General features: G+C 40.5%; 171 protein-coding genes, 2 tRNA genes and 2 riboswitches (1 of these 175 cut by a window edge). Of the genes, 59 read left to right on the top strand and 114 right to left on the bottom strand.

Annotated features, from left to right (window positions below):
- Both BLR37_RS18085 and BLR37_RS18075 read right to left on the bottom strand, forming a co-directional pair.
- Positions 1 to 21, bottom strand: the beginning of a protein-coding gene (locus BLR37_RS18085) for a sensor histidine kinase (protein ID WP_090771015.1). The gene continues 768 nt to the left of window position 1, outside the view; the window shows 21 of its 789 coding nt (coding positions 1-21); its start codon is at positions 19 to 21; its stop codon lies beyond the left edge, outside the window.
- Positions 22 to 673: 652 nt separating this feature from the next.
- Positions 674 to 1,504: a hypothetical protein gene (locus BLR37_RS18075; RefSeq protein ID WP_090771012.1), complete on the bottom strand. Its 831-nt coding sequence runs from the start codon at positions 1,502 to 1,504 to the stop codon at positions 674 to 676.
- A 353-nt stretch (positions 1,505 to 1,857) separates the two neighbouring features.
- On the opposite strand from BLR37_RS18075, the gene BLR37_RS18070 reads away from it, so the two are divergent.
- The 4 genes from BLR37_RS18070 (at position 1,858) to BLR37_RS18055 (ending at position 4,444) form a co-directional block, all read left to right on the top strand.
- On the top strand, positions 1,858 to 2,178 hold the full coding sequence (locus tag BLR37_RS18070) for a hypothetical protein (RefSeq protein WP_090771010.1): 321 nt from the start codon (positions 1,858 to 1,860) through the stop codon (positions 2,176 to 2,178).
- Between the two features lie 38 nt (positions 2,179 to 2,216).
- The gene (locus BLR37_RS18065; RefSeq protein WP_090771008.1) at positions 2,217 to 3,596 is read left to right on the top strand and encodes a hypothetical protein; all 1,380 of its coding nucleotides are present in this window, start codon (positions 2,217 to 2,219) and stop codon (positions 3,594 to 3,596) included.
- Positions 3,597 to 3,608: 12 nt separating this feature from the next.
- Positions 3,609 to 3,803 carry a hypothetical protein gene (locus tag BLR37_RS18060; protein ID WP_090771006.1) on the top strand — a complete coding sequence of 65 codons (195 nt, stop codon included), beginning with the start codon at positions 3,609 to 3,611 and terminating at the stop codon, positions 3,801 to 3,803.
- Positions 3,804 to 3,970: 167 nt separating this feature from the next.
- Positions 3,971 to 4,444: a hypothetical protein gene (locus tag BLR37_RS18055; protein WP_090771004.1), complete on the top strand. Its 474-nt coding sequence runs from the start codon at positions 3,971 to 3,973 to the stop codon at positions 4,442 to 4,444.
- A gap of 133 nt (positions 4,445 to 4,577) precedes the next feature.
- Here the strand turns inward: BLR37_RS18055 and BLR37_RS18050 are convergent, their stop codons facing one another.
- Both BLR37_RS18050 and BLR37_RS18045 read right to left on the bottom strand, forming a co-directional pair.
- On the bottom strand, positions 4,578 to 6,413 hold the full coding sequence (locus BLR37_RS18050) for a UbiD family decarboxylase (protein WP_090771002.1): 1,836 nt from the start codon (positions 6,411 to 6,413) through the stop codon (positions 4,578 to 4,580).
- 314 nt (positions 6,414 to 6,727) lie between these two features.
- Complete coding sequence (locus BLR37_RS18045) at positions 6,728 to 7,207, bottom strand: Dps family protein (RefSeq protein WP_090771000.1); 480 nt, start codon at positions 7,205 to 7,207, stop codon at positions 6,728 to 6,730.
- Between the two features lie 282 nt (positions 7,208 to 7,489).
- Between BLR37_RS18045 and BLR37_RS18040 the strand changes: the two genes are divergently transcribed.
- Both BLR37_RS18040 and BLR37_RS18035 read left to right on the top strand, forming a co-directional pair.
- Positions 7,490 to 9,019, top strand: a complete 1,530-nt coding sequence (locus BLR37_RS18040) for a muramidase family protein (protein ID WP_143009618.1) — start codon at positions 7,490 to 7,492, stop codon at positions 9,017 to 9,019.
- Positions 9,016 to 9,666, top strand: a complete 651-nt coding sequence (locus BLR37_RS18035; protein ID WP_090770998.1) for a uridine kinase family protein — start codon at positions 9,016 to 9,018, stop codon at positions 9,664 to 9,666. The genes BLR37_RS18040 and BLR37_RS18035 overlap by 4 nt, the downstream gene beginning before the upstream one ends.
- A gap of 155 nt (positions 9,667 to 9,821) precedes the next feature.
- Here BLR37_RS18035 and BLR37_RS18030 read toward each other — a convergent pair whose 3' ends face one another.
- The 5 genes from BLR37_RS18030 to BLR37_RS18010 all read right to left on the bottom strand — a co-directional run bounded on the left by BLR37_RS18030 (position 9,822) and on the right by BLR37_RS18010 (position 15,789).
- On the bottom strand, positions 9,822 to 10,481 hold the full coding sequence (locus tag BLR37_RS18030; RefSeq protein WP_090770996.1) for a CoA transferase subunit B: 660 nt from the start codon (positions 10,479 to 10,481) through the stop codon (positions 9,822 to 9,824).
- A gap of 70 nt (positions 10,482 to 10,551) precedes the next feature.
- Entirely contained in the window at positions 10,552 to 11,256 is a 705-nt protein-coding gene (locus BLR37_RS18025; RefSeq protein ID WP_090770994.1) for a CoA transferase subunit A, read from the bottom strand.
- Positions 11,257 to 11,556: 300 nt separating this feature from the next.
- On the bottom strand, positions 11,557 to 12,648 hold the full coding sequence (locus BLR37_RS18020; protein ID WP_090770991.1) for a PQQ-dependent sugar dehydrogenase: 1,092 nt from the start codon (positions 12,646 to 12,648) through the stop codon (positions 11,557 to 11,559).
- A gap of 210 nt (positions 12,649 to 12,858) precedes the next feature.
- Positions 12,859 to 15,237 (bottom strand): endonuclease MutS2, encoded by a 2,379-nt coding sequence (locus tag BLR37_RS18015; protein ID WP_090770990.1) that lies wholly within the window; start codon positions 15,235 to 15,237, stop codon positions 12,859 to 12,861.
- 3 nt (positions 15,238 to 15,240) lie between these two features.
- Complete coding sequence (locus BLR37_RS18010) at positions 15,241 to 15,789, bottom strand: DUF4296 domain-containing protein (RefSeq protein WP_090770988.1); 549 nt, start codon at positions 15,787 to 15,789, stop codon at positions 15,241 to 15,243.
- A gap of 68 nt (positions 15,790 to 15,857) precedes the next feature.
- Between BLR37_RS18010 and BLR37_RS18005 the strand changes: the two genes are divergently transcribed.
- From BLR37_RS18005 to BLR37_RS17990, 4 genes are all read left to right on the top strand, one after another.
- On the top strand, positions 15,858 to 16,559 hold the full coding sequence (locus tag BLR37_RS18005) for a YggS family pyridoxal phosphate-dependent enzyme (protein WP_090770986.1): 702 nt from the start codon (positions 15,858 to 15,860) through the stop codon (positions 16,557 to 16,559).
- A 1-nt stretch (position 16,560) separates the two neighbouring features.
- Positions 16,561 to 17,028, top strand: coding sequence for a GNAT family N-acetyltransferase (locus BLR37_RS18000; protein WP_090770984.1), 468 nt, complete (start codon positions 16,561 to 16,563; stop codon positions 17,026 to 17,028).
- A 1-nt stretch (position 17,029) separates the two neighbouring features.
- The gene (locus BLR37_RS17995; protein ID WP_090770982.1) at positions 17,030 to 18,292 is read left to right on the top strand and encodes an aspartate kinase; all 1,263 of its coding nucleotides are present in this window, start codon (positions 17,030 to 17,032) and stop codon (positions 18,290 to 18,292) included.
- A 141-nt stretch (positions 18,293 to 18,433) separates the two neighbouring features.
- Complete coding sequence (locus tag BLR37_RS17990) at positions 18,434 to 19,618, top strand: THUMP-like domain-containing protein (protein WP_090770980.1); 1,185 nt, start codon at positions 18,434 to 18,436, stop codon at positions 19,616 to 19,618.
- Between the two features lie 148 nt (positions 19,619 to 19,766).
- Here the strand turns inward: BLR37_RS17990 and BLR37_RS17985 are convergent, their stop codons facing one another.
- From BLR37_RS17985 to BLR37_RS17970, 4 genes are all read right to left on the bottom strand, one after another.
- Entirely contained in the window at positions 19,767 to 19,964 is a 198-nt protein-coding gene (locus BLR37_RS17985; RefSeq protein WP_029276380.1) for a cold-shock protein, read from the bottom strand.
- Between the two features lie 209 nt (positions 19,965 to 20,173).
- The gene (locus BLR37_RS17980; RefSeq protein WP_039482478.1) at positions 20,174 to 20,809 is read right to left on the bottom strand and encodes a peroxiredoxin; all 636 of its coding nucleotides are present in this window, start codon (positions 20,807 to 20,809) and stop codon (positions 20,174 to 20,176) included.
- 163 nt (positions 20,810 to 20,972) lie between these two features.
- Positions 20,973 to 22,067 (bottom strand): S1 family peptidase, encoded by a 1,095-nt coding sequence (locus BLR37_RS17975; protein WP_090770978.1) that lies wholly within the window; start codon positions 22,065 to 22,067, stop codon positions 20,973 to 20,975.
- Between the two features lie 8 nt (positions 22,068 to 22,075).
- Complete coding sequence (locus tag BLR37_RS17970) at positions 22,076 to 22,642, bottom strand: RNA polymerase sigma factor (protein ID WP_090770976.1); 567 nt, start codon at positions 22,640 to 22,642, stop codon at positions 22,076 to 22,078.
- Positions 22,643 to 22,844: 202 nt separating this feature from the next.
- On the opposite strand from BLR37_RS17970, the gene BLR37_RS17965 reads away from it, so the two are divergent.
- From BLR37_RS17965 to BLR37_RS17940, 6 genes are all read left to right on the top strand, one after another.
- Positions 22,845 to 23,063 (top strand): hypothetical protein, encoded by a 219-nt coding sequence (locus BLR37_RS17965; RefSeq protein WP_039482470.1) that lies wholly within the window; start codon positions 22,845 to 22,847, stop codon positions 23,061 to 23,063.
- 147 nt (positions 23,064 to 23,210) lie between these two features.
- Complete coding sequence (locus BLR37_RS17960) at positions 23,211 to 23,429, top strand: hypothetical protein (protein ID WP_090770975.1); 219 nt, start codon at positions 23,211 to 23,213, stop codon at positions 23,427 to 23,429.
- A gap of 148 nt (positions 23,430 to 23,577) precedes the next feature.
- On the top strand, positions 23,578 to 23,796 hold the full coding sequence (locus BLR37_RS17955; RefSeq protein ID WP_090770972.1) for a hypothetical protein: 219 nt from the start codon (positions 23,578 to 23,580) through the stop codon (positions 23,794 to 23,796).
- A 124-nt stretch (positions 23,797 to 23,920) separates the two neighbouring features.
- Positions 23,921 to 24,145, top strand: a complete 225-nt coding sequence (locus BLR37_RS17950) for a hypothetical protein (protein ID WP_090770970.1) — start codon at positions 23,921 to 23,923, stop codon at positions 24,143 to 24,145.
- 143 nt (positions 24,146 to 24,288) lie between these two features.
- Positions 24,289 to 25,635, top strand: coding sequence for an adenylosuccinate lyase (purB, locus tag BLR37_RS17945; protein WP_090770968.1), 1,347 nt, complete (start codon positions 24,289 to 24,291; stop codon positions 25,633 to 25,635).
- 87 nt (positions 25,636 to 25,722) lie between these two features.
- The gene (locus tag BLR37_RS17940) at positions 25,723 to 26,274 is read left to right on the top strand and encodes a NifU family protein (protein WP_039470422.1); all 552 of its coding nucleotides are present in this window, start codon (positions 25,723 to 25,725) and stop codon (positions 26,272 to 26,274) included.
- A 271-nt stretch (positions 26,275 to 26,545) separates the two neighbouring features.
- On the opposite strand, the gene BLR37_RS17935 is transcribed toward BLR37_RS17940, so the two are convergent.
- The 5 genes from BLR37_RS17935 to BLR37_RS17915 form a co-directional block, all read right to left on the bottom strand.
- Positions 26,546 to 27,334, bottom strand: coding sequence for an inositol monophosphatase family protein (locus BLR37_RS17935; RefSeq protein ID WP_090770967.1), 789 nt, complete (start codon positions 27,332 to 27,334; stop codon positions 26,546 to 26,548).
- Positions 27,335 to 27,394: 60 nt separating this feature from the next.
- The gene (locus tag BLR37_RS17930; protein ID WP_090770966.1) at positions 27,395 to 28,543 is read right to left on the bottom strand and encodes a prolipoprotein diacylglyceryl transferase; all 1,149 of its coding nucleotides are present in this window, start codon (positions 28,541 to 28,543) and stop codon (positions 27,395 to 27,397) included.
- Positions 28,544 to 28,949: 406 nt separating this feature from the next.
- Positions 28,950 to 30,272 carry a tRNA (N(6)-L-threonylcarbamoyladenosine(37)-C(2))-methylthiotransferase MtaB gene (mtaB, locus tag BLR37_RS17925; protein ID WP_090770964.1) on the bottom strand — a complete coding sequence of 441 codons (1,323 nt, stop codon included), beginning with the start codon at positions 30,270 to 30,272 and terminating at the stop codon, positions 28,950 to 28,952.
- Positions 30,273 to 30,417: 145 nt separating this feature from the next.
- Complete coding sequence (locus BLR37_RS17920) at positions 30,418 to 30,987, bottom strand: UbiX family flavin prenyltransferase (protein WP_090770962.1); 570 nt, start codon at positions 30,985 to 30,987, stop codon at positions 30,418 to 30,420.
- Positions 30,988 to 31,436: 449 nt separating this feature from the next.
- Positions 31,437 to 32,066 (bottom strand): Crp/Fnr family transcriptional regulator, encoded by a 630-nt coding sequence (locus BLR37_RS17915; RefSeq protein WP_090770961.1) that lies wholly within the window; start codon positions 32,064 to 32,066, stop codon positions 31,437 to 31,439.
- 256 nt (positions 32,067 to 32,322) lie between these two features.
- On the opposite strand from BLR37_RS17915, the gene BLR37_RS17910 reads away from it, so the two are divergent.
- Positions 32,323 to 34,182 (top strand): PAS domain-containing sensor histidine kinase, encoded by a 1,860-nt coding sequence (locus tag BLR37_RS17910; protein WP_090770959.1) that lies wholly within the window; start codon positions 32,323 to 32,325, stop codon positions 34,180 to 34,182.
- An 11-nt stretch (positions 34,183 to 34,193) separates the two neighbouring features.
- Here the strand turns inward: BLR37_RS17910 and BLR37_RS17905 are convergent, their stop codons facing one another.
- On the bottom strand, positions 34,194 to 34,409 hold the full coding sequence (locus BLR37_RS17905; protein ID WP_090770957.1) for a hypothetical protein: 216 nt from the start codon (positions 34,407 to 34,409) through the stop codon (positions 34,194 to 34,196).
- Positions 34,410 to 34,900: 491 nt separating this feature from the next.
- Here BLR37_RS17905 and BLR37_RS17900 point away from each other — a divergent pair, with 491 nt between their 5' ends.
- Positions 34,901 to 35,107 (top strand): DUF3606 domain-containing protein, encoded by a 207-nt coding sequence (locus BLR37_RS17900; protein WP_090770955.1) that lies wholly within the window; start codon positions 34,901 to 34,903, stop codon positions 35,105 to 35,107.
- A 39-nt stretch (positions 35,108 to 35,146) separates the two neighbouring features.
- Here the strand turns inward: BLR37_RS17900 and BLR37_RS17895 are convergent, their stop codons facing one another.
- From BLR37_RS17895 to BLR37_RS17870, 6 genes are all read right to left on the bottom strand, one after another.
- Entirely contained in the window at positions 35,147 to 35,728 is a 582-nt protein-coding gene (locus tag BLR37_RS17895) for an HPP family protein (protein WP_090770953.1), read from the bottom strand.
- Positions 35,729 to 35,835: 107 nt separating this feature from the next.
- Positions 35,836 to 39,297 carry a TraB/GumN family protein gene (locus tag BLR37_RS17890; RefSeq protein WP_090770951.1) on the bottom strand — a complete coding sequence of 1,154 codons (3,462 nt, stop codon included), beginning with the start codon at positions 39,295 to 39,297 and terminating at the stop codon, positions 35,836 to 35,838.
- Between the two features lie 136 nt (positions 39,298 to 39,433).
- Entirely contained in the window at positions 39,434 to 40,297 is an 864-nt protein-coding gene (locus tag BLR37_RS17885; RefSeq protein WP_090770949.1) for an OmpA family protein, read from the bottom strand.
- 72 nt (positions 40,298 to 40,369) lie between these two features.
- Entirely contained in the window at positions 40,370 to 42,883 is a 2,514-nt protein-coding gene (locus BLR37_RS17880) for a beta-L-arabinofuranosidase domain-containing protein (RefSeq protein WP_090770947.1), read from the bottom strand.
- A 358-nt stretch (positions 42,884 to 43,241) separates the two neighbouring features.
- Positions 43,242 to 43,634: a nuclear transport factor 2 family protein gene (locus tag BLR37_RS17875; protein WP_090770945.1), complete on the bottom strand. Its 393-nt coding sequence runs from the start codon at positions 43,632 to 43,634 to the stop codon at positions 43,242 to 43,244.
- A gap of 121 nt (positions 43,635 to 43,755) precedes the next feature.
- Positions 43,756 to 45,741, bottom strand: a complete 1,986-nt coding sequence (locus BLR37_RS17870) for a sialate O-acetylesterase (RefSeq protein WP_090770943.1) — start codon at positions 45,739 to 45,741, stop codon at positions 43,756 to 43,758.
- Between the two features lie 215 nt (positions 45,742 to 45,956).
- Here BLR37_RS17870 and BLR37_RS17865 point away from each other — a divergent pair, with 215 nt between their 5' ends.
- Positions 45,957 to 46,271, top strand: coding sequence for an RNA recognition motif domain-containing protein (locus BLR37_RS17865; RefSeq protein ID WP_039470459.1), 315 nt, complete (start codon positions 45,957 to 45,959; stop codon positions 46,269 to 46,271).
- A 177-nt stretch (positions 46,272 to 46,448) separates the two neighbouring features.
- Positions 46,449 to 47,702, top strand: a complete 1,254-nt coding sequence (locus BLR37_RS17860; RefSeq protein ID WP_090770939.1) for a Na+/H+ antiporter — start codon at positions 46,449 to 46,451, stop codon at positions 47,700 to 47,702.
- A gap of 111 nt (positions 47,703 to 47,813) precedes the next feature.
- Here BLR37_RS17860 and BLR37_RS17855 read toward each other — a convergent pair whose 3' ends face one another.
- Both BLR37_RS17855 and BLR37_RS17850 read right to left on the bottom strand, forming a co-directional pair.
- Positions 47,814 to 48,965, bottom strand: coding sequence for a galactokinase (locus BLR37_RS17855; protein ID WP_090770937.1), 1,152 nt, complete (start codon positions 48,963 to 48,965; stop codon positions 47,814 to 47,816).
- An 11-nt stretch (positions 48,966 to 48,976) separates the two neighbouring features.
- Complete coding sequence (locus tag BLR37_RS17850; protein ID WP_090770935.1) at positions 48,977 to 50,035, bottom strand: UDP-glucose--hexose-1-phosphate uridylyltransferase; 1,059 nt, start codon at positions 50,033 to 50,035, stop codon at positions 48,977 to 48,979.
- Positions 50,036 to 50,195: 160 nt separating this feature from the next.
- On the opposite strand from BLR37_RS17850, the gene BLR37_RS17845 reads away from it, so the two are divergent.
- The gene (locus tag BLR37_RS17845) at positions 50,196 to 50,894 is read left to right on the top strand and encodes an NUDIX hydrolase (protein WP_039470467.1); all 699 of its coding nucleotides are present in this window, start codon (positions 50,196 to 50,198) and stop codon (positions 50,892 to 50,894) included.
- A gap of 151 nt (positions 50,895 to 51,045) precedes the next feature.
- Positions 51,046 to 51,576: an OmpA family protein gene (locus BLR37_RS17840; protein WP_090770933.1), complete on the top strand. Its 531-nt coding sequence runs from the start codon at positions 51,046 to 51,048 to the stop codon at positions 51,574 to 51,576.
- Positions 51,577 to 51,620: 44 nt separating this feature from the next.
- Here the strand turns inward: BLR37_RS17840 and BLR37_RS17835 are convergent, their stop codons facing one another.
- The 17 genes from BLR37_RS17835 to BLR37_RS17750 all read right to left on the bottom strand — a co-directional run bounded on the left by BLR37_RS17835 (position 51,621) and on the right by BLR37_RS17750 (position 81,999).
- On the bottom strand, positions 51,621 to 52,478 hold the full coding sequence (locus tag BLR37_RS17835; protein WP_090770931.1) for a glycoside hydrolase family 16 protein: 858 nt from the start codon (positions 52,476 to 52,478) through the stop codon (positions 51,621 to 51,623).
- A 118-nt stretch (positions 52,479 to 52,596) separates the two neighbouring features.
- Positions 52,597 to 53,790 carry a DUF4998 domain-containing protein gene (locus tag BLR37_RS17830; RefSeq protein ID WP_090770929.1) on the bottom strand — a complete coding sequence of 398 codons (1,194 nt, stop codon included), beginning with the start codon at positions 53,788 to 53,790 and terminating at the stop codon, positions 52,597 to 52,599.
- A 19-nt stretch (positions 53,791 to 53,809) separates the two neighbouring features.
- A complete protein-coding gene (locus tag BLR37_RS17825) occupies positions 53,810 to 55,009 on the bottom strand; it encodes a DUF5000 domain-containing lipoprotein (protein ID WP_090770927.1) in 1,200 nt (399 codons plus the stop codon).
- Positions 55,010 to 55,035: 26 nt separating this feature from the next.
- On the bottom strand, positions 55,036 to 57,039 hold the full coding sequence (locus tag BLR37_RS17820; protein ID WP_244154691.1) for a RagB/SusD family nutrient uptake outer membrane protein: 2,004 nt from the start codon (positions 57,037 to 57,039) through the stop codon (positions 55,036 to 55,038).
- A 23-nt stretch (positions 57,040 to 57,062) separates the two neighbouring features.
- Positions 57,063 to 60,296: a SusC/RagA family TonB-linked outer membrane protein gene (locus BLR37_RS17815; RefSeq protein ID WP_208599684.1), complete on the bottom strand. Its 3,234-nt coding sequence runs from the start codon at positions 60,294 to 60,296 to the stop codon at positions 57,063 to 57,065.
- Between the two features lie 1,100 nt (positions 60,297 to 61,396).
- A complete protein-coding gene (locus tag BLR37_RS17805; RefSeq protein ID WP_090770923.1) occupies positions 61,397 to 63,022 on the bottom strand; it encodes a RagB/SusD family nutrient uptake outer membrane protein in 1,626 nt (541 codons plus the stop codon).
- Between the two features lie 11 nt (positions 63,023 to 63,033).
- Positions 63,034 to 66,030: a SusC/RagA family TonB-linked outer membrane protein gene (locus tag BLR37_RS17800; RefSeq protein ID WP_090770921.1), complete on the bottom strand. Its 2,997-nt coding sequence runs from the start codon at positions 66,028 to 66,030 to the stop codon at positions 63,034 to 63,036.
- 243 nt (positions 66,031 to 66,273) lie between these two features.
- Positions 66,274 to 68,115 (bottom strand): glycoside hydrolase family 35 protein, encoded by a 1,842-nt coding sequence (locus BLR37_RS17795; RefSeq protein WP_090771051.1) that lies wholly within the window; start codon positions 68,113 to 68,115, stop codon positions 66,274 to 66,276.
- Between the two features lie 108 nt (positions 68,116 to 68,223).
- Positions 68,224 to 69,342: a glycoside hydrolase family 43 protein gene (locus BLR37_RS17790; protein ID WP_090770919.1), complete on the bottom strand. Its 1,119-nt coding sequence runs from the start codon at positions 69,340 to 69,342 to the stop codon at positions 68,224 to 68,226.
- Between the two features lie 91 nt (positions 69,343 to 69,433).
- Positions 69,434 to 70,681 (bottom strand): DUF2264 domain-containing protein, encoded by a 1,248-nt coding sequence (locus tag BLR37_RS17785; RefSeq protein ID WP_090770917.1) that lies wholly within the window; start codon positions 70,679 to 70,681, stop codon positions 69,434 to 69,436.
- A gap of 12 nt (positions 70,682 to 70,693) precedes the next feature.
- On the bottom strand, positions 70,694 to 71,827 hold the full coding sequence (locus tag BLR37_RS17780; RefSeq protein WP_090770915.1) for a glycoside hydrolase family 88/105 protein: 1,134 nt from the start codon (positions 71,825 to 71,827) through the stop codon (positions 70,694 to 70,696).
- Positions 71,827 to 73,995 carry a glycoside hydrolase family 43 protein gene (locus BLR37_RS17775; RefSeq protein ID WP_090770913.1) on the bottom strand — a complete coding sequence of 723 codons (2,169 nt, stop codon included), beginning with the start codon at positions 73,993 to 73,995 and terminating at the stop codon, positions 71,827 to 71,829. Before BLR37_RS17775 ends, BLR37_RS17780 begins: the two co-directional genes overlap by 1 nt.
- A 15-nt stretch (positions 73,996 to 74,010) precedes the next feature.
- Positions 74,011 to 75,252, bottom strand: coding sequence for a BNR repeat-containing protein (locus BLR37_RS17770; RefSeq protein ID WP_244154690.1), 1,242 nt, complete (start codon positions 75,250 to 75,252; stop codon positions 74,011 to 74,013).
- Positions 75,253 to 75,474: 222 nt separating this feature from the next.
- Positions 75,475 to 79,521 (bottom strand): hybrid sensor histidine kinase/response regulator, encoded by a 4,047-nt coding sequence (locus tag BLR37_RS17765; protein WP_090770909.1) that lies wholly within the window; start codon positions 79,519 to 79,521, stop codon positions 75,475 to 75,477.
- A 130-nt stretch (positions 79,522 to 79,651) separates the two neighbouring features.
- On the bottom strand, positions 79,652 to 81,304 hold the full coding sequence (locus BLR37_RS17760; RefSeq protein WP_090770907.1) for an arylsulfatase: 1,653 nt from the start codon (positions 81,302 to 81,304) through the stop codon (positions 79,652 to 79,654).
- 168 nt (positions 81,305 to 81,472) lie between these two features.
- Positions 81,473 to 81,543, bottom strand: a tRNA-Cys gene (locus BLR37_RS17755).
- Positions 81,544 to 81,717: 174 nt separating this feature from the next.
- Complete coding sequence (locus BLR37_RS17750) at positions 81,718 to 81,999, bottom strand: Rdx family protein (protein WP_090770905.1); 282 nt, start codon at positions 81,997 to 81,999, stop codon at positions 81,718 to 81,720.
- Positions 82,000 to 83,127: 1,128 nt separating this feature from the next.
- Here BLR37_RS17750 and BLR37_RS17745 point away from each other — a divergent pair.
- Positions 83,128 to 83,538 carry an SRPBCC domain-containing protein gene (locus BLR37_RS17745; protein ID WP_090770903.1) on the top strand — a complete coding sequence of 137 codons (411 nt, stop codon included), beginning with the start codon at positions 83,128 to 83,130 and terminating at the stop codon, positions 83,536 to 83,538.
- Here the strand turns inward: BLR37_RS17745 and BLR37_RS17740 are convergent.
- Positions 83,513 to 84,616, bottom strand: a complete 1,104-nt coding sequence (locus tag BLR37_RS17740) for a PepSY-associated TM helix domain-containing protein (protein ID WP_090770900.1) — start codon at positions 84,614 to 84,616, stop codon at positions 83,513 to 83,515. The genes BLR37_RS17745 and BLR37_RS17740 overlap by 26 nt on opposite strands.
- Positions 84,617 to 84,619: 3 nt before the next feature.
- Positions 84,620 to 86,971, bottom strand: a complete 2,352-nt coding sequence (locus BLR37_RS17735; protein ID WP_090770898.1) for a TonB-dependent receptor — start codon at positions 86,969 to 86,971, stop codon at positions 84,620 to 84,622.
- A 132-nt stretch (positions 86,972 to 87,103) separates the two neighbouring features.
- On the opposite strand from BLR37_RS17735, the gene BLR37_RS17730 reads away from it, so the two are divergent.
- The 4 genes from BLR37_RS17730 to BLR37_RS17715 all read left to right on the top strand — a co-directional run bounded on the left by BLR37_RS17730 (position 87,104) and on the right by BLR37_RS17715 (position 90,664).
- Positions 87,104 to 87,892: an SDR family NAD(P)-dependent oxidoreductase gene (locus BLR37_RS17730; RefSeq protein ID WP_090770896.1), complete on the top strand. Its 789-nt coding sequence runs from the start codon at positions 87,104 to 87,106 to the stop codon at positions 87,890 to 87,892.
- 679 nt (positions 87,893 to 88,571) lie between these two features.
- Positions 88,572 to 89,378, top strand: a complete 807-nt coding sequence (locus BLR37_RS17725; protein ID WP_090770894.1) for a phytanoyl-CoA dioxygenase family protein — start codon at positions 88,572 to 88,574, stop codon at positions 89,376 to 89,378.
- Between the two features lie 156 nt (positions 89,379 to 89,534).
- Positions 89,535 to 90,227, top strand: coding sequence for a CDP-alcohol phosphatidyltransferase family protein (locus tag BLR37_RS17720; RefSeq protein WP_090770892.1), 693 nt, complete (start codon positions 89,535 to 89,537; stop codon positions 90,225 to 90,227).
- Positions 90,224 to 90,664, top strand: a complete 441-nt coding sequence (locus BLR37_RS17715) for a GtrA family protein (RefSeq protein ID WP_090770889.1) — start codon at positions 90,224 to 90,226, stop codon at positions 90,662 to 90,664. Before BLR37_RS17720 ends, BLR37_RS17715 begins: the two co-directional genes overlap by 4 nt.
- A 168-nt stretch (positions 90,665 to 90,832) precedes the next feature.
- On the opposite strand, the gene BLR37_RS17710 is transcribed toward BLR37_RS17715, so the two are convergent.
- The 3 genes from BLR37_RS17710 to BLR37_RS17700 form a co-directional block, all read right to left on the bottom strand.
- The gene (locus BLR37_RS17710) at positions 90,833 to 91,924 is read right to left on the bottom strand and encodes a phosphotransferase enzyme family protein (protein WP_090770887.1); all 1,092 of its coding nucleotides are present in this window, start codon (positions 91,922 to 91,924) and stop codon (positions 90,833 to 90,835) included.
- A gap of 111 nt (positions 91,925 to 92,035) precedes the next feature.
- Positions 92,036 to 93,385, bottom strand: a complete 1,350-nt coding sequence (locus BLR37_RS17705) for a Gfo/Idh/MocA family protein (protein ID WP_090770885.1) — start codon at positions 93,383 to 93,385, stop codon at positions 92,036 to 92,038.
- 122 nt (positions 93,386 to 93,507) lie between these two features.
- Entirely contained in the window at positions 93,508 to 95,835 is a 2,328-nt protein-coding gene (locus BLR37_RS17700; protein ID WP_090770883.1) for a beta-galactosidase, read from the bottom strand.
- 499 nt (positions 95,836 to 96,334) lie between these two features.
- Between BLR37_RS17700 and BLR37_RS17695 the strand changes: the two genes are divergently transcribed.
- The 9 genes from BLR37_RS17695 (at position 96,335) to BLR37_RS17655 (ending at position 108,686) form a co-directional block, all read left to right on the top strand.
- A complete protein-coding gene (locus BLR37_RS17695; protein ID WP_143009617.1) occupies positions 96,335 to 98,149 on the top strand; it encodes a type VI secretion system Vgr family protein in 1,815 nt (604 codons plus the stop codon).
- Positions 98,150 to 98,152: 3 nt separating this feature from the next.
- Entirely contained in the window at positions 98,153 to 98,338 is a 186-nt protein-coding gene (locus BLR37_RS17690; protein WP_090770878.1) for a hypothetical protein, read from the top strand.
- Between the two features lie 57 nt (positions 98,339 to 98,395).
- Complete coding sequence (locus tag BLR37_RS17685; protein ID WP_167356640.1) at positions 98,396 to 99,214, top strand: hypothetical protein; 819 nt, start codon at positions 98,396 to 98,398, stop codon at positions 99,212 to 99,214.
- 12 nt (positions 99,215 to 99,226) lie between these two features.
- Positions 99,227 to 102,829 (top strand): PAAR-like protein, encoded by a 3,603-nt coding sequence (locus BLR37_RS17680; RefSeq protein ID WP_090770875.1) that lies wholly within the window; start codon positions 99,227 to 99,229, stop codon positions 102,827 to 102,829.
- Entirely contained in the window at positions 102,813 to 104,048 is a 1,236-nt protein-coding gene (locus tag BLR37_RS17675) for a hypothetical protein (protein ID WP_143009616.1), read from the top strand. The genes BLR37_RS17680 and BLR37_RS17675 overlap by 17 nt, the downstream gene beginning before the upstream one ends.
- Before the next feature lie 92 nt (positions 104,049 to 104,140).
- Positions 104,141 to 104,848 (top strand): hypothetical protein, encoded by a 708-nt coding sequence (locus BLR37_RS17670; protein ID WP_090770871.1) that lies wholly within the window; start codon positions 104,141 to 104,143, stop codon positions 104,846 to 104,848.
- A gap of 212 nt (positions 104,849 to 105,060) precedes the next feature.
- Positions 105,061 to 106,983, top strand: coding sequence for a hypothetical protein (locus BLR37_RS17665; protein WP_090770869.1), 1,923 nt, complete (start codon positions 105,061 to 105,063; stop codon positions 106,981 to 106,983).
- Positions 106,984 to 106,987: 4 nt separating this feature from the next.
- A complete protein-coding gene (locus BLR37_RS17660; RefSeq protein WP_143009615.1) occupies positions 106,988 to 107,575 on the top strand; it encodes a hypothetical protein in 588 nt (195 codons plus the stop codon).
- 346 nt (positions 107,576 to 107,921) lie between these two features.
- Positions 107,922 to 108,686, top strand: coding sequence for a hypothetical protein (locus BLR37_RS17655; RefSeq protein WP_090770865.1), 765 nt, complete (start codon positions 107,922 to 107,924; stop codon positions 108,684 to 108,686).
- Positions 108,687 to 108,968: 282 nt separating this feature from the next.
- Here BLR37_RS17655 and BLR37_RS17650 read toward each other — a convergent pair whose 3' ends face one another.
- The 10 genes from BLR37_RS17650 to BLR37_RS17605 all read right to left on the bottom strand — a co-directional run bounded on the left by BLR37_RS17650 (position 108,969) and on the right by BLR37_RS17605 (position 121,572).
- On the bottom strand, positions 108,969 to 109,316 hold the full coding sequence (locus tag BLR37_RS17650; protein ID WP_090770864.1) for a hypothetical protein: 348 nt from the start codon (positions 109,314 to 109,316) through the stop codon (positions 108,969 to 108,971).
- A gap of 329 nt (positions 109,317 to 109,645) precedes the next feature.
- Complete coding sequence (locus tag BLR37_RS17645; protein WP_090770862.1) at positions 109,646 to 112,705, bottom strand: efflux RND transporter permease subunit; 3,060 nt, start codon at positions 112,703 to 112,705, stop codon at positions 109,646 to 109,648.
- A 2-nt stretch (positions 112,706 to 112,707) separates the two neighbouring features.
- On the bottom strand, positions 112,708 to 113,634 hold the full coding sequence (locus tag BLR37_RS17640) for an efflux RND transporter periplasmic adaptor subunit (protein WP_090770860.1): 927 nt from the start codon (positions 113,632 to 113,634) through the stop codon (positions 112,708 to 112,710).
- A gap of 2 nt (positions 113,635 to 113,636) precedes the next feature.
- Positions 113,637 to 114,884, bottom strand: coding sequence for a TolC family protein (locus tag BLR37_RS17635; protein WP_090770858.1), 1,248 nt, complete (start codon positions 114,882 to 114,884; stop codon positions 113,637 to 113,639).
- Positions 114,885 to 114,896: 12 nt separating this feature from the next.
- Positions 114,897 to 115,688 carry a phosphatase PAP2 family protein gene (locus tag BLR37_RS17630; protein ID WP_090770856.1) on the bottom strand — a complete coding sequence of 264 codons (792 nt, stop codon included), beginning with the start codon at positions 115,686 to 115,688 and terminating at the stop codon, positions 114,897 to 114,899.
- A 2-nt stretch (positions 115,689 to 115,690) separates the two neighbouring features.
- Positions 115,691 to 116,098: a PepSY-like domain-containing protein gene (locus tag BLR37_RS17625; protein ID WP_090770854.1), complete on the bottom strand. Its 408-nt coding sequence runs from the start codon at positions 116,096 to 116,098 to the stop codon at positions 115,691 to 115,693.
- A 423-nt stretch (positions 116,099 to 116,521) separates the two neighbouring features.
- The gene (locus BLR37_RS17620; RefSeq protein WP_090770853.1) at positions 116,522 to 117,775 is read right to left on the bottom strand and encodes a sensor histidine kinase; all 1,254 of its coding nucleotides are present in this window, start codon (positions 117,773 to 117,775) and stop codon (positions 116,522 to 116,524) included.
- The gene (locus BLR37_RS17615; protein ID WP_090770852.1) at positions 117,772 to 118,449 is read right to left on the bottom strand and encodes a response regulator transcription factor; all 678 of its coding nucleotides are present in this window, start codon (positions 118,447 to 118,449) and stop codon (positions 117,772 to 117,774) included. Before BLR37_RS17615 ends, BLR37_RS17620 begins: the two co-directional genes overlap by 4 nt.
- Before the next feature lie 69 nt (positions 118,450 to 118,518).
- Complete coding sequence (locus BLR37_RS17610) at positions 118,519 to 119,112, bottom strand: HD domain-containing protein (protein WP_090770850.1); 594 nt, start codon at positions 119,110 to 119,112, stop codon at positions 118,519 to 118,521.
- A 63-nt stretch (positions 119,113 to 119,175) separates the two neighbouring features.
- Entirely contained in the window at positions 119,176 to 121,572 is a 2,397-nt protein-coding gene (locus tag BLR37_RS17605) for a TonB-dependent receptor (RefSeq protein ID WP_090770848.1), read from the bottom strand.
- Between the two features lie 127 nt (positions 121,573 to 121,699).
- Here BLR37_RS17605 and BLR37_RS17600 point away from each other — a divergent pair, with 127 nt between their 5' ends.
- From BLR37_RS17600 to BLR37_RS17585, 4 genes are all read left to right on the top strand, one after another.
- A complete protein-coding gene (locus BLR37_RS17600; RefSeq protein WP_090770846.1) occupies positions 121,700 to 124,123 on the top strand; it encodes a TonB-dependent receptor in 2,424 nt (807 codons plus the stop codon).
- 217 nt (positions 124,124 to 124,340) lie between these two features.
- Positions 124,341 to 125,048, top strand: coding sequence for a hypothetical protein (locus BLR37_RS17595; protein WP_090770844.1), 708 nt, complete (start codon positions 124,341 to 124,343; stop codon positions 125,046 to 125,048).
- A 169-nt stretch (positions 125,049 to 125,217) separates the two neighbouring features.
- Positions 125,218 to 127,152, top strand: a complete 1,935-nt coding sequence (locus tag BLR37_RS17590) for an LTA synthase family protein (RefSeq protein ID WP_090770841.1) — start codon at positions 125,218 to 125,220, stop codon at positions 127,150 to 127,152.
- A gap of 40 nt (positions 127,153 to 127,192) precedes the next feature.
- Positions 127,193 to 127,558 (top strand): helix-turn-helix domain-containing protein, encoded by a 366-nt coding sequence (locus tag BLR37_RS17585; RefSeq protein WP_090770839.1) that lies wholly within the window; start codon positions 127,193 to 127,195, stop codon positions 127,556 to 127,558.
- A gap of 79 nt (positions 127,559 to 127,637) precedes the next feature.
- Here BLR37_RS17585 and BLR37_RS17580 read toward each other — a convergent pair whose 3' ends face one another.
- Positions 127,638 to 128,132 carry an SRPBCC family protein gene (locus tag BLR37_RS17580; RefSeq protein WP_090770837.1) on the bottom strand — a complete coding sequence of 165 codons (495 nt, stop codon included), beginning with the start codon at positions 128,130 to 128,132 and terminating at the stop codon, positions 127,638 to 127,640.
- Between the two features lie 159 nt (positions 128,133 to 128,291).
- Between BLR37_RS17580 and BLR37_RS17575 the strand changes: the two genes are divergently transcribed.
- A complete protein-coding gene (locus BLR37_RS17575) occupies positions 128,292 to 129,272 on the top strand; it encodes a GlxA family transcriptional regulator (protein WP_090770836.1) in 981 nt (326 codons plus the stop codon).
- Here BLR37_RS17575 and BLR37_RS17570 read toward each other — a convergent pair.
- Positions 129,269 to 130,447, bottom strand: coding sequence for a glycoside hydrolase family 27 protein (locus BLR37_RS17570; protein ID WP_090771049.1), 1,179 nt, complete (start codon positions 130,445 to 130,447; stop codon positions 129,269 to 129,271). The two genes, BLR37_RS17575 and BLR37_RS17570, sit on opposite strands and share 4 nt — an antisense overlap.
- Before the next feature lie 188 nt (positions 130,448 to 130,635).
- Here BLR37_RS17570 and BLR37_RS17565 point away from each other — a divergent pair, with 188 nt between their 5' ends.
- From BLR37_RS17565 to BLR37_RS17555, 3 genes are all read left to right on the top strand, one after another.
- Positions 130,636 to 131,991: a sulfatase gene (locus BLR37_RS17565; RefSeq protein ID WP_208599683.1), complete on the top strand. Its 1,356-nt coding sequence runs from the start codon at positions 130,636 to 130,638 to the stop codon at positions 131,989 to 131,991.
- A 63-nt stretch (positions 131,992 to 132,054) separates the two neighbouring features.
- On the top strand, positions 132,055 to 132,495 hold the full coding sequence (locus BLR37_RS17560; RefSeq protein ID WP_090770833.1) for a VOC family protein: 441 nt from the start codon (positions 132,055 to 132,057) through the stop codon (positions 132,493 to 132,495).
- Positions 132,496 to 132,531: 36 nt separating this feature from the next.
- On the top strand, positions 132,532 to 133,200 hold the full coding sequence (locus BLR37_RS17555; protein WP_090770832.1) for a hypothetical protein: 669 nt from the start codon (positions 132,532 to 132,534) through the stop codon (positions 133,198 to 133,200).
- Positions 133,201 to 133,813: 613 nt separating this feature from the next.
- On the opposite strand, the gene BLR37_RS17545 is transcribed toward BLR37_RS17555, so the two are convergent.
- Positions 133,814 to 133,886, bottom strand: a tRNA-Lys gene (locus tag BLR37_RS17545).
- Positions 133,887 to 134,167: 281 nt separating this feature from the next.
- Between BLR37_RS17545 and BLR37_RS17540 the strand changes: the two genes are divergently transcribed.
- Positions 134,168 to 134,788, top strand: a complete 621-nt coding sequence (locus BLR37_RS17540; protein WP_090770828.1) for a Crp/Fnr family transcriptional regulator — start codon at positions 134,168 to 134,170, stop codon at positions 134,786 to 134,788.
- 15 nt (positions 134,789 to 134,803) lie between these two features.
- Here the strand turns inward: BLR37_RS17540 and BLR37_RS17535 are convergent, their stop codons facing one another.
- Both BLR37_RS17535 and BLR37_RS17530 read right to left on the bottom strand, forming a co-directional pair.
- A complete protein-coding gene (locus tag BLR37_RS17535; protein WP_090770826.1) occupies positions 134,804 to 136,324 on the bottom strand; it encodes a glycoside hydrolase in 1,521 nt (506 codons plus the stop codon).
- A 117-nt stretch (positions 136,325 to 136,441) separates the two neighbouring features.
- On the bottom strand, positions 136,442 to 140,347 hold the full coding sequence (locus tag BLR37_RS17530; protein WP_090770824.1) for a TIM-barrel domain-containing protein: 3,906 nt from the start codon (positions 140,345 to 140,347) through the stop codon (positions 136,442 to 136,444).
- 440 nt (positions 140,348 to 140,787) lie between these two features.
- Here BLR37_RS17530 and BLR37_RS17525 point away from each other — a divergent pair, with 440 nt between their 5' ends.
- Complete coding sequence (locus BLR37_RS17525) at positions 140,788 to 141,186, top strand: LytR/AlgR family response regulator transcription factor (protein ID WP_090770822.1); 399 nt, start codon at positions 140,788 to 140,790, stop codon at positions 141,184 to 141,186.
- On the opposite strand, the gene BLR37_RS17520 is transcribed toward BLR37_RS17525, so the two are convergent.
- The 9 genes from BLR37_RS17520 to BLR37_RS17480 form a co-directional block, all read right to left on the bottom strand.
- Positions 141,187 to 141,975, bottom strand: a complete 789-nt coding sequence (locus BLR37_RS17520; RefSeq protein WP_090770820.1) for an NIPSNAP family protein — start codon at positions 141,973 to 141,975, stop codon at positions 141,187 to 141,189.
- Between the two features lie 57 nt (positions 141,976 to 142,032).
- Positions 142,033 to 144,327, bottom strand: a complete 2,295-nt coding sequence (locus tag BLR37_RS17515; RefSeq protein WP_244154689.1) for a S9 family peptidase — start codon at positions 144,325 to 144,327, stop codon at positions 142,033 to 142,035.
- Between the two features lie 82 nt (positions 144,328 to 144,409).
- Entirely contained in the window at positions 144,410 to 145,849 is a 1,440-nt protein-coding gene (locus tag BLR37_RS17510; RefSeq protein WP_090770815.1) for an APC family permease, read from the bottom strand.
- 38 nt (positions 145,850 to 145,887) lie between these two features.
- Positions 145,888 to 147,663 carry a DUF885 family protein gene (locus BLR37_RS17505; protein ID WP_090770813.1) on the bottom strand — a complete coding sequence of 592 codons (1,776 nt, stop codon included), beginning with the start codon at positions 147,661 to 147,663 and terminating at the stop codon, positions 145,888 to 145,890.
- Between the two features lie 88 nt (positions 147,664 to 147,751).
- A complete protein-coding gene (locus BLR37_RS17500) occupies positions 147,752 to 148,654 on the bottom strand; it encodes an AraC family transcriptional regulator (RefSeq protein ID WP_039470613.1) in 903 nt (300 codons plus the stop codon).
- Positions 148,655 to 149,182: 528 nt separating this feature from the next.
- Positions 149,183 to 150,424, bottom strand: coding sequence for an NAD(P)/FAD-dependent oxidoreductase (locus BLR37_RS17495; protein ID WP_090770811.1), 1,242 nt, complete (start codon positions 150,422 to 150,424; stop codon positions 149,183 to 149,185).
- An 18-nt stretch (positions 150,425 to 150,442) separates the two neighbouring features.
- The gene (locus BLR37_RS17490) at positions 150,443 to 151,444 is read right to left on the bottom strand and encodes a 4-hydroxyproline epimerase (RefSeq protein ID WP_090770809.1); all 1,002 of its coding nucleotides are present in this window, start codon (positions 151,442 to 151,444) and stop codon (positions 150,443 to 150,445) included.
- Positions 151,437 to 153,023, bottom strand: coding sequence for an aldehyde dehydrogenase (NADP(+)) (locus BLR37_RS17485; RefSeq protein WP_090770807.1), 1,587 nt, complete (start codon positions 153,021 to 153,023; stop codon positions 151,437 to 151,439). Before BLR37_RS17485 ends, BLR37_RS17490 begins: the two co-directional genes overlap by 8 nt.
- 14 nt (positions 153,024 to 153,037) lie before the next feature.
- The gene (locus BLR37_RS17480) at positions 153,038 to 153,955 is read right to left on the bottom strand and encodes a dihydrodipicolinate synthase family protein (RefSeq protein ID WP_090770805.1); all 918 of its coding nucleotides are present in this window, start codon (positions 153,953 to 153,955) and stop codon (positions 153,038 to 153,040) included.
- Between the two features lie 266 nt (positions 153,956 to 154,221).
- On the opposite strand from BLR37_RS17480, the gene BLR37_RS17475 reads away from it, so the two are divergent.
- Positions 154,222 to 154,470, top strand: a complete 249-nt coding sequence (locus BLR37_RS17475) for a hypothetical protein (RefSeq protein WP_039470624.1) — start codon at positions 154,222 to 154,224, stop codon at positions 154,468 to 154,470.
- Between the two features lie 76 nt (positions 154,471 to 154,546).
- Here the strand turns inward: BLR37_RS17475 and BLR37_RS17470 are convergent, their stop codons facing one another.
- The 6 genes from BLR37_RS17470 to BLR37_RS17445 form a co-directional block, all read right to left on the bottom strand.
- Positions 154,547 to 156,223 carry a M1 family metallopeptidase gene (locus BLR37_RS17470; RefSeq protein WP_090771047.1) on the bottom strand — a complete coding sequence of 559 codons (1,677 nt, stop codon included), beginning with the start codon at positions 156,221 to 156,223 and terminating at the stop codon, positions 154,547 to 154,549.
- A 478-nt stretch (positions 156,224 to 156,701) separates the two neighbouring features.
- Entirely contained in the window at positions 156,702 to 158,099 is a 1,398-nt protein-coding gene (locus tag BLR37_RS17465) for an aminopeptidase P family protein (RefSeq protein ID WP_090770800.1), read from the bottom strand.
- A gap of 506 nt (positions 158,100 to 158,605) precedes the next feature.
- Entirely contained in the window at positions 158,606 to 161,365 is a 2,760-nt protein-coding gene (locus BLR37_RS17460) for a DUF5695 domain-containing protein (protein ID WP_208599681.1), read from the bottom strand.
- A gap of 279 nt (positions 161,366 to 161,644) precedes the next feature.
- Positions 161,645 to 163,420, bottom strand: coding sequence for an aminopeptidase P family protein (locus tag BLR37_RS17455; protein ID WP_090770797.1), 1,776 nt, complete (start codon positions 163,418 to 163,420; stop codon positions 161,645 to 161,647).
- A gap of 452 nt (positions 163,421 to 163,872) precedes the next feature.
- Entirely contained in the window at positions 163,873 to 164,205 is a 333-nt protein-coding gene (locus BLR37_RS17450) for a hypothetical protein (protein ID WP_143009614.1), read from the bottom strand.
- Positions 164,206 to 164,442: 237 nt separating this feature from the next.
- A complete protein-coding gene (locus BLR37_RS17445) occupies positions 164,443 to 164,991 on the bottom strand; it encodes a 3'-5' exonuclease (protein ID WP_090770793.1) in 549 nt (182 codons plus the stop codon).
- Between the two features lie 585 nt (positions 164,992 to 165,576).
- Here BLR37_RS17445 and BLR37_RS17440 point away from each other — a divergent pair.
- The 8 genes from BLR37_RS17440 to BLR37_RS17405 all read left to right on the top strand — a co-directional run bounded on the left by BLR37_RS17440 (position 165,577) and on the right by BLR37_RS17405 (position 177,048).
- Positions 165,577 to 168,741 (top strand): SusC/RagA family TonB-linked outer membrane protein, encoded by a 3,165-nt coding sequence (locus tag BLR37_RS17440; RefSeq protein WP_090770791.1) that lies wholly within the window; start codon positions 165,577 to 165,579, stop codon positions 168,739 to 168,741.
- 10 nt (positions 168,742 to 168,751) lie between these two features.
- Positions 168,752 to 170,275 carry a RagB/SusD family nutrient uptake outer membrane protein gene (locus tag BLR37_RS17435; protein ID WP_090770789.1) on the top strand — a complete coding sequence of 508 codons (1,524 nt, stop codon included), beginning with the start codon at positions 168,752 to 168,754 and terminating at the stop codon, positions 170,273 to 170,275.
- A gap of 22 nt (positions 170,276 to 170,297) precedes the next feature.
- On the top strand, positions 170,298 to 170,984 hold the full coding sequence (locus BLR37_RS17430) for a hypothetical protein (RefSeq protein WP_143009613.1): 687 nt from the start codon (positions 170,298 to 170,300) through the stop codon (positions 170,982 to 170,984).
- 76 nt (positions 170,985 to 171,060) lie between these two features.
- Entirely contained in the window at positions 171,061 to 172,038 is a 978-nt protein-coding gene (locus BLR37_RS17425) for a DUF5007 domain-containing protein (RefSeq protein WP_167356639.1), read from the top strand.
- 279 nt (positions 172,039 to 172,317) lie between these two features.
- The gene (locus BLR37_RS17420; protein WP_244154688.1) at positions 172,318 to 174,504 is read left to right on the top strand and encodes an alpha-galactosidase; all 2,187 of its coding nucleotides are present in this window, start codon (positions 172,318 to 172,320) and stop codon (positions 174,502 to 174,504) included.
- Positions 174,505 to 174,557: 53 nt separating this feature from the next.
- Positions 174,558 to 175,550, top strand: coding sequence for an FAD:protein FMN transferase (locus BLR37_RS17415; protein ID WP_208599680.1), 993 nt, complete (start codon positions 174,558 to 174,560; stop codon positions 175,548 to 175,550).
- Positions 175,551 to 175,811: 261 nt separating this feature from the next.
- On the top strand, positions 175,812 to 176,531 hold the full coding sequence (locus BLR37_RS17410) for a M15 family metallopeptidase (protein WP_279615744.1): 720 nt from the start codon (positions 175,812 to 175,814) through the stop codon (positions 176,529 to 176,531).
- A 1-nt stretch (position 176,532) separates the two neighbouring features.
- The gene (locus BLR37_RS17405; RefSeq protein ID WP_143009612.1) at positions 176,533 to 177,048 is read left to right on the top strand and encodes a hypothetical protein; all 516 of its coding nucleotides are present in this window, start codon (positions 176,533 to 176,535) and stop codon (positions 177,046 to 177,048) included.
- Between the two features lie 40 nt (positions 177,049 to 177,088).
- Here BLR37_RS17405 and BLR37_RS17400 read toward each other — a convergent pair whose 3' ends face one another.
- The 15 genes from BLR37_RS17400 to BLR37_RS17330 all read right to left on the bottom strand — a co-directional run bounded on the left by BLR37_RS17400 (position 177,089) and on the right by BLR37_RS17330 (position 197,331).
- Positions 177,089 to 179,284 (bottom strand): PepSY domain-containing protein, encoded by a 2,196-nt coding sequence (locus BLR37_RS17400; RefSeq protein ID WP_090770779.1) that lies wholly within the window; start codon positions 179,282 to 179,284, stop codon positions 177,089 to 177,091.
- Between the two features lie 15 nt (positions 179,285 to 179,299).
- On the bottom strand, positions 179,300 to 179,794 hold the full coding sequence (locus BLR37_RS17395) for a DUF2271 domain-containing protein (RefSeq protein ID WP_090770777.1): 495 nt from the start codon (positions 179,792 to 179,794) through the stop codon (positions 179,300 to 179,302).
- 3 nt (positions 179,795 to 179,797) lie between these two features.
- Positions 179,798 to 181,306: an ankyrin repeat domain-containing protein gene (locus tag BLR37_RS17390; protein ID WP_090770775.1), complete on the bottom strand. Its 1,509-nt coding sequence runs from the start codon at positions 181,304 to 181,306 to the stop codon at positions 179,798 to 179,800.
- Between the two features lie 206 nt (positions 181,307 to 181,512).
- On the bottom strand, positions 181,513 to 181,983 hold the full coding sequence (locus tag BLR37_RS17385; protein ID WP_090770773.1) for a hypothetical protein: 471 nt from the start codon (positions 181,981 to 181,983) through the stop codon (positions 181,513 to 181,515).
- Positions 181,984 to 181,987: 4 nt separating this feature from the next.
- On the bottom strand, positions 181,988 to 182,368 hold the full coding sequence (locus BLR37_RS17380) for a LytR/AlgR family response regulator transcription factor (RefSeq protein WP_090770771.1): 381 nt from the start codon (positions 182,366 to 182,368) through the stop codon (positions 181,988 to 181,990).
- A gap of 205 nt (positions 182,369 to 182,573) precedes the next feature.
- A complete protein-coding gene (locus BLR37_RS17375) occupies positions 182,574 to 183,869 on the bottom strand; it encodes an esterase-like activity of phytase family protein (RefSeq protein ID WP_090770769.1) in 1,296 nt (431 codons plus the stop codon).
- Between the two features lie 90 nt (positions 183,870 to 183,959).
- Positions 183,960 to 185,639: a S1C family serine protease gene (locus BLR37_RS17370; RefSeq protein ID WP_090770767.1), complete on the bottom strand. Its 1,680-nt coding sequence runs from the start codon at positions 185,637 to 185,639 to the stop codon at positions 183,960 to 183,962.
- An 83-nt stretch (positions 185,640 to 185,722) separates the two neighbouring features.
- Positions 185,723 to 186,856 (bottom strand): TlpA disulfide reductase family protein, encoded by a 1,134-nt coding sequence (locus tag BLR37_RS17365; RefSeq protein WP_090770765.1) that lies wholly within the window; start codon positions 186,854 to 186,856, stop codon positions 185,723 to 185,725.
- 36 nt (positions 186,857 to 186,892) lie between these two features.
- Positions 186,893 to 188,314, bottom strand: coding sequence for a PKD-like family lipoprotein (locus tag BLR37_RS17360; protein WP_167356638.1), 1,422 nt, complete (start codon positions 188,312 to 188,314; stop codon positions 186,893 to 186,895).
- 10 nt (positions 188,315 to 188,324) lie between these two features.
- Positions 188,325 to 189,134 carry a DUF4843 domain-containing protein gene (locus BLR37_RS17355; protein WP_090770761.1) on the bottom strand — a complete coding sequence of 270 codons (810 nt, stop codon included), beginning with the start codon at positions 189,132 to 189,134 and terminating at the stop codon, positions 188,325 to 188,327.
- Between the two features lie 29 nt (positions 189,135 to 189,163).
- Positions 189,164 to 190,654, bottom strand: coding sequence for a RagB/SusD family nutrient uptake outer membrane protein (locus BLR37_RS17350; protein WP_090770759.1), 1,491 nt, complete (start codon positions 190,652 to 190,654; stop codon positions 189,164 to 189,166).
- A gap of 31 nt (positions 190,655 to 190,685) precedes the next feature.
- Positions 190,686 to 194,087, bottom strand: a complete 3,402-nt coding sequence (locus BLR37_RS17345) for a SusC/RagA family TonB-linked outer membrane protein (RefSeq protein WP_244154687.1) — start codon at positions 194,085 to 194,087, stop codon at positions 190,686 to 190,688.
- 206 nt (positions 194,088 to 194,293) lie between these two features.
- Complete coding sequence (locus BLR37_RS17340; protein WP_090770757.1) at positions 194,294 to 195,430, bottom strand: FecR family protein; 1,137 nt, start codon at positions 195,428 to 195,430, stop codon at positions 194,294 to 194,296.
- A 176-nt stretch (positions 195,431 to 195,606) separates the two neighbouring features.
- Positions 195,607 to 196,191: an RNA polymerase sigma factor gene (locus tag BLR37_RS17335; protein WP_090770755.1), complete on the bottom strand. Its 585-nt coding sequence runs from the start codon at positions 196,189 to 196,191 to the stop codon at positions 195,607 to 195,609.
- Positions 196,192 to 196,458: 267 nt separating this feature from the next.
- The gene (locus tag BLR37_RS17330; protein WP_090770753.1) at positions 196,459 to 197,331 is read right to left on the bottom strand and encodes a sugar phosphate isomerase/epimerase family protein; all 873 of its coding nucleotides are present in this window, start codon (positions 197,329 to 197,331) and stop codon (positions 196,459 to 196,461) included.
- A gap of 143 nt (positions 197,332 to 197,474) precedes the next feature.
- Between BLR37_RS17330 and BLR37_RS17325 the strand changes: the two genes are divergently transcribed.
- A complete protein-coding gene (locus tag BLR37_RS17325) occupies positions 197,475 to 198,065 on the top strand; it encodes a hypothetical protein (RefSeq protein WP_090770751.1) in 591 nt (196 codons plus the stop codon).
- Between the two features lie 108 nt (positions 198,066 to 198,173).
- On the opposite strand, the gene BLR37_RS17320 is transcribed toward BLR37_RS17325, so the two are convergent.
- From BLR37_RS17320 to BLR37_RS17290, 7 genes are all read right to left on the bottom strand, one after another.
- Complete coding sequence (locus tag BLR37_RS17320) at positions 198,174 to 198,875, bottom strand: superoxide dismutase (RefSeq protein ID WP_090770749.1); 702 nt, start codon at positions 198,873 to 198,875, stop codon at positions 198,174 to 198,176.
- 9 nt (positions 198,876 to 198,884) lie between these two features.
- Positions 198,885 to 199,790 carry a DUF4397 domain-containing protein gene (locus BLR37_RS17315; RefSeq protein WP_090770747.1) on the bottom strand — a complete coding sequence of 302 codons (906 nt, stop codon included), beginning with the start codon at positions 199,788 to 199,790 and terminating at the stop codon, positions 198,885 to 198,887.
- Between the two features lie 16 nt (positions 199,791 to 199,806).
- Entirely contained in the window at positions 199,807 to 202,572 is a 2,766-nt protein-coding gene (locus tag BLR37_RS17310; protein WP_090771040.1) for a TonB-dependent receptor, read from the bottom strand.
- 80 nt (positions 202,573 to 202,652) lie between these two features.
- Entirely contained in the window at positions 202,653 to 203,627 is a 975-nt protein-coding gene (locus tag BLR37_RS17305; protein ID WP_090770745.1) for a cytochrome-c peroxidase, read from the bottom strand.
- Between the two features lie 287 nt (positions 203,628 to 203,914).
- On the bottom strand, positions 203,915 to 204,580 hold the full coding sequence (locus BLR37_RS17300) for a YceI family protein (RefSeq protein ID WP_090770743.1): 666 nt from the start codon (positions 204,578 to 204,580) through the stop codon (positions 203,915 to 203,917).
- A 65-nt stretch (positions 204,581 to 204,645) separates the two neighbouring features.
- The gene (locus BLR37_RS17295; RefSeq protein WP_090770741.1) at positions 204,646 to 205,968 is read right to left on the bottom strand and encodes a peroxiredoxin family protein; all 1,323 of its coding nucleotides are present in this window, start codon (positions 205,966 to 205,968) and stop codon (positions 204,646 to 204,648) included.
- 21 nt (positions 205,969 to 205,989) lie between these two features.
- Positions 205,990 to 207,309 carry a peroxiredoxin family protein gene (locus tag BLR37_RS17290; RefSeq protein ID WP_090771038.1) on the bottom strand — a complete coding sequence of 440 codons (1,320 nt, stop codon included), beginning with the start codon at positions 207,307 to 207,309 and terminating at the stop codon, positions 205,990 to 205,992.
- A 176-nt stretch (positions 207,310 to 207,485) separates the two neighbouring features.
- A riboswitch (SAM riboswitch) is annotated at positions 207,486 to 207,595 on the bottom strand.
- A 32-nt stretch (positions 207,596 to 207,627) separates the two neighbouring features.
- A riboswitch (SAM riboswitch) is annotated at positions 207,628 to 207,733 on the bottom strand.
- Positions 207,734 to 208,306: 573 nt separating this feature from the next.
- Between BLR37_RS17290 and BLR37_RS17285 the strand changes: the two genes are divergently transcribed.
- Both BLR37_RS17285 and BLR37_RS17280 read left to right on the top strand, forming a co-directional pair.
- Positions 208,307 to 209,896, top strand: a complete 1,590-nt coding sequence (locus BLR37_RS17285; RefSeq protein WP_090770740.1) for an ABC-F family ATP-binding cassette domain-containing protein — start codon at positions 208,307 to 208,309, stop codon at positions 209,894 to 209,896.
- Positions 209,897 to 209,912: 16 nt separating this feature from the next.
- A complete protein-coding gene (locus tag BLR37_RS17280; protein WP_090770738.1) occupies positions 209,913 to 210,506 on the top strand; it encodes a TetR/AcrR family transcriptional regulator in 594 nt (197 codons plus the stop codon).
- A gap of 3 nt (positions 210,507 to 210,509) precedes the next feature.
- Here the strand turns inward: BLR37_RS17280 and BLR37_RS17275 are convergent, their stop codons facing one another.
- The 11 genes from BLR37_RS17275 to BLR37_RS17225 form a co-directional block, all read right to left on the bottom strand.
- Complete coding sequence (locus BLR37_RS17275) at positions 210,510 to 211,553, bottom strand: alpha/beta fold hydrolase (RefSeq protein ID WP_090771036.1); 1,044 nt, start codon at positions 211,551 to 211,553, stop codon at positions 210,510 to 210,512.
- Between the two features lie 227 nt (positions 211,554 to 211,780).
- The gene (locus BLR37_RS17270) at positions 211,781 to 212,749 is read right to left on the bottom strand and encodes a tryptophan 2,3-dioxygenase family protein (protein ID WP_090770736.1); all 969 of its coding nucleotides are present in this window, start codon (positions 212,747 to 212,749) and stop codon (positions 211,781 to 211,783) included.
- 37 nt (positions 212,750 to 212,786) lie between these two features.
- Positions 212,787 to 214,073: a kynureninase gene (gene kynU, locus BLR37_RS17265; protein ID WP_090770734.1), complete on the bottom strand. Its 1,287-nt coding sequence runs from the start codon at positions 214,071 to 214,073 to the stop codon at positions 212,787 to 212,789.
- 344 nt (positions 214,074 to 214,417) lie between these two features.
- Positions 214,418 to 215,539: a glycoside hydrolase family 88/105 protein gene (locus tag BLR37_RS17260; protein ID WP_090770732.1), complete on the bottom strand. Its 1,122-nt coding sequence runs from the start codon at positions 215,537 to 215,539 to the stop codon at positions 214,418 to 214,420.
- 546 nt (positions 215,540 to 216,085) lie between these two features.
- Entirely contained in the window at positions 216,086 to 217,168 is a 1,083-nt protein-coding gene (locus BLR37_RS17255) for a TlpA disulfide reductase family protein (protein ID WP_090770730.1), read from the bottom strand.
- Between the two features lie 3 nt (positions 217,169 to 217,171).
- Positions 217,172 to 218,248 carry a TlpA disulfide reductase family protein gene (locus BLR37_RS17250; RefSeq protein ID WP_244154686.1) on the bottom strand — a complete coding sequence of 359 codons (1,077 nt, stop codon included), beginning with the start codon at positions 218,246 to 218,248 and terminating at the stop codon, positions 217,172 to 217,174.
- A 29-nt stretch (positions 218,249 to 218,277) separates the two neighbouring features.
- On the bottom strand, positions 218,278 to 219,477 hold the full coding sequence (locus BLR37_RS17245) for a TlpA disulfide reductase family protein (RefSeq protein WP_090770726.1): 1,200 nt from the start codon (positions 219,475 to 219,477) through the stop codon (positions 218,278 to 218,280).
- 47 nt (positions 219,478 to 219,524) lie between these two features.
- On the bottom strand, positions 219,525 to 220,958 hold the full coding sequence (locus BLR37_RS17240) for a RagB/SusD family nutrient uptake outer membrane protein (RefSeq protein WP_090770724.1): 1,434 nt from the start codon (positions 220,956 to 220,958) through the stop codon (positions 219,525 to 219,527).
- A gap of 40 nt (positions 220,959 to 220,998) precedes the next feature.
- A complete protein-coding gene (locus tag BLR37_RS17235; protein ID WP_090771035.1) occupies positions 220,999 to 224,439 on the bottom strand; it encodes a TonB-dependent receptor in 3,441 nt (1,146 codons plus the stop codon).
- A 269-nt stretch (positions 224,440 to 224,708) separates the two neighbouring features.
- On the bottom strand, positions 224,709 to 225,857 hold the full coding sequence (locus tag BLR37_RS17230) for a FecR family protein (protein WP_143009611.1): 1,149 nt from the start codon (positions 225,855 to 225,857) through the stop codon (positions 224,709 to 224,711).
- Between the two features lie 103 nt (positions 225,858 to 225,960).
- Positions 225,961 to 226,551: an RNA polymerase sigma factor gene (locus BLR37_RS17225; RefSeq protein WP_039470685.1), complete on the bottom strand. Its 591-nt coding sequence runs from the start codon at positions 226,549 to 226,551 to the stop codon at positions 225,961 to 225,963.
- Between the two features lie 256 nt (positions 226,552 to 226,807).
- Between BLR37_RS17225 and BLR37_RS17220 the strand changes: the two genes are divergently transcribed.
- Complete coding sequence (locus BLR37_RS17220; RefSeq protein ID WP_090770720.1) at positions 226,808 to 228,355, top strand: sulfatase family protein; 1,548 nt, start codon at positions 226,808 to 226,810, stop codon at positions 228,353 to 228,355.
- Positions 228,356 to 229,165: 810 nt separating this feature from the next.
- Here the strand turns inward: BLR37_RS17220 and BLR37_RS17215 are convergent.
- Positions 229,166 to 229,795 carry a class I SAM-dependent methyltransferase gene (locus BLR37_RS17215; RefSeq protein WP_090770718.1) on the bottom strand — a complete coding sequence of 210 codons (630 nt, stop codon included), beginning with the start codon at positions 229,793 to 229,795 and terminating at the stop codon, positions 229,166 to 229,168.
- A gap of 24 nt (positions 229,796 to 229,819) precedes the next feature.
- Positions 229,820 to 230,275, bottom strand: a complete 456-nt coding sequence (locus BLR37_RS17210) for a hypothetical protein (protein WP_090770716.1) — start codon at positions 230,273 to 230,275, stop codon at positions 229,820 to 229,822.
- Positions 230,276 to 230,686: the final 411 nt, after the last annotated feature.

Here is a 230,686-nt window from a genome sequence, read left to right as displayed (position 1 = left end):
GCGGTCTTGATCGTTTTGCATAAAAAGGCATAAGCAAACAGTAAATACATAATAATATTCGTTATTAAATTTAGTTTTTTTAGCTTAACCGCTAACTGTTCATAATTTATAGTCAAATAGTGAAACATCCCCATGTACGGTACAACGCAGGTATAACAGAGAATTAAGCCTATAGCAATCCAGAATTCGCCTTCATTTAAAAGTGATGTAGTTTCGTTTGATGTTAATTTTTCGTAGCAATAAATAAGGGAAAAAAAGATAATACATGTGCCACCAAATACAAAAGCATAACTGCTCCATTGTAGTATATTAAAACAATAAAAACTAAATATATACCAGAGCACCGGAAACATAAATAAGAATAAGTTTATTGTTTTAAGTAAGTAAACATTTTTGATAATCTGTTTAAAGAAATAGGCATAAAACATGAACTCTACCAAAATGAAAAAGTTATATTGAGGTAATGTATTTCCCTGATAACCAAACTCTTGCTTAAATAAAAATACACTAATTTCGAATAACAAAGTATAAACACATAACAAAGCAACTGTTTTTAGCTGCTTTGTTAAGTTTAGTATTCGGTAAAGCCCCGCAGTTGAGCAAATACCAATTGAGATCAGATATAAATACTTGAGATACATAAATTTAAATATGTATCTAAAATAAGTATTTACTATTCATCTGAAACATCAAGATCAGCCTTATTTCCTGTTGATGGTGGAGGGGTTGGATCTCCGGTATCAAATGTATCGCCATAAAATCTCTTTTCCGTTAAAGCAAGTCTTTCGTTAAACTCTACAACATCAATATCTTCAATTCCAATATCCTTTTTCCCATTCATAAAAGAAAAAGCAATGGTTAGCCTTTGTCTTCTCTCTTCAGCACTTGGTACTGGTTTTGGAAACGAATAGTCTTGGTTAGTATAAGATACGAAACGGACTCCAAAACCTGTTACCATACCTCCTGCCTTAGCTTTTTGATATTTCATTTCTTCAAGTGTTTCAGTAATCTGTACTAAACTAAACCATACATGTTTAGTTTCACGAATAAGTTTTGTGCGGTCATTGTCTGATAGTGTTTCGAAAAGAATATTACGTTTTACATTTTGATAATTATGAACCCACCGTCTGGCTTGGTCTTCCTGGATTTTATCAAAAGTTTTTCCACTAAAAGCATAATAACTTTTACTATCTACTTTATCTGCACCACAAGTTGTAGCGAAAATAACTGTAAGTATACCGCATTTACCATTGTATACATTGCCATCGCTTGATGGAGAGGCAAAATATACCCTAACGCCGTCCTCACCTCCCAGCCCCGTAATTAGCTGTTCAAAAAAAGTAATGGCAACATCAATATCTCCAAAATCAAGTTTCCTATTTTCCGACTCACCTTCCTGTAACAATGTAATCGTATTTAGTATTGGATATTTATAAGTGTTAAACCATAGTTCGCGATAGCTGCTTTCTTGTTTGGTAACAAATGTACTTGGTAGTGGTTCCATAGCTTTTAATTTAGTTTGAGGGTTTATAAAAATTTACAACTAAATATACACGATGAGGATTTGAAATTAAAAATCCTCAAACCATGCATCAGCTAGAAACACAAGGTTTTACCTACTTAAAAAATAAGCGAGAATGCGTTTAAAATCACTTTTCGCTCCATCCCTCCTTCTTCTACTTATTTTAAAATACCGCGATTTTACGGTAGTGTATTGCGCTTTTCACGCGTATTAATTCGCGCTGTTTCGCGCTTGATTTGGGTTAGTTTTCGGGAGTAGTTTTGAATAAGAAAATCGGTTAAGGGAAATCGATCTCTTATAAACCAACGAATTAATCTAAAACCAAACCTAAAACCATGACAGAAAAAGTATTATCAGTAATTTCTAGCACGTTAGAAATACTTAAAGATGATCCATCAACCCTAGTAATTAACGCTTACGGCACAGTTAAAACCGGCGGATGGTCAAACGGAAAATTAAGTCCATATGTTTACATCGTACCGCCTGCAGATGGTATTTATGAATTTGATTTTGTGGCTAACAAACCTGTAGGCATTGTTACAGAAGTAATTACCCCCATTCATTCCAAGCCATATTTTTTGGCCAAATTTCCTTCAGACTTAAAGGGTGTTAAAATATACGCCTCTACAAATTTTATAGTAGAAACGCTTCCTTAAAACTAATCTTTAAAATTCTCACGCTTAAAAACTTAACTATGAAAACGATATTCTTATTTTTGATTTTTTCAATCAGCTACTGCATAGGCAATTGTCAAATAATAAGCGACAATCAACCAAATAGTACTTCAAAAAAACTCAGCTCATTTTATTCAGAGTTTCAACTAGATTCAGTTGCTTTTAACAACATTTTAAAAAGAGAATTTAATGCAGTAATCAATAGTAGTGGGAGAACAACTATTGGTAATTACGCCTCTGCTGATATTAAAGATGGCAAAGTAGCTTTTAATGCGACTAAAAATTTCAAAAATGGTGACATGCTATCCATTAATGCGAGTGGAGGAATAACTGATGGTTTTTTTGCCATTTTTAATCAAACCAAAATTAACAGCAATGTGGGGATAAACTTTAAATACAATTTCAGATTAAGATCTTCTTCAATTTCATTTTATACTGATGAAATTGAAAAACTAAAAAAGAAAATAAATGATGCTAAAGCAGAGACTTCAATTAGCCAAACAATTAACGTCCATGATTCTATTCTATTAAGACGCAAAATTGCCTTACTGGCTAATGAAATAAAGGCAATAGATTCAAAATTACAAGATGTTGGCTCAAATCCTGAACGAAAAGCTGATCTGGAATATCAACTGGCATTGAAAACATTCCAAAAGGATTCTCTTCTACTCAAACAACAAATGTTTCCTTCTTTAAAAGAAGCAGATCAAAAAATTAAAAATGCAGAGCAGAAAGCGAAAGCAAAAGCACTTTTAGAATTTGAATACACCGGTATATCCTTTCAATGGATTAGTTTAGGCGGAGGTTTATCTAACAACAACTTTAATCAATTTCTTCCTCGCTTTTCTTCTTTAGACAGCCAAATTGTAAAACAAAATAATATTGTTTGGAACATGACAATAGAATATAATCTATACAAATGGAATCATTATAGTAAGCCAACCTATTACTTGCTAATTGGTTTCAAGGGAAGCGTAGACGATAATTTTGCCGACTTAACTAAAGTTGAAATAAATGATACTAATCTTTATGGAAGTTCGCTTAATCAAAGATCAACTATAAAAAAATTCAATGCCTATAAAGGAGATTATCAAACAAAAATATTAGCGGCTAAATTTTATGCTGATTATTATAAGTTCTTCTTCAAAAATGAAGCCGCAATCCATATTTATCCTGAAGCGAATTTCACACAGAACAGTAAGCCCATTTATAATGCCGGCATTGGTCTTCTTTATTCATTTTATGATATGAAAGATAAAGAAACCAAAGCAAAATTAAACGCTGAATTATATTTCAGATTGAGCGATCTGTCAAATAACTCAGAATCTAAGCTAAAAACATTTCAACGAAATGAACTAGGATTACGCTTATCAATTCCAATATCATTTTTAAACTTTTAAACATAACCAATTATGCCACAAAACATTAAACACAACCCATTTACCTTTATTTACAGGGCAGACTGTACAACTTGTGAAAAGTATGTAGGTCCAAAAAGGAAATCGAAATACGAAGCAGAAGCGGATGGAGAAGACCACAAAGCTTTACCAAACAATGAAGACCATATTGTTAAGATTGAAGTAACACAAAGTTATTATATTATTTAAGCACTAGTGAACAGTCTAATTCCTGACTAAACAGTTGTCATCAATTTTAACCTCAAAATTGAGGCAGAAAATCAGACATGCCCGATCTTGGAAATTAACATTAATTATGTTAAATGGGGAAGCCGAAAACCACATAGAGTAGGCCTTGCAAATCAATAGATAAAAAAATGAATGCACTTGAAGAAATAAATCAAAAATTTGACTTGGATGTTCTATCGAAACAACTAAAATCAGCTGTTGATTCAAAAGATCCTTTGGGATATATGCGAAGTAATATTAATTGGGAAATTGATAAAGATTTAGATATTAAACCCAATTTGGAAGATATTACAAGCATGATGTCCGAGTCCTATTCGACAAATATAAGTTACGAAATGTGGGACCCTTTTCGTAAATTTTTGGATTGGTTGAATAGAAATAAAACAGCTAATCAGATAAAAAACATTCTTTGCAAGATCAATGCTGAGATACAAAAACTTATTGACGAAGAAGCAAAATTGAAAGAAATAATAGGAATTGCTTTGACGGCGATAGCTGCTAGAATTGGAATAGAAGCTATTAGCTCAATGATCCTCACTTTGGTTGTGGGATTTCTTACAACAATGATTTTAAAAGGCGCTGCCAATTTCTGTGGTATTTAGCCATTCTGAGAAAAGTAATTTATAGTAGGTTAGATGTAACGAGATGAGCACATACCAAACTTACTCACCAAATTAATTGACTTAACAAAGTTCATTTCTAACAGTTAGCTTGTAAATTAAAGTTTCTATCCAACTAAACCACCCCATAAAGCACTCCACCCTTTTTACTCATCTCATCAAGCTTAGCCTCTACCGCTGCATCTTTAATTAATTCGGGTGCATGGTGAGGCTTTTTCCTTGCATCGATAATTAATGAGCCTTTACAGCCCCAGTGCTTATTGATAGTAAAATCGTTAATACCGTAAATATCCGCTGCCGGATTACTTCGGGTAAAGGCTACCCAAACCAGGTTATCGATATTTGCAGCGGTAAATGCAGCATCATCTGCCAATACGATTAACGGGAGGCCTGTTAAATCCTGCCCCATTAAAGCCATATTGAGCAAGGCAATTTCAGCGGCAGTTTTCTCTGCACTGATATAAGCCTCTGTCTGCAGTACCAATACGCCTGGGATGGCTATATGAGGTTTAGAAAATCCATTGGCCAATTGCAAATTTTCAGGAATATGGCTCCACAATTCGCGCTTCACATTACCTGCAGCAGCAATAACCACCTTCGAACCGCTATTCAAACCATCACCACTATAATCAAGTGTATCAATAGTAGTATTGGTATAAAAATGAACATCGCGTGTGAAATCTATCCGTGCCAAAATATGACTTAAGAAACTTTCGATATGATGCGTACTCAGCTGCTCATTATCTTCCCTGGCCGCAATAAAAACATATTTGGCCAGGCTCAACTGGTTTTTGCCCAAAATATGGTTGGCAATGGTTAAAATTTCCTGCGGGCGGCGCTCTTTTAAATAAGGTGTGTAACGCTCACTACCAATGGCAAACAACAAGGGATGTACCCCCGCAGCATCTACTGCATGCACTTCTTTTAGTCCATGTATTTCCTGAGGAATGGCTGAGCCTGCAATTTCGTGAATCAAGGCACCAAAACTGGTATCTTCCTGTGGTGGACGGCCAACTACGGTAAACGACCAGATTGCATCCTTTTTATGGTACACGTTGTGCACTTTCATTAAAGGGAAAGGGTGTGTTAAACTGTAATAGCCCAAATGATCGCCAAATGGCCCTTCGGGCTTGTTCTCGTTCGGATAAACCGTACCTGTAATGATAAAATCGGCATCGGCAGAGATACAGAAACCTTCGTCATCGTAAAAATAACGGAAGCGACGGTTACCCAGCGCACCCGCAAAGGTCATTTCAGATAATCCTTCGGGCAAAGGCATAACCGCAGCCAGGGGGTGCGACGGCGGACCGCCTACAAAAATACTCACCTTTAGAGGCTGCCCCAAGGCATTGGCTTTCGATTGGTGCACGCCAATCCCCCTATGAATCTGATAATGCAAACCAATTTCTTTATCCTGAATATAATCGTTACCAGCCAGTTGAATGCGATACATACCTAAATTGGCATGCATTACACCAGGTTTTTCAACGTCTTCAGTATATACCTGCGGCATGGTAACAAAGGGGCCACCATCCATAGGCCAGTTTACAATTTGCGGTAACTGACTGATACTGGTCTTTAAGAATTTGCTTTTAGCAGAAGGGGTTTTAAGTGGCAAGGCCGATAAAGCCGACATGGCTGAACCTGCATACTTAAAGGGATTTTTTAAAGCTTTAATTGGGTCGTTGCGTAACGAAACCAATTGCTGCACTTTAGGTAAGGTATCCCTGAAAATAAACTTCGACCGCTCCAGCGTACCGAATAAATTAGAAACTGCCGGAAAAGGGCTTCCTTTAACTTTTTCGAATAAAATGGCTGGTCCCTGTTGCTCGTAAACCCGTAAATGGATGGCTGCCATTTCTAAATAGGGATCTACTTCTGCTTTAATTCTGATTAAATGACCGTGCTTTTCGAGATCGGATACGCATGCTGCTAAACTTTTATATGCCATGCCCAAAGATAGCTATTTACGCTGCTATACAAATAAAAAAGCCCGCAGATAAACAGATTTTACAGCTTTTCTATTTATCTGCAGACAATATTCAGTTGGCAATTGGCAGTTTACAGTTAGTTTGACAAGTGAACCAATGACCAATGAACAATAATCAGTTGGCAATTTGCAGTTTACAGTTGGTCTGACCAATGAACTAATGGCCAATGAACAAATGAACCAATAATCAGTTGGCAATTGGCAGTTTACGGTTGGTTTAGGCTATGAACTGCATTAAACCATAAACTATTGACCATTAACTATAAACCAATGACCTACCTTTTCCCTGCGAAAGACCTTAACATCCAGGTGTTTTTCTCTTTAAACTGCATAAACTTATTTACCATATCGTTGGTTCCATCATCACCAGCTTTATCCGAAGCTTCCATTACCTCACGCTCCAGTTCGATCAGAGTAGCCATATCGTCTAAAATAGCCTCCACCATATCTAAATCTTTCATGCCAATGGTATCTATCTCTTTAATCTGCGATTCTTTGATGTAATCGGCAAAACGGCTATGCGGCGGTTTACCTAATGTCAATACCCTTTCGGCAATTTCATCAATGGTGAGCTGTGCATTGGTATACAATTCTTCGAACTTAATGTGGAGGGTGAAAAAATTCTGCCCTTTTACATTCCAGTGGCAGCCTCTTAATTTCTGGTAGTGAATATGGTAATTGGCCAGGTAATCGTTTAAAAGATCAACCACAGGTTTTACTTCTTTTTCGTTTAAACTTATTTCTTTTGCGTCCATTTTTGTTTTGTTTTACTTGTATTTGAATGTTATTTAAACAAGTGAACTTTGTAAAAGTTTGAGCCAAAAACGGCTTTTGAACAATACCTGATTTATTAGTACGTTTTATATTCGACAGGTTTAAATTAACCATTTCACAAACATTTGTTAATGAATAGGATATACAAAACACAGTACTACAGTCATCTTATTTTTACTTAAAAACGAATACCCGAACTTAAGATGGTTAACAATATTTTCGTATAATTGCTCCCTTTGACTTAGAAATTTACATAAAAATAAATGCATAAAATATATTTATCTGCTGTAGTGTTATTGGCTATAAATGTGGCGAAAGCCAAAGCCAGCACAGCAAGAGATTCTATCGGTGTAGAAAACAATAAAGGCAAAAAACTGATCGTTCACCAAACCGTAGCCAAAGATACTTATTACTCTATCGGGCGCAGATATAACGTTGCGCCTAAAGATATTATGGCTTTTAACGACAATAAATACCTCCAGGTTGGGGTAATTATTAAAGTGCCTACCAATATTCCTTTCACAGGTACGGGTACTACAGCTACTGCACAAGATGTACCTGCCGGTAATGTAATTGAGCATACTATAAAGGCTAAAGAAAACCTGAATATGCTGGCCGAAAAATACGGCACCACCATTAACGAGATCAAGGCGTTAAACAATCTGTCGGGGAGCAACCTGAGCATTGGCCAGGTACTTAAAATCCCTGCTAAAAAAGGAGAGCAAACTGCTTCTTCATCAGCTCCGGTAACGCCTCCGGCAAAAAACAATAACGAAAGCCAGACTTCAAACACTCCATCATCTGATCAGACCATGATTGAGCATGAAGTAAAGCCTAAAGAATTTTTAGGCAAAATTGCCGAAAAATATGGCACTACCGTAGAAGAAGTTAAAAAGGCCAATAACCTATCGGGCAATAACCTGCGGATTGGCCAGAAACTTAAAATACCCGCTACCAAAAACATCGACGAAAGTAAAGTAGTTGCTGCTGCAGAAGAAAAACCGGTTCAGGATAATAAACCAGCTGACGCAGCAGGCACCCACACGGTGTTACGCAACGAAACCATTTTCACCATTGCCAAGCAATATGGCATAACAGCTTATCAGATTAGGAAGCTGAATGATTTGCCAGATAACGCCATTACCATTGGTCAGGTTTTAAAAGTACCGGGCGGCATTATTGCCGATGTACAGGTACCTAAAGAAAAACAAGCCGAAAACACCAGAACTAAAGAAAAAGAAGTACAGGCGCCCAAAGAAGAAAGTTTTATCCATACGGTAGTTACCGGCGAAAACATTTTTTCGATTGCCAAAAAATATAACCTTACAGCCTATCAGATCAGAACAGCAAACAAGCTTGACGACAATACACTAAAAGTTGATCAGAAACTGGTAATCCCAAAACCACCTCAACCTAAATCGGTAAACGATGCTTCGAAAGAAGATCAGGAAAGCAATCCGGATAGTACCATGGTGAAAGATCCTAAACTACGTCGCGATCCGAGCGTTTATGGTTTAAGCCAGATTGAGGAAAAAGGTACTGCAGTCTGGATTGCCGACCAGGATCTTGACGGCACAAAAATGTTGGTTTTACACCGTACTGCACCTGTTGGAAGGGTAATTAAAATTACCAACCCCATGACCAACCGTACTACCTTTGCCAAAGTTGTTGGTAAATTTACAGAGAATGAATCCACAAAAGATGTTATCATTGTAATGACTAAAGCTGTAGCCGATTCATTAGGCGCTTTAGACAAACGCTTTTTCTGTAATTTAACCTATAGCGCTCAATGAGTTTAAACAAAAAACCATTTATAATTGGTATTGCCGGCGGTAGCGGATCTGGCAAAACATTTTTTTTAAATTGTTTCCTTCATCACTTTAAGCAGGATGAAGTAACGCTGGTATCGCAGGATGATTATTACATTCCGGCAGGCGAAATGACACAGGAAGAAAATAAGTTGTATAATTTCGATCTTCCCTCAACTATTGATAGCGAGCAGTTTTTGAGAGACATTAAACAGCTGATTAACGGCGAGGTGGTTTATAAAAAGGAATACAATTTCAATAATCCATTGGCTGTTGTAAAAATCCTGGAAATTAAATCGGCCCCTATTATTATTGTTGAGGGACTTTTCATTCTCCACTTTAAAGAAATTGCAGCACTGTTAGACCATACGATTTTTGTGGATGCCGATGAAGAAATCGCATTGGATCGTCGCATTAAACGTGATGGCCTGGAACGCGGCTACCCTGAAGATGATGTACTTTACAAATGGCATAACCATGTGGTACCGGCTTACAAAGAGTACCTGCTCCCCTATCGCAATGAGTGCCACAAGGTAGTAATGAACAATACAAATGAGCCCGACGAAATTATTGCGATAACTGAAGCGATTTCGAATGAGTTAAGAAATACAGTTTTACAAGATAACGAATAATATTGCCTGACAAGAAAACAATCTTAATTTAGGATGTCATCCTGAGCTTGTCGAAGGACCTACATAAATACATTGTAAGACGTTTCGACAAGCTCAACGTGACAAACTTATTTAAATGCCATGGTTTATATTTTCACAAACCACAGCAATTACCATTAATCCAATCTCATCTCCGGAATCTCCCCTTCTACCACCAATCTGCCAGCAGTACTTTGCTGTATAAATTCGATACCTACACCAGGAGCCCGCTCTAATAATTTAAAGCCACCTTCGGGTAAAATATCAAGCACGGCAAGCTCGGTTACGATTTTCTTAATGCATTTCACACCGGTTAATGGCAAGGTGCATTTCGGCAGCAGCTTACTTTCGCCAGCTTTGTTAACATGTTGCATGGCTACAATAATGTTTTTGGCCGAAGCCACAAGATCCATGGCGCCTCCCATGCCTTTCACCATTTTTCCAGGAATTTTCCAGTTGGCGATATCGCCGTTTTCAGATACTTCCATGGCACCTAAAATGGTCAGGTCTACTTTTTGTGCACGGATCATCCCAAAGCTCATGGCCGAATCAAAAATCGATGATCCCGGCAAGGTAGTAATGGTCTGTTTACCTGCATTAATTAAATCGGCATCTTCTTCTCCCTCAAACGGAAAAGGCCCCATGCCCAGCAAACCATTTTCCGACTGGAGTACCACATTTATTCCTTTGGGGATATAATTGGCTACCAGCGTAGGGATACCAATCCCCAGGTTAACATAGTAGCCGTCTTTTATTTCTTTAGCAATACGCTGTGCTATTTCTTCTTTTGAAAACATAAAATTGTAAATGATTGAATTTTGAATGGTAGAATAATTGAATGATCAAATCTGTTACCGACTCCGGATTTCAGACTTCTGACTTCCTCACTGTTCTCTGCTCAATTCTCTTCTCATAGTCCTTTCCCTGAAAAATGCGATGCACATAAATACCCGGTGTGTGAATATGATCCGGATCGAGCTCACCTGCCTCTACCAATTCCTCTACTTCGGCAATGGTAATTTTACCTGCCATAGCCATTACCGGATTAAAATTCCTGCTGGTAGAGCGAAACATCAAATTCCCTGCAGTATCGCCTTTCCAGGCCTTTACTATAGCAAAATCAGCATCAAAAGCATATTCCATTAAATAATCTTTGCCATTAAAATTGCGGATCTCCTTACCCGCTGCAACTTCGGTACCTACACCAGCAGGCGTAAAAATTGCAGGCATGCCATATCCGGCAGCTAAACAACGCGTAGCCAATGTACCTTGCGGGATCAAATCAACTTCAAGTTCACCGCTCAGTAATTGCCTTTCAAATTCAGCATTTTCACCTACATAAGAAGAAATCATTTTTTTAACCTGGCGTTGTTGCAACATTAAACCAATGCCAAAATCATCAACCCCGGCATTGTTTGAGATACAGGTTAACTGTTTCACCTGTTTTTTTACCAATGCATTTATACAATTTTCAGGAATGCCACAAAGTCCGAAACCACCCAGCATCAGCGTTGCACCGTCTGCTATATCACGGATGGCTTCTTCGGCCCCAGATACCACTTTATTTATCATTTTACGAATTATTGGTTAGTTCGGCTAAATTACAAATTGCCCACCTAATTGTAGCATGATCATGGTTTAAATCGGCAAAGTAAATTTATTGATTGGAATTAATCTAAATAACTATTACCTTTGTGCTGCAATGATTTACGAGAGAGAAGAAAACATATTCATACTGCCCACCGATCCTGAATTTCAAAAAGGAATGGGCTTTATATTCAGTTGTACTGCCGAGCATAAAAAGTGCTGCGAGAAATTTAAGAAAGGCAAACGCTGCAAAAAATGTCCGGCAAATAAAAAGAAGAAATAGCTTTATTTCGCAATTTCAATAATCTTATCATCACTTCCGTTACTGGTGCAAATGTAAACTTTACCTTCGGGCGATTGAGTTACTGCCCTGATCCTACCATAGGCATTTACATAAAAATCTTTCGTAGCCGTAATTTTGGTTTGGGCAGCATCTAATTTGAGTTGCATCAACTTCGTTCCCTTTAACACAGCCAGCAGTAAAGAGTTTTTAAACTGTGGAATGTAGTCAGCATTGTAATAGGCCAAACCACTTGGCGCAATGGTTGGCGTCCAGTTAATTAAGGGCTCTGCAACATTGTTGGCCGAACAAAAAGATTGCTCGCCGGTTTCATTACAAAAGCCTTTAATATTTGGCCAGCCGTAATTTCTTCCCTTTTCAATAATATTAATTTCATCGTCAGAATCAGGTCCATGCTCTGAAGAAAATATTCTACTGCCTACCTGAACCAGTCCCTGCGCATTGCGATGTCCTAAAGACCATACCGGATTATTGGGATAGGGATTATCAGCAGGAATTGAGCCATCTAAATTGATCCGTAAAATTTTACCTGCTAAAGAATTTACATTTTGAGGTGTAGATTGGTCTGACGCATCGCCAGTGCTGATAAACAATTTTCCTCCGCTAATCAACAGCCTTGAGCCGTTATGTATAGATGCAGCAGGAATCTGATCGAGCAGAATGAGTGGATTGGTTAAGCTGTTTCCTGAATAAGTATACCTAACTACTTTTGCTTTATAAGTACTGCCATAACCATAAACCACATAAACGTAGGGATTAGCCGTAAAATCGGGATGCAAGGTCATACCCAACAGACCACCCTCTCCATTCGTACGCACTTCGCTTATTGTTAAAAGCGGACTGATCTGTCCTGTTGCAGGATTTAAGCGACTTATTTTACCTGCCTTTTCGGTAAACCAGATGTAGTTATCCGGTCCGTAAACCATTTCCCAGGGCAAACTTAAATCCGAAGCAATAACTTTAGCCTTTAATTCTACATCAGGCAGGTCGCCAGGTTCTTCATTATTGTCGTCGCCATTCTTTTTGCAAGTTGTGGTCAGCAGTACCACAAAAAGGCAGATTAGGATTCTTTTCATCACCGTAACGTTTTAAAAATAACAACGTTACGATGATAAAGTTTTTATGTTTTTATGCTTGCGCTTGTTTCTAACGAGCGCATAAATAGCATTACGATTCAATCGTAAAAAAGATTATATCTTAATGAACAGATTCAGGTGTGGTGTCAGATGGTAACATCTGACACCACAAGAAGTTTCTCATATCTCAAATCTAGTGTCTCAAATCCTCTAATTCAGATACACATAAGTAATCCCATCTCCTCCTCTATCGGCGTGCTCATCTTCCATGCGGTTTACCTGACTATATTTACGCAGATAATCCCGAATCATTTTTCTCAGAATACCATCACCTTTACCGTGAATGAGTTTAATGGAAGGGAAACCCAGCATAATGGCTTTATCCAGGTATTTTTCTACCTCAAACAGCGCATCTTCGGTGCGTTTGCCACGGAGGTCAAGCTCGGCCCTGAAACCAGAAACAGCATCATTCATCCGTCCCGCAAAAGAATTTGCACTGCTTTGAATCACTTTTTTAGCTTCGCGGTTACTCACTTTCTGCACGCGGTTCTTTTTAACTGTCGAACGTAAATCGCCGATAGCCAACACCAGTTCATTGCGGTTAATTTCCAGCACCTGACCAATGGTTTCGCTATCCGTAAATTTAACCAGATCGCCTACCTCAATTTCGCCACCAACAACTACCTGAACGGGTTTTGGCCTTTCTTTTGGAATCGTATTTTTAACCAGCTCTTTTTGCAGGTTCTGACGCAATTCTTTGGTTACTGCCTTATCCGCTTGCTTTTCTTTAATTTCGGCAATCGTATTTTCTACCAGCTTATTTGCATTTTTAATGATATTCTGCGCTTCCTGCTTCGCTTCTTTAATCAGCACCTTGCGGTTTTCTTCTAAAAACGACTTTAATTTCTCGTTCTCGGCAACCAGGTTTTTGGCTTTATTTTGCTGGTTGGCTAAACTTACCTTTGCATCGTAAACATTTTTCTTCTCGCGCTCCAGATCAACCAGCATTGTATCTACCCGGTTCTGGTTAGAACCCGTTTTCTCTTTTGCCAGTGCAATTACTTCTTTCGGTAAACCAATGTTCTGCGCAATTTCGAAAGCATAAGAACTACCCGGTTTACCCATCTCCAACACATAAAGCGGTTTCATTTTGGCATTATCGAAAAGCATCGAGGCATTTTCAAGACCCGGGGTATTGCCGGCAAACAGCTTTAAATTAGAATAGTGTGTGGTAATAACGCCCCTGACCTTTTTATTGTTCAATACCTCTAAAACCGCTTCGGCCATTGGTCCGCCAAACTGCGGATCGGTACCTGTACCAAACTCATCAATCAGCACCATGGTCTTAGGTGAAGCATGTTCTACGAAGTAACGCATCTTTTTCAGGTGCGCACTGTAGGTACTTAAATCACTCTCTATCGATTGATCATCGCCGATATCGGCAAAAATATTTTCAAAGATTCCTACCTCACTATTCGCATCAACCGGAATTAACAAGCCAGTTTGCAACATAATCTGCAGTAAACCCACCGTTTTCATGCAAACCGATTTACCACCTGCATTGGGTCCTGAAACCAAAACGACGCGTGTTTCGGCATCAATATGAATATTTAAAGGCGTAACCGTTTTCTTTTCGGCAGCGAAAGAGATCGATAACAGCGGATGCCGCGCATTAATCAGTTTCGTTTTGGGTTCTTTTAACAAACCTGGCATCTCCGCTTCTATATCCATGGCAAATAAGGCCTTGGCACGCACAAAATCCAGTTTGGTTAAAAAACCATGATAAGAAAGCAACAATGGCGAGTATGGACGCAAATCATCAGTTAAGGCAATCAGTATCTTAATAATTTCCCTGCGCTTATCAAATTCCAAATCGCGCAGCTTATTATTTAACGTAAATACTTCTTCCGGTTCAATATAAACCGTTTGCCCCGTTGCCGATTCATCATGCACAAAACCTTTCAGTTTCCGTTTGTTCTCGGCCAAAACCGGAATACACATCCTGCCATCGCGTATGGTTAAACTACCGTCTGCTACCCAATTATTGGCAATGGCCTGTTTATAAATCGAATCCATGCGCTTACGCACGTCCTGCTCTGTACGCGAAATGGCTGTAGTAATCTCCTGCAATTCCTTCGAAGCATTGGGTTTTATCTTCCCTTTTGGATCGATTACCGTTTCTATTTTACGGAGGATATTCTTTTCAATAGGCAGGTGCTCAAACAAAGCCTCGAGTGTAGGATACACTTCAGCACGTTCTTCGAAAAAACGAAGTACCGAGAACACGGTTTGCAGCGAGGTATACACCTGAAACCACTCCTCTTCGAGCAAATAGGTACCTTCTACCCTGATTTTATCGACAAGCGATTTAATATCAAAAAAAGTATTAATCTGCAAAGGTTCCTGGTTTTGCAGAATACTTTTAAACTCATTGGTTTGGCGTAAAAATTTATCGATTTGATCAAAACGGGTCATCACCTGCATCTTTTGCACCATGTTCTGTCCCATCGGGCTTAAACAATGTTTGCTAATCAGCTGCCTTATCTCAACAAATCCTAAACGTTCTAAACAATTTTCGGGATATAACATATTTTACATTACTACCGGAGATACTTCTAAAGTCCCGGCTTTTTTAATTTTAATCAGCGAATCGGCCTCTTTTTTCTTTTTGGCAATTTCGGCTACTGCTTTAACCTTCGATATTGAATCGGGTTTCATCTTTTTCCGGATGGCGAGCGAATCAGCCTTAAATTTCTTTTTAATGGCTATCGAATCGGTTTTAAATATTTTCTCTTTAATTAATTTGTCGGCCAGAGCAGTTCCTTTCTTCTGCGCAGCCAGCATTTTCTGGATGTTTTTGTACATTTCATCCAGCTCTTTCGGGTTTACATTGTACCATTTCAGGCTTTTATTGTATTGCGCCGAATCGGTTTCAAATTTCTTAAAAATACCCTTATAATATCCCGAAGCTACTTTACGGGCCGAGTCGGGTATGTAAATGGTAGACAGGTAGCCATCCACAATATGCATATCGTACAAAATCTTTTGCATCTTATCGGGTTTTATAATATCATCGGGTATACCGGGTTTACAGCCCAACCATAATCCCGCGGTCATTAAAACCCATATTAGTCTCTTCATGCTGAATTAATCATTATTTTTTGCCCAAATTGCGGCAAGGTTATTAATTTTACCAAAAATAGTTATAAATGAGCATAGCTGATAATCTTAAACAATATAAAAACGAAGTCGAATCGGATGGCGTGAAACTGATTGCAGTTTCAAAAACTCAGCCTGTTGAATCGATTTTAGAAGCGTACAATGCCGGACAGCGTATTTTTGGCGAAAACCTGGTACAGGAAATGGTAGAAAAGCAGGCGCAACTTCCGGCCGATATAGAATGGCACCTGATTGGCCATTTACAAACCAACAAAGTAAAATATATTGCACCATTTGTTCAGTTGATACATGGTGTAGACAGCATAAAACTGCTTCAGGAGATTAATAAACAGGCTGCCAAACACAACCGTATAATCGACTGCCTTTTACAGGTTTACATTGCAGATGAAGATACCAAATTCGGACTTGGTTTTGATGAAGTAGTAGAGCTTTTACGCGATGAAACTTACCCCGAGCTGAAAAACATCCGCATTGTGGGCCTGATGGGCATTGCTACCAACACCAAAAATGAAAAACAGATAGCGATCGAATTTCACGAACTTAAAGTGTTCTTTGACGGCATCAAAGTAAGTTTCTTCCGTAAAGATGAAGCTTTTAAAGAAATCTCAACCGGCATGAGCGCGGATTATAAGATAGCCATTGAAGAAGGAAGCACCATGGTACGCATTGGTAGCAGCATTTTTGGAAAAAGAGTAATTAAACATTTCAAATCGAACATCTCAGCCAATTAGTATGAATTTAAACATCAGATTTGCAGTAGCTGAAGATTGTGCAAGGTTATTAGAATTAATTAACGAACTGGCTGTTTACGAACGCGCACCAGAAGAGGTAACTGTAACCCTCGATCATTTTACTGAGGCAGGTTTTGGTAAAAATCCGGTTTGGAAAGCCTTTGTTGCAGAGGTAGACGAAGTTATTGTAGGCTTCGCTTTATATTACACCCGCTACTCTACCTGGAAAGGATGCCGCTTATACCTCGAAGATTTTATTGTAACAGAAGCTTTCAGAGGCAAAGGCCTGGGCAAAATATTATTTGAAAAGGTTATAGAAGAGGCTAAAAACGGTAATTATAGCGGCATGGTTTGGCAGGTTTTAGACTGGAACGAACCGGCTATTAATTTCTACAACAAATACCAGGCTCAATTAGAGAGCGGCTGGCTAAACGCAGCTTTAGCAAAAGAACAAATCAAGGCATTTTAGTATGGATATTTTTAAATTTGGTGGTGCTTCGGTAAAAAATGCTGAGGGAGTAAAAAATCTGGCCAATATTGTACGCGATTACAAGAAAGGCAACCTGCTCGTGGTGGTTTCGGCAATGGGCAAAATGACCGATAAATTAGAGGCCCTTACGCAAGCTTATTTATCGCACAGCGAAGGTGCTCATGCAATTTTTGATGAGGTTAAGCATTTTCACTTTAATATTATCGAAGAACTTTTTCAGGGTAAGCCCAATCCGGTTTACGATGATGTGGCCAATACCTTTGTAGAAATTGATTGGCTGATTGAAGATGAGGCCGATAACGATCACGATTATATTTACGATCAGATTGTATCAATCGGCGAAGTAGTTTCGACGAAAATTGTAGCGGCCTGGCTTAACGAAAGCGGAAATAAAGCACTTTGGGCCGATGCCCGCAATTATATCCAAACCGATAATACCTATCGCGAAGGAAAAGTAGATTGGGCTAAAACCAATCAGATTATACAAAAAGACCTTGTTCCTTTACTGGATGAAAATATTATCGTAACACAAGGTTTCATTGGCGGCACCAGCGAGAATTACACCACCACATTAGGTCGCGAAGGCTCTGATTATTCGGCAGCCATATTTGCCTCCTGCCTCAATGCCGCAGCCTTAACCATTTGGAAAGATGTTCCGGGTGTACTCAATGCCGATCCGAAATGGTTTGATGAAACCGAGAAAATTGCGCAGCTCTCTTATCACGATGCCATAGAACTTACCTATTATGGTGCTACGGTAATCCATCCTAAAACCATAAAACCTTTACAAAACAAAGGAATCCCGCTTTTTGTAAGATCATTTCTTACACCAGAAGGCGAAGGAACAGCAATTACGAAAGAGAACAATCCTTTGCCTATCCCATCTTTCATCTTTAAGGTTAACCAAGCGCTGATTTCAATTTTCCCTAAAGATTATTCTTTTATCATTGAAGAAAACCTGAGCAACATTTTTGAGCTTTTCCATAATCACAAGATTAAAATCAATACCATGCTCAACTCTGCTATCAGTTTTTCGGTGAGTGTCGACGATCATCCTACCCAGGTTGAAAGGCTCATTAAAGATCTTTCAGAAGAATTTACCGTAAAATACAATAAAGGCCTGGAACTGGTAACCATTCGTTATTACAATCAGCATACCATAGATCGCGTAACGGTTGACAAAGATATTTTACTGGAAGTTAAAAGCCGCCACACCTGCCAGATGGTGATGAAGAATAAGTAGGAATCCAGGTATAGAGTATCAAGTATCAAGACTGTAATCAGCACTTAATACTTGCTACCCGATACTTATTACTTGATACTCTATACCTGCTACTTGATACTCTATACTTGCTACCAGATACTTGCTACTCAATACTCCCCCATGAACAACAACCTTTTAGCCACTGCCGTACAACAATACATCGACGCACACTTAACTGCAGATGTAAATCAGATTGCGCTGGCTAAAAGTCCTTTTGAGGGGATTACCGCGGCCGAGCTTGCTACGCAGATTACCGCTAAAAAGAAATCGGAAAAGAAACTACCAACCTGGTTCAGAACGGCTAAAATCTATTATCCACCTGTCCTGTCTATTGAGCAAACTTCTTCTGAAACTACCGCTAAATACAAATCAAAATTAGCCAAAGGCGATAGTTTAATCGATATTACAGGTGGTTTTGGTGTAGATAGCTATTACTTTTCCAAACAGGTGGCAAATGTTACGCATTGCGAAATTAACACCGAACTTTCGGCGATTGCCAATCACAACGCAAAGGCACTACAAGCTAACAACGTTACTTTCGAAGCTACAGATGGGATTAACTACTTAAATACAAACAACAAACAATTTGATACCATTTATGTAGACCCTGCACGAAGGGCCGAAAAAGGTAAGGTTTTTATGCTTAAAGACTGTACGCCTGACGTGGTAAGCATAATCGATACTTTATTGGAAAAGGCGCAGCGGATTATCATTAAAACTGCCCCCTTGTTAGATCTTTCTGCGGGTTTAGCAGAGTTGAAACAGGTGAGCGAAATCCATATCGTGAGTGTAAAAAACGAATGTAAGGAGCTTTTGTGGATAATAGACCGCATACCGGCTCAGGATACACAGATTATAGCGGTAACTTTAAACGAAACAGAAAAAGTTTTTTCATTCAAGAGATCACAAATTCAATCTGCTATAAGTTTTTCTGAGCAACTCAAGCCTTCCGATTACCTTTACGAGCCAGATGCTGCTTTATTAAAATCTGGCGCTTTCAACTTAATTGGCACTACTTACAACTTATTAAAACTGCATCCACAAACGCAGCTTTATACTGCTAAAAAAGCTAATAATGCTTTTCCCGGCCGGATCTTTCAGATTGAGGAGATCATGAATACGGCTTCCCTTAAAAAGGCCGGAAACTTAACCGGAAATGTGATTGTAAGAAATTACCCCGCAAAGCCCGAAGACCTGGTTAAAAAATATAAAATCAAACCTGCTAAAGATCAGTTTTTAATATTTACCAAGGTTGCCAACGGCGATAATGTGATTTTAAAGGCATCGATTGTACAATATTACTAGCCCAGACTTCCAGCGTCATGCTGATCCGATGGCTATCGGGTCGAAATGACGATTTTTCTATAGGGTGTCAATAATAGCTAAAAATGCAAAAAGCCTTTCCGTTAAGAAAGGCTCTTTGCAGGGGATGAATAAATAAGTATTTTATTGCTTAAACTTTCTTAACGTTTACTGCCTGTAAACCTTTTCTGCCTTCAGCTACTTCAAATTCTACGGTATCGTTCTCTTTTAAGCTTTCGATTCCACCTAAAACATCTTTAAAATGCACAAACAGATCTTTATTGTCTTCTTGTACAATAAATCCGAAGCCTTTTTGCGTATTAAACCATTTAACTTTTCCGGTTGCCATAAAAAAATAAAAAATTGTATAAAATAAATAAACCCTTACGCTTTGATTCGTATTTAATTTAACCAATTGATCATTATCGTTAATAAAACAATCAGATAAAGCGTTAATATCAAAACAAAACTACCAAATATAATAATTTGCAGATATAAAGCAATCCCAATTTAGCTCTTCAACAAGAAAGTTGCGTAAACAGGAAAATTTTTATTCAATTACTTATTCGGTTGTGGTGTAGTACGTAAATATGGCTTAATAACCTGGTGTCCTTTCGGAAATTTGGCCGGAATATCTTCGGTTTTAATGCTGTTCACTACAATTACATCTTCGCCATCTTTCCAATCGGCTGGAGTAGCCACACTGTAATTGGCGGTAAGCTGTAACGAATCGATTACACGCAATACTTCGTTAAAATTCCGGCCTGTAGATGCAGGGTAAGTTATGGTTAACTTTACTTTTTTATCGGGACTGATTACAAACAATGATCTTACCGTCAGTGTTTCAGATGCATTTGGATGAATCATATCATAAAGGTTCGCTACTGTACGATCCGGATCGGCAATAATCGGAAACTCAACCGATGTGTTTTGCGTTTCGTTAATGTCGCTGATCCAGCCTTTGTGAGATTCGGCAGAATCGACACTCAAAGCCAACACTTTTACGTTTCTTTTTTCAAATTCACCTTTTAAGGCAGCGGTTCTACCCAACTCAGTGGTGCAAACCGGTGTATAATCGGCAGGGTGCGAAAACAATACGCCCCAGCTATCGCCTAAATAATCGTAAAAATCTATTTCACCAATTGAGGTATTGGCCTGAAAGTTTGGCGCGGTATCGCCTAGTCTTATACTCATAACAATAATATTTAAAGTTGATTAAAACAAATCTAAACAATACTATAGTAAATACATAGATATTATATTATTTTACAACACAGAAATTACAATTCAAACAAAAAACCCTGCAGAAATGAATCAGCAGGGTTTAAGCATATTAATTTATTTGGGGGTATTCGGCTTAGTAAGCTTTGATCATAAATACATAATCCTGTATTTTTTCAATCTGCTTAGTCCGTTTTAATCCAGACAGCAAGCTTCTTTTATTTGCAGTTAGCTTATTTGCACCTAAAGAATCTTGAGGAATTGCTCTCATCGCTTCTAAGATATATTTAGATTTAATTGCAAATGCTGCACCTTCTGTCTGATCTGGCTTACCGCTGATAATTCCAACCAAATTCCCATTATTATCTAAAACCGGACCTCCACTGTTACCAGGATTAACTGAAATGGCTACCTGATATTGCGTTGTATCACCAATAAAGCCATTTTTCGAACTCACATAACCTTCTCCCAATACTGCATCATCTTTCGGGTAACCTAAAGTATATACGTTTTCGCCAATATTACTTATAGTTTTTTTAATGGTATAAGGAATAGTAGATAAACTACTGAAATGCTTATCACTAATTTTAAGGATAGCAATATCATTCTGAGGATCGGTATAAACAGATTTTACTTTAAAAGATTCGCCTTTACTGTTTTGTACATAAAGAGAATCTGCACCGTTAATTACGTGAAGATTGGTAAGGATATATCCATTTGTAGAAATTGCAAACCCAGTACCACCTACACTGCTTTGAACCGCAGGCTTACCTGTGGTTGCTGGTGCATTATTAATTTTTCTGATTAAACTGTTTTGTGTTTTGATTGCTTTATTTACCTGATTACTCAAAAGCACAAACTGTTCTTTCTGACGGGTGTTGTGCTGAATAGAATATACAGACACCAAAGAAAGCACCAAAAACGAAGCAGCAACGGCAAGAGCCGATTTATGTTTACGCCACAATTGCACCACCTTTGATGGATGTGGTCTAAGTTCTTCAGCAAGACTTTCTACATCAATTTCAGCGTGGATATGATTTAATTGCTCCCTTAAACGCACCTGTTCTGCAAAAGCTTCCATCGATTCTAAAAAGAATTTATGCGAAACTACCTTATGATCTACAGTGGCATCATTGCGACGTAACTGTTCAAAGGCCTCAGTTTCCTGTGGATTAAGTTTACCTAAAAGGTAATCTTCAATAATTGCATCTAACTCCAAATCGTTTCTCATTTCAATTACTAGTGTTGAAAAAATAATTTCTTTAACCTTTGCAGGCATTTATACTTCTGTGTTTTGGCATTATCTGTATTGGTGTAGCCAAACTTTTCGCAAATATCCTGCATGGATAAATTGTGGATATAAAAATCCTGAATAATGGTTTTACAGGGTTCGCCCAGGTGCTCAAGTGCCGATTGCATCTTTACAAACTGCAGGTCTTTCTCTTCATGCTGCTCTACATCTTCTTCTACTGCAAACACATCTTCATAGTCGGTAATGTTGCCGGCCTTTTTACTGTTCAGGTTAAGTTTCTTTAACCAGATGCGCCTGCACACCGAATAAATATATGTTTTAAGCTTGCTGCTCAATTCAAAATTACCTTCCTTAACTTTGTTATACAAAATAATGATGGCCTCCTGATATACATCTTTCGCATCGTCTTCATCCCCGTTATTATTGAGGATAAATTGCAAAACCATCGCATAATAGCCCTTGTATAACTTGTTAAGTGTATCTGCTGAGTTATTTAGAATACCTAAAATAACCTCTCTATCTGTTGGAACTGAACTCTTTAAACTGTTATTCACTAGTTAATACATTTTTCTATAAATAGTAACCCAATATTAGACAAAAAAATATTTATAGCTACTATCCTGCTTAATACAATCTTGATACCGGGGGTAACCCAAACCCGGCTAAAAAAATATTTTAACTTTTTTTCAAATTATCGGGTTACCTTTTTACCTTTGCGGCATTAACAGGAAATTAATTACTTAAAAAATTCAAAAAATGAAAAATGCATTCAAATTAGGCTTTTTAGCTTTAGCTTTATCTTTATCAGTTGTTGCTTGTAACTCAGAAAAAAAAGCTGAAGGTGCTGATACTACTTTAACTGATTCTTCTACTATCGTTACTGATACTACTGCAAAAGATACTACAGTTAAAGATTCTACAGTTAAAGATACAGCTGTAAAAACTACAACTACTACAACTGAAGTTAAACACTAGTCTAACTTTGACATATAAAAAAGGCCTTAAATTAAGTTTTAAGGCCTTTTTTACTTTTATTTCATTTTTTTTCAATTTAATGGGTTACCTTTTTCATTTACCTGTATTAAGAGATAAATTAATTAATTACTTAAAAAAACTTCAAAAATGAAAAATGCATTCAAATTAGGCTTTTTAGCTTTAGCTTTATCTTTATCAGTTGTTGCTTGTAACTCAGAAAAAAAAGCTGAAGGCGCTGATACTACTGTAACTGATTCTTCTACTATCGTTACTGATACTACTGCAAAAGATACTACAGTTAAAGATTCTACAGTTAAAGATACAGCTGTAAAAACTACAACTACTACAACTGAAGTTAAACACTAGTCTAACTTTAACATAAAAAAAAGGCCTTAAATTAAGTTTTAAGGCCATTTTTTATTTTATTTCATTTTTTTTTCAAATTATCGGGTTACCTTTTTCATTTAGCTGTATTAATAGCGAATTAATTAATTACTTAAAAAAAAATCAAAAAATGAAAAATGCATTCAAATTAGGCTTTTTAGCTTTAGCTTTATCTTTATCAGTTGTTGCTTGTAACTCAGAAAAAAAAGCTGAAGGTACTGACACTACTGCAACTGATTCTTCTACTATCGTTACTGATACTACTGCAAAAGATACTACAGTAAAAGATTCTACAGTTAAAGATACAGCTGTAAAAACTACAACTACTACAACTGAAGTTAAACACTAGTCTAACTTTAACATAAAAAAGAGCCCTTGAAATTAATTTTCAAGGGCTTTTTTTATGCTTACGGGTTACCTTTTCACTTTTCGGCGCATTAAAAGTATATATTAACCCTAAAAACAAAATCAAAATGAAAAATGCATTCAAATTAGGCTTTTTAGCCATGGCTTTATCTTTAACAATTGCTGCCTGTGGCGGATCAGGAAAAAAAGCTGAAGGTACAGGCGATACTACCGTTACAGATTCATCGACAATTGTAACTGATACTACTGCAAAAGATACCACAGTTAAAGATTCGACAGTTAAAGACACTGCTGTAAAAACTACAACTACCACAACTGAGGTAAAACACTAGTCAATTCTAAATAGATAATGATCTAATTAAAAGGCTTCAGGCAAAACTGAAGCCTTTTTTGTTATAATCTGAATTCTTTAGCTTTTAAATCCCTTAAAATCCATCAATTGTAGTAAATTTGCGGCAAAAATATAATCCGCATAATGAATTTAACATCACTACAAGCTATTTCACCTGTTGATGGTCGTTACAGAAAAACTACCGAAAATTTAGCAGCTTACTTTTCAGAAGAAGCGCTGATTAAATACCGTGTTTTTGTAGAAATCGAATATTTTATCGCACTTTGCGAAATCAACCTGCCTGGCTTGCAGAATTTTGATAAAAACCTTTATGCTGAATTGCGTAAAATTCACGAAAATTTCTCGGAAGCTGATGCTTTAGAAATTAAAGAGACAGAAAAAGTTACCAATCACGACGTTAAAGCTGTTGAGTATTTCATCAAAAGTAAATTTGATGGATTATCGCTTCAAAATTATAAAGAGTTTATCCATTTTGGCTTAACATCTCAGGATATTAACAACACCGCCATTCCTTATTCAATTAAACTGGCACTAAACGAAAGTTATTATCCAGCCATTACCGAATTGATCGCCAAAATAAATGCACTGGCTACCGAATGGAAAGAAGTACCCATGCTGGCGCACACACACGGTCAGCCGGCCTCTCCTACCAAGCTGGGTAAAGAGTTTTTGGTTTTTGCCGAGCGTTTAAGCATCCAGGTAGAAAATTTAAAAGCTATCCCAAACAGTGCCAAATTTGGTGGTGCCACCGGAAACTTTAACGCACACCACATTGCCTATCCGGAAGTAAACTGGGTTGATTTTTCAAACCAGTTTGTAAACGAAACTTTAGGATTGAGCCGTGCGCAACACACTACCCAAATTGAACACTACGATCAGTTTGCCGCACAATGCGATGCCCTAAAGCGTATTAACAACATCATTATTGATTTAGATCGCGATATCTGGACCTACATCTCTAAAAACTACTTTAAACAAAAAATTAAAGCAGGAGAAATCGGTTCATCGGCCATGCCGCATAAAGTTAACCCGATCGATTTTGAAAATGCCGAAGGTAACGCCGGTATTGCCAATGCTTTGTTTGAATTTTTTGCAGCCAAACTTCCTATCTCGCGTTTACAAAGAGATTTAACTGACTCAACCGTTTTAAGAAATGTTGGTGTTCCATTTGGCCATACTTTAATTGCCATTAATGCCACATTAAGAGGTTTAAATAAAATTTTGCTTAACGAAGCCGCGTTAGAGGCCGATTTAGATGAAAACTGGGCTGTAGTTGCCGAGGCCATCCAAACAGTATTGCGCAGGGAGAATTTCCCGAACCCTTACGAGGCTTTAAAAGAGTTAACCCGTACCAATTCGAAAATTAATGCAGCCAGCATTGCCGAATTTATAGAGGGCTTAGCAGTAACAGAAGAAGTAAAAGCACAGCTGAGAACCATTACGCCGTTTAACTATACTGGTATTTTCTAGTCAAATTAAATTGACGCTAAGCAGACAGCTGTAACGCGCTTTATTAAACACGAATTGCTAATTTTGTTTATTCAAATTGATTAGGACATGACGATTAACGTATATACAGAACAAACTCCAAACCCGGCAACCATGAAATTCATGGTAAATAAGCTGTTAATAAACGGTAGCGAAGATTTTGCCACTAAAGAAAGTGCAGAACACTCGCCTTTTGCTAAGGAGTTATTTAAATTCAGCTTTGTTGCCGGTGTTTTTTTCGCCAGTAACTTTGTTACGATTACCAAAACAGACGACGCGGAATGGGCCGATATTGAAGCCATTTTAAAAGAGTTTGTTAAAGGAGCTGTTGAATCTGAATTAAAAATTAAAGAAGCAACTGCTGATGAAGCGCCAACCTTTGAAGGCACAGAAACTGAAATTAAAATTCAGCAGATTTTACATGATTACGTACGTCCGGCTGTTGAGCAGGATGGCGGTGCCATTACCTATAAGTCTTTCGACGAAGGTGTGGTAACTGTAGAATTACGCGGATCGTGCAGCGGCTGTCCGTCTTCTACCATTACGCTTAAATCGGGTATTCAAAACCTGTTACAGCGCATGGTACCTGAAGTTACCGAAGTGGTTTCGGAAGCGCTTTAAAATTGTGCATTTTTCAATATACATAAAAAGAGGGTTGGCTAATTAGCGAACCCTCTTTTGTTTATGAGCTATTTTAAAGCTGTCTATCGTTTTCCTACAAAACATCTTATCGTCATGCTGGGCCGATAGCTATCGGATTTATTTTATTAGTATCGTTTATTGCTTTCATAGGCCTAATAGCCACTTCGTGGTCAGCAACTCTTATTAAAGATAATAACTATAGTTTAGAGACCCTGAAATAAATTCAGGGTGACGGCAATGGATTGAACTATTAAAAATATCTCTTGATGGCCTCCAGCATTTCGGCAGTTAACTTACCATTGGTTGCCAGAATTTCTCTTTTATCGAAGTAGTTATTACCACCAGCAAAATCGAAAACCTCGCCACCAGCCTGCTGAACAATAAAGCAACCAGCTGCGAAATCCCATTGCTGCAGGTTATACTCAAAAAAAGCATCAAAGCGCCCGCAAGCCGTGTAAACCAAATCTATTGCAGCTGCACCAATGCGGCGAACGCCATGGCTTTTCTGCATCATTTCGGCCAATAATTTCAGGTATTTATCTTGCTTATCGAACTGGTAATACGGAAAACCTGTAGCCAGTAAGCTCGATTTAAGATCAGGATTAACCGAAACGCTGATTTCTTTCTTGTTTAAATAAGCCTTCCCACCTTTAAACGAGTAAAACATTTCGGCCCTGTTTAATTCGTACACCACACCTACAACAGGCTGGCCATCTTCGTAAAGCGCCACACTAATGCCATAAGCCGGGATACCGTGAATAAAATTGGTTGTACCATCTAAAGGATCTATAATCCAGGTATAAGTTTTCCCTACCCTGCTGATGGTTTTCTCTTCGGTGATAAAACCTGCATCAGGAATCAGTTTTTCGAGGTTTTGGACCAGTTTCTGTTCTGCAGTTTTATCTACATAAGAAACCATATCGTTTAAACCTTTGTATTCTATTTTCTGTGCATCGAACTGCATGGCTTCTTTACGGATAAAATTTCCGGTAAGCCTAACAATAGCGATTACTTTATTGCATATTAGTTCGTAATTCATAACGGTTTAACAAAACCCATAAAGGTTTGTTGAGTTTAAAATGAATTTAAAAAGATTAGTTTAAGCCAGTTTATTCTTATTCCTTAAAGCATAGGCGCTTAAAGCAATACCACCTACTACCAGAAAAGTAGAAATCATTTCTGCTTGTGTAAAAGATAAGCTGCCTACGTGATATTTCGAGTTCACACGAATTAACTCGACACAGAAGCGTTCAAGGCCATTTAAGATCATGTAGATCCCGAACATTAAACCTGGTGCTTTTATTTTATCTCTGATGCTCCAAAGGAAGGCGAAAAGGATTAAACAGATAATTACCTCGTAAATGGGTGTTGGATATACCCCCTGCGCCAGCTCATTACAAAACTTACCGCTGCATCCCGGAATTGGAATACCTTCACCTACTACGTTATTTGGGTACTTATAAGACCACAACCAGTCTGGTAGCCACGAAAATGGTTTTGGGTTAGGGTTAACTATTCCCCAGTCGCCATCACCTGCCATATGGCAACCAATACGGCCAACAGCGTAAGCCAACATCATTCCCGGCCCACCTACATCGAGCATATGCAAAGGTTTGATGCCATTTCTTCTGGCAATGATTAATACCGCAGCCCCTCCACAAATTAAACCACCATAAAAGGTTAAGCCACTGAATGATAACAATCTTTCAATAGGATGCTGTACAAAATCATCCCAATATTCTAAATTATCGAAGAATTTTGCACCCAAAAAGCCCCAAATGGCCGCCCAAACAATCAGATTGCTCATGGTTTGATATGGATGAACCGTAACCTGGGTTTCCTTTGGTTTATCTAACTTATGTTTGTTTTTCTCTGTATAATCCCAATAAGCAAATAAGCCTGCAAAAAATAAACCGCCCAGAATATTGCCTTTAGCCGACATTAAGACCGATTGTGCATCGTTTACAAAAAGCTTATAGTTTAAAAATGCGTAAACCAGTTTATAACCGATTACAAAACCAAAAAGGCCATTCATAACCAGTTCTGAAGTTGTGGCAGGTTTACCAATTACTACCGTTTTTTTGATGGGATGTAAAATACCCAAAGCTTCTTTGCGCTTAAGCTCTTTTGTAAATGCCCAATAGCCAGCAACAAAAGCAAGTGCTACAAAAACACCGAAAGTGTTAAAAGGAAGCGGCAGGTTAATTCCGAATAAGTACTCTAAGAAATGTGAAACGGTAGGAAACATACAAATTATTTGTTGCGAAGATAGGAAAGAAAGAGTAAAGACCAAAGCGAAGCTTAAAGACTAAAGCGGAAAGCAGAAAGACTAAAGACTAAAGCTAAAAGCAGAAAGACTAAAGCAGAAAGAATAAAGACTAAAGCTTAGATGCGCTTAGGTGTCTGAGGTGGTCGAGCGAGTTTGGAGTTGGGAGGAAAACGGATGGAAGATGTAAAAATAGACGATGGAATAAAACACCCGGCTCTGTGCCCTCTGCGTCTTTTTACCTTTGTGTGCTTTATGGTTAAAAAGGAAAGTCGGAGGTTGGAAGTCTGGGCGCTTAATCTATCGCCCGCTACTCAGGTGTGCTTAGGTGTCTGAGGTGGTAAAAAGACCGAGACTTCTGACATCGGACACCTGACTTCTGACTTTCTTAATGATGTGCGTAGGCTGTTTCCAGTTCGGCTACTTCAACTTCTCCATCAGCGGTAATGGCTACAAGTTTAACGGCTTTTAGCTCATTAACCATAATAGGATCGTATTTGGCACGTACTTTTACATAGTTTTTGGTAAAACCATGCATGTAACCTGATTTTTGATCGGCTTCGAAAAGCACTTCGGCATCGCTACCAATTTGCGATTCGTAAAAAGCCCTGCGCTTTTTATCCGACAGGATATGAAGCATTTTACTCCGCTCATTCCGTTCGCTGCCTGCAACCACACCTTTCATTTCGGCAGCTACGGTTAGTTCGCGCTCCGAATAGGTAAATACGTGCAGATAAGAAATATCCAGTCCGTTTAAAAACTGGTAAGTATCTAAGAAATCTTCTTTAGTTTCGCCAGGGAAACCCACAATCACATCAACACCGATACAACAGTGTGGCATTACGGCTTTAATTTTGGCTACGCGTTCTACATATAAATCCCTGCGGTAACGACGGCGCATTAAACCCAGTATTTTATCAGAACCTGATTGTAAAGGAATATGGAAATGTGGCACAAATCTTTTTGAAGTGGCCACAAACTCAATAATTTCGTTGCTTAACAAATTGGGTTCAATCGATGATATCCGGATTCTTTCAATGCCTTCAACTTCATCAAGCGCTTTAACCAAATCGAAAAATTTATCTTCACGTTCACCATTGCGGATACCAAAATCGCCCAGGTTTACCCCCGTTAACACGATTTCTTTCACACCACTTTCGGCAATCATTTTAGCACGGTTAACCACATTTTCGATGGTATCGCTACGGCTCGCACCACGCGCTAATGGAATGGTACAATAGGTACACGGATAATCGCAACCATCCTGCACTTTTAAGAAAGTACGGGTTCTATCACCAATAGAATAAGATGCAATAAAATTATGGTTTACCTTTTCGATATTCTGCTGGTGCACCACCGCTTTAGGCTGTTTGGTTAAATCGGTAATATATTCTACAATCCTGAATTTCTCGGCAGCCCCTAAAACCATATCAACGCCCTCTATCTCTGCAATTTCCTGTGGTTTTAACTGCGCATAGCAACCTACAATGGTTACAAAAGCATTTGGCGAATATTTTAAAGCTTCTTTAACCACCTTACGGCATTTTTTATCCGCATGGTCGGTAACAGAGCAGGTATTGATCACATAAACATCGGCCTGATCCTGAAATTCTACCACAGCATAGCCAGCATCGGTAAATAAACGACCGATAGTAGAGGTTTCAGAGAAATTGAGTTTACAACCTAATGTATAAAATGCGACCTTTTTCATTGAGGCTGCAAAGATAAGAAATTTGTTCGGAATTAGGCGTTTAGAATGGCCTTGGCGCACAAATTACAGTGAGATAACAATGTAAGCTGCGTTTTGAATCATTCAATTAGCTATAAATTGCAAGCCGTGAATTACCCGGCAGCAATTACTTTTCCTGCCAGCGGTAGCTTTCCTGCTCGAAGCCTGCCAAATCCAAAACCCGGCTAACTACCGTTCCGGCTACTTCTTCGATGCTTTTGGGCAGACTGTAAAATGATGGGTTGGCAGGGCAAATAATCCCGCCGGCTTCGGTTACGGTTTTCATGTTGTTGATGTGGATTAAGCTGAAAGGTGTATCGCGTACTACGGCAATCAGTTTCCGGCGCTCTTTCAGGATTACATCAGCAGCCCTGGTGATTAAATCGTTTGAAATTCCATGTGCAATACGCCCTAAAGTACCCATTGAGCAAGGCACGATAATCATTGTATCATATTTGGCCGAACCTGAAGCAAAAGGAGCATTAAAATCGTTTTTACTATAGAATTTAAAATCCGGAAATTGGTCATAATCCTGATTTCCCAGTTCAAACTGCCAAACTTCTTTGGCATTATCGCTCATCACCACCCCCACTGCTTCGATCTGATCTTTTAGTTTTAACAACGCATCAAACAGCACTTTTGCATAAACCGAACCACTGGCACCTGTAACCGCCACAATCACTTTCTTTTTAACCATAAAACAAAAGTAGGCTTTCTGGATTGATAAAAATAAAAAAGGGCCAGAACAATGTTCTGACCCTACATCTACCTATGAAAAACATACCCTCGAAAGGGTAAGAACAAATATATATAATTTTTTAAAAAAATGTAAGTAAGAAATGTTAAATCGTGTAAATGACGTTTTTTAGTTAAAAATAAAACATAACACACTGATTACTAATACAATAATTTTCAATAAAAATACACAAAAATCATTTCAGAAGCCAAAAAACACCTTTTACAGCCGCCATATTCAAAAAATGTGTATTAGAAATCAGTCGGATTTAGCAAATATAACATTACAACTAAAAAATAAGGGACTCCGCTACCTCATTTTATTTACATTTTTTTTACTTTAAAATAACAGCAAAATAAGACAGAATTAATCCTCATTTTTTCCATCTCTATGCTCACAACTCAACGCTATCAAACATCAACCAGCAATCTGGATCTGATGCGACTTAACGTTTCCATTCGCATCCCCAGAAAACAGGCGATATATTTTAAACCTACCCTGCTTACCAGGTCCGGATAGGATTGCATAAAGCGTATGTATTTTTTTTCGGCAGTCTGCAATCTAGCAATCAATGCCCGTTCGCAAGACTGAAAGTAATGAAACTGGGTAATTTTACGCCCGATATAATTGGCAATATGATCCATATCATAAAGTCGAGTGTACATTTCGTGTGGAATTGCTACAGCTTCGATATCCTCCAGCGCCTGAATATAGGTCTCCACCGATTTATGCTCTCTGTTAACACTGTAACTATTTCCAATCAGTTCATTTTCTTTAGCAATCCAGATAGTCATTTCCGTTTTCCCTTCTTTCAGATAGCCACGGGCTATTCCTTTTACGATAAGGTAAGCATAATCATGATGATCTAAAGGAGAGGATATAAATTTGTTTTTTTTAAAAACAACAGGAAAGGTATGCTGGTTTATAAAGTATTCGATTTCTGAAGTTAAATCGTGGTAGGTTTTAAAAAGCGAAATCAAAGGCGAAACCTCATTAAAATGGGTCCACTTATTTAAAGCATGTTTTTTTTCGGGATTCATGGAGCTCAATTAAGTGTTAAGGGTAATAGCTGGCAGATATCCAGGCACCAGATATCCGCTGAACAAACGTATAACTCCGAATAATGTTTTAAAAAAATATTATTTATAAAAAGTAGTATAAAAAGGTTTTAAACCATAAGAAAACAGCTTTTTATTAATACAAGAAGTACATTACCAGATAATTTTAAGCTATTGATATAAATTGGTTGGTGATTAGCCTGCTAAGGATTATATTTGGATAAGCGTGAACCAAATTATGATAGACTTAACCTCCTCTTTGCTAAAAGCCTTATTAAAACATGCTCATAACCCAATAATTATCTTTAAAATTAAACCGGTATTGGTGGTTGTAGAGCATAACGACGCTTACCAGGCTTTAATTGCACGTATTGGAGGAAATTTAAAGTTTTACGATGTAGATATTATTCCCACGCTGCTATCGGATGAGGAGAGAGATTTATTAATTAATGCGGTACAACAGGTAAGTGAATTTAAAAAGCCAGTTAGCCTGGTTATCCATCCTATTTATTCCAATTCGCCAAATGTAAAATGGGAGCTGGAGTTTTCTCCGGTGCTGCAAAACGACCATCCTGTTGAATATATTATCTGCTCGTTAAAAGAAGTACCGGTTAATGAAAATGACCTGGAGCGCATCCTGTTTGAACTATCGGAAAGCGAAGCCAGGTTTAGAGGCTTTTTTGAGCAGGCCCCCCTGGGCATGTGTGTTTTAAGAGGACCTGACCTGATTACAGAATATGCCAACGATAATATATTGAAGCTTTGGGGTAAAACGAGGAAAGAGGTAATCGGAATCCCTCAGGAACAAGCCCGACCTGAACTGGCAAAACAGCGGCACATATTAAACAGGGTGAAAGAAATTTTTAAAACCGGTGCGCCATTAACCCTCAACGAATTAAAAATTTCTACAGCAGCATTTGATGGATATTTTGTAGCCTTATACCAGCCGCTTAAAAACGACAAGAATGAGATTACCCGCATCCTGGCTATTATTAAAGATATTACGGAAGAAGTAAACTTCAAAAAGGAGCTTTTAAAAGCCAAAGACATACTTAAACTGGCCATGGATGCTTCGGAAATGGGTTCGTGGAATGTAGATCTGGAAAGCAAAAAGGTGCTCTTATCTGAACGCGCACAGCAGATTTACGAACTGGAAAATAACCGCATGGGGCTTGAGGAAGCCAAGGGGATGATTGCCAAAGCAGATTTCGAAGTTCTCTCGGCCAGTATCCGCAAAGCGCTGCACAACCGGTCGGCCTTTAACGTCGAATATCAGATAAACCTAAAGAGCACCGCAAACAAAACCAAATGGCTTAGAACTGCAGGCAAAGCTTACTATAATGCTGATGGTAAGCCTGTGTACATTGCAGGAGCAGTTTTAGATATTACCGAACATAAACAAGATGAGCTCCGGAAAAATGATTTCATCGGGATGGTTAGTCACGAACTTAAAACACCACTAACCTCGTTAAGTGCATATGTACAGCTTTTGCAATTTAAGTTAAAGGAAACCGAAAACAGTTTCGCTATTGATACACTCGACAAGGTAAATCTTCAATTGAAAAGAATGTCGTTAATGATTGATGGTTTTTTGAATGTTTCGCTGCTGGAATCGGGCAAGATTTTATTGAACAAAACTGATTTTGATGTAATTGCCTTAATCAAGAGTATTGCAGAAGAGAACAGGATTGTGTTACCGAGTCACTTTATACAGGTAATTGGTACAGAACAAACCATTGTAAATGCCGATATGGAAAAAATTGGCAATGTGATCAGTAACCTGATTGGCAATGCGGCCAAATACTCTAAAAAAGATTCGTTTATTGCCATCAAATGCGAAAAAACTGATAATGAAGTAATTATCAGTGTGGAAGATGAGGGTATTGGCATTAAAGAAAACAATATACCCAGGTTATTCGACCGTTTTTTCCGGGTAGACAGTGCAATAACCAAAACCATTGCTGGCTTTGGGGTAGGCTTATATATTTGCGCCGAAATTATTAAAAGGCATGAAGGAAAAATATGGGTAGAAAGTAAATTTGGAAAAGGCTCTACCTTTTATTTTAGCCTGCCCGTGGAACAAACAATCGCTCCTTAAAATACTGACGACTAGCCCGGCACTTTTATATTTTCATACTCAACTTTAACCGCTACCAGGCCACTCAGGCCTAAATCAATATCAAAAAACACTTTCGCGTTCAGATTAACCTGCCCGGGGATTTCATCTAACTGAAACTGAATGTCCTGGCCGTTTTCATCAATGATGGTACCCAGCCCGTTTTCAAAATCAATTTCTACAATCTCTCCCCTTCTCTTGTCGCCCATTAGAAAAAAGATAATTTTATAAATAATCAACAATTATAGTTAATTTACGTATAATTAAAAATACATAAATGATAAATTTTGCACAACCTTACGTTGTACTGATGATCAGTTTTTTTAACTATAATCAATAATAATAGTGAAATGAGGGCTAACCTGGAAATGATTACTGACAAATAAAATTACTAGCTGAATATCAACTATTTATTTTCAACTGCTTAGAAAAACGTTTTACCAAAAATATTTTAACTAACTGCTTTACAGCTTGTTATTCTCAATAAAAAAAATTAATTTTATCGCATTAAAATGGTTTGATAAGCTGAACACTATTTACGTTCACTTAGGTATTCAATTATATTTATTGCTGTGTTTATTGCGAAATTAAAAGGCCAGGGCTATACTTTTAGCAACGGCGTGTTAAGGCATTAGGCACCCAGGCGAGTACAAATCAAAATTTGATTATGACTTTTTTTATAAATTAATTATCCCGAAACATGGAAAATCTGAATTCAACCACCGCTATTCAAGACGAAATTATTTTATTGTCTGAAGAAACAGATCGAAATTACTGGGCCAACCGCCTTGGTGTTTCATCGGAAGTACTTAAATCAGCTGTAAGAGCAACCAGATGCATCACTTTACAGCAAATAACGACCTATTTAAGCCAGCAAAAGAAAAAGCTTTCTGTACCGAATTCTTAGTTACTCCGAAGGTCTCGTTATATACGAAAAAGGATCAGCCTAACGGCGATACCTGTGCCATATCCTATACCATTTTTTATTATTGGGATAGCTTCTGTGCGAAGTTCTGTTGTTCACAAAAATAGCTACCAGCAATAAAATGGTAGCCCCTGTTAATACCGGACTAAGTACATACAGATAGCCTAGCGACTGTATTTTGGGAGAGCCAATATTGGCGATAAGTGCTGTTGCTCCGCCAGGAGGGTGCAGGGTTTTGGTAACCTGCATTAAAACAATAGATAGTGCCACCGAGAGTGCTGAAGACAACCATAACTCGCCCGGGATTAATTTGTGCATAGTTACACCCACCAATGCGCAAACTACATGCCCTCCAATTAAATTGCGTGGTTGTGCGAGCGGGCTGTTAATTATGCCATAAATAAGTACCGAAGATGCACCGAACGAACCAATTATAAACAAATTATCGTAAGCAGTGAAGTATTTGGAGTTGATCAGCCCCATGATGGCGATCCCCAGAAAAGCACCTATAAATGTCCAGAAGTGCTCTTTAAAATCGATTAAGGTTTCTTTATAAACAATATATTTTGCAGTACGCAAATGCCTCCTAATTCGTTTTCTCATGATCTTTTGGTAAGGAGCCGCAAAATTAGCAAATTATCAGGTTTACTGAAAATTGTAACACAAAAGAGGCAGTCCAATCATGAACTACCTCTTTCGCTTATTTTTAACTACTCTTCGGTTAAGGTGCTTATTAAAGTTTTTATCTGTTTTAACCAATCGTCGCTTTTAACTTCGAAATCGCTGTAACTCTGGTATTTCTTAAAGTCAATCTTCTTCTCATCACTATCAAAAGGGCCACAAACACCTACATAGGTAATGCTCTCTCCTTCCTCCGTTGCAGGGTATATAAATTCGAAAGCGTAGTATATTTTTCCGTTTTCTTCAATCTTATCCAGTAATTTCACATTTTCTGAATAATCGAGTTCCTCGCTCATGTAATTAGATAGCAAAAGTTTGGCAATTTCTTCGTGTTTGAGGTATTTAGCCGGCACCTGATCTAATTTTTTAACCGCATCAAAAGCCTTTAAAATATCGTAGCGACTAGATATACTATCCAGCTTTGCATCAAGCAGTTTCTGATCAACCGGTAAGCCGGCTTTAATTCGCGCCACCGTTGCACTGGTTGCCACATAGGTATTTGAATCGGTAATCAATTTACTTGTAAAGGCATCGGTAAGTTCAGGCATTTCGAGTGCCGGTAAAATATCAAGGTAATGATAAACAGAACCGCCCGGATAATTATCGTTGTCCTTTAAATAACCATTCAAATCGGTAATGGCTTGTGCAGTTATTTTTTCTTTATTTTGTTTCAGTTGCGCCAGATATTCAGGCTTTTCACTACTTATCATTTCTGAAACCAGGCCAAGTACACTTGAACGGTAGGGTTCTTTGTTTTTTAAGGCCAGCACCTGATCAAAATGCTCTGAAACATAAGCTAATGAATCGTAAAGCGGGTTAAAGGTTGACCAGTAGCTCACCAGATCCAGTGCTTTATTGTCGTTGAGGCTTTTCAAATACCAATCGTATTGGTTCGAATCTAAACTCACAATTTCAGTCAGCGCCTTGTTTCTGATGATATCAGTATTTTTAGCATCAGCAAACAGCTCCTTTAATAACGGGATACTTTTTTCTTTCTGTAAAACACTTAACGCTTTAATCAATTTTACCCTTACTCCGTTGTTGATGGTGTCGTCGGTATATTTAAGCTTTAATGCAGCATTAATAAGCGGGATTTCGGCCTTATCAAATTCGTAATAGCTCAGTGCACCAAATGCAGGATTATAAACCAGTGTATCCGGGCTTTTCAAATCATCAAAAATCAGTTTAGCTTTAGAGGCTTTAATGTCGAAAGGTTTTGGTGCCGTAGTTACTGTTACAGTATTAAAGAAATCGATAGCTTGCTTACTTTCCAGGTCTTCTTTGGTACTCATTAAGCTCAGGTAATAAAAGCGTTCGCCATTTACCCAAAATTTAGCCTTTTTCTGTAATCCCGAAGCACTGTCTACATAGGTAAATATCTTGCCTTTCGAAGTTCCCACCAGCGCGTCTTCTGTTTTGATGATGCTATCCGTTTCTTTCTTCATCCTGTTGAAGGTTTGGATATAAAGCGAATCGAGATTGGCCGATTTAAAGTATTTCTTTATTTTACTGGTTCCGATGAGGTAAGCACCGCCGGTATTTTTATTGAGGGAATAAAAAAGTTTGTTATTATTCAAAAATGAAGTGTGGTCCATTTCCTCTTTTTCAGGAGCAGTGGAGGGTTGTGCAGGCGTAAAAACTTTTAAATCATCCACCTGGTAGAAAGCATTTTTACCCTCAAGGTATTTCTCTAATTTAAACGAATTAAAATATTCATCATCTTTCAGCTTATCCTCTCCCATCTGGTTTTGTTTCATTAACAGATACGAACGGTTACCCCTTAAAAACATTTGTACTTTCATGTAGGTACCTTGCAAAACAAGACCAATTTCTCGGCCTTCAAGCCCTTCTTTATAAATAGTTACCGGGCCATCTACAATTTTGCCGTTTTTTTCGAGCTGACTTTTGATGCCGTTAAAAAAGGTATTTTTATCAGAAAGGTACATTCCTTCCGGAAAATCGTTATACCGAAATAAATAACTCACAAAATTTACCTTATCCAACATGGTGTACATGTTAATTATATAAGGCGATGCCGGTAAAGTTGGATTTGGTATCTGCTTGGTACTTTCTTCAGGCTGCATGGGTATTTTTAAACTAAAACCCGCCAGGTCATGTTTATAGTCGAGCCAATTGTCCTTTTTAGCCACAACCACATCAGAAATTTTAACAGCTGAAAAGAACTTATCTGCGTATGCTGCATGAAGATTATTGTTTTCAGCATCGACACTGATCATATATAAGGTATAATTTTTATGCACCAACACATTACGCGAAAATTTACCGTCTTTTTCAAACTCAACTGCCAAACCTACCCCACCATACCTGTTTTCGCTTTTTTTGCTGATTAATTTCCCTCCTTTGTCCAGATATTTGGTAAACACCGTATCTAAATATGCTTTTGAAGTCATTTTTTCGAGTGGACCTGTATAAGTTGAACGAACAGCGTAACGCATATTGGTAATCAAATCTGCAGCAACGTAAGATTTACCTATAATCTCTTTGGTAATAATGGGTTCGACAGGAAATTCTGCTTCAAAATTCTCCGCAGCGTCATTATGTTTTACCCAATCTATTTTGGCATAGTCGATTTTAAAGTTTTTGGCCAGCCCTGTAAAGGTAGCGGTAACCGGCCGTAGGGTATAGCCTGCCCTGCTAAGCAAACTGATAATGCCTTTTTCGCCATTTAAATGCGCCACACCTACTGCGATGAAAAGGTTATCGGCCTGCATTAACTTTAATATACCATTGGCCATTACTTCATTTCTACCAATAAGATCTAGCTGATCTTCACTTTCTTCGCTCAGGAGTGCAGTAATATCATCTAAATTACCTTTTGCATAAACATTAACCATTTTCTCCATGCTTTCGGCTGCTGCTTCCTCATCAACATCAAACAAACTGGCAATTTTAGCGTCGCTGCCATATAACAACTTCACCTGATCTTCGGGTTTCTCCAATCCGTAAATCTTTTTCTTCATGGTACGCGCAATACCGTAGAGATAGGCATCGACAAAAGTTTGCATATCATCTTTCCGGTTTACCTGATCATTCATCAGAGCGGCTACTAAAACCGGATTATCGAGCATGGAAGAATCGGGCACGTAGCCATTTTTTGCTTCGAAACGTTTAACCAGTTCGGCAATTTGTTCGGCTGTAATTAATTCGGTTATTCTCTTTTTGCCGGCTCTTTCTTTTTTAGCTTCAAAAAACGATTTCATTAAAGAATCAGGATGTACCTCCATTACAAATGCTGATGTAGATTCCATAGCTTTTATCAGCGAATCGCTGAAATTAAAGGCACGTTTATCTTTGACATGCATGGAACCAAAAAGATAAGATGGTTTGGACAAGCCTTTTCCGCTAATTTGCCAGAGCAGGTTATAATTTGATTTCTTTTCTTGCGAAAAACCTTTGAAACCAATAAAAAACAGAACCAGTGTTAAGGATAAAATCTTTGAGCTTCGCTCAAAGTAAAAAGAAAACTTCATAAAGGATGGAGCGGTTAAAAATATGCGCCAAGATAGTAATTTGGTTACACGAAACGAAATGTTTTAAAGCCACTAAATGCAAAAAAGGCAGCTCAAAAATGAACTGCCTTTTTACCTAAATTTATTGAACTGTTTTTTACTTCTGTGATTGTTCCGGCGCTTTGCCAATTAAATCCATAAACTGATCCAGTTTTGGCGTAATGATAATTTGTGTACGACGGTTTTTTGCCTTACCTCCTGCCGTAGTATTATCGGCAATCGGGTTAAATTCTCCACGTCCGCCTGCAGTTAATCTTTTCGGATCGACCGCGTATTTGGTTTGCAGCACCTGAACAACAGACGAAGCACGCAGGGCACTTAAATCCCAGTTGTTGCGGATATTGGGTTGCGTAATCGGCACATTATCGGTATTACCTTCAATCAGTACATCGTAGGTATCGTAATCTTTAATAATTTTAGCGATTTTACTTAAAGTTTCGCCAGCTTTATCAGAAATCTCATAACTACCTGATTTGTACAGCATATTATCGGCCAGTGAAATATATACCACACCTTTAAGTACCTGAACATCTACATCTCCCAGTTCTTCACGACTTAATGAACGGGTTAAATTATTGGTTAACACCATATTAAGCGAATCGCTTTTGTTTTTGGCATTTACCAATTGTTTAATGTATTTGTTTGAACTGTTAATCTCATCAACCAGTTTAGAAATATTTACGTTGCCCTGGTTACTCGAATTTAAACATTTATTTAATGCATCTTGTAAAGCCTTAACATTCGCCCTTTCTGAAGCGATTTGCTCTTCTAAACTTTTTACCCTGCTGGTGCTTCCACTTAATTCGCGTTGGCTATCCTGATATTTATTACTTAGCTCCTGATTCCTTTCCCTTAACTTAGCGTAAGTATCCTGGAGTTCGGCATATTTCTTATTACTTACACAACCAGCAGCAAGTGCCACTGTAAAGAGCATTATTGGGATTGATTTGTATAATTTCATAATGATATTGTTTTATAGCAATTACGTCAACAAATTCCTTGCCGCAAAGTTTTACATGGGGTTTAAATGATGTTAAAAAGCGTTAATCTTTACCGAATCGAAACTGGCCAATGCTTTATAAGTCCTTAACCCAATACTACCCGACCGGTACTGGCTATCGGTTACCGAAAGAACCGGCTGAGCAGCACCGTTAACAAAAATATCAAATTTATCGCCTTTGGCAACCACTTTCAGGCTGTACATTTTGTTCATTTCTACCGGATATTTTTCGGCTTTTAGTAATTCCCATTTTTGTCCATTGGCTTTACCGAAAATAACATTACCATTAGGCTGATCTAAACCTACATAATAGCCCTGGTAAGCATCAGGCCCTATTGCCGGATCGGAAACCCTGAACATTAAACCTGCATCGCCGAGCGTATTAATTTTAACGTCGGCCTGATAGGTAAAATCTTTAAAATCGGTATCGTTAGCTACATATTTAGAACCATTTATACCGAAACCACCAGAACCTGCGTTTGAAGCTGCATTAATCTGTCCATCTTTCCAAAACCAGCCACCTCCATAAAAAACCCAGTTACCCGGCATACCCTGATCAAAATTCTCGGTCAGGCTTTTGGTTGTTTTTTTGGGTATTCCGATTACAGGGAAACAGCTTAAGCGAACATTTTCTGATCCGTAAGGAACCAAAGTAACTTCTTCATCGGCTTCGGTTGACAATACCGGACTAAAAGGTACATCGAAAGCAGCCATTTTATGGTAAGATAAGCCCCATGAAGGAATCTTCTTTGCCTGTACTTTTAATTTAACCGGCGAAGTAGCCGCAATAAACGGATTATCGGTCATATCCGATTTAACAACCTTGAAGTTGCTGCCCAGATTTCCCTTTTTTAGCGATAATCCATAATTCCATGGCGATTCGGGGCGGATTTCGTAATCGGTAAAGCCGGCAACAGGATGTGTTTTAGTTATTTTATTGGCTGCCTTAATTTCGAGTGCGTAAACAATTGGTCCGCGGGTAATGCTTAGTGCATTGTTTACCTGTTGCTCGCTACCAATTTCCATCGGAAAATTGAGTTCCAACTGATCGTTATTCTGCCATTGGCGCTGTATTTTTAACATTTCACCAGCTTTTACACCGGTTAAAGCCTTTCCGTTTAACTTAACTGCAGGTTTTAAAGCCCAGGTAGGGATGCGCAATACCAGAGGGAAAGTTGCAGCTGATGCAAGGTTAACTTTTAAATTAATCTGCTCTTCAAAAGGATAATTGGTGCTTTCGGTAATTTTTATCTTCTGGTTACCATTAACGAAAGTCTCCACCTCCATTGGTCCGTAAGTTACAACTGCCAGACCTTTATCGGGAGTAGCTACCACGCTGTTTTTCACATAGTAAGGCCAGCCCATGTGCATATTGTAGCGGCAACAACCATAACCAGAATATGGACTAGAAATAATCCCGGAGCCGTAATCCTGATTAAAACCATGTTCTCCATGTACACTTTGCACCTGGTTGGGTAAGGTGTAGTAAGAATGATTTTTGAAATCGCGGCTAAACTGAGCAGGCAAAGCATTAAAAGCTACTTTTTCAAGCTTATCGCCAATGTTAGCCTCATGAATGATTTTAGCAGCTGTTTCTAAACTTTGCATCCATTCTACCACGGTACAGGTTTCTACGCCTTCAATACTGCTGGTACCAGCCAGAAATTCGGTACCTGAGCCAAGCCCTTCGGGCTGGCCATGATCATGCATAATATGTGCAATCCCTTTAACGAAGGCATCGGTATTCGCCGGGTTATCGTGAAGTTGTGCATAAACGACCGGAAATTTTAATGCCTGAGCTACATTTACCATGTGTTTCGGCTGAAAATCATCGCCATAAAAGTAAAATCCGTTGTTGGTATAGATATCTATCCATGGATAAGCCTGTTGCTTTAATTTTTCTACCAGTTTTAACAAATCCTGATCGCCGGTTTTATTATAAACCCAAATGGCGATTTCCATATTATCGCCTGCTCTTGATTTTGCCCATTCTTTTAAGGGCTCGGCATCAAGATTAGCCAGCTGATATTTGAAATATTTACTTAAAAAAGGAATTACCCGCTTATCATTTGTAGCCTCGTAATAACTTTGCAAAGCATACATCATGGGCATGCGCGGCCACCAGTCTTTCATTTTAACTGGGCCAAACAAACCATTCGGTTGCTGGCTGTTTAAGGTCCATTCGATATATTTCTGTGCTTTGACTTTTAATTTAGCATCATCAAGTGTATAAGCCAGTGCTACCAAACCTTTAACATAGTACGGTACGCGTTCCCAGCTATTTCCCTCACCACCCAGCCAATCGGTATTTTTACCCAAATCGTCTTTTGCTGCATATAGCTCCTCGGCCATCCCGGTAGCTCCATCGCGCTGCTGTTCTAACTGTTTTAATAACCAACCTTTGGCCTTAATGCTGCCTAGTGGCAATTGTACATAAACATCTTGCTTAAGCGGTGCTTTATTAAACTCATTTAAATTTTGTGCGTACGAAGTATGGATTGACAGACAGGAAACTAGGAAAAAAAGTGGTTTGGCTATTCTTTTCATAAAAGGTTAATTGGTTAGCTATTTTTTTATAAAACTAATAAATTCAAAGCAATAATAAAACGATTTAGTAAGCTGTTTTAAAATAATCTGACGCCATTATTTTTCAGGTTACCGACACACTGCCTGGTTAAGCAGGATTTAAATAAGAAAAACACTTCACAACCTGAAGGTGTAAAGTTTACAGTTAATCATGAATCTTAACCACATTTTGGTGTATGCGACTACACACCAGTGGCCTGGGCATGTTCGTTTTTTGGAGAAAGTTGAGATTAGTTCTATATTAGTATCAGAGAGCGTTAATTTAGAATCGGGGGATAGCCTTAATGGTTATTCCCCGTTCTTTTTTTAAGCTCGTTAATTAAATAGAAATGCTGGTACAGCTGGCCGAAATAACTTTCCAGTCTTCCTGCACCTTTGCCCATACCCTTAGCCATTGGTATTTGCCGTTAAGCAGTATATCGGCATACCTACCTTTAATAAAAAGACTTGCCGAAACCACCACAATAGAATCGAAAACACGTATTTCGCGCTTGGAGACGTTGATTTTGTTGATTGAAACCAGGCCGTTGCGGTAGGCATCCATATCCATTTCCTTATCCAGGACATTACCATACTGATCGTGAAAAATCATGCCATCGGCAAACAAAAGATCCAGTGTTCTAAGATCTGTTGTTTTAAAGCCATCCAATAATTTTTCTTCAAGATCGGCAATGAGGAGAATGGTTTCCTGATCGGACAAAGTGTTAGGCATAATTTCCGGTTATGCTGTAAAAATATAAAGTAAGCCACAAAAAAATGTGGCTCTTTAAATATTGCCGCAATTGCACGTTTTTAAACACACAAATTGCACAAATTTACTGCAAACCAGAAACTTACTTCTTACCGAAGGTAACGCCCTGCCAGGTATCGGTTCTGAATGGTGATGCCGGCAAACCATCGTTACTAACCAGGTTACAAACAGGATTATTCCCCCAGGCATAACGAACCGCTACCGGATTGGCTACTTCGTTGCTGCTTAGCACTACCTGGGTTCCCTTTACTGTAGCATTTGCCCAGTAAAATTTCTTGTCAGCACCGGCAATAGCAAAGCCTTTAAGTTCTGCTCCATCACGTGCTTTAAGGCCATTTTCGGTATTACCAAAAGTTAGGGTAATCTGCCTTCCATCTACTTTTTGCGATTGGTAAACCGGTCCTGAATAGTTTATTTTCTGGCCATAGGTTTTAGCTAAGGCAATTAGCCCCAATCTTTTGCCAACATCCTGCTTGTTTTTCGGATGAATATCTTTAGCCTCGCCAATATCGATAATGGTGGCCATGCCGGTATTAGGCAGTGCAAGTGTTTTTAGCTGAGCTTCGCGTAGTTCGGCCCAGGCCGATTCGGCAGGTGCCTGGTCTACCTGCATAAAGTTGGCCAGTTGCACAAAATAAAAAGGGAAATCGCCTTGCCCCCATTTCTGGCGCCAATCTTTAATCATGGTTGGGAAAAGTTCGCGATATTGATAAGCCCTGTCGGCATTGCTTTCGCCCTGGTACCAGATGGCACCTTTAATGGCAAACTGAATATAAGGATGAAGCATAGCATTGTAGAGCACTGTTGGGCGGTTCGGACCATTTTCTTCGAAAGGTTTTGGCTCAGCTTTTTTAAAATCGAGACCTATTTTATAACTCCAGTTACCCGTTAAAGCGATTTGCTCTCCACTGACGTTATTCAGATTTAACTCTTTGGCCTCCCCATAAATACCGCCGCCACCGCCGCTATCAAAAACGCGTACTGTGATAGTATTTTCGCCTGTTTTCAACAAATCAGCTGGTAAAGTGTATGTTCGAGCCACATTATAACCTTCGGTTTCACCAACTTTTACGCCATTTACAAAGGTGATATCATTATCATCAATGGTGCCTAAGCTAAGTTTGGCGCCATTTTTTTTCCAGTTTTCGGGAATATTGATTTTTTTGGTGAACCATACAATGCCATCGAAATTTTTAAGTGCAGCATCTTCCCACAAGGTTGGGATAGCCATACTCTTCCAGCCATTGGCATCCGTAGTAGCCCATTTTACCTGGCCGTTCAGGTAACCAGAATCTTTTTCGTTAATGGTTTTAACCCAGTTTGTTACTTTTTCTTCGTAACTAAGTGGCGAAGGATTTTTAACAGATTTTTGGATTTTATCAACCGCAGCTGTAAAATCGGGCATCTTTTTTAAGGATTCGGCACTGGTCCAGGCCTCGGCAATGGTACCGCCCCATGAGGTATGGATTAATCCTATCGGAATTTTGGTTTTCTCGTAAACCTGGCGCGCAAAGAAATATGCGGTAGATGAAAAACCGGCAACGTATTTCGGATTGCATTCCTGCCAGCCGCCATTCGCCACTTTCGCATCATTTAACGGAATATTGCTGGTAATGTGGTCGGCCTGTAGTAAGCGGATATTGGGAAATTTGGCATCGGCAATTTCTTTTTCATAGTTTAAAATTTTACCCCAGCCAGCCAAAGGCATTTCCATATTGGATTGTCCGGAGCAAATCCAAACATCGCCAATTAAAACATTGTTAAGCACAATTGCTTCGCCATCAGAAATGGTAATGGTATAAGGCCCACCATAACCAGGTGTAGCGACCTTAATTTTCCAGTTTCCATTGGCATCGGCAATGGCGCCATAATTGATTTTATTCCAGGATACTGTAATTTTTACTGCTTTGCCGGCATCGGTTTTACCCCAGATAGCAGCATTGGTTTTCTGTTGCAATACCATATTATCGCTAAATACCGAAGGCAAAATAATTTTCGCCTGCAATAACGACGAACTAAACAGCAATAAAGCAATAAAAGGCAAAGATTTTAACTTGTTGAGGCTCATATAGCGGGATGGGTTTTTATGATTAGAAAGCGAATGTACATTTTCTAATACTTTACATCAATATTTATCAGTATCATTTATAAGATAATGTTAAAACCATTCAGTTTTTAGCCAATTAGTTTGGGGAAACGCATCATTTTACTTATTTTGCAGACCTAAAGAACAGCTCAGAACCGGAAATCGTTTTGGTTTGTGTTCTAAAAATGACAATACAAATGGTTAAGATTTTTATAGGCGGCCTCCCAGATAACATCCAAGAGATGGATCTGGCAATTTTTGTTAGCCTTCATGGCAGAGTAGAAACAATTAAAGTTGTTCGCGACAGAGCTACCGGAAAATGCAAAGGCTATGCTTTTTTAGAAATCTTTAGCCTTCCTGATGCTAAAAACATTGTTTCTACGCTAAACGGGGAATCTTTTAAAGGCAATATTATTACGGTAAAAATTTCGGAGGAAGAAAACAAAACCCAGGCCTTTAAACCTAAAGCCAACCAGCCTTTCAAAGCCAAAAGACCACGTTTACAGCGCTAAGCTTTTATCATTCAAACGCTAATTTCTCGGTTTTTCATCCTATAAATAATTATTCCGATAGAGGATTAGCGAAGCAAATTTGCTACGTTTAAATTGCTTAAACCCGAACGATTTTTTGAGGCTTGCTTTTGCAAATTAGTTTCAAACCCATATTTTGCAGGCTAGTTAAGCTTCGCTATGGAAAACTACACCATCGTTATATTCATTTTAGTGGTAATGATTGGCCTGTCATCGGTTGCCGATCACATTAAAATTCCCTACCCTGTTTTACTCATTATTGCCGGAATAGCGGTTGGCTTTATCCCTGCTTTGCGGCCTATTGATATTAATCCTGAAATTATTTTTTTGATTTTCCTCCCGCCGTTACTTTACGATGCTGCTTTTAACATTTCGTTTAAGGAGTTTAAAACCAACATGAATACCATTGCCACGCTATCTATAGGTTTGGTATTTATTACGGCCATCGGTATTGCTGTTGTTGCGCATTACATGATTCCGGGAATGAGCTGGCCTGTTTCTTTTGTTTTGGGTGCCATTTTATCGGCTACCGATGCCGTTGCAGCCATGAGTATTACCAAAGGGCTTGGTCTCTCGCACAAAACCAATACGATTTTAGAAGGAGAAAGCCTGGTTAACGATGCATCGGCCCTGGTGGCTTATCGCTTTGCGGTAGCGGCAGTAACGGGAACCGCATTTGTATTTTGGAAAGCCTCGTTATCATTCGCCATTTTAATGGCAGGTGGTTTTATAACAGGAATGGTAATGGCAAGAATTTTGGCTTTTATTCTGAAAAGAATTCACGATAACCGGCTGGCAACCATCAGTTTTATGTTGTTAATGCCTTTTGTAACCTATTTAATTGCAGAAGAAATTCATGTCTCGGGTGTTATTGCCGTTGTAATTTTAGGTTTGGGCATATCGAGGTTTAGTAACCACGTATTTCCCGAACAGCTTAAAACCCAATCTAAAAACATTTGGGATATTATCATTTTCCTCTTAAACGGATTAATTTTCATTTTAATTGGTTTGCAGTTTCCTTATGTGTACAAGAGTATTAATCAAGCCGATATTTTGCCTTACATTGGATATTCGCTGGTGATTACGATTGTAGCCCTGTTACTGAGAATGGCCCGTGTTTTTCTGCAAAAAATCAACCTTCAAAAAGCATTTCAAAAAGGGAAACACCGGATTACGGAAGCAGCATTGCTTGATTTTAAAAACAGTCTGATCATCAGCTGGTCGGGTATGCGCGGCATTGTTTCGCTGGCCATTGCCATCGGGTTACCGACAAACCTGACTAATGGAAGTGCTTTTCCACAGCGCAATGCAATTATATTTATTTCGGTAGTGGTGGTATTGTTTACATTAATTGGCCAGGGATTAAGCTTACCGTGGATTGTAAAAAAACTGGCTGATGAAAAGAAAAGCTAAAGCGGTTTTGCCCGCTTTAGCTTTTCCTGGAATTTATCAAACTGAGCCTGATGAAGGATCGAAACATTTAGGGGTATTTCGTTAGGTCCTTCGACAAACTAATATTGTTTTTTAGCTAAATAAGCTGGTTCCGTTATCGGTTTGTACGGTATAAGCGTCTAACTTTAGTCCAAACTGCATCTGGTACTTAGTAGCAAGCTCTTCAATCAGGGCCGGAATATTTTCTTCTTTTACAATGTTAATGGTACAACCACCAAAACCACCGCCCATCATTCTGGCACCCAAAACATAATCTAAAGGTTTTACAGCATCAACCAGGAAATCGAGTTCTTTACAACTTACCTCGTACGCAGCGCTTAAACCTTCATGTGTTTCGAACATCAGTTTACCCAAACTTGCTAAATTACCGTTCTTCAACTGCTCGGCTGCATTTAGCAAACGGCTAATTTCTTCAACAACGTAACGGCATTTGGTATAAACCTCAGCATCTTTTGGCTTTACAAACTCTTCCAGCATGTTCAAATCTACATCACGCAGGCTTTTTACTTGTGGGTGATGTGCTTTTATCCAGCTTACGCCCTGCTCGCATTGCTGCCTTCTTTTGTTGTAGGCCGAATCAGAAAGGGCATGTTTTACGTTGGTATTTAAAAGTAGCAATTTATATCCATCCAGTTTTAGCGGAATGTAAATATGCTTCATGGAACGGCAGTCGAGCATCATGGCATGATCTTTCTTACCGAACACTGAGGCAAACTGATCCATAATACCACAGTTAACGCCGGCAAATGTTTGTTCGGCTTTTTGGGCAATGAGTGCGAGGTCCATTTTAGGTACCGACAGCGAAAAAAGCTGATCTAAAGCAAAACCGGTAGCACACTCAACCGCCGCAGAAGACGATAAGCCAGCTCCCAAAGGTACATCGCCATCGATGTAAAAGTTAAAACCTCCCAGCTTGTAGCCACGTTCTTTGAACTGATCGGCCACGCCCAATATGTAATTGGCCCAGCTGTTTTTTGATTGTTTTAAATCGTTAACAGATGAAATATCAAATTCCTGATAGCTTTCTGAAAAAAGATGAATTTCTTGATCGTCTCTTTTCGATATGGCCACATAAATAGCTTTGTTAATCGCCGCAGGCATTACAAATCCTTCATTGTAATCGGTATGTTCGCCAATAATATTGATCCTTCCGGGAGAACGGACCAAAATTGGCTCAGCATTGAAAAGCTTTTTAAAGGTATTTTTTAAATGTTGTGCATTCATGGATTTACGCGTTAGTCTTTCTTAATGTTTTTATAATGTTCGGTAGACATTTCCCTTAACCTGCCTGCTGCAAATTCGGCAGTAATATCGCGTTGCGGATTGGCCAGCATTTCATAACCCACCATAAATTTTTTAACGGTAGCCGAGCGCAGCAATGGCGGGTAAAAGTGCATGTGCCAGTGCCACTCCGGATAATCGCCATTATTTACGGGTGCCTGGTGCATCCCTGCCGAATAAGGAAATGAAGTTTCGAAAAGGTTATCGTATTTCGTGGTTAAAACTTTAATGGCCTCAGCCAGCGACCGTTTCTCGTCTTCAGTAAATAATTTGATGCTGTTAACATGGCGTTTGCTGATAATCATTGTCTCGTATGGCCAAACTGCCCAAAATGGTACCAGCACTGCGAAATGATCGTTCTCAAAAATGATACGCTCATTTTTTTTCAGTTCGAGTTTTAAATAATCGCCCAGCAAACTGGTTCTATGAATGGCGTAATGCGATTTCTGGCGCTCGGTTTCTTTGGCAATTTCGAGCGGGATATCGCTCTGCGACCAAATTTGTCCGTGCGGGTGCGGATTGCTGCAACCCATGATCTCGCCTTTATTTTCGAAAATCTGAATGTATTTGATCCACTCCTTTTTAGCCAGGGTGTTAAATTCATTTTGCCAGACATTTACTACAGCAGTAATCCCTTCAACACTCATTTCGGGTAAGGTAAGGTTGTGTTTCGGGCTGAAACTAATTACCCTGCAAAGCCCCCGCTGGTTATTGGCTACCAGCAAATCGCCTTCGTTCATTTCGTTTTGAGGCGTATCTTCGAGCAATGCCGCAAAATCGTTATTAAAAACGAAGCTTTCGGTATACTCGGGATTGCTATCGCCATCTGCCCTGCCATTACCCGGGCATAAATAGCATTTTGGATCGTATTCAGGTCGGTTATCGGGTGTAATGTCTTCAACCTTACCTTGCCACGGTCTTTTAGTACGGTGTGGCGATACTAAAATCCACTCTCCCGTTAATATGTTTAACCGGGTATGCGGATTACTGTCGAGTTCGAATGTCTGGTTCATTATATTTGTTATAATTGGTTAGAACAGCCGGCCTGATTTGCCTGACTAATCTACGCTGCCAAATTATGAAATAATTATTAATTGTCAAAACGACAATTAATAATTATTTTTATATGTCTGAAAAATTGAACATATTAACGGCTCAAAACATGAATTAAAAATGATTGAATATCCCGGGCAGCCACATTACCTTGTAGCTGTTGATTGTATTGTATTTGGCTTTGATGGCGAGCACCTAAAAATTTTGTTGGTAAAAAGAGGTCTGGAACCCGAAATTAACAAGTGGAGTTTAATGGGAGGTTTTGTTGGGCCAGATGAGAGTCCTGATGATGCAGCCAACCGCGTATTGAAGAAAATGACTGGCCTGGAAGGGGTTTACCTGGAGCAAATGCAGATTTATGGCGAACCAAAGCGCGATCCGATAGAGCGTACTTTATCAGTTGGTTATTTTGCATTGATTGATATCCATAAATATGAAACGCAATTAAACGACGATTACGAAGCAGAATGGTTTTTAATTAACGAACGGCCTAAATTAATTTTCGACCATAACAAAATGGTGGCTGATGCGCGAAAAAAACTGCGTTATAAAGCATCGCTCCATCCTATTTTGTTTGAAATGCTGCCTAAGAAATTTACCATCCCGCAGCTGCATATTCTTTTTGAGGAAGTAAACGATACGAAAATCGACACCCGCAATTTCAGCCGTAAAATTACTTCAACGGGTTTGTTGATTAAGCTGGAAGAAAAGGATAAAACAGGATCAAAAAAAGGTGCATTTTATTTTAAACTGGATAAAAAGAAATATACAGCCAACTCACAGGCTTTCTTAAACTTAATGCCAAATTTAAGGGCTTAACGAACATAAATTATGATGTTTTAATGGGATTTAATTTTTACAGTTAAATGGTAACGATACAAGTTCTTTACAAATTGATCGTTATAGCTGTAATCATTTATTAGTATGTTTGGCAACAAACACACAATAAACTTAAATTAATCTTAAAACAATGAACATTACCAAAAAACTATTATTTACAGCGCTCGTTGCCTCATTAACCTTAAGCCTTTACTCTTGTAAAACAAAAAAACTGGTAGCTAAACCTGCTCCGGCACCTGTTGAAAAACCTGCTCCGGTTGAAGAGAAAAAACCAGCTCCGGCACCTGAAAAGGAACCAGAGAAACCAGCACCGGTTGAAAAACCCAATTTTAACCTGGATAATATCCAGTTTGAATTTAACTCGTTTGTATTGAAAACCGCATCATTCCCGATTTTAGATAAAGCGGTTACTGAAATGAAAAAATCGCCTGAAACTAAATTTGTACTTAATGGTTATTCATCAGCAGAAGGAACACCTGAGCATAATATGCAATTATCTGTTGACCGTGCTAATGCAGTAAAATCTTATTTTGTAAATGCTGGCTTAAACGGAAGCAATTTTACAGTTGTTGGTCATGGAGAGAAAAACCCGATTAGCAACAACAATAGCGAAGAAGGCCGGATTATAAACAGAAGAACCGAAATTAAGGTTCAGAACTAAAACCTATTTTAGACCTTACAAGTTTTAAAAACCTGTAAGGTCTTTTATTTCTGATAAACCCTCACATATTCTACTTCCATCCGGTTTGGGAAGCGGGTATCTTTCAGGTCACCCCCATTCATACCTCCCAAAGCCAAATCGAACAAGATATAATGCTTTTGTTTAAAAGGATGAAACGAAGTTCCGTTTTCGTTTTCCAGCTGGCTCAATAAAGTCTTATTCAACAAAACATCATCAACAAAAAGGCTTATTGCTTCTTCATCCCAGTCCATACGCCAGGTATGAAATTGAGCAGCCCATTTTTTACCACCCAGCGAATCGGTTGATTTGGTATTGCTGAACCATTTGGGTTTACCATTTTTACCCATGCTGGCAATATTGGCCAATAATTTACCCCGGTAATATTCCATAATATCAATTTCGCCATTGGCAGGCCAGCGACCGTTGAGGCCCAAAGTCCAGAATGCCGGCCATAAACCAGCTGAAATATCGATTTTAGCTTTCATTTCAAAGCGGCCGTACTGCCAGCTTTGCAGATCTTTAGTGATAATACAGGCCGAAGTATATTCAATATTTTGAGGTTTTTTACGCCAATCTTTACTCCCTGCTACGTATAATGGATTAGGTTTCTGCTCTTTGCGTGCTTCGATGATCAATTTCCCGTCTTTACAAAAAGCATTTTCGGGCTGATACCATTGTAATTCTTCATTCCGTACAAAACCTTTTTCATAAGTCCAGTTTGCCGGATTGAGTGTTCCATCTTTTTCAAATTCGTCGTTCCAAACCAATTTATAACCTTCGGTTTCATATCTGGCAGCAATATGTTTCGTTTTTTTTACCGCACAAGATTGAGTAACAATTGTGACTAACAGGATAATGCAGGTTTGAACTTGCTTTTGCATGGCGTGTTTTTTGGTTGACTAAATTAATATTCTTTTGAAATAAAAATTCTCAGGGTTTCTTTACAGAAAGCCCTGAGAATAAATTTACTAATTGGCTTAAGTATTAAACCAAACAGTACTAGAGAGATTTGAGCGCCACCTCTTTTACAATCCAAAACTGATTTCCTGATGCGGAGGTCATCGATGCCAGAAAGCCAATTGATACTGTTGTTGATTGTGTTAAGGTAAATTGAAACTTATTGTTGGCAAAGTTGGTGTAACCTAATGATGTAGACACATTGGCAACATCTGGTAGCGTATTACCCGCTGCTGCTACAATGTAAACCGGATCTTTTGCTTCATTTTTTGCCATCGTAATTTCAAAACTATAACTGCCAGCCGGAAGCGTAAAGGTTTGGAATATTTTACCATTGATAATCTGAGCGGAACCATCCCAACCCATTTCCATGGCCAGGCATCCTCCCTGATCGGAACACCAGCCTCCTAAACCTCCATGGTTACGGATGTTATCGGTAACGGTCCAGTCGGCAATATTACGCCATCTGCCCCCGCTTGCTGCAGGTTGGAAAGGATTTCCCTTGTTTTTAAAATAAGTTGCGGTAATATCGGCCCCTACACGCTGCGTTTGAAAAGCTGTAGAAAAGGTATCGATAGAAACGGTATCGGGCAAAAACAGGGTGCGATACCTTAAACTTGTACCCGGCTTAATATCGGGAATAGCCGTTGTAGTTTCGTCGATTTTGGTCCTGATCTTTTTAATTACATTGCTTAAACTGGTGTATTCTACCTCTGTGGCAAAAACCCCGGTTAAGCGGTCCATGCCCTGCCAGGTAATGGTAGTTGCACCACTGGCATTGGTAAAAGCCGATTCGATAGGCCTGTTAAACAACGACGACTGATACCTTGAGCCATAAGACCTTCCGGTTTTGTATACCGGAATAGATTTATTTCCAACTGCATCGTAAGTATAAATCTGGAAATTCTGAACACCTTCCTGTACACGCTCTATAAAATATTTCAGCGTATCGGTAGCATACTTTTTCTTTACGGGTATTACTACCGAATCGGCCTTGTTGTTCCAGAAAATTTTGCACTGGGTTACTTTCGGATCGGAAAGAAACAAGCCACTGATGTACACCCGGTTGTTACCCGACATTATTTTTACCGAATCTAACTTGCCGGTATAGGAAATTTCTCCTTTCTCGGTATACTTTTTATAATCGTCGGATTTGGTACAGGCCACGAAAGTACCTGCCCACAAACACATAAAAGCTAGTTTTATGGTTCTGATATATGTTTTTTGATTATTCATCTTTAAAATGCTTTTTTAATTACCTCGGATCGCCATAAAGCTGTACTTCAGAAACACTCATGAAAGAAGTGCCCTGCCAGTTGTTAATAGATTTAATGCGGATATAGCGTACTTTTTTAAGTCCAACGGCAAAATTGTAACTGATACCGGCATTGGCAAAAGCATAATCTTCGCTGGTTTGTACCCCATAGGCACTTTTAGAAGGTTTGGTAGAACTGTATTTACCCAACATTACCCAGTTGTTAAAGCTGCCATCAGCTGGCGGATTATCGGTTCCCCAGATTTCAAAATCCTTTAAATTGCCTCCATAGTAATAAGTACGTCCGGCATTGAGGTATTCGGGATAATTCCACACTACTATACGGCTTAAGGTTGCTGTTCTGCCCAGATCGAAAGTTACCCATTGTGGTGTTAATACAGTGGTTTTGGTTAAACACACACTCGGCCAGTCGATAATATTGCCATCCCACATTTTGGATACGCCTGTAGAGGTATATTCCTGTGGCGAATCGGTAGGTAAAATCACCTCTTTATAAGTTGATTTAGGCAATACAGTTTCATATAGCGGCTTTAAAGTGGTAAAAAGCGTATCGCTGTAATTTAACCACCTGTCGCGAATGGTAATGGCAAATTTCTGGGTCAATGTATCCAGTCCCCTGATCGACTGATCGATCTCAGGAGCGGCAGTATAAATGTTCTTTGCCGTTGGCACATATTTCCCTTTCGACAGAACCAATACTTCTATGGCGAGGTCGGCTTTAGCGGGATTGCTTCCTTTAAAGTTTAATCCACCAAAATCGGCAACAGCCTTAAGGCTACGGTATACCCCCCAGATCGGGTTTTCGAGTGGTTTAACCTTCACAATGGTCGGTTCTGAAGCCACTTCGCTTCTGTTTACGGCGTAAATTTTCACCTCATGTTCATTGGTATCGCCAAAACCTTCTACCAATAAAGTATTGCCATAATAGGAAGTTTTTACTTCCATTTCCTGACCGTTAGCCAGATAGTAAACAGCTTTAACATACAATAAATCTTTATCGGCAGGTAAGCTGAAAGTAATGCTGGCATTACCTGCTCCGTTTTTAATGGTAACATTACTTACTTTGCCCGGAGGCGTGGTGTTATTTTCTAAGGGGCCTAACTGATCCTCTTTACAGCCCGAAAATGCTACTGTTAAGCTTAACAGGAATAACAGCAGGTTTTTATTTATTCTTTTCATATCGAATATTTTTTAATCAATTCATACTACCAGCCTGGGTTTTGAACCAGTTTAGGGTTAACAGTTAAATCGTATGCGCGCAATGGCCACAAATAATCGCGTGGAGCCACAAAATTTTGGTTAAAAATGGTTCGTACACGGTAATATTCTGCAGAGGTAGGTTGGTAAACGCTCCATCCGGTAATGGGTTGGTTAAACATTTCTGCAGCACGTTTCCAGCGTCTGATATCCCAAAAACGGCTTCCTTCAAACGCCATTTCAATCAGTCTTTCCTGCTGGACAATTTCGCGCATCCCATCTTTGGTTGTATACTTACCCGGGTTGTTTGAAAAGTTGGTCCATGCGTTTTGTACGGTTGGCAAACCGGCCCTCGTTCTGATGCGGTTAATGTATTCGTATACATCGGCCGATGGTGCTGCCAGGGTTTCGTTTAGGGCTTCGGCATACATTAAATAAAGGTCGGCCATTCTGATTTCGGGCCATGGATAATCGCGGTAGCTGGCTCCGTTTGTTCCGTTAATCATGTTCCAATCGACCAGTTTTTTGATGAAATAACCTGTTTCGTTGTACCAGCCGAAATTGTTTGCACCAGCCACCTGGTTCGATTTGCCTTCGAGTACGAAAGTGCCTTCATCCGAATTGGTTGGGCTATCGTATTTATACCAGATTCCACCATCAAAACCTAAATCGGCATAAAACCTCGGTTCGCGGTCAAAATTGATCCTGGCTGTAGTGTAGCCTTCCTTTACATAAAAGCGCTCGCTTTTAACTGCAGTGCGCAGCGTATATTTGTTGGTAAAATCGAGTGTTTTATCTTCGTTGATCGGCACACCGTTTTTACTGTAAAACATTTCGGCAATTTTTAATGGAGGAGCCAGTTGCTGACGTGCACTTCCTACTACAACAGCAGAAGTTAAGCGTGGCATGGCAGCCCTTTGCATGTTAAAGGTACGGCTGTTCGGATTGGCCCAAACATGTTCGAGGTTAACGTTAAAACGCTCAGTTACTGCACCTTTAATGGTAAGCTGTCTTAGTGTGGTATCAGATAATTTAAAAGTAGTACCCGGAAACTGGTACAATTTAAAACCTGCAGCTTCGGCAGCATCAATAGCGGCTTTGGCAGCATCGGCTGCTTTTTTCCATTTATTGGCATCGTAAGCGGTGTTAAATAACACTACTCCGTCTTTATCTCTAAAGTTACTGTAATCGGTATTGCCATTAAACAAAGGACTGGCAGCTGTTAATAAAAGTTTGGCTTTAATAGCGAGTGCTATAGGCCTGGTAATGCGGCCCAGCTCGGTACTTTTATCGGTAATAATTTGCGGCAAGCCCGGAATGGCCTGATCCAGTAAGCCTGAGATGTAATTTACACATTCATCAAATGGCATTCTTTTAATCCGCACTTCTTCTTCTGTTGCACTAATCCCGATATTGGTATCTACAATCGGAATGGGGCCATACATGCGCAACAAATAGAAATTGTAATAGGCTTTTAAAAATTTCACCTCGGCAATCCAGCGCTCGCGTTCGTTTAAGCTCAAATCTGGTATTTTACTCTGGTCCTGCACATTTTCTAAAAAGATGTTGCAGTTTCTGATGGCTTTAAACAAACCATAATCTCCACCGGGATTATCATTGTAATTATAAACGTTACCGCCACCCTGATAACGACCATTCCAGGCATCCAGTAATGGGTTTTCTGCTCCTTGTCCTCCCCTTGCCAGCCTCCAGCCATAAGAAATAAATTCCCTTTCATCCAGCGAGGTCCAGATTTCATCGCCAGCCATAAAACCGGCGTTTAGCAATGGTTCGCCATCTTTTGGCAGGAAAGAATAACAGGTAAACAGGTATTTTTCGGCTTCGTTCCTTAAGGTAAAGGCATTATCGATTGTAGCTACGTTATCGGGAACGATATCGAGGTACTTTTTGCAGGAGCTCACCGATAAAACGATAACCAGCGCAGCCGCAGTTAGCTTAGCCAAACCTGGCTTTGCCATGTATTTTTTAAATAAAATATTATTGATTTTCATATTGTTATTTTTAAGCTTAATGGTTAGAATGAAACATTTAAACCTAAATTGTATACGGTTTGAACAGGATAACCCAAACCGTTGCCACCCATTTCAGGATCCCAGAGTTTGAAAGCACTTAAAGCACCAAGATTGGTAGCGTTAACATAAAAACGTGCACTGCTTAAGCCCAGCCTTTTCTGCAATTTGCTTTGCAGGTTGTAGCCCAGCTCTACGCTTTTTAGCCTTAAAAAGGCTCCGTTACGCATCCACCAGGTTGAGGTACGGGTATTGTTGTTTACAAAATTTGGGCTTAAACGTGGCCAGAAAGCGTAGCTATCGCGGTTTTGCTCAGACCAGTGACTATCGGCAATTACCTGCAACAATCCATTTTGGGTAACGTTAGGATTGCCTGATTCGTTGTTAAGCACAAAAGGAGAAATATTACCAGGATTGATGAAGAACGAAGATCTGGCCGATCCCTGAAAGAACGCAGAAATATCGAATCCTTTGAAACCAAATGTACCACCAAAACCATACACAATTTCAGGGCTGGTTGGCAAGCCAATAGGCACCTGATCTACATCACTGATAATGCCATCGCCATTTACGTCGCGGTATTTAATGTCTCCTCCTCCGTAATCAAGGCCGGGTACACCCGCAAACTGAACCGGTGAGTTTTTCGCTTCTGCATCATCAACAAACAAACGCTCAGCAATGTAACCAAAGGCTTGTGTGGTGGGTAAGCCCACATGTGTACGATAAGCCTCATTTGCGTTAAAAGAAGGTTCATCGTAAATTAAAATTTTGTTGGTAGCATAGGTAAAATTACCACGCATTTGCAAAAACATGCTGTTGCTGAAAGATTTGTTATAGCTGGCCGAAAAATCGACACCTTTGCTTTCGGCTTTATTGGTATTGGCCCTTACAGCAGCTTGTAAGCCCATGGTACTTGGTATAAAAGTACGGTCGGTTAAAATATTAGAACGTTCGTTTTTATAAATATCGAAGGTCAGGTTCAGGCTGTTAAACAAGGTCATGTCCAAACCAATGTTGGTTTGTTTAGATCTTTCCCAGGTAATTAGCGGATTGGAATAACGGGAAACCAAAATACCATCACGATAATACAATCCATCTTCGCCGAACCTTGTGCCGAAAGTTCCGTTATTCATATTTACTTCCGAAAGATAGAAGAAACGGTCGGCTGCATTACCAATCTGATCGTTACCTACCAAACCATAAGTTGCTCTGAGTTTTAAACTGTTAATGACTTTGGTTAAAGGTTTAAAATAATTTTCGTTAGAGATGATATAGCCTAAACCAAAAGAAGGGAAGAAACCAAAGCGGTTATTTTCTGCAAAACGCTCGGAACCATTGTAACCGAAGTTAAACTCGGCCAGGTAACGGTTATCGTAACCATAAGTAGCCCTACCCGATACACCCTGGTTGCGCGATGGCAGCGAAAGCTGAAGACTACCCGGATTTGCCGCCAGATAATTACGCATGGTGGTAATTAACATACCGCTTACAGCATGTTTATCTTTAAAAGTACGGCTGTAGTTAGCAGAAAACTCAGCATAGAAGGTAGAATTTAAGTCTTTTGTTCCTTCAGAATACCCCAGATACTCTGTACCTACAGTTCCTACTGATAAAGCTCCTCCTCCATTCATTAAAGTTAATCCGATAGATTTATCGGGTTGTTCGGTTGCGGTATAATAGAAAGGATTGTACGCGCGTGAAATATCGAAATATGAATACCTGCGGGCATAACTCATCATCCGGGCAGTTAAACCTGGGGTAATGAATTTCAAATCCTGCTTAATTTCAATCTGCGTTTGTAATGTGGATGAATTTTTATCCTGGTACCCTTTCACCATTTCGGCATAAGGATTCATGTACAATCCGCCTCGTGGCGAAATTGCATTACCAAATAAAGGGTGATTGCTGTAGGGCGATAAACTGGCCGGATAAACCGCCGGGAACATTACCGGGTTAGACCAAATGGCCCGGTTAAAAGTAGCTCCACCACCACCCACTGGCCCGGTATAATCATCAAACTGGCCATATACCCTGATAATAGCCTCTGTAGTATTGGTAAGGTTAATGTTTACATTAGAGCGGACCGAATAGTTTTTTAACTTGATGTTGTTGTTAAAGTTATTTAAATCGGCCACCTTCAGTACACCATTATCGATATTGTAGGTACCCGCTATATAGTAACTCGCTTTTGTACCCCCACCCGAAATATTGAGGTTATACCTTTGGTTAATGGTATAATCTTTAATTAATTGCTCAATCCAGTTGTTATTGGGGTAAAGCAATTCATTCTCGCCCGCAGCGGTAGCATCTATTTTGGTTTGCAGGTAAGGCAAAATGGCCAGCCTGTTACGCGTAAGGGCTGCTTCGTTAGCCAGTTTCATGTAGGTAACGTTATCGGCAAACTGGAAATTTTTGGTGTTGGCAGATAGCGATGATTCGGCCCTGAAACCAAACTTGGTTTGACCAGCCACACCCGATTTGGTTAAAATGAGCACTACCCCATTTGCCCCCCTTGCACCGTATACGGCCGATGCAGTAGCGTCTTTCAATACGTTAAATGAAGAAATATCGTCGGGTTGCAAACGCGCCATATCGTTTTGGGTCGATTCGATACCATCGATCAAAATTAGCGGATCTTGTTTACCGGCACCGAATGTACCCAACCCACGGATGAAAAACTGCGCGTTATCGGCGCCGGGTTCGCCACTACGCTGATAGGCAATCATACCGGCTACCCTACCGGCCATCATGGTGGTAAGGTTACTGGTTGGCCCTTTCAGTTCTTTTGGGTTAATGGCCGTAATGGAGCTGATTACACTTGTTTTTTTCTGTGTACCAAAACCTACTACAGCCACCTCATCCAGCGAGTTGGCATCTGATTGGAGGGTAACGTTGATGGTATAAGTGCCGTCTGCATTTTTATCGTAATTGGCAACAGCCACATTTTTAGGTTTGTAACCTACCAGGGTGAATAACAATTTTCCTGTGCGGGGCAATTTGATGGTATAGCGTCCAAACTCATCGGTAGAAATACCGCGGTTGGTGCCCGATACTTTTACGTTTACGCCGGGCAAACCGCCAACAGTGTCTTTTACCATCCCTTTAACGGTTACATCTGTTTGTGCCGATGCCGTTAAATAAGAGGCGGTAATTACGAGACAGACCAAAAACTGTAAAATTGGTCTTAAAGCTTTTCCCAGCTTGTAGAGCGGGACTTTCTTCGGTAATTTTTTCTTCATAAAATGGTTTAATTGGTTAGTTATTTTTAACCGGATTCCGATCGCCCCTTAAATTGAAAAGGCAAAAGGCTGCTCATCCGATCGAAAATATTTTTCGTCAGTTAGTATTTGGAACCAGGAGCTTAGGCTCCAAATTCCAGGTTGTTTCTTAATTAATTTGATTGCTTTTTAAAGAAGCAGTACGATGTTTTTTTACCTATGCTGTAAATGGGGTAGCGTAAATTTGGCTTTCTTCATATATTTTATTTTAGGGATTGGTTTTCGATTTGGTTTTGGTTCGCAAAAACTGGTAGTAACAATTTTTATTCGTTACATTCATCAATTATTCTCGGTAGTTAATCTTCGAATAATTTTGGCACGGCTTATATCTTATACTTGGTTTTAACAAATTAACCATAAAAAAGACGCTGCTAGTGAGGGGTAATCCGGTAATAAAAAGGGGGCAAATTGTTATTTTTAGTCACTTTTTGGCCTTTTTTGAGTTTTTTGGATAAAATTTCATTTTTATAAACGTTAATTATACGTTTATAATACAAACCTTCATTCAGGAATTCCTGACAAATAATAAGCTTAAATAGTTGCCAGTTAACGTGTGAGATTAGCGCGTTTTTAACCGCAGAGGGCGCGAAGAAAAAGCGCAAAGCACACAATTTAACCACGGCGCTAATAATTAATTTAACCACAGAGGACACAGAGCGGAGCACAGTGGACATAAAGTTACATTTTGAGCAGTATTTGCAAAGGTATATGACACTTCGTGCCTTAGCGCTTTGTGGTTAATTAAAGCATGCGATGATGAGATCAACTCATTTTTAAGCCAGAGGGCGCAAAAAAAGCGCTAAGTACGCAGTTTAACCACTGCACTAGTTATTAACCACAGAGAAAACAGAGTGAAGGCACAAAGCACGCAAAGAGAAAGGCAAATTCGTAAATTTATTCCCTCAGATAACGCTGATAGGCGCAACATGAAAAAACCTGAAACTTAGTATCCTTTGTGGTTTAAACTTTTAAGATTAGCATGCTTTGCAGCTAAAACTAAAAAACTCCCCAAATCAATTAAGATCCGGGGAGCTGCAATTAATCATACTAACCGAAATATGCTAATAACCTGGGTTTTGTGTTAAAACCGCATCCTTATTCAACTGGATTTCAGTTAATGGAATAGGAAGTAATAAATTCTTTGAAGTTAAGCCGGTAATTGGTTTTACAGCATCATTTGCATTTAAACGAAGTGCGCGTTCTACCAATGTTCCGGTACGCATTAAGGTCATCCTACGGTTTTCCTCCCCAATAAGTTCTCTGGCTCTTTCATCAAGGATAAAATCTTTTGTCATTTGAGCAGCGGTAACCTGATCGGCACCAGCCCTGGTTCTCAACACATTAATGGTTGTAGCGGCTTCGCCGGTTTTGCCTTGCGCTACCTGTGCTTCAGCCAACAACAAATAAGTTTCGCCTAAACGCATCAAAATAAAATCTTTAATCATGGCATAACCAAAACTATCGTTGGGGTCAAAAGCTCCCCATTTGGTTGTACTCGGGCAAATATTAATTAAAGTATCAGGACCAGTAAAGGGAACCTGCTTACCATAAATACTGGCATATTGTGCAGCCGGATTATTGTAATAATACCTTCTGCGTATATTGTATTGTGAATTTCTAATATCGTTTCCTTTATACAGACCGTATAAAACCCAATTGCTCAATCTCAACCTGCCTATGGATCTGCCTCCCAATGAATCAGCAATAGACATACCGGCAATATTGTAATATGCAGCACCCCAAACCCTGCGCTGTTGCGGGTTATCGGTAATTCCACCTACTACACTTGTTGGATTCTCCTGCTCCAGTACCCAAATGGCTTCGGTATTGCCTTGCGATCTTCTTTGATTACCATACTGAAACATATCCGAATAGTAATCGCCCGCCTGACCGGTTTTAACGCCATAACGGGCCTTAATCAAGCTAAACTTACCACTGGAAATAATGGCTTGTGCCTGTTGTTCAGCCAAATCCGGCTTGCCCATCCTTAAATAAACCTCAGCCAATAGCTGCATGGCCATAAATTTGTTTGCACGGCCATACATTTTACCTTTAGCATTGGTTTTCACCGATTCAATATCCGGCAAATTGCTTGAAGCGTAAATCAAATCGTTTACAATCTGATTGTTTACATCGGCTAAGGGGGCACGCACAAAATCGGTTTTCGGTCCTGTTAATGCATGCAAAATTAAAGGCACCCCGCCATAGCAGGTAGCTAGATTATTGTAAGCATAAGCTCTAAAAAACCTGGCTTCGGCATTAACTAAACTTTTTCCTTTGGCGCTGATGCTGCTCACCGCAGGATTTTCGATACCATCGATAATGATATTGGTTAGGTTAACCATAACAAAGTTCCTGTTCCAGGTACGTGCCGAACCTACATCTGTTGGTGTTAAAGTGGCGTAATTATAATATGGAATTTCTACTCCCTGCTGGTTATTGGTGGCATTGGCCACATCCGTACCTACCTGCCAAACACTTGGCCAGCCTTGCTGATCGGACCATGAAAATATGGTACTGGTATGGTTATACAAACCAATTAGCGAGGCCTCAAACCCTAAAGAATCGGTAAGTGTTAATGGAGTGTATGAAGAAAATGGTTTCTCATCCAGAAATGCCTTTTTACATGAGGAAAATGTAAAAAACAAAACGGTTAATGATGCTATAATGATGCTATACTTTTTCATGATAATTAATATTAACGTAACGAAACATTTAAACCCACTACGAACGTTTTGGTTAAAGGATAGTTATTGGTCCAGTCTCCAGAACCACGGGTAGAATAATTGTTCTCCGGATCCCAACCAATCCAATTGGTAAACGTATGCAGGTTACGGCCGCTTGCATATACGGTTAAACCACCTAAATGAAGTTTATCTAACAGGTTTTGCGCAAAAACATAACTTAAAGTAACGTCCTTAATCCTCGTATAACTTGCATCGGATGCATATCCATAACCTAAAGTATTGTTGTAAGACAATGCCGGACGGGTTTGGCTTTGATTTTCAGGAGTCCAGTAACCAATTTCTGCAGGCGTATTTCTTCTGCCTGTTTCATCGCCATAGGTTAAATCAGGGTTATTTTTTGTCATACCCTGGGCCGTTTGAATAAAGACGCTCAGGTTAAAGTTTTTATAATGGAAAGTATTGGTTATACCACCGGTCCACTTTGGTGCAGTTTGACCTAAAATAGTCCTGTCGTCAGCTGTAATTTTGCCATCGCCATTGAGGTCGGCAAATTTTAAACTGCCTGGTTTCGCGGTAGGATCTTGTTTAGATACATCCTCTCCTGTTTGCCAAACACCCGTCATCTGGTAATCGTAAACTACCCCAATCGGGCTGCCGATAAACCACCTGTTTCCAAGATCTGATTTACCGTCGCCATACAAATCAACGATTTTATTTTTATTAGCCGCAAAAACAACACTGGTTTCCCAACGGAAGCCCTCTCCTTTAATATTTTGTGTATTTAAGGTCAGCTCCAGCCCTTTATTTGATGTTTTACCGATATTCTCCAGTACATTTACATAACCTGTAATAATGGGGAGGCTTCTGCTTAATAATAAACCGCTGGTTTTATTCTGGTAGGCCTCAATGCTACCTGAAATCCGGTTATTAAACAAACCGAAGTCTAAACCGATATTGGCTGTTTTAGTGGTTTCCCACTGCAGTGAGGTATTACCTAAATTGGCTGCAATAACCCCAATGGTGCTAATGCCATTAAAAGGCGAGCGCGAAGAACTTTCGGTTGTAATGGTCCGATAAACACTAACAGCCTCATTACCGGTTTTACCATAAGATAATCTAAGTTTCAGGTTGTTAATGAATGAAACATTTTTCATAAAATTTTCGTTAATAATATTCCAGCCAATAGCAGCAGATGGAAACACCCCATATTTTGTAGTGCTCGATCCAAACACCGAAGAACCATCTCTACGCGCAGTTAAGGTTAGCAGGTAGCGGCTATCGTAAGCATAAAAAACACGTGCCATTTGCGAATTAAGACCATAGCGATCGCGGTAAGAAGCACTGGTTTGCGTTGCTCCGGCACCAATGTTATCCAGGCCAAGTTCGTCATTAATAAAACCCGTAGCACCAGCTGTAGTTTCATTGTATTTGCGTTCCTGAGCACTATATAATGCGGTAATATCAAAATGGTGTTTTTTAATATCTTTCGCATAGGTCAAGATATTTTCTATGGTATAACTGTTTGTAGATGCGTTGAAACTTCTGGCAGTTCCAAGCATATCATTAGCTAAACGGCCAGTATAACTTCCTTCACGCTTCGGAAAATAAGTGTACCCGGCGTTCAATCTGTATTTAAGCCCTGTTAATACACCCGGAAATTTAATTTCAGCATAACCATTACCATTAATATTAGTGGTTCTGCTAATCTGTGTGGTGGTTAACCCTAACAGCGGATTTACATAAAGTTGCTCCGGGTCCATCGGATAAATAGCATAGGTCCCGTTGGCATTATACTCTTTACCATAAGGGCTCATAGCAGTTGCCAGTAAGAGATTCGCTCTGCCCCCATCGTAATTGTTGCTGGCCAAAAACAGCGAGGTTCCAACAGTTAAAAAGCTGGTTACATTTACATCAAGATTAGAACGTAGACCAAGGCGTTTGAACTGGTAACCTTTCACTACCCCTTTCTGATCCAGGTAATCGCCCGAAATAAAATATTTCACATCCGGGCTTCCGCCAGAAATACTTACATTATGATCCTGTATTTTTCCGGTTTGGGTAGCTTCGGCAACCCAATCGGTAGTAGTACCTGCATTGTAAGCTGCAAGCTCGCCATTATTTGGCACCGGTTTAGTTTGTGTTTGACCGGTTTGTTTCATGTAATCTGCGTATTTCTGTACGTATTCAGCCCCTGTACGTGGTTCTAAAATATTAGTCAGGTTTTCTATTCCGTAATATCCACCATAACGGATCACCGGTTTACCCGAAGTTCCTCTTTTTGTGGTAATTAAAATAACCCCGTTCGAACCATTGGTACCGTAAATCGCAGTGGCACTTGCATCTTTTAAAACCTCTACTGATGCAATATCATTTGGGTTGATATCGTTTAAAGATCCACCGGTTTTCGTTAATGGCACCCCATCTACCACCACATATGGCCCGGCCGAAGCGGTAATCGAATTCTGTCCCCTGATTAAAGCACTGGGCTCTTTACCTGGCACAGATGAAGTGGTGGTAATGTTAACCCCCGCAACAGCACCTTCAATAGATTGAAGTACGTTGGTAACCGGTAATTGTGATAACCTGGCTTTAGGTACCGATACAACCGAACCGGTTACATCTGATCTTTTTTGTGTACCATATCCAATTACCACTACGTCGTTTAAGCTTTTCCCCTTGTCTTCTGCAAGAATAATGTTAAACTGTGTCTGATTACCAATTAAGATTGTTTGGGTTTCGTATCCAACAAAGGTAATCACTAAACTTTCTCCATTTTGGGCGGTTATTTTAAAATTTCCATTCCCATCGCTGGCCACAATTCGGGTGGTTCCCTTAACCGTAATGGAAGCCCCGGGAATTGGATTGTTCTGACTATCTTTTATTTTTCCTGAAATTGAGATTTGAGCGTTTGTTTGCGCAATGGCATCGTTTGATTTACCTAATGATAAGAATAAAGCAAACAAAAATATTACCGCACACTTAGATGTGTCTAGTAGTTTTCTTTTCATTTTTAAAGATTATTTGGTTAGATAATAATTGAATCGTTAACAAGATTCAACAAAGGCTTATTTATTAAGCATTAATCTGACCTGTTGTGTAAATTATTCATGAATAGGGATGGATTGATTACAACAAAGTAACCATTTAAAACATCGGTGGAGTGAGGGGCAATACGGTAATAAATAGGGGTTAAATTGTTACTTTTTGTTAAATTTTGGCCTTTAACCCCTATTTTTTGATTTTTTAAACGTTTAATCGACGTTTAATTTTTTTAATGTATTCAGGATTGGTTGGTCTATCGCCTTTAGCATTTGAAGATCGGTTTGCAGGAGTTCCAGAACAGCCACTTCGTTTTTGCCCTGCTTTAACCACTCCTTCGGTACGTATAAAGTTTGTTGCGGACCAATTGCCCAGTACTTGCCCAGGTTATGCCCGTTAATCCAAACTACACCTTTACCCCAATCGGTCATATCGAGATAAGTATCGGCTACAGTATTGATATCAAATGTACCTCTAAGCACCGCCGGACCATTTCCATTTTCGTATAAGGCAGCAGGTTTAGTTTTGTAACTATTGATATCATTAAACGGAAAACCATACATTGACCAGTTTTTGATTTCTTTACCGGCAAAGCTCACCTGTTCGGTAATTCCTTTTTTATTCTCGAGCAGATACTTGCCAAAGTTTACACGCCCCATGTTTTCTACAAAAATATCAAGCTGTACCTTTCCTTTAGGCAGCGTAATCGTTATTGCATTCTGATTTAACCGTCGATCTAAAATACCTGCCCATTTTTGGTTTACGTAGATAATTGCATAATCACGGAGTTGTTTAAGCTGCAATTCGCCTTCTCTACCGCCTTGAATAGTGGTACGGTAAAGTACATAGCCATAATCTTGCTTAAGGTCTTCGAAAGTTAAAGGAGTGGCATTTTTTACTGGTGCGGGCAATGCGTTAAACAGCGCTGTTTTTTCAGTTAATTTAAAGGGTGCAATAGCCATGCTGGGCTTTGCAGCGGGCACAGCTGGTAAAGTTTGTCCGGCAGGCAAATGCTTCTCAATTACGCTTCTAAACTGCATAAATTTATCGGTAGCATTACCAGCTTCGTTTAAAGGTGCATCGTAATCATAGCTACTGGTTTGCGGCTCGTATGGTGAAATGTCTTTATAATTGGCTCCATTCATAAAATCGCGGGTGGTACCGCCATGAAACATATACATATTGATGGAAATACCTGCAGCTAAAACAGAATCCAGCTTTTTAGTGTATTGTGCAGCTGGCACAGTGTGATGTGCCGTCCCCCACCAATCGAACCAGGCTGGATACCATTCTGCAATAAAATATGGTCCTTTGCCATTGTGGTTTTCATTTACCAGTTTTCTGATTTTCTCTGGATTGTCGATACCGTTTACTCCTGGCAATAAACCAGGCAAATGTCCGTCTTTTACATCGGCTGCCGGATCGCAGGTGTACAACAAGCCATCAAAACCGGCATCGATAAACATTTTCCGGTTAATGTCGAGGTACTTTTTATCAGCCGCATACGAACCGTATTCATTTTCAACCTGCACCATGATAATGTTGCCTCCATGGTTAATTTGCAAAGGTGCAAGTTGTTTACCCACCTGTTGAATGTATTTCCGGTACTCTTCGAGGTATTGCTTTTCGGTACTTCTTACCACCAGTCCTTTTTCGTTTTGCAACCAGTAAGGATAACCGCCAAACTCCCACTCTGCACACACATAGGGGCTTGGTCTTAAAATAACCCATAGTCCTTCCTCCTGTGCAATTTTTACAAACTCGGCAATGTTCTTGTTGCCACTGAAGTCGAATTTATCTTTCTGTGGCTCGTGCAGGTTCCAGAATACGTAGGTACCAATGGTATTCAGTCCCATGGCTTTAGCCATTTTCATGCGTTCGCGCCAGGCTTCTTTGGGTACGCGAGGATAATGAAGTTCGCCCGATATAATCTGGAAGGGCTTTCCATCTAATAAAAAATCTGATTCGCCTAGTGTAAAGCTATGCTTTGCCTGCTGCGCCGTGGCAGATAAGGAAATGCATATCGCCACCAACCATAGTAATTTCTTTTTCATGCTGTAATTTTTGTTTTTATTAATCGGATTTTTTGGACAAAAAAATCCCCTGTTGCGCTTTTTGCGCAATTCATTATCTTGTTTCAATATTTAAAAATTGATTTTTTGCTATTTCTTAAACACGCTCAGATCCCATTGATCGAGCCAGTTTATAGTGATTTTATCGTTTTCAAATTTGATTGGCAGCCATAAATAGCGACCATCTATCGCATTTTTAGGTTCCCATTTATCGGCCATAAAAATAAATTCACCTTTTTTACCAGGTGCAGGCAATACATGTGTGCTTTGTCCGCCGTAAGTAAGCTTAGCGCCCTCTCCCTGACAAGGATTGCCCATGTAAGTCCATGGCCCCCAGATAGAACTGGCTTTGAACCATCGCGCCGGGTTTGGTGCCCAACCGGTACAACCTGAGCCAACCATATAATAAGTACCGTTTTTCTTAAATAAAGCAGGTGCTTCGGTTTGCTGACCTACATAAATGCGGATAAACTTTCCGGTATGGCCGAGATAATCGGGCGTTAACTCTGCCAAATGCAGCGTAAAGTTTTCTTCTGATGAAAAAACGTGATAAGCTTTACCATCATCATCAACAAAAACGGTCATATCACGCGCCATTTGTCCGCCCGGGAAATCCCTGCAGAAAAAGCCATCGCTTTTATTGGCAGGCTGCGTGCAGTTTACCTGATCTTTTTCTGGTGTTCCGGCAGCATAAAAAGGCATTTTACCTGGATTTGGGCGATAACTTTTGATAAAAGTATATGGGCCCGTAGGACGATCGGCTACCGCCACACCCGATCTGGCCGCAGCATAACCTTTACCCACAAGCTCAAGGTGGAACCACATCACAAACTTTTTAGTTTTTTTGTTGTAAACCACTTTAGGCCTTTCTAAAATACAGCCTTTGGCAATGTCGCTGGTCAAATCTTCTGAAACCGGTAAAGCAATGCCTTCATCTTTCCAGTTGTATAAATCTTTTGAAGAATAGCAATGCACACCCACCTGGGCGGTGTTCCCTTTTTCTCCTTCAATTTTATGTTCTCCAAACCAGTAATAAATACCTTTATGCTCCACAATACCGCCACCGTGGGCATTAATGTGTACACCTTTATCATCTTTCCAGATTTTACCCGGAGTAAAAGACGTGTAAGCCTGCTGTGCCGAAACGTAACTGCTCAGCAGTAAACTGAAAGCTATAAATCCAGTTATAAATTTGATTTTTGTACGCATAATTTTTACTAATGTTTTTTAAGGTTATTAAAAGTGTAATTTAATCATCATCTACTTGGCTCACGGGATATACACCAATTAATTTATCTGTTTATTTTAAGCTTGCGCTATGATCGTTTTCAAAATTCTCGCCACTCCAGATCTTCTGTGCACTCCATTTAGCTGCAGGTGCCGACCAAAAAGTATCTGTTTCGGGCAAACCCAAAGGCAAAAAGATATTGGATGCGATGTAGGGGCTGCCCTGATTGTTATAAAAATCGCCAAGATTAGGCTGATCGCCATAAAGCCCGATGGTTAGCCAGCCATTTTTATAGGTAGTGGAGTTTTCTAAGGTTTTTCTGATTACCGCTGTTAACGCACAACGTACCTGCGCCGGACTTAACTGTTTAGGCAAGGCTTTCCTCCAGGCCATATCGGCTAAATGATGAAAGGCTGCACCACGGTAAATAATAGAACGGCCAGTGGCCGGATAAGTACCGTCAGCATTAATTAAACGCTCCTGAATAACGGCGTAACGTTCGTTGCGCTTTTTAATTTTTTCGAACATTTCTTTGTATGCATTCGTTTTGGAACCGATAATATCGACCAAAGCGGCCAGATAAGGATGAATGACGTAGCTGTTGTAGTAATCGAAAGCAAAAGAAGTACCATCCGTGTACATGCCATCGCCGGTATACCATTGTTCCATTTGCTGCAGGGCATAATCAACACGCATAGGATCCCAGCTGTAACCAAATTTGGCTAAAAAGGCTTCGTTCATGGCCGAGAACAATAACCAGTTAGAAAAAACAGGTTTAAAACGACGGGTAGTAACGATCGATTTCATCATCAGCTCCTGGTTTTTCTTATCCAGGTTTTCCCATAACCAAGGCGCGCGTACCAAAGCAAAAGCTACATAAGAAGCATCTACCAGCTGCTGCCCACCGATATCGAAATTCATAAAGTCTTTTGCATTCGAATCTAAAGCATTTTTTAAGCCTTGAATGGCCCACTCGCGGTACTGCTTGCGTAAAGCAACTTCGGCAGGCGAGCCTCCTTCCAGTTGTAACCATGGGGCAATACCACTCAAAACGCGGCCTAAAACTTCTACGTACTGTACTTTTATGCGGTGTTCCTTGTTGTCGATATGGATAGAGGTAACTTTAGGCATGGCTATGCGTAAACTATCTTTAGCCAGGTTGTACAGCACCGGACGAACCATTTTGTCCATTTGCTGTAACCAGAATTGCCTGTCGGTTAACACTTCGGCTTTTGCATTTTTGGCTTTCTTTTGCGCCATTGCAGGGGCACCAAGTATAAGGAGTACTGCAAAGGTTAAAACTATATTTCTGAATTTCATTGCTAATAAAAACTATTTGGTGTTTGATAAATAACGGTACATTTCGCAGCCGGCCAATAAAAATGCGCCTACGCCAAAATTGGCTGTGGAGTTGGCATCAACTACCTGCCCTGGAATGGCTTTTTCGCCAATGGGTTGCACATAACCTAGTTTCCCGTCTTGCTGTAAAGCCGTTTTAGTAAGGTAATCCCAGCCTTTTTTAGCAGCAGGTAAATAGGTCTTTTCTTTTAAATAACCATTGTTGATTCCCCATAATAAACCATAAGTAAAAAATGCGGTACCGCTGGTTTCCGGTCCGGGTGCATGAGCTGCATCTAGAATGCTTCTTGTCCAGTAACCTTCGGCCTGCTGGCTTTTAATGATGGCTTTGGCCATATTTGTGTATTTGGTTAGATATTCGGCACGGTGCGGATCGTTTGCAGGCAAATCTTTCAAAACCTTAGCCAGGCCGGCAAACACCCAGCCATCTCCCCTCGCCCAGAAATCTTTTTTACCGTTTACGCTTTTGTGTTGCGGGTAAACATATTTGGCATCGCGGTAGTAGAGTTTCTCTCCTTTATCGTACATAATGCTGTTGGCATACATAAAGTATTCATAAAGCTTATCCGAATATTGTTTGTTGCCGGTAAGCTTGTACAATTTGGTCATTACGGGCATTACCATGTAAAGTCCGTCGGCCCACCACCAGTAATCGTTGTTTGGTGTACTCATTTCGTACTCCATTACTTCCTTAGCCCGGGCAACTTTATAAGCTTCGGGTTTAATGTGGTATAAATCGATATAGGTTTGAAAACAGATTTGCCAGTCGCCAAAAAGCACATGTTCATCTGTTTCCCCATATTTATATTTCCATTTGGTCTTATCAGTTGATTTTGCCCCCATCCATTTATTGTGTTCGGCCCAATCTTCCGAATATTTGAGATAAGTTTCATTTTTGGTGAGCGCATAAAGCTCCATATTACCGGTGTGGTAAGCGGCATGATCCCAAAAGGCGCGTACCTGTGGTTTATTGTTTGTTTGCCAGTATTGGTTCGCCAGGTTAATTCTGGCCAGCACATCTGCTTTAGATTGCGCATAGCCCGTTATCGAAAGCAAGGCTAAGCAAAGGGCTGTAAAAACTGATTTATATAATTTGAATAGGTTCATTATTTTACTGGTTTTATTCCTGTTAAAGTAGGCTCTACGGCTTTAATGGTTCCATCGGCATTGAATTCCATCTTATCGATACAAACTTCGCGGTTGTAACCTGCGGCATCGCCCATGGTAATTCCTTTTGGCCGGTTAAAGCGATGGTAAACCATGTACCACTCATCTTTACCAGGTACCTGGATTACGCTGTTATGCCCGGTACCATAAATTCCTTTTTCGGGTCTTTTGGATAGGATCAGGTTATCGTTGGGGATAATCATTTTTCCATCAAACGTATCGGAATAACCATAGCGCACGCGGTAATTTTCGCTCCGGGTATCATCTTCCGACCAGAGGAAGTAATATTTCCCTTTGCGGTAAAAGACTTCAGTGCCTTCGCGGAAACTGTTATTAGGCGTAATTACCCGGATGGAAGTGGTATCAACAGAAACCATATCATCATTTAGCGGTACTACAGCCATGTGCCCGTTACCCCAGAACAGGTAACTTTTTCCGGTTTTTGGGTCGGTAAAAACATCAGGATCAATTTCCTGACCACCACGCGTACCTGCAGGCCTTTTAGCAATTAAAGCCTTACCGCTGTCTTTAAAAGGTCCGGCAGGATCGTCGGCAAACGCTACCCCTATTTTTTGCGCAGCTGTAAAGTAATAGAAGTATTTGTAGCTGCCATTTATCTTTTTCTCGGTAATGGTAGGCGCCCAGGCATTCTTTTTGGCCCACGAAACGTCTTTTTCCAGATCGAGGATTATGCCCTCATCTTTCCAGTTGACCAAATCGGTTGAGGAAAAAGTTTTAAAGTAAGTACCGCTCCAACCGGTAAAGCCATCGCTGGTGGGATATAAGTAATACTTTTTGTTTTTGTTTGAATAAAGAATTTCCGGATCGGCATAATACCCATTTAAAACCGGGTTGTGATCTTCTGATACACTAACCGAATAGCTTTCAGGAGCTTGATTGCCTACCTTAACCGCGTATTTTACTGGTCCTTTGCTAAAATCGGCATTACCTGCTGGCGAAACCGTTACACCAAAAGCATTTGAAAACTGTGGATTGAAAGCTTTTAGGCTGGTACCTGTCTGAACAGGTAAATAAACGGTTTGGGCAACCGAATCGACTACAATATTATGCTGCTTTATTGCTTTGTTACCAACCTTTTGCAATACCGCAGATGGCTTATACCATTGGGTTAACAGCCTATTAGCTTCTGCCTGTGTAATGGGCAGAACGGTACCATGACGGGGATGAAAATCCATCGTGATATCCTGATCTACTACGGTAAAATGCTCCAGGTCGGTACTTTTGGTAAACTGGTAACGGCCTTTCATATACACATCGTACATCAGGATGTAGCCATCGCCCTGATTGAGTTTAAATACACCCGCTCCTTCTACCGCTTCGGTAGTTTGTTGTAAATACTTATCCTGAAGTTTATAACCACCAGTTAACTCATCAGAAACGGCCTTTTTAATACCATTGCCATTTCCTTCGGTTTTAAAAAACAAGTTGTATTTACCTTTGTCGTAAATAATATCGCCATCAATGCAAGAACCATTTGTAGGACTGAAAAAAAGCTGTTTGGGCTCAGTTTCGAAATCAGTAAAAGCGGCATTGGCGTAAGCATAATAAATTTTATCAGGATCATTACCGTGCTTCATTGACCAGTACACCATGTACTTTTTGGCTTTGGCATCGTAAATGGTTTGTGGTGCCCACACACGCAACAGGTTTTCATTGTTTGGAAAACGCTCCTGGATATTTACAACGCTTGAAGTCCAGTGGATGAGATCTATTGATTTTAACAGTAGCATAGCCCGATTGGAATTCCAGCCTTTTGCCGAAACCATATCGGTAGCTACCATGTAAAAGGTTTTGTTATCGGCACCACGCAAAATATGCGGATCGCGCACCCCACCTGTACTGCTTATTTTCTCGGAAGAAATTATGGGATTGTTGCCGTTCAAAGCCCTGTAATGGTAGCCATCACTACTTATGGCGAAACGAATAGCCTCTTCTGCTTTCGAATTACCTGTGAAATAAGTAAACAAATAGGCTGTATTTCCGGTTGCTGCACCAGAGGCTTTTTTAACTTGTGCCTGCGCTACATTTGCCGAAACAAACAAGGCTATACCTGCCAGAGAAAAATATCTTAAAAGGGGACGTATCATATATGAGTTGAATGGCTATTTGTTATTTGGTTTCCAATCTAATACCTGTATGGCTGTTGGCGCCTGGTTGGCCATGCCTTCGCCATCAACCTGGGTTACATTTTGCAAAAACAGGCTTAAAATGCCTTTGCTCGTCCAAAGTTCCGTATCGTAAGTGGGTTCCCAATCTCCTACACTGGTTTTGGTTAGGTCTTTAAGGGTCCAAAGTCCTGCGCCTAAATTGTTGTTTAAAGCAATTGAAGCTTTATTTCCACGTTCGGCATCTCTAAACAATAAACCTGCAGCATAATTTTTACCATTCGGCCAAACAATAATCTGTGGTCGCGATATGGGAATCTTTTTGGTTCCACCGCCGCTTAAACTAAAAGGTGTTTTCCTGAAATTAAGATTGCTTACTTTCCATTTTCCAGCTGTTTTAAAAACGAGGTGGTATTGCGGGATACTTTCATTGGCTTCGCGCCAGTAACCGGCAATAAATACTTTTCCCTGTGCATCGGCAAACATCGAAGTCTGGTTAATCAGCTCACTTTTCTGAGGAATTTTAAGCGCATACTCGGCATTTGCAGCCCTGATGGGGAGGGTGTATTTTTCATTGGTAGATTTTAACCAGGTTATACCGCCATCTCTGGATTTGGCATAAGCTAAATCGTGGTTACTGGCCACATCAGGACTTTCGCGCCATACCCACGATAAATGGATGGTCCCCACCTGATCTACAGCCACCTGCCAATAGGCATTGCGCTGGCCTTCGCCATCAATCATGCCATCTTGTACACGTGTCCATTTTTTTGTTTTTAAACTGTAGCGGTTAATCATCAGGTTTCCGTTACCAGAGCCACCATCCCGATAAAAGAATAACAAATCGCCATTGGCCAGCTTATAAAACTCAGGGTAACTGACCTTATTTTCTTTTGCCGAAACCATGGGCTCTTTATCACCCATCGTTAACGAACCTGCTGCTACAGATTTGGCATAGTTTAGCTTGTTATTGTGCTGCCCCCAGGCCAGATGCAAAAAACCAGCTCCATCAACCATAATACTGATCGATTTATGGGCATCAGTCGCATCTCCTTTATAAACTGTCCTTTGTATTGTCCATTTTTGAGCGCCTGCTTTGCGACTGGCGAGCACAACATACTGCTCGTGATCATAATAAGCCGCAAATTGAGTTTGCCTATAAGTAACCAGTGCATTTTTGCGATAGATAACCGTATTGACCGAATTATTGGCCCAGCCGTTACCGGCAATGGTACTCAATTGAGTTTCTTGTGCAACACAGTTAAGGCTTACAAGGAAGCATAAACAGATAAAAAATATATTTTTAAAAGGCGCTTGGTACATATTCAGATTTAGGCTGCTCAGTTTTATTTGGTAATGCCGAAGTACCGCTTTTTTTAGACTATAAACAGGGGGCTAAATCATACTTTGAAGGGGGCGTTTTAAGAAAAACATGCCTTAAACTTCAAATTCGAGTAACTTTTATGTGGTAGCGTTAATATTATAGTATTTATGAAAACTTTTGCGGTGCTTTTTAATAAACTCAGAAGGAGTTAATTTAAAGAGCTTCTGAAACTGTTCTCTAAAGTATTTGCTATCGTTGATTCCCACCCTGAAAGCGGCTTCGTTAATATTTAAATTGGTGTTAATTAAAAGTTCGGCTGCCTTACGCAAACGGATAAACCTGATAAAGCCATTAATGCTCTGTCCTGAGGTAGTTTTAATCTTTTTGTAGAGATTAGAGTGGCTCATCCCCAGATCGGAAGCCAGTGTTTTCACATTAAAACTATCTTCCATTAAATTTTCTTCAATAATGGTGATACATTTCTGCAAAAAGCCCTTATCCTCCTGCGATACCTTATGCGTATCAGATTTCAGCGTAATTTCGTTATAAAAATACGACTGTAAATTGGTGTGGTTCTTTATAATGCTGTTAATCTTAGCAGTAAACAACTCTTTATCAAAAGGTTTACTGATAAAATCGTAGGCACCCACTTCAATTCCTTTGAGCTTAATTTCGGGGCTTGGATCGCCGGTAAGCAAAATTACCGGAATGTGGCTCAGCGCAGAATCATCTTTAATGGCCTTGCAGAGCTCAATTCCATTAAGACCATCCATGTTTACATCCGAAATTACAATATCGGGCAGGTATTCTTTACATAAACGCAAACCATCGAAACCATTTTCGGCCCTGTACACCTTAAAGCTATCCTGAAAAATATGTTTAATGTAGTCGATAATCTCCGGATTATCGTCAATAATCAGAATTGAATGCAGATCTGAGATCAATAATTCGAGGTTGCCTACATTTTCGGTTTCGCTATTTTCAATTTCTTCTTCCTGGGCAATGAGCTCGTTAACATAGGTAAGTTCGTTCTGTAAAGTACTGCTGTGTTGTGGTAAATGCGCTTCGCCAACCGGAATATCGACCAGAAAGGTAGTACCCATGCCCGGATTTGCACTGAAAGAGATTTTCCCCTTGTGCAGCTCGACAAAGTTTTTGGCCAAATAAAGCCCAATACCAAATCCCATTTTTAGCGATTCGTTGGTCATTACCTTATAAAACTTATCAAAAAGCTTCTCACCTACATCGGCCGGAATACCCGGACCACTGTCGCGCACCTCAATTTGCACGCGTGAACCATCAGTTTTAACGCTAAATTTAACGTAACCTCCTTTTGGCGTAAATTTAAGCGCGTTAGACAGGAGGTTAAACAAGACGATTTCGAGTTTATCTTTATCGGCAAAAATATCCTGTTCTTCATCCTCGCATTCAAAAATGTAATTGATATGGTTATTCTTGGCCAGATAATTAAAACACAGGAAAATTTCGTTGGTAAACTTATACAGGTTAATCCGAACAATTTTGAGGATATCGTTTTCGCTTTCTGTTTTCCTGAAAAGCAACAACTGATCGACCAGGCTGAGCAAACGCCTCGAATTGCGATAAACCACATTAAGATCGTTCTTTTCCTGGCCGGCTTCTTTTTTGTACAGGATATCTTTAATCGGGTTAACAATCAGGGTTAATGGTGTTCTCAACTCGTGCGAAATGTTGGTAAAGAAACTGAGTTTTTTCTCGTTCAGATCTTTTTCGCGTTCCATTTTCAGGTTGGTAATTTCTACCTCATGTTTTAATCTACGCTGGCGGTTACGGTAGGTTTGGAACAGGTAAAATAACGACGAACCAATGATTAAATAAATGGCATAAGCCCACCAGGTGCGGTACCAGGGCGGCAAAATGGTAATGATTACTATTTTTTCGTTGTTACTCCAGGCCCCTTCAGTATCGGTACTTTTAATGTGCAGCTTGTATTTCCCTTCATTTAAGCGCGAATAATAGGCTGTACTTAGTTTATTTACGTAGTTCCAATCACGATCCCAGCCTTCGAGGTAATAAGCGTAAGAAATCTGATCCTGAAAAGAAAATTCTACCGCAGCATAATCAACCGAAATTACGGCTGAATTGAATGGAATGGAAATCCGTTCGAGATTAACGACCGAAACATTTCTGTAATTGGAATCCTGGTCGAGCGGTACGTTGTTGATCCGGAAATCGGTAAGCACAATTTTCGGAATCCGCTTATTCTTTTTAATGCTATCAGGCGAAAACAGGTTAAAACCACCAATACCGCCAAACAAAAGGTTTCCGTTTGATAATTTTAAGGCTGCATTATAGTTAAATTGATTGCTTTGCAAACCATCGGTTGCATAGTAGTTTTTAAAAGTATTGTTTTTAGTATCAAATTTAGAAAGGCCGTTATAGGTACTGCACCATAAATTACCTTGATTATCTTCGAGGATGTTTAATACCGAATTGCCCGGAAGGCCATCGCGCTGAATGTAGCGTTTTATTTTTTGCGTTGCCGGATCAAAAAGCAGTAGTCCCCCACCCTCGGTACCAATCCATAACTGATGACGGGTGTCTTCGTGAATGGCTCTGATGGCAAAATTGATTTTAAAATATTCGTGTTTTTTATTTACCGGGTCGATTTTAATCAGCTCCGTATAATTACCTCCCCAAAGCCTGCCTTTCGAATCCTGAAAAAGCGTATGAATGTCCTTAAGACGGTTATCAAAAAGGTCAAATTTATCGGTTGCTTTATTGTAACGATACAATGCCCCGCCTTTGGTTGTACCGGCCCAAAGGTTTTGCTGTTTATCCTGATACAGTTTCCACAGATTAACTTCCTCAACCCCTTTTACTGTGTTGTAGCAGGTGTAATGGATAAATTTACCTCTGGTCTTGTCAAAACGATCAATTCCGCCACTAAAGGTTGCTACCCAGGTATTGTGATTGGCATCGTTTAAAATACTGGTTACAAAATTACTGGTTAAAGAGCCCGCATCGGCAGTTTTTGCGTAGTTGGTAAAGGTATTCTGCTTTTGGTTCCACACACTTAAACCTCCCCCATCGGTACCAATCCAGATGTTTTTATTTTCGTCTTCACTAAAAGAAAGCACGAAATTATTGATGAGCGAATTGCTTTTTAAAGGATCGTGTTTGATGGTTTTAAACTGCTCGTTTTCCTGATCGATAATATTTACTCCACCACGTAAAGTAGCAATCCATTTGCGCGATTCGTGATCTTCGTAAACCTGCGCAACCGAATTACTGCTCAGCACGTCTTTTTCTTTTCCAGCTGCCAGGTAGCTCGTTTTCTGGCTCCTGGTATTGTAAATGGTTATGCCGCCACCATCTGTCGAAATCCAAAGCTTTTGTTGCTTATCAAGCAACAGTCCCATAATATTTTCGTTGGCCAAATGCTGGTTAAACCGGCTTAAACTATTGGTCGCTTTATTAAACTGAAAAAGTCCGCGTTCTGTTCCAACCCATAAAATTTGGTTAGCCCCTTCAGCAATACTGGTTACTGAACGCAGTGCAGAATTGACTAAACTAATCGCATTTTTAGCGGCATCAAACCGGCATAACCCCACATCTTTAATAAAAAGCCAAAGGGTTTCTTCACTATCCGCGTACAATGCTTTTACGGTATAATTCCGGTTTTTACCAAAGGGAATTTGTTCGGCCAGCTGACTATCCTTTTTAAGTACAAAAAGCCCTTTTTCATCGGTAGCAATATAAACAGATGTGGCTTTGCTTACCGCAATGGCATTAATAGAATAGCCAACCTCGTTTCTTTTGCCTTGCTCCTGATAAAATAGCTGATGAAATTTTGAATCAGCATAATCGTAATAAGATATTCCTTTTTGCGTGCCCACCCAAATGCGGTTTTTCTTATCACCATTAAGTACGGTAATGTGGTTGTTAACCAGCGAATGCTCATCGCCCCAGCCATTTCTAAAGATCTTAAAATGGTAACCATCATAACGGTTCAGGCCATCATAAGTGCCCATCCACATAAAACCAAAACCATCAAGGTATAAAGAGTTTACTACGTTGTTCGATAGCCCGTTTTCTACCCCTAAATATTTAATGGTAAAAGCAGGTGTCTGCGAAAAGCAAACACTGATATTTAGCCATAAGCAAAATATGGAACATACAATCGTTTTATGGATAGGGAACATAGAAAAATCAGTACCTGGATATACTTGGCAGGAAACGAATATACATATTTTCCTAAAAAGCCCAGTATTTGCCCCGATTTTGCGCTGTATGTTAATCCATACACAAACTACTTACAAATAGGTATCCAGGTTAAATTCCTGTCTTTGGTGCTTTCCGCTTTCCTTCCCTGATTTTAATGACTTCGCTATAAGGAATCACCCCGACGTATCTCGCCCAGTTTTGGTAAGCTGCGCTTAATTCGGCAACTTTTTGAGGCATGGTAGCAGCCAGATTGTTCAGTTCTGAGCGGTCTTTACTGATATCATATAACTCCCATTGAACTGGTTGCCCGGTGTGGTACTCACTAACCAGTTTCAGGTTACCCTGCCTGACAGCTGCATTTCCTTCATGTTCCCAGAAAACGGGTGCAGTATGTACAGGAGTTTCTTTTCCATAAATTAAGGGCAGCAAACTTTTTCCCTGCAAAGGAACAATCTCATTACCTTTATAGGTTGAAGGATATTGAGCTTTACTTACGTCAACAATAGTAGCCATAATATCGGGCAAAAAACCATATTGATCGGTAAATTTACCCAAACGGCCCTGAGGAATGGCCTTAGGCCAGTGTACAATAAGCGGCGTGCTGATTCCGCCTTCGTGAACCCAGTGCTTAAATTTTTTGAAAGGTGTATTGGAAACATTGGCCCACGATTGACCATAACTGAGCAGATACCCCAACTTCGTACCCAGGTTTTCGGGTAAACCGCCACCAAGGAGGCCACCTTCGGCACATGCACCATTATCAGAAAGGAAAAAGATAAGTGTATTGTCTAACTCGCCCGAAGTTTCCAGTTGCTTAATTACACGGCCAATGTTCTGGTCCATCCGATCAATCTGCGCTGCATAAAGCGCCATGCGGTGATCCATTTCATCTTGTTTAGCAGCCGATAACTCATCCCAATCGGCGCCATCAGCATCGCTAAGCCCCGCGTTTTTATCAATTACCCCTAAAGCTTTCATCTTTTCGTAGCGGGCTTGACGAAGTGCCTTCCAGCCTTTTTTATATTGGCCACGGTATTTCTTCACATCCGCTTCCAAAGCATTTAAAGGCCAGTGCGGACTGGTATAAGCCAGGTACATGAAGAAAGGTGCTTTACTTTCCTTTTTATTTTCATCAAGAAATTTAACCGCATAATCGGTAATGGCATCGGTTAGGTAGAAATTTTCTCCCTGGGGCTTTACTTTTTCATTCATCAGCATCAATCCACGTCCGCCCGAAGGATTAAAGTAATTGGTTGCCCCAGCCAGCAGGCCATAATATTTATCGAAACCTCTTTGCATTGGCCACCGCTGTTCGCCGTGATAACCCACATGCCATTTACCACTCATTAAAGTTTGATAACCTTTTGTTTTCAGCACTTCGGCAATGGTTACACATTTATTGTTTAAACTGCCCTGATAACCTGGCAGGTTATAATTAAAACTGGTACTATCTTCCGGATCGTTAGACATGTGCCCGATGCCCGCCTGGTGTGGATATACGCCGGTAAGCAAAGATGCCCGCGTTGGGCAACACCGCGCGTTATTGTAAAATTGCCTGAAACGGATGCCCTTTGCTGCAAGCCTGTCTAAATTTGGAGTAGCTACCTCACTACCATAACAACCAATATCGGCAAACCCCATATCATCGGCCATAATGAGCAAAATATTTGGTGCTTTTGCAGGTGCAGAAAAATGGGGTTTGGTTCCACTAAAAAATAACAGTAATGCGAAGCAGCTAAAAACGGAAATCAACTTATTCATAATCAATGGTTAGCATAGGGCAGCAGAAGCAACTCTGCGGGTTAGGTATTTTTTTCTGATTTAAATTTGAGGATTTATTTTTTAGCAAATGATAAAACTCTTGTTACCAAAACACTAAAAAACAAAAAACTCAATTGTACATTGAGCTTTTTGTAAATCTAAAACCTGACGTCATGAACGGGTTCGAACCGCTGTAAAAGGTTTTGCAGACCTCTGCCTAACCACTCGGCCACATGACTTTCTATTGTCGGGATGCATTAAAATAACATCGACAATTCAAATATATACAAAATCTATAGAATTAATATACTTTTTTATCAAAAAGATTTAAATGCTTTTTAGAAATAATTTTTTTAATCTAGTTCTGCAATAAAAAAAGGCTTAACCTATATTCGGTCACCACTGATAAACAACTACTTAACATCCGAATGGCCCAAACTCATTTCAGGATTTACCTCATCGCGGATTAACTGTTTCAGTTCTTTAATTTCCGGAAAACGCTGCATCTGTTTTCTATCGAAGATCAGCTTTTCGCCTACATACACGGTAAAAACACCCGATGTTTCACTCGGCAACAACGTTACTCCTTTTACCTGATCAACAAAAGTGGTTAAAATTTCTTGCGCCATGTAAGCCGAACGCAACATCCAGCCACATTTAGGGCAATAAGTGATATGTATGAGTGGTTTGTCCATTTTATTTTTTTACAAGAGTAATAAAAAATACAATTGAACAATAATACTATCTTCTTTTTTCCCGGTCGGGTTTGAAAATGAAATAAAAAACGATTACTCCTGCCAATAAAAATACTATGCCTAAAATAAAGTTCAACCGATCATCCATCCCTAAACAACAGCCCCTTCCACAAATGGTTGGCAAAAAACATACAACCTGTGCGGCTATAAAAATGCTACACTGAACAAAATGAACTAAACAAATTAAAGCCCCGATCGTTAATTTTAAAAGAAAAGGATAACTACATCCATAGCTATCCCTTTCCAATTACTCCCGTGTTAGAGGAATTAGTATTACAACATTTAAGCACTTTTTGTTTGCAAAGTCTTGATTATCATACAAGAAAAAAGCGCACTTAGTCAAGAGTCAAAAAGTCGGAGGTCGGAAGATAGTGTGCTTAAAACCTATTCTGCGGTTATCTGCGGGCAACAGCTCGACGTCTTTTCTTTGTGGTTAAAAATTGGAAGAGATCCTGAAACAAGTTCAGGATGACGATCATCTTTAGTGATTAGCCTATGTGTCGGACGCTCTGAATAGTTCTCTGCAGAAAAAATCTGCAACCTGCTCTGTGTACTCCGTGTATTTTTCTTTGCGTGCTTTGCGGTTAAATTGGAAGAGATCCTGAAACAAGTTCAGGATAACGATCATCTTTAGTGATTAGCCTATGCGTCGGACGCTCTGAATAGTTCTCTGCAGAAAAAATCTGCAATTTGCTTTGTGTTCTCTTTGTTTTTCTTTTTGCGTGCTTTGCGGTTAAATTGGAAGAGATCCTGAAACAAGTTCAGGATAACGATCATCTTTAGTGATTAGCCTATGCGTCGGACGCTCTGAATAGTTCTCTGCAGAAAAAAATCTGCAACCTGCTCTGTGTGCTCCGTGTATTTTTCTTTGTGTGCTTTGTGGTTAAAAATTAGAAGAGTTCCTGAAACAAGTTCAGGATGACGATCATCTTTAGTGATTAGCCTATGCGTCGGACGGCGTCTTCTCTTTGCGGTTAAAAAATCCTGAATCCCCACTTTATTTGTCTGTAATGCCCCTGTACGAAGTACAATCTCCGGTTTAACTTTACTTTTATTAAACTCCTAAAGATGAAAAACACCTTAAGTGCAACCGTTACCATTAACCTGCCTATATCGCAAGTCTGGAATTTGTGGACAAGCCCGGCCCACATTGCTATATGGAATTGCCCGAATGACGAATGGACCAATACCCATGTAGAAAATGATCTCCATACAGGTAAAAGCTTCTTATTTGCCATGGCTAAAAAAGACGGCAGTGAAAGCTTTGATTTTCAAGGTACTTACGATGAAATACGCACCTATCAGTTTATAGCCTATACCTTAACAGATGGCCGGAAAACACAACTTACTTTTACGGGCGAAGATCCTGTTACCATCACCGAAAATTTCGAGCCTGTGGCTAATCTTGATTTAGGCATGCAGCAGGCATTCTGCCAATCCGTTTTAGAGCGGTTTAAGCAATACGCACTGTCTGTTTAGGCTTCTTTTTTCTTTTCTTCCACCAGATGATAAAACCGGTAATGGGTAGACTGGCCGCTATCAGGGCAGCGAAAAAAGATACAATTTTATGTGGTAAGCCAAAAAGCCTCCCGGTATGCAAATCGTAATTGGTGGCTTCAATCAAATCGGCTCTGTTAAAATCAGCATAAAGTTTCGACCTTAACATCGCTCCTGTTGCTTCATCATAGAAAAAAGTGTTCTGTTTGCGCGCCCATCGGTAGGGATAGATCATCCGCAAGCGCAGTTCGCCTTTACCGCGAACAGAAAAACTACTCGAAATGGCACCAGGATATTGTTTTTGGGCAGCGGTATAAATTTTATTGTAACGCACAGCTAAAGGATCAATCTGTGCAGGTTTTGGTGCAACTACTGCTTTCCCTTGACTAAGTTTGCTCCCCGTAAAGAAACTCGCCGCATTTTTTACTCCCTTAAAAGCAAAGTATAAGCCGGTTAGTGCCGTTACCAACAGTACGAGCGAGGCATAGAAACCCAAAACATTATGCAAATCGTAGTTTAGGCGCTTAAAAGAAGCTTTGCGTTTAATGGTGAGCGATTGCTTTAATAAACGCATCTGCCCCGGAAACCAAAGTATAAGACCGGTTATGAGCATGATCACAAAAATCACCACCGACCATTGCATGATAAATTCTCCAGTTTTACCCAGCAAAAGCGAGGTATGGATATGCTCTACGATTGCGAGCCAATCTTCTCTACCTTTCTTTACCAGTTCGGCATTGTAAGGATTAAAGTAGTAGGCCGCTCCTTTTTTGGTGGTAATTTCTACGGTTGCATTAGGGAAAGCTTCTTCCATACGGATCAGCCTGATGGGATCTTTAGGCGATAATTTTTCAAAAGCAGTAATCACCCTATCTAAACCCACAAAGGGCTTCTGTTGAAGCCCTACGTAACGAAAATCTTTTTGTGTAAATTCCCTGATCTCTTCTTCAAATACATAAATCGATCCGGTAATAGCAATTATAAATACCACCAGGCCAGTCGCCAGGCCAAGCCATAAGTGAATGTTCCTGATGGTATTTTTTAAATTCTTTTTCTTCATCAATTAAAATGCGTAACCAGCTGAAAGGTTAAACCTGCGTCCATTTCCCCTTACATAATTTACGTTACTGCCATAAAACTGCGATATGGCCGGATAATAAACCTTGTTTAACAGGTTCTCTACACCAAGCGATAACCTTAATGGTTGAGTAACCTGATAAGCTGCCGCTAAGTTAAATAAGTTAAACGCTTTTACCGGCCCCTCACCGATTAAATATTTACCGGCAGCATTTGTTTTAAAGCGATCGCGGTTACCCACTCGCATCCAGTTTACATCTAAAGTCAGGTTTTTAACGCCCGAATATTTGAAGTAAACCGTTGTTTTAGAAGGCGGGATCCGGGTAGTATTGAGGTACACATCTACGTTTCCGTTAAAAGTGCCATCATTATCTACATCCCCTTTTCCTTCTACCTGTGCGTAGTTACCGCCAACGCTTAAATCGCGTAAGACCTGGTAATCGGCCTGGATTTCGAAGCCATATACGCGCTCCGGAATACGCTGAGAAATGTAAGTACCATTTACTTCAAGCAGGTTTGCGCCTAGCTTAGAGGTGCTATAATAATAAGCTGCACTGAAGTTTAACTTACCAACCGTGCTGCTAAAACCCGCCTCGTAATTGTTTACAATAATCGGCTTGGTTTCCAGTTGCGATAAGGTATTGCTTTTGGCTGCCCTTAAAACCCTGCCCAGCTCGAAAACCGAAAACGATTGTGCATAGCTGATAAAAGGGTTAAAAAATTTAAATTTAGAATACCTTGCGCCCGCATTAAATACAAAGGCATTGTAGTTTAACTTTCCACCCTGTACTGCAATACTACCGGCACCGTTTGCACCAGTTGCCAGGGTGTTAAAATCATCAACATCAATATTGATATTTTCGGCCCTTAAACCACCTTTAATGGTTAAATCGTTAAATAATGTAGTCGATGCCTGCAAATACGGTGCAAAGTTAACCATGTTCATGTTAGGCACCCATAAACGTCCGTCGGTTAAACTCTGGGCCGTTTTATCGTTCATTAAATCCAAACCATAATTTAAAGTTACCGGTACATTTGCAGTAAGGTTAAATGGCGTGTTTAAGTTTACCCTTGCACCTTTTTTGGTTGAGGTAATGGCCGATTGACCACCACCAAAAAACGAAGCTGAATTAGAATAAATGGTATAAAAATCCTGGTAATACAAATTGGCTGTTAAATCAGTTTTACCAAAAATCTGCTGACTGGTATATTGTAAATTGGCGTTGTGGTTAAAGCGTGTACCTTCATCAACACCTAAGCGTGTACCATAAACACCAATGGCTGGCGATTGACCATAAACCCCATCTTTGGTGGTGTAAAGCGAATGCTGGCGCGAACTGAAATAATTGTACATCAATTGCAGGCGTTGTTTTGCCGTAAAGTTATACCCTAGTTTTACAAAACCATTATACGATTTGGTTTCACCAAGACCATATTCAGGCGAAATAACCAAACCTTCAGCATCGCGGTATACGCCGGTTTTCTCGTACATACCGCTTACCAGATAGTCGAATTTGGCTACTTTACCATAAAACTGTTGCGAAAAGCGGTAACCAATGGTGCTATCGCCTTTTAAGTTTCCGGTTAAGCCAGCTTGTGTATAACCACCAAAAGCTTTTCCTTTATCTCCGTTTTTAGTAATGTAGTTAATTAAACCACCTTCGGCACCATTACCATAAATGGCAGTAGCGCCTTTAATTACTTCAACACGTTCCACAACCGAAGGATCGATACTGCGGATATCCCTTCCCCCTGCCCTTAGTGGTGTAGACTGCGGAATACCATCAATTAAAACGAGTACATTACGTCCGCGTAAGGTTTGACCTGAGTTACCGGTCTGATTGGTCGAAAAACCCAATCCCGGTACGCTGTAAGAAAGTATATTGGCTAAATTAGGACTAATGGTTGATTGGGTAGACAGCTCCTTCGCAGTTAATACCGTCACCGATGAAGGTGTTTGCGATAAAGATTCAGGTCTTCTGCTGGCCGAAACAATTACGTCGTTTAGATCTGATTGCTGCTCCTTTAAAGTAAAAGTAATAGTGGTAGTATCATTTGCCTTAACCACCACGCTTTGCTCCAACTGGTTATAACCTGTAATCGAAACCCTGATTTGCTGGTTCCCTGCAGGTACAGCATTTAGTTTAAATGCACCCAACTTATCGGAAGTAGTTTTAAGGTTCTGCTTTTTAACCTGGATGTTGGCAAAGGGAATATTGTTGCCTAACGAATCGACTACTTTACCGCGAATGCTTCCCTTTTCGGTTTGCGCAAAAAGTGGTAAGGCTGATAAAATAGAGAGTGTTAGTACAAGTAATCTGAAGTATGTGTGTTTCATTAAAAATAAAATTTCGGCAAAGCTAACATTATTTAGACTCGTTAAAAATAATAAAAGAAAAAAGATTGTTTTAAACTTCCTTTGTTCGCCGCGAATTATTGATATTAGCCAAAAAACTACCTTTTATACGATATGGCTGAAACACAAGCAACTTACGCACTGATTACCGGTGCGAGTAAAGGAATAGGAAAAGCAATGGCTATTGCGCTGGCCAAAAGAAAAGTTAACCTATTGCTTGTTGCCCGCTCCCTTACTGCACTAACTCACTTGCAGGAGGAAATTCAAGCTAGCTACGATATAAAAGTGTTTAGTCTATCAATCGATTTAAGCGAACCAAACGCTGCTTCCGAACTCTATCAATGGGTAGAAAAAAAACAGATCAATATTTCGATACTCATAAACAATGCAGGCTTTGGCCTGTGGGGCAAATTCAGCGAACTGAAGCTTAGCGAACAGCTGGAAATGTGCCAGTTGAATATGAATATGATTACCTCACTATGCCATTATTTCCTGCCCATGCTGCAAAAACAAAAACAGGCCTACATCATGAATGTGTGCAGCACCGCAGCATACCAGGCGGTACCTACCATGGCTGTTTATTCGGCTACCAAAGCTTATGTATTGTTGTTTACCAGGGCCCTAAGGTTCGAGCTGAAAGACAGTCGGGTTTCGGTAACCTGCTTTAGTCCGGGGCCGGTTGATACGGGTTTTGCCGAACGTGCCGGATTGGATGCCTTTAGCAAAATGGCCGAAAAATTTAACATGAAACCCGATGAAGTTGCTGAAATTGCACTCAAAGGCATGTTTGCCAAAAAATCTGAAATTATTCCCGGTTTTACCAATATCATCAGCGTTTACGCCAACCGGATTTTGCCAAAAGCCTTTATTGAGAAAATGGCCGCAGGGATTTATAAGGTTTAACAGTTTTCAGTTAGCAGTTTTCAGTTGGCAATTTCCAGTTAGCAATTTCCAGTTAGCAGTTTCCAGTTAGCAGTTTCCAGTTAGCAGTTAACAATTATCAATAAACAATTTTCAATAAACAATTTTCAAGCCGCTTCAATAATACCACTATACTATCACCATAGATAGCCATTAATGCACTGCAATGCCCCCTCCCATGTAGGCAATTCTTAATGCGGACGTAGTACTGACCGTCATTGCCAGCTTGACTGGCAATCTTAATGCAATAGAAGAATAAATGAGCCATTTTCACAGTCCCTTTAGCACTAACCGTCTTGCCAGCTCGATCCGATAGCTACTGGATGGCAATGCTAATGCTATAAAAGGGTCAATGAACCATATTTGGAAAATTTATAATTAGCGTCATTGAACGTACGGCGGCTCCAGCTTTTCACTGCACCTTCCGTATTAAATTCTGAATCAGCATAAAAAAAACAAAAAAATGAAATAAAATTCTTTGGAATGTTAAAAAAAGATTACGTTTGTATTAAATACTACTAAATCTATAGATTATGTCGAATAAAACATTTTTGTTTTATTTCCTTTCAGTACCGAACCACTCGCCCATGCGAATGTGCTGTTGTTGCGCATAATACTAAATCCAATTTATCTTTTTCCTAAACCTTTAATTTTTTGTCACATGGCAACATCGTATCCAACCTTTACCCTATCCGACCAATTAACAAGCCAACAGCTCGATTTTTTTAATACCCATGGGTTTATCCATTTTAAAAATTTTATTGAACCCGAAACCGTTTCTGCCATTATTGAGGCCGCTAAACAGGTAGAACAAAAATGGCTGCAGCAAGATATCAAGAAAATTAATGGCGTGCCCATTAAATATGGCAAAGACCTTGATGGCTCATCTATTGTGCAACGTTTTGCTTTTATTAACCAGCACCACCAAACTTTAAGCGGTTTACTGCTCGATCCGCGTTTTAATGCGCTGCTTCAACTCGCTGGTGATGGTGCCCGTTTAGGTACAGAAGAAAAAGACGGCATGGTGTTTAACCACTACATTAACGGACCCGAAAGTAAGTTTAGCAAAATGGGCTGGCATACCGATGGCTTACGAGATATATTCTATGGTACCAAACTAAATCCGATGCTGAATGTGGGTATACACCTCAGCACTTTGCAGCCCGAAAATGGTGGTTTAAAAATTATTCCCGGTACCCATAAACAAAGTATTTACCAGATGCTTTTCCGTAAGAAATACTTTTTAGATAACAAACCCGACGCGCAGGAAGTATCGATATTACCACAGGCAGGCGATTTAACCATACACGATGGCCGGCTTTGGCACCGCGTGGCCGAATCATCAGTTCGGGGCGAAGCGAGCAGACGACGCGTAATTTATGTGCCGATTATCGCCGGAAAATACGCCCCTAAAAACGAGAACAGTCCGACTGTATTTTATCAACGCTTTGCCGGAATCGTAAAATAGATTATGCTGTTTGTTTTATTGTTCAGCTACCTGATCAGATCGGGGAAGCTGAAGCGCGCAGCTTTGTTTTTTAAAACAGTGCCCAGAAAAATAGGGCTAAAATTTTATCGCCCGGAAACAGCGCTCATATTCGGATTTATTATAGCAGGTGCTTAAATGGAGTGTAATACTAAAAGAGAAAAAGTGGCTATTGTGCACCAAAAACTTTTTACCGACAGGGAAAGGACGAACATTTTACGCGGTGGAGAGCAAAAACTAATTCTTTTTCTACTGAAAAAGGTTCCCGATTGGGTTACACCGAACTTTATGACAGGTATTGGCATGCTTGGCTCAGTAGTAGTTTTCGTTGCATTTATACTGGCGCACTATTACGGCAATACCTATTTATTAATTGGTATTGGGGGTTTGCTCATTAACTGGCTCGGCGATTCGTTAGACGGCAGGTTGGCTTATTACCGGCACATCCCACGCAAGTGGTATGGTTTTACGCTCGATATTGTTATGGATTGGCTGAGTATTGTACTCATTGGTTTGGGCTATTATATTTATGCTTCGCCCCCCTACAAGGTACTGGCCTTCTTATTTGTGGTATTGTATGGCTGGTCGATGATTATTGCTTTGCTGAGGTATAAAATTACTGGAAACTACCGGATTGATACCGGGCACCTGGGCCCTACAGAACTACGTGTAATCATTTCGCTAATCTTACTGGCCGAAAGCCTGATACCGGGTATTATCGGCTATTTTGCTATCGCTATATGTGCTTTGCTTTTGATTATCAACACGGTTGATACACAAAAGCTACTGAAAGAAGGCGATGCCAGAGACAATACTGAACCAAAACGATGAGCTGGCAATCTGTTAAACTCTTCTTAAAGGCTCAGGTATCAGCATTTTCGGGCGGACTTACGGATTATGGTTTAATGGTGCTCTTAACCGAGCTCCTGCATATTCATTTTACCATTTCTATCATCATTTCAGGATCGATAGGTGGTATGGTAAACTTTTGCATTAACCGTTTCTGGGCCTTTAAAAGTACCGATGGTTACCATGGCAATGCCAGTACCCAGTTTATCCGTTTTTTTATGGTGGTATTGGGGAGCATTTCTTTAAAATCTGCAGGAACCTACCTGCTCCACAGCAGTTTCAATTTAGATTATAAAATTGGCAGGTTATTGACAGACAGTATCGTATCCTATGGATTTAACTACCCCTTAATGATATACTGGGTATTTAAAGCGAATATTATTGCCTGCGAATATGTTGAAGAACAAACACGGGCTTAACTGATAAAAAGCTAAAATTCAGCGCTTAAAACAGGAAAATCGAAGCAAAAATTAGCCATTTGCTTTAAATAACAAACGTTTGCGCTGAAATTGAGGCAATAAAGGTAAAAAGTGATGTCCAGCTCAAACGATGAAGCATAAAAAACTGAACATCTTACCTTTACCTTATTAGTTTAAGATCTTTTTAGGGTCGTTTACTCTATCTGCATTGATCTGCTTTACAATTTCTTCAAAACGCGCTTCTTTAGCCATGTATTTATTCAACAAATCGAGCTGATTTAAGCCCCTAACCAGGTTATGCTCCGGATAACTTGTTTTATAATAAACATCGCCATTTAAAAAGTCGGCAATAAACCTAACCGCCTGCATATAAATCATGAATTTACCAGCGTAAATGAAGAACTGTTTTTCGGCAAAACTTAAAACCGAATCCATTTCTTCCATATATCCTTTATGTATAGCGGCAAAAACATCTTCCCTGATGGCTATTTTATTAAAATCGCGTTCTTCTTCATTGGCCTCAGAAAGGTAAGTACGCATCATATCGCCTACATCACTGATAAAATAGCCCGGCATTACCGTATCTAAATCAATTACACAAAGGCCAACACCTGTTTCTACCTGCAGCAGTACATTGCTTATTTTAGTATCGTGGTGTATCACACGGGGGTTAAGTGCACCGCTATCAACCATGTGTACATATTGTTCTTCAATTTCGTAAAGCTTGATAATTTCTTCAATCGCAAATCTGGCTTCGGCTTTTCTGGCATCACCTGCATTTTCTAAAGCCACTTTAAACTGCTCAACGCGTAGCGGCAGGTTATGAAAATCTAAAATAGTTGGCTTTAATTGATTTACATTGAAAGCGCCCAGCATCCTGGTAAATTTACCAAACTGTTTTGCAGCATGGTAAGCCTGCTCTGGTTCCTGCACAAAATCAACAGAACAAGAGTTTTCTACAAAAGGGAAAATGCGGTAAAAATGATCGTCGATCACAACAAAATCATCACCGTTTAATGCACTAATCGGCGCAACAAATAAATATTTGGGTGCAGTTTGATCCAGATATTTTTTTATTGCCTCAATATTCCGGGCTATGTTTAGGGGCTCTCTAAAAACTTCGGTATTTACCTCCTGCAAAATATAGGCAACACCGTCGCCATAAACTTTCCAGGTATGGTTAATGAGACCAGAGCCAAAAGGTTCTGTTGTTAATTTTTCTACGTTAAGTCCATAAGCACCTAAGACTTCTTGAAACATAAGATGGTATAAATATATATTAATGTGTCAGGCAGGTGTTTTTCCCATCCTGAATAAGTTCTGGTTAAAAATATGCGGGTAATACTTTGCAGTACTACCCGCAAAAAAGGACTAAAATCCGCTATCGTCTAAAGCGAAAGTATTTTTACGGTCTTTCCATTTTCCTTTGGTAAAATCAGGGAATTTTTGTGGCATATTTCCTTCTTTTAACGATTTGGTAGAAAGAGGGGTAATTACACTCATTGTTACTGAATCATATACGTCAATAGGGGTTTGTTTTTTCTGTTTTACCGCCTGGATAAAACCGTTAAATACAAACCAATCCATACCCCCGTGACCAGCGCCTACAGCTTCTGCTTCGTATTTTTTCCAAAGCGGGTGATCGTATTTGGCAAACCAATCGTCAGCTTTATCCCAGGCATGATCTTTCGATTGATGCTCAATGTGTACTCCTTTGGCCACATCCATCCAAAGCCCTTTGGTACCCTGCACCCTGAAACCGATAGAATATGGGCGAGGCAAGTGGGTATCGTGGCTTAACATTATCGTTTCGCCGTTTGCACAGTTGATTAAGGTAGTGGTAACGTCGCCATTTTTATAATTAATTTTAGCATTTGGGTGACCTGGCGACATTTCTTCTACGTAAGCGGCCAAACCTCTGGCTTTCGAACTGAAAGATACCAGACTGGTAAAGCTGTTACCTCTGTTGATATTGGCATATTGCATTAACGGCCCTACACCATGGGTTGGATACAAATCACCATCCTGATCGATGTTGAACTGTGTACGCCATTGTGCCTCGCTTAAAGCTTTCGGTCCGTACTCTACACCACCACCATAATAATCTTTGCCGTTGTTAAATAATACGTTTCTTAAATTGTGCTGATAACCACCTTCTAAGTGCACCAACTCACCAAATAAACCCTGACGAACCATGTTTAAGGCTGCCATTACGTCTCTGCGGTAACAAACATTCTCTAAAGTCATGTAAGGCATTCCGGTTTTTTCAGAAGTATTTACAATATCCCAGTGATCTTGTACGCTTAAACCTGCAATAACCTCGCAACCTACATATTTACCGGCTTTCATGGCATCAACTGCCTGATCACGGTGAAACTGCCATGGGGTAGCAATAATTACGGCATCGATATCTTTACGTTCTAAAAGTTTTTTATAAGCATCTAATCCACCAGTGTATTCGGTAGCCGCAGGTCTGCCTTTTTTAGCAATGTAATTACGGCAAATTTTAAGCGAGCTTTCCTGGGTATCGCAAATCGCTACAATTTCTACATCATCCCTCAAAGCGCCTTCAGAAATATGACTCATTCCACGTGCACCTACACCAATATAACCCACTCTCACTTTTGCACTGTCTGATGATGCGAATAAACTTCCTGTTGGCAGGATGGTTAAACCCGCCGCTGTGACTGCACCACTTTTGATAAAATCTCTACGTTCCATTTGTGTTTTTTATGTTTATTATTTAAGTTTTAAGTTGATTGCAATTGTACTTGAACAAACGTTTTACTAACCTTTATTTTACTGTTGTCCTTTTATATCGGCTCAGCTTCAGCGCTGTTCTATTATAAATTTTTAAAAGGTTTCTGATTAAAATATAAACGGTAATCTTTAATTCTGCCGTTGGCATTATCCTGCCGAGGTAAGAGTTTAAGCGCTTTAATGCTGTAATTCTTGCCCAGGTCTATCACAATCTGGTGTGGTGGCTTTGGCGACTGGTTTTCCCATTGCGTATGCCAGATACTGGTAAACTGCAAATCGAAAACATTGGCTGCATTGCCGTCATCGCCACCCAGTTCTTCGCTATCGGCATAAACAACTTTCCATTCATTGCGCGGAATCTCATTTCCCTTATCATCAACCAGTACAATTTCGGCTACTGAAGTAAAAGGCTGCCCTTTTTGCTCAGTAAGTGCTTCGAGGCAGAAGTAACGGGCCGTAACCGGTTTAAAGTTTACGGTCTGCCATTTGTTATCGTTGGCAAAAGTACCTTCGGCATAAGGTGGCTGTGCATCGGCAAGCCATTTCTGACCGGCTTTACGGTGCAGCTGAGGCTGTTTTTCGTTTACTACATCCAAAACGGGGTGATTTAAAAAGCTTAAAGCGGGTTTTTGGGTACCGAATAAATCGAAAACAACCACTTCGTTGTTGCCCTTTTTTAACCAGCTGCCTGGCACAAGCATGGTTTGTGTTGGGCCGATATTCCAGTATCTGCCCAGACACATTCCATTTAACCAAACTAATCCTTTATTCCATTTACCCATATCCAGGTAAGTATCTTCTAATTTATCGGCCTTAAAACTGCCTTTGTAAAATGCAGCAGCTGCAGTCTGACCGTTAAGTTTTTCGTAACGAAGCGGAATATTTTCCTCGCCAAGTTTAACCGGATAATTTTTCCAGCCTTTTAAAGCAGTCTGTTTTCCGTTTTCGCTCAAATAAACTTCGCCATGAATGCCTTTCCAATCGTGCATCTGGTAACCATAGTTTACCCTGCCGGTAGCCTCAACCAACACCCTCAACACACTTTTACTTAGTCTCGCTGGTATTTCTATGCTAAAACGGCCTTTTCTCCTATCCAGTTCGCCAATCTTTTTTCCATCAATGTACACCAATGCGTAATCGTGTATATCTTTAAAAATCAGGTTTGCTTTTTTACCGGCTTTTAAACTGGTTTCGTATAGCACACAGCCGAAAGCCTGATTCAGATCTTCCATTAACAGTGCAGTATCGGCTAAAACCGGCTTAGGCAGATTTTTAGTCAGTACCGCTACCGATGAGAATGTAACAGGCTGTAATTGCTGTATTTTGTTTGCTGCTGGTACCTCAGGTAAAACCTCTCCTTCCTGCAGGTAATTGGCAAATAACTTGCGTATAGCATAAAATTTCTCCGTGGCATTACCAGCTTCATCAATTGGCGCATCGTAATCGTAACTGCTGGTTTGTGGCAGGTATGGAGGTGCATTAGCGCCACTGTAAGTACCAAAACTGGTTCCACCGTGTGCCATGTAAATACTAAACGATGCTTTATGATCAAGCATGTATTTAAGTTCATCTACAATACGCTGGGTATTGCCTTTATGGTGTGGCCTTCCCCAGCTATCAAACCAGCCCGGATAGTATTCGCCACACATTAATGGACCTGTTGGTTGTATAGCCCTTAAAGCTTTAAAGTTAGCTTCCGGATCGCTGCCAAAGTTTACCACGGCAAACAACCCTTCAGGATGGTCGTTCTTTAACTGCGAAGGGCCATCGCAATGGAACAAGGGCACAGTAAAACCAGCTTCCTGTAAGTTGGCTTTAATGATATTCATATAATCTTTATCATTACCGTAACTGCCGTACTCGTTTTCTACCTGCACCATAATGATATTGCCACCATTGGTAATTTGCAATGGTGCAAGTTGTTTACCTACCTGAAGCAGGTATTTTTTAGACCGTGCCAAAAAATATGGATTTTGTGTGCGCAAACGGATGTTTTTATCTTTAAGCAGCCACCAGGGGAAGCCACCAAACTCCCATTCGGCGCAAGAATATGGTCCGGGCCTTAATATTACGTACAAACCCACCTCTTTTGCCAGTTTACAGAATTCGGCCGCATCACTTTGCCCTGTCCAGGTAAAAGTATCGGGTTGTTTTTCGTGCATGTTCCAAAAAAGGTAAGCACAAACCGTATTTAAGCCCATGGCTTTTGCCATTTGCAAACGCTGTTTCCACTCCGCTTTCGGTATCCGCGCAAAATGCATTTCGCCGCAACGGATAATATAAGGCTTGCCATTTAGCTCAAAAGACTCGGCACCTATAGCAAAGGTTGCCACTTTCTGAGCCCAGCTACCGGCTGAGAGGCTGATTAACAGCAATAAAGCAAATATTTTTTTAAGCCGTAGGACGTGCATGGGTTAAGGTTCTGTTCGGTTTTGTTGATTTGTATGTTTAAAAATAGAACAAGCAAATGAGCAAAACAATAGAAATGTCAGCGCAAACGATTGTCTAATTTTAGTGCTACCAATTATCAGCACATCAGCCATCCCTTTTATCAATACTCACAACCGATGATTCTTAAACTGCTAATCATTTTGTAAAGAAAAGCGTTATGAGGTTTAAAACTACAGCCATAAAAGACATTATTGGGGATAAATCAAACCTCGTATTGTAGAAATATTTCCCCAGTTTTCCCCATTCTCCAATTTGAGGTTCCAAGATATGCTTTAACATTAAAGCGTGGTTTAAAATTTATTTTTTCAGAAAAAGTAGCGTTAGCGGCGCATTAATCGAAGATTTAACCACAGCACCATTTCCAAACTAACTCACATTCAGGTGTATAATAAAGAATTGGCGAGGGTTTTGCCAAATACTACATACAACTACACCATCAGTATTCCTAAACATACGCTCATGGAAAACAAACTTATTACCGAAATTAATATCGAAGGCAAAGCGATTAACTACTTTGACTCCTTCGATCTGGCGCAGCAGTTTAATGGTCATCACTATTTCGAACTCCGGTTTAAACAATATGAGGCAGGCCGCCCAGGTTTAATCAACCTCGATACCTGTCGCGATTTTATAGGGAAAACCCTTACGGCTTCATTTGGTTACTCCCAGGATAATATGCAGGAATTTATTGGCCTGGTTACCCATGTGGCACTGGCACAAAATCACGGTTATCATGGTCTTTTGATTGTGAGTGGCTACAGTCCAACCATTTTAATCGATCGTGGTGCAGATCTGGGATCTTATCTCGATAAAACTTTAAACGAGATTGTAAGCCTGGTTACAAAAGATATTGCGGAAAACGATCTTAAAATTGTTTGTAACCCCACACGAAAAACACCAGTTGATTATCTAATCCAGTATCAGGAAAGCGATTTTAATCTCTTAAACCGCCTGGCTGCAGCATACCATGAATGGTTTTTCTACGATGGCAAACAACTCCATTTTGGTAAGCCAGATCAACAAAAGGAAGTAGCCATATATTATGGCCGCGATATACATCAATTCCAATATGAGATGGAAATTGCTCCCTTGCAACAGCATTGCTTCGACTATAACCCCATAACCGATGAAATACTTCAAAGCGGCATGCAAGTGGATTTAGCCGGTAGTCCTGATCATATACATGCCGTTACGGCTTCCAACCGTACCTATAGCAAAACGCTTAACCATACGTCCCCTATCAGACTGAAAAATGGTGATGATATTAAAAAACATCAGGAAAACGAAGACAAGGCCAATGCATCCCGGCTGCTAAAAATTACCGGCAAAGGTGATAATGCCGGACTGTGTATTGGAAACATTGCCGAAATATTTATGAGTATGAGGCGTGAAACCGACTTTATAACAGAAAGTATCGGCAAATTCCTCATTACGGGCATCAATCACCATATAGATATTGCCGGCAAATACCATCATACTTTTGAAGGATTAACAGCCAGCACCGAATGTTTAAATGTAAGCGGTTATCAAAAACCAAATCCGGCAATGCAGCTAGCCGATGTGACAGACAATAATGATCCTTTAGGCCAGGGCCGCATCAAAGTAAAGTTTAAATGGATATGCGCCAACCATGATGTGAGCGATTGGTTAAGGATCGTTACACCAGATGCAGGTAGCAGTGTAACAGTAAACACCAACAGGGGCTTTGTTTTTATACCCGAAATTGGCGATCAGGTTGTAGTAGGTTTCGAAGATGGAAATATTGCCAAACCCATTGTGTTGGGCAGCATTTTCCACGGTTTAAATGGTACAGGTGGCCATACCGATAACCATTTAAAAACCATTGCCACCAGAAGCGGTCATACGATTGAATTTAACGATTCATCCGGAGCGGAGACGATCACCATCACCGATAAAAATAACAATATCATCAGGTTTGATACCCAGACATCGAGTATCGAAATCTCGGCACCAGAAAACATCAATATCAGTGCAAAAAATATCCAAATTAATGCCGGCCAGCTGATATCCATATCGGCCGGAGAACATATTTATACCAATGCAGGGGCAAATATTGCCAGCAATGCCGGCGAAAATCATTCGATAACGGCCGATAACATATCAATGATAGCCAATAATCACATTAACAAAACTGCTACCCATATCGAAAAAACTGCTGAAAGCATCAGTTTAAATAGCACAAACGATAACATTGAAATCCACAGTGCTAAAGAAATCATAAATAAAAGCGGTGGTAAGGTTAAACTCTTTTAGCATATGGGAACCATAAAATACATCGGCAAAACGATAACCGAGTCTTCAGCAAACATCGTGTATGCAGCTACACAAGGGCATATCAGTTTCAACGCCTTCAAGGATGTGATTTTACAGGCTAAGCACAAAGTAAAATACGATAGGTATGAATCATTTCGCGAAACCATCAAAGAAAATAAATCGCCCTGAATACCCGGTAAATTTTGTACAAAAATATAGAAAAGCAAAACACTTTCAATGACAGGCATGACCATTAGCAAAATCCATTACAAACCTTTAAAAGAAACTTTAAACATGCATTTGAAAATAGCGATTTCAGAAAGAACAAATCAAAAGGTTGAATACATCCATAAAGATTTCGACATCAATATTGTACCCGGGAAGGTTTCGTTCTGGACAGGCTCGCAGCGTATAACGGTTTACCGTAAGCCTAACGCCATAAATAATCTCCCCAACAACGATGCTGATGCCTTTGTACAACAGGTTTCAACGGTATTGAATCCGGTAAGTTTAAAATTAAATTTCAATGGTTCGCCAACCGTTGTTGAACAACAGGAAGTACTTTGGAAAAAATGGCTAAACACCAGAACAAATATCGAAAATAGTTTTGCTGGCAATTGGGTTGAAAATGCATTGACAACAATCGATCGTAAACTTTTGCCCGGCGACAATTTAACAAATAACCTGATGCAGGATCTTTTTCTGAATGAATATTTCAGAAACGTTTACCAGGTCAATTTTACCGAAAATATTTTCCGTGGAGAAAGAACGGTATATGGCTTTTGCCCTGCACCTATCCAATTCGGGGAAAAGTGGCGGGTTAAACCTCTGCCAACTGGTTGCTTAATTAAATTTTCGGGCCAGAAAGCCGAAATCCATGATCAACCCGGATTTAACTGTTGGCTAAAGACCAAAACCGATGATCGAATTGAAGAAATACGTGTAGATGGTTTTTATCAGGTTGATGCGGCTACTGGTTGGTGTAATGCATTAGAAAGTCATTATCAGTTAACTACCGGCAATTTTGAAAAAACGCTCGACATCTTTTTAACCACCCATGAGTAAAACATAGCGCAAATGAATTGGAACATCGATCCGGAAATAACAGCTGACGAGTCAAACCTTAAAGATGAGGAACTTACTGGTGTAGAAGAAGTTTCTGCCCATAACAAAGCGGAGAAAGAAGATAAGCCCATACAAAATAAGGAGCTCAATGAACTTTTAATCTGTCAGGGGGCTAAATGCACCTGCGATAAAGCCGCAGATCCTTCACCTAAACCGCTGCATATACTCAGCCACAATAAATACATCATTAACGATAATGGTGAAAATAAGCTTGTTGCCACTACCCTGGAGAACAAATTATTTAACCTCAATTTTGGCCAGTGCAAGGTTCCCGATCCCGGTAAACCTGTACCCTGCACTGCCCGGTTACAGTGGAAAGATTATGATGAAAAGATCGCACTTCCCAATGGCGCTTATGCACTGACCAACCGCAGCAGCGCAATATGTACTGCAAAGGGAGGAAATATTAAAATTGTACAGCATGGCCAGCAGGCTGATATTAACCAGCAGGTGCTGGAAAATGCAAATCCGGGAAGTTGGGCCGCCGATGGCCCATTAATTACCGAAGAACTCATACATACCGAACAGGAAGCTAAAAATGAAGACGAAGATGGCGCTACAGTAAAATCCATATCCGTTTTAAGCTATGGTACCGAACAACCGCTCAACAGCCCGGTTACTTTCCGTGCAAGTTTTACAGGTAAACCAACTGATGCTGAAAAGCAAGCCGTTAACTGGGTTATTTACAATGAAAATGGTGTCCCGATGCAATTGCGCAGTGATGCTGGCGAAACCCTTACCCTTACTTTTAAAAAGACAGGCACTTACCTGGTTGAAGCCTATGGCAAAACCGCTGGTGATAAAAAAGTAACCAAAGCTTATACCATTAAGGAAAACCAAATTGAAACCGTTACCACAACCGATGGCAGAACCAAAGTTAGGATACAGGAAGCAGTTGAATTCAGGCTCAAAAGCCTTTTTCCAGGCCTTGCCGTTCCCGGCGACATGAATACTATTAGCTGGGAGGTAAACAAAATCAGCGGGAAGGGCTCCCCTACACTCCTTATTCCCAATGGAAATCTCACCAGGATAATCTGCGATGAGGAATGTAATTACGTCGTTTCGGCCTTGTTTAACGGAGTACCCAAACAATCAGAACTGATAAAGGCTGTAAAAAATGCAATTACATCGGTTAGCGCTTCTACAGCAAGTACCCGGATAAAAGAGAAAATAACCTTTAGCGTAAAAGATCAGTTTAAAATACTACCCGCCCTGCCCCACGAAATTGCTGCAATAAAATGGGTTTGTAAAGACAATAAGGGCAATTGTGTGGCTACCTTTAACTCAAAAAGCGGGGAAATAATCAGTCACCATTTTGAAGAACCCGGCGAATATACCGTGCAGGCTTATTTAGCACAACCAAATAACAAAATAGCCGTTAAAGTTGTGGTAGCCCAACCCGAAGTGGTGCTGGCACAATGGGAATACCCCGAAGGTGGTAAAAAAACAAAGACCGGCTGGGAGGAAGCCAACCATGCCTACATAAAATTCAGAGCTGCCGAGGGGCTTGTGGTAAACCTCGAATATGGTTACCTCGATGATACCGGTAAAGCAGTACCCATCCATGTCATTAATGGCTTCAAAACACCCCCCAGCCAGGTATTAAATACTGATGGATATGATTTTATACCACATGCAGAAAAATACCGCAAACACTTAAAAGCGGGAACAGCATTTTATTTCAAGGTACATGCTGCCGATAAAAAATATGAAATCCTGAACGGCAACATCCCCCAGCCGCTCCAGAAACTACAGCTGGTTACCAGGGAAGAAATTGTAAGTATTGAGTTTTTATTGGATGGTAAACCCGTAATACAAGCCACTTATGGCAGCAAGATGAAATGCCGCATTCGTACCCGCAACCTGAGTGCAAAAACAGTAAACGTAAAAATATACCGCAAAGAAAGCCGGCTGGGCTTAGATCATTTAAGGAAAGATACCCTGCTGCACCATAAAAAATACACGCTAAATCAGCACGGCATTGTTGAATTTGATTTTATCCTTTCAAAAAGTTGGGAGAAAAGTTATAGCGAAAAACTCCATCATTTTTATGCCGAAATAGCAGAAATGGAATTTCTGGGCATCAGCAATACCCTGGTTGCCTTTAAAAATGATGTACCTGCCAATGGCGGGAAAGCCCTGGTGGGGATTGTGCGGCAGGAAGGCCAGCATTCGGGAGACTGCCCGAGGTGCAATGCAGCAATTACCACTGCTGAACTGAAAAAGATTTTCGAAGATGCCGATGACCATACCCTTAAGCTGGTAGCCGAAACTTACAATAAATATATAGCCGAACTGGGCATGAATACCTGCTGGGTAAAAGCCCATTTTTTTGCCCAGATCAGGGTAGAATCGAGCACCAAACTTCATGTAAAAACCGGCGAAAACATGAATTACAGTGCCGATACCTTAATTAATGGCAACCTGAACAAAAAAACAGGTAAGCGTGATAATCCGCCTTTTTCGTACTTCGCCAAACACCACGAAGATGCCTACAAATACGGACGCACAAAAGATCATGCGGCCAATGAACAAATGATTGCCAACCTGGCTTATGCCGATAAAAACCGGGGCATAAATAACCGCGTTGGCAATACCCAGGAGGGCGATGGCTGGAAATTCAGGGGAAAGGGTTTGATACAGCTTACCGGAAGAGAAAATTATGCAAAAGCAAATACCTATACCTTAAAATACGAAAAGATTGATATCCTCAAAGATCCTGACATTGTTGCCAAAGATATCAGGATAGCAGTTTTAACTTCTATGGCATTTTTTAAATGGAATGGTTTGATAGCTAAATCTAATGGATTTCCTGAAAACAAACCCGTTTCACAAGGAGTTGGCAACGAGGTAGGCAATAGTCATACGTTAAAACAAAATGCATTTAATGAATATACTTCAAAAATATTTAGAGTAAAAGCATGCGATTGGAAAAGTATTGAGATAACAATAACAGGTAAGCGTGCACCATGGATGGAAATAGCCCTAAATGAAGCCAAAGCCATGAAAGGATGCCCAGAATCAGAAGACCCCATGTACTCCAAAGCTAAGCAGTACCTCGAGTATTGTGGCAATTTTTACGAGCCAACAAATGGCGAAAAAGGCCCATGGTGTGCCGCATTTATGAATTGGTGTATTAGTAAAACAAAAAACCCGAAAAACTACAATAAACCATACAGTCATTCAAATTCTGCCGGATCACTAACTCCTATAGGTAGTTCAAAATACAAAAAAATAGCTGAACCAATTTATGGCTGTTTTGTCGTTTATAGACATAGTAACGGCAAAAATGGCCATACAGGTTTACTTTACGGCAAGAATAAAAATGGCAAATACATATTACTGGGTGGTAATCAAAACGACTCTATTCGTTTTAGTGAATATGGAGAGTATACAAGTAAAAGTAAACAGAAAAAATTATATGGGTTTTACATACCAACTGACTACACCATTAACGAAATAGACAAATTAACTGATAATGACCTCTATAGGGATATAAATAAATTAAATAAAAAGTTCGGTATCAATAATAAACAAAATGGAAAGACTAACTAACAAGTGTAGTATTTATACTAGAAAAACATTAATCTATTGCATTATCTTATTAGTGATTAATGCATGTCAAAACAAACCTGATAAAGTAGAAAAAAACAACATTAAACAAACTGCAATGGGGCTAACAAAAGATGAAATAAATGAAATTAAACAACATATTGAGTATCAAAAAAGGCTTGTCAGTGATGGTGATGAAGAAGATCCGGAAGCCCCCTATGAACTAACTGCCAAAGACCTGAATTTAGCCTCTAAAGTATTACTTGAGGGATTAAAAAACAATGGTTTTAAACCCGTAACTGATGAAATATTTTATCAAAGGATTAATGAAATATTTGGTATAGAAAATTTAAAAAGCAAGCACTATAGAATACATTCAACCACAGATTACATTACTTTATTTGGTTTACAGTATAAAAGCTACGAAGATCTTTTAAAAGGCGAAATGGATTTTTTTTCTTATAACGAAAATTATTTTTTAATGAGAAAGGAACATTTAATCACCGATTTTCAAACCTTAGATGATTTAATAAAAATAAATGATGATGGTACCTACAAAACCACGGTAGATCTCCATAATGTTCATCGAAATAAATATATATTCAATAATGATAAGGCTAGCCTGGCATGGCTTTTAAATAATGAAAAACACTTCCTATTTACACTTCTAAATGATTTTGGCTATGATAAAGATTCTAAAATAAATAAAATGGTACTAGATTCCCTATATAAGGAGAACACGCGAGTTAACCCTGTAATAGGACAATATATAGCCAATCTTTTTTTTGTAAAAGATTGTAATAATAAGTTAGAAATAAGAAAAGGTTTATTAAAATATGTAGAAGAAAACACCAGTGCTACGGATAACCGTTTTATTTATGCATTGGGCTATTTTATATTCACTTTGTACGATGGCGATTCAAAAGATGACAGCTACAAAATCTTCGACGAAGACCCCTCCAAAAAATTCACTGCTGTAGAAAAAGCAGAGATCGTAGCCAACATTGCCAATATCGAAAACCCCGCAATAGAGAAATATAAATCACTGGAATCTGCTGATGTATGGAATAATGCCGGCTCTTCTTTGTACAATATTTCCGTTTCACATCCTGAGGTGATTAAAATAATTGAGCAGCACAATTATTTCGGCCTGCCCAAAATGAAAGCAATAATTGCCAAACTACAGGAAGAAGCGCCGCCAACCGGGGCAGATCCCGAATAGTGATGGATTGAAATAAGTTTATCGAGGATTTAAACAGGCAACAAAATCGTTTACCGAACCAATAATTAAATATTTACCTAATCAAATAACCTATGTCAAACACAGAAAGTGGCTACGCTAAAAATGCGGCCAACACCAAAGATCTAATTATCAGGCTAAAAACTTTAGACAACTACCAACCGCCTAAAGCGATATACGAGATAAAAGCATTAGAAGAATTATCTAAAAGAGCAGAAGATGCAAACCGTGCAGTTAGTGAAGTGCTACCGGCATATAGAAAAGCTGTTGATGAACAGGAACTTATTTTCAAACCCTTCAATAATCTGGTATCCAGAAGCTTTAATTATCTAAAGGCAGCGATTGCTAATCCTGCTGAATTACAAACAGCCAAAACGCTTGCCGACCAGTTAAGGGGCATCATAAAAAACCAGAAAGATGCTGATAGTACGGTTAGCAGATCTCAAAGAGCGGTATCTTATGACAATAGGGTCGAGAATTTTAAACAGTATATTGATGTTTTGCTTAACAGTAATGTATATACCCCTACAGAAGAAGACATTACCATCAAATCTTTTCAATCCTTACTCCAAACCATGGAAGCCAGTATTAATGCGGTAGCCATTGCCAAAACCCCGGTTGATGATGCCCGTAAAAAAAGAGCTATTGTTTTTTACGCAGAACAAACAGGATTAGTGGATATCGTACTGGGGGTTAAAAGTTACATCAAAGCATCGCTAAAATTAGATCACCCACAACGCAAACACATTATAGGCTTAACATTTAAAAAATTAAAAGTGTGATAATTGATTTGCATCTTGCGTTACAAAGCCGCCTCTTAGGAGGCGTTTTTTTTGAGTACATGTAAAATAAAAGAAATATTTATGCGATTAATGAGCTAACTATGAATATACAAACTATTTCATGTAAAATTCCGGAAAACCCCTTGTAGGTAACAATTCTATTACCGTAAGTTTGCATCCACGTCCCTCTCACAATTAAATTTAAATTAACGATGAAAAAATTAATGCTCAACAAAGGTAAAGCCATGGCTTGCCTCACGCTAATCTGTCTGTTTCTTGCGCAAGGTTGCCGAAAAGAAAACGTCAATCTTATTGCCCCAGAAGATCTTCCAAAAAGACAATTCATTACAGAAAGTACTATTCAACATTGGATTGACGATAATCCAACTGCAAAACTCCTAACACTCGATTGGAGCAAGGCAAAGCAAGCCAATATAAGGGGTAAACAGGTGGTACGTATCCCTACGCTGAACAATGATAATATAACAGGCTCGCTAAATAAAGGTGAACAAAACGTATCAAACCAAAGCCTAAAACCCAAAAACAATGTAACTGTTCCGCGTAAACCTGGCTCTAATATTAATTACGATACCCAGCACCCGCCCGAAGTTTTTTTTATACAGGACAGTGGAAATGGTAAATTACATGCTTATCTGCTCAATTTCATATCCGAAAATAAAGGAGATAACAATAATGACAAACGAAATGGTAAACTTTATGAATGGAACCTTAAAGGCGATACTATTTTTGTACAACAGGTAAAAAATAATGTCTTGCAGGAATCTTATTGTATGAAGTTGGCGCAGGAACCACCTGTTGAGAGCCTTGCTTTGACATTAAAGAACGGTAAATTACAATCACAGAATGGTTTAAAGGATAAAACGGCTGTTGATTTTTGGAAATGGATAGCAAATTTAGCAAATAATGTAATTGGTTGGATAGGGCATATATTTGGCTTATCTGTCTATTCAGAGAATTTTAACGAAGGCGCCGGAGGATGGAGATTAAATATAAATTGGGGATCAATATTTGGAAGTGGCGGTGGTAGCAATAGTACATCTGGTTATTTAGCATCAGGTTGGCCTATCTATAATGCCTATATGCCTGGAGTATATTACCAGGGAATGGATATTGTTGCAGACCAGGCTGGGCAACCTAATCCTGGTGATTCAGGCAATCCAGATGCTACAAGTTTGGATGGCAGTTTCGAACCTTATCCAAATAGCCATGGCCCAAATGTAACGGTAAACACCCTTACTGCAGATTATGTGATTACCAATTTGGGAATAGGTACACAAGCACAGCAAAGTTTTTTAAGAGATCCTAATAATGTAGAAATTACTGCCGCACTTGCCGATTATATAGATAAACTCCAAATCATTACACAAGATAATATTGAATTTGGACAATGGGCAGTTGGGTATTTAATGGCAAATCCTGGCAGTTTTGAAAATTTTAAAAATCAGTTTTTGCCAGCAACAGAAATCATAGCTGATCCCGATGCTGATAACTGGATTGATTCTGATAATGAAGTTTTATTTGATCCTGATCAAACAGCTTACCAAGAATATCAAGACACAGATCCTTGGCCTACAGTGGATAGAGTTATTTCCTTTGAAAAATTTGTTCCAATGCGACAAATTATTGGTCCTGATGGAAACCCAAAAAATGTAAATTGCCTAATATTAGCTAAAGAACAATTAGGCAAAGCTGGATATACGTGCTCTGGCTTTTTACCTGGTGGACAAACATTTTCAATTTATACTACCCAAGATGGGGTAAACCTAACTCAGACTAAAAAGGCTATCAGTTATATGATTACATCCTTAAGCAAAAAAATACCAGTTTTAATAGGTGTCGACAATAGAGCAGGCGCTCCAATTGCTAACAAAGACAATTCAACAGACCATTATGTCGTAGTTGTTGCAATGGGTACCGACGAGAAAGGTAAATATTTTCAGTTTATGGATAGTGCAACTAATAATCCTGCTACAGGAGCAAGCTATAGTAACCGTCTTTATTTTAACCCATCCACCGGAAAAATAACTGGTAGAACAGCTATAATTGGATATAGATCACAGGCAGGAATGCGAGACTACACCGTTACTCAGATTCGTAAAAGCATAAAAAAATAATGCCATGAGAAACTTATTTTTTAGTATTATTTGTTTGTTAACTATCAATATTTGTAGAGGGCAAACTAAACAAGTATCGATAGAAGACCAGAAGATAAAAAAAACAATTATTGGCTTTTTAAATTGGTACAAAGTAAATGAGAACAAACTCGAAAATTCAACAATCATAACGGGATTTAACACCGATACAGTTAAAAAAGGTATGATAGTTAAGATTAATATGGAGGCCGTTGAAAAACACTTAACAAACTTCAATAGAGCCGGTTATGTATCAGAAAGCTTCCTTAATGATCTTAAACAAATATATCAAAATGTATCGGACACTTTAGTAAAACATCCAGTAATAGATTATTTTGGGCCTATCGTAGGTCTTGAGGCTGATCCGATTTTTGGCTTTGAACCAGAAGAGATTTTGGATCATTTCAAAGAAGGTAAGTTTACCAAAATTTACTGGATTTATGATAAGGCAATAGTTAAATTTGATATTTCAAGGTTCGGCCAATACATTTTTACCTTAACGAAGGTTAATAACAAATGGTTAATCGATTATTATGGGCTTGACAGAACCAACATTGATAAAATGCAAAAATAAATTTGTTGTTATAAAATAAAGGGGCTGCATTTTTATGCCAGCAAAGGTTTAGATTCAATAGCTAAGATTGAGCTTCAGAAATTTGGCATGTATAAGTGCAAGTAATATTGATAAAAATCATGCAGAATAAAACAGGTTGCCTTATTAAGGTAGCCTGTTTTATTTTAATCTTCATAACGTTCGCGTAAACTAAAATTTCTAGTAAAATGGGGCCTTATTACGAAATTATTGAGCACCACCCGAGGGACATCCCCAAGTCTTATGGTAGTAATGAAGCTACCTTTGTTGTTAATGGTAAAACTGAACCTTCCAGAATTTATTGGAGAAAAAAATAACTTAATAAAATATGAGAAAGATCATTTTAATTATTGTTTTATTATTTAGCTCGACCTTTGTGATTGCCCAAGATACTATAGATCGTGATCTTATAAATTTAGTAAAACTTAAACTTTGGTGTGAGCTTTATGGTATATTTCCAAATCGAAAAAAAATTGAAAGTAACAATGGAAGCACAAAAGGTGATTCTCTTTATTACGAATATAGCTCGCTTATTAAAAAAGTAAAGAAATCACCCAAGGTTTATTTGCATTATATTAATCAAGCATTAAAGCAAAACACAGACTCCTTGCGTAAGCAGTCTGTGTTCTATAAAAATCCGACCCCAACAATTCTTTATAATTATGATCCTTATTCTATAAAAATCATTGATTTATATAGAATAATAAAATTGAGTCTTTTTGAAAGAAATGATGATTTTTTACCTGAAGACTTTCGTAATCTAAGTGTTATTGATCAAAAAAACTACTATGGCTATTACGAACCCGAACCCAATCGTAAGGCTGCTCTTAAATATATTATGAAGAAGTTTTCTTTAAACTCGAAAGAAAAAAAGTTTCTTAAAAATAAATTAAATGTAAGCTACGTCATGGATATAAAAAAATTTTTAGATACCTGTGAACAATCTATCGAAAACAAAGAGTTTATACAAAAATCTATCGCAGCTTTTGTCGAGAATAAAGAAACTTCATTAGCCGGACTTTACTTTTATCACCAACTTTCAAAAGACACAAAAAATTATATTCCGAGAGATAAAAAGACAAAGTCCCAATAAAATAATTGAAACTTTTTTCAACAATATCTTGAACAGAAGCTAAAATCGTGTTCAATTACACAACACGCCGATTATTTTACTATCGACCCCGAGGGGGCAGGAAAAACAGGTGTGGATTATTGGTTAACACAAGCAGCTATGTATAAAGAAAACGAAGGATTTTTTTCAAATAATTAAACGTCTGGGTTATTAATTTTCGCAAAACAGGTTGCCTATCTTCAGGCAACCTGTTCTATGTAATTGTAGTTCTTTTTATGTTTTTTGTAAAATCTACTCAAAATTTTATCGTGTAGTTCTATAATATTCAATCACCCTCTTCACAAATATTTCCATCCTATCCTTTAAAGCTTGTAATTGCTCGTAAGCGGCATTAACACCCTCCATTGGGTCTTTAATTTGCAAACGCTCCAATCGTTTGGGTTCGCCACCAGAAATTCTTTTCTCCAGTTCTAAAAACTCTTCGGGTGTTTGCCAGCGTTTTATTTCGGGATCGTATATCCAATGTTTTAAAGCCTTTGCCTTTTCATAAATGGTATAGTAGGTTATAGCGGGCTGGGCTGGTGCTTCATATTTATAATTCTCCCACTTGCGTTCTAATTCACTTTTACCTATCAAATCCCTTGGTTTCATATTGCTTATGCTAAATCAATTCAGTACACAAAAATACTAATATTTTTAGCAAATCACTAATCTTTAGTTTAAATACAGGCATTCGCTTTTATAATTAATGTACTAGCGCTTATAATAGATGTACTAGCATTTATAATTAACGTCCTAGCATTTATAATTAAGGTAGTAGATTTTATAATTAATGTACCAGCGTTTATAATTAATGTACCACCGTTTATAATTAATGTACCCGCTTTTATAATTAATGTAGTAGATTTTATAATTAATGCATTAGATTTTATAATTAACGTATACGCTTTTATAAATAATAGACCGGAAAATACTATTCCCTAAACCTGTTTCACCAAATCCTCTTGTGCTTCTTCCGACCGGTAAATCTTCCTGATCAGGCTTGGCAAAGCCACCAGCAATAAAGGCAAGGCTACAATAAAGCCACCAATTACGGCAATGGCCAGGGGCTGGTGCAGCTGTGCCCCTGCTCCTATCCCCAGCGCTAAAGGCATAAGCGCAATGATTGCACCCAGGGCAGTCATTAATTTTGGCCTTAACCGGGTAGAAATGGCAAAAGTAATGGCATCATCAACACCTTGCTTTTGCCGCGATGCTTTAAACTGCAGGAAGGTAAATATGGCGTTTTCGCCAATAATGCCCACAATCATAATCAAACCAGTATAGCTGCCCACATTTAAAGGCGTATGGGTTAAAAACAAAGCCAGGTAACTGCCCGAAATACCCAGTACCGAAATGAGCAGAATGAGAAAGGCAATTTTAAAATCTTTAAACAGGAATAAGATTACACTAAACACCAGCAAACTCGAGGCAATGAGTATGGTTAGCAATTCGGAAAACGACTGTTGCTGTTCTTTGTAAGCGCCACCATATTCGATATGGTAGCCCGAAGGCAGGTTTACCTTCGTGTTTACGGCTTGCTGTACATCTTTCATTACACTTCCCAAATCGCGGTTATCCAGCCTGGCCGTAACTACACCAATGGTTTGCAGGTTTTCGCGCGCTACCTCTGCCATTCCCGATTTTAGCGTAACTACAGCCATTTGCTGTATGGGCACTGCCGTGCCGTTAGGTAGAAAAATTTTGAGTTTATTGATATCGGCTACACTGAAAGTACGGCTTCCGGGATAAATCATACGGATGGGCGAAAGTTGTTGTTTATCGTATAAATCGCCAATTAAAGTACCTTGCATGGCTGTTTGCAGCTGGTTTTGAAACGATGCCGGACTCACCCCATATTGCGCCAGCATGGCAAAGTTGGGCTGCACATTTACCGTTGGCCCCGAAAGTACAATTCCATCAAATACATCGGCTGTACCCCCAACATGTGCCACCACACCTGCAACCTTTTTCGATAATACCTGTAATTTTTCCTGGTCGTTGCCAAAAACCTTTACTTCAATGGGCTGCGTCGAGCTCATTAAATCGCCCAGCATATCGCCAATTACCTGCCCAAAATCTACCACCAGTGCGGGTTGTGTGTGTTCGATATGTGTGCGTATTTCCGAAATCACCGCTTCGGTGGTTTTACTGCGGTTATGTTTCAGCTGGATCAGGTAATCGCCGGTATTGGGTTCGGTAATAAAAAAGCCCATCTGGGTTCCGGTTCTTCTGGAGTAAGCCTGCACCTCGGGGATTTTAACCAGCTCCTTTTCTACCTCCCGCAGCATCCGGTCGGTTTCTTCGAGCGAGGTGCCCGGCGGCGACGCATAATCCAAAACAATACTGCCTTCATCCATTTCGGGGAGAAAGCCGGTTTCCAAACGCGGAAAAACAAGTGCTATTGATGCAACAAGCGCCAGTAAAAACAGTATCGAAATGGCTGGCCGGCTAATAAAATAGCGCACCCAGTTTTGGGTTTTCACTTCATGCACCACCAGTTTCTTCCCGCTGGCGGCATGGCTCCCCCCTTTGCGGGTAAGCAGCAGATAAATAACGGGTAAACCAATCCAGGTGACAAAAAAAGAGCAAACCAAGGTAATAATCATCGTATTGGTCATCACCTGAAAATAAGAACCTGCAACCCCTGTCATTAATACAAAGGGGATAAAAATTACGATGGTACTGATAGAAGAACCGAGCATGGCCGGAAAAAGATAGCTTACGGCTTTGCTCAGCAAGCGCATGGTTAACTCTTCGGGATGTTCTTCGTGTGTACGGTGAATTTGCTCTACCACCACAATGGCATCGTCGATAATTAAACCAATGGCGGCCGCAACGGCACCCAATGTCATGATATTGAGCGAATAACCTATACCATATAGTACAATTATGGTTAAACACAGCGTAACCGGAATGGTAATTAATATGGTGGCGCTGGCTTTTAACGAACGTAGAAAAATAATGGCTACCGCTATGGCCAAAACCAAACCAATTAACAAACTATCGCGCACACTTTTTACCGATTCGTTTACAAAATCGGCCTGTACATAATAGGGTTTAATGCTTACACCAGCAGGCAAGATTCTTTTTAACTGCTGTACTTTGGTGTACATCTCGTTAGAAAGGTCGATGAGGTTGGCATTGGGCTGCTTGATTACCGCAATCAGGATTCCATCTTTGCCGTTGGCATTAATACGGGTATACTCTACACTCTGCTGAATGTTAACCCTGGCAATATCCATTATCCGGATAATCCGGTTCCCTTTGCGGCTTAGCACCAGGTTTTCCAGATCGCTTTTGTTCTTTACGGTAGCATCGGTTACCGATAAATACAGGTAATTATGATCGGCCAGGTAACCGTTTGATTTAATGAAATTAGTCTGACTGAGGGCATTGCTAACCTGATCAGGCGCAATACCGAGTGCCTGCATTTTCTGTGCATCGAGCTCGAGCCAGTATTCTTTACTTTTACCACCAATTACCCTGATCTCCGAAACACCATCTACCTGAGAGAGGAAAGGTTTTACGGTATAAGTGGCGATCTTTTTCAATTCGGCAGGCGAAAGGTTGTGACTTTCTAAACTGTAACCACTTACAGGAAGGATAGATGGATTCATCTTTTCTACCGAAATGTTTACCCCGGCAGGTAACGATGCACTTATTTTGGCAATCTGCGCTTCTATGCGCTGCTGGCTCAGATCGATATCCGCACCGGGATTCATAAAGGCCGAAAGTTCGCAACTGCCCCTGCTGGTTGTACTGCGCACCAATTGTAGATCGGGAACCTGCTTCACCGCGTTTTCTAAAGGACGGGTTACGGTAACCACCATTTTATCAACCGGTTGTAGCTCGGCATCAGCAATAATTTTAATTTTCGGAAAGGTAATTTCAGGAAACAACCCGGTTTTTAATTGCGTAAAGGCATACACACCGCCCACAATAATAATCAGCAGTACAGCCAGAATCGGGTTTTTATGCGAAACGAAAAACTTGTTCATGGTTAATGCTCAATTTTAACTTTGGCGGTATCGGCCAGTCCATAATTTCCGGTGGTGATGATCCGGTCGGATTTTGAAAAGTTAGGTTCCAGCACTTCAATGCTGTTTTGATGCTCTATGCCCTTTTTAACATGCACTTTAACTGCTGTCGAGTCGTTAATGAGTTTCATTACCCAAAACTCATCTTCAGTTTCGTTGGCGAGTACGGCAGATTTGGGCAATACCTGTGCCTGCGCATGACTGATTTTAGTTAACCTTACTTTGGCAATTAAACCTTCGGGAATTTGCTTAGCCGCCCCTACTTTGAGGATATAACGCTGGGTCTGGGCTGCCGAATCAACAGCGGGCATCGTGCCCGAAACTGTTCCGGCCAGCTTAGTACCATCGGGTAGCATAATGCTTAAACTTTTGTTCTGGTTAATCAGCTGGTTATATTCGTAGGGTAAATCGAGCAGAAAAACCAGGCTATTGCGGTTGCTGATGGTGGCAAGGGCCTCACCATCCTGCACGTAATCTCCTTTCTGGTGGTTTACCTGCACAATGGTACCCGGCTGATCGGCCCTGATGTTGGATATACCTGAAAACTTAAAACCCGCATCGAGCTTATTTACACTGTTACCAATTGATCTGGCCTCTTTAGTAATTAAGCTAAACAATAGCTGACCGCTGCCTACCTGCTTACCCATTACCGCCTGGGTATTTTCTATGTAGCCATTAATGCTGGCTTTTACGAAGCTTTTCTCCAGGTAAGCCGAAACCGCCGAAAGTTCTACAAATTCGCTTAATGCACTATCGCGCACGGTAGTTATTTTAACAGGTGTTACCGGCGATGGTTCATCAACAGCATCTTCTGGAGCCGCAGATTTGCATGCTGAAAAAACAAGCAACATGGCCATAATGCCACACCATAATTTTAAATCGTGCTTCATAGTTATCGGTTCCAGTAGTTAAATTGATTAATCAGTTTTAAACGGTTAATTTGAGTTTGCCGCAAGAGGTTTTGCGCAGCCAGGTAATTGTTAATGGCAATTACGAAATCGGCCACTTTTAAATCGCCGGTATGCATCAGTTTCCGGTCTACTTCTATTAAACCTTTGCTAAAACGGATTTGCTCGTTTATTTTCGGAAAGAGTGCATCGGTTTGTTCAAGCTGTTGCCTGATGAGGCTTAACTGCTGTTGCTGCTGCCGGGTAAAAAAATCGCGGTAACCGGCAATGGTTTGAGCTTCAAGACTCAGTTTATGGTATTGCATCTTCTTCTGGTGGCCATCATAAATAGGCACTGAAAAAGTAAAACCCACACTGGTACCTAAATTTTTATAGGGTTGCAGTATAAAAGAAGAATTATAGCCGCCATTGGCATACACACCAAGTTTGGGTTTATAATTAAGCGCTATGGTATTCTTCTGGTTGTTGTTCTTCAAACTATCTATATCAAAACGCTTATTAAAAAAATGCTGCGTAATGGCCAGGTTATTCGCCTGCATTTTTGGGTCGGCCAGTTTAACCCTGCCGGTATCGGCAATACCTGCGAGGTAATTTAATGTGGCATAATCGTTTTTAAACTGCAGTTCTGCCTGTTGCAGCGCCAGTTGCTGCTGTTGCAACGTAACCAGAAAAGTTAAATACTCTGCCTGTTTGTAAATATTACTTCGCGTGAGTTTTTTGAGCAAAACTTCTTCCTGTGAGAGTAAAGCAACCACATCGCGGTTAAAACTAACCTGCTCCTGACTGGAATACGCTAAAATATACTGATTGGCAACAGATCTTTGTAAGTCAAATAAAGATAGCTGACCTGCATATTGAATAGAATCGCTTTGAATCTTAATGCCTTCCAGCTGATTGCTGATGCGCTTCCTGTTCAGCAAATCGTAATTTACATTGAGTAAAGCCTCAAGCGCCTGCCCGTTGGTGAGCACTTCATCATAACCATATCCACGAATAACAGGTGCGTACATTCCTGCCGAACTGGCCGTAACCTGCACACCTCCTGTGGCACGAACAATTAAACTATCAATCCCTGCAGCACGGTGCTGGTTATTCAAATCTTTAAGCACCGGACTGGTTAATTCGGCTTGTTTTAAATAATAATCCAGATTTTTAGCAGTTACCTGTGCTTTTGTTTGCACAGCAGAAAAAGTAACGATACATAAAATCAGGTATTTTAGTTTATTATTCATGGTCTGATCAGATTAAAACCTACCCGAAAGCATTAAACCCGTACTCCCCTGCTGATGAAAAGGCATAAATGTAAAATTGCCCCCCTTTTTATTGGTAAAAACACTTTTAATATAAGGATAAACCAGATAAGCTATTTTAGTCGACGCTATTCCAAATCCAGCCCCTGCTACCACATCGCTAAACCAGTGTTTGTTGTTGTACATGCGCAATGTACCAGTAGCAGTAGCCACAAAATAACCTGCATAACCAATCCATGGGTTAACATCTTTATATTCCTGGTGCAGAAATTCTGCCGCCATAAAAGCAGAGGCGGTATGTCCCGAAGGGAATGAGTTTTCGCCATTTCCATTAGGCCGCATCCGCCCCACACCTTGTTTTACAAAATGGGTTGAAGCGCCCATAATGGCTGCAGATGTAACATATAACATAGAGGCATCGAAGAGGTTGTGTTTCCCTTTTATGCCCGATAAATTAAGTGCATATACCGCAGCAGCAGGTGCAAACTGCAGGTAATCATCAACATGGGCAGCAAATAGCGGGTGATCTTCCTGCAATTCTGCTTTCGTACTTAAATCGAGCTGTTGCAATGCGCCATGATCGTAAACGGCTGCAAAACCATAACCAATTAATACTGCAGGTGCGATAAAAGGCAGCACTTTAAATTTTTGTTTTGGAACAGGATTGCCACTGTACCACCCTGCTACCGAATCGGGAGGAGTTATTTGAACTGAATCGATACTTTGTGCAGCACATGATGTTGTAAAAGCAACAAAGAATAATGCATATATCAGGATGTTTCGCATAATTATGGTTTTACCTGATTTCCGTTCAGATCAAATAACAGATCTTTCCCCTTTACCTCTGCCTCGTAACGAACAGATCCGTCGGCTTTCATAATTTTAGCGGCCTCGGCTATTTTGCTGCCTTTAAGTTTGGCCAGTACAGGCGCCGGTAACTCGCCGGGTTTAATAGCTGTTTCAGTTTCCAACAGCAAACCTTTTGCATTAAAAACTACCGAAGTTGCTTTACCGTTAAAAGTAAATCCAGCTTCATAATCTTTCTTTTCCATTTCCCAGTTTGCTTTAACTCCGGGATATAGTTTGGCGAATGCACCTTGTACCTCAGCAGGTACTTTAGCAGCACTTATTTTTTGTGCCTTAACAGCGGTAACCATCGTGCCCGCAAGCAATAAAATTCCAAAAATTCTTTTCATAGCTTTTAAATTTTAAATCAAAACTAGAAGTGAATTATGAAGAAATTCTGTAGTTCATTTTCAAGGCATAAAGATTATTTTCAGAACGTAAAGGTTCGTGGCGACACGAACCCTGGCGAATTAGTTTTCCCGCAGATAACGCTGATTAGCGCAGAGATAGGTTCATATCATTAATCGTCCTCGTTTGTTATAAAGTGATTCCTTTGGAATAACGAGGCTGAACGAGATATGCATTTATAATGCATCATAATCAGTAAATTTCATGCTTTGAAATGGGACCATAAAATCTGTGAATCTGTGGCAAAACTAAATGGTAAAAATAGATCATAAGCAGGCGATAAAATCGCCTTTCTCTATTATCCTCGTTGCAAACGAGGACAATAGGATCTGGTATCTGCAGGAAATAATAATGCGTTTATCAAATCAACCAGCAAAGTGAACTGCAAAAACATGTTTACCATCTTTTTCCGCGTAATGAATACGAAAGCCATAAAGGTTACAGATTTGTTTAGTAATGGCCAAACCTAAACCCATTCCTTCCGAATCGGCAGATTTTGAAAAACGGTCGAATACTTTGCCCTGGCCATTACCCGGCTTACCTGAATTGGAAATCACTAATGCAGCCGGATCAAGCTTAACATGAATATAGCCACCGCTAACGTTATGTCTTACCGCATTACTGAACAAATTATTCAACAATATATCGGCTAAATAGCGACTCATTTTAATTTCTACAGCCTGCAAATCTGTTGTAAGGCTCAATCCATCTTTCTCAAAGAGTTCCTGAAACTGCCGGCCTTTTACTGCCACCATTTCCTTAAAATCAATTTCCTGCAAATCCGGAATCAGGTTGTTTTCTATTTTAGCAAGCAGCAACAGCGACTGGTGCAAGCGCGATAAACGACCTGTAGCATGATAAACATCGGCCAACAGCGCTCCCTGCTGTGCAGTAAACGATTCTGTTTGCAGTAAGGAATCGAGTTTCGAATTGATAACAGCCAAAGGGGTCATCATTTCATGCGAAGCATTGTCGGTAAAACTTTTAAGTTCTTTGTAATCGTTTCTCACCCTTTCTGCCATAGCATTAACCGATTGATGAAGTTCATTAAATTCATCAATGGGCGTATCTTCGTAGGCAATGGCATCCATACGCGTAACCTCGAATGATTTCATTCCGTTTAATATCACATAAAATGGTCGCCACAGCCTGTTCAGTACAAACCTGTTAATTAACAACAACGACAAGAGCAAAATCAATGTAATGCCTACAGTAATCAAGAGGATAATCCTTACCAGGTCTTCCGATTCGACCCTCGATTTGGTAATGGTTACTTCAACTGCCTTTCCATTTAGATAAACTACGGTAATCAGGCTCCTTCCGGGTTCATTTTCCTGCTCTTTCGGGTTGTAATAGCTGGTATACAAAAACTCCCGTTCGGGAATATGGGTCGACAAATTTTTATAGGCAATCTGCTGATCGAGGTAACTGGCTGGCAAAGGGAGTTTATGGAAAGTACCCACATACTGGCGGATTTCATTCTCTTCAACCACCAGATCACGATCAAGCTTTTCGGTTAAAATAAAATGAATAACCACATAGTAAATCAAACCAGTAATGGCCAAAACCACAATGGAGGTTAGAATATTTACCCTGTTGTAGCGGTTAGCCAGCTTCATATATCGCCAAATTTATAGCCTATTCCGTAAACCGAGCGCAGATAATCGGCTGCCCCGGCTTCCAATAATTTCTTCCTGAGATTTTTAACGTGTGTATAAATAAAGTCGAAATCATCAGACAAGTCCATTTCATCGCCCCAAAGGTGTTCGGCCATGGCATTTTTGGTTACCACTTTATTGCGGTTAGAAAGAAAATACACCAGCAAATCGAATTCTTTTTTGGTTAATACCACCTGATTGCCCTTAACTGTTACCTTCATTGCCGCAACATCAACAATCATTTCATTGAAATGAATCACATTATCGCCATCGAAGTTTTTGCGGCGCACAATAGCACTTACGCGGGCCTTAAGTTCAGATAAATGAAAAGGTTTAACCAGGTAATCATCGGCACCCAGATCGAGTCCCGCCAGTTTATCGTCTAAAGAATGGCGGGCAGAAATGATCAGTACCCCATCTCTTTTTTTAAGCTTTTTAAGTTTAGTCAGCAATTCAAGTCCCTCGCCTCCTGGCAGCCCCAAATCTAAAAGGATGCAATCGTAACTGTAAACCGCTATTTTTTCGCTGGCCGATGCAAAATCCGAAGCATGCTCACATATATTGCCTTCGCCGGTAAAGTAGGCTAACATGCTTTCCAGTAAAGCGGGTTCATCTTCAATGACCAGGATTTTCATTTTATATCTTCTTTTATGCTTTTAAAGTAACCATTTAAACCCGAAAGTTAATCATCTGGTTTTAATTAATCAGGTAAAACGCTGAATAAGCTTTTCGATGTTCCGCTCTTTCCTCTTTTGCAAAAACTGCCTCCCGTAACCGGTAAAATATTGGTGACTGGTAAGCATTTTGAGGTTAATGGCATCCCATTCCCGGTAACTGTAAGCCAAATTAATATTTTCTTCCCATTCGCGTTTCAACCTTACCGCAAAATCAGTGTAGGCTGGCAGTGCAAAGTGATAAAAATCCGCATCGCATATTATTTTTTGTAAATTATTATGCGGCAATTGAGGATATTTAGTTGCTAAAATGCACTGCTGAACCTGCTCCACCTCCACGCTGCTTAAACCATTTGAGCTTAAGAAATTGCCGGCCATTTCGGCGCTAATCGCTTCATGCCCGATATATTGCCGCGTGTAACCAATATCATGTAAATATGCTGCCAGAGTAAGTATCAGCATTTCCTGTTCACTTACCTGACTATGCTCTCCAATTATTTTCACGCCAGCGACAACCAATAAGGTGTGTTCAAAATTATGAAAGTACATATGTTCAGGAAGCTCTTTTTCTAAAAGCTCCTCAACATAATCTGATACCCGATTAATTAATTTTTCCTCTTCCACTTACAAAAAATAGATGCCACAATATTATCGGTAAAATCTGAAGCAAAACTGTAGTATCTTGTTTTACTGACTATTATCAAACTGCAGGTCTTTCTTTTTCTTAACGACACCAAAATTGTAGCTAAAACCCAGGTAAAAAATCCTGGAGTTACTCCGCTGATTAATGTTTTGCAAAAGCAATGGCGATTGCAGTTCGGCAACCTGCCTTTGCGATTTAAATAAATCTGATACGGTGAGGTACACTGAACCCTTTTTCTTTAAAACCTCTTCTCTTAAACCAATATTTAAAACATAACTCGGTAAATACTTACCCTGAGGGGTTAAACGTGCCGATTTATAAACCGAATTCAGCTGAATGGCTGTTCCCCAGGGCAAAGCATAACTTCCGTTAATGTTGGTCGACCAGGTAACGGTCGATTTTTTATTGCTGTAGCCCAGGTTACTGGCATCAATCTGGTTGTAAAACACGTTTGGAATGAGGTTAAAACTCAGCTTATCGCTGGGGTGTATGGTAAGCATTACATCGGCCCCAAAAGCGCGGTCGTTGCTCAGGTTTTGCTGCCGGGTTACCAGAACCGAATCATTTAATGGTGTGGTAATGGCTGTAAAACGGTTATAAGTATAGCGGTAATAAATGCCCGGCAAAATACTGAAATGATCGTTACTCCATTGATAGCCCAGCTCTACCGAGTGGATAATTTCGGGCAACAGATACGGGTTACCTAACCTTACGTTGGTAGGGTCGGCATATTCGGCAAACGGGTTTAACTCATCCGCTTCGGGCCTTCTTACCCTCCTGCTGTAATTTAACTGCAGCTCTTTGTTTTTAGCTACTTTATAGGTAAAATGAAGGGTTGGGTACAACTTAAAATAATGATTGGGTACTACCGCGCCAGTAGTAATCAGTTTGGAATTTACGTCGGCATACTCTGCCCTTAAACCCAGCATCATCCCAATTTTGTTAACATCCAAAGCATAGGTACCATACAAGGCATGTATATTTTCATTGTAAATGAAACGATTGGTTTTATTAAAATCAGTCAAAAACTGCTGTTGCGCCTGGTCAAAAGCTTCACCATAAAAATCCAGATCTTCTTTATTGTACTGCCCGTCGTAACCTGCTTCAATTTTACTGTTTTCAGTTATAGGATTTTCATAAGTCACAGCCGCATGTTGCTGATCGGCGGTTTGTTTAATCAGCGTATTATCCAACTGGTTGGCCACAGCCGGATACCTGAATAAATTGGTATAGTGGTTATCTTCAACCTCGGGCGAATGTGCGATATTAAACTCCAGCCTGAGCTTGTGTCCGTTCTTTTTAAATCCATGCTCTGCATAAATTGTAGCATCAAAGTTTTTTTCCTGCTCAAAATTTTCCCTTTTCCGGTCGTAATCCTGTTCAAGCGACGATGCCGTACGGATTATTTTAGTGGTCATATCGTGCTTGTGCATATTGCGCAGGTAAAAATTACCCGATACGCCCATTGTGGTTTTATCAGTTAGATTGTAATCTATCCCAATCCCCCCGATATTAGAGAAAGGCTTTGCCTGCTGGGTGGCGAAATCGTTATAATACCGCACCGCCTGTGTTAGCGGATCGGTTTGCACGCGGTTATTCGTATTGGTTCGCAGCCTGTCGTCCTGCTTCAAACTGTAATTTCCATAAATATTTATTTTCCCGATGTTATAGTTTACGTTTGCGCCCACATTATAACGTTCGCGGTTGCCAATGTTTCCGGTTAAGGTTCCGTTTAGGCCCCGTTTCACATTCTTTTTCAATACGATATTGATAATCCCACCTGTACCATCTGGCCGGTATTTGGCCGATGGATTGGTAATCACCTCAATCTTTTCGATACTATTGGCCGGAAATTGTTGTAACGCTGCCGCCGCATTTGCACCCATTAAGGGCGAAACCTTTCCATTAATTAATATCGTAGCGGTCGAATTGCGCAAACTGATATTGCCATCTACATCAACCTGAACCAGCGGAACATTGGCCAGTACCTCACTTGCCGATCCGGATTTTGCGAGCATATCCTGCGATACATCATAGACCTTTCTATCGATACTATTGCTGTAAAGTGGCTTTTTAGAGGCAACGGTAACCTCATCGAGGTTTTTTCCGCCATCCAGTTTTATATCCTGAATTACTTTTTTGTTTAAAGTACTCAGCGTAAAGTTTGCGGTTTTAAAATTCTGATAACCAATAAAACTCGCTATAATGAAATAGGTGCCGTCAGGAACATTGCTCAATTTATAATTACCCTTTGCATCGCTCACTTCTCTGCTGATCACATCGGTACTTCCAGGCTTCATTAATACAATATTCACGAACTCCATGGCTTTTGATGAAGCGCCATCAACAATTTTTCCGGTAATAGTCCCATTATTTTGGGCAAAAAGGATTTGAGGGACAAAAAATATAAAAGATAACAGTAGGGTATAAATTTTAGGCATTATAGCATTTTTTTTTTTGCATAGTTACCGTTCAAATCTGTGGGAAATTTGAAGATGATGTAAAATAGTTCAGTTCAGTTTCTCTTCAGATTTGCACCCTAATTTGCCAGCGGAAAACTTATCAATTATGAAAAATTACAAACGCATATTAAAGCTGTTTTGCTTTTCTATATTTCTGCTTGCCGACGATATATGTGCGCAAGAAAAGCCCATAACTGCTTCGGGGCAGGTTAAAGAAGCCAAAAGCAAAAGCACGCTTCCTTACACCAATATTGTTTTAAAGAAAATAAACGACGAAAAGGTACTCCTGGGTACCATTAGCGATGACCAGGGAAGGTTCAGCATTAAAGATATTCCTTCGGGCAATTATAACCTCACCATTAGTATTGTTGGCTATCAAACCCTGCAAAAAGAAGTTAGCATAGGCTCCCTCAGTCCTTTTATCGATCTGGGTATTTTCGAACTGGCAGAAGATGCCCAAAACCTGCAAACGGTTAATATTCAAGGCACACAAGCCGAAGGATTAGGCAATAAACTGGATAAAAAAACTTACGATCTGGCTAAAAACACCAGTCAGCTGGGTGGCTCGGTACTCCAGGCCATGCAAAACCTGCCCGGTATTACCATTCAGGATGGGAAAGTACAACTCAGGGGGAATGACAAAATTGCGGTACTGATTGATGGTAAACAAAACGCAATTACCGGTTTTGGTAGCCAGACCGGACTCGATAACATTCCGGCATCGGCTATCGAGCGCATTGAAATCATTAATAATCCTTCCTCAAAATACGATGCCAATGGCAATGCCGGTATCATCAATATCATTTACAAGAAAAATAAGCAGGAAGGCTTTAACGGAAAATTAGGCATGAGTACCGGTTTGGGAGCCCTGTGGCTAAGGAAAGAGAACCTGCCTGGCATTAGTCCGCAATATCAGGCTACGCCAAAACTTAACCCTTCCCTATCGTTAAATTACCGCAAGAATAAGTTAAATACCTTTTTACAGGCCGATTATTTATATACACAAACCCTGAATAAAAACGAATTTGCGCAAAGGGTATATGATGATGGTACCGTGATTAACCAGCAAGTTAAACGCAACCGCACCACTACTTTTACTACGGTAAAAAGCGGTTTCGATTATAACCCCAACGCGCACAACAGTTTCACTATTTCGGGCTTTTTTAACCGCGAAAAAATTGGCGATCTGGGCGACATTCCTTACTTTAACAGCGATTTTACTACCAGAAACCGTTTGTGGCAATTTGTAGAAGATGAGGTTAAATACACCGTTACAGGTTCGGCGCTATACCAGCATAAATTTGCACAACCCGGCCATACCTTAAATGCCGGCTTTAATTATACCTGGCACCGGGAAGATGAAAAATATTTCTTTACCAATGTGATGCCCACCTTTACCGGCATGGATGCTTTTAAACTCCTTTCGGATGAGCATGTTGCTGATTTTAACCTGGATTATGTGCGCCCGCTAAAACATGGCAGAATTGAAGGCGGAATAAAATACCGCTACCGGCTAATCCCAACAGATATGCAGTTTTACCCAGGCTTAAACTCGCCTGTTGATGTAAACGCAGGCGGATGGGCCGATTATAGCGAAAACATTCCGGCCGTATATGGCAATTATGTTTACGAAAACAAAGCCATAGAACTGGAAGCGGGTTTGAGAATGGAATATGTGCGCGTAGATTATAAGGTAAACCCCAATCACAACACATACAAAAGTGATGGTTATGCATATTTCAGACCATTCCCCAATGTACGCCTGGCTTACAAGATTAATGAGCGGAACAAAATAAGTGCTTTTTACAATCAAAGGGTAGACCGTCCAAATGAAGTTGATATCAGGATATTTCCGAAATATGATGAGCCGGAATTGTTAAAAGTAGGTAATCCTACCCTTCGTCCACAGTTTACCCATGCCCTTGAGTTAGGTTATAAAAACAGCTGGGATAAAGGTTATTTCTATGCTTCGGGTTTCCACAAAATTGTAAACGGCACCATTACCCGTATCGCTACCATTGTTCCGGGCAATACCATCATCTACAATATCTTTCAAAATGCAGGAAAAAGCTTTAACTCCGGAGGCGAATTACTTTTACAACAGGAACTTAGCAGCTGGTTTTCATTTAACCTGAGCGGTACGGTTTACCGGAACAAAATTGATGCTTTCACCATTACGAACCAATATCCCGTTCCCACGGTCTACAGTATGCCAGAACAATCAATCGTTTCAGGTAATGTGAAATTAAACGGACAGTTCAAATTAGCGGCAAAAACCGACATCCAACTATCGATGGCTTATCTGGCACCGGATATTATCCCACAGGGAAAAATTGGCGACCGTTTTTCGACTGACCTTGGAATTAAAAAGCAGGTTCAAAATGGCAAAGGTGAAATTTTCTTTAATGGAAATGATATTTTCAATACGCTAAAGATCAAAAAGGAAATTAATGGCAATGGCTTTAAACTAACCAGTACCGACTTTTATGAAACACAGGTATTCAGGTTGGGCTATAGCTATAAATTTTAAGCGCCGCCGCCCTGGTTCGTGTCTCCACGAACCAGGGCGATAGAAAGACACGAACCAGGGCAACACGAACCAGGGCGCTGCAATCGCAAAGCCCTTTATCCTCGTTATAAACGAAAACAACAGCGCTTCTGTACTCAACTTCAGAATTGCTACAGAATTCAAACTTAGATTTAAGGTCAATCACTAACCAAATTTGATATCCTTAAAATCAAACAAAATGACTAAACTTTACAAACTTACCAGCGCACTGCTCATGCTAGTGCTTTTTATGGGTTGCACCAAAAAAGAAGTAGATACCGACACTAAATTGAGCTACAGCTTTAGTGCCAGCAATTTAAATGCTTCGTTAAGTAGCAATGCAAGCGCCAGTGGCGCGGTTGTGGCTGCCGGCACCAATGGAAGCATCAACTGGTCAACTGCAAGTATCAATGTTGCCAAAATCGAATTCAGCGCCACCAAATCAGGTAGCGGGGCCATTAATCTCGAAACTAAGAACCTTTACCTGGTTAATGCTTTAAAACCCGACTCTTTATCGGGCACCGTTTCCATTGCTTCGGGTGTGTATGAGAATAACCAATTTAACTTAACCCTGGCCAGTTCGTTAACCAACCCGCCTTTGTTATTAACCGGAACATATATCGAAGCTTCGGGAACAAAAATCCCGGTAAGGTTCGAAATGAACCAGGCACAGGTAATTAAGCTCGAAGCTAAACGCGTGGAAGTTACTGCCGGAACTTACGTGGCTAAAGTTACTGTACAATTAAATGCACTGGTAACCGGCTTAACCGCAAGCGATTTCGGACAAACCACACGTACCGGCACCAATAACATGATTATTATATCGAGTACCATTAATAAAACATTGTACGACAAATTAGTTACCCGTTTTACTTCAACATTGAGTATTGATTTTTCAAAGCAATAAAGCCATAAGGTTAGTTAAATATTAACGAATTGTTGATTTAAAGCATTAATACTAATTTCGCTTTGCTAACCAAACATTCAGAATTCCTTCAGAATTGAAACTTACCTTCGCCCTTTGCAAAAAATAAGGTTTAGCAGGTAAGTTTCAACTGTTGGAACCTTCCCCAATTATGAGCGTTAAAGAAAAAATAAGTAAACTATTAGAAAACAGGTTCGGTCCTGTTCTTCTGGCTACCCTATTATCTTGTGGCATTTCGTTATTAACCCGCATTACCTTATTAATTTATAGTGCGGCTTCTTTCGATTGGTCTGTCATAAACCTCCTGAAAGTTTTTATCATCGGCCTGTTTTACGATCTGGCTGCAACCTCTTTCGCCATTATACCTTTGGTTATTTACCTCTGGTTGTTTCCGGCAAAAGGCTATACGGGCAAAACCAGCAGGGTATTGCTGTTTATCTATTTTTTTGTTGTTGTTTTAACACTCATTTTCAACGCCGTTTCCGAATGGTTCTTTTGGGAAGAGTTCTCAGTACGCTATAATTTTATTGCAGTCGACTATTTGGTATATACCACAGAAGTAATCGGGAATATCCGCCAGTCGTACCCCATTAATACCATTTTAACTGCTTTGGTTATTTTAACCGCGGCCATTGTTTACCTGTTAAGAAAACTGATTACCGTATCTACCTATCAGCAAACACGTTTTGGCAAAAGAACCAAAATTGCCCTCGTTTTATTGTGCCTGCCCGTTTTAACTTATTTTGGTGTAAGCCATAAATGGAAAAACAACAGCAGCAACCAATATGTAAACGAACTTTCGGGCAATGGCATGTACGAATTCGGCTATGCTTTTTGGCATAATCAACTTGATTACGATACTTTTTACAAAACACTTCCGGTTAAAAGTGCTGCAAATATTCTTCAGCATTTATTGCCGGGCGATTCTTCGGCAAGAACTGATCTGAGTACTTCGAGAATGATTACTAGCAGCGGTACCGAAAACCGCATGAATGTGGTTTTGATTAGCGTAGAAAGTTTAAGTGCCGAATTTTTAGGCAGCTTTGGCAACACGCAAAACATTACCCCTCAGCTTGATTCGCTTGCGAAAGAAGGTTTACTTTTCACTAATTTATATGCATCGGGTACCAGAACTGTACGCGGATTAGAGGCACTTTCGCTTTGCATCCCGCCAACTCCAGGCCAATCGATAGTAAAACGCCCCGATAACAAGAACCTTTTTACCATAGGTAATGTATTCCGCTCTAAAGGTTATCACAGCCGCTATATTTATGGTGGTTATAGTTATTTCGATAACATGAACGAATTCTTTTCCAATAATGGCTATGAGGTAACTGACAGAAGTGCTTTAAAAGATTCGGAAATCCATTATTCTAATATCTGGGGCGTAGCCGATGAAGATCTGTTTACCTTATCGCTACGCGAACTGGATAAAGATTATAAAAACAACAAACCGTTTTTTGCGCAAATTATGACGGTTTCTAACCACCGCCCTTTTACGTATCCAGAAGGCAGGATTGATATTCCGTCGCATACCGGCAGAGAAGGTGCCGTTAAATATACCGACTATGCCATTGGCAGATTTATACGCGAAGCCAAACAAAAACCCTGGTTTGCCAATACCCTGTTTATCATAGTAGCCGATCATTGTGCATCAAGTGCGGGTAAAGTTGAGTTACCGGTTGATAAATACCATATCCCTATGATTTTTTACAGTCCGGGACATATTGCACCAGGTAAATTCGAAAAACTTACGGCACAGATTGATATTGGTCCAACCCTTTTAGGTTATCTGAACTTCAGTTATAACAGCAAATTTTTCGGGCAGGATGTATTTAAAATGAAAGATGGCAATGAGCGGGCATTTATCAGCACCTACCAAAGCTTAGGTTACATTAAAAATCAGAAACTGGTAGTGCTCGATCCGAATAAAAAATCAGGTACCTATCAGCCCGATTTCAAAACAGGAAATGCAGAAAAACGTCCGGAAGATCAGCAGCTGACTAATGAAACGATTGCTAATTACCAGATGGCTGCTTACCTGTATCAAAACGGATTGTATGGTTTTGACACGAAAAAGAAGTAGCTGGCTTGCTGGTTAAACATAAGAGATTAAAAATTAAACGATGGGTATAAATATTGGATTACTGATCTGGAAAGAGATGAAAGTGAAGGGAATGAGCAGAGAGCAGCTTGCCGATGAAGCAGGCATCAGCAAGCACCGCGTGGGTACGATACTGAAATCGACTTCGATTGATACGGATATACTTACCCGCATTTCGATAGCCCTTGATGTTAATTTTTTTGAGCATTTCCGTAGGGATGAAGACCTGGCCAGGATAGAAATGGATTCCGGAGCAAAACACAATCAGGAAATTACAGACCTGAAGCGCTTAAACAGCGATAAAAACAAACTGCTGGAACTTTACGAGGAAACGATTAAAAGCCAGAAAAAGATTATTGCATCGTTAGAAAACCTTACAAAAGCTTAGTCGCAGATCAGATTGCTTCACTGCATTCGTGAAGCAATCTGATATTATTTACTGCAATAGCCGAAACCAAAATCAATATTTAAGCTTCAAGCTTCCATTTCTTTGCTAATTCGGTATTAAAACCATCCCCTTCTTTCGGATTGGGATTTCCTTTGCCAGTTGTGATGAGCTGATATAAGCTTGTTTTAATGTAATTGGTCCAGGCTTCGTTGCAAATTTCATAACATTCATATGTTGGCACCAATCCCTCGTGGGTAAAGGTTACCACAGTTTGGCCATTTGCTGCCGAAATATCGAAAACCAGTTTGGTGCCTTTCCACTCACTTTTATCGTCGATAAAATTAAAATAGTTATCGAGTACCTCCCACACTACTTTTTTATTGGGAACCAGCTCAATCAGCTTTGCTTTACAATAGTGCACATCGCGATAATGGTAAATAAACTCGGCATTAAGTTCGGTGGTGCTTCCCGCTATATCTTCCGACCACCATCCGCGTACATTGGTAATGGCATTAAATGCTGCTTCGGGGCTTTGATCTACCCGAATGGTAGCCATAAAATTTTCTTTTTCCATGGTATTGATGTTGATTATATTTTAAATATTTGATTATTACATACCAAAGTTAAGGGTATTAAACTTTCACTGTACGGTGTAAAACAGACATTGTAACGGGTTGATTTGGACAAGCTTAATCCTTATCTTTATAACAGCATCACTTATCGTAAATACACAATGAAACATATTACCATACTGGTTCCAGACGGTCCTAACAACCTGAGCAGCATTATTGGCTCATATAAAATACTAAGCCGGGCAAATGCCTACTGGCAGGAAAGCGGACACGAAACCATGTTTAAAATTGAACTGGTAGGCATTTCGGAAGAAGTGAACTATTACGATGGCTTATTTAGTGTTAAACCACATAAACATATCTCGGCGATTAAACAGACTAATCTGGTGATTATCCCTTCGTTAAACCACAATTACGATAAGGCTATTGAAGGCAACCAGGTACTAACCGATTGGATTGTAAAACAATACCAGCAGGGTGCCGAAATAGCCAGTATGTGCACCGGGGCTTTTCTTTTGGCTGCTACAGGTTTATTAGATGGCAAAAGCTGTTCTACCCATTGGGTGGTTGCCGATAATTTTAAAACCAGATTTCCGAAAGTAAATTTAAAAACAGATCAGTTAATTACCGATGAAAACGGAATTTACACCAATGGTGGTGCTTATTCTTTTCTAAATCTGCTGTTATACCTGATAGAAAAGAATTTCGACAGGCAAACGGCAATTTACTGTGCAAAAATTTTCCAGATCGAAATGGACCGGCACAGCCAGTCGTCGTTTATTATTTTTAAAGGCCAAAAGCGGCACAGCGATGAAATGGTTAAAGCAGCACAATTATACCTCGAAAATAACCTGAACCAAAAAATCGCAGTCGAAGATTTATCAGCACGCTTTGCTGTGGGCAGAAGAAATTTCGACAGGCGTTTTATCAAAGCCACAGGCAATACGCCAATTGAATATTTACAACGGGCAAAAATAGAATCGGCCAAAAGAGCTTTCGAAACCAGCCGCAAAACCATTAACGAAGTGATGTACGATGTAGGTTATGCCGATGCCAAAGCTTTCCGCGAGGTATTTAGAAAAATAACCGGAATATCGCCACTCGAATACCGCAACAGGTACAACAGAGATTTATTGGTTTAAGACTTTACTTTAAGCACCACCACCCCATGGCCTGGAATGGTAAAAGCTTTTTGTTTTTTCAGGCTTCCCAAATCGGTATGCCGCCAAAGGTCACGTAATTTGCTTTTGCTGCTTAGGCCTAAACTTTTGGCATCAAGGCTAAATTCGGTTATTTTATTGCCGCGGTTCATAATGGCAATAGCTTTATCACCTGAGCCCAATGGTTTCAGCCAAACCTCAATATCGCCATTTTTAATCGCCCTGCTGGCTTGTTTAAAGCCTTTATCCTGGTTTAAGGCAATGAGTTCTTTATTCGTCAGGATTTCGATGGTTTGTTTGGTCATCGATCGCAGGTCATTACCCGCCAGTAATGGCGAATTGAGCATACACCACATCGAAAAATGCGTTTTATCTTCTTCATAGCTCATGCCCCTGCCTACCTGCAACATATCCATATCGTTATAATGACCTGCAGAAGCGTAGCGGTACAAATCAGCATTGAGATCAATTATTTTAAGTATAGAAGCGAAACTAGCACTGATATCGCCCGATATACGCCAGGAATCGGCTTTGGTAATGGCCCACTCGCCCGGAAATTGCCAGCGGCATACATTAAAAACAATAGCTGCATCTATAGCTTTAACTGTATTGATGATTTTGGTGTATTGGGTCTCTTCATTCAACTTCATTTTCTCACCACCACACCAGTCTACCTTTAAAAAATTGAAATTCCATTCTTTAAAAAACAGATTACAATCCTGCTCTTCATGTCCGTAAATGCCCACTCCTATTCCTTTCTGGTCGTTATCCCAGATAGACCCGCAAGTGTTTAAACCTGCATCGGTATAAATGCCGGCTTTAAGTTTTTTGCTGTGGATATAATCGGTTAGCGATCTCATGCCCGAGGGGAATTTTTGCTCATCAACAAAGAGTTTACCCGAAGCATCCCGCCCGCCAAAAAAGCCATCATCAATATTAATAAAGCGGTAACCTGCATCGTACAAGCCCGACGCGACCATGGCATCGGCCTGCTCCCTGATCATCTTTTCATCAATCTTTACCCTGAAATTATTCCAGCTGCTCCAACCCATAATAGGTGCCTTGGCTTCCTGGGCATGCAAAACCGGAGCAGTGCCCAATAAAAAAGCGGCCAGTAAAAAACTAATCTTTTTGAATGCAGGGATAGGATTTTTCATTAAAATATAGCGGTTAGATGTCATGTTTCAGTTAATATCAAAGATAAAAATACGGTATGATCTGTCAAGCCTGTAACTTGTTGTTTTATTTACTTTATTTGCAGTAACCAGATATAAAATAAATATCAGCAATGAAAAAGCCCCTGCTCCTCACACTTTGTTTCTTGTTCGTGATGCCTTGCCTAACAATGGCTCAGCAAAAGCCTAATATTATATTGATTAATATGGATGATATGGGCTGGCGTGATTCCGGCTTTATGGGATCTAAATTTTACGAAACGCCGGTAATGGATAAACTGTCCAAACAAGGCATAGTGTTTACCAATGGCTATGCTTCGGCATCTAACTGTGCACCCAGCAGAGCCAGCATGCTCAGCGGTTTATGGCAAACCCGGCATGGCATTTACACGGTAGGCACTTCTGAACGGGGCGATAGTAAAAACCGTAAACTGGTACCAATCAAAAATATAGAAGTGCTTAATCCCGATTTTAAGATTTTCCCACAGTTACTTAAAGAAAATGGCTATAGCACTTGTATTGCCGGCAAATGGCACATGAGCAATAATCCGTTAAGCTACGGTTTCGATGTAAATATTGGTGGTTCACATGCAGGTAGTCCTAAAAGTTATTATCCTCCGTATGGTAATGTAAAAATAGATGGTCCGAATACCGAATACCTTACGGATCTGATTACCGATAAAGCCATCGATTACATTAAAACCCAAAAGAGCAGCAAACCTTTCTTTTTATATTATGCCTCTTATGGCGTGCATAGCCCCATCCAAAAAGTAGATAGTTTAATGCACAAGTTTAAAGGTAAACCTGCCGACGATGGGCAACGTAACCAGGCCTATGCTACCATGCTGAACAATGAAGACCGCAATATCGGGCGGGTACTTCAGGCGCTTGAAACACAGGGATTGATGGAAAACACCCTGATTATCTTCACCTCTGATAATGGAGGCTTTAACCAGGTTACCTGGCAGCACCCGCTCAGGGCAGGCAAAGGCAGTTATTTTGAGGGAGGGACGCGCGTTCCGCTGGTGTTTGTGTGGAAAGGCAAAATTAAGGCCGGTACCACCAGCGATCTTCCGGTTACCAATCTGGATTTTTATCCCACGCTGATGCAGGTAGCGGGTATAAAAAATTATCCTAAAGTAGATGGAAACAGCGTTTACAATTACCTGCTTACGCAAAAGGCCGAAAAACTATTGGTAGAGCGCCCGCTATACTGGTATTTCCCGATTTACCTGGAAGGTGGCAACGCAGAAACCAACGACCGTATTTTCAGAACCCGCCCTGGCGAAACGGTACGTAAAGGCGATTGGAAACTGCACCGTTATTTCGAAAATGATTCGGTTGCTTTGTACAACCTGAAAACCGACATTGGCGAGAAAAACAATGTGGCGAAACAAAATCCACAAATAACCAAAGATTTACTGGCCCTGTTAACCACCTGGGAGCAAAAAGTAAAGGCGCCTGCAGTTACCACATTAAACAAAGCTTATATCCCCTTAAATGCGAAAGCCGATCAGCAGAAATAATGTAAACACTGTTGGTCCCCAATATCTCACTTCAATTGTTATATTTAGTAAAAAAAACAAACCATGGAAGAACAACAAAACAATACCGAAAATCCATTAACCCCAAAAGTAACGGGCATTGGCGGCATATTCTTTTTTGCTGATAACCCGAAAGATACCAAAGACTGGTACGCTAAAAACCTGGGCTTCGATGTAAATGAATGGGGTTCGGTAAGTTTCGATTCTAGAAATGTAAACCGGCCAGAAGAAATCAATTCGCTGCAATGGAGCCCCTTTAAAAGTGGTGATGCTTATTTTGCGCCCTCTAAAAAAGAGTTCATGATCAATTACCTGGTACAGAACATTGAAGGGTTGGTAACACAGCTGAAAGCAAATGGTGTAACGGTACTCGATGAAATTGCTACTTACGATTTCGGAAAGTTTGTACACATTATGGATGCGGAAGGCAATAAGATTGAGCTTTGGGAACCGGCTGATAATAGTCCGAAAGCTGATGAAGTATAAAGCCCATAATAAATAATTAGGAAGAGCAACGTAAGAATGGATTGGAGATTCAACACCATCTGGTTTGAACAATTAGATCAGAACAACATATTTAGAAAGGATTTTAAGACTCCGAATAAAAGAATCGATAGCAATGATTTAGCAAACACAGCGTATGCAATTGTTTGGCACTTGAAAGAAAAACTTAACTCATTTGAAAGCCTGCCGGAATCTGAGAGACTATTGTACCTTGAATTGAACTGGGCAAATATCAAAGACTTTGTTGGAATTGAAAAATTCAAAAACTTAAGAAGACTTGAGCTCCATTATTGTACCAAACTAACAAGCTACACTGGTTTGAATCTATTGAAAGACTCCTTAGAGTTTTTACATATTAATCAAAGTAAGAAGCTCGTAATTTCCGAAGAACTACTATCGCTAAGTAAAATTAAGGTTTTGCGCTTGAATGCATGCGGAGACATTGATAATCTCGACTTTCTAAGCAACTTTCCTGAACTTATAGATTTCCGTTTCTTAAATACCAATATTTTAGATGGAAATCTTCAGCCTATCCTTAACCATCCAACGATAAGATCTGTGGGCTTTTTAAACAAAAGACACTACAACTATAAAGCTGAAAAAATTGATTCATTGTTAAAGGAAAAATTTCCGGAAGATCATAGAATCTACGTTTATAATGAAAAGGGTAAAACATTTAGATACTGATAAAATCAAAGCCTAATTGATCATATTCATTACGCTTTGACGAGCTATCTCTCTTGACACAAGATTTTACTTGTCGAGTCCAAGCAATCGATAGGGCTCATATCCGTTTTGATCTATTTTTTGAAAACAGCCTCCATTAGCATTTAAAAGTACTCGCGAAGACTAATTTGGTCTTCGCAAGTACTAAAAGGTACTTCGGAAGTAGAAAAAACACACTCCGAAGTACTAAAATCTCGTTCGGAACCTCGACGAATACACTCCGAAGTACTAAAAAGGAGTTCAGAACCTCGGCGAATATACGCTGAACTAGAAAGAAGACGTTCGGAACCCCGGCGAACACACTCCGGACTACAAAAAAGTAGCTCAGACTGAGAAAGACGACGTTCGGAACATCGACGAATATACCCGGAGGTACTAAAAAGTAGTTCCGTACCCCGGCGAATATACTCCGGACTACAAAAAAGCAGCTCAGGTCGAGAAAGAACATACTCAGTGGAGGAAAGACCGCGTTCGGAACCCCAGCGAATATGCGCTGAAATGCAAAAAGGTATATCAAAGAGGGATTATCGCCGGCTATTAACAAAAAAGCCTCACATTTCTGTGAGGCTTTCTGTGATCCCGCTGGGATTCGAACCCAGGACCACTACATTAAAAGTGTAATGCTCTACCAGCTGAGCTACGGAATCATTTATCCCCCTTGCGGGGCTGCAAAGATAGAAATTAAATGTATTGTTCCAAAACAGAATTGAAATAATTTGAGATTATTTCGCTAAAACCAATTACACAAACCGCTAAACCAATCATATTCATCTGGTTATCCATTTTATTTTTTTTCATCTTTTTAGTTAATAATTAAGCAGAACGCAGTAATTAAAAAAATCAGGCCCTTTTAATCTTCCTCAAACTTTTATGATCTATTTCTGGTTGTAAAACTTAAGCGTAAAGCAATTATGACTATCTTCCGAAAATGAATATCGAAAACAAATATGGAGAGGCGAAATGGACTGCGCTTGGCGGTTTCTCTCCGCTCATTACCGTTTTTAAATCCTATCACCCGCTTAATCCCGAAATTGAAAGGATTATTAATGAGTACACTTTTCCGGTAGAGTTTGCCAAAAACAAACACATTGCCTCACCGCTGAAAGCAAACAAATATATCTACCTCATTTTAGAAGGTGCCGTACATGGTTATTTAAAAATGGGAAATAAGAAAGTAACCACCTGGATTGCTGCAGAAAATGAACTGGCGGGTACCATCAGAAATTTATGGGAGAACGAAGTCTCTGATGAATATATTGAAACGATAGATAAAGTATTCGCCATTGCTATTCCGCACGAAATGTCGAAGCTTTTGTACGAAAACTTCCCGATAGCGAATTATGTTGGGCGCAAAATGACTGAAATATACTTCCAGGGTGCTACAGAAAGGGCTTACCTCTGTCGCCTGCCCTCTGCACAAAAACGTTACCAACGCTTTTTGCTCACCTACCCGCACCTGATTAACCGTGTACCACTTAAATATATTGCTTCATTTATCGGTATGCGCCTCGAAACGTTGAGCAGGATCAGAACGCAACAGCATAAATAATCTTTCAAGTTTTAATTATTTACTCAATATCGTGGTAACCGATTCGGCGGGCAGCAAAATTTGCTTCGTACTGTTGTATTGTTTAAAAGGCGATAAATTATTTGTTGAGTCTGTAACGTAGGTCATTGCTTTATTGTGCCCCTTCCCTTTTATAGCGATGTGGAGCATGATATCTGTTTTGGTTGAGTTAACTGCTACGGTTACCAGTTTCTGATTTTGCCTGTACGAGGAAACATAAACTTCTGGATGATCTGCCGAAAGGGCATTTACCTGCACACGCTGACTACCCGGTTTAATAAAACGGCTGTAATTGCCCAGTGCCCAAAGCATTTTACTGTCATACACATTGCCATCGGTTTTATTTTTGTCGATATACACCAGTCCGTCTTTATAATCGCCCGATGATATGGCCAGCCACCATTGCCATGATGCTGCATTGGAGATCACCAGATCGTGGTGAATTAAACGTGCAATAAATAAGGCTGTGACCATACCCAAATCGCGCTTTTCGCCTTTAAGTACAGCATCGCCCAGCACGCAGTATTCAGACATCCAATACCTTAAACCAGGCACCGCAGCAACTGCTTCTGCCGTTTTTTTACGGGTATTGATAAATTTAGTTACGGGACTGGTGGTAAAATAGCTATGAGCAGATATGGATTGATCGATATGCGACAAATTACCAACATAGTTTGGAGAAGCAGCATTGAAAAACTGATACACCTGATTGCCTTTTAACGTATCGCCATTCTGGTACAGGTAATCGAGCTGACCGGCCTCGCCTACCTGTATTTTGGTGGTAATTTTGTTTTGTTCAAATGCCTGGTTAATTCCCTTATATAATTTGGCCAGTTCGGCATTATTGTAAGGGCATCCTTCCTGATTATGTTCATTCCATTTCCACTGGGGTTCGTTTGCCGGACTCAGGTAATTGAGGCTTATACCTGCTGATTGCTGCAAACCTTTAACAGTGGCCACCATATCAGCTGCAAAAGCAGGTAATTTATCAAAATCGAGGTTACATTTTCCATCAGTAGAATAAGCCTTGCCATGTTTGGTAAACAAAACATTTGGGCTGTTTACGAAACCAATAAACTGGTTTACTCCACGAGCTTTAGCGGCTTTCAGGAACCAGGTTTGCCCGGGCATGGCATTCCAATCGTAAGTACCATTGGCTTGCAAAAAAGCATACTGTCGACGCCATTCATCGCCTATATCGCTGAGTTTACCTTGTGCTGCGCTTCCTCCGCCAATACTAAAACGCCACATGTTTAATCCTATTCCCAGCGGCTGATCGTGATCATCAGTAGCAGTACTAAATAACAAATCGGCCATCTTATTCTTTTTTGTATCGGGCCAAAGCCCTGCAAACTGGCACGACCAGGCATCTGATGCGCCAAAACCTTCTATAGTTTGAAAGGAGACGGCCGGATCGATCTCTACTTTTACAGTTTTTTGTTGTGAAAAAGCAGTGGTACAGCCGAGCAACACCATAATATGAATGAACAAGGGCTTCAGGACAGCAGTTTTTTTCATTGAGTTTTGAGGATAATTTGCGCCTACAACTTACTAAATTAATATCAACCATTTTGCCCTAAAAAAACAAAAGCTCCGTGAATGACCACGGAGCTTTGAGACAGCATTTAGCTATGCTTAAAATTTAATACTATTCAATTGTTTGTCTACCAATAGAGCTTCGGTTAGTTTAAGATTAAACTGTACTTTGCGTTTGGCCCTTAATTTTAGGGTAAACAAATCGCTGGTACCGTTTAAAGCTTCTTTATTACCCAAATTAACAAATGTTGGATAAAGTACTTTATCACCATTGGTATGTAAACGATCGTAGGTAAGGTTATCCATTTGTTTTACATTTAAGCCTTCCACACCTACAAAATCGTAATCCTGAGCCAGGTAAGGTAAAGCAAAACTTAAAGCATTTACCGATTTAAGGTCTACCCCTTTTACTTTAATTTCGACAATATCGCCTTTGTTGTAAGCCTGTTTAGTAGTGCTGATTTGTAGTTTGCCCGCAAGTTTCTCTATTTTGGCATTATTTACACCTCCTTCAAGTTGTGTAGCTACTACCGAAATGTCGTAAGCATCAATCAGGTTATTTTTGTTGATATCGCCATTGCTGATGTAACCTTCAAAATCGGCATCACCTTTTTTCAATCCGGTATAATTGATATACGAAGTCAAATCGTTTTTATCAATTAAACGGTCGTTGTTGATATCGCCCGGTAAGTAACTTTCGGTACCCGGAACTTTAAACACATACAACTCACGACCTGACCCGAAACCACCAACGCCATCTGCAACCGAAATTTTAATGTAGCGTGCACCTGGGTGACCATTGAAGCTGAATATTTTAACATCACCATTGTTAGCCCAATCAAAAGTGCCTGCGGTGGTCCAGCTTTCTTTGTTGTTGCTGTAAAATATAGTTCCTTTAAGTAAGTTACCATTACCTCTTCCATTGCGTGGCAGGTAATGGAATTTATCAAGCTGGTTAATGGTTTTCAGGTCGATAACCATATCGAATGGCACTGCTTTAGCACCCCATTTGGTGTGCCACATATTGCCTTCGTCAAAATCGAATAAATCGGCAATACCAGATCCACCCTGATTTTCGGCCGTGGTTTCGGCAGTTATACCCTGAATGGCAAATTCGAGCGGATTAGATTTGGTAGTAGCTTTAATATCTGTCCAGTCTGAAACACCATCTTTGTTTACCGCACGCAGTTTAAAAGCATAAGCTGTTTCGGCCAATAAACCATCAAATAACAGTGTAGTATCTTTAATAGTGGTGTAATGCATCCCGTTAAAATCAATTTCGTAATAATCGGCATGATCTACCTTGCCCCAGCTTGGTTTAAGCGTGTAGGCTTCGGTATTTTTGTCGGTAATGCGCGCATTTAACGGAGCACTTAATTTACCGGCAGAAATGCGTTGCTTATCTGCAGGCTCAAATTTAAATCCTTCTACCGTAACTGTTACCGGGTTTACCGTAATATCAGTCGATGCAAGTTTAACCAGCAGTTGCGGATTTTTAATCATGGCAACTTTTTCAAACTCGCTGCCTTTAGTAGCAAACTGGTTTAAATTTGGTGTTGCGTTGTAGAAATATACATTATCCTGCTTCAAAAATTCATCCATCGAGCTCACTTCCGCCAGTTTGGTTTTGTTATTTCCGATTTTTGCTGTCAAACGTTTTGGTTTTTCGGTAACGTTAATAACCAATTCGGTAGATTTTTCTTTAACAAAACCTTCAAATTCACCTTTTGCAGGCTGAATGCTTATGGTAGCATTGTTTTTCTGATCAACTTCCGATTCGATTACATTGGAAACGCCTTTACCCAGTTTATAGGCCTCTGTAGCGCCATCATCATCATACTCGGTAAAAGTATTTTTACCTGCCGGATAAAGCTCATACATGCGCCTGGCTTTATTAATTTCAGAAACATTGTTATTGGCATTTGCCATCGGAATAATTGCACCTGCCTTAACAAAAACAGGTAGTTTCCAGATGGGTGCATCGAAACTGTTTACAATGCTGTTTCCGGTATATTTATCACCGGTAAAATAATCGTACCAGGTACCTTCAGGCAAATAAATCCCATTGCGAATATCGTTTCCTTTCTCGTCGGCTTTGGTTTCCTGGTAAATTGGGGCTACCAAAAAGCTGGGGCCATACAAAAACTGGTACTGGGTAGCACTGCCCAAAGTATAAGTATTAGGCGAATTTAAAAACATAGCCCTGATAATCGGCAGGCCAGTTAAAGCTTCTTTCGCTACACTGTAAGTATATGGAATTAACTGCGATTTTAATTTCAGGTAATTGCGGTTGATAGAGGTTACCGGCTCTCCCAGTGCATGCGGATATTTCTCGTTGGCGCCCCATCCATCCATATTCAATTGCATTGGCGTAAAGGTTTTCCATTGAAAATCGCGCGTATTGATGGTTGGATTTTTACCGCCAAAAATACCATCCATATCAGAAGAAATGTTTGGCTGACCAGATAAACCAGAACCGATATAAGTTGGAATATGGAAACGAATGTATTCCCACACACCTCCGGTTTGGTCGCCCGACCAGATTCCGGCATAACGTTGTGTGCCTGCCCAACCATCTAAAGAGATAATGAAAGGTCTGCTGTTATTGCCATAATAAGGCATAATCTGCGCCACATCGGCTACACCATTAAGTCCGAAGGAGTAACCGGCCCCTACCCAGGCTACGTCGGTTTTTAATACCCTAACGCCTGCATCGCGCGCTTCTTTAATGATATCGCGTTGTAACAAAGCGCTTATTTCTGGCTTGGGATGCAAATCGGATTGAGTCCACAAGCCAATTTCCACACCGTTTTTACGGGCATAATCGCCAAAGCTTTTCAGGTTCTGAATATTACCGTCTAAAGTTTCGGTTTGGCCATAACCTGCGCCGTAACCATCATTTGGCAGTACCCAGCCCAAAGGCATATCGTTCTTTTTATACCGATCAATTACTGCACGGGCCGAAAACTGGTAATTGTTTTTTTCGCCGTTAAGCGATTCTTTAATCCCACCGTCGTTTTTCTGACTCTCTTTATAGCGCTTACCATCTTCGAACAAGGTTCCTTTTTCGTCTTCTTTCCAAAAATCGCGGTTGTAAGCATTTAGGTGACCCTGATAAAAGCCAAATTTGGGTAATAACACCGGATTACCGGTTAGCTGATAAAAATCATTTAACAAAGGTACTGCACCATCGCCAACCATAAAAAAGGCATCTAAATAATCGGTTTCGTGGGCCAGTTTTACCGTTCCTTTTGCTTTAGCACCAAAATCGTATCGGCCTTTTGCAAAAGTATGCCAAAGCACCGCGTAACCATTGGTCGACCAATAATAAGGTGTTGGCGAAGCTACGCCACCATCTGTCCAGCTGTTTTGGTTTTCGATAGCGATGCTTTTTCCTTTGTGCGAGAAGCGTCCGTTTTGAACACCACCTCCATAGAAATATTCGGCTGTATTTTCTTTTAATGTAAGGGTTACTTTAGCTTTTTCGAATTGAACAGGTGCTGTTTCTTCCATCACCACCGCTTTTGTAGCCAGGTTAATGATTTTAATCAGTGATGTATTTTTATCAACCTGAACACTAATCTTATCGGTTGTGATACTGATCTGATTGTTTTCGTCGGTAACGTTTAATTTGCTAACCGGCCTGCGTGGGTTTTCGACCAGAATTTTGGCTTCGGGTTTAGCCTGAGGATCTCTGATGAAACCGCCATTATGATCTTCGAAAAGCCTGAATATATTTTCGCCATAAAAATCGAATGTCAAGGTTTGTCCATCCGATAATGACAATTCGATTGTGGTTGGATTGATTTTTTTGGCAGCAATTACTTTTATCGCATCTGTTTTGAATTCTTTTGAGATGCCTGTTGCTTTAATGCCAATGGCTAAAGCGGGCGGGGCAAATATAGGTGCAACAGCCAAAAGAACGGCAGATGCAAGGACAGCGCTTTTGTGCCGTTTCCGGGTAATATTCTTTTTATTTTTCTTGTAAAAGGAATTGGGGATCATTAAGAGTTTGATTTGGTTAAAACTTATGTGTTAAGCCGCTAACAAAATGGCTTTTGTAAAACCGCTATGGCATAAAGTTAGTAATCCCTGCAACAGAACCCTTGTTGTTAAGGCCACAAAAACCGCGCAATCGTTTGATCAAACAGCTTTTTTACAGAAAATGCATGTATAAAACAGTCAGCATACCAAAATCTTATCATGCAGCTGGTTGCATAACCTGTTCTTAAAAATTTAAACCACCTGCAGGCCGGCCGGTTGGCAAAGTAAAAAATGTGGATTTTTTTCTACAACTATCACCCAAAACGGGGAATTTATTCCACACTTTTTTTCTAACTAATTCAACTTCCCCTTCAACCATGCTTTAATTGCTCAATTACAACACCTGAGGGTTAAAATTTTAAGTGGCAGGTAATTTGTAATTGTTAACAAAAAACTCCGTCATGAACCCATTCAAACCACAAACACACAGCTGCGTAATTGTCGACGATAATCCGCTGAGCATAAAAATCCTGGAACAATATGTAGCTAAAAACCCAAAACTAAAGTTAAAAGGTAGCTTTACCGATCCGGTTGCTGCCCTGGCTGCTTTTTGGGGTTACGGAAAAATAGATTTTCTTTTGCTTGATATACAAATGGAAGTATCAGGAATTGATATGGCCCGTATGCTCAGAAACAGAGTAAAGTACATCCTTTTTGTTACCGCACACAGCAGTTACGCCATAAACGCGATAACAGACGGAGACAGCCTATTGCTTAAACCAATTGGCTACCCTACTTTTTCGGCTACTATTGAACAGCTGATTGGTCGTACGCAACTGCAAAGAAGATGGCTTTCGTAATTAAATATCAGAATAATCTGTTGGGTAAATAAACCTGGTGTCGTTTTTAGATACGTTGTGCTGGTACTGCGGCATGGCAGAAAGTTTCTTCCAGTAATCGTCGGCAGAAAAAGCCTTCCAGTGCGCTTCGCGGTCGGCGCGATCTTCGAAAGTGGTTAAATACATGAGGTTGGGCATCCGGCTACCGGCAATTACGGAACCGTAAAAAACGGCATTAAAATTTAAGCGTTTAAACAGGCCAATTTCATCCCCTTTATTAAACATTTCTACTTTGTTCTGAAAATATTGCTCGCTGGGCGATTCGTAGCTTCTTAATTCGTAAACCCGTTTGGCCATAGGAGACTTTAGCTTCGGCAATACAAAATGAGGCGCATCATCAAAAGCTTTTAACAAAATAGATTCTAAGCGTTCATAAGCTGCATTGTTATACAAAGCCGTTAAATACTCCTTACCATCTGCATTGTATTGTGCATCTTTAGCCAGCTTCTGATCGAGCGCTAAAACCCCGTTGAAAGATTTAAAAGGGATAAAGACATAGATCAGTTTTTCTGCAGCCGCAGTTGTTTCGTTAACAATAGGTTTAAATACACCCACTTTTGCTATCCCACAGCGGTGTAATGCCGGTAAATAAGCTTTTTGTAAATAAGCATCAACAGTTTTCTCCTGCTCCTCTGTTTTTAAATGATATACTTTGAGCTGGTAAAATTCAGATTGTGCAGCATTAACCTGCAACGTATTGCATACAAAAACCAATAATACTATAAACGGAAAGCTGATTCTTTTTAACATTGTTTTATACCTGATCAATTAATACAAAGGTAAATCTAGGCAAAAAGAAACCTGCTTTTATTTCGTAACAAGAATATTGGGGTTTGGCGGTTCGGCGTTGAGCAAATGTTTCACAAAAAAATCGCGTTTACGCCTGCGGCCATAAGTCCCACCATCACTGTGCCCCATACCCGGAATGCTCAAAATATCGAAATCCTTGTTGGCTTTTATTAAAGCATCGGCCAAACGATAGGTTGATTCTGGTGGTACATTTTCGTCGGCTTCGCCTACAATTAAGAATAAATTGCCTTGTAGCTTAGCGGCATTGGTGATGTTCGATTGTTCGCCATAATGTGGCCCTACCGGGTAACCCATCCATTGCTCGTTCCACCATTGCTTATCTATCCGGTTATCGTGACAGCCACAAGCCGAAACGGCAGCTTTATAAAATTCGGGGTGAAACAATAAGGCACCGGTCGAATTCTGACCACCTGCAGAGGTGCCATAAACCCCTACCCGGCTAATATCGGCATTGGGATATTTAAGCGCCATGGCTTTCATCCATAAAATTCTATCAGGCAGACCTGCATCGGCCAGGTTTTTCCAGCAAACATCATGAAAGGCTTTAGAACGGTTAGCTGTGCCCATACCATCTATCTGCACTACGATAAAGCCCAGCTCGGCCATGCTCTGCATTTCGCTGGCGGGAAGGAAATTTTTAGGCACAAAACTATCCTGCGGACCGGCATAAATATTTTCGATGATGGGATAAGTTTTATTGGGTTCCATTTTAGAAGGCAGGCATACTACCCCCCATATATCGGTTACGCCATCACGTGCCTTGGCTACAAAAACTTCGGGCAGCTTAACGCCTGTAGCCAGATAAGTGTCTGCTGTGCCATGCTCTAACTCCGTTACCTTACGGGTATTTGAGGTTAATCTTAACTCGCTAACCGGTGGTACATTTACCTGGCTATAGGTATCGATATAATATTTACGATCGGGTGAAAAGCTGAGGCTGTGGTTACCTTTTTCTGGGGTAAGATTTACTAATCCCTTGCCATCAAAACCAATGCGGTAATAGTGAATAAAGTAAGGATCTTCGTCCTTATTCATGCCACTGGCCTTAAACCATACCTGGCGCTTAGCTACATCTACACTATCAATATCGCGCACAACCCAGTTGCCGCTGGTTATTTTAGCCTGTTTTCCCGTTAGGGTATTTACCAGGTAAAGATGTTGCCAGCCATCCTGCTCACTGGTCCACAACATTTCGTTGGTTTTGGGCAGGTAGCGGGTATAAATCCGGCTTTCGTAAATAAAGGTATTTGTTTTTTCGTCGATAATGTTTCTGGTTTTACCGGTTTGTACATCTACTTCAATTACCCTGAAACGTTGGTGACCGCGGTCAACTTTTTCGTAGGTGTAATAGCGACTATCGTTATTGCGCCAGTGTAGTTCGGGTGGCCCGAAGAAATCGATTGGATCAGCATCTACTTTTACGGCAGTTTTGGCAGTGATGTTAAAAATGTAGGGCTGGTATGAAGTAAAATCATCGCCAGGCTGGGCATATTCTCTCGATTTTAACTCTCCACGGGTAGTGCCCGGCACTGAGCTAAGTACATAATGTACTTTTTTAATTTCTTTGGGGTCTGTTTTATAGGCGATGATATTTTTCCCGTCAGGAACCCATACATAATCGCCATAAGGTTTTGCTTCAGTTCCGTCGGTACTGAGTTGTATTTCGGTATTGGTCGCTTTATCGGTTACGAAGAGATTTCCGCCGCGTATGGTTGCTTCATATTTACCATCGGGCGATTTGCGTACAAAGCGATTCCGTTGCCAGCGCGATCTTTTTTGCTGTAAAGGTCGTTTGGCATTATACTGGTAAATATTGGTATCGGTTAAATCAGTGATACTGTAATTACTTAAATTAACCCCGTACCACTTACCCTGAAGCTTAATTTTAGCGGTATTGCCATCGGCAAAATACAGCTCACTAAATTGCAATTTTACTGCATTTTGCTTTTTGCCAGTAGTTTCTTCGAGGCTTTTAGCCAGCTTCTCCGAATCGAAAGCCAGTTGACGTTTTCCTGATGCAGTTTCTACATAATAATATTCCCAGGTTCTGTTTGGCAGGTTTTTACGGTACCAGAAAGCTGTTCCATCTTTTTTCCAAAACGGTGTAATATCGTTGTTAGTGGGGATATTACGCAGGGTCGTATCGAGTTTATTGGATAGCTGATAGCTGTTGGCCACCTCGGCCGGGCTTGGCGCATAAGGCTGTAAAGGCGCATGCTGTGCCTTCGACTGTAAAAAAGCGAGACTAAAAAGGGCCAAAACCAGTGGTTTTCTGACCATAGAATACATCATGACTTGGGATTTTTTGTAAATGTAATTGTAGTAAGCGGAAGATTAGGCTAAGATATTAATCGATAATATGAACATTTTAACCTTATGCTTCAACCACTTCTTTTGCTACAACATTGGACTGGTTAATATTCCCTTTAATTAGATAATAAACCGGAATACCAATGAGCGTAATGATTAAGCCCGGCCAGGTAAATTTGGGTTTAAAAATAATGAGGAGGATGCAGAAAGCCAGCCCCATAACAATGTAAATGATGGGTAATACCGGATAACCAAAGGCTTTATAAGGCCGCTCGGCATCGGGACGTTTTTTGCGTAAAATAAAGATCCCGAAAATGGTAAGCATGTAAAACATTACCACTACAAAAGAAATCATATCGAGCAAATCGCCGTATTTACCACTAATGCACCAAAGTGACGCAAAAATACATTGAATCCACAGACCGAAACCCGGTACTGCATTTTTGTTGAGTGTACCCACTTTTTTAAAGAAAAGACCATCTTTAGCCATCGAATAATATACCCTTGCACCCGCCATAATTAATCCATTGTTACACCCGAAGGTCGAAACCATAATCATCACCGCAATGGTAATCGTGCCGGCAGTGCCAAAAATATGATTTGCTGCCGAAACAGCCACGCGGTCTTTATCGGCATAGGCAATATCATGCAAAGAAAGTACGCCGGTGTACATTATATTGGTAAGAATGTAGAGCACGGTAACAATAATGGTTCCTAAAGCCAAGCTCAAACCAATGTTACGCGCCGGGTTTTTAATTTCGCCGGCAATAAAAGTTACATTGTGCCACGAATCGCTGCTGAAAATTGAGCCCACCATGGCCGCAGCAATAGCACCAAATGCAGCCAGTGTGGTGTACGCCGAAACCGATCCACTTGCAGGCAAAGCACTCAGCTGCCACATGTTTTCCCAGTTGCTCTTCCAGATGCCTTTATCTAAAAAGAACAAACCAAACATAATTAAGCCGAATAAACTTAATAGTTTGGCCACGGTAAAGGTGGTTTGGATCACCTTGCCCCCGTTTACTCCTCTGTTATTGATAAACGTAAGCAATACAATTACCCCAATGGCCAAAAGTTGTGCAGGCGAAATGGTTAAAAAGCCCAGATCTATTGCAACCCTATCTTCGCTTAAAGCCGGAATAAGGTAAGCCGTAAATTTGGCAAAAGCTACACCTACGGCAGCAATGGTTGCCGTTTGGATTACGGTAAAAAAACTCCAGCCATATAAAAAACTAATGAGCGGATTGTAGGCTTCCTTTAAATAAATATACTGCCCCCCTGCTTTTGGGAACATGGCACTCAACTCGCCATAGCTTAAAGCAGCAGTAAGGGTCATAAAACCGGTAATGAGCCAAACCACCAGCAGCCAGCCCGAGCTGCCTACGTTGCGGGTGATATCGGCACTTACAATAAAAATACCCGAGCCAATCATGCTTCCTGCAACGAGCATGGTGGCATCCATCAATTTAAGCGAAGGTTTAAACTGGGTGGTTTCTGCTTTCATAATTTGTTTTGTGGTTCAAAAAAAAGGTTAAGGTTAGTTTAGTGTGTTTGATCGTAAAACCGCCACGAGGTAGTGAAATCGCGGCTAAGGTTTTGGTTTATTAAAGTAGCGCGGATCAGTTCTACCGGGATAAGGTTTTGTTTGATTACTGCATCATGAAAAGCTTTAAAGCTCATTTTACCGCTATCTACCAGCTCTTTTTTCAAGGCAAAAAGCTGTAAGCCTCCGGTTAGGTAGGCCACCTGGTACAATGGGCTGTAACCGCCCTGAAACGAGCGGCGCACTTCGCCTTCGGCGTTGGCAGGTTCATGTCCTACACGGTCGACCAGAAAATCGATGCATTGTTGTGGTGTCCATTTGCCGAGGTGATAATTGAGCGAGAAAAGAATCCTGGCACAACGGTGCATGCGCCAGAAAAGCATTCCGATTTTTTCTTCGGGTGTTTTGGCAAAGCCCTTGTCGTACAACAAAAGTTCCCAATATAATGGCCAGCCTTCTACACTAAAAGGGGTTTGGAAAGGATCGCGATAGCCTTTGTAGCGGCTGTTCATAAAATATTGGTAATGGTGACCTGGTAAAAGCTCGTGTTGCACGGTTCCCCTCGAAAAATAAGGATTGTTGCCACGCATACTCATTAATTTATCACCTTCCTCCATGGTGTTGGTAGGATAAGAAATGCTGATTTCGCGACCACCGGTAAAAAAGGGATTAACAAGCTGGCGTTCGGCCGACATCATCACCATCCCCCAGGTTTCCTGTGCCAGTGCCGGAATCTCGATCAGATTGTTAGCTTTAATAAAAGCCAAAGCATCGTCCTGCAGCTTTACAATCAGCTCAGGCTGTTTACCCAAAGGCACATAACTGTTTTTTACTTTTTCCTGGGCTTTTTTCCAATCGTTTCCGAAACCCATTTCGTTCGAGGCTTTTAACAATTCGGCATCGCAGTATTTAAATTCTTTTTCGGCAAGCTGAATGAGTTGCTCGGGTGTATAAGGAATAAACTCAGCATTTAATTGTCTGATTAGCTCATCGCGACCTATTGGATTACCTTTAATCGGTGGTTTATTGGTTTTAGGTTCGGGCGCATCTGCTTTTTCGGCGAACAATTTACCATAAGCAGTGAGGGCAGCATCTAACCTTTCGTAAGGTTTGGGTACCCACCAGGTAAAGCCGGGTTCGTAATTCATGTAAAACTGATAAAAACCTTTTAAGCGTTGCTTTAAGCTTGTTGTAATCGCCGCAGCCATTTTAAGCTGATCGGGTTTAAGCTCTTTCTGCCGAGTATTACCTGTTAAAGTTTCGATCTGTTTAGCGGTGGCATCTATTTGCGAGGCGAGTAGTGAGCCTTCCTGATAATTCCCTCTCCTTCTCAACTTTTCGAGCGCATAAATGGCATCGGCAAAAGGAAAATAGCTGGCCAGCGTTTTGTATTCGGTTTCTTCTTTATTTAACAGGTATTTTGACGATTCGATCTGCTTTTTAAGCAATATGTAGTCTACTTTTCCATAAATACTAAAGGTTTCGAACTTAGCCGATTTGAGTTTTGCCAGGTAATCGTTATTGATATCCTGCAGGCGTTTGCGTTGTTCGGGGCTTTTAAAGGTATTCAATGGACTCGAATAGTAGCTACCCGCTGAATAAGGGAAATAAAAATCGTTAATGGCATCAACATCTACCTGGTAACCCACTACCCAGGTTCCCATTTCGCTGGTTTGTTCGTAAAGGCTTTCATTGGTTGTTTGCGCCAAAGCAATCCCTCCGGATAACAAGCCACTAACAAATAAAAAAGCAATAAAAAGTAATCTTTTTAGCATTTCAATTGAGTTAAAAATGAGCAATAGCATTTGCCTCCATTCCGAAAAATGGCTAGCTTTTTATGGTAAAATAAATTCTGATAAAGGTTTAGGCGCCTACATAGCTAACCCGGCTTACATTATTATAGGTATCGATATATGCGCGTGGCGATTGACCAATAATACTTTTAAACACGCGGTTAAAATTGGTAATGCTGTTAAAACCTGCTTTATAAGCTACGCCTGAAATACAATCGGCCTTTTCACCCGAAATGAGGCTTTTACAGGCATCGTTAATGCGCACTTCATTTAAAAACGACACAAAGGTATGGCCGGTATGTTTTTTAAAATACCTGCAGAAAGCCTGTGGAGTCATAAAAGCGGCATTAGCCACATCTTCCAGCGAAATCTGGTTGTTGTAGTTTTCGGTAATGAAATTGATGATTTTACTTAAACGCATTCCTTCATTTTCGGTCACATTTGAAGAATACAAATCCGAGCATAAAGATTCTACATCATCGTTTAAATCCTGAAGTCCGTTTACGAGCTGTAAAAACTTAAAAAGCACATCAACACCTGAGGCATGATGTACATCAAAAAGTTTGTTTACAATGGCTTTGTTGTAACGTTCAGGAATTTTAAAGCCATGTTTGTTTTTAGCCAAAAAAGAACTGGCCATCTTCATTTCGGGCAAATTGAACAACGCTCCTAAAATTCCGTTAGGATTGAAATAAATAGAGCAGGCCTTGATGGTTCTGGTTGAGTTGGCCGCAAAATACTCTGGATTGCTTTTAAACAGATGCGGCAGTTTGGCTCCAATTACAAAAATATCGCCAGAACGGAAAGCATGCATATCATTGCCTGCAATTAGCGTTCCTTCTCCTCTTTCTACATAAGTAATCTGCCATTCATCGTGGCGGTGCAGGTATTGATAAAAATAAGGCGCTTCGATATGCTCCGAAATCACACTCTTGTCATCGGGCACAAGCATGGTAAATGGTAATACTTTCATCAGGATAGTTAGTTGGTTTAGGTTGTTGATTATAAAATGAATGTAAGGATATTAACTTTTAAAAACCAATAAAAAGCACAACTAGGTTAAAATCCTGCTATAAGTTGATAAAATATCACCAAATGATGCGTGGTATTATGGCGTAACAGCCTACGCAAAAATTAGTTAAGCGCTGATATAATAAAAAATTAATCACAGATGGAAAAATCTGACACCACACATAAACCACAGATGGAAAGGATAAACACAGATATATTCATATTTAGCCAGGCAGACGCGGATTTGCACGGAGTATAAAATGTGCTGACGGATGTTACCATCCGGCAGAGAGATATACGATCAAAGTGTCAGATGGAAACATCTGACACCATAAACCACAGATGGAAAGGATGAACACAGATATATTCGCATTTAGCCGCGCAGACGCGGATTTGCGCGGAGTATAGAATGTGCTGACGGATGTTACCATCCGGCAGAGAGATATACTATTCAAAGTGTCAGATGTTTCCATCTGACACCACAAAAAACTTAACGATCAACCGAGAAAGGTTCGAGTTTTAAGGCCTTCGCTTCTTCGGCAACAATCTGGCTTACCAGTAAACCCGTTGCAGGTCCAAGGCTTAAGCCCATCATGCCATGACCTGTAGCAATAATTAAATTTTCTCTTTTTTTACTTCTGCCAATGTAAGGTAAACCATCGGGCGATGAAGGCCTGAAACCGTACCAGATATCTTTTTCGGCTGGCAAGGCAGGTTTTAAATCGGGGAAATAGTTAGGTACAGATTCTACGATACCTTTAACCCTTTGCATATTTACGCGGGTGTTAATTTTATCGAGCTCCATGGTACCGCCGTACCTGATCTGGCCGTTCATTGGCGTAATGGCGACCCTTGCCTCGCATAAAAGCGCAGGTATAGTTAAGCGCTGCTGAGGTTCTGCCTCCATAAATGAATAACCTTTACCAGGCATTAAAGATACTTTTAAATCGGCCATTTTAGCTACAGCCGGCGACCATGAACCAGTAGCCAACACATACTGATCGGCCTCCCAGGCCTGATTGCCGGTAAAAACCTTCATGATCCGGTTACCCGAAACTTCAATTTTATCAACCTCCTTATTCCTTTCAATTTTAACCCCGTTACTGGTTAAATAAGTTAATAAGGCATTCATCAGTTTGGTTGGGTATAAATGGGCATCATCACGATAGTGCACAGCACCTAAAACATCAAGTGCCAAACTGGGTTGTAAAGCACGGCATTCATCGGCACTTAAAACAGCCATATCCAGCCCCAAATCAATGGCCTTTTCGGCTAAATGTGCTTCTTCTTCGCCTGCCTTTTCAGTTTTATAAAAAGCCAGGATGCCCTTATTGGTCAACTCGAAATTAAAACCGGGTTCCTGGGCAAGTTCCTGATAAAGTTTTTTGCTGAGCAAAGATAAATCGCGCAGCGGAACTGCAGCCGCATCGACATGTTTTGCCGTGGCATGTTTCATAAACTTTAGTCCCCAGTTAATCAGATTGCCATTTAACGATGGGCGCACATAAAAAGGGCTCTTGCTGTTAAACATCCATCTGATGCCTTGCTTAATCATACCAGGTGCTGCCAGGGGCACAAAGTGACTGGGTACAATCATCCCGGCATTACCAAAAGAACAGTTGTCGGTAATATCTCCTTTATCTAAAACAGTTACTTCGTAACCTTTTTTCTGCAGATAATATGCAGAAGTCAAGCCTACAATTCCACCACCTATTATTAATACTTTCGCCATTCTTTTAATTTTAAAACACTAAATCACCTGAAATCCATGTGCATAAGGATCATCCTCGGCATCGATTTTAATGGTATTATAACCGTAAACTTTTGCCCAGCCCTCTACACTCGGGATAATGGCCTTAATTCCGTTCAAGTCTACCACCTCTTCTACCCGGCCAATAAATTTGCTACCGATAAAACTTTCGTGAATAAAATCTTCACCCTGTTTTAGTTTTCCTTTGGCAAACCACTGCGCCAGACGGGCCGAGGTACCGGTTCCGCAAGGAGAACGGTCAATAGCTTTATCGCCATAGAACACGGCATTTCTTGCAGTTGATGTAGGGTCGATTGTTTTTCCCGTCCACAATACATGGCTACAGCCATTAATGGTCGGATCTAAAGGATGTACGAAAGTATATTTTTCGTTAATGCGTTTTCTGATGGTCTGGCTCCAGGTAATCAGTTGCGAAGCGGTATAGTTTTCGAGTCCGGGGAAGTTCTTTTGCGGATCTACAATGGCATAAAAATTTCCGCCATAAGCCACATCAAAGGTAAGCGTACCTAAATCCGGGCATTCTACTTCCAGGTTTTCTGCTGCAAGGTAAGAAGCCACATTTTTAAGTTTCACCGATTTAACTTTTTTACCTTCCTGTTTGTATTCGATTAAAACAAGGCCGGCAGGTGCTTCCATTCTGATTACACCCGGTACTTTGGGCTTAATCAAACCTTCTTCAACAGCAATGGTAATGGTGCCAATGGTGCCATGGCCACACATCGGGAGGCAGCCACTGGTTTCGATAAACAGTACTGCAACATCATTTTTTGGATCGTGAGGTGGGTAAAGAATACTGCCCGACATCATATCATGACCCCGGGGCTCAAACATCAAACCTGTTCTGATCCAATCGAATTCTTTTAAAAAATGTTGCCGCTTTTCGCTCATGTTGGCACCAATAAGCTGAGGACCGCCACCTGCAACCAACCTAACCGGATTTCCGCAAGTATGTGCATCTACACAAAAAAATGTTTTACTCATAAGATTTCGTTAATTTCTGGTTCACCGTTCTGAAAATACCTAAAGGGTTTTCATTTTTCAGTTCATCGGGCAATAAACCTTGCTCCCAGTCCTGATAAGCAAGCGGACGCGCAAAACGGTTAATAGCTGTTGAGCCTACCGAGGTAAAGCGGCTATCGTTCGTGGCCGGAAATGGTCCGCCGTGTTGCATGGCTGCGCAAACCTCTACACCGGTTGGCACCCCATTCAGGATAATCCGACCTGTTTTATCGGTTAATTTGTTTATTAAAGCCTGATAGTTTTGAAGTTCCTGCTGATCGGCCATCACAGTGGCGGTAAGCTGTCCTTCCAATACCTCAACCGCTTTTTCGAGCTCAGCCATATCCTGTGCTACTACCAGCAGCGAATATGGGCCAAAAATTTCTTCACGGAGTTTCGGGTTCCGGATAAAATCGCTGGCACTTACCTGGGCAATTTTAGCTTCCGATTGATTTTGAAGTTCGCTGTTTTTCACCGTCGAAGCCGATAAAAGCGCCACACCACCTTCATTTACAATATCTGCAGAAAGGTTGATATAATTTTGCGCAATACCTTCAGTAAGCATGGTAGCCGATGGAATTGTAGCGATAGCCTCTTTTAAAACCGTTTTAAAGTTTTCTAAGGCTGGCGATTGTACTGCCAGCAATAAACCCGGGTTGGTACAAAACTGACCAGCACCTAAAGTAATGGATGCTGCATATTTTTTGGCCAGTTCTTCGGCCTGATTTTCGATCGCTTTTGGTAAAAAGATTACCGGGTTAATGCTACCCATTTCGGCAAAAACCGGAATAGGTTGCTCGCGCTGCTGAGCAAGGTTAACTAAAGCCATCCCGCCTTTAAACGAACCGGTAAAAGTAACCGCTTTGGTTAAAGGATGCTGCACCAAGGCTGCGCCAACAGTATAACCATTATCATACAACAGAGAGAAAATACCTTTTGGCATTCCTGTTTTTTCGGCAGCTTTTACAATAGCGCCACCCACCAGCGCACTGGTACCCAAATGTGCAGGGTGTGCTTTTACCACCACCGGACAACCGGCCGCCAATGCAGAAGCTGTATCACCACCGGCTACAGAAAAGGCCAAAGGAAAATTACTGGCGCCAAAAACCACTACCGGACCAATCGGAATCAACATTCGTCTGATATCTGGTCGTGGTAAAGGCTGGCGATCGGGCAAGGCCGTATCAATAATAGCATCTACCCACGAACCTTCGGCTACCACATTGGCAAATAACCTCAGCTGGCCTGTTGTGCGACCAAGTTCGCCCTGTAAACGCGGCAAAGGCAAACCACTTTCGGCCGAAGCCCGGTTTACCAATTCTTCGCCCAGAGCTGTAATTTCGTCTGCTATGGCATTTAAAAAAGCAGCTTTAAGGTCTTTATTTAAGTTTCTATACACCTGAAAAGCGCTGGTTGCCGATGTTAAAGCATCATCAACAAGGCTTTGGCTGGCTTTAAAAAAATCGCCTTCAAGCGTTAATCCTGTAGCAGGATTAACGGCTTTAAGGCTTTTTTCATTAATTTCTGAATAAGTACCGGCTATAATATTTTTTCCGTTCATATCTGGTTATTAAACTATTTACCCCAGCTGCCTGCAGGCAATACGGGACGAGCAGCTAATGCATCGTTAATGATTTTAAGTACTTTTTCTCTTTCTGCACCGCTAATTGGTAAGCGTGGCGCCCTAACAGCCTCAGTTCCTAAACCGGTAGCTACTTCGGCCAGTTTAATGTATTGTACCAGTTTAGCATGAATATCCAGTTCTAATACCGGTAAAAACCAACGGTAAATGGTTAACGCTTCGGCAATGCGGTTTTCTTTAATCAACCTGAAAATCGCAACGGTTTCTTTCGGAAAGGCATCAACCAAACCAGCTACCCAGCCGTGTGCACCCATTACAATACTTTCCATGGCCAGCGGATCTACTCCGGTAAAAATCTTAAAGCGATCGCCAAAACGGTTAATTAAACGGGTTACGTTCGATACATCCCTGGTCGATTCTTTAATCGCCTGGATATTATCGTATTTGGTCAGTACCTCAAACATATCTAAGGTTACTTCAATTTTATAATCAACCGGGTTGTTATAGATCATAATCGGCAAGCTGGTGCTCTCGGCAATAGCGCCAAAAAAGGCCAGCGTTTCATCAGGGGCGGCATTGTAACGCATTGGGGGCAATAACATTAAACCCTGTGCACCCAGCGATTCAGCTTTTTTAGCTACTTCAATTGCTTTTTTGGTAGTCGCCTCGGCAATGTTCAGTAAAACCGGAACACGACCGTTTACCAATGTTAAGGTATGCGATAACAATCCGAATTTCTCTTCATCGCTCAATACACTGGCTTCGCCAAGCGATCCGCCTAAAATAATTCCCTCAGCACCTGCTTCTAATTGTGCTTCGATATTTAAATCGAAAGCCGGAAAATCCAATTCGTCGTTTGCTGTAAATTTTGTAGTTACAGCTGGGAAAACCCCTGTCCATTTGATACTCATTGTACTATGATGTTTTTAATAATTAAGATTTAAAAATTAACGGTTGCGTTAAACCTAACAAGGTTAAAATCGCTAAACACGGGTGATATTAGCTTAATAATAACATTCAAAGGTACTGGATCGTGCTACGCCCGAATTATTGGATTTTAACCAATATTGGCTATAAATACGCCATTTGGACTGACGCCGGGGAAGAAAGAAATAGTTTCAAAAATGTGAAAACAGAATACACTAAGAAAAGATGCTATTAAAAGCCTAAATTCTCCATGAAGTTTGTAGAATTGATTTGTAATTATTTTTTCACCCTACCCACCTCCTTGCCTCGGCTCACCGCCGCCGAAGGGCTCTTTCTTTTTGCTGCCAAAAAGAAACAAAAACCACCGGCTGAAAATTTTTCTTTGAAAGTCAGTGGTAGGGATACTGTAGTAGAGCCCGAAAAATTTATTAGGCCGGATTTTAGCAGAACGGAAGGGCGGTGCTACGGCTCGATTGGGCGGCCATGCATGATGAAATAAAATTCATTATAGATTCTCCAAAAAAAATATCAAAATAGCCCACAAAGCATCTTAAAAAAACATTGAATTTTAAACTTTATTTCGTGTTTTTTACATTCAAGTAGTACATCAATTCAATACCGTTTTTGGTAAATAAAGCCTCCTGCCCATCTTTAAGTGTAATTTGCTGCCACTGCGTTGTAGGCAAAATTTTTACAGTTTTAATACCGCTTTGGGTTAACGTTAGCGGCAGGTTAAAGCCTTTTACACAGTTGCTGTAGCGGTAAAAAGCTTTCCCTTTTTCTACATAATACTCAAATGTTGGAATTTGTGTAGTGCGCAGGTATTGGTCAAAAACCTTTTTGTAATTGAAACCAGTTTTTTTAGAAATATAATCCTCTATCTCACCGGTGGTAACTGTTTTATGGTAAAAGGTTTGGTTAAGTCCACGTAAAACCGACCTGAACAGCGCATCGTTATTTAAACTGTGCCTGATGGCGTGCAACATATTGCCTCCTTTAGGATACATATCGCCGCTTCCCTGTGCATTTACACCATAAGCCGGAATAATTGGGCTATCGTTACGAATGCCCTTTCTAATCCCGAAATTATATTCATTACCAGCTTTATTGCCAAAAATATAATCCACAAAAAGGGTTTCGCTGTAATTGGTAAAGCCTTCGTGCACCCACATATCGGCCAAATCTTTGGTGGTAATGTTGTTGCCAAACCACTCGTGCCCGCTTTCGTGAATGATGATAAAATCCCATTTCAAACCCCAGCCATTGCCCGACATGTCGCGCCCCATGTATCCAAATTTATAGCGGTTACCGTACGAAACGGCCGATTGGTGTTCCATACCGGTATGCGAAGCATCAATTAACTGGTAGCCATCTTCGTAAAAAGGATATGGCCCAAACCAGTATTCAAAGCTTTTCATCATTTTATGCACCTGGTCGGGCATATAGGTCTTTGCTTTAGGGTAATTGTAATCCAGTACCCAATAATTTATATCAAGCGGTCCTTTTTCTCCGGCGTACTTTTCTTTAAAATTAACGTACTTACCGATGTATGGGATAATGCAATAATTGCTGATTGGATTTTGAACGTTATACTTGTAGGTAGTGGTACCATTGCCGTTATTCTTTTTAAATACCAAACGGCCATTCCCAACAGCCACCAACGTATCGGGTACAGTCATGGTTAATGAAGCCCCACGGTCGGGTTCATCGCTCTGGTGGTCTTTATTGGGGTACCAAACCGAAGCGCCAAGCCCCTGACAAGCCACCGTCATCCATGGTCGCGAAAGCGAATCGGTGGTAAAAATGAAACCGCCATCCCAGGGAGCCCTTTTGGCCTGATGCACTTTGCCATGATAAAACAACTGCACATGGTTTAAAGCTGCTAATTTTTGAGCTGGCACATGTACATACCAGACGCTTCCGGTATGCTCAAATTTTAACCGCGCTTTGCCATTGTACAAAACACTGTCAATAATTAACGGTTCCTGCAAATCAATCTGCATGCGTGTTTTACCACTGTTTGGCTTCACCACTTTGTAAACAATTTTGTTCGAGCCGGCAATGCTTTTATCGTTATAATCGGGCGTAACCGAAAGCTCATAACGCTGCACATCCCACCAGGTACGTTCGGCATTTAAGCTGCCACGTAAGGTATCGGCAAGGGTGTAAACCTTTTTGGGGCTTTGCGCAAAAAGCTGGGTGGTAAAACAAGCTATAAGCAGTGTTAAATAGCCAGGTGTTGTTTTTTTCATATCGTATAACGGCATCAGCCAATTTATTTTGAAAAGCAGTTACAGTGTTTTATCGGTTAATCTATTAATGCTGTACCTACCACGTCAATAACTAACAATTGATATATTTTACCGCTCTATGCCGCGGGGGCATGGTACTTTGGAGCGCCAAAGTACCCAAAGCGCTTAGTCAATCCGGCAAGGTGGCTCCTCACCTGCCCATTCTCATCAAAAAAACAGCGGCACTTTGTTTTGTTCGTTTCTACAAAATGAAAGTTTTGAGGTTAATGCCACAAAACCACTGCGTTTTAGGCTTGGTAGTGCTATTCGTCCTGCACTGCAACTGTTTTTTTGATTCCCTGCCACTTGGGATTGACTGCGTTCTTAGGTAAAACCTGTGCTTTATTAAAGTAAGTTTGCAAGAGCCCTAAAAACTACAGCCCAAATACCTTTTCATGCAATAATCATATCTCAACTTCGTATTTAATATCCTAATTGGTTAATAAGCCTCGCCCCTCACTGCCTCTACCTCATCGGTAGTAATGGCCAGGTGCTTGCCCAGCATGGTACTTCCGGTTTCGGTAATCAGGAAATCATCTTCAACACGAATGCCGCTAAAATGCCTGAACTGTTCTAACTTATCGTAATTAATGTATTCGCTAAACTGGTTTTCGGCTTTCCAGCGGTCTATCAGCTCGGGAATAATATACACTCCCGGCTCTACCGTTAACACATAACCAATTTCGAGGGCTTTTCCCAGCCTTAACGATTTTAAGCCAAATTGTGTCGTATTTTTAAGCAAATCGTCGGTATAACCTACATATTGTTCGCCCAGATCTTCCATATCGTGTACATCGAGTCCCATCATGTGACCGGTTCCACATTGAAAAAACATGGCATGCGCACCTGCCGCAACAGCATCATCAACGTTACCTTTCATCAGGCCGATATCTTTAAGCCCCTGAGCCAATGTTTTACACGAGGTTAAATGCACATCCAGATACCTAACTCCGGGCGCGAGCATGTTTTTGGCATCGGTATAGGCCTTTAACACCACATCATAAACATCTTTTTGCTCAGCAGTAAATTTTTTCCCTACCGGAAAAGTGCGGGTAAGATCACCTGCATAACCTAAAGCGGTTTCTACGCCAGAATCGTTTAAAACCATTTGGCCATCGAGCAACTGGTTGCCATGATAGTGGTTATGTAAAATTTCGCCACGCACGGTTAAAATAACCGGATAGGCAATGTTTCCGCCGGTAGCCAATGCTGCGCCTTCAATTTTTGCGGCAAGTTCGCGCTCATACATGCCTGGCCTGGCCTGTTGCATTACCATTAAATGAATATCGGCTGATAAAGCTGCTGCACGGTTTAATTCTACTATTTCTTCAGCCCCTTTGATTGATCTTTGCGCAACAACTGCTTTGATAAAGGTTAAAGATGCTTTTTCTTTCAGCTGAGTGATTGGAATATTTAACCAATGACTGAGTTTAATTTTATTTTCGGCACGGTAAGGCGGTAAGAAATGAACCTGCTGTTTTTTTTCGATCGCCTTTTGCAGGTAATCGTCGAGTTTATCAAGTGGCTGTACTTCTGTTAAACCAGCATCAATGCTTTTTTCTTTCAGGGTTTTCTGCCTGCCCATCCATACAATATCATCTATTCCCATTTCGTTGCCAAACAAAATGGTTTTATCGGCATCAAGGTCGATAACCGCTCCAAGCGAGGGTTCGTTTATACCGAAATAATATAAAAAAGTACTATCTTGCCTAAAGTGGTAGGCATTGTCTTTATAGTTCATCGGACTATCTTCGTTACCCATAAAGAGTAAAATACCCGAATTAACTTTTGATTTAAGTGCTGCTCTCCGTTGGAGGTAAACTTCCTTTTGAAACATATTTTTTGTTGTTAGGCAAATATCCCAAATGCAATTTTTATTCAATCAACTTCACAATCGACTGGCTAAAATATGGGCGGTATCTGCAAATTATAAGCTAGTGTTTGGATGTAAAAATCACAATTAATTTTTGCTAAGCGAAAAATAGCAGCAAAATCTGCACAGGAATGACAAACTCCAGGGGCGTATTCTAAATGGCTCCAGTGTAGCCATTGTACGATATTACCACAGCAATAAATAGTTATTTTATAATCAAAAATTTAAATAATCTTAAATAAAGTATTTATCTAACTTAATCAAAGCAGATGTGAGGCCGATATTGTCATTAATAATACTTAATGCAAACTGAAATCATTAAAAAATCAGCTATATAAAGCTATTTAATAGCTAAATATTATCCTTTATATCATTTAAATTATTAAATAACAGCCATATTAATCTGATTATAAAAAATAAAGCCCCGTAAAAAGATTTTTTACAGGGCCCGAGAGTTGAGAAAATTGGTATTATCTTTTAATGATGATTTCGGTAGGCTGATCTTTATTCAGTTGAACCTGATAGGCTCCCCTTGCATTAACCTGCACATCTTTCATTACGTAAGCATTATTTTTAACTTTTGCCGGTTGCGACAATCTGACTAATGCGGCTGGTGTATAAGCATTGGCGGCATCGAGTTTAAGTTTAATCTCCCCGTTTTGCATATTGTAGTTAACTTCAGCTATGATACCCGCATCAAGTGAAATATAAAGCCCCTCAGCAGCTATGTAAACTGCCGATTTAGCTGCAGTGGTTAATTTCAGGTTTACCGTGGTTCCAGCTTGTTTTAAATTCCCTCCAAAGGCCAGCCAGCCAAACTCAGGATGTTTGATGACATAAGCAGCCGTATTAACCGCATAGCCAAAAAATCCTGAACCGTAATCGCCTGTAATGCCATCGTTCTTCAAAGTTGAAGGATAAGCATGAAAGGCAGCCGGTGCAAAACCGTCTTGTGTAATGTTAGAAATGGTACCCATTAAACCACCGTACCCGGCACGTAAAAGATAAAAATCATCAGGATTTTTACGGTAATCCATCAATACAGGTATGGCATTTAAACCCGATCCATAATGGTGGATCATGCGTTCTACACGGGTAAGTTTACCGCCATAAAGGAAATCCCAATAACGGCGCGCATTACCATTGTAAGCCCAATGCGGTAGCACAGGCATATAAGCCAGTATGGCATTTAGCGTTACATTAGCCTTATCGGTATAGCCAAAATAGTTCGACCATACATAAACTTCTTCTTGACCTGTGGAGTCCCAAGGCATTTCACTACCAAAGGGATATTGCAGCGAGCGCCAGTGGTTGGCACGTTTTTTCATTTCATTCTCCAACCGCGTTGCTTCGTCAGTTAAACCTTCGTTTTTAAGATCGGTTAAGATGAGGTAAAAGATGGTACCTTCCATTTGCCCAAACTGAGCGTAATAAGGTGCAATGTTTACCATGGCCATACCGGTTTCGGCAGCATTAATGAGGTGTTGTTTCCAACTCCCCTCTTCCACCAGTCCGGTGTAATTACGTGCCAAACGGTACATGATCCAATGCGCCGCGGCCACGTGTGGGTAGTTGTAAGAGCGGCCGAGGTTATCGGCTTCTTTTTTGGGCCAGGCCGACCAGGTTTTAAAGTTGATGTTATCAGCATAAGTACCTTTTGGCAGAGAATCGGGCGCATAGTAAAACAAACTCTTTTTAACACCATATTTCTGCGGACCATCTTTAAGCTGAATATGGCCAAACATTACGGTATCTACAAACTGTTTTAATTTGTCTACTTCTTCTTTTTCAGGATGCACCAATTGTTTCATCATGGCACCCAGCCAGGAACCAGCTCCGCCCTCATCACTTAAGCCGGCAATCCAGGCGCGGTTATCTTGTGTTACCTGCTGCTGTTTTTCATAATCGTAGGTAATGGCCGAGGGGCTTCTTTTAAAAATTGGATCGGGCTGATTAAACCACTGTTTGGTAGTTAAAAAATGTCCATAGCTGGCAATCACTTCATTTTCAGGTTCAATTACCTTGTAATTTATCGTTTGCTCCAGTCCATCTTCGTAAACAACCGATAGACGGGCTCTGCCCCAGGTATTGGCTTTTACGGAATAGCTTTTCCAGCCATTTTTGGTTACACCAGTGGCTTTTACAGTTAAAGCATTTTCGGGTAGTACACTTAGCGATTTAATTTTCTTAGCATAATTGATAAAAAGTTTGGCATCTACATCTTTAGGCAATACATAGCCCGGAACCGATACGGCCACAGGCCTTTTATTTTCAATCAGTTTGCTTTCTGTATTTTTTGCAGTACCCGAGACGATAAATTGAAGCGCATAACTTTTGCTTTCGCCCGGTTTTAAAAATGTACTTGTTGGTTTATTCCATTGTTCGGCATTTTTCCATTCATTTTCGGCATAGGCTTTACTGTGCACCATCCACTCGTAAAAGCCCTCAAAAGCAATTCCGCGTGGTGTACGGTCGTCGTTTAACGGGTTGTATGCTTCGAAAGGGGTATGCCCGAGTGGTGCCACAATAAGCGAAGGCGCCTGACCACTTAATCGCGTAACCTGTAAATAGCCTGCATCCTGACCAATGTAAGGATCGTAAAACACATTTTTGGCATGGGTTTGCTCCAGCGTTCTGCCTTCTAAAATATTATCGAAAATCATCGGAATGCCCAATGCGCCAATTTCTAAAGTTTTACTGCTTTTATTTTTCAGTTCGAAACGAAGCACGAGTTTACCGTTTTGCATTTCCCAGCTCCGGGTAATTTGCAAAGGAATATCTGCAGGCAATGTTGCAGCCAGATCGGCAGCTGAGAGCACGTTTTTACCAGCAGCTATACTTTTAACGGCATTTCGTTTGGCAGCGGTGCTGTAGCTTGTCCAGGCCTCTTTATCGGCACTACGCAATTTGAGGTTAATATCACCCAAATGGTACAAACCATCAGCGCTACGCACTTTTAAACTATCGCTGGGCACAAAATCGAAATCGTTAACCATTTTAGGCTGTAAACCTGCAACGGTTTGCGATGATTTAACCAGTTTAAGTTTTAATGCACCTGCATCAAACTGGCTGAAACCATGCTCCAGCCCTAATGTTGATGGCTTTTTACTTAATGCAATCCAGGGCGATTGGGCTAAACTTACCTGAATATACAGTAGAGATAGTACTAAGCAAAATACTGCTTTAAAAGCTATTGTAATTGATCTTCTTGTCGGTTTTGTATTCATCATAATAAAAAACGTGTTTATGACGCTTTATTCAAAAATAGATTTAAAAAAGTAAAGCACCTATCAACTTTACAAATAGCGCAAAATCGGTAAAGAATTGGTGTATTTACGGCAAGTTAGGTTTTGGAGGGGAATGGTTGCCACCAGCACTGCAGCAAGTAAATTAAACGCGATTGCAGCGGCAGCTCCCGGTTGAAAACCGGGACTAAAGCGAAAAGCGCGACTGACATTAATTGAAATACAGACGCTGCTTTTCAAATAAAAATAAGATTTAACAACACCCTATATCGGCTGGCATTTTGCTTTTAACCAGCTGGCTTCTTCGGCCGAGAGGTGCGGCTGAAGCTGATCAAACACCCTCTTGTTGTAGACATTTAACCAGTTAAGCTGACCGGCTTCCAAAAGTACCTTATTTACAATCCGGGTATCGATATAGCATAAAGTAAGCGTTTCGAAACTGAGGAAATTACCAAAGGTACTGTTGCCATGATTAACACATAAAACCAGATTTTCGATCCTTACGCCATGTGATCCGGGCCTGTAAATACCCGGCTCGATGGAAGTTACCATACCCGGCTTAAAGGCAACATCGACATTGGCCGGGCTAATGTTCTGAGGCCCTTCATGTACGTTAAGAAAAAAGCCAATACCATGGCCTGTACCGTGACCAAAGTTAATGCTATGCTCCCATAAAGGTTTACGGCAAATCGAATCGATCTGATAGCCTTTTGTACCTTCGGGAAAAACAAGTTTTGATCCTTCAATCAGGCCTTTTAATACAAGCGTATAATCGTCGGCCTGTTGCGCCGAGTAATTTGCCATGGGCATTACGCGGGTAATATCGGTTGTACCATATAAATATTGCCCACCCGAATCTACCAGGAACAAACCTTCCGATTGAATTTCAAGGCTGCTCTCTAAACTTACACTGTAATGCGGCAAAGCGCCATTGGCATTGAAACCGGCAATGGTATTGAAACTTAAACCCGCAAAACCGGGTTGTTCGGCTCTGAAAGCGGCCAGCTTTTCGGCAGCCGACCACTCTGTAATCTGCTCCTCCCCTAACCTTTCTTCCATCCATTTAAAAAACCTGGTCATGGCTACCCCATCTTGTACCATAGCCTTGCGGATATGGTTAATTTCGGTTTCGTTCTTTAAACTTTTCAGGTGTGTACTGGGGTTGATACCTGAAATTACTTTAACGGTAGCAGGTAGCAGTTGATACAGGCCAAAACAATTTCTTTTGAAGTCAATAAAAATCTCCGCATCTGAAGGGAGTTCTTTTAGCGCATCATTTATTGCCGCGTATGGATAAAGCGTTACGCCTTGTTGCTTTAAGGTATTTATATCGTCATCTGCCAGTTTTGCCGCATCAATAAAGAGTTTCGTCTCCTGAGGTGTAATTAAAGCAAAGCTTAAGGCTACAGGATTATAATCTACATCTTTTCCCCTGATATTGAAAAGCCAGGCGATATCATCGAGCGAGGAAATTAAATGGCATTTGGCACCAACTGTTTTTAATTGGGCCTTTACCTGTTCAAGTTTGGCCGAGATGGATAAACCCGCATCTTTTTCGGCTATGAGAAAGGCCTTTTCGGTTGGCAAAGCGGGCCGGTCTGACCATAAGGGGCTAATTAAATCGGCATTCACCGTTTGAATGTGCTGCTTTTGCAAGCCAGCCTGAATTTCTAAAGCCAGTGCGACTGAAATCAACTGATAATTGAAAGCCACTTTTGCATTTTCAGGCATTACCTCGCTTAACCATTCAATGTATTCAGGTGTATGGGGTACTTTCAATTTAACCAATTCGTAACCCGAACCCTGCAACTGGGCCTCGGCCTGGGTAAAATACCGCGAATCGGTCCACAAGCCGGCAAAATCTTTTGTAATAACCAAAGTTCCGGCCGAACCGGTAAAACCACTGAAAAAAGGGATGGCTTTATAATGTGCTGGCAAATACTCGCTAATGTGCGGATCGGCGGCAGTAATGATATAGGCATCTATTTTCTGTTCGGCCATTAAGGTACGTAAGGCCTGCAATTTTGCTACAAAAGTCATGAGGAGAAAGAATTTTATCGGCCAAATTTAGATATTCTTTTCGACACAGTTTATTGAATAGTCCGTGCAGGTATAATTAAGCAATACGCATTTATAATTAATCAACAAGCATTTATAATTAACGTCTCCGCTTTTATAATTAATGCATTAGATTTTATAATTAACGTCCCCGCTTTTATAATTAATGTACCCGCACTTATAATTAATGCATTAGATTTTATAATTAACGTCCCCGCTTTTATAATTAATGTACCCGCACTTATAATTAATGTACCCGCACTTATAATTAATGCATTAGATTTTATAATTAACGTTCAAGCTTTAATAATTAAGCAATAAACTTGTTTCAGCATCTCTAATGAGCGGCCCTGGATCGAATCTTTTCAAAGCACAAGTCATCCACTCCACAAACCTAAATCGCTAAGACTTGCGCTAGTGGGGCTAGTGGAGGATCAATGCGTGATAAACTCAAGCCATTCTTCAAGTAGTCCTTTGAAATCATTTAAGGGAATCTCTCTGTTTGTATACCCTATTTGAACAGTTCCACTGCTTACGAAAATATCAAGTTGAGATCCCCTAATTTCTCCCCAATGTTGCTGTATCTTCTCATTATTGAGTGCTTTTTGTAATTCCTCTATTTGTGATTTGGTATCAATAACACCACTATTCTCAATATGAATTGCTATTAGCTTATTTTCAATATTTGTAGTAGAAACAATATTCTCAATAGCTCCTGATATAACTTGTCGTTGAAATGAAATTGAATATTTTTGTTTTTTTGTCATGACCCTACTATTTTGCATGTTAATAATAGAACTTACCATCTGCCAATCATAATTTGTAAGATCAATTTTTATTCTTGCACCATCAGAAAACTTTCACTCATAAACCTTAATTATTTGTGGCCTAATTTGATTTGCTACCACAACCTTTGTATCTCTTGTTTTTCTTAAAATATTGTATTTCCATTTCAATCTAAAATGATAAAAGTTTAATAGATCCTAGCTCCAGAGGCCAGAACATTAATCGATCAAAACCCGGTTTAATATTTTAGCAATATTATATGCATCATCTACTCCACGGTGGTGGGTACCTTTTAATGGAATATCCAATATTTTTAGTGCACCGGCCATTCCTTCTTCATGACGCAATTTATTTTTTAAGGCGAACAATGTTTTAACATTAATGTGCGATGGACCAAAAGGAAAGCCAACACCCAGAGCAGCACACTGACGTTGAAACTGCTTTAAATCGTAAGCACCAAAACTTGCCCATACTCTTTTTTGCGAAAGGTATTCTTTCCTTAAAATGGCACATGCTGCTTTAAATGAAATCCCTTCATTTGCAATCATCTCTGGGCTAATGGTAGTCAGTCCGGTACAAAAGGGGCTAACATCCGATCGTTCCGGCTTGATCAAAATTCCTTTGTTATCTGTTATCTCTCCAGTTTGTACATCTAGTAAACAGATTCCTATTTCTATGATATCGCTTTCCATACCTGCAGGTGGTGCTCCCTCCCAGCAGGTGGCCTCTACATCAATGATGATTATTTTATCTAATATATTTGGCATAATTTGTTTTTCTTGTTGTTAATTTAGTTTTTCGAATATAATATTATAATTTGCTTTTAACGCTTATAACAAACAGGGTAAATAGTAAAGTGATGTTCTATTCCATACAGATAAGCATCCTGACTGTCTTTTATTAGCCTGAATATTCTAATCCCATAAGGCCGCTATCTGCTTGAAAAAAAATTCTATTACAGCAAGAGCCACCCATTTTAGTTGTCATTTCTTTACCGCTCCTCTGATATAATTCTTATTTAAAATCACAAACTAAACCGACCTTAATTTTTCTAACAAATACCTCAAACCTGCTTCAATAAGTAGTATTACTAAAACGTTTTGTAAATATTAATAAGACAATATTTACAAAAGCTAGCAAAACTTAGAAATTAGTTTAAAATTAAGGGTTAAGCAAAAAAATTAACTCTCATTTACATACTTATAACAAAAAATTAATACCATTTTGAGCGAAAATCACCTTTTAAGAGTTTATGCGTTAAAATCCAACTACCTAATGTTAAAATACGTTAATTTTCTGTAAAATAATGGATATAATTTAGTCTTAACTAAACAGTTAACCAACTAAATTTTATGAAACTAAACTTTACACAAACCAGTCCGAAAATTTTAATTGGAATTTTCTTCTACCTCTTAATCCCCTGGCTGGCCATGGCGCAGACCAAAATAAGCGGTGTAGTGCTCGACGAATCGAAGCGGCCTTTACCTGGCGCAACCATTGTTGAAAAAGGCACCAAAAACGGAACGGTTACCAATGCAGAAGGGCGTTACACCTTAACGGTAAAAAGTTCAAATTCAATACTTGTAGTCAGCATGATTGGCTACCTCGGCAAAGAAGAAGCTGCCAGCGGCAAAACAAGTGTTAATTTTACATTAGGCGAAAACAACCAGACACTTAGCGAAGTTGTAACCATCGGTTACCAAAGTATTAGCAGAAAGAAAGCAACAGCAGCCATTTCGAGTATTTCGGCAAAAGAACTGGCCAACTTACCAGCGGCCAGTTTCGATCAGTTACTTCAGGGACGTGTTTCGGGGGTAAACGTACAGAATTTCTCTGGTGCTCCCGGTTCGGCCCCAACCGTATCGGTACGTGGTAACTCGCAGGTAAGCAGAGGTTACGACGAATTTAACGTAATTAACTCACCTCTTTATGTGGTTGACGGAGTACCACAGCCAACCGAATCGTATGTTGGCCCGGGTGTGGGTACGGGAAGTAACTACCTTGCTGGTTTAAACCCTGCCGATATCGAATCAATCGATATCCTTAAAGATGCTTCGGCCGCAGCCATTTACGGATCGCGTGCTGCCAATGGGGTAATTTTAATCACCACCAAAAAAGGAATAAGCGGCGAACCGAGAATCAACATCAGTGCTTATGCCGGTTTAACTGAAAGGCCTAATTTACGCGATGTGACGCTCGGAACCACAGAACGCAGACAAAAAATGGAAGTATTGCAGCGACAACTGAGCTATGCAGACCAAAAACAACTCCCATACCTGTTAACAGATAGTTTAAACCCCGCCTACAATGGCAATACCGATTGGCAGGATCTTTTTTACCAAACCGGTAGAATAACAAACGGCGATTTAAACGTGAGCGGTGGCGGAGATAACGGCATGGTTTACCGTTTTAGCGGAGGTTACTACAATGAGGAAGGGATTATTAAAGCAACAGGCTTTAAAAGATACTCAGGCAGGATTAACCTGACCACAAGGGCATTAAAGCAAAAACTGATGATTAACCCTATTTTTGCCTACTCGCGCTCTGACCGCGCAAGGGGAAATGGCAGCAACAACAGCCCTATTAGTTTAGGTGCCGGTAACATGCCTTCTTCCTTACTCAACCTTGATGAGGATAAAAAAGCCTTTTATTTAGGCGCCTACAGCGAAAACCTGGATAAGAACATCAGCAACCAGCTTACCATTAACCTCAATTTAAGCTACGAGTTTAACAAACACTTATCTTTAACTTCTCAATCTTCTTATTTACAAAACAGCGCAAGGCGTGATCTGAGTACCAGCAACCTGCTCAATAACGGGCAAGGTAACTCAGCTTACAGTTATGCCGATAATGGTATAACCGCGCAAACTTCTAACTTTTTAAGCTACAACAACAAGTTTGGCAAACACTCGGTTAGTGTTATTGCCGGTCAGGATATCTTGTACAACCAGTTCCAGTACACGACGGCTTCGGGTTACAACGGCCCATCTGATAATATCCAGGTGGTGAGCGGTTTCCAGCAATCAAAAATTGGCGCCAGTTCTGATTACCAGGCATTCGGCTTATTATCTTACTATGGCAGGCTGGCTTACGATTTCGACAGCAAATACCTGCTGTCCATTTCAACCAGGGCTGATGCCTCATCACGCTTCGGTAAAAACAATAAATGGGGTTTCTTCCCGTCAGCATCAATTGGCTGGCTACTTACAGAAGAAAGTTTCATGAAAAACTGGACCAAAAACCCTTTTACCATGGCTAAAATCAGGGCCAGTATTGGTAATTCGGGTAACGATCCAAAAAGAAACTACCTGCAATACAACTTGTATCAGGTTAACAATGGCGGCTTTGACGGTAATGGAGGAGCTACATCGTACAACGGTGTAACAGCCATTACCCCCAATTTATATGATGGTGTGGCGCAAAGCAACCTGAGCTGGGAAAAATCGATGCAGTGGAACATTGGTACCGACCTCGAAATTAAAAACGGTAAATACGGTTTAACCTTCGATGTATACAACAAAGAATCATCTTTGCAATTGTTTAGCTTAAACTTACCACTAACCACAGGCTACGATCTGGCTTTAACCAACGCTATTGGGGTTAGAAACTCAGGTGCTGAAATTTCTTTAATGGCTAATCCATTCTCCGGAGCATTTAAATGGAATACCCGCTTAAACGTATCTTATAACAAAAACCAGATCATGAACCTGCCAAATGGCGGAAGAGACCTGGTATTAAGCGGCGACAGGTTTGATAAATCGCATATTCTATCTGTAGGAAGTCCGATTAACGCCTTTTACCTGTACAGAACCAACGGCGTTTTCTCTAAAACCAGCGATATTCCGGTTAACCCTTACACCGGCGAATTATACCGCAACAGTAATGGCACCTACCAGCAGGGCGACTTTTACCTGGCCGATTTAGATGGTGATGGCTTTATCGATATTTTTAACGACGGTATTAACCCGGATAAAGTGCCTATCGGCGATCCAAATCCTAAGTACACCGGCGGCTGGACCAACAACTTCACCTATAAAAATTTCAGTCTGGGTGTATTTGCAACCTTTACTTTCGATCGCGATGTGTTAAACTTATTTGAATCAGATCGTTTTTCTAACTCAACTGATGGTAACGCAATCAGCAATTTCGCCAGTTTCTCTACACCGGATCTGAGCAAAATTAACATCTGGAAAGCACCGGGCGACATGGCCGATTATGCTAAATACGATTTGGGAACTTACCGCTATTACTATACCGGAGCACAGACTTTCTTTTTAGAAAAAGGTGGATACTTCAGGATAAAGAGTGTTAACCTGGCTTACGATCTGCCGGGCAGCACATTGAAAAAACTCGGCGTAAGCAAATTCAGGGTATTTGCCATTGCCGATAACCTGTTTATGTTCCAGCAATCAAAACGCCTGCCAGATGCCGAAGCGGTAAACCCTTACGGCGAATATAACGGAGCAGGTTACCCGATTCCTAAAAAATATACGCTAGGTATCGAAGTTCAATTTTAATAAGAAAGCCATGAGAAATACATATAAAAAATTAAGCATGATTGGGCTCGCACTGATAGTAATCAGTTTAGCCTCTTGCAAAAAACTGCTTGAGCAGGAACCCAAAAACTCAACCTATTTAGAAGTATACTGGAAATCTGCTAAAGATGCCCGTAATGCAATAGCTGGTAACTATGCCCTTTTACGTAATGCCTGTACCAATAAAGAAAACAGGTATTACATGTATGGCGATGCCATTGCTAAAAATTATTTTACCATTCAGTACACTGGCGATGGTTTGGAAGGCATCCAAAATGGCGATTTTACCTTTCAGTACAACCTGAATTCATTAGCCAACTACACGCTGTATTATAAAACCATAGCCATGTCGAACATTGTAATTGCCAATGTTACGAAAATGACAAACGACCAGCTTAAAGATGTAGAAGATCCGCAAACCTTTAAAAATGGCATCATTGGGCAGGCTTTATTCATCAGGGCATTAAGTTATTTTATGATGGTAAGGGTTTGGGGCGATGTGCCTTTGGTAACCACGGCTTACGATGATCCGATTACAGCACCTCAGCTTCCGCGAACTAATAAAATTGCGATAATGAAGCAAATTGAAGACGATTGCCACAATGCCGCAAAAATGCTGAGCTGGAGCTACGATAACGCCGGTGATGCTAAGGTAACTGCTAACCGCGGTTCGGTTTACGCTTTGCTTGCACACCTTTACCTGTGGCGTGCTACTATGGCTGATGTGAGTACAGATGTAGCTAACCTGGTTGATGTAAACAGCGCTGATACGACCATTAATACCTTAATTGCACGTGGCGGATATACCCAAACCGATACTACCAACTATAGCAGTACTTTTATCGGCCGTTCACCAGAAGGTATTTTCGAGCTGAACATGAGCGAAAATACCTTGGAAGGTTCTTCAAGTAGCATTGGTACCCGTTTCCTCAACACCAGCTACATCAATTATTACAACAACACTCCGCGGTTCTACGTAGTTCCGCGTTATTTAACCGATCAATATGGCTCTGGTGCGGTAACCGATATCCGCTACCGTAAAAATTTCGATATGGTTACGCCCGATAAACCACTTTGCATTAAATACAGTAATGTAATTTACCGTAATCCAGGTCAGAAATTAGATGCTTACCTGAGCAACAACATGATTATTTTCAGGCTGAGTGACCTTAAATTACTTAAAGCAGAAATTGCATTATACAAAGGTGATGCCCCAACGGCTACTAACATTATTAACGATTTCAGAACCAAATACGATCCCGTTCCTAAAAAAGTAGCTGCCGGCTTATCCGTAAGCGCAGTTATGGACGAGTATATTAAGGAGCGTGGTAAAGAAATGTTCCTCGAAGGACACTTGTTTTACGATTTGTTAAGAACACGCAGATACGGCAACATAGTAGATTGGTTACCGGTTGAAAGGTTTAGACGTGAAGGGTTTTACTGGCCTGTAGATCCGGCATTATTTAGAGAAAACCCCAACCTTAAACAAACTACTTACTGGTTAGGAAAAGTTTAAGCAAAATTCAAAAGACACAATCATGAGAAATTATATATCGATATGCGTTTTACTTGTAATGACAGCTTTTGCTGCCTGCAAAAAAGACGATTACAAAAATGATGGAGGTGTAAGTAATGCCTATGTGGATATGACCACTTACGATTACCTCAAATCTAACCCTAAGTTCGATTCGCTCGTAAAAGTGATAGACAAAGCCGGTTTAAAAGATGCGGTTAACGGTGATATTACGCTGTTTGCAACCACCAACTACGGTGTGGTAGATTATGTTGCCGCCAAGAAAAACCAGATTGCCATTCAAACCGGTAACGAGAACTTCAACTTCGGGATAAAAGATATTCCGTCGAAAGAATTAAGCGATTCGTTAAAAACCTACATGTTTGCCGGCAAAATTAACCGCGACCAGATTACACTGGCCGGTAAGCTGTACGACAGTGCCCTTGGCCCGATTCCTAATGTGCAATACATGATTAAATTCAGAAGGAGTTTCGATTACAGCGCTTACGTAAGTTATGTAGATTATGTAACCTATACCAAAGTAATTGGCACCCGTGATGATAAGGAACTGGATCAGAACGCAATTCCCGACAATCAAAAAGACAAAGCTGTTGATTGTCAGACCTCGGGGATTATTACCCGTACCGGAATTATACATGTTTTGAATGGAAACCACAGGTTGTTTTTTAATGCACAGCCATTAGGCAATTAATTTAATCGATTATTTACCAGCCGGTTAACACCACATACGGTAAAATTTGTTAAATACTAATATTTAAACAATGAAAATGAAATACATTTTAGGCTTTATGATGCTGGTAAGCGTTGTAGCCTGTAAAAAGATAGAAAAAGGTTTCCAAAGTGATGGTATCCGTTACAAGGACAATAACCTTTTCGCCAAGCGGGGGCTAATCCTGTACCAGTCAGACCGGATTAACGCTGATGGTTCTACCCCACCCTATACCTTCAAAATGCTAAACCTGCGCAAAGAAGACGGCAGTCCGGCACCTGCCGAGTTTACCACTACCTACGATATTGTGGTTTTCAAAGACGGGATGTCGTTCAATGCCGAAACCGATACTACAGTTGCACTTTTGAATAAGAAAAGGGAAACACAAAAGAAACTGCCCATGTATTTTAACGAAAGCAGCGGACAGTTAACCTTCAATAAAGCCTCGGCAAACCTGCCTTTAGGTAAATATGTATTCGATGTAGAGATGACTAATGTTACCGGCACCAAACTTTACCCTAAACTGGCAACCATTAACGTGGTAGACCCATCGGCAGAAGATTTGTTTGTGATTACCGACAACGTATCGAACGCGTTTAACGATGCTACGGGTGCCGCAACTCCAATGAGAAACCCAACCATTACCTGCACCAAAATATCAAACAATGGTGCCAGGGCAATTTTGAAAATGGTAGACAAAAATGGCAGAACCTTTAACCCTAAAGCAGGCGAAATTATCGCCCGGGGCGACAGGCCGATTTTTGAAAACTATGCCAAATTTAACCCGGTAATTAAAACCGATACGGCCATGATTTGCGATTTCGAAGTAGCGCCATTTCCATTAACCAAATATGTAACACCAACCACCGATTGGGGATTTTTGATGTACTACCGGATTCCAAGCCAGTTTGTAACCGTCGATAATTTCCCGGCTTCGTTGGGCACATTTTCGGTTAACCCACGTTGGTCGTGGCAATTAAAATTAGAAGGTACCTACGTTATCCAGGTAAAATTTCCGGATGTTACCAAAAAGTAGAAATAGTTAGTTAATTTTATTTTAGAAAAGGGCAATCACCGGATGGTATTGCCCTTTTTTGACGAATATTAAAGCCAGACATTAAAATACTTTTGTGTAATTGGGTTAAATTATGTTTAGTAATTGTTAATTTCGGCTGCTAAACAAAACGGTATTGTTTACAATTTTACACGCTGGTGCTTAAGCTTTTTAATCGCCCGGAATATGCCGGCATTAAACCAAAGATTTATATAACCAATAGAACCTTATTCTGAAATATGAGGTTCAACTAAAAGAATTATGAGCAAAAAACAACTGAACCTATTTTTACTATCGATGGTATTCTGTGCAAGTACTTATGCCCAGAAAACAATCGAAATTGCGACCAAAAACAATGTACTCATTTTAGAAACCGATCAGGATCAGTCCGTATTATCGACTTACCTGGGCAAAAAGCTCAACAACGATGAAGAATACCCCGGCATTCAGAAGTTAGATAAGTATAAACCCGGATCAGACGACCTTTTCAATAAACGCGAAGCTTACATTGCCTCCGGCTCGGTTAATTTACTGGAACCTGCTTTGAGCGTAACGCATGCCGATGGCAATAAATCGACCATACTTGCCTTTAGCGAAGTAAAAGCAGAACAGCTTGATCAAAACCGCAAACTCACCTGTGTGATACTAAAAGACCCGAAATATAATTTCAGGGTTACCCTTAAATACCTGGCTTATTACAACGAAAATGTAATTGAGCAATGGGCAGAAATTACACACAACGAGAAAAGTAGTGTGGTGCTCAATAAATACGCTTCGGCCAACCTTACCCTGAGCGGTAAAAAATTCTTCTTAAAAAGCCATTATAGTGGTGCTACACGCGAAATGCGCTCGGAAGAAGAGCAACTTTTGCATGGTATTAAAACCATCGATTCGAAACTGGGCACGCGCACCAACCTGCTCCACTCCTCTTCGTTTATGCTCTCCATCGATCAGCCCGCTACCGAAGACCTGGGCGAAGTAATTGCAGGATCACTGGAATGGACTGGTAATTTTAAACTCGAATACGAAACTTTCGACGAGTATTATCTTCGTGTTACCGCCGGTATCAACAACTTCTCATCAAACTATACCCTTAAAGCAGGCGAAAATTTTGTTACCCCACGCTTTGTGTACACCTACTCGGCCAACGGAAAAGGCGAAGCCAGCCGCAACCTGCAAAACTGGGCACGCAATTACCAGCTAGCCGATGGTAAAGGCGAACGCGCTACCATTTTAAACAACTGGGAAACCACTTATTTCGATTTCAATGACGAGAAATTAAACGAACTGACCAAAGACACCAAAAAACTGGGCGTTGATGTTTTCTTACTGGATGATGGCTGGTTTGGTAACAAATATCCGCGCAATGGTTCAACATCTGGCCTGGGCGACTGGCAGTATAACAGGCAAAAACTCAAAAACGGCATCAGTACTTTGGGTAAAGAAGCTACGGCCAGTGGTGTAAAATTTGGTATCTGGATTGAGCCCGAAATGGTTAACCCCAAAAGCGAACTTTACGAAAAACATCCCGATTGGGTAATCAGGCAGCCAGAGCGCAAAGAATATTACATGCGCAACCAGCTGGTGCTCGATCTAAGCAACCCGAAAGTACAGGATTTTGTGTACCAGACAGTTGAAGACCTTTTTAAAGAAGTGCCTGAGCTTGCTTTTATCAAGTGGGATTGCAATTCACTCATCTACAATGCCCATTCGCCAACGCTAAAAAATCAGGATCATTTTTACCTGGAGTACATCCGCGGGTTAAACAATGTACTGGAACGGATCAGAAAAAAATACCCTAAAACACCCATGATGCTTTGCGCAGGAGGTGGATCGAGGGTAGATTATGCTGCACTGAAATACTTCACCGAGTTTTGGCCAAGTGATAACACTAACCCCTACGACCGTATTTTTATCCAGTGGGAATATTCGTATTATTTTCCATCTATCGCTGTCGACAACCACATTACCGATATGGGCAAGCAGCCCATTAAATTTAAAACCGATGTGGCCATGATGGGTAAACTGGGGTACGATGTGCGCGTAAACGAGCTCAGCAAAAATGATCTGCTTTTCAGTCAAAATGCAGTGCAAACCTACAACGGCTTTAAAGATATTGTTTGGCATGGGCAGCAATACCGCCTGCAGGATCCTTACGAAAACAAAATCGCCTCGATTGCCTATGTGGATGAAGCTCAGAACCAGGCGGTAATTTTTAACTATTATGTGGCCACCCTGTTTACTAATGGCGTTATTTTGCCAATTAAACTCAAAGGATTAGATCCGGCAAAAAAATATAAAATCGAAGAAATTAACCTCTATCCTAACACCAAATCCCCTATCGATAAAGAGAAAGTATATTCGGGCGATTTCTTAATGAAAGTTGGTTTTAATCCGGAGGTTAACAGTAACAGAACCAGTGTGGTTTTAAAAGTACAGGTCCAATAACAATAGCCGGAGCCAGCATTTAGCAGTATATTTGCATCGAATTGATGATGTAAATGAAAAGAATACTGCTAGCTGCCTTAATCCTGTCGTGTTTAAGTACCCATGCCCAGATTATTAGAAAAAGAACCACACTTTTAATGGGTGGTCGTTTCGATATTACCATTTCGGCCGTAGATTCGCTCTCGGCCGAAAACAACATTGATACTGTAATTGCCGAAATCAGCCGGATAGAAAATCTCATTTCCGACTGGAAAACGACTTCGCAAGTATCGGCGGTAAACCAAAATGCAGGTATTGCACCGGTAAAGGTAAGTGCCGAAGTATTTGCGTTAACGGAGCGTGCTATTGCACTTTCTAAAATTACGAAAGGTGCTTTCGATGTCAGTTTTGCCGCTATGGACCGTATCTGGAAGTTTGATGGCACAATGACTAAAATGCCCAGTGCAGAAACCATAAAAAGATCGGTAGCCAAAGTAGGTTACCAAAACATCATCTTAAATAAACAACAGTCGACCATTTTCTTAAAGCTTAAAGGAATGAAAATCGGCTTTGGTGCTTTGGGCGAAGGTTATGCAGCCGATAAATGCCGCGAAATGATGCTTGCCAGGGGAATAAAGGCGGGCATTGTGAATGCATCGGGTGATATGAGTACCTGGGGTAAACAACCTAATGGCGATGATTGGAGTATTGGCATTACCAATCCTACGCGTGAAGATACTTTGCTGGCGGTAATCCCACTGAAAAAGAGTGCAGTGGTTACCTCAGGGAGTTACCGCAAATTTGTAACTTTTAATGGCAAACGATATTCGCACATTATTAACCCTGCAACAGGTTATCCCGCTACAGGATTAATCAGTGTAACCATATTTGGTCCAAGTGCCGAAATGGCTAATGGTTTAAGCACCTCTACCATGGTTTTAGGAAAAATGGCCGGCGCTCAGCTGATTAAAAAATACCCTGAATACAGTTACATCATCATTACCGATAAAGGCGAAATCCTGACTTCGAAAGATATTAAGTTGCCAGGGCATTTGCTTGTTAACTAATCTTTGAAACAGTCCTTTCTCATCAAAGATCTTTCAGGATTTTAATTCCTAATAGGTTTGCTACGGGTACTTGAAAGAGTATATTAATATGTTTTACAAGACATATTAGGGTACTTAGATATAGTAAATAAGTATTGGTAGCTGTAGTTTTAAACCGTTGAAAGTCTAGATATGATTGTGGCATTCTAATTGCTATTAATTTATTATCCCCTATTATTTTATTGTGATTTAGTAATTAGTTGTCGAACCATTAATAATATAATGATGGAATATTCTTTAAAAGAAAAAAGGAATGCAGGTATTTTATTTACTTTTTATGATCCTTTTAAATCATTTCAGAGTTTTAACTCATGTTCATACCCTAGTTCTTCAATAATTTTGATTATTGATACTATTCATAAAAATTATATCGTAGAAAAAAAATCCGCAAAAGGTGGAGTAGATATAGATTATTATTCTCTTGATTCGGGAATGTTTTGGGATAGAAAAAGAAGAATAAAATTTAACAAAAAAGCAAATTCGCTGTTATTACTTGTTGAAAATGGACTACCTAAACATTTAAGACCAACTTGGGATGACGCAACAAATAAAAGGATTTTGACTTTGGATAAGAGGTTGCAAAACCCTGCAAGAGAATTTATTAATACAGTTGAAGAAGAACTTCGGATACAATTAAGAATTGTACAAGCTTTAAGAACTATAGCTGAACAGAACGCACTTTACAATCAGGGTAGAACAACCCCAGGTAACATTGTCACCAAAGCAAGAGGAGGCTCAAGCTATCATAATTATGCATTAGCTATGGATGTGGTAATTGTTAAAGAAGGTCAGGCTATTTGGAGTATTTTACCAAGAGAGGTTGTTAAAATTGGAGAAGACCTTGGATTTGAATGGGGAGGGAATTGGAAAGGTTTTAAAGATTATCCTCACTTCCAGATGACTTTCGGAAAAAGTATAAGAGATTTAAAGAATGAAAAATAACATGAGAATACTAATCATATTAATTACTGTTATCTTTTTTGGCAATAACACTTTTGCTGCTGATAAAACTTCAACAAATCATCCCATTGATACTCCGGCAGTAATCAGGAAAATCCAATCTGATTTTGCTTTAATCAACAAGCAACTGAGTTTTTATCAAAAGAAAACAAAAGATGTTTTCGAAATGTCGGCAGAAGGAGGCGAGGTAACTGGTTATTACAATAAAGGTGTGCTTAAAAAGATACATTGCATTTTTTATGGCGAAACCGGAAAGGCCGAAGCGGATTACTACTTCAATAGTGCAGGGCTATTTTTTTTATACAAGAAAGAAACGTTTTATGATAAGCCGATGTATTTAAAAGATTTTAAAATTAAAAACACTACAGAAACACGCTATTATCTGAATGGTGATCAGGTGATCAGGAAATTAGCCAAGCCTATTGCTTCTTCAACATTATCTTACAAGGAGATAAAAGCAGAATTGAAACCGATTATGGATATTTTAAGTAAAAGGTAAACCCCGCAGGATTCAAAATTCTGCGAGGTTTAAAATCTATTTAGTAACAATCGGTTAACACCTGATTTCGCGATTGATAAAAGGATAAAGGTTGTCCTGTTTTTTCCGGGCAGATTTCTTCCAGGATCTGTAAAATATCTTTTTGCATGGCCAGTGAGCCGCAGATCATTACCACGGCCGATTCGGCAAGGCTTTGCGCCACAAAATCAGCTTCAGTACGGATTAAATCGCTTACATACTGTTTATTTCCCTCACGCGAAAAGGCAATTTTCAAATCGCTTACCTTTTCAGCTAATTTCATCTCTCCCAAAAATGTTTGAAAAGGTTCGAAAGAAGCATTTTCCCTGAAACCACAAAACAAATGGCAAGGTACTTTGGCCGTATTTTCGCTAATCATACCTAAAAAGGGTGCTATTCCCGTTCCATTCGAAATCATAATCACTTTAGGTGTCTTTGCAGGGAAATGGAAATGTGGATTTTTAACCACCTTAGCTTTTAAAAGCGAATCGGACTTAAGATTATGTAAAAATCCCGATCCTAAACCATCCGGATGTAAACGAACACTTAGCTGTATGGTGTTATCGATTACTCCTATCGAATACAATCGCTCACGATGATCGTTTGCAGGATAAATAGCCAGTAAATCGCCGGATTTTGCTTTCAGTTTACCTTTGGCACTCAACCGGATCTGGAAAACGCCTTCCGTTCTAGTCTGGCCAGTATTAGACTGAACCACAAAATCTTTTAGTTTTTTAGGTTTCGTTGCTTTTTGGGTAAAAAGTCCATTTACCTCTATACCACTCATTTGCGACCAAGCCTCTTCCCATAACTGCAAATCTTGCGGCGATTTATCGTTAACAGTATGGATATCGATTAATGGAGTAGCCCATGATTGTTTAGAAAGGCTATTGTGCACATCGAAGGCGAATTTGCAAAAATCGGGATAAGCTTTTGATCCAAATCCTAAAACCGAATAATGCACAGTCTGGCTTTGTGGGGTTTGCGTTATCTTTTTTAAAAACCTGCCCGCATTAGCAGGAGCATCACCCAATCCGTAAGTAGAAGTAAAAATAATCAATTGCTCTGCCTTTGGGAACAGCGTGTAATTATTCAGGGTGGTGAGGTACGATTTTTTGCCCTGCTTAAGTAAGCTTTTGTGCAAAGCAATGGCATAACCGTGAGTGCTGCCGTTCTCAGAGCCCGTTAAAATGATAAAATTACAATCAGCAGCTTTATACTTGTTTTTACTGCGTTTTGATATGCGTTTTAAAGTAATGGCAAATCCCGAGTAGATGAAAAATAGAATTCCGATGGATGAAATGCCCAATACTACCGCCCAAACCACATTGGTTCTGCCTGTATGAATATCAAGGCTTAAATTATTCAATAATAGTGTAAAAGGATATTTATTTTCGGCCAGTACCTCGCCGGTAAGCTGGTTTACGGCAATTTCGCGGTCTTTAAGCGTTAGGATAAAATAATCTTCTACATCTTCAGAGAAAGGAAACTCAATCGACTGTACCTCAGCAAGGCTGATATTTTTGAAAACTTCAAAATCTTTCAGCTTTTTTACCGGGCTGGCCTTAATGTGATCAGGGTTTACATCGACACTGCTTTTAACGGTTTTTAAAATACCGAGGGTATTTAAGGAGAGGTAGGTACCGCTTATCGCAATAATCAGAATCGGAATGAGTAAAATACGACCTAAAATAACATGGTAATATTGCGAAAAACCGTCCTTTTGTATTTTAGCAAAAAACCGTCTGATACCCCTTTGGCGCTGAATAGTGAGCAAAATGCCTGAAATAGCAATAAGCGCAAGCAAAAATGCAGTTAAACCAATAAATAACCGACCGGTTTCGTGCAGAAAAAGCGAACGGTGCAAAGTGGTTACCCATTGAAAAAACTCATTCTTTTTACCGGGTGTTCCTAAAACTTTACCATTCTTAGGGTTAATATATGCTTTTACATCATCACCATTATTATCAATGGCCTGCAAAAGCACAAACCTGCCCTGTTCTACGGTAATGCTCGTAATTTCGCTGTATTGGGTTTTAAGAATAGGAATAACCGTAGCAACATCGGTATTTTGAAGGTTACCAGCCGCGTAAGGTTTTACTTTTTGGCTGATGGGCTCTGCAGAAAGTATAATGCCCGTAACCGCAGCCAGTAGCAGAAAAATAAAAGAAGATACAGCCAGGGTTAGGTGGCTGTATCTCCAAACTTTAGTAATCATAGTTTTAACTGAATTTTAATTCGCGCTAAAACGTACGTATCTGATAAATCCGGTACCATCGGTTTTGGCTGCAAGTGCCTCGGTAGTTAATGGAATTTCGAGATCTTTAACGTAATATTCTTTGTCCTCAACGGCGGTTTCGAAACGCAATTTATAACCTGCATTGATTTTAGCTTTTTCAATTTCAATTACCGAAACACCACGGTCTCCACCGGTTAATGAAGCACCGGTAACCGCACTGATATTGGTTGGTTTCTGTGCGTAAAATTTATGCCACTCTTTTAAACTCTTGTACCATTTTTTGTCAGAACCCAGCACATAAAGCGTTTTATTGTATTGTCCTTTGGGATCCACCAGCGAGATTACGATATAGGCACCCTCGCCCATGTAATTCGTCATCTGGATCATACATTTATATTTTGCCGAAGCGGCATTTTGCGCATTTACCTGCGTTGGTTTAAAAAATGCAAGCGCACAAAAAAGTAAAGTTATTTTAAGTAAGTTATTCATATTCTATTTTAAAAAGCTAAGTGATACATTTCCTTTGGTTAGCGATTCGTTCTCGCTGGCTAAGTCAAAAGCGCTCTCATCGAAACTGGTTTTGGCTTCTTTTTTAGCACCAATGCTCAAAAGATATTTTAGCATCACATCGTCTTTGGAGATCATTGCCGCTTTGTGCAAAGGCGTAATACCTTCTTTGTTCGGACTATTTACATCGATTTTGAAATCCTGCACACGTTTTACCAAACCTAAATCGCCTTTGGCAACCGCTAAATGATACAAGGTATTGCCATTTTTTTGTGCAGCAGCAAGGTCGAAACCTTTGGCCTGCAACAATTTGAGTTTACCTTCAAATTCCTCAGCTTTAGAAGGTGCTCCCGGAGCAAAGCCACGGCCTCCTTCTGCACTGCTATACGATTGGATTAAGTAATAAGCCAGATTATTGCCATCCTTATCCGTTGTTTTTAAATCGGCACCCTTTGCCAATAAATAAGCTACAACTGCAGGCGAATTGCTGTTAACCGCCATAGCCAAAGCACTCAGGCCTTTAGTGTTTACCTGATTGATGTTTTTCACTTTTGGCAATAATAAAGCGAGTACTGCTGTATCGCGATTGCTTGCTGCAGCATACATTAAGGGTGTGTTGCCATCAACATCAGCTTTGTTTACATCAACACCGGCTGTGATGAAATGGGCAATAATATCGTTCTGTTTCGGTTTACGTACCAAAGCATGTAGTACATTGCGGCCTTCTTTATTGGTATAGGTAGGCTTAATTTTTAAACTTTCCAGGTATTGATAAACTTCAATACCGTTGCTGCCCCTGCGGCTACCTTCACTCGCAGTAATCAATGCAGCCTGATCAACCGGGATACCTTTAGCCAATAAAGCCTTAAGTGCATCGATATTACCACTTCTGGCTACATAACCAAAAGCATTTAAGCCATCGGCATCAGTGCTTTTTAAATCAAGGCCTTTGCTAACGAAATAATCTGTCAGCTTAAAATCCTTATCACTGGCAATGGCCAAAAGTAAAGCATTGGCTCCACTACCGTTTACATCAGTTTTTAGATTGGCACCTTTGGCTAAAAGCAAATCGTAAATTTTGGTATTTGGCTGACCAGAACCCGCAGCAAAGGTTAATGCAGTAACGCCATGGCTATCTTTTAAACCTACATTAATGCCTTTTGATAGCAGGTAACTTAATATTTCGTCGTTTCCACGGTTTGCAGCCCAATGTAAATAAGTACGGCCATCATGAGTAAGTTTGGTTACCTCGTTTCCGGGCTGAACCAATAAAAATTTAATGGTTTCATTTGGCGCATCAGCGTTAATGGCCATTACAACCGGATCAAAACTCGAACCATTTAACTGGGCCGGGTTTGCTCCTTTTTCGATTTCGGCTTTAACACTGTTTACGTCTGGTTTGCCTTGCCAAAAAGCCTGATCGAGCAAGCTGTTTTTCTGTGCCTGTGCAGAAACGCAGCAGAACAAAGTCAGGCCTAGTAATAGTTTTTTCATTGTTTGGGAAATACGGATAAGATATAATCCCCAAAATTAGCAAGAATTAGTCTAAATAAAAACCTAAAAACGATTTATTTGGATAAATGAGCGCGTAAGTTAATAACTGTATTGTGAATGATAAGATTTGGAGTGATAGCATGCTTTAAATTTCAACATTCAATCATTCCAACATTAAAACTTTACAACATTAAAACTTTACAACATTATGCATACCGGTCGGCGGTTCGCGTTTTAACCACCTGGTAATACCCCGATACATTGAAACGGCATACTTTAAACACCAGTTCTGTTTCGCGTTTGGCTAAAGCATGAATACCTGGTGTAAAACGTTGCTTAAAGCGATCGGGACAGGTGTCTTTATGGCAAACTACCTCGTAATTTTTTTCGCTCTCTACTATAACCTCCTGTACATATTCGGGCCACTGCTTTTTAATGAGCCTGGGTAGCCAGCTAAACTGCTGCATTGCAATCAGCTCGCCCATGCCCCTAACAGCATCCTGAGGCATATCCTCGCCTGCAATCTGCTGCCAGCTATCGTTTTCATCGTGATTGATAATGCCAACCACATCACTACCCGAAAGCACCAGCCAGGGATCGTTCATGTTTACGCGCATGAGCTGGTAAGCAGTATTGGCTAAAAATTCGTTTTCATAGGAGTAAGAGAGCTCGATCATATTTTTAGTTTTTTTGGGGCAGATTATTCAGCCGCATTAATGTTTCTATGGTACCGGAAAAGCGTTTCATGGATATGGGTTTACCTAAATAACACTCAAAATCAGAGTTAGTTTTCTTTACATCGTGCTCGAGATTGGAAGAGGCGTAAATGATAAACCTGGCTTTCGACCTCAGGTGCACAGCAAGTTCTGTTCCCTGCATTCCATCCATATCAATATCTAAGAAAAGAAAATCTACTTTATCGCCTGCACTAATACTTTCCAAAGCATCGATCGGGTTGTTAAAATTATTGGTTACTCTTAAAAAGCGGGTGTCGTTAATGTAATCGGTCAGCACATCAATAGCATGCTGTTCGTCATCAACAATCGCACAAGTGTAATACATATGAATAAGTTAAGATAGACAATACAAATCTTGTTAATGTCTGTCTAATTTACAACAGTTGTAGCGAAAAAGGGTAAAATTACGGTATACAACCGTCGTTTAATAATCCACAAATAACACCTGTTCGTTGTAAAAACCTATTCTAAAGCAATAAAAACTGTATAACAAATATGGCCATGCAACTCTACGCTGGGTGGCCATATTCTTAAAGTTTAATTTTTACAAAATAAAGCCGATTGCGATCAACCGCATTGGTTAAAGGCAAAATTTTCTGGGCAAAGCCACTTGCGCCATTATCTACTACACCAAAATCATCATCGTTAGAAATTACCAGGATATTGCCGGGGAGTAATGCTAATCCTTCGGCTTTATCGTGCGGATATACTTTTGGCAAATCTTTCAATAAATCTAAAACCAGTGTTTTGGTTACCGGCACAACACCCGCAGCACTTAAACCTGCCGCATTGTTAAGTTCCTCGACGGTTTTTCCGCTATAAAGCTTACCTGTAGCACCATCTGCTGCATCAGAAATATCGGTTGCAGCACTGATATCGATTTTAAATACCTTTTTAAAAGCTGCCGGATTAGTTGTTGCACCACCGAAAAGCCCATCGCGCTCGATAGTTAAAAAAGTAGTACTGTTTACCGCAACAATATCGCTTACGCCGGTTAAACTTACATTATCCATTAAATAGGCGTATTGTTTGGTTGCCCCACTAGCAATATCGAAAGTTAAAATCCTTAATACTACCGAATTTGCAGTTGCCGCTTTAGAAGGATTGTACATTGGCGACTGCATCATGCCCACCAAAGTTTTACCATCAGGTGTAATGGTAAGCCCTTCCATACCGCGGTTGGCCCTTCTGTTGGCAAATACAGCCGGAATTTTGCGACCACCGGTTCCGCTTCCGAATGGATTGATGCGCTCAATAGTTTTGCCTGACGCATCAAAGTGCGCAATATGCGGTCCGTATTCATCACTAATCCAAAAAGAGCCATCAGCAGCCCTTACCAAACCTTCAGAGTCTATCCCATCGGCACTTGGTGCAATTACCTGCCCGTTTAAGTCGTAGGCAATCTCGCCTGAAGCCCCCATTCCGGCAGGATTTGGAAGCCCGTTCAGTTTGCCACCTGCAGCATTTTTAAGCTCGATTACCTGCTCCAATACCAGCTTACCATCTTTAAGCCTGAATTTACCAATCTGTGGATCAAAATCAGGCTTACCGATAATGATGGAATTAGCCAGTTGCCCCGCTACGTTCGATCCCCTATCGGTAAGCATATAAAAAACATCGGGTGCATTCGGGTCGGTAGCTACGGCTGAGCCAAAACCACCATTGTATACTTTTACACCGGCTGTCGTGGTAAACAACACAGCAGGATCTGAAGCTTCGGCCATATCCGGATAAGTAATTTCGTTTGCAGGTTCTTCGTGGTTCTTTTTGCATGCTATCAGGCCAATGGCCGCTGCTGCAAATAAGCTAAGTAATTCTTTTTTCATTTAATGGTTTTGTTTAAAAACAAATGAACCAAGTGAATATGAAACTACTGTTAAGCCTGCAACAAGAATCTGATTTTATCTAAAGATTTCTCATTTAACATATTCGTTTATAAACTGATAAACCACATTGGCCGGTATAAACAAAGCGGCTGTTCTGCTAAAGCGGGCAATATTTAATCCGCAAAAATTGCCTTTGGCATCAAACACACCACTACCGTTTAAATCTGGTGTAAGTGCCAGGTCGTGCGCATACACAGCCTTAAATCCATCGCGCCTGGCCGATTTACCGCCAGCAAACTTTTCGGCAGGATGATTTGAACTGCCCTGCCCTACGCCTGCCAGCTTAGCCTTTGCAAAGAAAGGCTTCCCCTCCCGTGTCCAGTTCAGGGTAATTTCATCATCGGGCCAATATTTAGCCACAAAAGGTACAAAATCTGCAGATTTGGCAATGGGTTGTCCATCTATACTCACTAGCTCATCGCCCATTTTTAAACCTGACTGTTCTGCAGGACTTGCAGCTTTAATCAATGAAAATACCGCAGGACTGGTATTATATGCTACCATAGCCCCAAAATATGGCATGGCCGATATTTTGGGCAAAGTTAAGGCTGTGCTGCTCCATACACTTTGTAAATAGGTTCCATCGTATCTTGCTGTAAATAATAACTGTCCAACGGGGTTTTCGTGGCTTTCGTTTTTTACATCTTTCAGCTCAATCCCACCTGGTATGGCTTGGTTTAAGCCGAGCAAAACCAAATCGTTCTCCTTATCCCGGGCAATTACCGATAGATTAAGCATTTTATCCTGAAATTTAATATTGACGGCTTCACCAACCATGCTGTTTTTGGTAACCAGTACCTGTTTAGGTTTTCCTGCTGCATTTGGCACATTAAAAAGTGTTGCTGTAATGGTTTTCATTTCGCCATTAACCGTACTCTCAAGCTCAAAACTGGTGTTTTTAAATTTTGGGCTGTATTTTACGAGATCAAAATCAGTTTTACCATTTTCAGTATTCTTTTTAATCTGTTTTTCCAGTTTATCGGCATCAATTACATCGGTTTGATTGGGGAAAGCGGTATAAATTTTCTCCTGCTGTAGTGCCGTCCAGTATTTGCGGTAAAAATCGACCGGAATTTCGAAGTTCATATCTACGGCTACATCAATGGCACTATGAAGGCCAATTACCCTTCCTAAATAATCGAACAAAGGACCACCCGAATCGCCGGGCTCCATTTTACAGGTCGACCGGATGAAACCGTAGCTATTTTTCACCTCAGCAATTTTCCCCAGTCTTAAAGTAGGCATCTTTTGGTTTAAACTCTCGGGATAAGCAATACTGAGGCACATTTCGTTTTTAACCAGACTGTGCGAATAGCCCATTTCGGCAAAAGGCCAGTTGCCTTTAGTTAAAATCTTCATCATGGCCACATCTGGTGCGCCAGGGGTTTCTTTCACTTCAATTTTACCCAAAGCTTCGGCAATGGCTTCGCGGCCATCGGTAAAGAAAACTTTATAATTTCGACCAGGTTGTACGGTATGTGCGGCGGTTAAAATATAACCATCGGCACTTACCACCACCCCGCTAAATTGCGCAGAGGTGCGCTCGTTACGCGTTGTATCGAAACCCCACATCCTTACGCTAGCCGGATAAGCCCTTTTCATTGCAGCTGAAATCACGCTTTCTATCCGGTTTGCTACCTGATGCTGCGCAGAAGCCCTGGTAAAAAAAAGAAGCATAGCTAAGGCCAGCAGCCTGAAATATCTGTTCATAAATGTGTGTTTTATTATTCCTTTTACAAAAAGAGGCCATCCGACTTGCGGACAGCCCCTGAGCGTTATTAATGGGTAGACGATTAATTATTAAATATTTCGGCCAGTTTTTTATTTAGCGGTTCGCCCCTTAAACCATTGCCAATAATGGTTCCATCACGATCAACCAGGAAGCTGGCGGGCACGGCCCTCACCCCATATAAACGGCCTACTTCATTGTTCCAGCCTTTTAAATCGGAAACGTGTAACCAGGGTAAACTATCAGTTTCAATGGCTTTTAGCCAGTTTTCTTTCACATTATCTAACGAAACCGATAAAATCTGGAAGCCTTTATCTTTATACAGGTTATATTCTTTAACCAGGTTAGGGTTCTCGGCACGGCAAGGGCTGCACCAGCTTGCCCAAAACTCAACCAAAACCACCTTGCCTTTTAAGCTGGCTAACGAAACCGGTTTTCCTAAAACATCGTTCTGTGTAAATAAAGGGGCTTTTGCACCAATCGCAGTAATGCCACTGGCTGCAATGCGCTGCGCCAGTTCTTTACCCAAATCAGTAGCGCGTAATTCTTTACTCAAAGCATTGAATACAGGCTCTACTTTGGCTACATCTACTTTTGCGCCAGCCGATTCAGATAAGGCTACCAAACCAAAAAATGAATTGGGATGGTCTTTTGCAAACTGAAATTGTTTCTCTTCACGGGCTTTAATGTTATTGCGGTAACGGGTATCGACCGCTTTCATATAAGCCGGATCTTTTTGCTGCTCTGGTGTGCCACTGTTGAAATCAGCATTTACCGCCTTGGTTAAAGCCATAATGGTACCACCAATGGTTTTGTTATAAGCTGCGTATTCGTTGTATACTTTAGAACCGGTAAAGGTTGCATTATCCAATGAATCTTTTGAGCTGATTAACACCTGCTCTTTGCCAAAGTAAAAATAGATCACATCGCCGGTGTACACGGCACGTTGCTTACCACCACCGGTATGATCGAGCGCCATGCGGGCATAAGAAATACCCGAAACATTGCCTGTAAAGCGGAAATTTCCGTTTACCACTACGGTCGAATCTTCGTGACCAACTCCATTATCCATATAATCGATGTAAGCTTTGGCCGGGGCATTGAGGTTGCCGATTTTTCCGGAAAGGCTAAAGTTTGGCGCCTGTGCCGAGGCGATAAAAGGTGCTGCAAGAGCAAGGATTAAGAATTTTATTTTCATTTTTTGTGTTAGTTTTATGATTAATTAGTGGATCGCTTATTTTCTGATTGCCATATCTACAGGAGCACCTGGGATGCCTTCGATCTTTTTAATGAATACGCCGTTCATTCCGGTAGCTATGTTTAGAAAGGAAACCGTTTCTTCTGTTCCTACCATCAATGTTTCTTCGTCATCGCTGAGTTTTAACATAGAAATCGTTTTTCCGGTAAAGCTTGTGGCCAGTTCTCTGAGTTCTTCATTTACAGGATTATACCGGTAAACTTTACTACCATTGGCAATATAGATTACCCCGTTTTTAGCCCCGCTCCATTTTGTATTTTCATTGATTAACTCCTGGCGTATAAAAAGGCGTTTGTGCTGAGGTGTAAAAGTAAACGGACCGTTAAACTGAACATTGAACTTTAATTCATAGATCTTTCCGTCGGTTCCTTTGCAAAAGGCAAAACAATCTGCGTTATTGAGCTGCTCCAAATGAACAAGATCCATAGCCACATTGGTAGGATCAAAAACAGTTGTTGAGCTAACCGAGTATTGCGTACCAAAATAAACAGGCGCTCCATATAGGTTGATTCTGACAAATTGTTTCCTGTTCCGGTCGAAACCAATAAAATAAGTGGCTGCCTGCGTAAAGCTCATTACAAAGGAAGGAGCCAATTCATAATCGCCATCAGCGGGTAAACCAAACATGCCATAGGTAGCAGCCTGATCCCAGGTACTGGTGGTACCTCCGTAGAATTTGCCGTTTACCACCCCCATCATCACCCCCTGAGGATGTGATATAAGGGAGCCAACCTCAAGATTATCAGGTGTGGTAAAAAAATTATTCCTGAGTGTATTGGGATATTTCGGATCTTCCTGCATGGTATTTGGCTCGAGCCTGATACCACCATTTTTTGTAATAATCCAATACCCTAATAAGGTACCTCCGGTAAATGTATTTCTAAGCAGAAATAAATTTGTGGGGTTTGGAGGCAGATCCTTGCCCTGCATAGCCCTGTATAAACGCGCCTGCACACTGCCATCTGGCTTTACAAATGAAAATTGCGTTATTCCGTTTTCAATGCTTAATACTGTTGTTCCGTTTGCAAATTCGGTTCCGCCATCTACGTAAAAGTTGTGGAAATATTTCATTCCATTAGCTTTGTTAAAAACTGTGAGGCGAGCTGAATACCGTTTGGCCTGCAGTCCGAAGATAATACGTAGTGCCGGTCCGGTATAAAGTACATCATTACCTTCCATTACACTGATTTTCCATTGAAGCTCAATGTTTGCAGCATCTGCACTTTCTATTTTTGGTTTGATGATCAAACTATCGCCTACGCTTGCGGTGTAAACAGAATCGAGGTTTAATAATTTAGGCTCGACAGGCATATTGATATCATAATTACCGAGGTCTTTATGACATGCGGCAAGAGAAAGCACGCCTATTATTAATATAATTAATTTTCTAATATCCATGTTTTTAGATTTAAATAACTTCATTGCCGTTTTCATCTATAAAATAGTATTTGCCATTTTGCATATTTTTGCGCAAAAGTGTTTTTTTGGCCGGATTTTTTTTATTGTAGAAATAATAGCTATCTGTATTGCCGGCAGTTACCTCTTCAATTACATATCCTTTTGCTTCATTTTTGGTAACCCAATTAAAAGGATTGTTTAACATCGTGGTTAACAAACCTATATAATAGAGGTTTTTGGGTGCATCGAGGCCATCAGTTGAGAGTGAGGTTTGTCCGGTTACCAGAATAAACAATTCATGTTTGGTTCTCGAATAAGGGGGAAGCGGCCAGGTATCCCACCAATTAGGTTTTTCCAGTTTGGCCGAGAAGACAACTTTTGCCCTAATTAAATAAGGGTTTTCGATACCCAGATCGGGTGTGCCGGTTAATTTGATCAGTATCGAAACCGATCTGTTTTCGAGTTCCTTATCCTTATTATAAATTACTACAGGAATGTATCCTATCCCCCTGTTAGGAAGAATAGAATATTGTGATTTTAGTGCTTCATAATGAACACCAACCTTAGCTGTAGAGGAATCAGCGTCTACCCGTGCACTAAACTTTCTGTCTTCACCGGTTCTTATTCCGGATAAACGTACCGGTAGCCAAACGGTATCCTGAGCTAATGTGGGATTATAGGCAAAAGTTCTTACGATACTGTCTTTATCGCCATTGTAAATATCGAAATAAACATTGGCACTGTGATCAAAACGCATCTCTTCTGCTTTCTTGCAGGAAGCAAGGCAGAATACCGCGAATATTAATATATATATTTTCATAATTTGCTATTCATAAAATTTCACCTTGTTTATCTGCCACCGTAAACGATTTCATCGTTAGGCAATGGAAGTACGAAAATGTTATCGGAAGGGGGAATAACTACGCCTGTTTGCCCTACAATACCCCTGTTTAGCCTTTTGTACATATAAAATAACTGCCCTTCTGCCAGCCACTCTTTACGTGCATCTTTAAGCAGCTCTTTTAATAAATCCTCTTCACTGTTTATAGATAAAGGATCGCCAATTTGCCTGGCTTCGCGAACCTGGGTAAGGTAATTGACTGCAGTTGCAGGATTGCTTGCGTACGAACACTCGGCAGCTATGTAATACATCTCACTCAGCCTGATTGCGGGCGCCATCAGGTAATGTAGATTGGCATTTGCTTCTGCACTTAAGGGGTTTCTGCGGTATTTAACAATATCATAAGATCTCGACGATTGATTTGAAGTAGCAGACAGCCAGTATTTGTAGCGCGAATCACTTGCTCCGGCAGTTGCCTTTTCATAAATGTAATCAGCAGCATCCTCAATTAAATAAAAACCTCTGGTACCACTTTGAAACCAATTGTCTTTTATTTCTTTTGCAGCACCAGGTATGTACCATCCAAAAACAAGTTCCTTGTAAAGAATACGGTCTTTTTTAGAATCTTCAAAAGCCTCAAAATCACTTTTTGCAGTCCATGGAAATTTTTTAGAATCGATTACCTCCTTAGCATTTGCTAAGGCTTTTACCTTATCATTTTTATAAAGATAAACCCTGGCCAATGTTCCGCATACTGCGTAATAATTCATCCGGTGCCTTCTGTTCTGTAAAAAAAGACTGGCATTTTTCTCCTCTGTATTTTTCAGCGTATCGCTAACCAAAGGATAGTTTACGATGTAACCGGCACTCCGGATGGGATCTGCTGTTAAAAGCTGTTTTGACTCTTCGAGATCTTTGATGATTAAATCGATGGTTTGCGACACTGTAGACATAGGAGTAATTTCTTTTGTATACTTGTTGGCGTAGGGAACTCCATTTGCAGCAGGATTTCTCAAATACGATGGTGCAAAAAGACGCAGCAGGTCAAAATGCAGGTAGGCCCTTAATGCTAGTGCTTCTCCTTTTACAATGGCATAATTTGAACCGGTAAAAACATTCCTTTTTGCATCAACATTTTCAAGAATCAAATTACAGTTCACAATAGAATTGTATAAACCGGCCCATATTTTATCTTTCCGTTTGATAAACTCGCCATGTTTATAATTGTATAATGAGGTTTGCCTGTAATCTTGTCCGTCATCGCGCATCGAAAAATTTTGTGCCAACACCTCGGTTGTACCGAAAGTAAGTTCTTTACCATAAAGATCTGATTCGGTACTGCGGTTATACACGCCATTTATTGCTTCCATGAAACCGTTTTCGGTACTGAATAAAATTGGGGCGGCGATTTCTGATTCCGGCTCAACTTCCAGCCATTTCTCACAGGAACTGAATAATCCTGTTACTAAAATAAGGCAGATTAATAATCTAATATTCATGTTTTATATTTTAAATCTGTGATTAAAAAGTTTAAAAAGCTGCTCTAACAGAAAAGGTTAAACTCCTGGTAAACGGATAATTAATACCTCTTTCTTCTTTCACCGACGACCAACGCACCAGGTCGTTTGCAGTTACCTGGAACATCAAACTCGACATCGATAGTTTAGATGCTATTTTTTTACTCATGTCGTAGGAAAGGTTAACCGATTGAAGGTTAATCAGATTATCAGGCTGAATAAATCTTGAACTTACATCAGTCTCGCCGATATCAGCTATATTTTTATAAAAAGAGAGGTCACCTGAATTCTTCCATTTTTCTTCAAATACGCGTCTGTCAACGTTATAGCGTGGATCTGCATTTTCAACACGCTCCACCAGTGTTAAATTATACTTATCACCCCCAAAAAAGGTTTGAAACTGCACATAAAGACTAAATCTTTTGTAGTTAACCGTTCCGCCAAAATAACCGCTCACTTTAGGGTTAGGGTCGCCAATTACTACGTAATCCCGCTTATCATAATCGTAGGTTATGGTTCCATCTTTTTTGAGGTATAGCTCACGTCCGTTTTCCGGATCAATACCCAATGATGGTACACCATAAATGGCATTAAAAGGTTGTCCTTCGCTAAAACGAAGTAATGGAATACCCCTGTAGCCGCCTTCTCCGGGTTTTACCGACTGCAGTTCGTCTGCCCTATCATTATATTTCTTTAATGCGTTAGAGATTCTTACCACCTTATTTCTGTTGGAAACCATACTGGCATTCAGGTTTACTGACCAGTCTTTGCTCCTCACCGCATCTATTGTAAGCCCTAACTCCGCGCCTTTGTTCTCCATATCTCCAAGGTTTTCTTTATAAGATAAGAAGCCTGTTGATGGAGGTAAGGTGATATCGGCCAGAATATCTTTGGTAAACTTCTTGTATATCCTTGGGGTAATCATGATACGGTCTTTAAACAAACCGATATCTACACCAATATCTGTCATCCGCGTTTTTTGCCAGCCCAGGTTTTCATTACCATAACTGTTTACACCCGCACCAATGCCTGTAGAATACCAGTTTCCGGTATTATATTTATAAATAGTCCGCGATAAATAAGGATCAAACTCTACAGAACCAGTAAGACCTGTAGAAGCCTTTATTCTCAATTGGCTGATTACTTTATTATCTTTAAAGAATTCCTCCTGATGTACATTCCAGCCTAATCCGAACGACCAAAATGGAGCCAATCTGTTGTTTACACCAAACTTAGAAGAACCATCGATACGAACAGTTCCATCCATAAGGTACCGGTTTTTATAGGAATAGTTCATGGTGATGAAAGAACCGAAAAGCCGTGCTTTTTCGAGCTTGCTTAATGGTTTTCCATCTTCGGCATATCCTTTTGCAAACCCTATACTGGTAAAACGGTCGTTCGCAAATCCGATAGCAGTAAACTGTTTCTGATCGCGCAGTTCTGTGCGTGCATTTACGCCGATTAGTGCATTAAAATAATTACCGCCTATCTGCTTTAACCAGGTTAGCCTGATATTGCTGTCCCAATAGGTTTCTTTCATCTCCCTATTGGTATATTCTCCCTTTTCGTCGATTTTATCTGCAGTGTAGAGATAATATTTATTTGCCAATGGAGATGTGAATATATCATCGGCATTTGATCTGGTGGTTACGCTCATCTGAGCCCTTAACCTAAGATCTTTTGCCACTTCCAGATCGGCAGAAAGGTTATCGATGATTTCGGTATACTTAGATTTATTAAAACTACTTAAACTGGCATCATACAATGGATTAAATACATATTCTTTTGACCGGTCCTGCTTTTCGTAGACATCCGAAATTCTCATTACCATGCCATTCGCATCTTGCAAAGGGTAATATGGATTCATCTTTACATAACTGGAAAAATCACCGTATGGGGATTCAGTGGCACCTACTTGTGTTACGGATAACTCATTTCTGAATTGAATTTTCTTAACATTGTACTGGAAACTCATTCCGCCTGAATACTGGTCTCTTTGTGATCCCTTCATTGCTCCAGGTCTTGTTTGATAGCGTAAGTTAACATTGTATCGAAAGGCCGATGATCCCCCGTCAAGATTTACAGCATGCTTATTTCCGATGGTATTGCGTAAGGGTTGAGACAGCCAGTAACTATTAACACCACCCACAACATTGGCTTTTTTGTGGTAATAGATTTCATCGAGCTGATCCTGAGATACCTGTTGCTTAGCAGAATTATATAACCCAGCCAGCACTTCATAATCTAGTTTTTCGGCTGCATCTAAAACCTGATAATCGCTTAAATCTGCCGCAGTCAGATTCAATTCGTAATTGTATTCGACCCTTAATTTGCCTTCCAAAGGTGTTTTAGTAGTGATCACAATTACGCCATTGGCAGCGCGCGATCCGTAGATAGCTGTTGCAGCAGCGTCTTTCAATGAGGTAACAGAGGCAATCCTGTTAACATCCAAATCAAATACCTTTTGCACACTTACCTCATAGCCATCAAGCATGAAAACCGGCATATTTGCTGTTCCAAGAATTTCATCCCTTCTCAATACCTGACCATCGCCACTGGGTAATGCCGAAGCGCCTCTGACATTAATAGACGGAATTCTATTAGGATTGGAACCGGCAAGGTTATTATCAATCAGTTTAAATGATGGATCAAATGTGCCGATACTTTGAAGCAAATTTTGCGGATTTACCCTTTTCAGCTGATCTCCCGATATCGTGATGGCATTGCCGGTATAGTTATCTTTCTTAATCGCCTGATAACCGGTAATTACCACGTCATTCATCTGCGTTTGCTGGGCAGCAAGCTTAATATTCAGCGTTTTAGCACTATTAACTTTAACTTCCTGTATATCATAGCCCACATAACTGAAAACCAGTATGGCACCTTCGGCAACATTTACTTTAAACTCACCTTTCTCGTTGGTTACGCCAACACTGGCTCCGTTTTTAACCGAAATATTAACACCGGGTAAGCTTTCTCCACTGTCCTTATCCTCTACCTTACCCTTAACTTCAATCTGGCTGGCTACAGTAACAGGCTGTAAAGTTGGGTTTTCTTTATTACTGATGACAATGGTTTTGTTTACAATATTAAAGCTCAGGTTCAACCCTTTTAACGACAGGTTTAAAGCCTCAGTCAGCGTTGCATTTTTTAATTCGACAGTAACTTCAGGTTTTCCTTCCAGAAGCTCGCCTTTATAAAAGAAAAAGTAACCGGTTTGTTTTTTGATCTCCTTAAATATGGTTTTTAAAGGAGCTGTTTTACGCGATATGGTTACGGTTTGCGAAAATGTAGCAGCCGAAATATGCAAAGTACCGGCCAGTAATAAAATAGCAGTCAATTTCATGACCAATAAAAATTTAATCCTTACCCTCCGTATAGCGTATACGGGGTTGTAAAGGGTAGTTAATTTCATACCTTTGTTTTGAATGAGGTTAATAAATAGCAGCTTGCTTCGAAACCCAGCTGCTGTGTCCAAAATTTCTACCGGAAGCGTTGCTGCGCTTTCGGTTTTTTTTTTGCGGTAGGAAATTAGATTTCAGGTAATTTTTTCATCATAAAGTTTGGTTTAATTAGTTGATTGAATTGCTTGGTTTATTGCCTTTTTAGCGACGGGCAAGTCTACCTGGTTTTACTGCCAGATACAGTGAGCACTTTACCTTTGGCATCAATATGAACGTGGTTAAGTTCCAATATTTTGAATACTTCGGATAAATTGCTGTTTCTTGGGATTTCTCCCACATATTTTTCGTTAGTTATTTTGCCCTGATACACCACATCCAAATCATACCAGCGCGATATTTGCCGCATGATGGTTTTCAGGTCATCGTTATCGAAAGCAAAAAGATCGTTTTTCCAGGCCATTTCTTTATCTACATCTACATCCGGGTTCATGTGGAGCTTGGCATCGGCCAGGTTAAGCAAGGCTTGCTGACCAGGTTTTAGTTTTAAACTGTTTGTACCGCTGGAAACATTTACTGCTCCTTCTAAAAGAGTAGTTTTAACCTGAGCCTCATCACTATAGGCATTGATATTGAAATGTGTACCCAGTACTTCAACCGTTTGCTGATTGGTTGCCACCCTAAAGGGTCTGTTTTTATCTTTAGCTACTTCGAAATAGGCTTCACCCTGTAATTCTACCTTACGCTCGTTTTTGGCAAACGATGAGGGATATTTTAAAGAAGAAGCGGCATTTAGCCAAACTTTGGTACCATCTGGCAAAGTTACCTCGTACTGGCCTCCCCTTGGCGTAGTAATTACATTAGTGCTGATGGCCTGAGTGGCGTTGCCTGGGTTATCTTTAATGATATATTCGAGTTTACCATTAGCCGTTTTACGCACCACAATACCACTTTGTGTAGCTAACTGGCCTGTTTTGGCATTATCCAAATCAATAACAGAACCATCGGCGAGGGTTAAAAGGGCTTTATTGCGGCCGGGTTTAACATCATTTTTAGCACTTACGGTAAATTGTTGTGGTTCATTGTTGCGCATAGCCAGATAAAGGCCAACACTCAGGCACAATAAAATACTGGCTGCCACAGCAATACGTTTAAATAAAAGTACTTGTTTTGCCTTTTGTCTACCATGCTGCAACTTCTCCCAAACCTCAGTTTGTGTAGCGGTAATGCGGTGTTGCTGAGGTGTATCGCCCTCAAAAGGGAGTTGCAGATACCATTGTTCTACAATTGCTTTTTCGTTGGGCGTACAATTACCTGATAAGTACTTATCCAACAATATTTTCGCATTTTTCTCCATTTAACAATAATCTTTTAGGGCTGATTAATGTATATACGGCGAAGGGTATACCCTGGGGGTATGCAGAAATATATTTTTTTTATTTTTTTTCTCAGAAATGCAAAAATTGATTCATCGTTTTGCAGATATGACACCTAAAATCAATTTTTTACACTTCTAATTGCAAGATATTCTGCTTAATGATAAGTTTTAAGCATAAAAATAAGGTAGGTAACCAAACCTAAACGCGAACGTAAAATCTTTAATGCTCTTTTCACCTGTGTTTTTACTGTCAATTCAGAAAGTTCGAGTAATTCTGCAATTTCTTTATGGGTTTTATTCTCCATACGGCTCATCAAAAAGATTTCGCGCATTTTTGGCGGCAAGGCATCAATTTCGCGTTCAATTAAAGCGGCCATATCTTTCTCGCGTACCAGGTAATCGGTAAGTACATGTTCCTGATCAAGATAGCCTTGCAAAGAGCCGATGTATTTATCTTCAACTTTCTGGTGTGCAAAAACGTCAATCACCCTGTTTCTGGTAGCGGCGTACAAATAACCCGATAAATTACCATCGGGTGCTACCTGCGCCCTTTTAATCCATAAAGTTTCGAATAACTGCTGCACCAGATCTTTGGCTTCTTCCTCGCTGTTAAGGCGTTTGCTGGCGTGAATAAACAACAAGCCGTAAAAACGGTTGTAAATTTCGGTAAAAGCCAGCTCATCATTCTTAGTCAGTAAGAAAGCTAGTTCATTATCTGAAAATGAGCTGTAAGTGTTCATCGCAATCGGTTGCAAAGATAATATTATTCGATCAGTTTATATCGAAATTAAGCGTAAAACAGGTGTAGTTTTATATTGATAGGCAAGTAATTAAAACAAAAACAACTAAAAAACCTATTTAAAGCAGACGCATATCCGATTCACTCAAAATATCAAGCATTTTTACACCAGCTTTTAACGGTTAGCGACAATAAAAGCGCAATTAAAGAGAGAAAGACATAAATATCCGCCCGATTATTTAAATATCAAACCATATACACTAACATTTTACCTTTTTTCTGCATCAACCGCAGCCAGTTGTGCAGAAAGATATTCGTAAGCGCCGGGTATTTCTACCGAAGCATTACCAATACTTCCTTCAATAAAAATCAGGCCTTTGTAATTGATATCGCGCAGGGCACGAAAATATGGTTTAAAATCATCGCCCATTACACCGGGTAGTGTACGTTTTTCTTTTTCGGCCACTTCACAATAGCCTACCAGCCCTTTTGCAGCCCGTATTTCATCAGGCGATTCACCTTCACGCATCATGTGAAAAATATCTACATTCAGTCTGAAATTAGGATGATTTACCCTTCTCACGATATCAGCAGCCGATTTGAGCGAAGTAATAAAAGTGGTTTCGGTAGTTTCGAGGTTTTCGAGTGCAATAACAACTTTATATTTTGCGCCAAGCTGTCCTATTTTTTTACAAAGGGCTATAAAATCGGTCTGTGCTTTGGCCAGATCGTAACCTGCAGGAATATTGCGCGAACCTCCGCTTCCTAAAACAATCAGTTTTACCCCCGCCTGTCCGGCCCTCGAGAGTACTGAATCGGCATACGATAAAACCCTGGCCTCTACTACATCCGGACCTGCAATTTTAATATTTCCCGGAAAAAACAGGTTACATACGGTTACTTTGCACCGGGCAGTTTTCATCTGTTTCAGATTGGCATTAAAAGCCTCGTCGCTTACACCGGGTGCAAGCATTTTCCTTACCGATTCGCCAATCATGGTAAAACCGCCGGCATGTGCAATGCTATCCTGCCCCAGGCCCGACATGATCCCCAAACGCTGGGCATACTGTTTATCGGGTACAAAACTGGAAACAGTGAGCAGCGTAAAAAAAGCAACAACAGTTAAATAGCTAAGTCTCATATCAATTTGGTTAGGGATGATTAAACCTAAAATTAAAAATTAAATTATTTAGTTTCATCCTGTATCGTCCTGCTTTCAAAAAAAATCTTTTTAAAGCTTCTTTGATTCGTTTGCAAACCTATCTTTGCAGAAAATTAAATTACATGTCTGAAATTAATCAATATCCGGTTCTCGATTACCTGGTAAACGTACTAAAAAATGCCATTGCCGATTCGAAAGTTGAAAAGCAATCGCAAAGTGTATCTGTTGTTAAAGATGGTAACGATATCATCCACGTAGAGCAGTTATTTGATGAAAGCGGCAACAATGCAAAAATTGTAATTACCGATAAAAAGCTAATCGTGATTAGCGAAGATTTACTGGAACCGCTGCAAAGCATCCACACCACAGTAAAAGGAAATGAAGGCTTGAAAAAAGAGCTTGAAGCTGCTACCATCATCATAAACGGTTTAGATATTGAAACTGAACTGGTATTTCAGGCTGCCCGCGACTGTTTTGATGAATTGAGCGATAGCTATGAATTTAGCAAAAACGTTGAAAAAGAAGTTTCTAAATTAAAAGCGCCGCTAAAATTTGGTACTAATCCACTTGAACTGATTATTGTAAACAATGCAACTTCTATTCAGGTTACACCTAATTTTATCAAAGCATTGGATGCAGGCGTTACCAAAGCTATCGAAGCAGATGTAGCTAAAGTGCAAAATGCGTTGAACAAACACTTTAAAAAAGGATAAAACCCTTATAAATTAGCGGAACTCCCTATCCGGGCGAGTTCCGCTCTTCTAACCAAATATATCCTGCAGAAAGCAGGATCTCTTTCGCCATTAAATATGGCCTTATCATCAAATTAATCTTCCTGCCACTACCTCCCAATCTACCACATTCCAGAAATTAGCAATGTAATCGGCTCTTTTGTTCTGATATTTGAGGTAATAGGCATGCTCCCAAACATCGAGTGCAAGCAAAGGCGTGCCTTTAACTTCTGCCGAACCAAATAAGGGATTGTCCTGATTGGCTGTAGAGGTAATTTTAAGTATGCCTTTATCGTTTACCAACCAGGCCCAGCCAGAGCCAAAACGGGTGGCAGCCGCTTGCGCAAATTGTTCCTTAAAATGATCGATCGAACCAAAAGCTTTTTCAATGGCCGCATTTAATTTCCCTCCGGGTACTGGTGCACTACCGGGCTTTAGGCTAGCGAAAAAGAAATTATGGTTCCAGGCTCCACCACCGTTGTTGCGTGCTTTAGCCGAAAGACTGGCCGCATTTTCGAAAAAAGTTTCGACTGTGGTATAGGGTATTTTTTCGACTGTAATGGCATCATTTACGTTTTTAATGTAAGCCGCGTGGTGTTTAGTATAATGAATTTCCGTCGTCAATGCATCGATATATGGTTCGAGCGCATTAAACGGATACTTTAGCGGCTCCTGCACAAATTGTAAAACTGCATGTTGGGCATTAGCATGCGACAAAACGGGACTTAAAGCCACACCAGCTGCTATAGTTAACGATGTTTTGATAAAGTGCCTTCTATGGTTTTCTTTCATCGGGATCAATTATTTAGTGTGTACAATCAGCGTTGCCTGAAGTGCGGCATCGGTAGTCAGGTTGCCATTAATAAACAGGGTGTAAATTTTACCTTCCTCAAAACTCAGGTTGCTTAGAGCAGCTGTTTTTACCGGTACAATAGCGCCAGTACTGTTATTTCTAAGCTCGAGGTTTTGTGCAGCACCTGCCGCAACTTCTTTAAACGGCCCCAGGGTTTTCCAGCTCAGTCCCGCAATGGTTGCTGGCGCTTTTCCGCTGGCATCGTAGGTTAGTTGCACCTGATCGCCAAAATTACCATAAGCTACATTGGCAAACCACGAAGTGCCAGCAGTTGTTTTTAAATCGAGGTTTGGAGCATCTGGTGCAAAATTGGCGAACCGTATTTTGGCTTTACCCGCGGCCGGAGCGGTTAAATCATCGTAAACCAATACCAAACTATCGCGGTTACCCGGATTTAACTTGCTTGGCCTGCGCTTGGCAACGGTAAACAAAGTATGGTAGTAACCGGCAATTGGTCCGTTCGGCCCTGCGAAAGATGCTTTATCTGTTTCTTGTGCAAAAGAAGTCGCACCACCAAAAATATAGGAAGATTTATAACTGGTATTGCTGCCTTCGGTAGTATTGTACTGCACTTTCCCAAATTGGGTATCGAGGTAAGCGGTAGCCACATTGTGCGCAACCAGCGTAGTGTTAATTTGGCGGGTAAAATCCAAAAAATTAACCGGCGCAGTAATACTCAGCGCATTTACCAATTTCACTTTTGCGCTTAAAGGTTCGCGGTCGGCATTATCGGTATCGAGGTATTCGGTTTTCTTGCAGGAAGGTAAAATGGCAACTAAAACCCAGGCTGCCAGTACCAGCGTATGCGTAAAGGTTAATTCTTTTAACTGATGTATATTCTTTAAAAATTTCATGTGCTTGTTTTAAGGATTAAAATTTGGCTGATAATCTCACAAATGGCTGTATACCGGCATTGGTTCCTGCCTGCGCGCCACCAGGCCCCGGATTTCGGGTAATGTTGCTACCCGGTGCCGGGATACTATAATCGCCCAGTACATTAAATAAATTATTGGCACCTACAGTGGCCAGTAAATTGTTGGTAAGCTTATAGCCGACAGAAATATCTGTTACCCAGATCGGGCTAAATGTTTGATAATAATAATCTGGTTTAGGGAAATTGGCATTAAGCTGCGAAACCGACACCACCGAGCCAAAATACACGGTACGCAATAAGAGGTTTAACTTTTTATAATTATAAGTACCCTGCAAACTGATTTTGGTCGAAGGGATATTGTTAGTTACCCGAGCCTGTTCCGACTCATCAAATATGATGTAGCGATAAGCTTCCAATCCTTTCGGGGTATTTACATTGGTAAGTTTGGTATCTAAAAAGTTGGCGCTGGCCAGAAACGAAGCATTGCCCCCATTTTCGAAAAGGAATTTATAACTCCCTGCCACTTCTATACCCCTGGTTCGGGTACTGAAAGAGTTGTAAAAAAACTTGGCTTGCACAGTTCCGGTTTGTACAAAAAGTGCCCTTACATCGGCCGGCAAATTGGTATCTGTGGCCGAAAAACGTCCGGTATTGCCCACCCTGTCTTTAATATCAATCTGGTAAGCATCTACCGTCAGCTCTACGTTGGCCAATGGTGAAGCTGTGAAACCTGCAGTATAACCTTTAGATTTTTCGGCCTTTAAAGCGGGGATGCCTAAGGCAGTAGTGGCCGGATTGACGTTATTGGCGGTAACCTGATCGATAGCTACCCCATTCTGAAAAGTGGTAGAAGTTTCGGTGTAGTAAAACTGGGCCAGATCTGGTGCACGGAACCCTGAATTGATCGAAGCCCTGACCCCTAACCAATTGGTGATACCGAAACGCGAAGCTGCTTTATAAGTAAATACACTCCCAAAATCAGAATAATTTTCGACCCTTAACGCGCCAGATACCAGCCATTTAGACGTAACATTTAACTCAGCATCTAAATAAGCAGCAGAAATAGAACGGCTTACGTTCACCTCGTTTGAAGGGCGGAAACCTGCATGGATTTGCGAGCCCGGCGAAAGCCCGTTTAAAGGTGTTAAACCCAATGAGGTGGTATAAGGGATTCCGGTTGCAGTAGTATCGATCCCATAAATGGCCCGAAGATCAGCCTTCGAGTACGAAGCTTCCTCGCCGGCAATAATCTGATAGGTTTCTACACGATATTGACCACCAAAAGCTACATTCAGACCACTTAAAACTTTATCGAAATAACGGCTAAAATCTAAACCGGTTGTATTTTGACTGGCATTGTAACTTCCGGCATCGAACTTACGCGGACTGCGCTGACCTAAGCTGGCATTCAATGAATTGCTGATTACATTGGAGAAATCGTTGATACCATATACATTGGAAATATCTACTTTCCAGTTTTTCACCTTCGCTTTTACCCCAATGGCCAATGATTTATCAGAAAGAATGTTATCCATCGCCGGTAAAAAACCATCGGGATAAATAAAGGTATTGTTGCGCTCGGTCCAGCCCGGGAGGCGGTATACTGCGGTAAACTGTGAGGTACGGTGACTAATGCCCCCAAATGAATACAGTTCTACATCATCTTTAAGTGGAACAGAAGCATTGAAAAACAATAAACCATCAATGGCTTTGTTGGTACTTCCACGCTGATCGAAATAATGGCGATCTATACCGCGACTGGCCAAAATGGCATCGTCTATTTCTTTGGTGTAAATCTGGTCGAATCCTCTGGTATTGGCACCCCCACCATAAGCCGGGCCAATGTATAATCCCGATTCCGAATCACCTACAGGTAATGAAACTGCCTGTGTAGCGAATTCGCCGGTTAAGTTTAAATAGCCCCCTTTGTTGCCCAGCTTAAGGCCATAATTGCTGCTGGTACGTGTGGTTAAACCATCGCCGCGCCTGCGCGCACTTGCGGTTGAGGTAAGCGAGAGTTCCTCGGTACTTTTCTTCAGTACTATGTTAATTACACCGGCAATAGCATCCGAACCATATTGTGCAGCAGCACCATCGCGCAGGATTTCGATGCGTTCAATAGCACCGGTTGGAATGGCATTTAAATCGTACCCGGTAGCGCCGTTACCCAGACCTCCCCAGCTGATGTTCGAACTTTTATGGCGTCTCTTACCATTAATCAACACCAAAAGCTGATCGACACCTAAACCACGCAACTGTGCGGTTGAAGTAGCCGAGGCAGCATCGCCACCACCCGAAACCGACGAATGGAACGAGGGCGATACATATTGCAGCAATTGGGTTACACTTACCTGTGGTGCCGATTCCTGCAGTGCTTTCAGGTCAATGATATCAACCGGGTTGGCCGAGTTTAATTTGGTGCGGTTGGCATTGTGCGAGCCTACAATGCTTACTTCATCCAAACTACTGGCAAGGGGTACCAGACTTACATTGATAACTGATTGCTGGTCGATTTCTACTTCCTGTGTTTTGTAACCCACAAAAGAAAACTGCAGCACTTTACCATTGCGGATGGCCACCTGATAACTGCCATCCCTTTTTGTTGACGCACCATCGTTAAGGCCTTTTACTTTTACCGATACCCCGGGAATAGGTGTTTGATCGTCGGCCGAGGTGACCACACCTGTGATAAACCTCTTTTGCGCAAAGGCATTGATTGCAAAAAAGAGTATTGTGGTTATTATTAGTATGTTTTTTTTCATTTTATGTGTTAAAATTTGGGCATAACAAGAGCTGTTGCGCATTTTTTTTTGCGCAAAACGATGTCCATCTATTTAATTGTCTAGTTTGTGGTTGGGGCGTTTTTAGCGATTAAAAACCTTTCATCAGTAAGTGCTTTCAGAAATTCTACCAGATCGTTAATATCGCTATCAGTTAAATTAAGCGGCTTATCGAGCGATAAATCACGGTTAATGCCATCGTGCACCACCGCCGAAGGATTATTGTAGTAGGCTACCACTTCTTTAAGCGTTTTAAACTGCCCGTTGTGCATGTAAGGAGCAGTTAAGGCCACATTGCGCAAGCCCGGTATTTTAAATTCGCCGATTGCTGTGCTATCTTTTGTGATGGTAAAACGTCCGGCATCTTTGAGGCTTTTGCCGTTGTAGAGACCAATATTTTTAAAACGATCGGCGGTAAAATCTTCTCCTGAGTGGCAATTATTGCAGTTGGCTTTCCCAATAAACAACAGGCGACCACGGGCTGCAGCTGCTGTAAGTGCATTGTCATCGCCATCGATGTAACGATCGTAAGCGCTATTGTTGGTTTCTAATGTCCGCTCAAATGCGGCAAGTGCTTTTAACAAATTATCTTTAGTGGCCGGCGATTTAAATACCCTGGCAAAAGCCTGTGCATAAGCTTTATCCTGGTTCAACCTTGCTACAGCCTCTTCAATGCTTAGCCCCATTTCATCTGGCGAAGTAATCGGACCTAAGGCCTGCTCTTCAAGCGAAGCTGCTCTTCCATCCCAGAAAAAATGCGTACGACCTGATAAATTGGTTAAACCCGGCGAGTTGCGTGCAGTGAGTTTACCACCAATACCCAGACTAAAAGTAGCCGTATCTGCAAAGGCAAATTCAGGCCTGTGGCATGATGAGCAGTTAATGGTTCTGTCTTTCGAGAGGATATTATCAAAAAACAAACTGCTGCCAAGCTCTTCTTTAGTTTGGATTTCGCCCACACCGCCTCCAACAAAAGCTGCCTGGGTAAGTATTAGTACAATAAAACTCAGTATAATGATCGCACTTCTTTTTTTCATCGGTTTAAATCTGTTTTTAGCTCAGATTAAGCTTATTAAATGGTTTTGGCACTTGCCTTAGAATATGAAAAGCTGTATCGTTTAGGTTGGTTTAAGCCCTTCGGATGACGCCCCTTAGCAGAATCGTCATTGCGAGGAGGAACGACGAAGCAATCTTTCCTGCTAGTGATTCTTACTATAAAGATTGCCTGCCTGCTTCAGGCAGGCTTCGTCGGCTGAAAAAGCCTTCTCGCAATAACGACGGGGATACAGCCCTTCTCATCAATAATTTTGGTTTAGGTTGGTTATTATCCGGCGTTGGCCACTAAAGCTACATCGATATCAAAATCATCGTATATCACTTTATCGCCCAGGTTTTCGAAGAAGTTTTTCGATCTGAACTTAATGTCGTATTTGGTACGGTCTATGGTAATTTTAGCTTTGGCAGTTAGCTTTTTACCGGCCACATCAATTGCAGCCGGAAAACTTACCTCGTTGGTAATGCCTTTAATGGTTAATTTACCGGTTAAATTGTACTGGTTGCCACTTGCTTTTTTGGCCGAGGTAATAACAAAAGTCGAAGTCGGGAATTTCTCGGTACTAAAAAAATCTTCGCTTTTTAAATGCCCAAGTAATTTTCCGTTGGTTGCGGCATCGGTAACATCGGTTACGGTAATCGATTTGGTATCAATGGTAAAACTACCCGATTTAAGCACAGTACCGTCAATTACAAAGGTTCCTTCGCTCACTTTTACGTTACCGCTGTGCTCACCGGTGGCTTTTTTAGCCAGCCAGGTGAGTTTGCTGCTGGCATTATCTACTTTAAACGATTGTGCTTTTGAAGCAGGCTTAGGGGCCGCAGTTGTGAGCTTAGGTGCAGATCCATTATGATTTGCTGCAGCAAAGCGGTTCGACTGTGATAAAGCGCCTAAAGAGGCCAGGGTTAATAACGAAATGGTTAATGTTAGTTTCATTTTTGGGTTTATGGTTTTTAGATAATACCGGTTAAACCATCAGCTTAACCGGCTTAAGGATAGGTTTATTTACTTTTTTGCGTGTTTTTATCGCCCGTTACCGAAGCAGTTGCTGTAGCGTCCTCTGCAATCAGTTCATCTAACAAAGCGTTAAATTTTTTCTCGTATGCTTTATAATATTTGCCCGTAACAGTGCCGGTGTAACCCGTATAAATTTCGCGCACTTCACCTTTTCTATCGATGATAATGGTGGTGGGGAAAGCAATGAATTTATTTAGCGCAGGCAATTTTTGCGATACCAGTTTTTTATCGGCCAGGCCACCAAACAGGATGTCGTATTTTACATCATACTTATCACGCAGTTTGCCCAGTGTATATTTGGCATACTCCAGGTCATCTTTCTGTTCAAAACCGATAGCGATGGCCTCTACCCCTCTTTTCTGATTTTTGTTAAACCAGGGCGAAAGAAAAACAGTTTGATCGGTGCAATTTGGACACCAGGTGCCCACAATTTCTACAATTACCACTTTGCCTTTGTACTTATCGTCGCTCAGCGAAACCTGTTTTCCGGTCAGATCGGGAAAGCTGAAATCGAGCTTTTTATAGCCTTCTTTTAAGAATGTAATTTTGTAGGGATCAGGCAATTCGGCTTTATCGTCTTTTACACCATCAAATTTGGTGTTATCGTAAATACCAGCCGAAATCACGCCGCTAATGGTACCGTCGGGATTGATTTTACCTTTATAAATTTTAGGGCTCGGACCAGTGAAACCCGAAAGTACAAACTCATCGCCCTGCACGGTGCCCTCCAGTTCGCGGCTATCGCCGGTTACCTGCATAATTACGCCTGTAAGTCTATTTCCGGTTTGTTTGAGTATTGCCACCTTGTTGGGTACCTGTTCTTTGGAGTAGAATTTCAGTTCCCACTTGCCCGAAATATTGGCCGCTGGTGCCACATCTTTACCGGGCTCAACAAAGCGGTATTTTTTGCCGTGTTCGGCCGTAAATGGTAAAGAATTGCCTCTAAATCCTGGCACCAAACTGCGGTACTCGCCCGAAAGTGTACCGTCATCGTTAATTTTGGCAACCAAAGCCGCATCGTAGGTATTCATTTTAATAAATACCGAATCAGGGGCAATGCGCTTTACGTGGAAATCATCGCGTCGGGTGCCGTTTAACAGGGTAAATGTGGCATGTTCGAAATCCTTACCCTTAAATTCGAAGTTAAAGGGCACCTGGGTTTCGCTTACATTAAACACACCGCGCCAAACACCTTCTTTTATTGTTTTTTGTACGGGGGCTGGTTGCACACCATCGGCCAAAGCCTGTCCACCGATAAACAGTGAACTGAGCAAAACTGCTCCTTTAAAAATTTCATGTACGCTCATTTGATATTGGTTTTTAAATGATTATTTTCCTTTTAATGATTCATTCTGGTTATTTATAGCTGCAGTTTCAGATGCTGGTTCAGCAATCAGTTCGTCGAGCACGCGGTTAAATTTCTTCTCATAATCGTCGTAGTATTTGCCGGTTACTGTGCCAGTATAACCCGTGTAAATTTCGCGTACCTCTCCTTTTCTATCGATAATGATGGTAGTTGGAAAAGCAATAAATTTGTTCAGTGCAGGTAATTTCTGCGATACCAGTTTTTTATCGGCAAGGCCACCAAATAAGATGTCGTATTTGATATCGTATTTATCTCTCAGCTTTCCGAGCGTGTATTGGGCATAAGCCAGACTGTCTTTTTGTTCAAAACCAATGGCAATGGCTTCTACACCGCGTTTTTGGTTTTTGTTAAACCAGGGCGAAAGAAAAACAGTCTGATCAGTACAGTTAGGGCACCAGGTACCAATAATTTCGACAATTACCACTTTGCCTTTGTACTTATCATCACTTAGTGAAACCGGTTTACCCTTAAGATCAGGAAAGGTAAAATCGAGCTTTTTATAGCCTTCTTTCAAAAAGGTTAATTTATAGGGATCGGGCAGGTTGGCGTCGGTATTTTTAGTGGCATCGAACTTGATGTTTTTGTAGATCCCAAAACCCTGATCGCCTGAAAGCGTGCCATCTTCGTTTACCTTTCCTTTAATGATAAAAGGGCTTGGGCCGGTAAAACCCGATAAGGCAAATTCATTTCCCTGAATGGTGCCTTCAATTTCACGGCTATCACCCACAACTGTCATAATTACACCAGTAAGCTTATTTCCGTTTTGTTTTAACACCGCAATTGATGCCGGCACAGCCTCTTTGCTGTACAGTTTTAGTTCCCATTTGCCCGATAAATCGGCAGCAGGTTTTACATCTTTACCGGGCTCAAAAAAACGATAAGTCTTACCTGGCTCGGCAGTAAATGGTAGAGCATTACCCCTGAAACCAGGAACAAGACTCCGGTACTCGCCACTTAGCGTACCATTGGGTTCTATTTTAGCAACCAGGGCAGCATCGTAGGTATTCATTTTTACGAAAATCGAATCTTTGCCAAGTCGTTGCACATGAAAATCATCACGGCGAGAGCCATTAAGCAAGGTAAAAACAGCATGCTCGGGATCTTTGCCCTTGAATTCGAAATTGAAAGGAACAGCCGATTCGCTTACCGTGAACACACCACGCCAGATGCCTTCTTTTATAAAAGCCGCAGGCGGATTAACGGTTGCCGAAAAAGCCGAACTACTGATGAACAGCCCCAAAGTTAGGCCTTTAAGTGCGGGTAGATAGTTTTTAAAGTTCATGTTTATGGTTTTTAGTTTAGTATTCCTGTTTCTAAAACCCTGTGCAGCAGACATACCATTCCCCTGACCGGTAAATTACCAGCCGCTTAATTAAAAAATGGAAAGCATGTTTGTAACTGCAAATGCTATTTGCAGCAGCGGGAATTTTGTAGTTTAAGTGTTTTCATATCTTAGTTAATTTATTTTTCACCACAAAAATTGAGGCGAATGAGTAAAGCACTTATTTCATTGCTGAAAAGTTGCTAGAAGATCAATGAGGCTCCCTCTCCCTTCTTCTGTATAAATCATCTACTAGTGGTGGAATTATTAGATGCAGTAAATTTATTTTTCCGGAATACCTCCGGAATGAGTAAAGCACTTATTTCATTGCTGAAAAGTTGCTAGAAGATTAACGAGGCTCCCTCTCCCTTCTTCTGTATAAATTATCTACTATTGGTGGAATTACTAGATGCTGTAAAGGTAAAACAAAAAATATTAAAAACCAATTAAATCTATAGATTTTATAGTATTTATTTTTTCTGTGATAATCAGACTGTAATGAGGGCTTAGTCGTATCTTGTGAAAGCTTTAAAATAACACCCTGGATTGTACGCCATGTGGACTAAATGAATTTTCCACCATTACATAAAGCGCCGCATATTGCACAACCAGGATGTTATTTTTTTTTGAATTGTTGAAATTCACCCGACTGACCACAAAGCGATCCTGGTGACTGGCCAAATATAGAAAAAAGTCGACCATTTTAGTATACTTTATTAAAAATAATAGGGGTCTCCCCTAATTTACCTTTCAAAAACTTAGTTCCTCCTACTCTTTTCTTCGCAAAGCACACTGGTAAATTCATCGCATTTGCAAATAGCACAAGATATTACAGATTCATTATCAGGCAATTTCACTAAATACTTTTTATATTTTTTTATTTTAACATTTTTGTTAAACAAAAAAGAATAATATCTTTGCAGTCATAAATATTTTATCTGCTTAATGTTTAGCCGCTATGAGTTTAATTATCCGATCCCTTTCTTATACACATCCCGATAACGAACAGCTTTTCAATAACCTTTCGTTGAACATTGCCAGTGGCGATAAAGCAGCATTAGTTGGTATTAATGGCGTGGGCAAATCAACCCTGCTTAAAATGCTTGCTGGTGCTATGCAACCTGGTTCGGGCGAAATTATTACTCCGGAAAAACCCTGGTACATTCCACAGCATTTAGGCGAATACGATCGGTACACTGTTGGCCGAGCCCTTGGGATTGACCAAAAACTGAAAGCGCTGCAAGCTATTTTGGCTGGCGATCCTGATCCGCAACATTTTACCGATCTGGATGATGATTGGGAAATTGAGCAGAAAGTAAGTCAGGCGCTCAAAAAATGGGGACTTGAACATTTGTCAACCGATCAGTTACTTGGTGGTTTAAGCGGCGGGCAGAAAACAAAGATTTTCTTGGCCAGTATAGACCTGCACCAGCCCGAACTGATTTTACTGGATGAACCTTCCAACCACCTGGATACGCAAACCCGCAGCAAACTGTACCAGCTTATTGAGCAGAGCAAGGCAACCATTCTGGTGGTTAGTCACGACAGAGCCCTGCTTAACCTGATGAACAAAACGCTCGAATTGAGCAAAAAGGGTATTGAAGTTTATGGTGGCAATTTTGAGTTCTATCAGCAACAAAAACTGGAAAAAGTTAATGCTTTGCATGCACAGCTTAACGAACAGGCCAAAACACTTAAACAAACTGAAAAGAAAGCCCGGGATGTAGCATATCAGCGCCAAAAACAAGAGCAGCGTGGTAAAAGTGCCGGACAAAGCAACTCGCTTCCGCGTATTATTGCAGGTGGATTAAAGAGCAAATCGGAACGCAGTACAGCTAAAGTGCTTGATGCACAAAACGAAAAGATAACAGGCTTGCAAGAACACATGCAGGAAACACGGTCGCAAATTCAGCAGTATCAGGTATTAAAAATTAATATTACAGCTTCCGAAATGCACCATGGCAAATTACTGATTGATGCCCAGGCGATCAACTTTGGATATACCCTGCCCTTGTTGCAACAAACGATCAGTTTTCAGCTACGATCCGGAGAGCGGATGCAGGTTGAAGGTGCAAATGGTTCGGGCAAAAGCACTTTACTCAAAGTAGTAACAGGTGAGCTGCAACCCATGCAGGGGAACTACAGCTCCAGCGATTTTTCCTATCTTTACCTCGATCAGGATTATGCCATGATTAAAGCTGATTTAAGCATTTACGAACAGATACAGGAGTACAATTCTATCGGACTTCAGGAGCACGAAATCAGGGCATTACTCGTACATTCTCAGTTTGATGCAGCCGCTTTCGACCGGAAATGTGCAGGATTGAGTGGTGGCGAAAAAATGAAGCTTGCACTCTGTTGCCTTTCGGTAAGTAATCTGAAACCTGATCTGCTTATTTTAGACGAACCGACCAACAATCTTGATTTGAAGAGCCTGGAAGTACTTACCGCAGCCATTAAAAACTATGAAGGAACATTGCTGGTAATCTCGCACGATGCCTATTTTATCAGCGAAATTGGGATCAACAGCCACCTAAATTTAAGTTAGAAGAATAAACAATAACATGCCACTTAAAAATACCGGAACGGAACAACTGATTAAAGATACAGCAAAAAGACTCATTTTTGCCGAAGGTAAACTGCATGCCACAACACAGGAAATTGCCGATGCTGCAGGTGTAAACCGTACTTCGCTACATTACTATTTCCGATCGAGGGATTTACTAATTGCAGCTGTTTTTCAGGAAGCGATGCAAGGTTTGAGCGAACGCCTCAACCAATGTATGGTATCGGCTAAACCTTTCAAACAAAAGGTAGAATTTCTGATTGAAGTATTTTTAAAGGATATGATGGCTTTCCCCTATCAGGAAACTTTTATGGTTACTGAAATCAACACAGTGGGGAAACAGCTGGTAGGCAATATAGATTCAGAACCTGTTAAAAGCTTTTTAAACGAAGTACAACAGGAAATGGATTCGGGCAATCTTAAAGCAATGCCTCCCTCTCAATTCCTGATGAACCTCTTTTCGTTATTATCTTATCCGCTGATTATGGCTCCATTGTACAAACAGTTGTTTCAGCTTGCTGATGGTGCTTTTAATGAATTGATTACAGCTAGGAAAGCGATGATTATGGAGCTGATTTTTAATGGCAAATGATAACTATTTCGCCATACTTGTAACCTCAATGATGGCATCTGCAAAAGCCTGTGGGGCTTCCTGAGGTAATACGTGCCCAATGCCTCCGGTAATGGTATGGTGCACATATTTACCGGTAAATTTATTGGCATATTGTGAAGGGTCTGGATGTGGCGCGCCGTTAGCATCGCCCTCTAAGGTTACTGTTGGTACCGATATGGCTGGTGCAGTAGCCAGTTTTGCTTCAAATGCATCATATTTGGCTTCTCCTTTGCTTAAGCCTAATCTCCAGCGGTAATTGTCAATCACTACCTGTACATTGTCAGGGTTATCAAAACCTTTGGCCGATTGTTCGTAAGTGGCATCGCTAAAATTCCATTTTGGAGAGGCCAGCTGCCAGATTTGTTTGTTAAAGGCTTTGGTATTGGCTGCATAACCTGCTGCACCACGGTCTGTTGCAAAATAGAACTGATACCACCAGGCCAACTCTGCTTTTGGTGGCAGCGGAGCCACATTTCCTGCCTGACTACCAATTAAATAACCACTTACTGACACCAATCCTTTAACCCGTTCAGGCCATAGCGCTGCGACGATATCTGCTGTGCGTGCACCCCAGTCATAGCCACCCAAAATGGCTTTTTTAATTTTCAGGGCATCCATAAAGGCTACAATATCAACGGCAACTGCCGATTGCTGTCCGTTGCGGGGCGTAGCAGCAGAAAGAAACCGGGTGGTACCATAGCCCCTTAAGTATGGAACGAATACATGATAGCCTTTTGCAGTAAGAATATGTGTTACTTCGGTATAACTGTCGATATCATATGGCCAGCCATGAAGAAGGATCACAGCTTCTCCGTTAACCGGACCAGCTTCGGCATAACCTACATCCAGTACGCCGGCTTTAATATGTTTTGTTGCTGCCAATGGTTTTTCGGCCAGGGTGTTGCTGTCGGTTAAATTGTTTTGCGCAGCCTGTGCCGAGCCAAAACCAATTAACTGAAGTCCTAAAATATACATAGCTGTTCTGGCCAATTTACCTGCACGTTGTTGGATTGATAATTTTTTCATGTTTATTGTTTTTAAGGGTTGATTTATTAATTGCAGACCCAAAACTAGTGGCATAGCAGGTAAAAAACGGCCATAAAAAAGTGAACCGGACATATTACCAGCTGACTTGGGCAGTTAGCGGGGTAAAGCGGCAGTGGAATTGCCGGTTAAGACTTTTTTTAAAATAAAAATGGTCTGTAGTGAGACAGACCATTGGTATAATGTTTATGAATATTTCTTAAGTAGGATTAAGACTTTTCTCTTCGCTGGCTTTTTAACACTTCCAGCACCCAGCCTTTACCCCACTCTTCCATCTGCTCTTCTGTCCACAAATAGGGATAGAAAATTCTTTTTTGGAAACGCGGAGGCAGATATTTCTGCCAGTTGGTTCCACCTGTAGCTGCTACATCAACCGGATCTTTTTCCAGGTAGCGTACCGCCGATTTGTAATGTGAAAGTGGCCACTCTACGTTTACATATAAATCCAGCTTTCTCAATTCTTCAGCCAGTGCTGATACATCTTCGCCTTTGGCCTGCAATTGCAAATATAAGGCCGAGAAATTGGTTTCGCCCCTTTCTTTAGCCAGTTGCAAAAACTGTCCGGCGTATTTTTTAATAAACTGCTTTAAGGTTAGGGTCTGCTTGCCAGAAGCCAGTTCGGTAGCACCAAACTTCCAGTAAATGTGTTCGAACTGAGCTTCGATACTTGCATTGGCTAGTTCTGCACGCTTGCTCTTATCAACAAGGCGGTTAAAATCGGTTGCGCAAATCTCGATCATACGGTATTGGCCAGACTGAAAACCACTGGCCGGTAGCAGCGACATCCTGAATTTCAGGAATTGTTCTTTATCCATGCCATCAACCATTACTTCAAACGAAGTGGTTAAGGCATTAAAATAAGCGTTGATCCTTTTAACCCTGGTGGTAAAAAATGCAGCGGTAAGCTCAGTATGTTCGGCAATTTGCCTGCATTCGTGTAGGGTTAATTTAAAGTACAACTCCGTAATCTGATGGTACATGATGAAGATTTCCTCATCAGGAAAAGGTGTTTTAGGGTTTTGCAGGCTTAAAAGTGTATCCAGATGGATATAATCCCAATAGGTTAAAAAATCGGCATAAAGCAAGCCATCCAGATAAGAGCCCATATCCTGGCCCATTGCAGTATATTTTTCTTCCAGTTTAAGCAGGCGGTCGGTAATTTCAGGAGTCAGTTCCATAATTTCGTTTTTTTGATCAATAATGGTGTTGGTAAAATCAGATCAGCGTTTTGCTTATATTTAATAACACAGAGCCTGTTTTAAAAACGTCTTCAAAACTATTGTAAAGCGGAACCGGACTTAACCTGATTACATTGGGTTCGCGCCAGTCGCCAAGGATATTGTGATCCATTAAGGCCTTGAATATTACCTTTGGCTGATGTTTGGCAATGATAGATAACTGTGCACCACGATCGTCCTCTGTTTCGGGGGTAATAATCTGGTATTGTTCTTCGCCCAGTATACCGTTTATTTCTTTAATGATATAACTCAGGTATGCGGTTAATTGCTTGCTTTTTTCCCTCAGCGGCGCAATAAACCCTGCTTTTTCAAAAATCTGCAATGAGGCATAGTAGAGCGCCATCGGGATCACCTGTGTACAGCTTACCTGCCAGCCATCGGCGCCCACCTCGGGCACAAAACCTTTGGTCATTTTAAACCTTTCTTGTTCCTGATAGCCCCACCATCCGGCAAAACGATCTAAACTGGTATCGGTAAAATGCTTTTCGTGCACAAAAATACCGCTAATACCACCCGGACCAGAATTTTGATATTTGTAAGAGCACCAGCAGGCAAAATCTACTTCCCAATCATGTAATTGCAAAGGCACATTACCCGCAGCATGTGCTAAATCAAAGCCCACTACAGCACCAACCTCATGGCCGGCTTTGGTAATGGCCGGCATATCGTACCATTGGCCGGTAAAGTAATTGATTCCGCCAAACAGTACGAGGGCAATTTCATCGCCATGTTCGGCAATCTTAGCTAAAATATCAGCTGTTCTTAACGTGTATTCGCCAGCTCTTGGACTCACTTCGATAATGGCCTCGTCGGGATCGTAACCGTGAAAACGCACCTGGCTTTCAATAGCGTACTGATCGGATGGAAAGGCACCGGCTTCCATAATAATTTTAAACCTTTGGGCTTTTGGCTTGTAAAAGCTCACCATCAGCAAGTGCAGGTTAACGGTTAAGGTGTTCATTGGCGAAACTTCCTGACTACTCGCTCCCACAATAGGTGCCATGAGCGCTTTGAGGGCTTTATGAAAAAACATCCATGGGGTATCGCCTTCAAACCAACCCTCTACAGCCAGGTTTTGCCAGTTATAAAGTTGCTGATCGATATATTTTTTTGCTGTTTTAGGCTGAAGCCCAAGAGAATTTCCGCATAAGTAAATAAAGGGCGCTCCATTCTGTTGCGGAAAGAAAAACTCATCGCGCAAATGGCTTAAGGGATCCTGCTTATCCATACTTTGGGCAAATGCCAAACTATTTTCAAAAATCATGTTTTTAAAATTACGTATAATGAAACTGAACGATAGCACAAAAACTACCGGCAGCACGTGTTGAAATAAAAATAATTAAAATAAACTGCACATAGGGCAGTTTTTCAGGCGTTGCCTGAATTAAGAAGGTCTATTGATGATATTTTTAAGAATATTTACCATAAATACGGGAGCTAATGTAGCGCAAAAAAATTATTGTAGCAAATATTCAAAAACAGGAAAGCAAAAAAAAGCCGGGATAAATGTATAATACATTTATCCCGGCTTGATGCTATTAGAATATTGATTAAGAAATCTAATCACCTTTAATGATCAGGGAAACCTGGCAGAACTGGTAATGGTTACTAATCTATTTTAAGCCTAAGTTGGCTTCCCTGGCTTATTTTCAGTTTAAAAAGTTCTGTTCCGGCTAACAGAAAGGCACCTACACCATACACATCAGTATCGTCATACCCCACTTTATCTGGTGCAGCGCCCTGCGCCTGTACATAACCCAGTTTGCCATCATCGTGCACTGAGGTACTGAGTGCAGCCCAGGCTTTATTTAATGTGCTTTCATATTTGGTTAAAGGTAACAGATCATTGTTTACCCCCCAGGCTATAGCATAAGTAATAAAACCTGTTCCGCTGGTTTCTTTACTTGGGTAGCTTTCGGGGTCTAACAAACTGGCATGCCAGGTGCCATCTTCTTGTTGCAGCTTTGCCAAGCGGCGCGACATGTCTTTATATAGCTTTACAAAACGCTTATAATCCGGGTGGTTTTGCGGCATGTTGGCAAGCACCCTCACCAATCCGGCAATTACCCAGCCATTTCCACGTGCCCAAAATACTTTAGCTCCATTCTTTTCTCTTTTATCGAAATAGCGGCTATCGCGATAGAACAAATGCTCTTTCTTATCGTACAAATAAGCAGTTGACTTCCACCACAGTTCGGAAGCTTTATCCAGATATTTTGCATCGCCTGTGGCCTGGCTCAAATAGGCCAAAGCCGGAGGCCCCATAAATAAAGCATCGCACCAGGCCCATTCCCTCAACTGAATGTTCTTTTTCCACTCCAGCGATTCGGTATGCGGTAAAATCACTACTGAATCGGCTAAACTTTTAAAATCAGTAATGTATTCTGGTCGCTTGTAAATGCTATACAGCTGCGAATAGAGTTGCCCAACACAGTAATCGTCGGCAAAATGGCGGTGGCGGCCTATTTGCCATTTATTATCTTCGCCAACCTGAATGAGTTTCTGGTAGTAAACATCGGTTTTATTCAGCCCTGCAAAGGCCATCATCCCGGTATACATGGCGCCAGAGGTCCAGTCTTTTCTGGGATTTTTCCAGCCGTCTTTTTCTAAAGTTCTCCATTGCCAGTCGGCTACACTTTTCATCCGGGCAAAAATGCTATCAGCTCTTAACCATTGGGCCTGAACAGAAATAGTATAACTAAAAAGTAACAGGAATAAAATTTTACGCATAATATTGATTTGTACTGGTTTGGGTTGTTATTTTAGACTAAGTATTGAGTATATTTCTTCTAAAATATGAAGTAATTTAATTAGCCCAATTAACAAATCCTGCACAAACGTTTGTGTAACAACAATTATGTTATTTACTGAAACAAACACCATTAAACAAGCATTAAATGCTATATAGTTCTAAATTACCAGCGACTGTTTTATTTTTTCTGATGCTCAGGTAAACTCAGATTGTACTGCTACCAAAACACAATCTGAGTAAAGTAATTGTAAATGGAAATGGCTCTTTTTGGCCTATTCTTTCGGAGTTTATTCGGAGTTCCTTCGGATTAACTTCGGAGCTGATCCGCAATTCTGCGATTAAAATACGGTAAAGGTCCGTAATAGATTAGTTGTAGTAAAGGAAGATATGCCTGCCATTAGCAGATTTTATTTGGAGACAGTAACTTATTTCACAAGCGGAAGAATGAGTGCGTTAATAAAGATGAACAGCTGGTTTACCTCCATCGTAATCTGGTGGTAAACCAGCATGCTTAATGCAACAAGCTATAAAAGCGTGTTCAGTTTTTGATCGATTTCGGCTTTATTATCGGTTTTAACCAGAATTTTCCCTTCCTTATCCAATAACACATACAGCGGAATTGTGCGCGATTTATATTTAGTTACAATTCTGGCGGGCATATTTTTTACCGGAAACTCATCAGCTACCTGAATCCAATCCATCTTTTCCTGGTCCATTGCCTTTTTCCAGAGATCCCACTTGTTATCGTTGGTAACTCCTACTATTTCAAAGCCTTTGTATTTGTACCTGGCGTAAACTTCTTTCCAGTGCGGAATGGCTTCACGGCAAGGTTTGCACCAGCTGGCCCAAAAATCGAGCAGCACATATTTACCTCTGAGCGAGGAAAGCGTAAATTTACTGCTGTCGGGCTTTAAAAGCGTAAAATCTTCGGCCAGTTGCCCAGGTAAAACGGCCTTAATCTCGTCTACTTCCTGTTGCAGGTTACTAAAATAAACAGATTGTTTTGCCGGCCCCTCAAACCTGGCCAGCATGCTTTCAAAATCTGCCAAAGGTAAATCAGTGTTGAATAAATAATACTGGTTTAGCATGTATGGTCCTGCAACCGACGATGGCTTTTGCCCGATGTACTGTTTAATAAAAGCAAGTTGTTTTGCAGCGACCGCTTCCCTATCAGTACCTGCACCTGCCTTTTGGTATCGTTCAAAATCTGTTTGCCCGGCAGAGCCAGTTACTTTTACCGCCTTAAGACTTGCCCCTTTCTGCATGCCATATTTGGTATAATCGTAATGTTGTGCACCGGTAGTATCTATCTGCACATTAATTGTACCACCATTAATAAAGAACTGTGTGCCCCAGTTGCCTGGTTTGAGATTTAACGAAACCATCTGGGCACCGGCCAGGTGGCCTTTTGCAGTAAATTTTCCATTGGTGATTTTGGCAGTACCCAATTGTTGCGAGACCCGGGTTCTGATATCGTAACTGCTAAGCTCAACTTCGCCATTCTTTAAACCTTTTACCTGGCCGTTAATCGAATAATCTACGGCTTGTGCACCTGCAATGGCCGGCAAGGCCATTAGCAGAATACCATATAAAAACTTTTTGCTCATGTTTTATTTTGATTTTTCTTCGAATAATTCCCTCAGTTTCTTGTTCAACAGTTCGCCACGCAAGTCTTTTGCAATAATTTTTCCCTGCGGATCGACAAGTAAAGTGCTTGGAATACCATTGATGCCATAGTACTGCGAAACCTCATTTTTCCAGCCTTTTAAATCAGAAAGCTGGGTCCAGGGCATATTGTCATCTTTGATGGCCTTTTTCCAGTTTTCGCCTTTATCGTCGAGAGAAATCCCTACTACGGTAAAGTTTTTGTCTTTATAGGTGTTGTAGGCCTTTAACACATTGGGATTTTCTGCACGGCAAGGGCCACACCAGCTTGCCCAAAAATCGACCAGAACGTATTTTCCTTTAAAAGCTGCAAAGTTTACCGGACTTCCGTTTACATCGTTCTGTGTAAAATTGAGCATCTGCTCGCCAATGCTGCTGCGTTTTAAAACCGCTAACCGTTCTTCAAGCCTTTTACCTGATGCACTAGCCTTTGCTTTCTGGCCAAGCAGATCGTAAATTGCCTGAATATCTTTGTAGTTACCCATACCGGCACGTTCGGTTACCAAACTGGTACTGAATGCACTTTCGGGATGTGTAGCAATGTATTTATTTTCCATTTGGCGCATTTCATTTCTTATTGCAGAAATCTTTTCTTCACGTGCCAGTTTTTCTTCATCGGTTCCTTTGCCATAAACCGCATATAAAGGCATTAACTGTTTGTTTAAAGGTTCCTGAGTGGCTTCAAAATCATCGGCTTCTTTTTGTGTTTTGGAACCCGAAACTTTAAGCAAGTGCAGCGAATCTGCCGTTCCGGTTATCGAAATATTACCGGGTTCGAGGTAAACCCAGGCCGCGCGATTAGGAAACATGAGCGTTACTTTCTGGGCTTCAGGCATTTTACCCGTCCACTCAAATTTACCATCGGTGGTTTTAATCGTACCGGTTTTTTGTTCGGCACCTTCATAATAGTAGAGTTTAACTTCTACATTGCCCAAACCTTTTATATTGCCTTTTACCTGAGCGTTCTGAGCAAAGGCTGTAGCCGCCGCCAACAGCATGCAGCCTGTTAATACAGTTTTCATTGATTTCATTTTCTTATTTTATTGATTGATTAGTTAAATATTTCTGCCAGCTTTTTATCCATGGCTTCATCGCCTTCGCCGCCACCGCCATACCTGCCAATGATCACTCCGTTTTTATCGATTAAAATTTTAGTAGGAAGCGTATGGATTGCATAAGGTTCGCTAATGTCGGCTGATTTATCGTAACCCGTTTGTGTTCGTTTTAAACCGCGCAATACATGTTTCCAGATACCTATCTTATCCTGATCTACAGCTTTTTTCCAGGCTGCAAGATTACTGTCATCGTCTGATACACCAATGATTTCCAAGCCTTTATCTTTGTATTTATTATAGAGACCAATTAAATGAGGATTGCCCTTGCGACAAGGCACACACCAGCTCGCCCAGAAATCGAGCAGCACATATTTTTTACCTTTAAAATCGGCCAGGCTAATCGGCTGCCCATTGATATCGTTCACCGCAAAAACCGATGCCACGCTACCTGGCGAACCACCTTCAAGGCTTTTGATCTCTTTTGCAATCTCTTTTCCGTTTTCACTATTTTTAATCCGGTCAGAAAGTCTGGTATAAATGGCCTTGCCCTCGTTAAGCGGCATGCCACTTACTTTCCAACGCAATAAATATGCGGTGAGATAAGAATCTGGATGCGTTTTAATAAAAGACATGTCTACCTTGTCCATCTCTTCCCTAACCGGATCCATCCGGTCTTTGGCCTGGGTGGCTATTTCTTTAAGGGCTTCAAGTTCTTCTTCTGTTTTTCCTGCTTTTTTGGCATTAATGTAAGCCAGGTTAGCGTTGTTATATGCAGCAGAAAGTACGTTCATTTGATCGATCTGATCCTTTTTTTGTTTTTTCAGCGCTGTCGATTCATCCTGTGTTGCCGAACCTGTTACTTTTAATGCACTGAAGTGGCCTGCATTAAGTTCAATAGTTAAATTTCCAGGGGAGAGGAAAAACATACCCCGGTTGGGATCATCGAAATCCCTGCCGGCTTTGTCGCTGGAAATGTAGGCTTCAACAGGTTCTGTTAAAACTCCTTTAAATGCAAAAGTTCCGTTTTGAACCGCAGCACTATCCTGCACAAACTGCTCATCATTAATCCTGTATGAAAGCTTAATTTTCCCCGTAGTAATTCCTTTTATCTTGCCCTGTAGCGTAAACCCTGCTTCCTGTGCCCGGGTAGCCCATACCGTAATGAGCAAGGTGAATGTTATCAGATATTTTTTCATGTTATATTTTTTATCAGCCGGTTTATGCTGGCCTGTGGTTAAATCAATTAATTAGCTGCGTAGCCTGTATTTTGTTCGCCAAACTCCGGATTGTAGCGGAATTCGTTGAGTGGAACAGGTAAAATGTATTGAATCTGGCTCGAAATACTGGGTTTGTAAATTTTCACCGTTTCGAAAGGCAACCGAAGTAAAGCCATCCATTCACTTCCGTCTTCTGCCACAAGGCTTCTCGAAATTTCTTTATAAATTTCTTCCAGAAGCGCAGCAGAGCTTGCAGCAGTGGTAACGGCCAGATAAGGAGCATTCGCCACTGTTAAACCAGCTTTTTCCTGAATAAGGTGAACCAGTGTTTTGGCATCTTCCAAACTTCCGCCAGCGCGTACAATGGCTTCTGCTTTGAGCAGGTAAACTTCTGTTAAACGGAAGGCGTAATCGGTTTCACTTGTTACAGATGGCGTGCCCCCTACCACCTGATATTTGGTAAAATAATAGGTATTGGGTGCCGAAGTTGAGGGATTGGCGATGCCAATTACCCAGCCCTGGCGGGGATCACCTGCATATAAATCTCTTAACTTGCTTTTGGCTACATAAAGGGAAGAAGCACCGGGCCAGTACTGCCTGCTTTTGCTGTAAGGGTCGGCCGCCTGGAGTGCCTGCGGTTTAATGCCTAAAATTACTTCTTTACTGGCAAGCGCAGCGGTACGGAAAAGGTTCTGCTGGCTGCTTTCCAATACATACGGACTATTTTGAAGGATATTATCGGCAAGCTTGATTACTTCGACATAATCGCCGGCGGCTCCGCGGTTAATCAGCACCCGCATCTTCAATGCCATTGCAGCCCATTTTGTAGCGTAATAGCTTGGATTGTTTACCGGTCCGTTAGCAATAGATTCATCAAGATCGGCTAAGATAAAATCAAAACTTTCTTTTACTGTGCTTCGTTTTTTGGTGATATTGCTTAAGGTAGAAAGCTCATCGCGAAGCAATACCCCCTGGGTACTGTTAATCTTATACCACTCGGCATAATAGCTTAGCAGTTTGAAATGAGCATAAGCCCGGATAAACTTAGCTTCGGCCAGTATTTCCTTTTTACGGTTAGCTGTAAAGGCATTATCGGCCCGGGCATTCACCCCTTTAATTACTCCATTGGCAGCATTAAGAGCTTTATACGATTCTTCCCAGTAAACACCCGATACGCTTGTGTTTTGATTATCTTCCTGCGGAAGCTGTCCGTATCCGTACCCCAGATAGCCGGCTAATGTTGCAGGCAGGAGCTGGTGTTGCTGCCAGTTAGCCCTTGTGGTAGTGGCATTGGCAAAGTTGTAATATGCACCATTTAAGGCAATTTGAGCCGTTGCCTGATCAAGAATGGTATTTTCTTCGACCTTGGCATTTTTAGGCAATGCCCCCAGCTCTTTTCCACAGCTATAGAGCACCGTAAGCACCGAACCCAACAGCAATAGTTTATATAATGTTTTCATGTTTATTGTTTTGATATTAGTAAATACCTGGTTGATCTGATTATAAGCCTATTCTTACGCCAACACTAAACTGCCTTACATAGGGATATCCGCCAGAATCGCTGTACCCGCCAATTAAACTGTAAGGGTCGTTGCTGGTTTCGGGATCTACCCCCGGATAGTTGGTAATGGTGAATAAATTGGTAGCTGAAACATAGGCAGACAAGCCATTAATCTTTAATCTGTCGGTAAGTTGCTTAGGCAACTGATAAGCAAAGGTTACCGATTTTAATTTAATGAAAGAGGCATCGTACACATTATTACTGGCTGCATAGGCATAAGAGCTTTGGCCCTGTATTAAACGGGGCCTCGTGGCATTGGGGTTATCCGGTGTCCAGCGGCCGAGGATAGCCACGCCCTTATTGGTTCTTTTACCCATATCCTGATTTTGCACATCGGCCAGGTAATAAATGTCGCCACCGTAAGAGAAAGTAGCCAGTGCCGTTAAACTAAATGCTTTATAGCTTAACCTGTTGGTATAACCGCCATAGTATTTGGGTTCGGCACGGCCAATAATATCATCTTTGAAATAGCGGTAACCGCCTCCAATATCTTCCAGAATATAGCTGGCATCGCCAATGCCCAGATAAGGATAACTGCCAAACATGGCAAGCAGGTTACCATTTTTGTAGGCATTTACCTCTGCCTGGGTACTTAAAATTTTATCGAATACCCTGCCGTAAAGCAAACCAATAGGCTCGCCAACTTTTAACACGGTATTGCCGTATTGATAAACCTGCGGATTATTGGGATCGGAAACATCATTGGATAAGGCCAATACTTTAGAGCGGTTACCTGAGATATTTAATGTTCCGGACCACTGAAAGTTTTTATTTCGGATAAAATCTCCGCTTAGTTCGAGTTCCAGTCCGCGGTTGCGGATATTGGCAATATTAGCGGTTACACCTGTATAACCCGAACTTGCCGCCACGGTAATCGGGAAGAGCACATCTTTGGTACGCTTTTCATAATAACCGAATCCACCACGAAACCTGCCGTTGAAAAAAGAGAAGTCAATTCCGGCATCACGTTGTAACGTAGATTCCCATTTTAAGCGGGGATTGCCCAGCTGACTGGGCGAAAGGCCGTTGAGTCCGGCATAAGAAACCGGCGAATAAAGGGTATAAAATAAATTATCGCCAATGTTTTGCGTTCCGGTATAACCTGCACTTGCACGTAATTTAATTTCGTCGATCCATTTTACATTTTTCAGAAAGTTTTCTTTAGAAATTCTCCAGCCCAATCCGCCTGAGGGGAAATAACCTACCCGGTTGGCTTCAGGAAACTTAGAAGATGCATCCGATCGGCCGGTAAAGGTAAAAAGATACTTATCATAAAGGTTGTATGCCGCACGCATGTAAAAACTCAGCAACGAATTCTGATCTGATGTGCCGGTAGCCGGAAGGGTTACCGCAGCCGACGACAAGTTGTTCAAATAGGTATCATCAGGAAAGCCCTGACCACTTGCCGAAAAAGCATTTGATTTGGTAATCTGCCACGAAGTACCGAATACTACATTTAACCTGTTATTTTCGTTAAAATCCTTGTTATAAGTAAGGGTATTTTCAAAAAACGTATTGGTTTGCTGCGATTGTGATTGTGTTGCAGTACCATTGTTAGAGCTGCCCGATCCGTTTGAAGTGGCTATAGATGCGGTACTGGGGATATAATTGGTTTGGCGGTAGTTGTTGTAGTTTATGGCTACCGAACTTCTGAATTTTAAATCTTTCAGGATATCATATTCGCCGGCAATGCTTCCGATCAGAAAGATTGCGTTAGAACGGTTAACGCCTTTGGTTAATACGAGCGGATTTTGAAAGCCCTCATAAGCGTAAGCCCCCAAAGTAGCGGGATCGATAACTTTAACACTGCCATCTGCATTGAAAGGTTCGACCGTTGGAGGTGCAAACATGGCCTGGGTGTAAATTCCGTTGGTAATGTTATTGGTCATGAAACCATAATCGAGGTTGGTATTAAAACGTAACTTCTTACTGATTTCATTATCCAGACTTATTTTTCCGGCTACCCGCGAATAATCTGTTCCAATTACCGTACCCTGGTTTTTATTGTAGGTAACAGAACTGTAGTAGGTAGATCCCGTTCCGCCACCCCTTACCGAAACATCGGCATTATAGGTAAACGCATTGCGCAACACCAAATCCATCCAGTCGGTATTGGCCGTACCAAAATAGTTCGGATCGTTGAGTATCTGCGTAGCCAGGGCGTTAGGTGCAAGAACAGGTACTGCCGCCGCACGGGCATCATTCAGGTTTTTTGCAGCTTCCTTTACCACGGCAATATATTGGTCTCTGTTTAATACCTTTTCCTTTTCAGGCATGGATAAACCGCTATAATAATTGGCTTCGAGTACTGGTTTCTGATTGGATTTTCCTTTTTTAGTGGTAATAATTACCACCCCATTGGCAGCACGAGAGCCGTAAATAGCTGTGGCAGATGCATCTTTTAGGATATCGATCGTCTCAATATCGTTGATATTAAGCCCTCCTAAACTGTTTAAACCACGGGCAAAAGAGCCCGCAACAGTAAAATTAGGATCATCATTACCACCTCTTTCTACAGGACTCACAATGTCTGCCGCTCCTGCCTGGTAACGGTTTTGCACCTGCACCTGTACCCCGTCAATAATGTAAAGCGGATCGTTACCACCCATGAGCGAAGTTCCGCCCCTGATCCTGATCTTGGCTACCCCACCAGGAGAACCATCAGCCTGCACAACCTGCACACCAGCAGCCTTTCCGGTAAGCGCCTGGTCTATCGTGGCAAAAGGTACATTGCGTACTTCTTTCATATCTACCGATGATACTGATCCGGTTAAATCTTTTCTGCGTGCTGTACCATAGCCCACCACCACAGTTTCCTGAAGTTTATTCTCCCGAAGCTGCAAATTCACCACCATATTTGCGCTTACCGGCTGTTCTTTGGTGCTATAGCCAACATAGGAAAAAATCAGTGTGGCATTTGCAGGTACATCAATGGTAAAAAAACCTTGTGCATTGGTACTCACGGTATTTTTTAAATTACCTTTTTCCCTAACGGTTACCCCCGGAATGGGCCTTCCATCTTCATCTACTACCCTGCCGTGCATATCGGTGTTTGCAAACACCTCTTTAATGCGATCCAGTATAGAGGTTGATTTTTTGTTTAAGACAATAATTTTGTCTTTAATGGTATAATCGAATTGTTGGTCGAATACCTTTTTCAATACTTCATTCAGGTCCTGATCTTTAACATTCACATTCACTTTTCCCGCCGATTCGAGCAATCGGAAGTCGAACACAAAGTCATATCCTGTTTGGGTTCTGATTTTGGTAATGATAGATTCGAGAGAGGCATTTTTTTCATTTAAGGTTACTTTTTGGCCAAAAGAAGCCGCCGAAACCTGTAATAAAGTGGCTGTGAGGATAAGGATGACCAATTTCATAGTCAATAGGATTTTATTAGGCAGCCGCAGCCGGGCCATGCCTAGGTTAAAAGCATAAATTTGCATACTTTTGTTTAGGTTTGAGTTGATTGGAAACTGTTGCTAAATATTTCTGATTCCCGATTTCGGGAAGGGCTCAAACTCACGGATAGTGGTGTTCGCAGCACCATTATCCTTCATTAAAGCCTTGTTTTTCCGTTAACTCTGCTGTCGTAGATTTCTTTTCATTTTAGTTAGTTTGGTTTTTAGTTGATATGATTTATTGGTTATTAATTAGGCAGAACGGTTACTTTTCTGTCTTCGATTTTAAATCTGAGATGTCCGGCTTCTGCCAGGCGTTCCAAAACTGCCGCTAAGGATTTTGTTCTGGAAATGCGGCCTATGAGCGGAATATGCTTAATCTCTTCATCCTGATAGTTCACTTCTACGTTATACCAGCGTGCAATAATGATCATCACATTTTCGAGTGGTTCGGCCCGAAAATAAAACTCATTTTTAACCCAGGCCATTTCACTCTCCAGATCTGCTTCAAGTATTTTAACAGATCCTGCTTTGTTAATGGCCAGCTCACCCGGTTTCAGCAAATAACTGTTATTAATCTTAACGCTTCCTTCCAGTAAGGTTGTTCTGGTTCCTGCGGTTTGATTATAGTCGTTTACATTAAAATGCGTACCCAATACCCTAATTTCCTGCCCTGCTGTTTTAACGATAAACGGATGAGTTTTATCTTTAGTAATTTCAAAATAGGCCTCTCCAGATAGTTCAACCGACCTGTTTTTCATCCCTGCAAATGTTGAAGGATAAATAATGGAAGAAGCTGCATTCATTAAAACCACTGAGCTGTCTGGTAAAATCACTTTAATCTTCTCGCCATTGGAGGTGGCCAAACGGTTGTAAGCTATTTGCCCGCCCGGCTTGCCTGTAGTTTGACAGATAATTTCGCCATCCTGATGTTTTACGATCACTAATCCGGAAACATCATCGGTCTTTCCCGAAGTCATATCGTTAATGTATATCTTTTTCCCACCGGCCAGCGTAAGTGTTGCCCCGTTTTTTCCGGCTGATATATCCTGCGTAAAATCTACCGCAGGGGCTGTACTCAGGCTGTAAATTAAAATCCCCAAACCAACAATAACAGTTAGCGTAGCTGCTATGGCTATATTGATCCATAATTTCCGCAGACTAGTTTTGCTGTCGCCATGGCTAAATATCTGTTCCAGGATCCGGGTACTTTGGCTCTCCGTTAACTGATGCTCATCAACCTGATTTTGAATAAGCTCTCCCAGCAGGGTATCTATTTCCTGTTCATAACTGGGATCATCTACAAAATCCCATAGTTCCATTTCATCAAGTTTTGTTGCCTTTGCCGATAAGTGCAGCTGCAATAATTCTTTAAGCCTTGTTGTCTGGATTGCCATAGCGTTAATTTTACTTTCGTATTTAAACACATTGACACCAATCGCGCCGGGCCGGGGTATATCAAAAAGAAATTATTTTACAAACAACTGAATATCAGTAAGATTATTTCATCAACACCATTACCAGCAGTGGAAAAGCAATGGCATTTTTCTTCAGATGCTCTCTTATTTTCTTCAGTGCCAGCCGCATGTGTACATGAACGGTTTGAGGAGAAATACCCATTTGTTTGCCTGCTTCCTCATATTTTAATCCTTGCTGATGACAAAGCTGATAAGCCAGTTGTTGTTGCGGAGAAAGTCCGGAAATGGCCTGATCTACTATCTTTAAAGTTTCACGGTAATCGAGCTGCTCGAGTGTTGATACTTCTGACTCCTCTTCTGCGTGTGCTAAATCTAAACTGAGGTTAGCTTTTTTAGAAAGATCGCGCAGTACATTAAATGCACGGTTGCGCACCAGCCTATTTAAATAGGCTCCAAAACTTTCAATTTCCCCTAAACGCTCTCTGGTATTCCAAACATTTAAAAAAACATCCTGAACAATTTCTAAGGCAAGGTCTTCTGAATGGGTAATGCGCCTGGCAAAGCTGAAAACAAAATTTTGATAATGATTAAAAAGGCTCGTAAATGCATGCCTGTCGCCTCTCGTTATGTTGATTAACAATTCCTTTTCGTTTAAAAGTGGGGAGACAGACATTCGCGGGATTTTGTATTCTAAATTTAATAAAACATTCAATAATAATAAAAAAGTGACTGTTTCTGCCGATAATCTGAAGAAAAATTGTAAAGGGATTTGTCCTTATTTCTTAGTTGAAAGCCATATATCCTAAACTTATGCCCTGCTCATGATTGAGTAAAGCGATTAATCGTGTATTAATTTGGATAGCTGGCATGAATAGCTTCGTTCATTATTAACTTTAACCATTAAACCAAAATCTCTACTAACCAATAAAATGAAGAAAATTACCCGCATTGCTTGTATGCTTTGCTTTATGGCCTTTCAGCTAAATACTGCTTTGGCCCAGCAAAAACCCAACATTTTAATTATTATATCCGACGATCATGCTTACCAGGCAATAGGTGCTTATGGGGCTAAAATAGCCAAAACACCTAATATCGATAGAATAGTGAAAGAAGGTGCCATTTTTAACAAGGCTTATGTAACCAATTCGATTTGTGGCCCCAGCAGGGCAGTAATACTAACCGGCAAATACAGCCATAAAAATGGATTCAAGGATAATACGAATTATAAATTTGATGGCAGCCAGAATGAATTTGTAAAAAACCTGCAGGCGGCAGGCTATCAAACCGGATGGATTGGTAAATGGCACCTGGAAAGCACGCCACAGGGTTTCGACTTTTATAAAATTTTACCGGGGCAAGGGCAATACTATAATCCCGATTTTATCACCATGGATGGGAAAACAGAGCATATAACCGGTTACGCCAGTAATGTGATCGAAGATCAGGTAGAAAAATATTTAGATGGCAGAGATCAGAACAAACCATTCTGTTTAGTAATTGGCCATAAAGCTACACACCGCACCTGGATTCCGGATACCTGCGACATGGGTATGTATGATAAGGTTAATTTTCCGCTACCGGCCAACTTTTACGATGATTACGCGAACCGCGAGGCCGCTAAAATTCAGGACATGAGTATTAGTAAAACCATGCAAATGGGCTACGACCTGAAAATGTTATCGTACAGCAAGAATGGACGTGAACCATCGGTAGACCGAATGAATGCTGACCAACGGGCTAAATTTGATGCCTACTACAAACCCATTGATGCTGATTTAAAAGCCCGAAACTTATCTGGCAAAGCCTTAACCGAATGGAAATATCAGCATTACATGCGCGATTACCTGAGTACTGCAGCCTCTCTCGATAGGAACATTGGTCGAGCGCTGGATTACCTGGATAAACACGACCTGGCTAAAAATACCATTGTAATTTACCTTTCAGATCAGGGCTTTTACCTGGGGGAGCATGGCTGGTTTGATAAGCGCTGGATTTACGAAGAATCGTTCAGAACGCCAATGGTAATGCGTTACCCCGGTGTGATTAAACCTGGCACCAAATCGAACGATTTTGTATTAAACATGGATATTGCTCCTACAGTGCTCGATGCTGCCGGCGTTAGCATTCCGAAAGATATTCAGGGCGAATCGTTTTTACCTTTGCTTAACGGTAAAAATGCAAAAGGTCGCGATGCCATTTATTACCACTATTACGAAAATGGCGAACATGCAGTATCACCACACTTTGGCATTAAAACCAAAAGATATAAGCTTATCCGATTTTACACCCGCGTAAATACCTGGGAACTATATGATTTGCAAACTGATCCGAAAGAAAACACCAATGTCTTTGGTAAGAAAGGCTATGAAAAGCTTACAGCTGATTTGATGGGGCAACTGAAAAAGCAAATTGAGAAATACGAAGACACCGAAGCCGAAAAAATTCTCGCTACACCTATTACTGCAAGTGCACAATAAGGCTATAAAATGAAAATATCTAAAAGAATGTCATCCCCGAAAAAGGATGATATTCTTTTTTACAACTTAGCTTAATAAGTGAGGTTCGAAAAATTGAATAAGTAACCTTAATTGTCTTAACTCAATGAAAAAAAATCAAGCTAATCATTAATGAATTAAGCACATTAAGCAAGTTTACTTGATATTTATAACTTGGTGAAGTGGATAAAGCCCCTGCTAAAATATTCTGTCGTTCAAAATTCAATCATTTAACTATTTGCTTTAGCGAGTAAATGAATTTCCTTAACAAAGAGAACTCCTTAATGATGAAAAAATGAGCCTACCATTAAGAAAATAAGTCCATTAAGAAGCCTTGTTTAATTAGGATCAAGCGGAAAATAAAAGTAACCTTTATTACAGACAAGGGTTCAATATCTTTAAAGGTTGACCCAAAGGTGGGTGAATATATTTTTTTTTAAGGGGTGTAGGGAGGTTTGGATTTTTACCGGGGCTGCCTGATGGGTTAGGATAATACAGTAGTTTGTTCACCTGTTTTTTTTGAAAGCATGTTCCGGTGGTTCTTGGGTTATGGCAGTCCTGTCATCCGCTATATCCCGCTGCTACCAGGTTTATTTTAGTCGGGATGGCGGTGCTTTGGTGGGATTCGGCTATTTCACACTATGCTTACAGTGGGGCTTGATAAAATGAATAATTGGTTGGTTCGAGGACTCAACGGCTTGTTTTCCCGTGTTTTTTTAGTATTTGTGTTTGCCGAATTATCCATGATGTTATTTCACGATAGTTCCAACTGATTTTGTTTTTGATGTTAGTTTATTTCCTTACGCACCAGGTGGTCATGGCCCTGAGGTTTTGTACGTTGGTGGCTTTGATGGGTTCGTGAAGTTCCCCGCCAAGCCGTTTGGTGAGGCGCAAGAGCATTTCCTGATTGACCAGGAAGCGTTCTGATCCGTCTGGCAGGATGTAGCGGCCGTTTCCGATGAAGTGTACGGAGGATTCTATACCGATTTCGGAGGCAAGCCGGCAGAAGAAATAGCCTCCCTTTTTGAGTACGCGCCACATGGAGTCGAGCATGAGCTCGAAATGCGTGAGGTTTTCGGCAAAGTGGAGTACCGCGCTGGAGATGACCAGGTCGAATTTTTCGTTTTCGAATGGCAGGTTTTCTACTGCCGTTACGTGGAAGTTTTCTTCGGGATTGATCAGTGGGTAGCGTGCGGTAGTTTTCTTAAGCTGGGATATTGATTCCTCGTTTTTATCTACGCCAAAAACATGATAACCACTGTTTAAAAAGTAGACCAGGTTTCTGCCTGTCCCGCACCAGGCATCTAAAATATTGGTGCAGTACGAAGCCGTTTTTTGTTTCTTTTTTAGAAAAGGCCTCTGTGCAAAAACATCCCTGTTAAAAAAGGAGAGAAGAATAGTTAACGTAATTAGATATTTCATGAGCGTTTAAAATCTTGATTTTTACTAGTTTTTTGTCATTGAATAACCGATAGGTTCAACTGTATTTGGGACCATAATAAGTGTGTCATTGTGTATGGATTCCGGTATCCAGGCAGGCCCGTTCGCCATAACCATTTGCCACTGTTTTTCTGAGCTAAAAACAGTCTCTTTCCTTTCCCATGTTATCTTACTTGGAGAATTTTCTATTCCGTTATTGACAAATTGAATTGTGTTTTCTGAAAGAAACCGGAAACTTGAGTTTGGCATGTCGAAACGCGTCTTTCCTGTAAGTCCGCCATAACCATAATGGATTTTCCAGTTATGCTGGACAACCTCTTTTATCAATTTTAAAGATTTAACATTTTTAAAGTAAACAAATCCTTTGGAATCAGGACTTGGCAAGATCTCTTTTTTACAGCTACCGAAGCAAAGTGTAAAGACGATCAAAAAGAAAAAATAAGCGTTTGTTTTAAAGTTCATAAGCGTGATTTTTTATTGAATGTGTTTTTAAATAGCTGTTGTTTAATGTCTGTTAATATTGTGCGTATTTCGGCAAAAGTGACCCCTCCGTTTCGGACCAAACTGGCCGCCAATTTGATTGCCGGGCTTTGGCATAAAAGTTCCTTTCCCTCTGAACAAATATAGGCCGACGGTTTTCAAATTTCTTCTTGATACTAAGCCTTCCAGGCTATCTCTTTTAAGGGATGCTGATCCTCTTAAATTTCAGCCAACCAAAGAATCTATCCAAAACACCTTAAAAAAGTGCTTAAACGCGTTCAAAATCGTCTCACGACCCAAAGCTTAGCTGAGGCTTGTCTTTTCGAACCTATGGCTTTGAATTAGCTTTAAATAAAAACTTGGTTAAGAAATACTGTACAAAGAAAATCTGAT

The sequence above is a fragment of the Pedobacter soli genome (assembly GCF_900101435.1).
Taxonomy (GTDB): Bacteria; Bacteroidota; Bacteroidia; order Sphingobacteriales; family Sphingobacteriaceae; genus Pedobacter; species Pedobacter soli.
The sequence above is the reverse complement of the archived record's forward strand: the minus strand, read 5'-3'. Positions and strand labels throughout refer to the sequence as shown.

Coding starts and splice junctions, on each gene's coding strand:
- BLR37_RS17825 (WP_090770927.1), bottom strand. CDS start 55,009: ATGAAAAGAATAAATAAAAACCTGCTGTTATTCCTGTTAAGCTTAACA.
- BLR37_RS17995 (WP_090770982.1), top strand. CDS start 17,030: ATGGATATTTTTAAATTTGGTGGTGCTTCGGTAAAAAATGCTGAGGGA.
- BLR37_RS17290 (WP_090771038.1), bottom strand. CDS start 207,309: ATGAACTTTAAAAACTATCTACCCGCACTTAAAGGCCTAACTTTGGGG.
- BLR37_RS17495 (WP_090770811.1), bottom strand. CDS start 150,424: ATGGCGAAAGTATTAATAATAGGTGGTGGAATTGTAGGCTTGACTTCT.
- BLR37_RS17900 (WP_090770955.1), top strand. CDS start 34,901: ATGGAAAATCTGAATTCAACCACCGCTATTCAAGACGAAATTATTTTA.
- BLR37_RS17270 (WP_090770736.1), bottom strand. CDS start 212,749: ATGGAACTGACTCCTGAAATTACCGACCGCCTGCTTAAACTGGAAGAA.
- BLR37_RS17860 (WP_090770939.1), top strand. CDS start 46,449: ATGGAAAACTACACCATCGTTATATTCATTTTAGTGGTAATGATTGGC.
- BLR37_RS17580 (WP_090770837.1), bottom strand. CDS start 128,132: ATGGAAAAAGAAAATTTTATGGCTACCATTCGGGTAGATCAAAGCCCC.
- BLR37_RS17280 (WP_090770738.1), top strand. CDS start 209,913: ATGCCACTTAAAAATACCGGAACGGAACAACTGATTAAAGATACAGCA.
- BLR37_RS17595 (WP_090770844.1), top strand. CDS start 124,341: ATGACTAAACTTTACAAACTTACCAGCGCACTGCTCATGCTAGTGCTT.
- BLR37_RS17390 (WP_090770775.1), bottom strand. CDS start 181,306: ATGAAAAAACTATTACTAGGCCTGACTTTGTTCTGCTGCGTTTCTGCA.
- BLR37_RS17715 (WP_090770889.1), top strand. CDS start 90,224: ATGAGCTGGCAATCTGTTAAACTCTTCTTAAAGGCTCAGGTATCAGCA.
- BLR37_RS17530 (WP_090770824.1), bottom strand. CDS start 140,347: ATGATCCCCAATTCCTTTTACAAGAAAAATAAAAAGAATATTACCCGG.
- BLR37_RS18075 (WP_090771012.1), bottom strand. CDS start 1,504: ATGGAACCACTACCAAGTACATTTGTTACCAAACAAGAAAGCAGCTAT.
- BLR37_RS17345 (WP_244154687.1), bottom strand. CDS start 194,087: ATGAAATTAACTACCCTTTACAACCCCGTATACGCTATACGGAGGGTA.
- BLR37_RS17435 (WP_090770789.1), top strand. CDS start 168,752: ATGAGAAATACATATAAAAAATTAAGCATGATTGGGCTCGCACTGATA.
- BLR37_RS17355 (WP_090770761.1), bottom strand. CDS start 189,134: ATGAAAATATATATATTAATATTCGCGGTATTCTGCCTTGCTTCCTGC.
- BLR37_RS18025 (WP_090770994.1), bottom strand. CDS start 11,256: ATGATAAATAAAGTGGTATCTGGGGCCGAAGAAGCCATCCGTGATATA.
- BLR37_RS17510 (WP_090770815.1), bottom strand. CDS start 145,849: ATGAAAGCAGAAACCACCCAGTTTAAACCTTCGCTTAAATTGATGGAT.
- BLR37_RS18045 (WP_090771000.1), bottom strand. CDS start 7,207: ATGGACGCAAAAGAAATAAGTTTAAACGAAAAAGAAGTAAAACCTGTG.
- BLR37_RS17830 (WP_090770929.1), bottom strand. CDS start 53,790: ATGAATAATCAAAAAACATATATCAGAACCATAAAACTAGCTTTTATG.
- BLR37_RS17705 (WP_090770885.1), bottom strand. CDS start 93,385: ATGGAACGTAGAGATTTTATCAAAAGTGGTGCAGTCACAGCGGCGGGT.
- BLR37_RS17850 (WP_090770935.1), bottom strand. CDS start 50,035: ATGAACCAGACATTCGAACTCGACAGTAATCCGCATACCCGGTTAAAC.
- BLR37_RS17645 (WP_090770862.1), bottom strand. CDS start 112,705: ATGAACAAGTTTTTCGTTTCGCATAAAAACCCGATTCTGGCTGTACTG.
- BLR37_RS17540 (WP_090770828.1), top strand. CDS start 134,168: ATGAATATCGAAAACAAATATGGAGAGGCGAAATGGACTGCGCTTGGC.
- BLR37_RS17600 (WP_090770846.1), top strand. CDS start 121,700: ATGAAAAATTACAAACGCATATTAAAGCTGTTTTGCTTTTCTATATTT.
- BLR37_RS17750 (WP_090770905.1), bottom strand. CDS start 81,999: ATGGACAAACCACTCATACATATCACTTATTGCCCTAAATGTGGCTGG.
- BLR37_RS17445 (WP_090770793.1), bottom strand. CDS start 164,991: ATGCCAAATATATTAGATAAAATAATCATCATTGATGTAGAGGCCACC.
- BLR37_RS17955 (WP_090770972.1), top strand. CDS start 23,578: ATGAAAAATGCATTCAAATTAGGCTTTTTAGCTTTAGCTTTATCTTTA.
- BLR37_RS17640 (WP_090770860.1), bottom strand. CDS start 113,634: ATGAAGCACGATTTAAAATTATGGTGTGGCATTATGGCCATGTTGCTT.
- BLR37_RS17220 (WP_090770720.1), top strand. CDS start 226,808: ATGAAGAAAATTACCCGCATTGCTTGTATGCTTTGCTTTATGGCCTTT.
- BLR37_RS17490 (WP_090770809.1), bottom strand. CDS start 151,444: ATGAGTAAAACATTTTTTTGTGTAGATGCACATACTTGCGGAAATCCG.
- BLR37_RS17275 (WP_090771036.1), bottom strand. CDS start 211,553: ATGAAAAAATTATCAATCCAACAACGTGCAGGTAAATTGGCCAGAACA.
- BLR37_RS17555 (WP_090770832.1), top strand. CDS start 132,532: ATGGATTGGAGATTCAACACCATCTGGTTTGAACAATTAGATCAGAAC.
- BLR37_RS17765 (WP_090770909.1), bottom strand. CDS start 79,521: ATGTTCCCTATCCATAAAACGATTGTATGTTCCATATTTTGCTTATGG.
- BLR37_RS17895 (WP_090770953.1), bottom strand. CDS start 35,728: ATGAGAAAACGAATTAGGAGGCATTTGCGTACTGCAAAATATATTGTT.
- BLR37_RS17735 (WP_090770898.1), bottom strand. CDS start 86,971: ATGAAACACACATACTTCAGATTACTTGTACTAACACTCTCTATTTTA.
- BLR37_RS17385 (WP_090770773.1), bottom strand. CDS start 181,983: ATGATCGAGCTCTCTTACTCCTATGAAAACGAATTTTTAGCCAATACT.
- BLR37_RS17650 (WP_090770864.1), bottom strand. CDS start 109,316: ATGAAACCAAGGGATTTGATAGGTAAAAGTGAATTAGAACGCAAGTGG.
- BLR37_RS17910 (WP_090770959.1), top strand. CDS start 32,323: ATGATAGACTTAACCTCCTCTTTGCTAAAAGCCTTATTAAAACATGCT.
- BLR37_RS17655 (WP_090770865.1), top strand. CDS start 107,922: ATGAGAAAGATCATTTTAATTATTGTTTTATTATTTAGCTCGACCTTT.
- BLR37_RS17415 (WP_208599680.1), top strand. CDS start 174,558: ATGAAAAGAATACTGCTAGCTGCCTTAATCCTGTCGTGTTTAAGTACC.
- BLR37_RS17800 (WP_090770921.1), bottom strand. CDS start 66,030: ATGAAAAGAAAACTACTAGACACATCTAAGTGTGCGGTAATATTTTTG.
- BLR37_RS17805 (WP_090770923.1), bottom strand. CDS start 63,022: ATGAAAAAGTATAGCATCATTATAGCATCATTAACCGTTTTGTTTTTT.
- BLR37_RS17710 (WP_090770887.1), bottom strand. CDS start 91,924: ATGTTTCAAGAAGTCTTAGGTGCTTATGGACTTAACGTAGAAAAATTA.
- BLR37_RS17845 (WP_039470467.1), top strand. CDS start 50,196: ATGATTGAATATCCCGGGCAGCCACATTACCTTGTAGCTGTTGATTGT.
- BLR37_RS17950 (WP_090770970.1), top strand. CDS start 23,921: ATGAAAAATGCATTCAAATTAGGCTTTTTAGCCATGGCTTTATCTTTA.
- BLR37_RS17465 (WP_090770800.1), bottom strand. CDS start 158,099: ATGTTTCAAAAGGAAGTTTACCTCCAACGGAGAGCAGCACTTAAATCA.
- BLR37_RS17295 (WP_090770741.1), bottom strand. CDS start 205,968: ATGAGCGTACATGAAATTTTTAAAGGAGCAGTTTTGCTCAGTTCACTG.
- BLR37_RS17520 (WP_090770820.1), bottom strand. CDS start 141,975: ATGTTAAAAAGAATCAGCTTTCCGTTTATAGTATTATTGGTTTTTGTA.
- BLR37_RS17680 (WP_090770875.1), top strand. CDS start 99,227: ATGAATTGGAACATCGATCCGGAAATAACAGCTGACGAGTCAAACCTT.
- kynU (WP_090770734.1), bottom strand. CDS start 214,073: ATGATTTTTGAAAATAGTTTGGCATTTGCCCAAAGTATGGATAAGCAG.
- BLR37_RS17795 (WP_090771051.1), bottom strand. CDS start 68,115: ATGAAAAAGAAATTACTATGGTTGGTGGCGATATGCATTTCCTTATCT.
- BLR37_RS17605 (WP_090770848.1), bottom strand. CDS start 121,572: ATGCCTAAAATTTATACCCTACTGTTATCTTTTATATTTTTTGTCCCT.
- BLR37_RS17460 (WP_208599681.1), bottom strand. CDS start 161,365: ATGATGAATACAAAACCGACAAGAAGATCAATTACAATAGCTTTTAAA.
- BLR37_RS17620 (WP_090770853.1), bottom strand. CDS start 117,775: ATGAAGCTGGCTAACCGCTACAACAGGGTAAATATTCTAACCTCCATT.
- BLR37_RS18000 (WP_090770984.1), top strand. CDS start 16,561: ATGAATTTAAACATCAGATTTGCAGTAGCTGAAGATTGTGCAAGGTTA.
- BLR37_RS17865 (WP_039470459.1), top strand. CDS start 45,957: ATGGTTAAGATTTTTATAGGCGGCCTCCCAGATAACATCCAAGAGATG.
- BLR37_RS18055 (WP_090771004.1), top strand. CDS start 3,971: ATGAATGCACTTGAAGAAATAAATCAAAAATTTGACTTGGATGTTCTA.
- BLR37_RS17395 (WP_090770777.1), bottom strand. CDS start 179,794: ATGAATAACTTACTTAAAATAACTTTACTTTTTTGTGCGCTTGCATTT.
- BLR37_RS17840 (WP_090770933.1), top strand. CDS start 51,046: ATGAACATTACCAAAAAACTATTATTTACAGCGCTCGTTGCCTCATTA.
- BLR37_RS17310 (WP_090771040.1), bottom strand. CDS start 202,572: ATGAAAAAAAACATACTAATAATAACCACAATACTCTTTTTTGCAATC.
- BLR37_RS17230 (WP_143009611.1), bottom strand. CDS start 225,857: ATGGCAATCCAGACAACAAGGCTTAAAGAATTATTGCAGCTGCACTTA.
- BLR37_RS17440 (WP_090770791.1), top strand. CDS start 165,577: ATGAAACTAAACTTTACACAAACCAGTCCGAAAATTTTAATTGGAATT.
- BLR37_RS17470 (WP_090771047.1), bottom strand. CDS start 156,223: ATGAAAAAAACAACACCTGGCTATTTAACACTGCTTATAGCTTGTTTT.
- BLR37_RS17235 (WP_090771035.1), bottom strand. CDS start 224,439: ATGAAATTGGTCATCCTTATCCTCACAGCCACTTTATTACAGGTTTCG.
- BLR37_RS17330 (WP_090770753.1), bottom strand. CDS start 197,331: ATGAGACTTAGCTATTTAACTGTTGTTGCTTTTTTTACGCTGCTCACT.
- BLR37_RS17935 (WP_090770967.1), bottom strand. CDS start 27,334: ATGAATTACGAACTAATATGCAATAAAGTAATCGCTATTGTTAGGCTT.
- BLR37_RS17775 (WP_090770913.1), bottom strand. CDS start 73,995: ATGATACGTCCCCTTTTAAGATATTTTTCTCTGGCAGGTATAGCCTTG.
- BLR37_RS17905 (WP_090770957.1), bottom strand. CDS start 34,409: ATGGGCGACAAGAGAAGGGGAGAGATTGTAGAAATTGATTTTGAAAAC.
- BLR37_RS18010 (WP_090770988.1), bottom strand. CDS start 15,789: ATGAAGAGACTAATATGGGTTTTAATGACCGCGGGATTATGGTTGGGC.
- BLR37_RS17820 (WP_244154691.1), bottom strand. CDS start 57,039: ATGAAAATCAATAATATTTTATTTAAAAAATACATGGCAAAGCCAGGT.
- BLR37_RS17740 (WP_090770900.1), bottom strand. CDS start 84,616: ATGAAGAAAAAGAATTTAAAAAATACCATCAGGAACATTCACTTATGG.
- BLR37_RS17700 (WP_090770883.1), bottom strand. CDS start 95,835: ATGCACGTCCTACGGCTTAAAAAAATATTTGCTTTATTGCTGTTAATC.
- BLR37_RS17720 (WP_090770892.1), top strand. CDS start 89,535: ATGGAGTGTAATACTAAAAGAGAAAAAGTGGCTATTGTGCACCAAAAA.
- BLR37_RS17525 (WP_090770822.1), top strand. CDS start 140,788: ATGAACCCATTCAAACCACAAACACACAGCTGCGTAATTGTCGACGAT.
- BLR37_RS17450 (WP_143009614.1), bottom strand. CDS start 164,205: ATGACAAAAAAACAAAAATATTCAATTTCATTTCAACGACAAGTTATA.
- BLR37_RS17685 (WP_167356640.1), top strand. CDS start 98,396: ATGACCATTAGCAAAATCCATTACAAACCTTTAAAAGAAACTTTAAAC.
- BLR37_RS17250 (WP_244154686.1), bottom strand. CDS start 218,248: ATGAAAACTGTATTAACAGGCTGCATGCTGTTGGCGGCGGCTACAGCC.
- BLR37_RS17855 (WP_090770937.1), bottom strand. CDS start 48,965: ATGAATGCACAACATTTAAAAAATACCTTTAAAAAGCTTTTCAATGCT.
- BLR37_RS17340 (WP_090770757.1), bottom strand. CDS start 195,430: ATGGAGAAAAATGCGAAAATATTGTTGGATAAGTACTTATCAGGTAAT.
- BLR37_RS17930 (WP_090770966.1), bottom strand. CDS start 28,543: ATGTTTCCTACCGTTTCACATTTCTTAGAGTACTTATTCGGAATTAAC.
- BLR37_RS18050 (WP_090771002.1), bottom strand. CDS start 6,413: ATGGCATATAAAAGTTTAGCAGCATGCGTATCCGATCTCGAAAAGCAC.
- BLR37_RS17210 (WP_090770716.1), bottom strand. CDS start 230,275: ATGAACTTTAAAACAAACGCTTATTTTTTCTTTTTGATCGTCTTTACA.
- BLR37_RS17785 (WP_090770917.1), bottom strand. CDS start 70,681: ATGAAATTCAGAAATATAGTTTTAACCTTTGCAGTACTCCTTATACTT.
- BLR37_RS17300 (WP_090770743.1), bottom strand. CDS start 204,580: ATGAAACTAACATTAACCATTTCGTTATTAACCCTGGCCTCTTTAGGC.
- BLR37_RS17260 (WP_090770732.1), bottom strand. CDS start 215,539: ATGCGTAAAATTTTATTCCTGTTACTTTTTAGTTATACTATTTCTGTT.
- BLR37_RS17350 (WP_090770759.1), bottom strand. CDS start 190,654: ATGAATATTAGATTATTAATCTGCCTTATTTTAGTAACAGGATTATTC.
- BLR37_RS17240 (WP_090770724.1), bottom strand. CDS start 220,958: ATGAAAACATTATATAAACTATTGCTGTTGGGTTCGGTGCTTACGGTG.
- BLR37_RS18020 (WP_090770991.1), bottom strand. CDS start 12,648: ATGAAAAGAATCCTAATCTGCCTTTTTGTGGTACTGCTGACCACAACT.
- BLR37_RS17670 (WP_090770871.1), top strand. CDS start 104,141: ATGTCAAACACAGAAAGTGGCTACGCTAAAAATGCGGCCAACACCAAA.
- BLR37_RS17790 (WP_090770919.1), bottom strand. CDS start 69,342: ATGCGTACAAAAATCAAATTTATAACTGGATTTATAGCTTTCAGTTTA.
- BLR37_RS17615 (WP_090770852.1), bottom strand. CDS start 118,449: ATGAAAATCCTGGTCATTGAAGATGAACCCGCTTTACTGGAAAGCATG.
- BLR37_RS18070 (WP_090771010.1), top strand. CDS start 1,858: ATGACAGAAAAAGTATTATCAGTAATTTCTAGCACGTTAGAAATACTT.
- BLR37_RS17535 (WP_090770826.1), bottom strand. CDS start 136,324: ATGAAAAAAACTGCTGTCCTGAAGCCCTTGTTCATTCATATTATGGTG.
- BLR37_RS17890 (WP_090770951.1), bottom strand. CDS start 39,297: ATGAAGTTTTCTTTTTACTTTGAGCGAAGCTCAAAGATTTTATCCTTA.
- BLR37_RS17365 (WP_090770765.1), bottom strand. CDS start 186,856: ATGAAAATAAAATTCTTAATCCTTGCTCTTGCAGCACCTTTTATCGCC.
- BLR37_RS17480 (WP_090770805.1), bottom strand. CDS start 153,955: ATGAGTATCAAATGGACAGGGGTTTTCCCAGCTGTAACTACAAAATTT.
- mtaB (WP_090770964.1), bottom strand. CDS start 30,272: ATGAAAAAGGTCGCATTTTATACATTAGGTTGTAAACTCAATTTCTCT.
- BLR37_RS18040 (WP_143009618.1), top strand. CDS start 7,490: ATGCATAAAATATATTTATCTGCTGTAGTGTTATTGGCTATAAATGTG.
- BLR37_RS17485 (WP_090770807.1), bottom strand. CDS start 153,023: ATGAACGGAAAAAATATTATAGCCGGTACTTATTCAGAAATTAATGAA.
- BLR37_RS17375 (WP_090770769.1), bottom strand. CDS start 183,869: ATGAAAAAAGAATTACTTAGCTTATTTGCAGCAGCGGCCATTGGCCTG.
- BLR37_RS17515 (WP_244154689.1), bottom strand. CDS start 144,327: ATGATGTATTCTATGGTCAGAAAACCACTGGTTTTGGCCCTTTTTAGT.
- BLR37_RS17410 (WP_279615744.1), top strand. CDS start 175,812: ATGATGGAATATTCTTTAAAAGAAAAAAGGAATGCAGGTATTTTATTT.
- BLR37_RS17305 (WP_090770745.1), bottom strand. CDS start 203,627: ATGAAAAAAAGAAGTGCGATCATTATACTGAGTTTTATTGTACTAATA.
- BLR37_RS17745 (WP_090770903.1), top strand. CDS start 83,128: ATGAAAAACACCTTAAGTGCAACCGTTACCATTAACCTGCCTATATCG.
- BLR37_RS17625 (WP_090770854.1), bottom strand. CDS start 116,098: ATGAAAAGAATTTTTGGAATTTTATTGCTTGCGGGCACGATGGTTACC.
- BLR37_RS17695 (WP_143009617.1), top strand. CDS start 96,335: ATGGAAAACAAACTTATTACCGAAATTAATATCGAAGGCAAAGCGATT.
- BLR37_RS17920 (WP_090770962.1), bottom strand. CDS start 30,987: ATGGTTAAAAAGAAAGTGATTGTGGCGGTTACAGGTGCCAGTGGTTCG.
- BLR37_RS17960 (WP_090770975.1), top strand. CDS start 23,211: ATGAAAAATGCATTCAAATTAGGCTTTTTAGCTTTAGCTTTATCTTTA.
- BLR37_RS17245 (WP_090770726.1), bottom strand. CDS start 219,477: ATGAAAAAATATCTGATAACATTCACCTTGCTCATTACGGTATGGGCT.
- BLR37_RS17985 (WP_029276380.1), bottom strand. CDS start 19,964: ATGGCAACCGGAAAAGTTAAATGGTTTAATACGCAAAAAGGCTTCGGA.
- BLR37_RS17965 (WP_039482470.1), top strand. CDS start 22,845: ATGAAAAATGCATTCAAATTAGGCTTTTTAGCTTTAGCTTTATCTTTA.
- BLR37_RS17665 (WP_090770869.1), top strand. CDS start 105,061: ATGAAAAAATTAATGCTCAACAAAGGTAAAGCCATGGCTTGCCTCACG.
- BLR37_RS17455 (WP_090770797.1), bottom strand. CDS start 163,420: ATGACTTTTGTAGCAAAATTGCAGGCCTTACGTACCTTAATGGCCGAA.
- BLR37_RS17590 (WP_090770841.1), top strand. CDS start 125,218: ATGAGCGTTAAAGAAAAAATAAGTAAACTATTAGAAAACAGGTTCGGT.
- BLR37_RS17980 (WP_039482478.1), bottom strand. CDS start 20,809: ATGAGTATAAGACTAGGCGATACCGCGCCAAACTTTCAGGCCAATACC.
- BLR37_RS17635 (WP_090770858.1), bottom strand. CDS start 114,884: ATGAATAATAAACTAAAATACCTGATTTTATGTATCGTTACTTTTTCT.
- BLR37_RS17420 (WP_244154688.1), top strand. CDS start 172,318: ATGAGCAAAAAACAACTGAACCTATTTTTACTATCGATGGTATTCTGT.
- BLR37_RS17885 (WP_090770949.1), bottom strand. CDS start 40,297: ATGAAATTATACAAATCAATCCCAATAATGCTCTTTACAGTGGCACTT.
- BLR37_RS17780 (WP_090770915.1), bottom strand. CDS start 71,827: ATGAACCTATTCAAATTATATAAATCAGTTTTTACAGCCCTTTGCTTA.
- BLR37_RS17675 (WP_143009616.1), top strand. CDS start 102,813: ATGGAAAGACTAACTAACAAGTGTAGTATTTATACTAGAAAAACATTA.
- BLR37_RS17380 (WP_090770771.1), bottom strand. CDS start 182,368: ATGTATTACACTTGTGCGATTGTTGATGACGAACAGCATGCTATTGAT.
- BLR37_RS17815 (WP_208599684.1), bottom strand. CDS start 60,296: ATGAAGAAAAAATTACCGAAGAAAGTCCCGCTCTACAAGCTGGGAAAA.
- BLR37_RS17500 (WP_039470613.1), bottom strand. CDS start 148,654: ATGAAAGTATTACCATTTACCATGCTTGTGCCCGATGACAAGAGTGTG.
- BLR37_RS17725 (WP_090770894.1), top strand. CDS start 88,572: ATGGCAACATCGTATCCAACCTTTACCCTATCCGACCAATTAACAAGC.
- BLR37_RS17325 (WP_090770751.1), top strand. CDS start 197,475: ATGTCTGAAATTAATCAATATCCGGTTCTCGATTACCTGGTAAACGTA.
- BLR37_RS17730 (WP_090770896.1), top strand. CDS start 87,104: ATGGCTGAAACACAAGCAACTTACGCACTGATTACCGGTGCGAGTAAA.
- BLR37_RS17315 (WP_090770747.1), bottom strand. CDS start 199,790: ATGAAATTTTTAAAGAATATACATCAGTTAAAAGAATTAACCTTTACG.
- BLR37_RS17585 (WP_090770839.1), top strand. CDS start 127,193: ATGGGTATAAATATTGGATTACTGATCTGGAAAGAGATGAAAGTGAAG.
- BLR37_RS17425 (WP_167356639.1), top strand. CDS start 171,061: ATGAAATACATTTTAGGCTTTATGATGCTGGTAAGCGTTGTAGCCTGT.
- BLR37_RS18030 (WP_090770996.1), bottom strand. CDS start 10,481: ATGTTTTCAAAAGAAGAAATAGCACAGCGTATTGCTAAAGAAATAAAA.
- BLR37_RS17565 (WP_208599683.1), top strand. CDS start 130,636: ATGGCTCAGCAAAAGCCTAATATTATATTGATTAATATGGATGATATG.
- BLR37_RS17285 (WP_090770740.1), top strand. CDS start 208,307: ATGAGTTTAATTATCCGATCCCTTTCTTATACACATCCCGATAACGAA.
- BLR37_RS17575 (WP_090770836.1), top strand. CDS start 128,292: ATGAAACATATTACCATACTGGTTCCAGACGGTCCTAACAACCTGAGC.
- BLR37_RS17870 (WP_090770943.1), bottom strand. CDS start 45,741: ATGAGCCTCAACAAGTTAAAATCTTTGCCTTTTATTGCTTTATTGCTG.
- BLR37_RS17660 (WP_143009615.1), top strand. CDS start 106,988: ATGAGAAACTTATTTTTTAGTATTATTTGTTTGTTAACTATCAATATT.
- BLR37_RS17940 (WP_039470422.1), top strand. CDS start 25,723: ATGACGATTAACGTATATACAGAACAAACTCCAAACCCGGCAACCATG.
- BLR37_RS17690 (WP_090770878.1), top strand. CDS start 98,153: ATGGGAACCATAAAATACATCGGCAAAACGATAACCGAGTCTTCAGCA.
- BLR37_RS18065 (WP_090771008.1), top strand. CDS start 2,217: ATGAAAACGATATTCTTATTTTTGATTTTTTCAATCAGCTACTGCATA.
- BLR37_RS17405 (WP_143009612.1), top strand. CDS start 176,533: ATGAGAATACTAATCATATTAATTACTGTTATCTTTTTTGGCAATAAC.
- BLR37_RS17505 (WP_090770813.1), bottom strand. CDS start 147,663: ATGCTAAAAAGATTACTTTTTATTGCTTTTTTATTTGTTAGTGGCTTG.
- BLR37_RS17630 (WP_090770856.1), bottom strand. CDS start 115,688: ATGCGAAACATCCTGATATATGCATTATTCTTTGTTGCTTTTACAACA.
- BLR37_RS17915 (WP_090770961.1), bottom strand. CDS start 32,066: ATGAATCCCGAAAAAAAACATGCTTTAAATAAGTGGACCCATTTTAAT.
- BLR37_RS17875 (WP_090770945.1), bottom strand. CDS start 43,634: ATGCCTAACACTTTGTCCGATCAGGAAACCATTCTCCTCATTGCCGAT.
- BLR37_RS17335 (WP_090770755.1), bottom strand. CDS start 196,191: ATGAACACTTACAGCTCATTTTCAGATAATGAACTAGCTTTCTTACTG.
- BLR37_RS17990 (WP_090770980.1), top strand. CDS start 18,434: ATGAACAACAACCTTTTAGCCACTGCCGTACAACAATACATCGACGCA.
- BLR37_RS17560 (WP_090770833.1), top strand. CDS start 132,055: ATGGAAGAACAACAAAACAATACCGAAAATCCATTAACCCCAAAAGTA.
- BLR37_RS18035 (WP_090770998.1), top strand. CDS start 9,016: ATGAGTTTAAACAAAAAACCATTTATAATTGGTATTGCCGGCGGTAGC.
- BLR37_RS17760 (WP_090770907.1), bottom strand. CDS start 81,304: ATGAATAAGTTGATTTCCGTTTTTAGCTGCTTCGCATTACTGTTATTT.
- BLR37_RS17400 (WP_090770779.1), bottom strand. CDS start 179,284: ATGATTACTAAAGTTTGGAGATACAGCCACCTAACCCTGGCTGTATCT.
- BLR37_RS18005 (WP_090770986.1), top strand. CDS start 15,858: ATGAGCATAGCTGATAATCTTAAACAATATAAAAACGAAGTCGAATCG.
- BLR37_RS17475 (WP_039470624.1), top strand. CDS start 154,222: ATGAAGTTTGTAGAATTGATTTGTAATTATTTTTTCACCCTACCCACC.
- BLR37_RS17360 (WP_167356638.1), bottom strand. CDS start 188,314: ATGGATATTAGAAAATTAATTATATTAATAATAGGCGTGCTTTCTCTT.
- BLR37_RS17880 (WP_090770947.1), bottom strand. CDS start 42,883: ATGAAAAGAATAGCCAAACCACTTTTTTTCCTAGTTTCCTGTCTGTCA.
- BLR37_RS18015 (WP_090770990.1), bottom strand. CDS start 15,237: ATGTTATATCCCGAAAATTGTTTAGAACGTTTAGGATTTGTTGAGATA.
- BLR37_RS17215 (WP_090770718.1), bottom strand. CDS start 229,795: ATGAAATATCTAATTACGTTAACTATTCTTCTCTCCTTTTTTAACAGG.
- BLR37_RS17225 (WP_039470685.1), bottom strand. CDS start 226,551: ATGTCTGTCTCCCCACTTTTAAACGAAAAGGAATTGTTAATCAACATA.
- BLR37_RS17430 (WP_143009613.1), top strand. CDS start 170,298: ATGAGAAATTATATATCGATATGCGTTTTACTTGTAATGACAGCTTTT.
- BLR37_RS17835 (WP_090770931.1), bottom strand. CDS start 52,478: ATGCAAAAGCAAGTTCAAACCTGCATTATCCTGTTAGTCACAATTGTT.
- BLR37_RS17320 (WP_090770749.1), bottom strand. CDS start 198,875: ATGAAAGAAAACCATAGAAGGCACTTTATCAAAACATCGTTAACTATA.
- BLR37_RS17370 (WP_090770767.1), bottom strand. CDS start 185,639: ATGAACAGATATTTCAGGCTGCTGGCCTTAGCTATGCTTCTTTTTTTT.
- purB (WP_090770968.1), top strand. CDS start 24,289: ATGAATTTAACATCACTACAAGCTATTTCACCTGTTGATGGTCGTTAC.
- BLR37_RS17975 (WP_090770978.1), bottom strand. CDS start 22,067: ATGAGAAACGATTTGGAGTTAGATGCAATTATTGAAGATTACCTTTTA.
- BLR37_RS17570 (WP_090771049.1), bottom strand. CDS start 130,447: ATGAAAAATCCTATCCCTGCATTCAAAAAGATTAGTTTTTTACTGGCC.
- BLR37_RS17255 (WP_090770730.1), bottom strand. CDS start 217,168: ATGAGCAAAAAGTTTTTATATGGTATTCTGCTAATGGCCTTGCCGGCC.
- BLR37_RS18060 (WP_090771006.1), top strand. CDS start 3,609: ATGCCACAAAACATTAAACACAACCCATTTACCTTTATTTACAGGGCA.